Annotated in this window: 223 protein-coding genes, 2 tRNA genes and 3 pseudogenes (2 of these 228 cut by a window edge); 133 read left to right on the top strand and 95 right to left on the bottom strand. The window is 60.6% G+C overall.

Annotated elements, in window-relative coordinates; genetic code table 11:
* On the top strand, nt 1-821 hold the 3' portion of the coding sequence (locus tag METLI_RS08835) for a type II secretion system F family protein (protein WP_004039582.1). Its footprint begins 103 nt before the window's first position; only the last 821 of its 924 coding nucleotides appear in the window; the start codon falls outside the window, past its left edge; it ends in the stop codon at nt 819-821.
* A gap of 1 nt (nt 822) precedes the next feature.
* Nucleotides 823-1,860 carry a type II secretion system F family protein gene (locus METLI_RS08840; RefSeq protein WP_004039583.1) on the top strand — a complete coding sequence of 346 codons (1,038 nt, stop codon included), beginning with the start codon at nt 823-825 and terminating at the stop codon, nt 1,858-1,860.
* Nucleotides 1,861-2,208: 348 nt separating this feature from the next.
* On the opposite strand, the gene yciH is transcribed toward METLI_RS08840, so the two are convergent.
* Nucleotides 2,209-2,514 (bottom strand): stress response translation initiation inhibitor YciH, encoded by a 306-nt coding sequence (yciH, locus tag METLI_RS08845; RefSeq protein ID WP_004039584.1) that lies wholly within the window; start codon nt 2,512-2,514, stop codon nt 2,209-2,211.
* Between the two features lie 151 nt (nt 2,515-2,665).
* Between yciH and METLI_RS08850 the strand changes: the two genes are divergently transcribed.
* Complete coding sequence (locus tag METLI_RS08850; RefSeq protein ID WP_004039585.1) at nt 2,666-4,147, top strand: cobyric acid synthase; 1,482 nt, start codon at nt 2,666-2,668, stop codon at nt 4,145-4,147.
* Nucleotides 4,148-4,184: 37 nt separating this feature from the next.
* Entirely contained in the window at nt 4,185-4,526 is a 342-nt protein-coding gene (locus METLI_RS08855; RefSeq protein ID WP_004039586.1) for a hypothetical protein, read from the top strand.
* Here the strand turns inward: METLI_RS08855 and METLI_RS08860 are convergent.
* Both METLI_RS08860 and METLI_RS08865 read right to left on the bottom strand, forming a co-directional pair.
* Nucleotides 4,523-4,774 carry a hypothetical protein gene (locus tag METLI_RS08860; RefSeq protein ID WP_004039587.1) on the bottom strand — a complete coding sequence of 84 codons (252 nt, stop codon included), beginning with the start codon at nt 4,772-4,774 and terminating at the stop codon, nt 4,523-4,525. The two genes, METLI_RS08855 and METLI_RS08860, sit on opposite strands and share 4 nt — an antisense overlap.
* Nucleotides 4,775-4,777: 3 nt before the next feature.
* Nucleotides 4,778-5,299, bottom strand: a complete 522-nt coding sequence (locus METLI_RS08865) for a YkgJ family cysteine cluster protein (protein ID WP_004039588.1) — start codon at nt 5,297-5,299, stop codon at nt 4,778-4,780.
* A 116-nt stretch (nt 5,300-5,415) separates the two neighbouring features.
* Here METLI_RS08865 and METLI_RS08870 point away from each other — a divergent pair, with 116 nt between their 5' ends.
* Nucleotides 5,416-6,594, top strand: coding sequence for a nucleotidyltransferase family protein (locus METLI_RS08870; protein ID WP_048103749.1), 1,179 nt, complete (start codon nt 5,416-5,418; stop codon nt 6,592-6,594).
* Here the strand turns inward: METLI_RS08870 and METLI_RS08875 are convergent.
* Entirely contained in the window at nt 6,591-7,379 is a 789-nt protein-coding gene (locus tag METLI_RS08875; RefSeq protein WP_048104190.1) for a CBS domain-containing ParB/RepB/Spo0J family partition protein, read from the bottom strand. The genes METLI_RS08870 and METLI_RS08875 overlap by 4 nt on opposite strands.
* A 128-nt stretch (nt 7,380-7,507) precedes the next feature.
* Entirely contained in the window at nt 7,508-7,972 is a 465-nt protein-coding gene (locus METLI_RS08880) for an Hsp20/alpha crystallin family protein (RefSeq protein WP_004039591.1), read from the bottom strand.
* A gap of 123 nt (nt 7,973-8,095) precedes the next feature.
* On the opposite strand from METLI_RS08880, the gene METLI_RS08885 reads away from it, so the two are divergent.
* Nucleotides 8,096-8,800: a hypothetical protein gene (locus METLI_RS08885; RefSeq protein ID WP_004039592.1), complete on the top strand. Its 705-nt coding sequence runs from the start codon at nt 8,096-8,098 to the stop codon at nt 8,798-8,800.
* 40 nt (nt 8,801-8,840) lie between these two features.
* Nucleotides 8,841-9,101: a thioredoxin family protein gene (locus tag METLI_RS08890; protein WP_004039593.1), complete on the top strand. Its 261-nt coding sequence runs from the start codon at nt 8,841-8,843 to the stop codon at nt 9,099-9,101.
* On the opposite strand, the gene METLI_RS08895 is transcribed toward METLI_RS08890, so the two are convergent.
* A complete protein-coding gene (locus METLI_RS08895) occupies nt 9,096-9,668 on the bottom strand; it encodes an HVO_0476 family zinc finger protein (RefSeq protein WP_004039594.1) in 573 nt (190 codons plus the stop codon). The two genes, METLI_RS08890 and METLI_RS08895, sit on opposite strands and share 6 nt — an antisense overlap.
* 30 nt (nt 9,669-9,698) lie before the next feature.
* On the opposite strand from METLI_RS08895, the gene METLI_RS08900 reads away from it, so the two are divergent.
* Nucleotides 9,699-10,127 (top strand): DUF371 domain-containing protein, encoded by a 429-nt coding sequence (locus tag METLI_RS08900; protein ID WP_004039595.1) that lies wholly within the window; start codon nt 9,699-9,701, stop codon nt 10,125-10,127.
* On the opposite strand, the gene xseB is transcribed toward METLI_RS08900, so the two are convergent.
* Both xseB and xseA read right to left on the bottom strand, forming a co-directional pair.
* Nucleotides 10,114-10,299, bottom strand: a complete 186-nt coding sequence (gene xseB, locus METLI_RS08905; RefSeq protein WP_004039596.1) for an exodeoxyribonuclease VII small subunit — start codon at nt 10,297-10,299, stop codon at nt 10,114-10,116. The genes METLI_RS08900 and xseB overlap by 14 nt on opposite strands.
* Nucleotides 10,280-11,521, bottom strand: coding sequence for an exodeoxyribonuclease VII large subunit (gene xseA / locus METLI_RS08910; protein ID WP_004039606.1), 1,242 nt, complete (start codon nt 11,519-11,521; stop codon nt 10,280-10,282). Before xseA ends, xseB begins: the two co-directional genes overlap by 20 nt.
* 41 nt (nt 11,522-11,562) lie before the next feature.
* Between xseA and METLI_RS08915 the strand changes: the two genes are divergently transcribed.
* The 22 genes from METLI_RS08915 (at nt 11,563) to METLI_RS09015 (ending at nt 26,041) form a co-directional block, all read left to right on the top strand.
* Nucleotides 11,563-12,384, top strand: a complete 822-nt coding sequence (locus METLI_RS08915; protein ID WP_004039607.1) for a sugar phosphate isomerase/epimerase family protein — start codon at nt 11,563-11,565, stop codon at nt 12,382-12,384.
* Between the two features lie 92 nt (nt 12,385-12,476).
* Nucleotides 12,477-13,730: a hemolysin family protein gene (locus METLI_RS08920; protein WP_004039608.1), complete on the top strand. Its 1,254-nt coding sequence runs from the start codon at nt 12,477-12,479 to the stop codon at nt 13,728-13,730.
* Between the two features lie 43 nt (nt 13,731-13,773).
* A complete protein-coding gene (purN, locus tag METLI_RS08925; protein WP_004039611.1) occupies nt 13,774-14,388 on the top strand; it encodes a phosphoribosylglycinamide formyltransferase in 615 nt (204 codons plus the stop codon).
* 1 nt (nt 14,389) lies between these two features.
* The gene (locus METLI_RS08930) at nt 14,390-14,728 is read left to right on the top strand and encodes a ribonuclease P protein component 4 (RefSeq protein WP_004039613.1); all 339 of its coding nucleotides are present in this window, start codon (nt 14,390-14,392) and stop codon (nt 14,726-14,728) included.
* 13 nt (nt 14,729-14,741) lie between these two features.
* Nucleotides 14,742-14,963: a YhbY family RNA-binding protein gene (locus METLI_RS08935; RefSeq protein WP_342632917.1), complete on the top strand. Its 222-nt coding sequence runs from the start codon at nt 14,742-14,744 to the stop codon at nt 14,961-14,963.
* Between the two features lie 139 nt (nt 14,964-15,102).
* Nucleotides 15,103-15,552: a 30S ribosomal protein S19e gene (locus tag METLI_RS08940; protein ID WP_004039618.1), complete on the top strand. Its 450-nt coding sequence runs from the start codon at nt 15,103-15,105 to the stop codon at nt 15,550-15,552.
* An 18-nt stretch (nt 15,553-15,570) separates the two neighbouring features.
* Nucleotides 15,571-15,912, top strand: coding sequence for a DNA-binding protein (locus METLI_RS08945; RefSeq protein WP_004039620.1), 342 nt, complete (start codon nt 15,571-15,573; stop codon nt 15,910-15,912).
* Nucleotides 15,913-16,503, top strand: coding sequence for an alpha hydrolase (locus METLI_RS08950; RefSeq protein WP_004039622.1), 591 nt, complete (start codon nt 15,913-15,915; stop codon nt 16,501-16,503).
* A gap of 21 nt (nt 16,504-16,524) precedes the next feature.
* On the top strand, nt 16,525-16,677 hold the full coding sequence (locus METLI_RS12810) for a 50S ribosomal protein L39e (protein ID WP_004039624.1): 153 nt from the start codon (nt 16,525-16,527) through the stop codon (nt 16,675-16,677).
* A gap of 4 nt (nt 16,678-16,681) precedes the next feature.
* Entirely contained in the window at nt 16,682-16,945 is a 264-nt protein-coding gene (locus METLI_RS08955; RefSeq protein WP_004039632.1) for a 50S ribosomal protein L31e, read from the top strand.
* 1 nt (nt 16,946) lies between these two features.
* Nucleotides 16,947-17,612, top strand: a complete 666-nt coding sequence (locus METLI_RS08960; protein ID WP_004039634.1) for a translation initiation factor IF-6 — start codon at nt 16,947-16,949, stop codon at nt 17,610-17,612.
* 5 nt (nt 17,613-17,617) lie between these two features.
* The gene (rpl18a, locus tag METLI_RS08965; RefSeq protein ID WP_004039638.1) at nt 17,618-17,806 is read left to right on the top strand and encodes a 50S ribosomal protein L18Ae; all 189 of its coding nucleotides are present in this window, start codon (nt 17,618-17,620) and stop codon (nt 17,804-17,806) included.
* A gap of 5 nt (nt 17,807-17,811) precedes the next feature.
* Nucleotides 17,812-18,246, top strand: a complete 435-nt coding sequence (gene pfdA / locus METLI_RS08970) for a prefoldin subunit alpha (protein WP_004039640.1) — start codon at nt 17,812-17,814, stop codon at nt 18,244-18,246.
* A gap of 5 nt (nt 18,247-18,251) precedes the next feature.
* Nucleotides 18,252-19,331, top strand: a complete 1,080-nt coding sequence (ftsY, locus tag METLI_RS08975; RefSeq protein WP_004039641.1) for a signal recognition particle-docking protein FtsY — start codon at nt 18,252-18,254, stop codon at nt 19,329-19,331.
* A 3-nt stretch (nt 19,332-19,334) separates the two neighbouring features.
* Nucleotides 19,335-20,651 (top strand): signal recognition particle protein Srp54, encoded by a 1,317-nt coding sequence (locus tag METLI_RS08980; protein ID WP_004039642.1) that lies wholly within the window; start codon nt 19,335-19,337, stop codon nt 20,649-20,651.
* Nucleotides 20,652-21,227, top strand: coding sequence for a tRNA (pseudouridine(54)-N(1))-methyltransferase TrmY (gene trmY / locus METLI_RS08985; RefSeq protein ID WP_004039654.1), 576 nt, complete (start codon nt 20,652-20,654; stop codon nt 21,225-21,227).
* Nucleotides 21,218-22,450: a tRNA pseudouridine(54/55) synthase Pus10 gene (locus METLI_RS08990; RefSeq protein WP_004039655.1), complete on the top strand. Its 1,233-nt coding sequence runs from the start codon at nt 21,218-21,220 to the stop codon at nt 22,448-22,450. The genes trmY and METLI_RS08990 overlap by 10 nt, the downstream gene beginning before the upstream one ends.
* A gap of 1 nt (nt 22,451) precedes the next feature.
* Nucleotides 22,452-22,745, top strand: coding sequence for a 50S ribosomal protein L21e (locus METLI_RS08995; RefSeq protein ID WP_004039657.1), 294 nt, complete (start codon nt 22,452-22,454; stop codon nt 22,743-22,745).
* 19 nt (nt 22,746-22,764) lie between these two features.
* Entirely contained in the window at nt 22,765-23,115 is a 351-nt protein-coding gene (locus tag METLI_RS09000) for an RNA polymerase Rpb4 family protein (RefSeq protein WP_004039658.1), read from the top strand.
* Between the two features lie 9 nt (nt 23,116-23,124).
* Nucleotides 23,125-23,688, top strand: coding sequence for a DUF655 domain-containing protein (locus METLI_RS09005; RefSeq protein WP_004039659.1), 564 nt, complete (start codon nt 23,125-23,127; stop codon nt 23,686-23,688).
* A complete protein-coding gene (gene rsmA / locus METLI_RS09010) occupies nt 23,685-24,461 on the top strand; it encodes a 16S rRNA (adenine(1518)-N(6)/adenine(1519)-N(6))-dimethyltransferase RsmA (RefSeq protein WP_004039660.1) in 777 nt (258 codons plus the stop codon). The genes METLI_RS09005 and rsmA overlap by 4 nt, the downstream gene beginning before the upstream one ends.
* A 1,067-nt stretch (nt 24,462-25,528) precedes the next feature.
* Nucleotides 25,529-26,041, top strand: a complete 513-nt coding sequence (locus METLI_RS09015) for a hypothetical protein (protein ID WP_004039661.1) — start codon at nt 25,529-25,531, stop codon at nt 26,039-26,041.
* A 63-nt stretch (nt 26,042-26,104) separates the two neighbouring features.
* On the opposite strand, the gene METLI_RS09020 is transcribed toward METLI_RS09015, so the two are convergent.
* The gene (locus tag METLI_RS09020) at nt 26,105-26,920 is read right to left on the bottom strand and encodes an ABC transporter ATP-binding protein (RefSeq protein ID WP_004039663.1); all 816 of its coding nucleotides are present in this window, start codon (nt 26,918-26,920) and stop codon (nt 26,105-26,107) included.
* 86 nt (nt 26,921-27,006) lie between these two features.
* Here METLI_RS09020 and METLI_RS09025 point away from each other — a divergent pair, with 86 nt between their 5' ends.
* Nucleotides 27,007-27,591, top strand: coding sequence for a HemK2/MTQ2 family protein methyltransferase (locus METLI_RS09025; protein ID WP_004039666.1), 585 nt, complete (start codon nt 27,007-27,009; stop codon nt 27,589-27,591).
* On the opposite strand, the gene METLI_RS09030 is transcribed toward METLI_RS09025, so the two are convergent.
* Complete coding sequence (locus METLI_RS09030; RefSeq protein WP_052311186.1) at nt 27,583-28,017, bottom strand: sensor histidine kinase; 435 nt, start codon at nt 28,015-28,017, stop codon at nt 27,583-27,585. The genes METLI_RS09025 and METLI_RS09030 overlap by 9 nt on opposite strands.
* Nucleotides 28,018-28,365: 348 nt before the next feature.
* Here METLI_RS09030 and METLI_RS12475 point away from each other — a divergent pair, with 348 nt between their 5' ends.
* From METLI_RS12475 to METLI_RS09050, 4 genes are all read left to right on the top strand, one after another.
* Complete coding sequence (locus METLI_RS12475) at nt 28,366-30,738, top strand: NosD domain-containing protein (protein ID WP_004039670.1); 2,373 nt, start codon at nt 28,366-28,368, stop codon at nt 30,736-30,738.
* A gap of 5 nt (nt 30,739-30,743) precedes the next feature.
* Entirely contained in the window at nt 30,744-31,835 is a 1,092-nt protein-coding gene (locus tag METLI_RS12480; RefSeq protein WP_157203252.1) for a hypothetical protein, read from the top strand.
* Between the two features lie 355 nt (nt 31,836-32,190).
* On the top strand, nt 32,191-33,351 hold the full coding sequence (locus tag METLI_RS09045) for a hypothetical protein (protein ID WP_157203253.1): 1,161 nt from the start codon (nt 32,191-32,193) through the stop codon (nt 33,349-33,351).
* 29 nt (nt 33,352-33,380) lie between these two features.
* Nucleotides 33,381-37,310, top strand: coding sequence for a NosD domain-containing protein (locus METLI_RS09050; RefSeq protein WP_169313811.1), 3,930 nt, complete (start codon nt 33,381-33,383; stop codon nt 37,308-37,310).
* 68 nt (nt 37,311-37,378) lie between these two features.
* On the opposite strand, the gene METLI_RS13445 is transcribed toward METLI_RS09050, so the two are convergent.
* Nucleotides 37,379-37,627 carry a hypothetical protein gene (locus METLI_RS13445; protein WP_004039678.1) on the bottom strand — a complete coding sequence of 83 codons (249 nt, stop codon included), beginning with the start codon at nt 37,625-37,627 and terminating at the stop codon, nt 37,379-37,381.
* A gap of 92 nt (nt 37,628-37,719) precedes the next feature.
* Between METLI_RS13445 and METLI_RS09060 the strand changes: the two genes are divergently transcribed.
* The 3 genes from METLI_RS09060 to METLI_RS09070 are packed head-to-tail and all read left to right on the top strand — an operon-like array spanning nt 37,720 to nt 40,564.
* Nucleotides 37,720-38,973 carry a 3-isopropylmalate dehydratase large subunit gene (locus METLI_RS09060; protein WP_004039679.1) on the top strand — a complete coding sequence of 418 codons (1,254 nt, stop codon included), beginning with the start codon at nt 37,720-37,722 and terminating at the stop codon, nt 38,971-38,973.
* Between the two features lie 2 nt (nt 38,974-38,975).
* A complete protein-coding gene (locus tag METLI_RS09065; protein WP_004039680.1) occupies nt 38,976-39,473 on the top strand; it encodes a 3-isopropylmalate dehydratase small subunit in 498 nt (165 codons plus the stop codon).
* Nucleotides 39,452-40,564 (top strand): isocitrate/isopropylmalate dehydrogenase family protein, encoded by a 1,113-nt coding sequence (locus METLI_RS09070; protein ID WP_004039682.1) that lies wholly within the window; start codon nt 39,452-39,454, stop codon nt 40,562-40,564. The genes METLI_RS09065 and METLI_RS09070 overlap by 22 nt, the downstream gene beginning before the upstream one ends.
* Before the next feature lie 31 nt (nt 40,565-40,595).
* Here METLI_RS09070 and METLI_RS12485 read toward each other — a convergent pair whose 3' ends face one another.
* On the bottom strand, nt 40,596-43,754 hold the full coding sequence (locus METLI_RS12485) for a PAS domain S-box protein (protein ID WP_004039687.1): 3,159 nt from the start codon (nt 43,752-43,754) through the stop codon (nt 40,596-40,598).
* Nucleotides 43,755-44,071: 317 nt separating this feature from the next.
* Here METLI_RS12485 and METLI_RS09080 point away from each other — a divergent pair, with 317 nt between their 5' ends.
* A complete protein-coding gene (locus METLI_RS09080) occupies nt 44,072-45,094 on the top strand; it encodes a PstS family phosphate ABC transporter substrate-binding protein (protein WP_004039689.1) in 1,023 nt (340 codons plus the stop codon).
* A gap of 15 nt (nt 45,095-45,109) precedes the next feature.
* Here METLI_RS09080 and wtpA (METLI_RS09085) read toward each other — a convergent pair whose 3' ends face one another.
* From wtpA (METLI_RS09085) to METLI_RS12815, 9 genes are all read right to left on the bottom strand, one after another.
* Entirely contained in the window at nt 45,110-46,099 is a 990-nt protein-coding gene (wtpA, locus tag METLI_RS09085; protein WP_004039691.1) for a tungstate ABC transporter substrate-binding protein WtpA, read from the bottom strand.
* Nucleotides 46,096-46,653: a molybdopterin-dependent oxidoreductase gene (locus METLI_RS09090; protein WP_004039693.1), complete on the bottom strand. Its 558-nt coding sequence runs from the start codon at nt 46,651-46,653 to the stop codon at nt 46,096-46,098. Before METLI_RS09090 ends, wtpA (METLI_RS09085) begins: the two co-directional genes overlap by 4 nt.
* Nucleotides 46,650-47,492, bottom strand: a complete 843-nt coding sequence (locus tag METLI_RS09095; protein ID WP_004039695.1) for a hypothetical protein — start codon at nt 47,490-47,492, stop codon at nt 46,650-46,652. Before METLI_RS09095 ends, METLI_RS09090 begins: the two co-directional genes overlap by 4 nt.
* Nucleotides 47,493-47,501: 9 nt before the next feature.
* On the bottom strand, nt 47,502-48,704 hold the full coding sequence (locus METLI_RS09100) for a purple acid phosphatase family protein (RefSeq protein ID WP_004039703.1): 1,203 nt from the start codon (nt 48,702-48,704) through the stop codon (nt 47,502-47,504).
* A gap of 1 nt (nt 48,705) precedes the next feature.
* Complete coding sequence (locus tag METLI_RS12490; RefSeq protein WP_004039704.1) at nt 48,706-51,675, bottom strand: PEGA domain-containing protein; 2,970 nt, start codon at nt 51,673-51,675, stop codon at nt 48,706-48,708.
* An 81-nt stretch (nt 51,676-51,756) separates the two neighbouring features.
* Nucleotides 51,757-52,560 carry a hypothetical protein gene (locus tag METLI_RS09110; RefSeq protein WP_004039705.1) on the bottom strand — a complete coding sequence of 268 codons (804 nt, stop codon included), beginning with the start codon at nt 52,558-52,560 and terminating at the stop codon, nt 51,757-51,759.
* A 46-nt stretch (nt 52,561-52,606) separates the two neighbouring features.
* Nucleotides 52,607-58,375: a PGF-pre-PGF domain-containing protein gene (locus tag METLI_RS12495; RefSeq protein ID WP_004039706.1), complete on the bottom strand. Its 5,769-nt coding sequence runs from the start codon at nt 58,373-58,375 to the stop codon at nt 52,607-52,609.
* Nucleotides 58,376-58,587: 212 nt separating this feature from the next.
* Complete coding sequence (locus METLI_RS09120; RefSeq protein WP_004039707.1) at nt 58,588-60,855, bottom strand: PGF-pre-PGF domain-containing protein; 2,268 nt, start codon at nt 60,853-60,855, stop codon at nt 58,588-58,590.
* A gap of 125 nt (nt 60,856-60,980) precedes the next feature.
* Nucleotides 60,981-67,796 (bottom strand): Ig-like domain-containing protein, encoded by a 6,816-nt coding sequence (locus METLI_RS12815; protein ID WP_004039708.1) that lies wholly within the window; start codon nt 67,794-67,796, stop codon nt 60,981-60,983.
* 673 nt (nt 67,797-68,469) lie between these two features.
* Here METLI_RS12815 and METLI_RS09130 point away from each other — a divergent pair.
* From METLI_RS09130 to METLI_RS09170, 9 genes are all read left to right on the top strand, one after another.
* Complete coding sequence (locus METLI_RS09130; protein WP_004039709.1) at nt 68,470-69,474, top strand: AAA family ATPase; 1,005 nt, start codon at nt 68,470-68,472, stop codon at nt 69,472-69,474.
* Nucleotides 69,474-70,319 carry a DUF58 domain-containing protein gene (locus METLI_RS09135; protein ID WP_004039710.1) on the top strand — a complete coding sequence of 282 codons (846 nt, stop codon included), beginning with the start codon at nt 69,474-69,476 and terminating at the stop codon, nt 70,317-70,319. Before METLI_RS09130 ends, METLI_RS09135 begins: the two co-directional genes overlap by 1 nt.
* On the top strand, nt 70,320-71,264 hold the full coding sequence (locus tag METLI_RS09140; protein WP_004039711.1) for a vWA domain-containing protein: 945 nt from the start codon (nt 70,320-70,322) through the stop codon (nt 71,262-71,264).
* Nucleotides 71,261-72,688 (top strand): hypothetical protein, encoded by a 1,428-nt coding sequence (locus tag METLI_RS09145; protein ID WP_004039712.1) that lies wholly within the window; start codon nt 71,261-71,263, stop codon nt 72,686-72,688. The genes METLI_RS09140 and METLI_RS09145 overlap by 4 nt, the downstream gene beginning before the upstream one ends.
* Nucleotides 72,689-72,809: 121 nt before the next feature.
* The gene (locus tag METLI_RS09150; RefSeq protein WP_004039714.1) at nt 72,810-73,514 is read left to right on the top strand and encodes a hypothetical protein; all 705 of its coding nucleotides are present in this window, start codon (nt 72,810-72,812) and stop codon (nt 73,512-73,514) included.
* A gap of 1 nt (nt 73,515) precedes the next feature.
* Nucleotides 73,516-74,325 carry a hypothetical protein gene (locus tag METLI_RS09155; protein WP_004039716.1) on the top strand — a complete coding sequence of 270 codons (810 nt, stop codon included), beginning with the start codon at nt 73,516-73,518 and terminating at the stop codon, nt 74,323-74,325.
* Nucleotides 74,319-74,861: a hypothetical protein gene (locus tag METLI_RS09160; RefSeq protein WP_004039718.1), complete on the top strand. Its 543-nt coding sequence runs from the start codon at nt 74,319-74,321 to the stop codon at nt 74,859-74,861. Before METLI_RS09155 ends, METLI_RS09160 begins: the two co-directional genes overlap by 7 nt.
* A complete protein-coding gene (locus tag METLI_RS09165; protein ID WP_004039720.1) occupies nt 74,848-76,296 on the top strand; it encodes an ABC transporter ATP-binding protein in 1,449 nt (482 codons plus the stop codon). The genes METLI_RS09160 and METLI_RS09165 overlap by 14 nt, the downstream gene beginning before the upstream one ends.
* Nucleotides 76,293-77,075 carry an energy-coupling factor transporter transmembrane component T family protein gene (locus METLI_RS09170; protein ID WP_048103762.1) on the top strand — a complete coding sequence of 261 codons (783 nt, stop codon included), beginning with the start codon at nt 76,293-76,295 and terminating at the stop codon, nt 77,073-77,075. Before METLI_RS09165 ends, METLI_RS09170 begins: the two co-directional genes overlap by 4 nt.
* On the opposite strand, the gene METLI_RS09175 is transcribed toward METLI_RS09170, so the two are convergent.
* The 15 genes from METLI_RS09175 to fdhD all read right to left on the bottom strand — a co-directional run bounded on the left by METLI_RS09175 (nt 77,064) and on the right by fdhD (nt 89,745).
* A complete protein-coding gene (locus METLI_RS09175) occupies nt 77,064-78,176 on the bottom strand; it encodes a nitrogenase component 1 (RefSeq protein WP_004039724.1) in 1,113 nt (370 codons plus the stop codon). The two genes, METLI_RS09170 and METLI_RS09175, sit on opposite strands and share 12 nt — an antisense overlap.
* Complete coding sequence (locus METLI_RS09180; protein WP_004039726.1) at nt 78,169-79,212, bottom strand: nitrogenase component 1; 1,044 nt, start codon at nt 79,210-79,212, stop codon at nt 78,169-78,171. The genes METLI_RS09175 and METLI_RS09180 overlap by 8 nt, the downstream gene beginning before the upstream one ends.
* Entirely contained in the window at nt 79,172-79,990 is an 819-nt protein-coding gene (gene cfbC / locus METLI_RS09185; RefSeq protein WP_048104201.1) for a Ni-sirohydrochlorin a,c-diamide reductive cyclase ATP-dependent reductase subunit, read from the bottom strand. The genes METLI_RS09180 and cfbC overlap by 41 nt, the downstream gene beginning before the upstream one ends.
* Nucleotides 79,991-80,059: 69 nt before the next feature.
* Nucleotides 80,060-81,520, bottom strand: a complete 1,461-nt coding sequence (locus METLI_RS09190; protein ID WP_004039730.1) for a TrkH family potassium uptake protein — start codon at nt 81,518-81,520, stop codon at nt 80,060-80,062.
* A 27-nt stretch (nt 81,521-81,547) separates the two neighbouring features.
* Entirely contained in the window at nt 81,548-82,528 is a 981-nt protein-coding gene (locus METLI_RS09195; RefSeq protein ID WP_004039732.1) for a phosphoribulokinase, read from the bottom strand.
* Nucleotides 82,529-82,593: 65 nt separating this feature from the next.
* Complete coding sequence (locus METLI_RS09200; RefSeq protein ID WP_004039734.1) at nt 82,594-82,974, bottom strand: desulfoferrodoxin; 381 nt, start codon at nt 82,972-82,974, stop codon at nt 82,594-82,596.
* The gene (locus METLI_RS09205; RefSeq protein WP_004039736.1) at nt 82,971-84,173 is read right to left on the bottom strand and encodes an FprA family A-type flavoprotein; all 1,203 of its coding nucleotides are present in this window, start codon (nt 84,171-84,173) and stop codon (nt 82,971-82,973) included. Before METLI_RS09205 ends, METLI_RS09200 begins: the two co-directional genes overlap by 4 nt.
* A gap of 1 nt (nt 84,174) precedes the next feature.
* Nucleotides 84,175-84,336, bottom strand: a complete 162-nt coding sequence (locus tag METLI_RS09210) for a rubredoxin (protein WP_004039738.1) — start codon at nt 84,334-84,336, stop codon at nt 84,175-84,177.
* Between the two features lie 112 nt (nt 84,337-84,448).
* Nucleotides 84,449-84,610, bottom strand: coding sequence for a rubredoxin (gene rd / locus METLI_RS09215; protein WP_004039740.1), 162 nt, complete (start codon nt 84,608-84,610; stop codon nt 84,449-84,451).
* A 63-nt stretch (nt 84,611-84,673) separates the two neighbouring features.
* Entirely contained in the window at nt 84,674-85,906 is a 1,233-nt protein-coding gene (locus METLI_RS09220; protein ID WP_004039741.1) for an SLC13 family permease, read from the bottom strand.
* A 54-nt stretch (nt 85,907-85,960) separates the two neighbouring features.
* Nucleotides 85,961-86,449 (bottom strand): TspO/MBR family protein, encoded by a 489-nt coding sequence (locus tag METLI_RS09225; RefSeq protein ID WP_004039743.1) that lies wholly within the window; start codon nt 86,447-86,449, stop codon nt 85,961-85,963.
* Between the two features lie 37 nt (nt 86,450-86,486).
* Nucleotides 86,487-87,314 (bottom strand): sulfite exporter TauE/SafE family protein, encoded by an 828-nt coding sequence (locus METLI_RS09230; protein ID WP_004039744.1) that lies wholly within the window; start codon nt 87,312-87,314, stop codon nt 86,487-86,489.
* Nucleotides 87,315-88,316: 1,002 nt separating this feature from the next.
* Nucleotides 88,317-88,592, bottom strand: coding sequence for a DUF1894 domain-containing protein (locus METLI_RS09235; protein ID WP_004039746.1), 276 nt, complete (start codon nt 88,590-88,592; stop codon nt 88,317-88,319).
* On the bottom strand, nt 88,580-89,041 hold the full coding sequence (locus tag METLI_RS09240) for a DUF1890 domain-containing protein (protein ID WP_004039748.1): 462 nt from the start codon (nt 89,039-89,041) through the stop codon (nt 88,580-88,582). The genes METLI_RS09235 and METLI_RS09240 overlap by 13 nt, the downstream gene beginning before the upstream one ends.
* An 8-nt stretch (nt 89,042-89,049) precedes the next feature.
* A complete protein-coding gene (fdhD, locus tag METLI_RS09245) occupies nt 89,050-89,745 on the bottom strand; it encodes a formate dehydrogenase accessory sulfurtransferase FdhD (RefSeq protein WP_245529354.1) in 696 nt (231 codons plus the stop codon).
* A 173-nt stretch (nt 89,746-89,918) separates the two neighbouring features.
* Between fdhD and METLI_RS09250 the strand changes: the two genes are divergently transcribed.
* From METLI_RS09250 to METLI_RS09275, 6 genes are all read left to right on the top strand, one after another.
* Nucleotides 89,919-90,296, top strand: coding sequence for a transcriptional regulator (locus tag METLI_RS09250; protein WP_004039752.1), 378 nt, complete (start codon nt 89,919-89,921; stop codon nt 90,294-90,296).
* 113 nt (nt 90,297-90,409) lie between these two features.
* Nucleotides 90,410-91,558 carry an LL-diaminopimelate aminotransferase gene (locus METLI_RS09255; protein WP_004039754.1) on the top strand — a complete coding sequence of 383 codons (1,149 nt, stop codon included), beginning with the start codon at nt 90,410-90,412 and terminating at the stop codon, nt 91,556-91,558.
* Complete coding sequence (gene lysA / locus METLI_RS09260) at nt 91,555-92,847, top strand: diaminopimelate decarboxylase (RefSeq protein WP_004039756.1); 1,293 nt, start codon at nt 91,555-91,557, stop codon at nt 92,845-92,847. Before METLI_RS09255 ends, lysA begins: the two co-directional genes overlap by 4 nt.
* Before the next feature lie 6 nt (nt 92,848-92,853).
* The gene (locus tag METLI_RS09265) at nt 92,854-94,161 is read left to right on the top strand and encodes an OB-fold nucleic acid binding domain-containing protein (RefSeq protein WP_004039758.1); all 1,308 of its coding nucleotides are present in this window, start codon (nt 92,854-92,856) and stop codon (nt 94,159-94,161) included.
* 179 nt (nt 94,162-94,340) lie between these two features.
* A complete protein-coding gene (gene radA, locus METLI_RS09270; protein ID WP_004039759.1) occupies nt 94,341-95,321 on the top strand; it encodes a DNA repair and recombination protein RadA in 981 nt (326 codons plus the stop codon).
* A gap of 13 nt (nt 95,322-95,334) precedes the next feature.
* Nucleotides 95,335-96,033, top strand: coding sequence for a phosphoglycolate phosphatase (locus METLI_RS09275; protein ID WP_004039760.1), 699 nt, complete (start codon nt 95,335-95,337; stop codon nt 96,031-96,033).
* Here the strand turns inward: METLI_RS09275 and METLI_RS09280 are convergent.
* The 3 genes from METLI_RS09280 to METLI_RS09290 form a co-directional block, all read right to left on the bottom strand.
* On the bottom strand, nt 96,015-96,266 hold the full coding sequence (locus METLI_RS09280) for a PRC-barrel domain-containing protein (protein WP_004039762.1): 252 nt from the start codon (nt 96,264-96,266) through the stop codon (nt 96,015-96,017). The two genes, METLI_RS09275 and METLI_RS09280, sit on opposite strands and share 19 nt — an antisense overlap.
* Nucleotides 96,267-96,347: 81 nt before the next feature.
* The gene (locus METLI_RS09285; protein WP_004039764.1) at nt 96,348-96,557 is read right to left on the bottom strand and encodes a histone family protein; all 210 of its coding nucleotides are present in this window, start codon (nt 96,555-96,557) and stop codon (nt 96,348-96,350) included.
* A 131-nt stretch (nt 96,558-96,688) separates the two neighbouring features.
* A complete protein-coding gene (locus METLI_RS09290) occupies nt 96,689-97,567 on the bottom strand; it encodes a CBS domain-containing protein (RefSeq protein WP_004039766.1) in 879 nt (292 codons plus the stop codon).
* A gap of 47 nt (nt 97,568-97,614) precedes the next feature.
* On the opposite strand from METLI_RS09290, the gene METLI_RS12820 reads away from it, so the two are divergent.
* Nucleotides 97,615-98,673, top strand: coding sequence for an NOG1 family protein (locus tag METLI_RS12820; RefSeq protein WP_004039768.1), 1,059 nt, complete (start codon nt 97,615-97,617; stop codon nt 98,671-98,673).
* Here the strand turns inward: METLI_RS12820 and METLI_RS09295 are convergent.
* Nucleotides 98,614-99,435: pseudogene (locus METLI_RS09295) on the bottom strand (presenilin family intramembrane aspartyl protease PSH); the annotation flags it as partial. The gene METLI_RS12820 and the pseudogene METLI_RS09295 overlap by 60 nt on opposite strands.
* A gap of 56 nt (nt 99,436-99,491) precedes the next feature.
* Here METLI_RS09295 and METLI_RS09300 point away from each other — a divergent pair.
* Nucleotides 99,492-99,806: a hypothetical protein gene (locus METLI_RS09300; protein WP_004039772.1), complete on the top strand. Its 315-nt coding sequence runs from the start codon at nt 99,492-99,494 to the stop codon at nt 99,804-99,806.
* Between the two features lie 18 nt (nt 99,807-99,824).
* On the top strand, nt 99,825-100,826 hold the full coding sequence (fen, locus tag METLI_RS09305; RefSeq protein WP_004039774.1) for a flap endonuclease-1: 1,002 nt from the start codon (nt 99,825-99,827) through the stop codon (nt 100,824-100,826).
* A 164-nt stretch (nt 100,827-100,990) separates the two neighbouring features.
* On the opposite strand, the gene METLI_RS09310 is transcribed toward fen, so the two are convergent.
* From METLI_RS09310 to METLI_RS09340, 7 genes are all read right to left on the bottom strand, one after another.
* A complete protein-coding gene (locus tag METLI_RS09310) occupies nt 100,991-101,584 on the bottom strand; it encodes a CDP-alcohol phosphatidyltransferase family protein (protein WP_004039776.1) in 594 nt (197 codons plus the stop codon).
* Nucleotides 101,581-102,093, bottom strand: coding sequence for an adenylate kinase family protein (locus tag METLI_RS09315; protein ID WP_048103766.1), 513 nt, complete (start codon nt 102,091-102,093; stop codon nt 101,581-101,583). The genes METLI_RS09310 and METLI_RS09315 overlap by 4 nt, the downstream gene beginning before the upstream one ends.
* Complete coding sequence (gene hisC, locus METLI_RS09320) at nt 102,090-103,148, bottom strand: histidinol-phosphate transaminase (RefSeq protein WP_004039780.1); 1,059 nt, start codon at nt 103,146-103,148, stop codon at nt 102,090-102,092. The genes METLI_RS09315 and hisC overlap by 4 nt, the downstream gene beginning before the upstream one ends.
* Complete coding sequence (locus METLI_RS09325; protein ID WP_004039782.1) at nt 103,132-104,268, bottom strand: aspartate aminotransferase family protein; 1,137 nt, start codon at nt 104,266-104,268, stop codon at nt 103,132-103,134. The genes hisC and METLI_RS09325 overlap by 17 nt, the downstream gene beginning before the upstream one ends.
* Nucleotides 104,269-104,295: 27 nt before the next feature.
* Nucleotides 104,296-105,213, bottom strand: coding sequence for a glutamine-hydrolyzing GMP synthase (guaA, locus tag METLI_RS09330; protein ID WP_004039784.1), 918 nt, complete (start codon nt 105,211-105,213; stop codon nt 104,296-104,298).
* Between the two features lie 5 nt (nt 105,214-105,218).
* Nucleotides 105,219-106,808, bottom strand: coding sequence for a CTP synthase (locus METLI_RS09335; RefSeq protein WP_004039786.1), 1,590 nt, complete (start codon nt 106,806-106,808; stop codon nt 105,219-105,221).
* Nucleotides 106,809-106,952: 144 nt separating this feature from the next.
* Entirely contained in the window at nt 106,953-107,309 is a 357-nt protein-coding gene (locus METLI_RS09340; protein WP_342632894.1) for a PaaI family thioesterase, read from the bottom strand.
* A 141-nt stretch (nt 107,310-107,450) separates the two neighbouring features.
* Here METLI_RS09340 and METLI_RS09345 point away from each other — a divergent pair, with 141 nt between their 5' ends.
* The 6 genes from METLI_RS09345 (at nt 107,451) to METLI_RS09370 (ending at nt 118,109) form a co-directional block, all read left to right on the top strand.
* The gene (locus METLI_RS09345; RefSeq protein ID WP_004039788.1) at nt 107,451-107,678 is read left to right on the top strand and encodes a hypothetical protein; all 228 of its coding nucleotides are present in this window, start codon (nt 107,451-107,453) and stop codon (nt 107,676-107,678) included.
* A gap of 37 nt (nt 107,679-107,715) precedes the next feature.
* The gene (locus tag METLI_RS09350) at nt 107,716-108,231 is read left to right on the top strand and encodes a DJ-1/PfpI/YhbO family deglycase/protease (RefSeq protein WP_004039789.1); all 516 of its coding nucleotides are present in this window, start codon (nt 107,716-107,718) and stop codon (nt 108,229-108,231) included.
* 193 nt (nt 108,232-108,424) lie between these two features.
* Complete coding sequence (locus METLI_RS12500) at nt 108,425-113,995, top strand: PAS domain S-box protein (RefSeq protein ID WP_004039790.1); 5,571 nt, start codon at nt 108,425-108,427, stop codon at nt 113,993-113,995.
* Between the two features lie 51 nt (nt 113,996-114,046).
* Nucleotides 114,047-115,825 carry a tetratricopeptide repeat protein gene (locus METLI_RS09360; protein WP_004039791.1) on the top strand — a complete coding sequence of 593 codons (1,779 nt, stop codon included), beginning with the start codon at nt 114,047-114,049 and terminating at the stop codon, nt 115,823-115,825.
* A gap of 4 nt (nt 115,826-115,829) precedes the next feature.
* Nucleotides 115,830-117,107, top strand: a complete 1,278-nt coding sequence (gene brxD, locus METLI_RS09365) for a BREX system ATP-binding protein BrxD (protein ID WP_004039792.1) — start codon at nt 115,830-115,832, stop codon at nt 117,105-117,107.
* A gap of 39 nt (nt 117,108-117,146) precedes the next feature.
* Complete coding sequence (locus METLI_RS09370) at nt 117,147-118,109, top strand: HD domain-containing protein (RefSeq protein ID WP_004039794.1); 963 nt, start codon at nt 117,147-117,149, stop codon at nt 118,107-118,109.
* Nucleotides 118,110-118,535: 426 nt separating this feature from the next.
* On the opposite strand, the gene hisD is transcribed toward METLI_RS09370, so the two are convergent.
* Nucleotides 118,536-119,792 (bottom strand): histidinol dehydrogenase, encoded by a 1,257-nt coding sequence (hisD, locus tag METLI_RS09375; protein ID WP_004039797.1) that lies wholly within the window; start codon nt 119,790-119,792, stop codon nt 118,536-118,538.
* A 120-nt stretch (nt 119,793-119,912) separates the two neighbouring features.
* On the opposite strand from hisD, the gene wtpA (METLI_RS09380) reads away from it, so the two are divergent.
* From wtpA (METLI_RS09380) to METLI_RS12825, 4 genes are read left to right on the top strand one after another with little or no spacing between them, the layout of a single operon-like run.
* The gene (wtpA, locus tag METLI_RS09380; protein ID WP_004039799.1) at nt 119,913-120,968 is read left to right on the top strand and encodes a tungstate ABC transporter substrate-binding protein WtpA; all 1,056 of its coding nucleotides are present in this window, start codon (nt 119,913-119,915) and stop codon (nt 120,966-120,968) included.
* 22 nt (nt 120,969-120,990) lie between these two features.
* Nucleotides 120,991-121,803, top strand: coding sequence for an ABC transporter permease (locus METLI_RS09385; protein ID WP_004039801.1), 813 nt, complete (start codon nt 120,991-120,993; stop codon nt 121,801-121,803).
* Entirely contained in the window at nt 121,790-122,860 is a 1,071-nt protein-coding gene (locus tag METLI_RS09390; RefSeq protein ID WP_004039803.1) for an ABC transporter ATP-binding protein, read from the top strand. The genes METLI_RS09385 and METLI_RS09390 overlap by 14 nt, the downstream gene beginning before the upstream one ends.
* Nucleotides 122,861-122,898: 38 nt before the next feature.
* The gene (locus METLI_RS12825) at nt 122,899-123,357 is read left to right on the top strand and encodes an acylphosphatase (RefSeq protein WP_004039806.1); all 459 of its coding nucleotides are present in this window, start codon (nt 122,899-122,901) and stop codon (nt 123,355-123,357) included.
* A 38-nt stretch (nt 123,358-123,395) separates the two neighbouring features.
* On the opposite strand, the gene METLI_RS09400 is transcribed toward METLI_RS12825, so the two are convergent.
* Both METLI_RS09400 and METLI_RS09405 read right to left on the bottom strand, forming a co-directional pair.
* Nucleotides 123,396-123,650, bottom strand: coding sequence for a SemiSWEET family sugar transporter (locus METLI_RS09400; protein ID WP_004039808.1), 255 nt, complete (start codon nt 123,648-123,650; stop codon nt 123,396-123,398).
* Nucleotides 123,651-123,893: 243 nt separating this feature from the next.
* Nucleotides 123,894-125,279, bottom strand: coding sequence for a PAS domain S-box protein (locus METLI_RS09405; RefSeq protein WP_169313813.1), 1,386 nt, complete (start codon nt 125,277-125,279; stop codon nt 123,894-123,896).
* A gap of 167 nt (nt 125,280-125,446) precedes the next feature.
* On the opposite strand from METLI_RS09405, the gene METLI_RS09410 reads away from it, so the two are divergent.
* The gene (locus tag METLI_RS09410; RefSeq protein ID WP_004039812.1) at nt 125,447-125,932 is read left to right on the top strand and encodes a PAS domain-containing protein; all 486 of its coding nucleotides are present in this window, start codon (nt 125,447-125,449) and stop codon (nt 125,930-125,932) included.
* Between the two features lie 412 nt (nt 125,933-126,344).
* On the opposite strand, the gene METLI_RS09415 is transcribed toward METLI_RS09410, so the two are convergent.
* Both METLI_RS09415 and fdhF read right to left on the bottom strand, forming a co-directional pair.
* On the bottom strand, nt 126,345-127,586 hold the full coding sequence (locus METLI_RS09415; protein ID WP_004039814.1) for a Coenzyme F420 hydrogenase/dehydrogenase, beta subunit C-terminal domain: 1,242 nt from the start codon (nt 127,584-127,586) through the stop codon (nt 126,345-126,347).
* A gap of 2 nt (nt 127,587-127,588) precedes the next feature.
* A complete protein-coding gene (fdhF, locus tag METLI_RS09420; RefSeq protein ID WP_004039816.1) occupies nt 127,589-129,655 on the bottom strand; it encodes a formate dehydrogenase subunit alpha in 2,067 nt (688 codons plus the stop codon).
* A gap of 198 nt (nt 129,656-129,853) precedes the next feature.
* Between fdhF and METLI_RS09425 the strand changes: the two genes are divergently transcribed.
* Nucleotides 129,854-130,504 carry a hypothetical protein gene (locus METLI_RS09425; RefSeq protein WP_004039818.1) on the top strand — a complete coding sequence of 217 codons (651 nt, stop codon included), beginning with the start codon at nt 129,854-129,856 and terminating at the stop codon, nt 130,502-130,504.
* A gap of 20 nt (nt 130,505-130,524) precedes the next feature.
* On the opposite strand, the gene METLI_RS09430 is transcribed toward METLI_RS09425, so the two are convergent.
* Together METLI_RS09430 and METLI_RS09435 are read right to left on the bottom strand one after the other, a co-directional pair.
* A complete protein-coding gene (locus METLI_RS09430; RefSeq protein ID WP_004039821.1) occupies nt 130,525-131,457 on the bottom strand; it encodes a hydantoinase/oxoprolinase family protein in 933 nt (310 codons plus the stop codon).
* The gene (locus tag METLI_RS09435) at nt 131,454-132,338 is read right to left on the bottom strand and encodes an ATP-grasp domain-containing protein (protein WP_004039823.1); all 885 of its coding nucleotides are present in this window, start codon (nt 132,336-132,338) and stop codon (nt 131,454-131,456) included. Before METLI_RS09435 ends, METLI_RS09430 begins: the two co-directional genes overlap by 4 nt.
* An 86-nt stretch (nt 132,339-132,424) precedes the next feature.
* Here METLI_RS09435 and surE point away from each other — a divergent pair, with 86 nt between their 5' ends.
* Entirely contained in the window at nt 132,425-133,204 is a 780-nt protein-coding gene (gene surE / locus METLI_RS09440) for a 5'/3'-nucleotidase SurE (protein WP_004039825.1), read from the top strand.
* Between the two features lie 40 nt (nt 133,205-133,244).
* Nucleotides 133,245-133,964, top strand: coding sequence for a ribose-5-phosphate isomerase RpiA (rpiA, locus tag METLI_RS09445; protein WP_004039827.1), 720 nt, complete (start codon nt 133,245-133,247; stop codon nt 133,962-133,964).
* On the opposite strand, the gene METLI_RS09450 is transcribed toward rpiA, so the two are convergent.
* The 3 genes from METLI_RS09450 to acs all read right to left on the bottom strand — a co-directional run bounded on the left by METLI_RS09450 (nt 133,933) and on the right by acs (nt 137,023).
* On the bottom strand, nt 133,933-134,307 hold the full coding sequence (locus METLI_RS09450; protein WP_004039828.1) for a hypothetical protein: 375 nt from the start codon (nt 134,305-134,307) through the stop codon (nt 133,933-133,935). The genes rpiA and METLI_RS09450 overlap by 32 nt on opposite strands.
* A gap of 217 nt (nt 134,308-134,524) precedes the next feature.
* Nucleotides 134,525-135,085 carry a TATA-box-binding protein gene (locus METLI_RS09455; RefSeq protein WP_004039830.1) on the bottom strand — a complete coding sequence of 187 codons (561 nt, stop codon included), beginning with the start codon at nt 135,083-135,085 and terminating at the stop codon, nt 134,525-134,527.
* Nucleotides 135,086-135,127: 42 nt separating this feature from the next.
* Nucleotides 135,128-137,023, bottom strand: a complete 1,896-nt coding sequence (acs, locus tag METLI_RS09460; RefSeq protein ID WP_004039832.1) for an acetate--CoA ligase — start codon at nt 137,021-137,023, stop codon at nt 135,128-135,130.
* A 465-nt stretch (nt 137,024-137,488) separates the two neighbouring features.
* Between acs and METLI_RS09465 the strand changes: the two genes are divergently transcribed.
* Nucleotides 137,489-139,552 (top strand): acetate--CoA ligase family protein, encoded by a 2,064-nt coding sequence (locus tag METLI_RS09465; RefSeq protein ID WP_004039835.1) that lies wholly within the window; start codon nt 137,489-137,491, stop codon nt 139,550-139,552.
* A 512-nt stretch (nt 139,553-140,064) separates the two neighbouring features.
* Here the strand turns inward: METLI_RS09465 and METLI_RS09470 are convergent.
* Complete coding sequence (locus METLI_RS09470; protein WP_004039837.1) at nt 140,065-140,379, bottom strand: transcription factor S; 315 nt, start codon at nt 140,377-140,379, stop codon at nt 140,065-140,067.
* A 126-nt stretch (nt 140,380-140,505) separates the two neighbouring features.
* On the opposite strand from METLI_RS09470, the gene artA reads away from it, so the two are divergent.
* On the top strand, nt 140,506-141,312 hold the full coding sequence (gene artA, locus METLI_RS09475; protein ID WP_004039839.1) for an archaeosortase A: 807 nt from the start codon (nt 140,506-140,508) through the stop codon (nt 141,310-141,312).
* Here the strand turns inward: artA and METLI_RS09480 are convergent.
* Nucleotides 141,284-141,916: a CDP-alcohol phosphatidyltransferase family protein gene (locus METLI_RS09480; protein ID WP_004039840.1), complete on the bottom strand. Its 633-nt coding sequence runs from the start codon at nt 141,914-141,916 to the stop codon at nt 141,284-141,286. The genes artA and METLI_RS09480 overlap by 29 nt on opposite strands.
* A gap of 102 nt (nt 141,917-142,018) precedes the next feature.
* On the opposite strand from METLI_RS09480, the gene METLI_RS09485 reads away from it, so the two are divergent.
* On the top strand, nt 142,019-142,702 hold the full coding sequence (locus METLI_RS09485; protein ID WP_048103772.1) for a dihydrofolate reductase family protein: 684 nt from the start codon (nt 142,019-142,021) through the stop codon (nt 142,700-142,702).
* A gap of 3 nt (nt 142,703-142,705) precedes the next feature.
* A complete protein-coding gene (gene sppA / locus METLI_RS09490; RefSeq protein WP_004039843.1) occupies nt 142,706-143,491 on the top strand; it encodes a signal peptide peptidase SppA in 786 nt (261 codons plus the stop codon).
* On the opposite strand, the gene truD is transcribed toward sppA, so the two are convergent.
* Nucleotides 143,488-144,759, bottom strand: a complete 1,272-nt coding sequence (gene truD / locus METLI_RS09495; RefSeq protein WP_004039845.1) for a tRNA pseudouridine(13) synthase TruD — start codon at nt 144,757-144,759, stop codon at nt 143,488-143,490. The genes sppA and truD overlap by 4 nt on opposite strands.
* Complete coding sequence (pth2, locus tag METLI_RS09500) at nt 144,756-145,118, bottom strand: peptidyl-tRNA hydrolase Pth2 (RefSeq protein ID WP_004039847.1); 363 nt, start codon at nt 145,116-145,118, stop codon at nt 144,756-144,758. The genes truD and pth2 overlap by 4 nt, the downstream gene beginning before the upstream one ends.
* A gap of 83 nt (nt 145,119-145,201) precedes the next feature.
* Here pth2 and METLI_RS09505 point away from each other — a divergent pair, with 83 nt between their 5' ends.
* The 10 genes from METLI_RS09505 (at nt 145,202) to METLI_RS09550 (ending at nt 155,878) form a co-directional block, all read left to right on the top strand.
* Nucleotides 145,202-146,359: a geranylgeranyl reductase family protein gene (locus METLI_RS09505; protein WP_004039849.1), complete on the top strand. Its 1,158-nt coding sequence runs from the start codon at nt 145,202-145,204 to the stop codon at nt 146,357-146,359.
* A gap of 53 nt (nt 146,360-146,412) precedes the next feature.
* Nucleotides 146,413-147,051, top strand: a complete 639-nt coding sequence (gene cbiM, locus METLI_RS09510; protein WP_004039851.1) for a cobalt transporter CbiM — start codon at nt 146,413-146,415, stop codon at nt 147,049-147,051.
* Nucleotides 147,048-147,383, top strand: a complete 336-nt coding sequence (locus tag METLI_RS09515) for a PDGLE domain-containing protein (RefSeq protein WP_004039853.1) — start codon at nt 147,048-147,050, stop codon at nt 147,381-147,383. The genes cbiM and METLI_RS09515 overlap by 4 nt, the downstream gene beginning before the upstream one ends.
* Before the next feature lie 32 nt (nt 147,384-147,415).
* On the top strand, nt 147,416-148,249 hold the full coding sequence (locus tag METLI_RS09520) for an ATP-binding cassette domain-containing protein (protein WP_004039855.1): 834 nt from the start codon (nt 147,416-147,418) through the stop codon (nt 148,247-148,249).
* Nucleotides 148,246-149,058, top strand: coding sequence for a cobalt ECF transporter T component CbiQ (gene cbiQ / locus METLI_RS09525; protein WP_004039857.1), 813 nt, complete (start codon nt 148,246-148,248; stop codon nt 149,056-149,058). Before METLI_RS09520 ends, cbiQ (METLI_RS09525) begins: the two co-directional genes overlap by 4 nt.
* 47 nt (nt 149,059-149,105) lie before the next feature.
* The gene (locus METLI_RS09530) at nt 149,106-149,414 is read left to right on the top strand and encodes a hypothetical protein (RefSeq protein WP_048103774.1); all 309 of its coding nucleotides are present in this window, start codon (nt 149,106-149,108) and stop codon (nt 149,412-149,414) included.
* Nucleotides 149,415-149,510: 96 nt separating this feature from the next.
* Entirely contained in the window at nt 149,511-151,505 is a 1,995-nt protein-coding gene (locus METLI_RS09535) for a DNA topoisomerase subunit B (protein WP_004039860.1), read from the top strand.
* The gene (gene gyrA, locus METLI_RS09540; protein WP_004039862.1) at nt 151,495-153,942 is read left to right on the top strand and encodes a DNA gyrase subunit A; all 2,448 of its coding nucleotides are present in this window, start codon (nt 151,495-151,497) and stop codon (nt 153,940-153,942) included. Before METLI_RS09535 ends, gyrA begins: the two co-directional genes overlap by 11 nt.
* 44 nt (nt 153,943-153,986) lie before the next feature.
* Entirely contained in the window at nt 153,987-155,096 is a 1,110-nt protein-coding gene (locus METLI_RS09545) for a DUF362 domain-containing protein (RefSeq protein ID WP_004039864.1), read from the top strand.
* Nucleotides 155,097-155,320: 224 nt separating this feature from the next.
* Nucleotides 155,321-155,878 (top strand): manganese efflux pump MntP, encoded by a 558-nt coding sequence (locus METLI_RS09550; protein WP_004039866.1) that lies wholly within the window; start codon nt 155,321-155,323, stop codon nt 155,876-155,878.
* On the opposite strand, the gene msrA is transcribed toward METLI_RS09550, so the two are convergent.
* Nucleotides 155,871-156,356, bottom strand: a complete 486-nt coding sequence (gene msrA / locus METLI_RS09555) for a peptide-methionine (S)-S-oxide reductase MsrA (protein ID WP_004039868.1) — start codon at nt 156,354-156,356, stop codon at nt 155,871-155,873. The genes METLI_RS09550 and msrA overlap by 8 nt on opposite strands.
* 56 nt (nt 156,357-156,412) lie before the next feature.
* Here msrA and nfi point away from each other — a divergent pair, with 56 nt between their 5' ends.
* The 4 genes from nfi to METLI_RS09575 all read left to right on the top strand — a co-directional run bounded on the left by nfi (nt 156,413) and on the right by METLI_RS09575 (nt 160,850).
* A complete protein-coding gene (gene nfi / locus METLI_RS09560; protein ID WP_004039870.1) occupies nt 156,413-157,075 on the top strand; it encodes a deoxyribonuclease V in 663 nt (220 codons plus the stop codon).
* A 37-nt stretch (nt 157,076-157,112) separates the two neighbouring features.
* Entirely contained in the window at nt 157,113-159,716 is a 2,604-nt protein-coding gene (locus METLI_RS09565; protein ID WP_004039872.1) for a heavy metal translocating P-type ATPase, read from the top strand.
* Nucleotides 159,717-159,870: 154 nt separating this feature from the next.
* Nucleotides 159,871-160,386 (top strand): pyruvoyl-dependent arginine decarboxylase, encoded by a 516-nt coding sequence (locus METLI_RS09570; protein WP_004039874.1) that lies wholly within the window; start codon nt 159,871-159,873, stop codon nt 160,384-160,386.
* Between the two features lie 2 nt (nt 160,387-160,388).
* Entirely contained in the window at nt 160,389-160,850 is a 462-nt protein-coding gene (locus METLI_RS09575) for a hypothetical protein (protein WP_004039876.1), read from the top strand.
* Here METLI_RS09575 and proS read toward each other — a convergent pair.
* The 3 genes from proS to METLI_RS09590 are packed head-to-tail and all read right to left on the bottom strand — an operon-like array spanning nt 160,844 to nt 163,694.
* Nucleotides 160,844-162,280 carry a proline--tRNA ligase gene (gene proS / locus METLI_RS09580; protein WP_004039877.1) on the bottom strand — a complete coding sequence of 479 codons (1,437 nt, stop codon included), beginning with the start codon at nt 162,278-162,280 and terminating at the stop codon, nt 160,844-160,846. The two genes, METLI_RS09575 and proS, sit on opposite strands and share 7 nt — an antisense overlap.
* Before the next feature lie 9 nt (nt 162,281-162,289).
* Nucleotides 162,290-162,856: a stage II sporulation protein M gene (locus tag METLI_RS09585; RefSeq protein WP_004039888.1), complete on the bottom strand. Its 567-nt coding sequence runs from the start codon at nt 162,854-162,856 to the stop codon at nt 162,290-162,292.
* A complete protein-coding gene (locus METLI_RS09590) occupies nt 162,849-163,694 on the bottom strand; it encodes a DUF63 family protein (RefSeq protein WP_004039890.1) in 846 nt (281 codons plus the stop codon). The genes METLI_RS09585 and METLI_RS09590 overlap by 8 nt, the downstream gene beginning before the upstream one ends.
* 11 nt (nt 163,695-163,705) lie before the next feature.
* On the opposite strand from METLI_RS09590, the gene METLI_RS09595 reads away from it, so the two are divergent.
* Nucleotides 163,706-164,785: an NAD(P)-dependent glycerol-1-phosphate dehydrogenase gene (locus METLI_RS09595; RefSeq protein ID WP_004039892.1), complete on the top strand. Its 1,080-nt coding sequence runs from the start codon at nt 163,706-163,708 to the stop codon at nt 164,783-164,785.
* Between the two features lie 5 nt (nt 164,786-164,790).
* Nucleotides 164,791-165,243 (top strand): UPF0179 family protein, encoded by a 453-nt coding sequence (locus METLI_RS09600; protein ID WP_004039894.1) that lies wholly within the window; start codon nt 164,791-164,793, stop codon nt 165,241-165,243.
* Here METLI_RS09600 and METLI_RS09605 read toward each other — a convergent pair whose 3' ends face one another.
* Nucleotides 165,244-166,131: an ADP-ribosylglycohydrolase family protein gene (locus METLI_RS09605; protein WP_004039896.1), complete on the bottom strand. Its 888-nt coding sequence runs from the start codon at nt 166,129-166,131 to the stop codon at nt 165,244-165,246.
* Nucleotides 166,132-166,185: 54 nt separating this feature from the next.
* Between METLI_RS09605 and METLI_RS12830 the strand changes: the two genes are divergently transcribed.
* From METLI_RS12830 to METLI_RS09685, 17 genes are all read left to right on the top strand, one after another.
* Entirely contained in the window at nt 166,186-166,458 is a 273-nt protein-coding gene (locus METLI_RS12830) for a UPF0058 family protein (RefSeq protein WP_245529355.1), read from the top strand.
* Nucleotides 166,459-166,461: 3 nt separating this feature from the next.
* Nucleotides 166,462-168,036 (top strand): tRNA uridine(34) 5-carboxymethylaminomethyl modification radical SAM/GNAT enzyme Elp3, encoded by a 1,575-nt coding sequence (locus METLI_RS09615; protein ID WP_004039900.1) that lies wholly within the window; start codon nt 166,462-166,464, stop codon nt 168,034-168,036.
* A complete protein-coding gene (locus METLI_RS09620) occupies nt 168,033-169,178 on the top strand; it encodes a DNA primase small subunit domain-containing protein (RefSeq protein ID WP_004039902.1) in 1,146 nt (381 codons plus the stop codon). Before METLI_RS09615 ends, METLI_RS09620 begins: the two co-directional genes overlap by 4 nt.
* Nucleotides 169,178-169,867 (top strand): hypothetical protein, encoded by a 690-nt coding sequence (locus METLI_RS09625; RefSeq protein WP_004039904.1) that lies wholly within the window; start codon nt 169,178-169,180, stop codon nt 169,865-169,867. Before METLI_RS09620 ends, METLI_RS09625 begins: the two co-directional genes overlap by 1 nt.
* Before the next feature lie 154 nt (nt 169,868-170,021).
* Nucleotides 170,022-170,300 carry a 50S ribosomal protein L44e gene (locus tag METLI_RS09630; RefSeq protein ID WP_004039906.1) on the top strand — a complete coding sequence of 93 codons (279 nt, stop codon included), beginning with the start codon at nt 170,022-170,024 and terminating at the stop codon, nt 170,298-170,300.
* A 6-nt stretch (nt 170,301-170,306) separates the two neighbouring features.
* Nucleotides 170,307-170,495, top strand: a complete 189-nt coding sequence (locus METLI_RS09635) for a 30S ribosomal protein S27e (RefSeq protein ID WP_004039908.1) — start codon at nt 170,307-170,309, stop codon at nt 170,493-170,495.
* Between the two features lie 9 nt (nt 170,496-170,504).
* Nucleotides 170,505-171,293 (top strand): translation initiation factor IF-2 subunit alpha, encoded by a 789-nt coding sequence (locus METLI_RS09640; protein ID WP_004039910.1) that lies wholly within the window; start codon nt 170,505-170,507, stop codon nt 171,291-171,293.
* On the top strand, nt 171,290-171,451 hold the full coding sequence (locus METLI_RS12835; RefSeq protein WP_004039912.1) for an RNA-protein complex protein Nop10: 162 nt from the start codon (nt 171,290-171,292) through the stop codon (nt 171,449-171,451). Before METLI_RS09640 ends, METLI_RS12835 begins: the two co-directional genes overlap by 4 nt.
* Complete coding sequence (locus METLI_RS09645; RefSeq protein ID WP_004039914.1) at nt 171,439-172,182, top strand: proteasome assembly chaperone family protein; 744 nt, start codon at nt 171,439-171,441, stop codon at nt 172,180-172,182. Before METLI_RS12835 ends, METLI_RS09645 begins: the two co-directional genes overlap by 13 nt.
* Before the next feature lie 2 nt (nt 172,183-172,184).
* Nucleotides 172,185-173,303, top strand: coding sequence for an endonuclease Q family protein (locus METLI_RS09650; RefSeq protein ID WP_004039916.1), 1,119 nt, complete (start codon nt 172,185-172,187; stop codon nt 173,301-173,303).
* Nucleotides 173,304-173,512: 209 nt separating this feature from the next.
* Nucleotides 173,513-174,208 (top strand): energy-coupling factor ABC transporter permease, encoded by a 696-nt coding sequence (locus METLI_RS09655; protein WP_004039917.1) that lies wholly within the window; start codon nt 173,513-173,515, stop codon nt 174,206-174,208.
* Nucleotides 174,205-174,498, top strand: coding sequence for an energy-coupling factor ABC transporter substrate-binding protein (locus METLI_RS09660; protein WP_004039919.1), 294 nt, complete (start codon nt 174,205-174,207; stop codon nt 174,496-174,498). The genes METLI_RS09655 and METLI_RS09660 overlap by 4 nt, the downstream gene beginning before the upstream one ends.
* A 52-nt stretch (nt 174,499-174,550) precedes the next feature.
* Complete coding sequence (gene cbiQ, locus METLI_RS09665) at nt 174,551-175,333, top strand: cobalt ECF transporter T component CbiQ (protein WP_004039921.1); 783 nt, start codon at nt 174,551-174,553, stop codon at nt 175,331-175,333.
* Between the two features lie 8 nt (nt 175,334-175,341).
* Nucleotides 175,342-176,496: an energy-coupling factor ABC transporter ATP-binding protein gene (locus METLI_RS09670; protein ID WP_004039923.1), complete on the top strand. Its 1,155-nt coding sequence runs from the start codon at nt 175,342-175,344 to the stop codon at nt 176,494-176,496.
* Between the two features lie 139 nt (nt 176,497-176,635).
* The gene (locus METLI_RS09675) at nt 176,636-176,815 is read left to right on the top strand and encodes a 4Fe-4S binding protein (protein WP_004039925.1); all 180 of its coding nucleotides are present in this window, start codon (nt 176,636-176,638) and stop codon (nt 176,813-176,815) included.
* A complete protein-coding gene (locus tag METLI_RS09680; protein ID WP_004039927.1) occupies nt 176,805-178,001 on the top strand; it encodes an NAD(P)/FAD-dependent oxidoreductase in 1,197 nt (398 codons plus the stop codon). The genes METLI_RS09675 and METLI_RS09680 overlap by 11 nt, the downstream gene beginning before the upstream one ends.
* Nucleotides 178,002-178,305: 304 nt before the next feature.
* Nucleotides 178,306-180,165 carry a carbohydrate-binding domain-containing protein gene (locus METLI_RS09685; protein ID WP_004039929.1) on the top strand — a complete coding sequence of 620 codons (1,860 nt, stop codon included), beginning with the start codon at nt 178,306-178,308 and terminating at the stop codon, nt 180,163-180,165.
* A gap of 95 nt (nt 180,166-180,260) precedes the next feature.
* On the opposite strand, the gene METLI_RS09690 is transcribed toward METLI_RS09685, so the two are convergent.
* Nucleotides 180,261-180,929, bottom strand: a complete 669-nt coding sequence (locus METLI_RS09690; protein ID WP_048103777.1) for a potassium channel family protein — start codon at nt 180,927-180,929, stop codon at nt 180,261-180,263.
* A 56-nt stretch (nt 180,930-180,985) separates the two neighbouring features.
* On the opposite strand from METLI_RS09690, the gene rnhB reads away from it, so the two are divergent.
* The gene (gene rnhB / locus METLI_RS09695) at nt 180,986-181,624 is read left to right on the top strand and encodes a ribonuclease HII (RefSeq protein ID WP_004039933.1); all 639 of its coding nucleotides are present in this window, start codon (nt 180,986-180,988) and stop codon (nt 181,622-181,624) included.
* Between the two features lie 19 nt (nt 181,625-181,643).
* On the opposite strand, the gene METLI_RS09700 is transcribed toward rnhB, so the two are convergent.
* Nucleotides 181,644-181,991 carry a hypothetical protein gene (locus METLI_RS09700; RefSeq protein ID WP_157203256.1) on the bottom strand — a complete coding sequence of 116 codons (348 nt, stop codon included), beginning with the start codon at nt 181,989-181,991 and terminating at the stop codon, nt 181,644-181,646.
* Between the two features lie 203 nt (nt 181,992-182,194).
* Here METLI_RS09700 and METLI_RS09705 point away from each other — a divergent pair, with 203 nt between their 5' ends.
* Nucleotides 182,195-183,499: a site-2 protease family protein gene (locus tag METLI_RS09705; RefSeq protein WP_004039938.1), complete on the top strand. Its 1,305-nt coding sequence runs from the start codon at nt 182,195-182,197 to the stop codon at nt 183,497-183,499.
* A 119-nt stretch (nt 183,500-183,618) separates the two neighbouring features.
* Here METLI_RS09705 and METLI_RS13205 read toward each other — a convergent pair.
* Nucleotides 183,619-183,775, bottom strand: a pseudogene (locus METLI_RS13205) (IS5/IS1182 family transposase); the annotation flags it as partial.
* 418 nt (nt 183,776-184,193) lie between these two features.
* Here METLI_RS13205 and METLI_RS09710 point away from each other — a divergent pair.
* Nucleotides 184,194-186,125, top strand: a complete 1,932-nt coding sequence (locus tag METLI_RS09710) for a copper-translocating P-type ATPase (protein ID WP_245529356.1) — start codon at nt 184,194-184,196, stop codon at nt 186,123-186,125.
* A 549-nt stretch (nt 186,126-186,674) separates the two neighbouring features.
* Here the strand turns inward: METLI_RS09710 and METLI_RS13545 are convergent.
* The 5 genes from METLI_RS13545 to METLI_RS09735 all read right to left on the bottom strand — a co-directional run bounded on the left by METLI_RS13545 (nt 186,675) and on the right by METLI_RS09735 (nt 190,201).
* Entirely contained in the window at nt 186,675-186,998 is a 324-nt protein-coding gene (locus METLI_RS13545; protein WP_245529357.1) for a type 1 glutamine amidotransferase family protein, read from the bottom strand.
* On the bottom strand, nt 186,946-187,311 hold the full coding sequence (locus METLI_RS13550) for a type 1 glutamine amidotransferase family protein (RefSeq protein ID WP_245529358.1): 366 nt from the start codon (nt 187,309-187,311) through the stop codon (nt 186,946-186,948). The genes METLI_RS13545 and METLI_RS13550 overlap by 53 nt, the downstream gene beginning before the upstream one ends.
* Before the next feature lie 172 nt (nt 187,312-187,483).
* Nucleotides 187,484-188,428: a hypothetical protein gene (locus METLI_RS12840; RefSeq protein WP_004039945.1), complete on the bottom strand. Its 945-nt coding sequence runs from the start codon at nt 188,426-188,428 to the stop codon at nt 187,484-187,486.
* A 241-nt stretch (nt 188,429-188,669) separates the two neighbouring features.
* A complete protein-coding gene (locus tag METLI_RS09730) occupies nt 188,670-189,746 on the bottom strand; it encodes an SPFH domain-containing protein (protein ID WP_004039946.1) in 1,077 nt (358 codons plus the stop codon).
* Complete coding sequence (locus METLI_RS09735; protein WP_004039948.1) at nt 189,746-190,201, bottom strand: NfeD family protein; 456 nt, start codon at nt 190,199-190,201, stop codon at nt 189,746-189,748. Before METLI_RS09735 ends, METLI_RS09730 begins: the two co-directional genes overlap by 1 nt.
* Nucleotides 190,202-190,464: 263 nt before the next feature.
* Between METLI_RS09735 and METLI_RS09740 the strand changes: the two genes are divergently transcribed.
* The gene (locus METLI_RS09740; RefSeq protein WP_004039950.1) at nt 190,465-191,166 is read left to right on the top strand and encodes a tetratricopeptide repeat protein; all 702 of its coding nucleotides are present in this window, start codon (nt 190,465-190,467) and stop codon (nt 191,164-191,166) included.
* On the opposite strand, the gene METLI_RS09745 is transcribed toward METLI_RS09740, so the two are convergent.
* The 6 genes from METLI_RS09745 to METLI_RS09770 form a co-directional block, all read right to left on the bottom strand.
* Entirely contained in the window at nt 191,156-192,013 is an 858-nt protein-coding gene (locus METLI_RS09745) for a damage-control phosphatase ARMT1 family protein (RefSeq protein WP_004039952.1), read from the bottom strand. The genes METLI_RS09740 and METLI_RS09745 overlap by 11 nt on opposite strands.
* Nucleotides 192,014-192,035: 22 nt before the next feature.
* Nucleotides 192,036-192,110 (bottom strand) — tRNA-Pro (locus tag METLI_RS09750).
* Between the two features lie 113 nt (nt 192,111-192,223).
* The gene (locus tag METLI_RS09755) at nt 192,224-192,430 is read right to left on the bottom strand and encodes a hypothetical protein (protein WP_004039954.1); all 207 of its coding nucleotides are present in this window, start codon (nt 192,428-192,430) and stop codon (nt 192,224-192,226) included.
* Entirely contained in the window at nt 192,431-193,216 is a 786-nt protein-coding gene (gene minD, locus METLI_RS09760; protein ID WP_004039956.1) for a cell division ATPase MinD, read from the bottom strand.
* A 42-nt stretch (nt 193,217-193,258) separates the two neighbouring features.
* A complete protein-coding gene (locus METLI_RS09765; protein ID WP_004039957.1) occupies nt 193,259-193,858 on the bottom strand; it encodes a hypothetical protein in 600 nt (199 codons plus the stop codon).
* Nucleotides 193,855-194,649: a hypothetical protein gene (locus METLI_RS09770; RefSeq protein WP_157203257.1), complete on the bottom strand. Its 795-nt coding sequence runs from the start codon at nt 194,647-194,649 to the stop codon at nt 193,855-193,857. The genes METLI_RS09765 and METLI_RS09770 overlap by 4 nt, the downstream gene beginning before the upstream one ends.
* 296 nt (nt 194,650-194,945) lie before the next feature.
* On the opposite strand from METLI_RS09770, the gene METLI_RS09775 reads away from it, so the two are divergent.
* From METLI_RS09775 to METLI_RS09785, 3 genes are read left to right on the top strand one after another with little or no spacing between them, the layout of a single operon-like run.
* The gene (locus METLI_RS09775; protein ID WP_157203258.1) at nt 194,946-195,197 is read left to right on the top strand and encodes a hypothetical protein; all 252 of its coding nucleotides are present in this window, start codon (nt 194,946-194,948) and stop codon (nt 195,195-195,197) included.
* A gap of 12 nt (nt 195,198-195,209) precedes the next feature.
* Nucleotides 195,210-195,584, top strand: a complete 375-nt coding sequence (locus tag METLI_RS09780; protein WP_004039961.1) for a roadblock/LC7 domain-containing protein — start codon at nt 195,210-195,212, stop codon at nt 195,582-195,584.
* Nucleotides 195,584-196,219 carry a response regulator gene (locus METLI_RS09785; protein WP_004039962.1) on the top strand — a complete coding sequence of 212 codons (636 nt, stop codon included), beginning with the start codon at nt 195,584-195,586 and terminating at the stop codon, nt 196,217-196,219. The genes METLI_RS09780 and METLI_RS09785 overlap by 1 nt, the downstream gene beginning before the upstream one ends.
* 101 nt (nt 196,220-196,320) lie before the next feature.
* Here METLI_RS09785 and METLI_RS09790 read toward each other — a convergent pair whose 3' ends face one another.
* The gene (locus METLI_RS09790; RefSeq protein ID WP_004039964.1) at nt 196,321-196,755 is read right to left on the bottom strand and encodes a phosphate-starvation-inducible PsiE family protein; all 435 of its coding nucleotides are present in this window, start codon (nt 196,753-196,755) and stop codon (nt 196,321-196,323) included.
* Between the two features lie 138 nt (nt 196,756-196,893).
* On the opposite strand from METLI_RS09790, the gene METLI_RS09795 reads away from it, so the two are divergent.
* The 10 genes from METLI_RS09795 to METLI_RS09840 all read left to right on the top strand — a co-directional run bounded on the left by METLI_RS09795 (nt 196,894) and on the right by METLI_RS09840 (nt 206,369).
* Nucleotides 196,894-196,967 (top strand) — tRNA-Lys (locus METLI_RS09795).
* 75 nt (nt 196,968-197,042) lie between these two features.
* On the top strand, nt 197,043-197,294 hold the full coding sequence (locus METLI_RS09800; RefSeq protein ID WP_004039967.1) for a DNA-directed RNA polymerase subunit H: 252 nt from the start codon (nt 197,043-197,045) through the stop codon (nt 197,292-197,294).
* On the top strand, nt 197,269-198,876 hold the full coding sequence (locus METLI_RS09805; RefSeq protein WP_004039969.1) for a DNA-directed RNA polymerase subunit B'': 1,608 nt from the start codon (nt 197,269-197,271) through the stop codon (nt 198,874-198,876). Before METLI_RS09800 ends, METLI_RS09805 begins: the two co-directional genes overlap by 26 nt.
* Nucleotides 198,873-200,687: a DNA-directed RNA polymerase subunit B gene (rpoB, locus tag METLI_RS09810; protein ID WP_004039971.1), complete on the top strand. Its 1,815-nt coding sequence runs from the start codon at nt 198,873-198,875 to the stop codon at nt 200,685-200,687. Before METLI_RS09805 ends, rpoB begins: the two co-directional genes overlap by 4 nt.
* 14 nt (nt 200,688-200,701) lie before the next feature.
* Entirely contained in the window at nt 200,702-203,344 is a 2,643-nt protein-coding gene (locus METLI_RS09815; RefSeq protein WP_004039972.1) for a DNA-directed RNA polymerase subunit A', read from the top strand.
* Between the two features lie 11 nt (nt 203,345-203,355).
* The gene (gene rpoA2, locus METLI_RS09820; protein WP_449405379.1) at nt 203,356-204,513 is read left to right on the top strand and encodes a DNA-directed RNA polymerase subunit A''; all 1,158 of its coding nucleotides are present in this window, start codon (nt 203,356-203,358) and stop codon (nt 204,511-204,513) included.
* A gap of 1 nt (nt 204,514) precedes the next feature.
* Nucleotides 204,515-204,805, top strand: a complete 291-nt coding sequence (locus METLI_RS09825; protein ID WP_004039974.1) for a 50S ribosomal protein L30e — start codon at nt 204,515-204,517, stop codon at nt 204,803-204,805.
* A complete protein-coding gene (locus METLI_RS09830; protein ID WP_004039975.1) occupies nt 204,806-205,258 on the top strand; it encodes a NusA-like transcription termination signal-binding factor in 453 nt (150 codons plus the stop codon). It begins immediately after the preceding gene.
* A 78-nt stretch (nt 205,259-205,336) separates the two neighbouring features.
* On the top strand, nt 205,337-205,825 hold the full coding sequence (locus tag METLI_RS09835; RefSeq protein WP_004039976.1) for a VOC family protein: 489 nt from the start codon (nt 205,337-205,339) through the stop codon (nt 205,823-205,825).
* Nucleotides 205,818-206,369 (top strand): DUF6141 family protein, encoded by a 552-nt coding sequence (locus METLI_RS09840; RefSeq protein WP_004039977.1) that lies wholly within the window; start codon nt 205,818-205,820, stop codon nt 206,367-206,369. Before METLI_RS09835 ends, METLI_RS09840 begins: the two co-directional genes overlap by 8 nt.
* Nucleotides 206,370-206,381: 12 nt before the next feature.
* On the opposite strand, the gene METLI_RS09845 is transcribed toward METLI_RS09840, so the two are convergent.
* Both METLI_RS09845 and METLI_RS09850 read right to left on the bottom strand, forming a co-directional pair.
* Nucleotides 206,382-207,317, bottom strand: coding sequence for a DUF475 domain-containing protein (locus METLI_RS09845; protein WP_004039979.1), 936 nt, complete (start codon nt 207,315-207,317; stop codon nt 206,382-206,384).
* A gap of 67 nt (nt 207,318-207,384) precedes the next feature.
* Entirely contained in the window at nt 207,385-207,846 is a 462-nt protein-coding gene (locus tag METLI_RS09850; RefSeq protein ID WP_004039981.1) for a pyridoxamine 5'-phosphate oxidase family protein, read from the bottom strand.
* Nucleotides 207,847-207,963: 117 nt separating this feature from the next.
* On the opposite strand from METLI_RS09850, the pseudogene METLI_RS13630 reads away from it, so the two are divergent.
* Nucleotides 207,964-208,266, top strand: a pseudogene (locus tag METLI_RS13630) (HNH endonuclease); the annotation flags it as partial.
* A gap of 105 nt (nt 208,267-208,371) precedes the next feature.
* Here METLI_RS13630 and METLI_RS09860 read toward each other — a convergent pair.
* The 3 genes from METLI_RS09860 to METLI_RS09870 form a co-directional block, all read right to left on the bottom strand.
* Complete coding sequence (locus METLI_RS09860) at nt 208,372-209,226, bottom strand: ATP-binding protein (protein ID WP_004039983.1); 855 nt, start codon at nt 209,224-209,226, stop codon at nt 208,372-208,374.
* A gap of 1 nt (nt 209,227) precedes the next feature.
* Nucleotides 209,228-211,183 carry an anaerobic carbon-monoxide dehydrogenase catalytic subunit gene (gene cooS / locus METLI_RS09865; RefSeq protein ID WP_004039985.1) on the bottom strand — a complete coding sequence of 652 codons (1,956 nt, stop codon included), beginning with the start codon at nt 211,181-211,183 and terminating at the stop codon, nt 209,228-209,230.
* Between the two features lie 107 nt (nt 211,184-211,290).
* A complete protein-coding gene (locus tag METLI_RS09870; RefSeq protein WP_004039987.1) occupies nt 211,291-212,472 on the bottom strand; it encodes an aminotransferase-like domain-containing protein in 1,182 nt (393 codons plus the stop codon).
* A 140-nt stretch (nt 212,473-212,612) separates the two neighbouring features.
* On the opposite strand from METLI_RS09870, the gene METLI_RS13210 reads away from it, so the two are divergent.
* From METLI_RS13210 to METLI_RS09880, 3 genes are all read left to right on the top strand, one after another.
* Nucleotides 212,613-212,765 carry a hypothetical protein gene (locus METLI_RS13210; protein ID WP_004039988.1) on the top strand — a complete coding sequence of 51 codons (153 nt, stop codon included), beginning with the start codon at nt 212,613-212,615 and terminating at the stop codon, nt 212,763-212,765.
* Nucleotides 212,766-212,850: 85 nt separating this feature from the next.
* Nucleotides 212,851-213,627, top strand: coding sequence for a glucose 1-dehydrogenase (locus tag METLI_RS09875; protein ID WP_004039990.1), 777 nt, complete (start codon nt 212,851-212,853; stop codon nt 213,625-213,627).
* Between the two features lie 66 nt (nt 213,628-213,693).
* Nucleotides 213,694-214,686, top strand: a complete 993-nt coding sequence (locus METLI_RS09880) for a phosphatase PAP2 family protein (protein WP_004039992.1) — start codon at nt 213,694-213,696, stop codon at nt 214,684-214,686.
* Between the two features lie 8 nt (nt 214,687-214,694).
* Here METLI_RS09880 and METLI_RS09885 read toward each other — a convergent pair whose 3' ends face one another.
* The 4 genes from METLI_RS09885 to METLI_RS09900 all read right to left on the bottom strand — a co-directional run bounded on the left by METLI_RS09885 (nt 214,695) and on the right by METLI_RS09900 (nt 219,057).
* On the bottom strand, nt 214,695-215,474 hold the full coding sequence (locus tag METLI_RS09885) for a response regulator (RefSeq protein ID WP_004039993.1): 780 nt from the start codon (nt 215,472-215,474) through the stop codon (nt 214,695-214,697).
* A gap of 98 nt (nt 215,475-215,572) precedes the next feature.
* On the bottom strand, nt 215,573-216,604 hold the full coding sequence (locus METLI_RS09890) for a DUF1786 domain-containing protein (protein ID WP_004039994.1): 1,032 nt from the start codon (nt 216,602-216,604) through the stop codon (nt 215,573-215,575).
* A 3-nt stretch (nt 216,605-216,607) separates the two neighbouring features.
* A complete protein-coding gene (nrdD, locus tag METLI_RS09895; protein ID WP_083838700.1) occupies nt 216,608-218,734 on the bottom strand; it encodes an anaerobic ribonucleoside-triphosphate reductase in 2,127 nt (708 codons plus the stop codon).
* Nucleotides 218,735-218,787: 53 nt separating this feature from the next.
* Nucleotides 218,788-219,057 (bottom strand): glutaredoxin family protein, encoded by a 270-nt coding sequence (locus METLI_RS09900; protein WP_004039999.1) that lies wholly within the window; start codon nt 219,055-219,057, stop codon nt 218,788-218,790.
* 168 nt (nt 219,058-219,225) lie between these two features.
* On the opposite strand from METLI_RS09900, the gene thpR reads away from it, so the two are divergent.
* The 4 genes from thpR to METLI_RS12505 all read left to right on the top strand — a co-directional run bounded on the left by thpR (nt 219,226) and on the right by METLI_RS12505 (nt 225,152).
* Nucleotides 219,226-219,774 (top strand): RNA 2',3'-cyclic phosphodiesterase, encoded by a 549-nt coding sequence (gene thpR / locus METLI_RS09905; protein WP_004040001.1) that lies wholly within the window; start codon nt 219,226-219,228, stop codon nt 219,772-219,774.
* On the top strand, nt 219,737-221,134 hold the full coding sequence (gene cca / locus METLI_RS09910) for a CCA tRNA nucleotidyltransferase (RefSeq protein WP_004040003.1): 1,398 nt from the start codon (nt 219,737-219,739) through the stop codon (nt 221,132-221,134). The genes thpR and cca overlap by 38 nt, the downstream gene beginning before the upstream one ends.
* A gap of 96 nt (nt 221,135-221,230) precedes the next feature.
* Nucleotides 221,231-222,730, top strand: coding sequence for a hypothetical protein (locus tag METLI_RS09915; RefSeq protein ID WP_004040005.1), 1,500 nt, complete (start codon nt 221,231-221,233; stop codon nt 222,728-222,730).
* A gap of 229 nt (nt 222,731-222,959) precedes the next feature.
* Nucleotides 222,960-225,152: a PAS domain S-box protein gene (locus tag METLI_RS12505; protein WP_052311191.1), complete on the top strand. Its 2,193-nt coding sequence runs from the start codon at nt 222,960-222,962 to the stop codon at nt 225,150-225,152.
* 538 nt (nt 225,153-225,690) lie between these two features.
* On the opposite strand, the gene METLI_RS09925 is transcribed toward METLI_RS12505, so the two are convergent.
* The 5 genes in view from METLI_RS09925 to METLI_RS09940 are tightly spaced (each overlapping or abutting the next) and all read right to left on the bottom strand, a layout consistent with a single transcriptional unit that may run on beyond the window.
* On the bottom strand, nt 225,691-226,560 hold the full coding sequence (locus METLI_RS09925; protein ID WP_004040009.1) for an ArdC family protein: 870 nt from the start codon (nt 226,558-226,560) through the stop codon (nt 225,691-225,693).
* Nucleotides 226,560-226,784 carry a hypothetical protein gene (locus METLI_RS09930; RefSeq protein ID WP_004040011.1) on the bottom strand — a complete coding sequence of 75 codons (225 nt, stop codon included), beginning with the start codon at nt 226,782-226,784 and terminating at the stop codon, nt 226,560-226,562. The genes METLI_RS09925 and METLI_RS09930 overlap by 1 nt, the downstream gene beginning before the upstream one ends.
* Nucleotides 226,781-226,957 carry a hypothetical protein gene (locus METLI_RS13215; protein WP_157203259.1) on the bottom strand — a complete coding sequence of 59 codons (177 nt, stop codon included), beginning with the start codon at nt 226,955-226,957 and terminating at the stop codon, nt 226,781-226,783. The genes METLI_RS09930 and METLI_RS13215 overlap by 4 nt, the downstream gene beginning before the upstream one ends.
* Nucleotides 226,945-227,244, bottom strand: a complete 300-nt coding sequence (locus METLI_RS09935; protein WP_004040016.1) for a hypothetical protein — start codon at nt 227,242-227,244, stop codon at nt 226,945-226,947. The genes METLI_RS13215 and METLI_RS09935 overlap by 13 nt, the downstream gene beginning before the upstream one ends.
* Nucleotides 227,245-227,488: the 3' portion of a hypothetical protein gene (locus tag METLI_RS09940; protein WP_004040018.1), read on the bottom strand. The gene runs 17 nt beyond the window's last position; the window shows 244 of its 261 coding nt (coding positions 18-261); its start codon lies off the right edge, out of view — the gene reads right to left on this strand; the stop codon is at nt 227,245-227,247.

The raw sequence follows: 227,488 nt of genomic DNA on the forward strand, positions 1-227,488 counted from the left end.
TAAAAACGCCCTTCGAGGCATATCTCTCCACAGCCTACCTCTCGTCACTCATCGCGGGGCTGGGGATGGCCCTCCTCATCGGCACCATCACTTTCCTGCTCAACATCCCGTCGATGATCACCTACCGGGGAGCGGTGCCCGGCTTTCTAACCGGCCTCTCTGATTTCAGGCTCCTGATCGGGACATCGATCGCCGTCGCCCTCTCCCTGCTGATCTTCGGCGGGGTCACCTATCTCTCCTTCATGATGTACCCGAAGGTGGTGGCCGGAAACCGGCGGCGCAACATCAACGCCACCCTTCCCTATGCGATCAACTATGTCACCGCCATGTCCACGGCCGGTATCACGCCGGCCGAGGTCTTCAGGCTGCTGGGCGAGAGCCCGATCTACGGTGAAACCGCTGTCGAGGCGCGCTTTATCACGCGCGAGATCGACATGTTCGGCAAGGACCTCATCGAAGCGATGAGGATCGTATCGACCTTTACCCCGAGTCCGCGGATGAAGGAGTTTTTGCAGGGGGCGATGGCGACGATATCCTCAGGTGCGAACCTCACCAATTACTTCAGGAACAAGGCGACCCAGTACACCCAGGAGAACCACCAGGAGCAGAAAGGTTTCCTTGAAACCCTCGGGCTTATCGCCGAGTCCTATGTCACGGCGATGGTGGCGGGCACCCTTTTCCTGATCATCCTCCAGTCGATCATGTCGATCATCGGAGGGGACGCAAGCCCGATCTTTCTGATCATCATCATCTACCTGATCGTCCCGTTCGGGAGCATCATGTTCGTCATCCTGATCAGTTCCATGACCCCGGAGGTGTGATATGAGTTTTCGGACGCTGGTAAACGACCTTTTTAACCGCGGGGAGAGAGGCAACGCCCCGGTGCAGCCATCTGAACTCGACCGCTACGAGCGGCAGGAACAGGAGATCATTGCCAGGATCGATACACGGCGGAAGATGCAGAGCGGTATCGGCCGGTTCCTGAAACACCCCTTCGAGGTGCTCACCGAGACCCCGACAAACAGCCTGATCGCCACGCTCCCCCTGGCCTTCCTCGTCTTCATCGTGGGCTTCTCCTTCATCATCGTGGATTACGGCTGGTGGGCCCTCTTCAACACCACGATGATCGACGATGTGATCGTGATCACCGTGCTGATCCCGGTCGTTCCGCTTGCAGCTCTCGATTTTATCGAGGCAAAACGGGAGAAAAGCCTGGAAAACGCCCTGCCAAACTTTTTCAGGGACGTCGCGGGTATGAACGATTCCGGGATGACGCTCCCGAACGCCGTCCATATCGTCGCCAGGGGCGAGTACGGAACGCTGACGCCGTACATCAGAAAACTTGACGTGGACATGTCGTGGAGCATCCCGTTCGTCGATGCGATTTACACCTTCGGCAAACGGCTCGGAACCCCTCTCGCCGAGCGTTCAGTCGACCTGATCGCAAAAGCGAGCAAGGCCGGCGGCGACGTTTCTGAGGTGCTGAGGGCAGCCGCTGTAGACAGTTACGAGTTCATCAACCTCAAGACCGAGCGGGCAAACAACATGATCATCTATGAGGTGATCATCCTCGTTTCCTTCTTTGTCTTCCTCTTCGTGATCCTGGTCCTGGAGTCTACCTTCCTGACCACCATGGCAGAGGCCGGCGCCGCATCGGCGGCGTCGGGAGCGGGATCCACCTTCATGGGCAACGTAAACATAGACCTCTACAAACGCCTGTTCTCCCATGCGGCAATGATCATGGGGTTCTTCTCCGGTCTGGTCGCAGGCCAGATGGGCGAGGCCAGGGCGACCGCAGGGCTGAAGTTTTCGGCGATCATGCTCATCATCGCATGGGTGACCTTCAGGTTCATGGCCTGAAGAGAGACGAACTTTTTTTGCTCTTCTCTCTTTCGTCTGACTGCACTCAGGCAAATCGAGATGAGGGGATGACCTCCCCCGCGATAGGGTGCAAAGATGTTGAGAGCGTTTAAGGGCTTTTGCGTCCATAGCACGAACAGAGGGAGTGCCGCGGATGGCAGGCGATCTCTCCTTCGCTTCTATTATTTCCCGTTCACGCCACAACAATGAGGCGAGATCCCCGGCGCGTGAGTCTTGGGGAAAGTAACAGTAATAAAAAGAAGGCATTCCAGCACCGGGCCGATCGAGAAAATCAGAAGCAGATCGATGACGCCAGATACAGAAAAATAGCAAAAATGGGGGAGGAGATTAGTTTATCTGCTCCAATTTATACCCCTTTTTGGCAAGCAGTTCCTTAACACGCTCTTTGTGATTGCCCTGAAGTTCGATGGACGTGTCCTTCACCGTCCCGCCACAGGCAAGTTTTGCTTTAAGGAATTTGGTGAGGTCGACAAGGTCGATATCATAGGGATCAAGGCCTTCGATGACGGTGACTTCTTTGCCGTACCGACGTTTATTGATCTTCACCTGGATCCTCTGCTGTTCTTTCGCGACCTCCTCACAGATGCACAGTTCCTTTGGTAGTCCGCATTTGGGACAGATACCACCATTCATTGATTATACCTTCAAGTTCTCGTTATATATTTCTTGGCATGAATTATCGCGTCCATCAGATGGGCCGAAGCCTCTTCGAGGGCGATCGGTGCTGGATCCTTCCTGACCGATCGCACTCGTTATCCGTCTTGACGCTCAAACTCTCACCCTGATGTCGCTGATGGTACTCGGGACAGCATCGCATGTCGGAAAAAGTACGGTCGTTGCCGGCCTCTGCCGCGCCCTCAAAAACCGGGGGATCACAAACGCACCCTTCAAATCGCAGAACATGAGCCTCAACTCATGGGTGACGGAAGACGGCGCGGAGATCGGCATCGCCCAGGCAGTTCAGGCAAAGGCGGCAAAAGTCGAACCGACAGCCGAGATGAACCCCGTCCTCTTAAAACCCAGAGGGGACGCCAGTTCCCAGATCGTGCTCCTCGGCAGGCCGTACCGGGACGTGCACATTAAAGACTACTATTCTGAGACCGACACCCTGCTTGAAGAGGCCCTGAAGGCCTTCAGAAACCTTGAAGAGCGCTACGGCACCGTCGTCGTTGAGGGAGCAGGCGGGGCGGCCGAGGTGAACCTCTATGACCGCGACATCGCAAATATCAGGCTCGCCAGGGCACTACGCCTCCCGATCATCCTGGTCGCCGACATCGAGCGCGGCGGGGTGTTTGCCCAGGCCTACGGCACCGTCAGCCTCCTCCCTGAGGATATCCGACCTCTCGTCGCCGGCATCATCGTGAACAAATTCAGAGGGGATCCCGACCTCTTCTCTTCAGGCGTCGGCCTGCTGGAAAAACTCTGCGGTGTCCCGGTCCTTGGCATCCTCCCGTACGCCGACCTCGCGATCGCCTCAGAAGACTCCCTCTCCATCGGCGACAAGCAGGCTGGCGGGAGCCCGATCAGGATCGCCGTCATCAGGCTTCCCCGCATCTCGAACTTCACCGACTTCGAACTCCTTGAACGCCACGCCTCTGTCTCCTACGTAACGCCCGGCAAACCCCTTTCAGGCTACGACTGCATCATCATTCCCGGGACCAAAAACACCATAGAAGACCTCAAAGTGCTCCGCAGTTCAGGGATGGCAGACGAAATCTGCCGGATGCGGGCGGCGGGCGTGCCGGTGATCGGGATCTGCGGGGGGTTCCAGATGCTCGGGCAGCGCCTTACCGACGCCGGCTATGAGTCAGGGGAAGCGGAGGAGGCCGATGGGCTCGGTCTCCTCGACGTCAGGACCACCTTCTCCGCCTACAAAAAAACCACGCGCCAGGTCCGGAACCGGGCGGCAGACGCCCCGCCCATCCTCTCGCGGTTCGGGGAGGTGGAGGGCTACGAGATCCATATGGGCGAGACAGAGAACAGGGGGTGCACTCCGGCTTTCGGAAACGATGGAGCGGTCAGCGCCGACGGTCTGGTCTTCGGCACCTACCTGCACGGACTCTTCGCCAACCCTCAGGCCACAGACGGGCTGCTCTCGTACCTTGCAGGAAAAAAAGGTCTCCCCTATACCGGCGCCGCCGGCGAGGGCGACCCCTATGACCGCCTTGCCACACTGCTGGAGGCGCACCTGGACATGGATGCGATCGCCGCCCTTTCCCGGCAGGACGGCACTGCCAGCTTTAAGACGGCAGGGGGCCCACCATGATCAGAATGCCGGCAGGCAACGCATGGAGTGAGACCGCATGGTGATGAGATGCTCCTTCACCCTTGACCCGGAAATGCTTGACAGCATTGACACCTTTGCAAAGAAGCACAATATCGAGAGAAACGAGGCGATTCTCGAACTTATCGAGGCGGGATTCGCACGCTTCCAGGAAAACGGCGAGGTGGAAATAAAAACGCAGCGTACGTTCGAGGAGTTCGCCACCATCAGGAAAGACCTGGATGACCTCAGGGCCCTGGTACAGAATATGCGGGACGAGGTCCGCCTCGTCCACCACACCCTCGAGTCAGATTACGAAAAGGAGGCCCGTTGCGTGCCTTACCAGAGCCGCTATCCCTGGGAGTTCTGGAAACGCGATTAACTGATGATCGACATCATGCTCCTGAACCCCTCGCTCCCGTCGTCGTCGCACTCGACGGCGGTCACCTTCGCAAGATCGACCTCGTCGGTCGATCGCGAACGCATGCAGTAGGCTCGGGCAGGGGAGGCCACCCATCGCCCTTTTTCAAAGAACTGTCTGGAATGGACACAAAACCGGCAGTTCTCCAGGCTGCGGGGCACACCCTCCTGGCAGGAAACGCGCCCCTCTTCTACCTTCAGCACCCTCATCGATCATGATGGCGGCGCCGTTCCGGTTAAATCCTCTGCCTCGACGTACCAGACAGGATCATAGCCCGCCCCCTCAAGAATCCGGGCCGCTTCGGCACGCCCTTCCCGATCCTGCAGGTCGAGGTGGGCGATCCGCCCCTCCCACAGGGCCAAGAGGGCAGCGTCTTTGGTCTTCAGGCCTGTCTTCCCCCGGAGTTCTCCGACGGCGGCGGCGCCCTTCTCCACGCGCATCCGCACGCAACGGTACTCCCGGCAGAACGGCGGGCGGGAGGCACGGATCGTGCAGAGATAAGTCACCCCGTCCTGCCTGAGAAACGGGCACGCCGCCGGATGCGTCCACTGCACTGACGGCCGCGCAAAGAGGGAGAGATGGCGGTCCTCGACCCGTGCGGTGAACTCCCGGCGGGTGATCGTCTCCCTGCACCTGTACTCCCGCGGGCCGGTCTGCTTCAGAACGGCGATGTAACGGCCAGACCCCATGCAGCACCGGCCGCAGAGTGTGCAGGAGAAGGGTTCCTCTCTCATGGCATGATCCTCGCCCGGTGCATACATAGCCTTTGTGCCCGTCGCTCCTCCGGCAGGATACGCTCTGCCCCACACGCCCCCACAAGTTAAAATCCCAACGCACGCCACTATTCTCTATGAAGGTCTGCATCATGTGCGGCGGCGAGGGCACGCGCCTGCGCCCCCTCACCTTTGAACGCCCGAAACCCTGCATTCCAATCGTGAACCGGCCGTCGATCACCCACCTCGTCACCCACCTCGCCGACCTCGGCTTCACCGAGATGGTGGTCACCCTCGGCTATAAGGGGGACGACATCGAGCAGGCCCTCGGCGACGGATCGCTCTTCGGCGCCGAGATCACCTACGTCCACGAGGACGTCAAACTCGGCACCGCCGGCAGCGTCAAAAATGCACAGCAGTTCCTCAACGGCACACCCTTCCTGGTCGTCGGGGGCGACCACGTGGCAGACTTAAACCTCCTCGAATTCTATCGTGAACACTTAAAAAGCGACGCAATCGCCACCATCGGACTCATCTCCATCGACGACCCCTCGGAGTACGGCATCGCCGAGATCGACGTCACCTACGCGATCAAGCGCTTCAAGGAAAAGCCCGGCCCCGGCGAGATCTTCTCGAACCTCGCCTCGACCGGGATGTACGTCTGCAACCCCGAGATCTTCGACTATATACCGGCCGGAGAGAAGGTGGACTTTGCACGGGACGTCTTTCCCCGCCTCCTCGCCGAAGGGAGAACAATCAAGGGCTGGCTTGCCCGCGGTAACTGGACCGACGTCGGCAGCCCGCGCTCCCTGCGGCAGGCCGAGCGCTGGAAGCTGCAGGAGATCACGACGACGAACATCGCCGGCGACCTTCATGTCAAGGGAGCAAAGATCATCGGCCCGGTCTCCCTCGGCGGCTCCCTCTCCCTGGGCACCAACTCCCAGATCATCGGCCCGGTCTCGATCGGGCGCGGCACCACCATCGAGAGCAACGTCCTGATCGGCCCGTACACGAGCATCGGCGAAGACTGCGTGATCAAGAGCAATGCAAAGATCTTCTCCTCCTCGATCTACAACCAGGTGGTCATCGGCAACCGCACCACGGTCTCAGGGGCGATCATCGACAACGACACGATCATCGGGGATAACGGCTCCATCGAGAACGATACGGTTATCGGTCCGAGAGTGGTCATCCAGAACAACGTCACCATCCACTCGGGGACGCGGCTGTGGCCCGAGGTGATCGTGCCTGACGGTTCCGTGGTCAAGGAGCACGTCCTCAACGAAAAATATGATCTGCGGTGTGAAGGATCCTAGTTCTGCCGCACAAGCCTGTGGGTGATGGCAACGAGCGGGTGGCGGGCATAATCCATCACCTTGATGTCATCGAGGGTCCTGAGGTTCTGCGCCTGCGCCGTCCGTTCCATGCCGAGCTCCAGGTTCTCCGCGATCAGGATGATATAGGCGTCGAGCGTTTTGTATCCAAGCCGTTTCGCCGCGATCGCCCGGTGGTGACCGTCGACCAGGATATACCGCCCCGGGCGCTTCACCACGATCAGCGGTTCGGCGAGCCCCTTCTTGATCTCGTAGATCCTGCCCTCGAGTTCGTCCTCGTAGATCCGCGCCTGCGTGGGGAGGAGTTCGTCGATCGGGACATAGCCGCGTTTGACCGTCGGCTCGATCCCGTGGAGGCGGCGGAGGGTGTCCATGAAGTTGTACACCTTTTCAGGGGAGACATGCTCGATCTGCGACCTGATCACGTCGGCATTCGAGATGATCCCGATAAGACGGTTGTTCTCGTCCACCACCGGCAGCTTCTGGATGCCCGACCTGAAGATCACCCGTGCGGCGTCGTTGATGCTCATCTCAGGATCGGCAACGATGAGGTGACGGCTCATGATCCGCTCGACCGGCGTTCCCGGATGGACTGCAAGGAGGTCCCGTGCCGCAATATATCCTACAACCTCTTTCTGGTCATTCACCACCGGAAAACCGTCGTGCTTGGTCTTCTGGATCTTCTCAATGACATCGCGCCCGGTCGCCTGCACACCCACCGTGACGACATCGTAGGTCATGTAATCTTTGACCCGTTTTTTGTCCATCATCATCTGTTTTGACCAACGCTACTTGAAGGATTCGATATATATATACTTTTGGAGAAAAGCAACGCCCGCCCGGCCGGAGAAATAGCGAGGGGGCGGGCAGCCCTGAAGAAAAAAGAGGAGTACCCTCACTCGATAGAGATGACCGATCCCTTCTGAGCCTCAGCCTTCTTCAAGCGGACTTCTAAAACACCGTTCTTGAAGCTGGCATGGGCCTCTTCCTCTTTCACGTCCACCGGCAGGGCGATCATCCGCTTCATCCGGCCGTACACCCGCTCTCGGACATAATAGCCCTCTTCAGAGTCTTCCTTCTCTCCTTTCTGCACGGCGGAGATCTCAAGCATCCGCGGTGTGACAAGCCGCAGAGAAATGTCTTCTTTCTCGGCGCCCGGCAGGTCAGCGACCACGACCACCTCGTCTTCATGGGCACAGACGTCCACCCTCGGCCCCTCGGTGCGGAGCGCAGGAAGGTACTTGCCTGCCCCGGTATCGGTCAGCATGGACTGGAACCGGCCTTCCATCTCGGCCCGCATCTCGTTCATCATCTCGTCGAAATCGCTCCAGAACGAATGAAATCCACCTCTCCGTACCATTTCAGTCTCATCTCCCGGTGCCCGGAACCGGACACTAACAGAGAGTAAACATATCCACAATATAAAAATTTCGGATATGTCGAACCAGAGTCCTTATGGGTTCAGGATGCCATTGAGTACATAATGGTTGCAAAGCCTCAGAAACGCACCCCCGAAACAAAGAGTTCGGGAAAGAGGACGAGGACCCAGCTTGCCATGCTGGTCTTCGGCGTCCTCTTTGCCATCGCCATGGTGGGCTCGTATCTCGCCCCGGCGATGGGCATATTCAAGAGCGTAAAGCCAGGAGATTCCGCCATCATCGACTACACGATCAGGGACGCCGCCGGTGTTGCGGTGCTCACCACAAGCCAGACCATCCTTGTCGACACCTACAACAGCGGCGACGTGAGCTTTCTGACCTCACAGATGAGTCTCGTCGGCGGGGCAAACGCCTCCTCCCGCGTAACGGCCGTACCCATCTACCTGCCGGACGGCACAACCGCAGATTTCGCCCTCCTCGAGTCTGACGTGACCGACCTCACGAACGGCATCCTCGGGATGCATGAACAGGAGTCGAAGACGATCCCGCTCACCCTCTCAGATCTCCCCCAGCAGATGAGCGCCACCGGCGCCGACCAGATGGGCATCAACTTCACAGAGTCGCAGGTCGGCGACCGCTTTACCATCGCCATGACGATCACCGACGATCCGACGATCTTCACCGACCCGGAGAACGAGATCTCCTATGTCCGCGTCGGCACGATTACCGGAAAGACGAACGACACGCTTTTGGTCAACTTCGGGTATTCAACAGCCGAAGTGAAGGTCCTGAGCATCGCGCAGGCGTAAACCCGGTGGGTATTTATACCGCCCCTCCTTCTTTTTACCCATGCCAGTACGGATCCTCTGCTATTACCAGGAAGGCTGCATGGGGTGCATGGAGCAGGAGCCCATCAACCGGCAGGTGGAAAATGAACTCGGGGTTACCATCGAGGAAAAAGACGCCCTCGAACACCCCGACGATATCGCCGCCTACGGCCTGAAGGTGACGCCGACCATCCTCGTCATCGTCGACGGTGCGGTCAGAGAGCGCTTCGAGGGGGTCATGCACCGGGAAACACTGGAGAATGCGATAAAAAAGTATCTATAAGCGGGCTCCGTAGATCCGCTTGATTTTTTTTGCCACGGTCTTCCACCCTTCCTTCCTGAGCACCTGCCCCTCCCGCATCTTGATATGGGAAATCCTGAAACGGACGTTGCCGAAGGTGTACACGCCGTCCACGGCGAAGGGTTCCTCACCGTCGCAGAGCTTGTACAGCGGATAGGTCTTCCAGCCCTTATGGACCGAGGCGCGGACGACGACCTCCTCGATCACCCGTGTCCAGAGGGCCGAGATCTCGGGTGCGGAGGCCCTCTCAACCCTTTTGTCCCCGGACTCGATCGAGGTCACCTCGACCGACAGCCCTTCGTCGCCGCAGTCTGCCACCATATAGTCGCCCACCGAGACGACGTCCTCCTCGAGGAGTTCAACGGTGCAGACCTCAGACGAGGCTTCGCGGCTCACGATCGCCTTGACGGTAAGGAGATTTTCCTTCGGTATCGGGATATGATGGACTGCCCCGCACGCGGTGCAGCGGACCAGGAGGTCCCCGCTCTCCTTGAGCACCTCATGATCGCTCTCTTCGCCGCACTGCGGGCAGATGGTGGTGATGTACATTGTATAGAATAGCGTACATAGATATTTAAGATGAAGGCACGGGATGTCATCCACTGTTCTGGTCATCCAAATGTGAGAGCCCTCCACCCCACCACCTTTGAGGTGACGACGGAGCCCTCGCTCTCTCCTGCCGGCGACTGCATCATCGGGGTCTGCGCGGACCGGGGGGCTGCCGACCTCGATCCCGACCTGAAAGCCCTGCTCGCCGACGATCGTGCGATCGTCACCACGCGCCTGAGCGTAGACGGGGTCGAAACGGTCGTCATATCCCGGGGCAGCGCCGGTCTCACCCTCGACCACCCCACCGACCTGGTCTGGCGGCGGAGCGCCTTCGTATGCGGGAGAACGGTCGCCGTCGGATCGGACACCGTGGCGCGGACCATCGACCGCCGCCTGATCGAGCTCCTCGCCGGAGGGGCCGAGCTTGTCGTCGAGATCGAGGCCTCTATTCCTGAGTGAGGGTGGCGATCGTCAGCTCGGCCTCAGCGAGGAGGCGTTCGCATTCCCGGATCAGGGCTTCGCCCCTCTTGAAGAGGGCGATGCTCTCCTCAAGTCCGGTGTCGTTGTCCTCGATCGTCCGCAGGATCTCTTTTAATTCGGTTATCAGTTCCTCATAGGTCTTCTGCATCATACACATCCTCCACAACAACCGTGCACCCGCCGTCGGCAAGCCGCAGGGCGATCTGGTCGCCGGGCAGGAGGCCGCGCACCGACCTGACCACCGCCCCGCCCTTTGTGGCGAGAGCGTAGCCGCGCTGCAGCGGGGCAAAGGGATCGTCTGCCCTGAGCCTTGCCTTCATCTCAGAGAGGGCAAGGCCGCGGCGCTCGACACCCTGCATACATCCCCTCACGATCCGCTCCTCAAGGTCGGAAAGACCCTGCCGCTGCTCGGCAATCCGCCGCCGGTATCGATCAGGCCTCAGGCGCAGACGGAGATTTTCGAGTTCATCCCGTCGACGCTCGGTCTGCCTGAACATGCCATCGGAAAGCCGCATCCTGTCTCGCCCCAGCCCCGCAAGAAGGTCGACGCGGTCGGGGACGGCGAGTTCAGCCGCGGCAGAGGGTGTCGGCGCCCGCAGGTCGGCGGCGAGGTCGGCAAGGGTGGTGTCCACCTCGTGGCCGACGGCGCTGATCACCGGCGTCGTGCAGGCTGCGATCGCCCGCACCACTTCCGGCCGGTTGAACGGGAAGAGGTCCTCGAAACTCCCCCCGCCGCGTCCGACGATCATCACGTCGGCCCTCCCGTCGGCGCGCCCGATCGCCGCCGCGATCTCGATATGGGCGAGATCGCCCTGCACCGCCGTCGGCGAGAGGATGACCTCCACCGGGTAGCGGCGGGAGAGGATATTGGTGATGTCGTGCAACACGGCGCCCGTCGCCGAGGTGACCACGGCAATCCGCCGCGGGAAGGCGGGCACGCTCTTTTTTCTGCCGGGATCGAAGAACCCCTCGGCGGCGAGTTCCTTCTTCCAGCGCTCGACGAGGAGGTGCTTCTCGCCCTCGCCGGCGCGGCGCAGGTCCTCGACGTAGAGCTGGCACTTCCCCTGCGCCTCAAAGAAGTCCACCGTCCCGAACGCCAGCACATCCATGCCGTCGGCAGGGTCGAACGGGAGTGCGGCAGCGTTCCCCCTGAACATCACCGCCGGGATGACCGCACTCTTCCCGCCCCTGGTTTCGGAGAGGGAAAAGAAAAAATGGCCGGCTGCGCTCCGTTTGCAGCCGGTGACCTCCCCGCGCACCCAGCAGCCCACAAGAGCCGGAATGTCGAGCGCACCCCTGATGATCCCGGTCACCTCGGCGACCGTGAGGACCGCCGCCTGCCCGTCGACCGGCAGGCCCGGGAACAGACCCATTGAATTTATCGTGCGTCGGCGTCCTATATCAACCTGATACCATGGTCCGTCTCGCCGTATCGAGCATGTTCTTTCATGAATATCCCATCGACGAAATATTTGCATCAGTCGACGAAGCAGGCCTCACCGGCATCGAGTTCTGGATAGAGACACCCCATTTCTGGCTCCGCGACCTCCCGACAGGCGACCTCACCGCCGCCGTCCACGCCCACCCCTCCCTCGCCCCGATCACCGTCCATGCGCCGGTCCTCGATCTCAACCCCTGCTCCATCAACCCACGGGTGGCCGCCGCTTCTCAGCAGTACGCCGTCGAGGCCGTCGCCCTCGCCGAAGAAGCAGGCGCAGAGGTATTGACTGTGCACCCGGGCCGGAGGACGGCAAAAAGAACCCCGAGCGCCTACGACTATGAACGCTTCGAGGCCTACCTTGCCAGGCTCCATGAGGCCGCAAAAGGAAGGCGGGTGCGGGTGGCGATCGAGAACATGGAACCGAAGGTGAACTCCCTCCTCTGCACGCCCGAAGGAGTGCGAGAGGTGCTCGACGCCAACCCCTGGCTCGATTTCACCCTCGACGTCGCCCATGCCATGAGCGTCTCCGCAGGAGAGGTATGCCGGTACATCGATCTCTGCATCGACCGCATTGTAAACGTCCACCTGAGCGCGGTTGAAAACGGAAAAATGCACCTCCAGGTCAGGGGAAGCCAGGAGGCCGCCGCTGTCGTCCGCGCTCTTACCCGTGCAGGCTACGACGGCTGCCTCACCCTCGAAATCGAGGACAGGAATTTCACGCACCCTCTCTCCCTGGAGGAGAAGATCACCCTGCTCCAGGGGGAGCGTACCTTCCTCGAAGGCTGCCTTTCCTGAACGCTGGATTTAATACCTCTCAACACAAACGCCAATTAACAAACATTTATGAACGATAGTTGGAATACAAGCCGGAGCCCGGCGTGGCGGCGATGACACCAGACGAGATCTTTCTTATTGGCCTGTTCGTCGTCTGTCTGATCCTCTCAGGTTTTTTCTCCAGTTCTGAAGTGGCCCTCATATCGATCACCAAGGCCAAGGTCAGGACTCTTGTCAACGAGGGAAGAAAAGGAGCCGAAGCGCTGGCGAAACTGAAAGAATATCCAGAACATATCCTGATCACCATTCTCATCGGCAACAACGTCGTCAATGTCGCGGCGGCGTCGATCGCCACCGCAATCGCCATCGAACGGTTCGGCGACGCGGGGGTCGGGATCGCCACCGGCCTGGTCGTGATCCTGATGCTGGTCTTCGGCGAGATCGGGCCCAAGACCTATGCCTCGCGCTACACCGACCGCCTCGCCCTCTTCACCGCCCCGGTGATTCTCATACTGGCACGGGCGCTCATGCCGATCCTCTGGGTCTACGACCGCCTCGGCGAGCGCTTCTCCCTCAGGACCGGCGTTGCCGAGCCCTCTATCACCGAGGAGGAGATCAAGGAGTGGATCGATGTCGGCGAAGAAGAGGGAACGATCGAGGAAGAAGAGCGGCAGATGCTCTATTCGGTCTTCAAGTTCGGCGACACCACTGCACGGGAGATCATGACACCCCGCGTGGATGTGGTGCTGATCGAGGACACCAGTTCACTGGAAAATTCAATCACCCTCTTCAACGAGACCGGCCTCTCCCGCATCCCGGTCTATCACGACCAGATCGACAACATCGTCGGCGTCCTCAACATAAAAGATGTCTTCGCTGCGGAGTTCTCGAAGAGGGATGCCACGATCAGGGAGATGATGCATGACGCCTATTTCATCCCCGAGTCCAAGATGATCGACGAACTCCTCAAGGAGATGCAGGTGCGCAAGGTGCATATGGTCATCGTCCTCGACGAGTACGGCGGGTTTGCCGGTGTGGTCACCGTCGAGGATATCCTGGAGGAACTGGTCGGCGAGATCCTGGACGAGTTCGACGAGGAGGAGCCCACCATCCAGAAACTTGGCGAGGGAGTGTACATGGTCGATGCACAGGTCTGGGTCGAGCACCTCAATGAAGAACTCGGGACCGCGCTCCCTATCGGTGAGTCCTACGAGACTGTCGGGGGCCTGCTCTTCACCATGCTCGGTCACATCCCGCTCAGGGGGGAGGTCGTCAAACTCGATGGCGGCATTACCCTTGCCGTCGTGCAGATGCGAGGCAGGAGGATCATCAAGGTGAAACTGATCCTGCCGCAGGCCCAGGACTGAAGATGAGAGAACCGTTAATACTGTGCCGGACCGACGTGTGAACATGAAGCGCATCGCAGTGCTGGCATCGGGCAGGGGATCGAACTTTCAGGCAATTATCGATGCCATTTCGGCCGGTACGCTCAGGGCCGAGTGCGTCCGCCTGATCACCGACAACCCCGGGGCCTATGCAATCACGCGGGCAAAAGGTGCGGGGGTGCCGGTGACGGCCCTGGACTACCGATCGTACGCCACCAAGGGGGCATACGAGGCCGACCTGCTTGCGGCGATGAAGGACTGCCGCGCCGACCTGTTTGTGCTCGCAGGCTACATGCGGATCATCGGACAGGCAATCACCGACACCTTTGCCGGAAAGATGATCAACATCCACCCGGCCCTTCTCCCGGCCTTTGCCGGCCTTCATGCCCAGCGACAGGCGATCGAGTACGGCGTGAAGGTGGCCGGGTGCACCGTCCACCTCGTTGACGGCGGCATGGACAGCGGCCCGATCATCCTTCAGGTCTGCGTCCCGGTGCTCGAGGACGACGACGAGGATAGCCTTGCAGAACGTATCCTTGCCGAAGAACACCAGGCCCTGCCGGCGGCCGCCGCCCTCTTCTGCGAAGGGCGGCTTTCTGTCGAAGGGCGGCGCGTACGGATCCTTCCGCCAAGGGACTGACATGACAAAGACGACGCGACGGGGGAGTTCACGCACGCCCGACACGAACAGGATCGCAAAAGAACGGATCGAGTGCCTTTTCGCCCTCGCAGAGGAGGTTTCCGGGACGGATCCGGCCCGTTCAAAGCGATATGTGGCGCTTGCCCGCCGTATCGGAATGCGCCAGCGCGTCCGCATCCCCGCGGATCTGCGGTTCCGGTTTTGCCGGCGCTGCTCGGCATATCTCGTGCCGGGCGCCAGCGCCAGGGTGAGGGTGCAGCACGGGAAGGTGATCGTCACCTGCCTGGTCTGCGGTCATCAAAAACGATATCCGGTGGTGAAAAAACATCGAAAAGAATGAGTTATTCCAGGAGATCAAACCGACTATCTGGATCGGGAAACGGGGCTATTCAGAGACGCTGATCGATGAAATCAGGGCCCAGTTGAAGGTGCGCAAATACGTGAAGATCAAATGGCTTCGCACCGCCGAGATCGATCCCGAAGAGATCGCACGCCGTGCCGGCGCCGACCTTGTGGGCGTGCGCGGACGGACGATGGTGCTTGCCGAACGAAGCAGCGGCGGCCGGAAGGCCTGATCCCTCCCTTTCTTTTGCTATTGGATTTCCGGCCAGATTGCCGGAAAAACGGCAGGATTCGTTGCTCGAAATATATAAAAACTGCCATGTCAAATAGATACAGACTGGTAACAATCGATCGTTACCGTGAGGTTAACCAATGACAACTGTATATGACATCCCGGCAGAGATGCTGATCCCGCAGGTAGCCCGCGAATTAAAGGAGCTCCCTGCCATCCGGCCTCCAGAATGGGCGGCTTTTGCCAAGACCGGGATCCACAAGGAGATGCCCCCTGAAGATCCCGACTGGTGGTATGTCAGGGCCGCGTCCATCCTCCGCCGCATCTATATCGACGGCCCGGTTGGCGTGGAGAGACTGAGGACTGCATACGGCGGAAACCGCGACCGCGGCTCGAACCCGAATCAGTTCAGGAAGGGGAGCGGCTCAATCCTGAGAAAGGCGCTCCAGCAGCTCGAAGCCGAAGGCTTTGTCGAAAAGGTCAAGGGCGGCAGACAGGTCTCTGCAAAGGGGCAGTCTTTCATCGACGGCGTGGCGCACAGCCTCAGAGAGGCAGCGACAAAGGCCACCCCTGCGCTCGCGCAGTACTGATGCATGTGAGGGATACTGATGGGTGACGACGAACTTTCTGATATCAGACGGAAGAGAATGGAGCAGCTCCAGCGGCAGGCGGCCGAACAACAGGCGATGCAGGACGATATGGAGCAGCAGAGAAAACGTGCTGAGTCAGAGTTGCAGCTTGCGCTCATGCAGATCCTGGAACCCGAGGCGCGGGAGCGACTGAATACGATCAAACTCACAAAGCCGGAATTTGCCCGGGCAATCGAGCAGCAGCTTGTGCAGCTCGCCCACAGCGGCAGGATCCGGCAGAAGATCACAGACGAGCAGTTGAAGGCTCTACTCCTGCAGATCGCCCCGCAGAAAAAAGAGTTTCGCATAACACGGAAATAGATGAAGGCCGGTCTTCTGTTCAGCGGAGGAAAGGACAGCGCACTTGCAGCGGTGATGCTCGCCCGCGACTATGAGGTCGAACTCAATACCTTTGTATTCGACCCCGCGCGGGAGGTTCCTTCGGTCAGGGCGGCAGCTGAGGTGTTGGGGCTCCCCTGGCAGAAACGGTCGTTCGGCCCTGACCTCCTCGAGGAGGCGGTCCAGATGGTGATCGCCTCGGGCTACCCGAACGACGCCATCACCATGGTCCACCGTCAGGCAGTGCGCCTGCTGGCGCAGGAGTATCGCGTGGTCGGCGACGGAACACGGTTCAACGACCGCGTCCCGATGCTGACCAGGAGCGACGTGCTGAGCCTTGCCGACCGCTATGGCTGTTCATATGTCCGGCCCCTCCTGGGATACGGAAAAACCGAGGTGGAACGGCTGGCAAAGCGGCACCTCCTCGTCGCCTACGGCGAGACCGGTACCATCGAAAACGGTGATTATGAGTATGAGATCAGGGCCGCCGTCGAGCGCGCCGGGAAGAAGTGCGCAGACCTCTTTCCGATGCACCACGAGCAATCCCTGGTCACAGGTGCAACCGGCACCTGAGAAGAACCCACGGTGATAATCATGAGCAAGCTGACAAAGGGCCGGAAGATCCGGCTGGCAAAGGCATGCATGCAGAACCGCCGCGTGCCTGGATGGGTAATGATTCGGACGAAGCGCCAGGTGGTATCCCACCCGAAGAGGCGCATGTGGAGAAGAAGCACGCTGAAGGTGTAGAGCAATGGTAGAGGTACTCAAAGAGCAGATCTATAACGTCCCCCTCCGCAACACAAAGCGCGCTCCCCGGTGGAAGCGCTGCAACGTTGCGGTCAAGGACATCAGAGCATATCTGGTCCGTCACATGAAGAGCGAGAACATCAAACTCGACAGCAGCATCAACGAGAAGGTCTGGGAGCGCGGCAGTCAGAAGCCCCCGGCGCAGATCAGGATCCGCGCCATGAAGTTCGAGGACGGGCAGGTCCAGGCCGAACTCGCAGAGGAATGAGATGAAAAGAACGATCGACTTTGCCGCAGACCCGCACATCGGCGTTTTTGCCCGCGCCTTTGAAGAGTTTGCCGTCGTCCCCCCTACCGCGTCCGAAGAATTCACTACAGCCATCGCCGAAGCACTGGATGTCGAGGTGGTGAAGACGACGATCCAGGGTTCATCGATCATCGGCTCGCTCCTTGCCGGCAACTCGAACGGTATGGTGGTGAGCGGCCTTGTTACGGAGGATGAACGCGCCGTGCTCGCGGAGTACGGCGAGGTAATGACCCTCGGGACCTCGATGAATGCAGCCGGGAACGTGATCCTCGCAAACAATACCTTTGCAGGGGTGCACCCTGAGATGCCGATCGATGTGGCAGAGGAGATCGGGACATTTCTCGGGGTGCCGGTCAGGCGCCTCACCTTCGGCGGGATCAAGACCGTCGGCATGGCGGCGGTGGCGACGGACCGCGGCGTGTTCATTCACGCGCGGAGCAGCGACACTGAAATCGAGCGCCTTGCCGGGTGCACGGACGACCTCCAGATCGGGGCCGGGACCGTGAACATGGGCAGCGGGCTCGTCGGTACCGGCGTGCTCGCAAACAGCAAAGGATATATCGCCGGGATCAGGACCACCGGTTTTGAACTCGGGCGGATTGAAGAAGTATTCGGTTTTCTGGAGTGAGTGGAATGGAGAATCAGCAGTATGAAGTAACGGGCGCCTGCCAGATCGGCGGCGTGTGGCAGCCCTTCACGAAGGTCGTCGAGGCCCAGAATGAGAGGATTGCAAGAGAGCACGTCTACACCGACATCGGCAGCAAACACCGCCTTAAGAGAAATTATATCACAATCAAGGGCGTTACCGTAGTAGGTGAGTAAAGTCCATGAGTGAGGCCGACCCGAGGGAGCTGCAGTCGCTCCAGTATTATTTGAACGAATACGGACAGCAGGCAGAGATCTTCGCCCGGCAGCTGGAGATGCTGGAGCAGCAGAGGGTCGAGTCGATAGCAGCGATCGAAACGCTCCAGGCTCTCGGTTCTGCACAGGACGGGACGGTCCTCCTCCCCCTCGGCGGCGGGGTCAGCGTCCGGGCCACGATCCCGGATCCCGAACACGTTCTTGTCGCCATCGGGGCAGATGTCACCGTCGGGCGGGACAATGCCGGCGCCGTCTCGTACCTCGAAGACCGGGCACGGGAACTTGAGGCCTCGGAAAAGAAAATCTCTGAGATGATCGAGAACATCCGGGCCCAGATGAACGATATCGCCGCCCGGCTCGATGCGGCCTACCGCGGGCAGCAGCAGGTTCCGGGCAGGTAATCCTCATGTTCGAGGGCCTCAAGAGCAAACTGCAGAATATTCAGAAGAAGTTCGGGCGCTCGATCGAGGAGGCGGCAGGCCCTGATGTGGTGGTCGAGGCGCCTTCACCGGTGCCGCAGCCTGAGGCCGGCAGGCCCGCCGTCGTACCGGACACCCTCTCCTCCGCAACCGTTCCGAAGCCTGAGAAGAAGGCCGAAGGATTCGTCGCGAAGGTGAGAAGCCTTATCATCGAGCGCGAGCTGATCATCTCAGAAAAAGACATCGTAGAACCTCTTGAGGAACTCGAGATGGCGCTTCTGGAAAACGATGTCGCCCTTGACGTCTCGGACGCCATCATCGGCTACATGAAAGAGGATCTCGTCGGGAGTCACCGGAAGATCGGCACCTCGGTCGATACCGTCGTCACCGCCGCCCTCAGGGGCGCGCTGCTCCGGGTTCTCGGCGAAGGCTTCGACCCGATCGACTACGTCCGCTCCCACGAGCGCCCGGTGAAGATCCTGATCACCGGGGTGAACGGCACCGGAAAGACGACGTCCATCGCCAAAATGGCGCATTATTTTAAGAAAAATGGTTTTTCCGTGGTGCTCGGCGCAGGGGACACCTTCAGGGCCGGTGCGATCGATCAGATCGCAGAACATGCCACAAGGCTGGGCGTGAAGGTGATCCAGCACCAGGAGGGGTCCGATCCCGCGGCGGTCCTCTACGACACGGTGGAGTATGCAAAAGCCCACGAAATCGACGTGGTGCTCGCAGACACCGCCGGGCGGTTCCACAACAGGAAAAATCTGATGAGCCAGCTCGACAAGATCAGGCGGGTAATGAAGCCAGACCTCGTCGTCTATGTCGATGAGGCGGTGGCCGGCAACGACGCCGTCGTGCGTGCGAAAGATTTCAACGACCTCGTCGGGACCGACGCCGTCATGCTGACGAAAGCGGACATGGACCCGAGGGGCGGAGCCGCCATATCCATCGCCCAGACGATCGGCAAACCGATCCTCTTCCTGGGCACCGGGCAGGGCTATGACGACATCGTGCCGTTTTGCCCTGAAAGAGTCGTCGATGAACTCGTCGGCGCGGAGGGATAAGACATGCTCGATTCGCTCAGTTCATCGCTCAAGGACGCGCTCAAGAAGATTGCAGGCAAGACGGTCGTCGACCGCGCGGCGGTGGAGGAACTCGTGCGGAGCCTGCAGCGCGCTCTTTTGCAGGCCGACGTGAACGTCAAACTCGTCATGCAACTCTCCCAGTCCATCAAGAGGCGGGCCCTCGAGGAGGAACCACCAAAAGGGATGAACCTGCGGGAGCACGTCCTGCGGATCGTCTACCAGGAACTTGTCGCCCTGATGGGCGGCGCGGGAAAGGTGGACCTCTCGCAGCAGACGATCCTGATGGCCGGGCTGCAGGGGAGCGGCAAGACGACGACGACGGCGAAGCTTGCCCGATACTTCCAGCGGAAGGGGCTGAAAGTCGGCGTGATCTGTGCCGACACCTTCAGGCCCGGGGCGTATAAGCAGCTTTCGACGCTCTGTGCAAAAGTCAACGTCCCCATCTTCGGCGATCCCGCAGAAAAAGATGCCCTTTTGATCGTGCGCGAAGGGATCAAACGGTTTGCCGAGACCGAGGTTGTCATCATCGACACGCAGGGGCGCCACGCCCTTGAAGACGATCTGATCCAGGAGATCATCGACATCAACGAGATTGCAAAGCCCGAGCACCGCTGGCTTGTCATCGACGCCGCTCTCGGGCAGCAGGCGGCCGAACAGGCCCGCAGGTTCAACGAAGCGATCGAGATCGACGGCGTGCTGATCACCAAGATGGACGGCACGGCAAAAGGCGGCGGCGCTCTTTCCGCAGTATCCGAGACGAAGAGCGGGATCGTGTTCATCGGTGCCGGTGAGACGATCGACGACCTCGAACGCTTCGATCCCGACGGCTTCATCTCCCGTCTCCTCGGTATGGGCGACCTCAAGGCCCTGGCCGAGCGGGCCGAAGAGGTGATGGCCGATGAAGAGATGGACGTCAACGCCATGCTGCGGGGGAAGTTCACCCTCAGGGACATGTACAAACAACTTGAAACGGTGAACAAGATGGGGCCGCTCAAGCAGGTGATGTCCATGCTCCCGCTCGGCGGCATGCAGATCCCCGACGACGCCTACGACGTCACCTCCACCAAAATGGAGCGTTACAAGGTGGTCATGGACTCGATGACAAGCGCCGAGCTCGACGACCCGCAGATCATCTCGGGATCACGGGTGCACCGCATCTCGCGGGGCGCCGGCGTCTCCCCCGAGGACGTGCGCGAGCTCCTGAAGTATTACCGGGTCATGCAGCGGGCGCTGAAGGGCATGCGGGGAAGCAAATTCTCCATGCAGCGGATGATGAAGCGGTTCGGGAAGACTCAGTAGATGAAACGTTTTGTCGTGGTCGGCCACCTGGGGAGCACCGATCCTGATTTTTCCCTGAACAATCTCCCGGGCGCCGGCAGGATGGACGAGCTCTGCCGGTGCGTCGCCGCATCTCTCTGTCTCTCGCACGGGATTCGCCGGGACGCCGAGTGTCTGCTCGTCCTCCTCGGCGGACCGAAGGCCCCGAAGACCATACGTTTTTCAGGCGAGAGCGTGCGCAGCCTCGGCCCGGACGAGAGAAATGTTGCCGGGCTGATCAAAAAGGCGCTCGCCCTCCCCTGCGGCACCGTCTTCAGGGAATCGAGCCCGGGCGTCTCGGTGCGGAAGGGGGGACTTGCAGAGGTGCTCGCCGAATGCGGGTGTGCTGTTCTGGATGAAGGAGGGGAAGACATCAGGGGCGTTGAGACCGTCCCGGAGACCTTCGTCCTCTCAGACCACCAGAACTTTTCAGAGGAGGAGCGCGGGCTGATGCAGGACCTGCCTGCCTGCTCCCTCGGCCCCTGCATCCTGCACGCCGACATGGCAATTGTAGTCCTGCACAATGAACTTGACAGGAGAGAGAGCGGATGGATCTGATTGAAACGATCGGGGCGATTCTGGACTATGGCCCGATATGCGACCATTGCCTCGGACGCTTCTTTGGAAAGCGCTCGTTCGGACTGACCAATGCCGAGCGGGGCCGTGCCCTCAGGATAGCCCATGCCCTTGCGAACAATGAACCCTATACCGGCGAGCCCGATGAATGCTGGGTCTGCAACCGTCTCTTCGACGGGATCGATCTCTGGGCCAGGCGGGTCGTGGAGGCGCTGGAAGGGACAGAACACGCCACCTTTCTGGTGGGGACACGGGTGCCGCCTCTCATCGCCGAGAGCGAGGAGATGGTGTGGAGCGATCTCTCCCTGACCGATCCCGAACCGATCAAATCCGAGATGAACCGCGAGACCGGCAAGGCGGTCTCGGCCCTGACCGGGAAGGTGGTGGACTTCAAGCGCCCCGACGTCGTCGCTGTAATCAACCTTGCCGAAGACCGGGTGGAGATCGAGATCAATCCGGTGTATTTCAAGGGGCGCTATATGAAGTACGAGCGGGGCATTCCCCAGACGCACTGGGACTGCCGGGTCTGCCATGGAAAGGGGTGCGAACGCTGCAATTACACCGGCAAGATGTACGCCGACTCGGTCGAGGAGCTGATCGGGGGGCCGGCGATCGAGATCTTCGATGCAAAAAACGCCGTTCTCCATGGTTCTGGCCGGGAGGACATCGATGCACGGATGCTCGGAACCGGCCGCCCCTTTGTCATGGAGATGATGCATCCCCTGCGGCGGGATATCGACCTTGCCAGACTGGAAGAGGCGATCAACGCCAGTGCCGATGGCAGGGTAGGGGTGAAAATCACCGGGTGGAGTTCGCACGCCGAGGTGGAAACCCTTAAATCGAACAAAGCGCATAAAAAATACAGGATTCTCGTTGAGGTCGACGGTACGATCTCTCTGGACGAACTCAAATCCGCTCTCGCCTCGCTGAACGGCGTGGTGATCCATCAGCGCACACCGCAGAGGGTCGCACACCGCAGAGCCGACCGGATCAGAGAACGCAGGGTGATCGATATACAGTCACCCGGGATGCAGGACGGGAAGTTCGTCATTGATGTCGTCGGCGAAGCCGGCCTCTATATCAAGGAACTGGTCTCGGGCGACAACGGGCGAACAAAACCGAGTCTTGCAGAAATCCTGGGTAAAGACGCTCATGTCACCAGCCTCGATGTAGTGCTGGTGGAGGAACCAGGGAGTGGTGAATGAGATGGCTCATCATAACGGTCCACGGAAGAAAACACGCTATAAGTTCAAGAAAGATCTCAGACGCCGCGGCATCCTGCCGGTTACCGCCGCGATCAGGAACTTTGAGATGGGACAGAAGGTTCACATTGTCTGCGAGCCGAGCATCCAGAAGGGTATGCCGCACAGGCGGTTCCACGGGAAGACCGGCACCGTTGTCGGGCAGCGCGGCCGCGCCTGGCTTGTCGAGATCCCGGACGGAAATGCCACAAAACTCGTCATATCCAGAACGCAACATCTAAAACCTCAGAAAGTATAATGTCCACCGCGTGATTGGCATGAAGGTAAAAGGATTAATCAGCGATGAGCGAATTACTCTCCCGGAAATGAGAGAGCAGCTCGCGCAGGTCGAAGCACAGCGCCATGAGGCCGGGCAGGAAATGTCCTATGAACTCCGCCAGAGCATTGAGCATGCCAATCACCTCTCCAAGACCACTGCCGAGAAGGCCCGCGCCCTTGTAAACGAGCTCCTCGCACTGGAAAAGATGAAACCTGACATCGCGTTCAGGATCGCCAATATCATGCCCCAGTCGAGGGACGAACTCAGGGCGATCTACGCCAAGGAGCGTTACACGCTCACCGGCGAGGAACTCGATGTGATTCTCGAGATGGTGATTACCCACCTCTGAGGGGTTGCGATGAAGACGGAGAAAAAGGAGATCTACGCAGTAGTTGTGGATGTGCTCCTCCAGGGACGTGCAGATGACCCGAAGCCGGTCTTCAAGCGCGAACCTATCGTTCAGGCAGTCGGGAAAGATCAGTTCAAACTCCTTGAACTGATCCCGAAGAAGGGTGCCGACATCCGGATCTATGATACGGTCTACATCGGCGATGAAGAACGCAAGCAGATCGAACGGGTGAAAAGGCGGATCGGATACGGCGAACTGACGAACACCGGGCGGGTCGAACTCCCCTTTGCGATCGAGGCGATCGTGAAGGAGAACGAAGCCAGGTACGTGGAGTTCTTCAATAAAGCCGTCCCGATCACCTCGAAACTCCACACCTTCCACCTCCTCCCGGGCATCGGGAAGAAACTGATGTGGGAGCTGCTGGAAGAACGGGAGAAAAAGTCGTTCGAGAGTTTCGAGGACATCGCCCTGCGCATCAAGTCTCTGCCGAGTCCGGTGAAGCTGATCGTCGGGCGGGTGCTCGAAGAGCTTCAGGACCCCGAGATCAAGTATCGTCTGTTCACGGCACGATGAAGGCACGACACGACCAGCACTTCCTCAGAGACCGCCGGGCGATCGAGCGGATCGTTGCTCTTTCGGAGGTTTCAGGGCGAAACGTCCTCGAGATCGGGCCCGGAGAAGGGGTGCTGACCGCAGCTCTCCTCCAGGCGGGTGCGAAGGTCACGGCGATCGAACTCGATCCCTCCCTTGTCGAAGGGCTTGAAGAGCGGTTCGCCGGCGAGATCAGGGCCGGAACGTTCACGCTCATCCACGGCGATGCGGTGAGGGTTCCTTACCCCGCCTTCGATATCGTCGTCGCAAATCTTCCCTATTCTGCGTCTTCACCGATCACATTCAGGCTCCTCGACGCCGGGTTCGAGCGCGCCGTATTGATGTACCAGCGCGAGTTTGCCGAACGGATGGCGGCACCGGTGGGAACACCGGAATGCGGGCGGCTCTCGGTGATGGTCCAGACCTATGCAGAGGTGAAACTCTGCTTCAACCTCCCGCCCGGCGCATTTTCACCGCCGCCGCAGGTCGCCTCGACGGTGGTCCGCCTCACCCCGCACGAACCTCCCCACTATATTGCGGACCGCGAGGTGTATGCGGCGGTGGTCAGGGAACTCTTCTCCCACCGGCGAAAGACGGTGCGAAACGGTCTGCGCGGGGGGCGGGGCGCTCTCGGGGCTGAGAACGTGGAGCGAGCGATCGCCGGGCTCCCCGAGGAGATTCTCTCGATGCGGCCGGAGGAGCTCTCCCTGATGGTGTTTGCGCTGATCGCAAACCTGTGTACGGCGTCAGCCTGATATCCTGCCGTGGATCCGGCACCGCAGGGCTCTGTTTCAGGCATGTCGCCTGCGTTCAGGATCTCAATTTTCCCTGACAGCGGCTGGTATGAAAACCCCTCTACAACAACAATCGAGATCGCTTGAAGGTGCCCTGGTGAAGGTATGATAGATCTTCCCTTTATCGTGGAACCGGGCTACGAGATGGTCTGGACGAAGCCACTCGCCCGGCCGTTTCCGGGAGCAGAGCCTCCGGGGGGAGATTGTACCTCGCCATTCGTTGTATTTTCTCTTCATATCGAGAACGTGAGGGTTCCAGAAGATCACGCAACTCCCTCCCGGGGGCCTGCTGCCCCCAGACCCCCCCTGCACATGCGATTGGGGCAGGGGCGGGCAACCACGCCGGCACGCCCACCCATCATATTCCATCGAGAACCGTTCCGTCCTGCCCGTCCCCGCATATCCACAGCAATCGCATGCGGGGGGTCCGGGGGTGCAACCCCCGGGCAGAGGCGGACTTCGCTATTCGTTCGATCGTCTCTTCGCATCGAGAACGTGAGGGCTCCTGAAGATCGAGCAGGCCCCTGCCGGGGGGCCTGCTGCCCCCCGATCCCCCCGCACATCTGATTGGGGCGGGGACAACCAAACCGCTCCAGCACGCCCACTCATCATTTTCCTATCCACAGATACTCCACCCCCGTCCTCGCATATCCACGAGCAATCGCACGCGCTGGATCCAGGGCAATCGCCCCCGGCGCGAAGATAGAGGAAGACAAATGAATCACGCTTGTATCTGGAAAAGTGATGATATTTACAAAGCCCTGACAGCAGTTCCCCTTTAGATCCAGGATCGAATTACTTTCGGAGCCTTCGACGATCGTATCGATTCATATCAAGGGTCGAACCCGGGGATGGAAGGGAACGGCGTCCATATCACAACATGGAGGAGGGACTCGACAACCGGCACGAATAAGTGTTCCGAATCTAAAAGGCGTCACTACAGGGCGACAGGTATCCATGCAGATTGAAAACCTGGCAGCAAACAGGGGGAGACCTTTCAATGGCGATCCCGGAGAACGAAGATTGTCATGATAGCTTATCCCATCGCCATGGCGGCCTGGTTCATTCTCCTGCCAGTCATCTGCATCGGAGGTCTTGCCCTCCTGACCTACTATGCGGCAACAAAGATCCGACCGGCGGCGGGCAGAGTCCTTCCGATTGCAATTGGCCTATTCCTCTCTGTTCTGGCGCCGGTTGTCGGCCACTTATCCTTATCGGTCGATCTCGGCGTTATGGCGATGGGTGCCCTGACGCCGTTCATGACCGTCGAGAGGTATTTCCCCGAACGGCATCGATACACGATTCTCTTCGTCGGCTCCATCTTCGCGGGATCCATACGCTTCATAAACGGGCTTGCAATGGCCTCTGACGGTGGTTCGCCGATCTTCCACCTGCTCACTTCTATGACCTCATCCGATGCAGGCTTTCTGATCATGAACTCAGTCGCCCTGTACCTGGAGATGGCAATCTGTTCAGCACTGATATTCGGCGTTGTTCTCGTGGCTGTCGCTGCATGGAGAAAAATGTCAGGGAAATTCTGACCGGCGCGGAAAAGATCGTCCGGCACTTCTACGCCCGCACGCCGGGACAGCCGGGAGCGGCCCCTAATACCCGCTCGCATAATACCACCCTCCCTCCTCCCTGATATGCACCGGGACATCGAAGAGGCCGCCGATGATTGTGTCGGTCAGGATCTCCTCCTTCGGGCCGTCGGCGCAGATCCGCCCCTCCTTCACCAAGACCACCCGCGAGATCTCCGGGATGATGTCGTGGAGATTGTGGGTGACCATGATCACGCCGGTGCCCGAGCGGGCAATCTTCTGGAGTGTCGAGCGGAAGTGGTGAAGGGCGTGGAGGTCCATGCTGTTCGTGGGCTCGTCCAGGATGAGTGCAGCGGGGTCGTGGACGAGCGCCCGCCCGATCAGGAAGCGCCTGCCCTCGCCGCTGGACATCTCCCTCATGGAACGATCTGCGAGGTGCTCGATCTCCAGGAACCTGAGGATCTCGTCGGTCTTCTCCTCCATCGTCGCAGTGACCTCGTGCCTGAAGAGCCCGACGCTGGAGAAGAAACCGGAGAGGACTGCCTCGCGCCCGGTGATCTCCCGGGTGAAGGTGAACTGCAGTTCGTTCGAGACGATGCCGAGCATTGAGCGCAGGGCGCCCACCTCCCAGACCTCCTTTCCCATGATCAAAAACCTGCGATCGGCGTGCGCCAGCGGGTAGTGCTCGCGGGTGATCGTCTTGATCAGGGACGACTTCCCCGCACCGTTCGGCCCGAGGAGGGCGAGGTGCTCGCCGGCACCGACGGTGAGGGAGAGGGAGTCGAGGACTTTTTTGTCGCCCCTCATCACGGTGATATTGGCGAAGTCCAGCAGCGGGGGAGAGGGAGTCGTTGCATCAGGGGGTACCTGCTCGTTCATCGTGCAGGTACCTCAGATCTGCCTGCAGATACGGGTTGCGGCGACGACCGCAGGACTGAAAACCGGCGGCGACCCATGATACGATCATGCAGATCCCCACCCCTTCCCCGGACGACCAGGTCTATGCACCGGCGGAGGACACCTTCCTCATCAGGGACGCAGCGCTCGCCGAGGTCAGGCCGGACGACCGGGTGCTCGAGGTCGGGTGTGGGAGCGGTGCAGTCTCGGCGGCCCTTCTCGGCAGGGCAGGATCGGTCGCGGCGACCGATATCAACCCCCATGCGGTGCGGGCCGCGCGCGCCCTCGGCGTCGAGACGGTGCGGACCGACCTGATGGCCGGGGTCCGCGGCCCCTTCGACCTTGTCCTCTTCAACCCCCCGTACCTGCCGACGGCGCCGGAGGAGCGCCTCGACGACTGGCTCGAATACGCGCTGGACGGCGGGCCGACGGGCCGGGAGACGATCGAGCGTTTCGCCGCCGACGTCGGGCGGGTGCTCGCCCCTTTCGGCCGGATCCTCCTGCTTGTCTCATCCCTCACCGGCCCTGAGGAGGTGCGAAAACTCTTCGCCGGTCTCGGGTATATCGTTCTCCTCGCTGCAAAGGAGCGGGTGGAGGGCGAGGACCTTCTGGTGCTGCGGATCAGCCGCGACCTCTGCTGTTTTTCAGGGTGACGGCGACCTGCCGGCGGGCGTGGTCCTGAAACCGCCGTGAGGCACCGTGATCGCAAAGCGTGCACCTGATCCTGCCGTCCCGGTCTCCTGGATTGTCATGCCGGTGATCCCCAGGATTTCCCTGACCATAAAGAGCCCGAGGCCGGTGTGCTTTCCAACGCCGCGCTCGAATATCCTTTCCTTCTCACCGTCGGGAATGCCGACGCCGTTGTCTTCCACGACGATGACCAGGTTCTCCCCCTCGGGTGCGCACGAGATCCGGAACTCCGTCGCTGTCACGCTGTGGACAACGGCGTTGTTTGCCAGATTGAAGAGGGCGCGTTCGATGAGAGGGTCGGCATAGACCTGTATGCCCGCACAGGAGATCCCGGCCTGCAGCCCGTTCTGTCCGGCATAAATATCCTCTCCTTCGAGTATCCTCCGCAATGCGCATTGCTTATCACACGAAGAATGCATGGATTATCGCCTCCCAAAAATATCGCCGAAAACAAAAGGGCTCTCAAGAGCCCACATTATTAAAGTAATTTAATTAATTAATTTAATATGTAAAGCCAAATTATTTCATCCATCATGCCAAGATCAGGATAGACCATGTACTGCCCCCCTACCAAGGCGGTTGGTCACTAGAGAATAGTGATCCCCATGAATCGAAGAAAAACAATATTTTATGAGTATCTAAAGGGTACCGGATCGAGAATATGGAGTAAAACCGGCATTGCCGTATTGGTTCTTCTCTTCTTCTGCGGTCTCCTGATCGCGCCGGCATCAGCAGGAATGACCACACAGGAAGTGACCGTCATAAAACTCGCAGCCGATGGATCGACGGTGCTCAACCAGACGACGGTCGACTGGCAGTGGATGATGGAGAACCTGCCGGTGGTCGGCGATGGAGAAACGATCTATTATAACCAGGGGCCGATCTTCGAGGATGCGTGGAACGAGGTCCACCCCGGCGAGACCTATGATCCCTGGAACCCGACCGAGGACGTGAACCTGGTCTACAAGGACCACGGGGAGTTCATGGGCACCAATGTTTCGGATCTGATCGACCTTGTCGGCGGTGCCGAACCAACCGACAGGGTGAAATTCACGTCATCAGACGGGTTGACGAAGACGTGGCCCGCGGACTATATCATAAACCCCAACCCCAGGCAGGGGCCGTTCTGCCTCGCCTGGTATCACGGGAAGGACACGGGATACGTGAACCAGAGTTTTTCCGATGGGATGCGCCTGTATTTCCTTGCCGAGACGACCAACACCGACGGTATGCATGTCTGGGGCAACTATGACATGCACGAGTCGTGGGCTGAAGACTACTGGTATTATTATTCCGGGATCTACCCTTCGGCAAGCGGGGTCTCGGTCAAGTACGTCAAAACCGTTACGATCTACAGCAACGAAACGGCCGACGCCCCGGTAGCCGGGTTCACAGTCGACCCGCTCGGCGGTGAGGCCCCGTTGACGGTGCAGTTCACCGATACCTCAACGAACGCACCGACAACGTGGGAGTGGAACTTTGGCGACGGCGCGATATCCGATGAGCAGCACCCGGCACACACGTACCAGGATGAAGGCACCTATACCGTGAGCCTGACCGTCTCGAACGAGTGGGGGAGCGACACCTGCACCGGCGAGAGCCCGATCACCGTCGATGCGGCCGGGCCGCACGAGCCGCGGATGTACGTCGTCGACGGCGGCGGCGGCGCGGACTTCACCACCATCCAGGCGGCAGTGGACGCCGCCCGCGCGGGAGATACCGTCGTCGTGCGGGACGGGACCTACCGGGAGAACGTGGCTATCGAAAAGGGCATTAAGGTCAGGTCGGAGAACGGACCGGAGAAGACGGTCATCCGCGTGGCGAGAACCGGGTCGAAGGACGATCACGTGATCTCCGTGACGGCCGACGGCGTTGTTGTCAGCGGGTTTACCCTGCGGGATGCCGAGACGGGGGGCGCCGGCCTGGCGGTGCTCAATGCGACGGGAGGCACCTTCTCGGACCTGATCTGCACGAATAACAGCCACGGGATCTCCCTGCACGCATCGCCGGGCAACGAGATCCTGAACAGCGCCTGCAACAACTGTTACCGCGGCGTCGATCTCTATGAGGGGTCGGGCGATACGCTGGTGACCGGATGCAACCTGAGTTATAACGCCGATTATGGAATCTGGGCCGAAAATTCGAATGGGAACCGGTTTACCTGGAACACCCTCCTCGGTGCGGAAGGCGGAGGGGCGATCAATCTCAGGACATCGTGCGACAACCTCGTCGCGTATAACGTCCTCGACTGCTTCAACCCGCAGGGAGCCCACTGTCTTGTGGTCGAATGGAGTGCGGTGAACAACACCATTTATATGAACGATTTCTTAAGCAGCGTGCTCCTCGCGACTGTCGATGCCGGGCCGAACACCTGGAACTCGACTGAACCGGTCTCCTATGTGTACGGGAACCGGACATATTCGGGGTATGTCGGGAACTACTGGGAGAACGTGAGCGGCCGCGGGTATACGGGCGAGGACGCGGACGGCGACGGGATCGGGGACACGATATATTCGTTGCGGGTCCATTCGCCGGAGTTCTCCCCCGCGTATGACCACCATCCCTTGATGGAGCGGTTCGAGAACTACGTGGGAGAGGGCGACGTGATCCCGCTTTCGAAGGGCTGGAATTTCATCTCAGTGCCGCGAATGCTTGCACCGGGATCGGATACGGCGTCGATCTTCTCCGGCGTCGATATGGGCGGCCACTCGATCTTCCGGTACGATCCGGCAACCGGGTGGGATGCGCTCAGTGCGGGTGATCCGATCGAACCCCTTGAGGCCTACTGGGTGTATGCGGAGATTTCTTCCAGCGTGCCGCTCGCCTTCGACACCGATCCAGTGAGCGTTCCCCCGGAGCGGACCCTTGGTACGGGATGGAACGCCGTTGGGTTTACCGATCCTGTCCCGACGTCGGCCAGAAACACCTTCCTCTCGGTGGAGGACGACTGGAGCTGCGCCATTGGATTCGACGCCGCCGCACAGCGCTACGAGGTATCAATCATCAACGGGGCCGACGGGGACCACAGGGATGAGCGCAACCTGGAGCCGATGAACGGTTACTGGCTCTTTATGCGGTCTGCAGGGCATCTCTGCGCGATCAGTGGGTGAAATAGATGAAACGAACAGGAACGACTGTATTGACACTCATTCTTCTCTGTGCCCTGGTGACGGGGGCATGGGCGGTGCCCATCCTCCCCTGTGATTTCTGGGGCGACGTGACGATCAACGGACAACCGGCAGCGGCAGGGACAACGATCACCGCCCTGATCGACGGGGAGGTGTGCGGCGAGATCACGATGACGGAGGCCGGGAAATACGGTACCTATGCGGAGCTCGGGGAGAAATTGGTGGTCCAGGGTAAGGACGGCGACGCGGGCAAGACGATCCGCTTCACCGTGGCCGGGACTGCGGCCGGACAGACGGCGACGTTTGTTGCTGGAGACGCCCGGCGTCTCGACCTGAGTGTTTCGACGGGCGGCACCGGGGGTCCTTCTTCCGGCGGTGATTCAGGCGGTCCGTCCACCCCGGTGCAGAGCGGCACGCCGGTGTCGGCAGCCGCGGCGTCGTCGGCGGTGGGGACCGGAGTGCTCCAGACGACCTCGACGGGTGCGGTGACGGCGGCGCTGGCCGTGACAACGCAGGACCGCACCTGCACGGTGAAGATAGCGCCGGGCGTGGTCGCCACCGGTGCCGACGGGGCGCCCCTCCAGGAGGTGACGGTGACGGCGTTGAGCGGGAGCGGCGTGCCGCCGGTGCCTGAGGGCACGACCTATGCATTTGCAGGCCGCGCCGTGACGTGCGGGCCTGCTGGGGCGACGTTCGATCCCGCGGTCACCCTCTCGTTCACGCTCAGCGAGGAGGAGTGGTCGCAGCTCTCGGCGGCGGATCTCTCCATCAAATGGTATGACGAGGAGACAGGGGCATGGGTCGACCTGCCGGTGGAGGTGGACGCGGCGACGCGGACGGTGACGGCGCGGGTCTCGCACTTCTCGGTCTTCGCCCTGTTCTCCCCGGAGAAGGAGGTAACGATGCCTTCACAGACGGTGGCGACACCGCAGACCACTGGCCAGGCCGGAGCGACCGCCGCACCGGCCGGTGATGCGGGCACGGGCGCATTTCCTTGGGCGGGACTGGCCGGTATCGCCGTGCTGATCGTCGCCGTCGGGGCGGTATATTCCTGGCGGAACAAAAAGCAGCAGCCGTGATCGGGTTTGCGCGCGGGGGAGGGGGGCCCCGCACCCCTGTACCCACGCCCTCTTTTTTTCCCGTGTATCGAGTTATTCAGGATTCATCCCGGTTTATGCGGCGGCGCCGGGGAACGGGGGATGTTTGAACGAAGGATCAGCGAGAAATTAATATAATATTTATATGAATCCATTTGATTTTGATAAAATACAGGCATTTTTTGCCCGTATGTGGACTGGGGAGGATTATTGCGGGATTTGGAGAGAATTAACCATATAAATTTAATATAACTCATTTATTAAACCCATCGATTATATTGTTGGACATTTAATGCTCAATTAATAAACGGAGAATTAAAAAATGCTGTTCAGGAAGATGTCATCTTCGTACAGGACCATACTCATCGCGGCCCTGATACTGAGCGTCGCACTGGTTTTACCGGTCGCGGCAGTGACGACAAGCATAACTGTGACGAAATACGCGGACAACAACTACTCGCAGAGCGTCGACGCCGAGACCTTCAATCTCTCACAGCTGCGGACGCTCTCGTCGGTCTACAGCAACGGCCCGGTCTATATGCAGGGTCCGACCTTCGATTCGAACGACCCCTGGGGCGACGGCGGCCAGAACATGATCAACTTCTATGGTCACAACGGCTCGCGGGTCAGCAACATCACCGATGAAGTCGGTGGCATGAGCGACGGTGACGAACTCAAGGTCCAGTCAAGCGACGGGTTCTCCCTCTACTTCGGCTACGACAACGTCTACGCACCGGACAGCAGTCAGGGCGACATGATCGTCGCCTGGTGGGACTCGGATTACGGTTTCGTCCCCGATTACACCTACGGCATGAGGCTCTTCTTCTACACCCCGCCCTCCTCCTACGGCGTCGACGATTCGCTCAACCTGACACTCCGCGATATGGAGGCGTCGTTCGATCCCTGGTACCGTCACAACTACAGCCTGACCTGGCCTTCGGCAAAGGGCCTCTCGTCAAAGTACGTCCAGTACCTGAAGATCTACCCCCCGCACCGCTACGACTTCAACACCACCGGCGACACCGTCGAGTACGCGTACGAGGGCGATGTGGACGGAGTGCCAGGCACCAGCACCGTGCCAAGCACCGCGTTCAGCAGCACCGCAAACATCGCCGCCGATGACAGCGTCTCGTATCAGACCGATAGCGAGAACGAGGGGGAGTACGCCGCCCAGCGTTTCGTCTTCAATGTCGCCGAGAGTGCGGGCAACATCGAGAAAATTGCCGTCACCTGGGTCGGGACCGGTACAAATGCCGGTGACACCGACGGCGCCGACCTCTACATCTGGAATGGCAGTAACTATGAACTCCTGCAGAGCAGTACCAGCAGCAGCGAGGTCACACTCTCAGGAGAGAAGACCTCAAGCATCAGCGACTACATCAACGACGGCAACGTCACGGTGCTTGTGAAGCAGAAGAGTGCATCAAATGGAGATGATGCATCGACTCTTGCAACCGACTACGTAAAGTTCGTGGTGACTCATCACCACGCCAACTAACCTTTTTTCTTTTCTTTATGGTGATTACGATGAAAAAATCGATTGGAACATTTTGCCTTATCCTACTTGCTCTCCTCGTCGCACCGACAGCGGCGACAACCCTCTACGTCGACGACGACGGTGGAGATGGGATCTACACCACCATCCAGGCTGCTCATGACGCCGCCTCGTCAGGCGATACGATCTGTATCCTGCCCGGCACGTACCCAAGATTTGCGATCAGAATACCTCACCTGACATTCCAGAGCAGAGATGGAGTAGATTCTGTCATCATAGACTGTCAGGATGGTGAGGGACTCAGGATCCCAGAAGGAAGCACTAATAACGCAGCAGGAACGGTCATCGACGGATTAACATTTATCAATGGAAAACCATGTTTTAAAATAGGAACTTATGGTCCTGCACCAGATTGTATTATTAAGAACTGTATAATTAGTAAGATAAGCGGTTATCCAGATATCTCTGGTGACAATATTACTTTTGAGAACAATACCCTGATGGATAATAAGAAGACTCTCATCTGTATTCTGAGGCTACAAGATTCAAAAAACTGCACAGTAATCAATAACACGTTTACCAATATTACAACCTCATCTGGAACCATTTACCTCCGCGGCACAACTACGACCAACAACACTATCAGCGGAAACACCTTCAATACCAGCGGGAATTCCTTCTACTTCCGTGATGTCAGCGACGGGAACTATATCTTCCTGAACACCAACGTCTCGGGCGTCACGCTCTACAATGGCAACACTCCCCCGATCACTTACTGGAACGCCACCGCCCCGGTCACCTACACCTACAAGGGTGTCGAGCACACCGGCTACCCTGGCAACTTCTGGTCGAACTACACCGGCGAGGACGCGAACGCCGACGGCATCATCGACACCCCGTACGTCCTTCCGGACGGCCTCGGCACCGACTACGCACCCCTGGCGGGAGTGTGGGAGGACGGCGCCATCGCGGCGCCGGAGCCGAAGACCTGGTACGTCGACGACGACGGCGGTGCGGACTTCACCACCATCCAGGCGGCCGTCGACGCCGCCTCTTCAGGTGAAACGATCGTCGTGAAGGACGGCACCTACACCGAGAACGTCCTGGTGGACAAACCGCTCGTCATCCGCACCGAAAACGGCCCTGAAAACGTCACCGTCACGGCCGCGGCACCTGAAAAGCCGGTCTTCGATGTCGACGCCGACGCCGCGACCGTCGAGGGCTTTGCAGTCCGCGGCCCGACAAACGAGCATATCGCCGGGATAGAGATCGTCGGCTTCGACAACTGCATCGTCAGGAAGAACGACTGCGCCGGATGCTACAACGGCGTCCACCTCGGCGGCACGGCAGCGAACAACACCGTCGAGGAGAACTATTGTCACGAGAACACCCGCCGCGGCATCAGCCTGCGCGACACCGTCCACGACAACCGGGTCTACAACAACACCTGCGAGAACAACGCCGACGACGAGATCTGCGTCAAGGACCAGACCGCAAACAACACCATCTGGGCCAACACCCTCAACGGCACGGTGGAACTCGTCACCGCCAACACCTACCACTCGCCCGCAGAGGTGACCTACACCTACAACGGCGCTGAATACACCGGCTACGTCGGCAACCGCTACTCCCTCTACAACGGCGCCGACGCGAACGGCGACGGCATCGGCGACACCCCGATGTCGTTTGGCACCTACGCGGATGATTACCCGATGATGGGTGCGTGGCAGAACGGCATCATCGCCTATACCGCCCCCTCCATCGCCAGAATCACCCTCTCGCCGGACTCTGCGACGCTCGCGATCGGCGAGACACAGCAGTTTGCCGCCACCGCCTACGACGCCGCGGACGCACCCCTCACCAGCACCGCTTTCGTCTGGGCCTCCTCCAACACCTCGGTCGGCACCGTCAACGCCACCGGCACCTTCTCGGCCCTTGCCGCCGGCACGACCAACGTCACCGCCACCGCGGATAATGTCACCGGCACGGCGACCATCACCGTCACAGCCATCCCGGCAATCGAGTGGGCCCCGTACGTCACCGGCACCACCGCCACATCGGCCGCGGTCCGCTGGCGCACCGACCTCCCGTCGAACGGCACCCTGGAATACGCCGACGAGACCCACTACACCACACACGGCGGCTACGAGCACACGATCGACGACAACACGGCAGCCGAACTCCATTGCGTCGACCTCACCGCCCTCACCCCGGACACCCGCTACCACTACTGCGTCGTCGTGGACGGCGCGGCCACCGGCGACCGCACCTTCAGGACCTTCCCGGAAAGTGGCGGGTTCACCTTCATCGTCTACGGCGACACCCAGGAATCGCAGAACTTCACCCAGCTTGAACGGCACCGCCTCGTCGCCGAACGCGTCGCCGCCGAAGAACCCCTCTTCGTCCTCCACACCGGCGACACCGTCAACATGGTAGACGATGCAGCCGAATGGAAACGCTTCTTCGAGGCCGGCGACCCGGTCTTCGCCAACACCAGCATCTACACCACCCTTGGCAACCACGAAGACAACAGCACTGCCTACTACGATGCCTTCGGCATGCCCGAATGGTACTCCTTCGACTGCGCCGGAGCGCACTTCGCCGTCCTCGACTCCAACGACTGGACCGGCGACCGCATGGACGACGAGACCGCCTGGCTGGAGACAGACCTTGCCGGCGACGCCGAATGGAAGTTCGTCGCCTTCCACCACCCGCCCTATACATCAGAGGAGCGTAACCCCGGCGGCAACCTCTACCTGCGCGAAGAATGGGGCCCGGTCATCGCCGGCGAAAAGGTCTCGGCCGTCTTCAACGGCCACGTCCACGCCTACGAACGCTACCTCGTGGATGGCGTCCAGTACGTCGTCACCGGCACCGGCGGCGGCCCGCTCTACCCCCTCGGGACCGACAGGCCGGACGGCTACCAGAACAGCCTCCAGCACACCCTGGGCTATACGAAGGTGACCGTCCATGAGAACGGGACCGCCGCGATGGAGTTCGTCGAGGTGGCAGAGGTCTCCGACGACAACACCGCAGTGCTCTCCATCTACCCGGCAGGCACCGTCTTCGACCCGGTCACCCTCGTTGCACCCGTCAACCTCCCCGATCTCGCCGTGACTGCCCTGCAGGCGCTGTCCGATCCGACGGTCGGAGAGAACTGCACCTTCAGGGCAACGATCGAAAACATCGGCGACGCTGCGTCGCCCGCGACGACCGCCGTATTCTCAGCCGGCGGCGTTGAGATCGCACGCCCAGCCGTCGCCGCCCTCGCCCCTGGCAACGCCACCGTCCTCACCCTCACCTGGACGCCGGTCACCGCGGGCACCGTCATGCTCACGCTCTCCGTCGACCCGGACAACCTCATCGAGGAGACGGACCGGACAAACAACGCCCGGACGATCGCTGTCACCATCCGTGACAACGGCGGCGAGGTGACGCCTGAGGAGAACGACACCTTACGTCTCAACCCCGGTTGGAACTTCGTCTCCACGCCAAAGCGGCTCTCGGCCGGCAACGATACCGCCTCGATCTTCCTCGACGTGGACATGGCCGGGCGCCCGCTCTACGCCTACGACGCCGTGACCGGAGAGTGGCTCCAGGCGAACCAGAGCACCTCCATCAGCCCGCTCTACGGCTACTGGATCTACTCGAACACCACCGCCGAGATCCTCCTCGACTACAACGAAGACCCTCTCAGCGCACCGCCCGTGATCGAGCTGGTCGGCGGCTGGAACGCCATCGGGTTCTCGGACACCGAACCGACCCCGGCAAAATATGCGCTCTCGTCGCTTGGCGATGCATGGACCACCCTCATCGGCTACGACTCGGCCAATGAAAAATACGAGGTCTCGATCATCAACGGCGCCGAAGATGCCCACAACGACCTGCGCGAGATGCAGCCGACGAAGGGTTACTGGATCTTCCTGACAGAGGAGGCTCCCCTCTGCGCCATCTCCGCATAACTTTTTTTTGAGAATCGAACTTTACAGGGAATTTTTTTCAGTCGGAGGCCGCCGCGTCACCTGTACCATCAGAGGGTCGCCAGTGTCAGGAGCAGATAGAGGACGAACAGGACGGCGACGATCTTGATCCAGAGGGGAATGGTGAAGTGCGTTTCGCCCTCCTCATGAACCACGGCCTCAGGGGACGGGAGTTCCTCCTCAGACTCGATGACAAAAGATCCGGTGTAGCCGCACTGCTTGCAGCGGTAGCGAAATCCCCCATAGCCCCCGAGTTCCTCGTAGAGATCGGTGCTACCGCACTGTGGACACCTGAGCATGGTCATCCCTTTTGAAATGTCTCTTAATTATCCTTGCGGGGCCCACCCCAAACAACTTAACCGCGAACCCTCCATGATTCAGGTGATAAGGCATGGGAGCAACTCTCGTAGAGAAGATCTTCTCCTCCCGCTGCGGGAAGGAGATAGAAGCGGGCGATGTGGTGATGGCGGCAGTGGACCGGGCGATGATCCACGACATCACCGGCCCCCTTGCCGTGCAGAAATTCCGTGAGATGAACGGAACCGAGGTCTTCGACCCTGCGCGGATCGTGATGCTCTTCGATCACCAGGTCCCGGCCGACTCCATTCAGGCAGCCGAGAACCAGAAGTTCATGCGGGAGTTTGCGCTTCACCAGGGCATTCACAACTACGATCTTCGCGAGGGCGTCTGCCACCAGGTGATGCTGGAGAAGGGGCATGCGGCGCCCGGCGAGATCGTCGTCGGCTCCGACTCCCACACCTGCATGTACGGGGCTGCCGGGGCGTTTGCGACCGGGATCGGGTCGACCGACATGGGCTTTGTCCTCCGCTTCGGCGCCCTCTACTTCAGGGTGCCTGACTCGATCCGCGTTGAGGTGAATGGCGCCTTCGCACCCCGCGTCGGGGCGAAGGACCTGATCCTCGAGATCGCCGGGAGCATCGGGGCGGACGGTGCCACCTACCAGGCCCTGGAGTTCACCGGCGAGACCTTCGCATCGATGCCGATGCCCGGGCGGATGACCTGCGCCAACATGGCGATCGAGATGGGGGCGAAGGCGGGGATCGTCCCGCCCGATGCGATCACCTGGGAGTACCTGAAGGGGCGCCGCCCGGATGTCCGGCCGTTCACGCTCGAAAGCGACGAGGACGCCACCTACGCGGAGCTGCGGGAGTTCGATGCTGCCGACCTGGTGCCCAAAGTGGCGGTGCCGCACAACGTGGACAACGTCGTCGACGTCGAGGAGGTCGCCGGCACGCACGTCGACCAGGTCTTCATCGGCTCGTGCACGAACGGGCGCTACGAGGACTTCGCCGAGGCCGCAGAGGTGCTCGGGGACCGGACGTTCTCCGAGGACGTGCGAGTGATCCTGATCCCGGCCTCGCGGGACGAGTACCTCAAGACCCTCAGGGCCGGGCTGATCGAGCGGTTCGTCGAGGCCGGCGCTCTCGTCGAGGCGCCCTGCTGCGGGCCCTGCATGGGCGGCGCCTTCGGTCTCCTCGCACCGGGCGAGGTCTCCCTCTCCACCTCGAACCGGAACTTCAGGGGGCGGCAGGGGAGCACCGAAGCCGGGGTCTACCTCTGCTCGGCGGCGACGGCGGCGGCGAGCGCGATCACCGGCGAGATCACCGACCCGAGGGAGGTGTGAAGATGCAGATCTGGAAGTTTGGCGACGACATCGACACGGACGCGATCATACCGGGCAGGTTCCTGACCGAATACGACCCGAAGAAGCTCGCGGAGCACGTCTTCGAGGGTACCCGCGACGACTTCCGGGCGGGCGTGCAGGAGGGCGATATCCTGGTGGCCGGGAGAAACTTCGGCTGCGGATCCTCGCGCGAGCACGCCCCGCTCGCCCTCCTGGGGGCCGGGGTGAGGATCGTCGTGGCAGAGTCGTTTGCCCGGATCTTCTACCGCAACGCCGTCAACACCGGCCTCCTCCCCCTCGTCTGCCCTGAGGCAGGCGCACTCGTCGAGGGGAACGAGGCCATCGTCGATCTCGCCGGCGGCCATATCGAGTCTGACGGCGTCCGCCACCAGATCGAGACGGTGCCGCCGTTCATGCAGGAGATCGTGGACGCGGGCGGACTCGTGGAATACGCGAAAAATATGAAGGAGGTGGAAGTGTGTACAGGGTCGCATCGATAGGCGGCGACGGCATCGGGCCGGAGATCCTCGTAGAGGGGAAGAAGGTCCTGGACGCCGCAGGTGAGAAGTATGGTTTTGAGATCGAGTGGACTGACTACCCGATCGGGGCCGACCGCTACCTGGAGACCGGCGAACTCGTCACCGAGGACGAGCTGAAGGAGCTCTCGGCCTACCGGGCGATCTACTTCGGGTCCATCGGCGACGACCGGGTGCGGCCCGGCGTGCTGGAGAAGGGGATCTTGCTTGCCCTGCGGTTCTACTTCGACCAGTACGTGAACCTACGGCCGATCAAACTCCTGCACGGTGTCTCGACGCCGCTCGCCGGGAAGGGGCCCGAGGATATCGATTTCGTCGTCGTGCGGGAGAACACCGAGGACTTCTACGTCGGGATCGGCGGGCGGTTCAAAGGGCGCCACCACGCCGACCTCCAGGTCGCGCGGGACCTCTACTCGGTGAAGTTCGGACTTGACGCCGAGAGCGACGCCGAGGAGATCGCCTACCAGATCGGCGTCCTCTCGCGGGAGGGGAGCCGCCGGGTGATGGAGTACGCCTTCGACCTGGCCGAGCGCCGGGAGAAGCGGGTCACCTCCGTCGACAAGGCGAACGTCCTCTCAGACGTCTACGGCCTCTGGCGGGAGGTCTTCACCGGGGTCGCCGCCGCCCACCCGACCGTCTCGACCGAGTTCAACTTCGTCGACGCCGTGACGATGTGGTTCGTGAAGAACCCGGAGTGGTTCGACGTCGTCGTCACCCCGAACATGTTCGGCGACATCATAACCGACCTCGGGGCGATGATCCAGGGCGGCCTCGGGCTGGCGCCCGGCGGCAACATCAACCCGGAGGGCACATCGATGTTCGAGCCGATCCACGGTTCGGCCCCGAAGTATAAGGGCCTCGGCGTGGCAAACCCGATCGCCACGATCTGGGCGGGTTCTCTCCTGCTGGACCACCTGGGCGAGCACGAGGCGGCCGACGCCGTCGTCCGCGCGATCGAGGGGACGATCAGGGACGGCGTGGTGACAAAGGACCTCGGCGGCACGGCGCGGACCGCCGATGTGGGCGAGCACGTCGCCGCGTTGATCAGGTCCTGAACACCTCTTTTTTTATCCTGCAGGGGCGGTTTCAATCGCCGCTTTTTCTGATATGCCTCTTTAAGACGGCGATGAAGTCGGCCATCCTGTATGGTTTGGCGATGACGTCCACAAAGCCGTACAATCTGTAATCAGCCATCACCGGATCGTCGGAGTAGCCGCTTGAAACGATCGCCCTCAGGCCGGGGTCATAGGCCAGGAGTTCTTGGACTGCTTCTTTTCCCCCCATACCTCCAGGGACCGTGAGATCCATGACGACGACGTCGAAGGGCGCGCCCCCCTCCTGTGCGGCGCGGTAGCGGTCGATCGCCTCCAGCCCGTCCGCGGCCCCTTCCACGACAAAACCCCGCCGCCGGAGCAGCGCCTCGGCAACCCGGATGATCTCCTCATTGTCATCCATCACGAGCACCTTCCCCATCCCAGATGCGCCTTTTTCCGGGCGGTCAGCAGGGCAGGCCCCTTCCTCCGGTTTGTCCGGCGGTTTCTGCGATGCCGGCAGGTAGACCTTGAAAGCGGTCCCCACTCCCATCTCGGTTTGGAGTTCGATGAAACCACCGTGGTTCCTCACGATCGACTGGCACGAGGCAAGGCCAAGACCATTTCCTTCTTTTTTCGTCGTAAAGTAGGGGTCGAAGATCCGGCCCCTGATCTCCTCAGGGATACCGGTCCCGTGGTCTCCAACGGTGATCCGCAGGTACCTGCCCGGCCCGATCGGGAGGTTCTCCTCCTGAATTAGGACGTTTTCAGCCTTCACCTCAATGGTGCCGCCCTCGGGCATCGCCTGGTCGGCATTGATGATCAGGTTCTGGATCACCTGGCTGATCTGGCCGGTATCCACGTCCACCCGACAGAGGTCATCGGCAATCGTGATACAGAGCGTGGACTTCCGCCCGCGCAGAGAGAAACGTGCAGTCTCCCGAACGAGCTCGCCGATCTCGGCGGTCTTTTTCACCGGTGCTCCGCCCTTCGAGAAGGTGATCAGTTGCTGTGTGACGTCTCTGGCCCTGAAGGCGGCGGCCTCGGCATCGCAGAGGTGGGCATAGGCAGGAGAATCTTCCGGGACGTCCATTCGGGCGATCGAAAGATTGCCGGTGACGGCGGCAAGCATGTTGTTGAAGTCATGGGCGATCCCACCGGCAAGCGTCCCGATCGACCGGATTTTCTCCTGCCTGCGAAGCTCTTCCTCGTATTTCAGTGTCCCGGTGATATCTCTGAAGATGACGACGGCGCCGGCGACCTTTTCACCCTCGTCATGGATCGGGGATCCCGAGATGGAGACCGGGATATCAGAGCCGTCCTGACCTGAGAGGGTGAGATCCCTGGAGAGCGTGAGAACCTTTTTTCCCGAGAGCACCTCTTCGAGGAGGCGTGCAGCCACCTCTTTTCCCTGCGCATCGCGGAGATGGAGGACGGATCCAATTCCCATGCCGCAGGCCTTTTCCCGGGTGAAGCCCGTCATCGTTGTAGCGATCTCGTTGATCAGTACGATACGCCCGCTGGTATCGGTGGATATCACGCCCTCGGCAATGGACGAGAGCGTCACTGACAGCCGTTTCTTCTCCGAGGCCAGTCTTTCCTCGGCCCATTTCCGGTCGATAATCTCCTGGTTCAGGCTGGCGTTCGCCCTGATCAGGGCGTCGGTCCGCTCCCTGATCAGGTCCTCAAGATGGTTGCGGTGGAGGTCCAGCTCCTCCTCGGTCCGGCGCAGCTCGGTGATATCGCGCGCAATGCCAAAAATCCAGGAGCGTTCCCCCTGCCGCTGCGGCCTCAGCCGCACCTCGAGGATATGCAACCAGCCTGATTTTGACAATATACCGATTTCAACCGTCTTTTCCTGTACCTTTTCGATCTTTCCGGTCAGGCTCCCCTCAATAAGGTGCAGGTAGGCCGGGGCGATGAACTCACGCACCGGCCTGCCGATCAGGTCGTCCCGGCTCCGGCCGGTGAGGTCTTCGGCCACCCTGTTGACCGAGGTGAGGTTCCCCTCCAGATCGAGGGTGAAGATGATCTCCTTTGCCTCGTTGATCACCCTGCTGTAGCGTTCCCTGCTCTCGTCCAGGAGGGACCGGGCGTTCTCAAGCGAGGCGAGCATGCCGTTCACTGAAGCGGCGACCGTGGCGATCTCGTCCTCACCGTCGACATCGAGCCGCGCCGAAAGATCGCCGCCTTTTCCTATGCCGGCGATCCGGCCTCCAAGGATCTCCAGCCGCGAGATGAACGTCTTCTGGAGGAGGAGGATCATCAGGGCGCTGAACACTCCTCCTATCAGGAGAATGGCAATGATGACATAATGCACGGCGTTCTGTCCTTCCCGATAGATATCACGCGGCGCATCGATCTCCAGGAGCAGGGCGGGGGCGCCCATCACATCACGGAGAAGGGCATAGCCGGCGATCTGATCGTCCCCTTCGGTCAGGACTACACCTGCACCCCCTCCCGACACCAGTCGCTCCCCCACATCAGAGATTCCAGAAGGAAGAGCGAGTTCGTTGATGGAGAGGGAGAGAGCGGTCTGCCTGGAGAGCCGTGCGATCTCGACCGGATCAAGGAACCGCCCGACGGTCACCCTGCCGCTCACCTCCCCGCTGTCCCCTGCCATGATCGGGCGGGAGGCGATCATCATCGGCCCTGAGCTGAGCATGAGGATGCCGCTGACGGCCTCGCTGCCGGTAGCAGGAGAAAGGGTCGGAACCTGTTCAAGGAGACTTTTTGGTGTCGGCATCTCGTGTTCATAGACCAGGTTCACATATTTGTGCCAGACCAGCTCCCCGTCGGCATCGGTGATCATAAAAAGATTGAAGTCTGAGCCCACGAAGGTCTCGTCGGGAAAATTTGAGCGGAGGTATGAGGCATCCCTGTCCCCCATAAACCTGCCGGTATCGTCTGCCTCTGCCCAGGTGAAGGCAATCGTATCGAGTTTTGAGAGATCTTCGGTGATCGCGTTCTTTGCCCGGGCAAGATTCTCCTGCATGGCCTGCTCCTCCAGTGCGGTGAAGCCGCCGAGCATGAGGGCCTGCGAGGTCAGGGCCATGACAATGGTGAGGGCGACCGAGGTGGCAAAGATGATCAGGGCGGTTTTGATCCTGAGAGAGGAGAAGGCGCGGAAGAGCGGCCCATACAGGGGACGGCCATCTTGATCCCCGGCGTCATAGCCAACGGCTGTCCGATCAGGATAGGTATAGAGTCCCATGAATGAAAAAATATTGATCAGAGATGAGCATATAGTTTATCCCAGTAATATACCAATACCCCCATTAAAACTATATTAGTATAGTATATCTATTGCACCACCCCCGTGTCGATACCGGCGCCACCAAAGACCTTTTATGACATTCACGAAGACATATCACGAATATTTTTTGGGAATAGGTTCAAAAGAAGCAACCCCACCCACATTACAGGAGAGAATTACCAATAAAATAATAGAGAATTTTAAAAAACTATATATAAATGGTCATCCATTCATTCAACGGTCAGGCTTCCTGATCCTCATGAAAGGTGAACACGATGCATCCGTACGGCAAAGACGGGATTTCACTCTCTCATAATCAATACATCGGCGTTGTGGCGCTGCTCCTGATCACCGCCATTGTCGCTCTGGTCTTCCTTTTCCCACCACTCTTTTCAGGCACCAGTGCAGGAACACCCCTGCCGGCAAACCTGACCATTGCGGGGTCCACAACGATCCAGCCGATCTCGGAGTTTCTCGCCGCGGATTTCATGGCGCACCACCCCGACGTCAGGGTTGTTGTCGAAGGGGGAGGATCTGGTGCAGGGATCGCGCGCACCGTCGACGGAACGGCAGAGATCGGTGCGGCCTCCAGGTCTCTCGAAGCCGCGGAACGGGAACAATATCCGAACCTTGTCGTCCACCCAATCGGAGGGAGCGGCGTTGTGCTCATCGCGGGCAGCGGATATCCCTCGGACGAGATCTCCTGCGATGAGGCGGCACTCCTCTATAATACGGTGAGCGAGGACCTGACAGCGATGCCGCACCTCTCTGAGGTGAGGGCGGTTATCCAGAGAAGTGACAGTTCAGGCACTGAAGAGATCTTTGCCCAATGGCTGTACGGAACGGCGGCAAAAAATCTCGATGCTTCTCTCCCGACGGCAGACACGGGAAAATACGGGACGATCCAGCAGATCGAAGCAGAGGGCAGCGCTGGCGTCCTGAAAGCCGTCGCGGATAACCCCGGTGCAATCGGTTTTGTCGATGTCGGGTATGCGGAAGGGGCGGCGCAGGTCCATCTCCTCAGGGTGATAGACCGGGGATCAGACCTGGCCCTCCCCTCTCCTGGCACCTCGTTCAGGGAGGCGATCCTCGGCGAACTCGCACACAGGGATGACGAGGAGCAGACCTACATACAGGCGCTTACCAGGCCGCTGAACTACCTCACCAACGGCACACCCACAGGAGCACAGGCCGCCTTCATCCAGTTTGCCACTTCAAAAGAGGCAGAGCGGTATTTCAAGGATGTCGGCTACTTTTCGATCAGGGAGATCAGGGACGCGATGGGGATAGGGGCCTGAACCGCCCCCTTTTCTTCAGAGCGGATCAGGCCAATCATCATAACCCTTCCCGAACTCCCCGACCATATAGTCCATAAACTCACGGGCGAGTTCCGGGTGCGGCGCATTCGCCGGCACCGTCGCCGCATAGACGATCGGCGATCCCACCCGCTCGCTCCCGATGGAGGCAAACCGCCGGAAACCAAGGTTGACGACGACCCTGCGGTAATTGTCCGCATGGTCGGCGGATGAAAGATCGATCTCGGGCGGCAAGGAGACGTAGCGCAGCCCGTGCGCCCTGGCTACGCTCAGGTACTCGAAGGCATAGTCCACGCCCCCGGCGTCGAGCAGGGAGAGGAGATAGATGCTCCCGTCCCTGATCCGGACCTTTCCGCCCTCCTGCTTGAGCACCTCGGGAAGGACGATGGTGGTAGTGGTTCCTTCCCTGGTGACGGTGACGTTCGGCCGCAGATGATCGCCCAGGATGTGGGAGAAGATGGTCTCATCCTGATAGTAATCTTCTGCAAGCGTCGTCACCATCAATGAGCGGTAGCCCGCCGCATCGAGCATCGGGTTGGAGATCCCGACCACCGTATCGGGGCGAGCGAGGACCTCGTACCAGTTCTCCGCCGTGATCTCGTCGGCATACCTGCTGGCGTCCGTGTAAGCGACGACCATCCGGTTCGTGGCGAACGAGGTGTACGAATCGGTGTAGTTGCCCTGACCCTCCTCCATCGGGCGGTACATCATATCAGGGATCAATGACTCGTCAGCCACCGCCACCAGGTCCACCTCCCGGTGGAGATCGGTGACCTGCCTGACGCACTGGATGCTCCCGTGCCCCTCGATCTGGACGTCGACACCAGAGTGCGCCGCCTCGAACCCGGCCTCGACGCTTTCGAGGGGGATGAGGAGGCTGCCCGCCGGGACAACCTTCAGCACGACCTGTTCGCTCCCGCCGGTACACCCAGCAGTAGAGATGAGAACAACTGCAACGATGAAGAGAGAGAGGGGGAGAACCCTCATGACCGTTTCACCTCGATCCGGTCCACCCACTTCACCCAGGCGCTCCCCTCGGTGACCGTGCCGGCTTCGTCGGTGCCGACGACGATCCTGAGCGGCCCGCCGTCCTCGTCAGGGATCGCCGCCCCGTTGAACTCATAGGCAAGTATCAGCGTGAGCGCTGGCGCCGGCTTTTCCTTGAGGTTCTGGTCGAAGGTGACAAAACCCGAACCGGCCATCTGCTCATCATCAAAGACCCAGTAGTAACCGTCAGGCGCCGATATCCCGACCTGATCGCCTGCACCGAACCCGCCGATGCTCTCGACCAGCGTGGTCAGGCGGACGCCCTTGACGGTGTACGGCCCGTACATAATCCCGACCGTGGAGACGGCATGGCCATATCCCTCCCATGCCGGCAGTGCCCTGATCTCCGGGAGAGAGAGGACCTTTTCGGTCGTCCCATCAGAGACCGTGAGGTTCCAGGAAACCTCCTCAACGGCCTGACCGCCATCTCCGGTGCACCCGCAGACAGCGACGGCAACGACGAGCAGCACTCCTGCAAGACAGGCAGCCTTCATCCCCGCATCCTCCAGGCACATGCAGCAGCACCGAGCCCGAGCAGGAGGCCGAAGAAGGGGGACGGGCTCTGGGGGGTCGTCGGCAGAGCCGTTGTCTGGCCACCGGCAGCGTCCTGGAGTGACTTCACCGGGACATTCTTTGCCCCGCTGTAGCCGCCCTCATAGACGCGTACCTCCTCGATCCACTTCACGGTGTATCCTGAGGTGGAGGGGTAGAGGTCGCTGAAGAGGTGGAGGCACTCGGGCGGGAAGCAGACACGCATATCATTGTTGCCAAAGACATGTTTTCCCTCAGGGTTGACCGAGGTGTCGGCAAAGAGGACGAGTCGCATGGCGGCGTGGTAGTCCGGGGGGTAGCCGACACCCTGGCGCTCGCCGAGATCGGCGTCCTCACCGTTGTACCAGCAGATGCCGATCGGCCCCTGGCGCGGTTCAGGATCATACACATTCGCGTATCCAAACTCGATATGATACCCGTCAGACGCCCGGATCATCACCTCATCGCCGGGCACCATCCCGCCGACGAGATCGCAGAGGTCGGTAATGTTCGTCCCCTTCACCGCCCCGCGGTCCTTGAAGTTCGTCGTTTCGTTTACATCCCACTGGGCTTCCTTGTCCTCGGCGAAGACCGGGCCCTGGTGGTAGTAATGCGTCACCCCGTCGCCGAGGACCGGGAGGTTCGCCTCCATCCAGCGGTAATCGACGGTCGTCTCGTCCAGGACCGTCGTTCCGTCGGCGGCGATTTTCACAACATGGAGTGAGGTTGTCGGTGCAGCACAGACCGCCCCTGCACAGATGCAGAGGAGGGTTAACATCAGGATTGTTCTTATCAATTTCATGGGATCATCTCATACAAAGGGACCATCAAAGAGGAGTCGGAGCCTTGGGAGCAGATCCGAGACTGACAGGACCCAGGACTGGCTCAGGGGCAGCATGACCGTCTCAAAGACCTGATCCTTCGGATAGACCCGGAGAACCTCTTTATTATCCTCAGATATCTCGGCAACCGGCACCACCTCGACGAGCACCTGATCGGCATCCACCCTCACCCTCAGGTACGCCAGGGTGTGCTCGAGCGCCGATCTGAACCCCGCGGGTTTCCTCTCCGAGAGGGCGTAGAGTTCCTCGCCGCCGCACGGGATCACAAAATACTCGGTGCCGTTCACGGAGTAGCGTTCATACGCATGGGTGTGGCCGTTGAAGACGGCCAGAACGCCGTGACGCTCGAAGATTGGAACCCAGAGGCTCCGGAGTTCGAGGTCGCCACCCCATGCCCGTTCGTTCGAGGAGAAGGGAGGGTGGTGGAAGGCGACAAACGTCCACCCGGCACCGCCGGCAAGATCGTCCTCGAGCCACGCCGTCTGGTCGTCCATGCGCTTCCCGACCCAGTCGTTGGAGTCGAGGACCGTGACATGGGCGCCGCCGCACTCGAATGAATACCACTGGGGCATTGCGAAGGCGTCGTAGTAGAGGGACCGGTTCCCCTCGTGGTTCCCGAGCACCGGGACAAGGGTCGTTGAAGAGAGCATGGCCCGGGCCGCCTCGAAGTACTCCCCCCACTCGTCGGCGTCGTTGCCGAAGGTGACAAAGTCGCCGCAGTGGATGACAAAGGAGAGGTTTTCCTCCTCTGCGATCCGGTCGGCGACCAGTTTGTGCCGCTCCATCTGGGTGAAGAGCGGCGCCTGTCCCCTAGTGTCGCCATAGACGGCAAAGGTGATCAGCCCCCCACCAAATGTCCTGAACTGCCCTGAGGGGCCGGTCGTCCCGTTCAGGGAGATGAGATAGGTGTACTCCGTACCAGGGGAGAGTCCGGTGAGGGTGAGATGGTGGAGGTCGGCGGCCTGCCCATCTGCAACGGTGAGGGTGAGGCCCCCACCCGCGGGGCCATAGAGCACCGAACCTTTTGCCGGCAGATCGGTCCTCCAGGAGACGACCGCGGAGTCGTCCGTCGTCCCGGTGACATATGGCCCCCATATGACAGCGGCGCCGCTGGAGGAGAGGGGGATGAGGAGAATGGCGAGGAGCGCGGAGAGCGCCAGACGGCCTGCCATCTCACTCACCAGATACCCATTCGCAGACGGTTATGTCATGCGGCTTCACCAGCAGGTCCTCCAGGGTCTTTGATTCAGATCGGCCCACCACCTTCACGTCATATGCTCCGAGCGCCATCCCACCAAAGAGATGCGGCGTCACCTCGCCGGTGTTCAGATCATAGAGATAGATCTTCGCCCCGGCCGGGGTGCTGTTCACATAGAGGTAGCCATAGGGGTAGGGCTCGAGTTTGAGGCTGATCTCGCGGTTGTCCAGCCGTTCGGGGAGGAGGACCAGGGCATCCTCAGAGAGGTAGCCCGGCTTTGCGAGCATGAACCTGTGGTAACCGGCAGAGATGTTATCGATGCAGGAGGGTGTAGCAAGCCCGGTGTCGAATCCATCGACAAAGATGCGCGCGCCCGGCGGATCGGAGACAACCATGACGCTCCGCAGCACAGGGGAGGGTTTCTCCAGGCGGATCGTGCTCCCGTCAGCGGCAAAGTCAGAGATCGGCGCGGAGAGATATGCTCCCTCGTGGAAGATGCCGGCAAAGGCGTTTATGCCGGTGACCGTCACCTTTGACGGGACGCTTTTTCCGGCATAGATCCCGTTGACCGAGAAAAATTCTCCGGTATAGGCCGGGTCATCGATCGTGAGCGTTCGAGAGGCCCCGTTCACCGAACGGTCAAAGTATACCGGTGTGATCGTCCCGGGGGTGACCCAGACCTCAATGGTGTCAGGGAGGTACTTCGTGGACCCCATCCTGATCTTCACGCGGTGAAGCCCCTCTTTCAGACCGTTGACGACCTGGGGGGTCGTCTTCCCGATCTTTTTGCCGTCGATGTAGATCTCGGCGCCGTCATCGCTCGCCGCCACGAATAGCCCGCCGGAACGTCCGTCCGCCCCCTGCATCGCAGCAAGGTTCAGACAGAGCGGGTTTTCATTGATGTTCGGGTTCTGGGGGGAGAGCGCCACCGCAACAGAGGTATCTCCATCGAGATCGAAGGAGGTCTCATAGGGGGCATAATGGATGAGGTCGAGATGCAGGGTATGCTGCCCGACCGGGATCTCATGGAGGTCAACAGGGGTGATGACCCCAAGATATGCGCCATCGAGGGTGACCATCGCCCCGGCCGGGTGGGTGACGATCGATATGGAGGCGTGGGTCGGCATTTCATCCGGGGTGACCGGAGGATGGGGCTGCTCCTCTCCAGAAGGATCCGCCGCGGTCGGCCCGGGCTCGACCGTGCGGCCATCTGGCCCGGCAGGCGCCCCTTCAAAGAGCCATCCGATGATCGGGAGATCGGCGAGCCCGCGCTCCATCCCAAAGAGGCGGAGGATGGCGTCCAGGAACGAGAGATCTCCGGCCTCATCGGCCGTCCCGGTCACTGTCTCTGCCGCCGGAGTTGGTGCGGCCAGCGTTGTCGTTCGGGGCGCCGGCGTGGTGCCGGTCGGCGTTTCCTCCACGATCTCTTCCTCCGGGAGGTGCGTGAGTGTCAGGATGAGCAGGCGGTTCTCCAGGAGATCGCCAGGCTCCCCGTACGGCACGCTCGAGATCGCAGCACGGTTCTCGCCTGCGCGGAGGTACTGGACCGCATCGGCCTCGCCGACGCTGATAGCGTCCCTGCCGGCGGAGAGGAGGTTGAGCCACTCGCCATCGTTGAGGGAGAGGCGATTGGCCAGGGTGTCGTTTCCTGTCGCCCCGGTGCTGACCGCAACGATTTTTGCTGCCATGTGCTCAGGCACCCGGCCAAGATCGTCAAAATAGCCGACTGTCACGGCATCGTCCTCAGAGATCCCCTGATCAGGGACGGCCTGCACCGTGTCCGCACCTTCGGCGATCCACCACGCGGTCAGGTTCTCACCGCCGGCGACCTGCGCCGCGAGCGCCCCGCCATAGACCGTCACCCCGGTGCCTGGTCGGCCCGGGTTCGTGATGGTGAGGGTCTGGTTCGCACCGAGCGCCTCAGACGGGAGATCATACCGCCAGGTCTCGGCGGCGCCCCCGGGACCGTCGCCGGTATCGAGATGGTGCGAGGCGGCCTTCAGGGTCCGCGTCCCGAGGGTCGCCTCGATACCTGACCCGCCCTCTACGACCGTGCCTGTGTTATTCGTTCCGAAGAGATAGAGGTGGGCATCGCCGGTCAGGTTCAGTCCGGTCGTGTCCAGGGACCACCGGCACGAACTTCCGCCCTCGATCCAGCAGGCATTCCCTCCTGTCAGGAGAAGGGTGAGGGTGCCGTTCACCGCACCGTGAAGGTCCTGCACCAGCGTCGAGCCCTCGAAGCCGCGGCTCGCAGGTCTGCCGCCATCGCTGCCGCCCCCGGAGCCTGAGGTTGGGTCAATCTGACTGTGGATGGTGATCCGGTTGACCTTCTGAACCGAGTTTCCGACGGCCGAAGGGTACTGGTTGTTGTAGAAGTACCAGTACTCTTCATCCCAGGCCTCGTGCATGTCATAGTTGCCCCATACGAGCATCCCATCGGCATTGGTCGTCTCGACCAGGAAATAGAGGCGCATCCCCTCATAGAACCGTTCGTTCACATAACCGGTATCGGTGCCGTGGTACCATGCGATCACCATCGGGCCCTGCCGCGGGTCTGGGCTGTAGATGTACTCCGCGGGCCAGGTCTTTGTCAGACCGTCAGAGGCCTTGATCGTCACCATGTCGCCCTCAGAGGCCCCTCCGACAAGGTCGCAGAGATCTCGCACATTGGTGCCCTTAAACTCGCCGTGGTCCTTGTATTCGAGGTTCACGTCCTCGGTCGGGTTCCAGAGATCATAGGGTTCGCCTGGATGGACCTCCTCCCATGCCCCTTCGAAGATCGGACCCTGGTTGTAGTAGGTCGTTATCCCGTCACCGAGGACAGGGAGGTTATCCCGCATCCAGGTCCACGATACTGTCTTCTCATCGAGGACCGTCGTATCGTCCGAGGCGAGTTTTGTAATGGTCACTTCCATCGTCGCCGCGGCCGAGGCCGCGGGCATCATCAAAGATGCAGCCAGAAGCACGAGAGAGAAAAAAATGAGGGGCCGAACGATTCTGGACCGGATCGTCGTCATGGCGCACCTTCATATCCTGAGAGCGATGCCGACGGCGAGCGCTGCGAGAAGCACAGCAATCCCGAGGGGTGAAGCCTGTGTCGGGGGCAGATCCGGCGAGGTGTCTCCCCCTTCGGTCCCCTCTCCCGGGTAAATCAGAAGTTTGTTCACGTGCTTGACCGAGAGGCCGCTTGAAGACGGCCATTTGCCGCTGAAGAGGTGCCACTCATCCTCCGGCATCGTCTCTCTCATATCGTTGTCGCCGAAGACGTGCCAGCCCCACGGGTTTGCAGAGGTATCAGCGAAGAAGATCAGGCGCATCCCGTCATAGTAGTCAGGGACATAGCCTTCGCCCTGGGGATCGCCGGTCACCGAATCCTGCCCGACGTACCAGGCAAGACCCATCACGCCTTTTCTCCCGTCCTCACCATAGACGGTCTGATAGGAGAAGTTCTTGTAAAACCCGTCTTTCGCCTGCACCCGCAGGATGTCGCCGGGCGCCATCCCGCCGACGAGATCACAGAGATCGCTGACGGCCGTGCCTTTAACGGCACCCATATCCCTGGTCTCCACGTTCTGATACTCGGCCGGATCCCAGAGATCAGACTCGTTGAACGTTGGACCCTGATGGTAGTAGTGTGTCAGCCCGTCGCCGAGGACCGGGAGGTTCGCCTCCATCCAGAGGTAATCGACGGCCATCTCGTCCAGGACCGTCGACCCGTCAGCGGCGTACCTGACGAGATGGACCTCTGTTGTCGCGGCCGCTGCTGGGAGAGATACGAGAATTACAGCGAGTGCGACTGCAAACACCGTCAAGAAGATCTGTTTTTTCATGTGTTCACCATACCGGATCAGAGATTCTTCATAAAAAATGGGGATTTTAGCCTCTCCTGAAGAGCAAGAGAACGCCGAGTGCCGCAAAAGGCAGCGCCCAGAAGACCGGGCTCTGTGCGGGCGTGGTGGCAGGTGCCGCAGTGGTCCCTGCCGGGGCGGTGGTGGTCACCGGAGTGGTTGTCGCCTCGGCGGCGAGCGCCTCTGCCGGGACGGCCTCCCCGCTCTCACCGACAATGGCGAAGTAGGAGAAGCCCGGGGTCTTTGCAGTGAAGTATGCCTTTCCATCCTTCTCCTCAACAAACGTTGTCTGGAGGGACTGCCACGCACCGTCCGCATACCGCATCAGGACGATATCAGCGGAGGTGAGGCCGTTGGTCTTCAGCCATGAGTTCTCGACTGCAAAGGAGATGATCGCTCCTGAGACCGCAGAGGAGTCAGCACGGTACAGGGTGACCTGCTGGATCTCGTAGACCTGACCGGCAGGCATCGGGACATCCCTGGGCAGGGAGGCCGCCTGCACCGTGAGCAGGAGGTTGGAGATCTGGTCCGCGGCGTTCACGGTGATGCTTGAGAACGCCGTCTGGCTCACCGGGAAGGTCGCCGATCCGCCGGCACCGACCGTGCCCGAGACAGCGGCGATGCTGGACGACGAACTGCTGCTCGAACTCGATCTGGGCGAGGGCGTCGGTGTGGGGCCAGGTGTCGGCGTGCCGCCGACGGCGAAGTAGGAGAAGCCCGGGGTGACGGCGGTGTAGTTGGCATAGCCGTCAGCGCTGCCGAGATAGGTGGTTGGGAGCGTCTGCCATGCACCCTCATGCCAGCGGTAGAGTTTCGCGTCTTCAGGCGCGATCCCCGAAGCCTCAAGCCAGGCGAGCGGGAGGGAGAAGGAGATCTCGGCGCTGCCGATCGCGTCTTCGTTCGCACCGAAGAGCGTGATCTGCATCACCTGGTAGAGGGTTGCATCAGGCTGAGGCACCTCTGACGGGAGGGAGGTCACCGAGGCGGCAACAGTGAACTGGGTGATGTTCTGGGCAGCGGTGATGTTCACCATGCTGACCGATGCGTTTGCAACCGGGACCGCTGCCGTCTCACCGGCGGTGACGTTTGTTACGTCCTGGAAGGTTCCGGAGAGGTCGAGCCTGATCTGCTTGACGGCGTCGACCTGCATGGCGGCGCTCACATTGGCGCCGTTAAAGACCAGCGGCCACTGACCGCCCTCTTCGTCGAGGATACTGCCGTTCAGCGTGTTTGCAATGAGGTAGTCGCGGCTATCGATGATATCGCGGCTGTTGAGGGTGACGATCTTTCCGTTTGTACCGATGATCTCGATGCAGTAGCCCTCAAGTGCGAGGGTCCGGTTGAACGCCTTGCCCGAGTGCTCGTTGCTGTCGTCGACCCAGCCGCAGAGGAGGTAGAGCGGCATGCCTGCCCAGACCTTTCCGTCGGCGTCGGTGTACTGTGCCTTGTGGTTGGCACCCATGGTGCAGGTGAGGGCGCTCTCAAAGAATCCCTTTGAGATATCGGTGGAGTGCTCACCGGTGAGGTTCAGCGTCCAGTCGGTCTCATAGGCAGAGTAGATCCTGATCTCGGAGATCCACTTCGGGGAGATACCGGCACAGGACGGGTAGACGATACCGCCGGACGAGTAGTAGTGCCAGTACTTGTCAAGCATGCTCTCGTGCATGTCCCACTGACCAAAGACATGGTCCTCAGGTGTGTAGAACAGGCGGTAACCGTCCTCATAGGCCGGCACATACCCCTGGCGTTCGGTCCACCAGACGAGGACGGCCTCGCCCTGGCGCGGGTTGGGGTCGTAGATGTTGTTCCAGCCAAGATTGGTCTCCCATCCGTCTCTGGCGACGAAGGTGATCTCAGTCCCTTCGGGCATGCCGCCGACGAGATCGACGAGATCGCGAACTGAAGTGCCGCGGATGATCTCTTCAATCTTCGGGGGGTTCATGCCGAGCGTTTCGTCGGGATTCCAGAGATCGTTCGGGTCAAAGGTGACGCCCTGGAACTTGTACGGCTGGTCGTCGCCATATACCTGGAGGTTCTGCTGCATCCAGAGGTAGTCGATGGTCGTCTCGTTGACGATCGTCGTGCCATCGGCGGCGAACTTCACGATGTGAACGGTCGGGACATCGACCGGTTTCTGGAACTCGGTCAACTCGATCGAGGCGATGCCGCCGACACTTGCATGGGTCGAGACATCGGCGCCGACCAGACGGAGCGGCCATGAGGGCTTGTTCCCTTCCTTCGAGAGTTCGCTCCCGTTGAGTTTGTTGGCGACAATATAGTTGTTGTTGCGGGCGATGTCTTTGCTGCTGAACTCCTTGGAGTAGCCGTCAGAGGCGGTGACGATCACCGTGTAGCCGGTGTCGGCAAGGACGTCGTTGAAGCCGTTCGCACCGTGCGGGACGCGGTCGTCAACCCAGCCGACGAGTTCCCAGAGCCCGATGCCGGTCCAGCGCTCGCCGGTCACAGGATCGGTCCAGCTGAGCTTGTGGTGTGAGCAGGAGTAGGCCAGCTCAAAGAAGTCCTGGGTGCAGGTATAGTCGATCGGACCCTTCAGGGCGAGGTTCCATGAACCCTCGGCCGGGGGTGGCGGGATGAGGTCGACAAGGTCGATCTCGGCGACGCCCTTCACCTTCTTGGGCACATTGTCGCCGACAAGTTTGATCGGGTAGGAGCTGTCGGTCTCAGGGATCGGTTGACCGTCCATCAGGTTGGCAAGGATGTAGCCGTTGCTCCGTGCGACCTGGGCACTGCCGTAACTCTGGGAGTAGCCGTCGGATGCGGCGACCCTGATCGTGTAGTTGGCAGCAGCGGCGTCGTCGTCGAAGGTCCAGTGGGTGGTGGTCTCGATGTTGTCGGAGACGCCGACAAGGTACCAGAGGGGCACGCCGCTCCAGACGATGCCCTGCTCATCGGTGTAGGTCACACCGCCGTGGCATCCCAGTTCCTCAAATTCGGCCTGGGTGATCGTGTCGTTGACGACACCGCAGACCCGCAGGGTCCAGCCATCCGAGGGTTCGGGCAGGCCGACGAGTTCAATCGAGGCAATGGCGCCGACGAGCTGTCCGGCGCTGGCGTCCGCGCCCTTGATCTGGAGCGGCCAGCAGGGTTTGCTCTTCTCGCCGATGGTTTCGGGCAATGCAGAGCCATTCAGGGTGTTCGCAACGATGAAGCCGCTGTTCCTGGCCATGTCGGCACTCGGGATGTTGATCGAGTAGCCGTCCTTTGAGGTCACCTTCACCGAGTAGCCCTCGGCTGCGAAGGCGTCGTTGAAGGTGTAATGGCTGCCGGACTCGATGTCGTCGACCATGCCGACAAGGAACCAGAGAGGCATGCCGGCCCAGACGTCACCGGTCTCGGGGTCGGTCCAGGATGCATTGTGCCCGCAGGCGATCCCGCTCTCGAAATAGTCACTGGTGACCGTGACTGTCTGCGCCCCGATCATCGAGAGGGTCCAGTCGCCAGGCGAAGACCCGGTCCTGACCGTGATCAGCACCGCCGCTTCGGCGGTTTCTGCGGTCACACCCTTCGGGCCGTAATAGAAGTTTACCTGGTCGCCGGCGACGAGGGCGCGGACGTTCAGGCCGTCGGTTGCCGGGCTGCCGTAGTCGTCAAGGGCCACGCCGTTCACGTAGCAGACCCAGGAGTTCCCACCCTTGACATAGGGGTACGCCCCGATGTCGTCGAGCATCAGGATGCCGGAGTCGGCCCATTTCTTGTCGGTGACCGCATAGGAAAAGCCCTGTGCACCAGCGACCGTGTCGAGGGCGCCAAGAGGCGTCCGGGCAGGGATGCTGTAGTCAGTCCCCTGGCTCGACGTGACCGTGACATTGCCCTCGTCGAGCACCACCTCTCCGGAGAAGAGGATATCGGCATTCGAGAGGCGTGCTGTCAGGAGGATGGCCGCTTCAGCGTTCTCCGGCGTGGTTGCGCCCTTCGGGCCGTAGTAGTAGTTCACCTTGTCGCCTTCGGCAAGAGCGCGGACGTTCAGGCCGTCGGTGGCAGGGTACGCGTAGTCGTCAAGAAGAACACCGTTCACGTAGCAGACCCAGGCCTTCTGGCCCTTGACAAAGGGGTACGCTCCGATGTCGTCAACCATCAGGATGCCGGAGTCGGCCCATTTCTTGTCGGTGACCGCGTAGGTGAAATTGCCAGCCTTCGAGACGGTGTCAAGGGCGCCGAGCGGCGTGCGGACAGGGATGCTGTAATCAGTCCCCTGGCTCGACGTGACGGTGACATTCTCGTCCGGAAGGACAACGTCGCCCTCGAAGAACACATCGGCACCGGACCCAATGTCCACCGTGATCGATACCACCGCTTCGGCGGTCTCTGCGGTCACGCCCTTCGGGCCGTAGTAGAAGTTCACATGGTCGCCGTCGGCAAGAGCGCGGACGTTCAGGCCGTCGGTTGCCGGGCTGCCGTAGTCGTCAAGGGCCACGCCGTTCACGTAGCAGACCCAGGAGTTCCCACCCTTGACATAGGGGTACGCCCCGATGTCGTCGAGCATCAGGATGCCGGAGTCGGCCCATTTCTTGTCGGTGACCGCATAGGAAAAGCCCTGTGCACCAGCGACCGTGTCGAGGGCGCCAAGAGGCGTCCGGGCAGGAATGCTGTAGTCAGTCCCCTGGCTCGACGTGACCGTGACATTCTCGTCAGGGAGGGTAACCTCACCCTCGAAGATCACATCGGCGCCTGAGCCTGAAAATGTCAGTTCGATCCGTGAGATCTGCTCGACTGCACGCTGGGTAGTGTCCACGCCGGTCCCCTGCAGGTAGAGCGGGAAGAAGACGCGGTCGATAAGCGTCGTCTGGTTGATCTCGATGCCGTCGAACCTGTTGCCGAGGACATAGGTCTTCTCGCCCGCCGCCAATTCGGTGGAGTAGAAGGTGGAGACGTAATCGACTCCTTTCTTCTTGCCATAGACGGTGATCGTGTAGTTCTCCGCGGCGAGGGTCGGGTTCATGGTCAAGGGATCGTCGTCGTCCACAAGTCCGACGACGGCAGAGAGGTTGGTGCCCTCGAGGAGGCCGTACTTGTTGTGGTAGAAGGAGGCCGGGTGCGCTGCAGCGATCCCGATGAACTCGCTCCGGGTGAGGGTGCGGTCTGTCGAGCCGTTCAGGCTGATCGACCAGTCGGCAGGCGCCGGGTCATTGCTCTTGATGATGATCCGGTTGACGTACTGGACAGAGTTGCCGCCCGACGAGGGCCAGGTGCCGCTGTAGTTGTACCAGTACTGGGGCGCCCATGCCTCGTGCATGTCCCAGTTGCCGAAGACATGGTAGCCGCTGGCATTGGTCGTCTCTGCAAAGAAGATCAGGCGCATCCCTTCAGAGTACGAGGGAACATAGGTCCCGTCCTTCACCCAGGCGATACCCATGGGGCCCTGCCGGTCGTCAGGGGTGTAGATATACTCGTACGGGAACTCTTTGGTCAACCCGTCAGATGCCCTGATCGCCACCGTCTCGCCGGGGTCCATGCCGCCGACAAGTTCACAGAGATCCTTTACGTCGGTTCCCTGTACGGCTCCCATGTCCCTGAGATTCTTTGTCTCAGCATCATTCCAGGGATCGTTCTCATCAAACGTAGGTCCCTGGTGGTAGTACACAGTCACACCGTCGCCGAGGACAGGGAGGTTATCCTCCATCCAGGTGGCGTTGACAGTGCGCTGGTCGATGACGGATGTGCCGTCATCGGCAAGTTTCGTAATGGTCACTTCTGTCGTCGCCGCAGCGGCGGGTGCAATAATCAGTCCCGCTATTGCAAGGAGAAGAAGCGCTAGAATTGCAAATCTGCATTCCATATTCAAACATTCACCTCTTTATCGGGAGAAGGACACTCCTTCCAGAACGATAATGCAATCATCTCAGCCCTTCGATCAGAAAAAGGTTACCAAAAATAAAAAGTTAATTTAACTTAATTTACAAACAGAGACTCTCACGATTTACAGGATTTTAACGGATAATATCGCTACATTAAGAAGAAAAGAGGATATAGAGGGTGTCAGCCGCGGGCCTACTCCCGCCTTGTCAATATGAAACCGACCAATGCGGCAATGAGCGGGAGGAGCGGGAGGAGAGGAGACTGGCGGGGCGCGGTGGACACAGGAGAAACAGCCTCGTCGATGATGGCCGGGGAGGGGGTCGGGTCAGGGGTGGTTCGAGCGGCGACGGCAAAGAGCGAGAGGCCGTCGGACTCCGCGGCGTACCCGGCATATCCATCCCCGACGGTCATAACGCGGGTGGAAAGGGGCGACCATTGTCCGTCGGCAAAGCGGAGCAGCACGATCGTTTCCGGGCCGAAACCCATCTCGGTGAGCCATTCTTCGGGAACCCGGAAGGTGATCGTCGCCGGCGTGGACGCAGCCGCTGCCCCGTCCAAGTCAAACTCAACATAACGGTACACCACGGTGCCGGGCGCCGGGGCCGTCAGGGCGTCGGCGCGATCTGCGGCTGTGACCCAGACGGCAGTGCCGCCTGCCGGCAGGCTCAGAACAACCCTGGAAACGACCGGGTTGTCGATGAGGAAGGTCTTCGTGATCCTGAAGGCCGAAGGGGTGACGCCGACCTCTCCCCTCTCCACCGGACCGCCGCTGTACTCAAGCACAATGATCCGGTTGACGAGCGCTCCTCCAGATGAGGCAGCCGCCCCGGTCCCGACCGAGACCTCGTTTTCGCCGGGAAAAAGATATGATCCGGCTTCGAGAGACGCACTCCAGAGCATACCGCTGCGGTTGAACGCACCGGTCCACTCCCGCTCGCTGAGGATGATCCGGTCCTGCGTCCCGTCCCGCTCCCCGTCGCCGGTGCCAAAGACGACCAGTCGACTCTCCGAGATCCGGTTCATGTCCGGCGGGCCGGAGAAGAACACAACCGTCTGTGCGTCCTCTTCATAGACACCGGCACCAGTGTCGACCGCAACGGCATCGCATACTTCCGCAACCTCATAGGAAATAGACGGGGCATCGGGATTCTCGACGGCGAGCAGCAGCACCCCGCCGGAAAGCGTGCAGAGGGCCCCGGCGCGGCCCCTGTCGCGGACCGTGACGGCGAGATCGCCGGAACCGGCGATCATGCCGCCCAGGTCAACGGCATAGGTGACCGAAACCGGACCGTCGGTGCCGCCCTCTCTCCCGGTGAGGGTCCGAACGGGGGTAACCGATCGGCCGTTCACCATGAACTCAAGGGCGGGATCCACGCCGCTGGAGGTATCTTTGTAGTGCGAACCCGAGACAAAAAGGTACATGATGGCGTTGCGCACCGTCCCGTTCACGCCGGCGACCGGGACCGTCAGGGAGGCGGTGCTGCCGGGTTCAAGGGCCGCCGGCGCTCCGGCGACCGGCAGATATGCCAGGGTGCCGTTGAAGGTGTCAGAGATGCCGGGCGAGATCTCCTCGCCAGCATAGCCTGAGGTGGCAGATCCCCCCCCGTCTCCTCCGCTCCCGCCGGGGGCGGTATCACCACCCGAAGGTGCGGTGCCCACCACCGCATAGCCGCTGCTGCCCGGTCCCGAAACGGCGTTTGTCCATGAGATCCCCTGCCCCTGGTTGGACTGGTTGCACCAGCCGTAGGAGTTGAATGCCGCAAAGGTTTCGAGGTTCTCAAACTCGAATTCAATCTTCATCGAACCGCTGTCGATCAGATCCGGGATCATCGAGTTCTCCCCGATGGTGCCGGCGTTCAGGTCCACAAAGATCGTGTGGAAGGTGTTGGAGGTGTCGGACATGTCCTGCCCGTAATAGATCGAGTAGTTCCCGGGGGCATTGTTCCCTGCCGGTTTCCAGGTTTGTGGCCGGTACACGAAGTCGCTCTTCGTGATCGTCCCTTCATAACTCCCGTCGATATACTCGATCTCATCGGCCGCCGGCGGCTGGTTCAGGAGCGGCGTCGGCGTCCAGCGGTAGCCGCTCGCCCTGATGTGAACGGCGAAATCGTCCGGAATCGTCCCGTTGACGGCAATCATCAGGATCATGTCATCGTCGAACCCCCGGCCCCCGGTGTTGGTCAGGTAAAAGACACCCGATTGCTCCTCGGTGGTCGTCACCTGCCCGTACGGGTCGCCGGGATCGGTGCTGATGTGGAGGGCGTTGAGCCCGCCGCCCTCGAACTTGAAATATTTCGTCAGCCCGTCGGAGAGGATCAGGTCGAAGTTCTTTGCGCCGGGCATCAGGATCCCCCCCGTGTCGTCCGCCGCTACAGCGGGGATGCAGAACGCCGCCAGGATCAGCACTGAAAGGATGACGGCAGACCATCCGATGCAAGGCCGGTAGTTCAATGTGCTCATTTTAATCTCCTATTTTTTCATCAGAAAAGGGGGTCATCGATAGATTTGGGTATCTCAGGACGGCAATATCATACTTGCCATTTGAGAATAGTACATTATTTTTCATTAACACCGTCAAAAAAAGATTAGAGCCTTCTCAGGAATAAGAAGGCTCCCAGGGCGACGAACGCAGCAAACCACGGCAGGGGAGACTGCTGGGTCGGCGCCGCGGTCGCGGGGGCAGTGGTCGCGGGGGCAGGTGTCGTTGCCGTTGCCGCCGGGGCGGTCGTCGCGACAGCGGTTTCCCCGACCCCGGCGCTCTTCTCCACCGCAATGGCGAAGTACGAGAAGCCCGGTGTTTCGGCCGAGAAATACGCAAACCCGTTTTTCTCCTCCACGAAGGTGGTCGGGAGAGCGGTCCATGCGCCGTCGACGTAGCGCATGAGGACAATGTCGCCGGTGGCGAGGCCGCGGGCGTCGAGCCAGGACGTCGGGACGGCGAACTCGATCATGGCCGAACCGATCGCCGCAGCGTCGGCGCGGTACAGGGCGATCTCCTGGATCTGGTAGGTCGCCTGCACGGGCGCCTCGATGGTGGACGGGAGGGACGCCGCCTTCACGGTGATCAGGAGATCGCTGATGTCGTTCTTCGCGATGACGGTGATCTCTTTGACCGCCGTCTGGCTCACGACAAAGGACTTCGTCGCACCGGCTGAGACGGAGCCGGAGAACGAGGCCACGCTCGATGACCCGCCGGAAGACGAGGAGGATCCGCTCGGGGTCGGCGAGACGGCCGAAGCCGCAGCCAGACCGAAGATCGAGAGGCCGTTCGGCGAATATGCTTCGAAGACCATGTTGCCGTCGGCGTCGAGGCCGATGTAGGTCGTCGCCAGCACTTCAGTGGTGCCGTCTTCCGCGGACCTGATGATCTTGATTGCGTCGACACCGCCGTTGGCGTCGACCCAGGCCTGGCTCACGGCCATGCGGATCGTGGCGTCGGAGATGTCCTGGCCGTTCGTCAGGTTCGTCTTGACGATGTTGAGCGTGTAGGCGACGGCGTCGAGGTTCAGGCCGTCTTTGGAGGCGGCGAGCTGGAAGGCGCTCTGGGCGTCGGCCGAGACGTTGGCGGAGACCGTGGTCTGGACGGCGGCGCCCGCCGGGATCCCGGTCAGGTTCGCCTCGATCGAGGCGGTGACCGTGCCGAGGGCGTCGAAGATCGTGGAGACCGGGGTGGTGTTGAGGGTGATCCCGGCGACCGTGCCGTTCACGGTGCCGTTGCCGACGGTGGGAGCGCCGGTGGTCTCGATGATGAGGCTGAAGGTGTCCTCGTCTATCCGGATGGTGTTGCCGGAGACGGTGGCGTTGGTGGCAGTGGTGTTGACCAGGACCTGCCGCGTGCCGTTGCCGTTATCCGTGATGTTGCAGCCCGGAACGTTCAGGGGCGAGTCTTCCGTCTGGTCGCCGTGCGGCGGGGTCACCGTCACCGCGGCGGTGCCGAAGATCTCGCCGACCGCGGCGCTGACCGTGGTGGTGCCGACCTTGCGGGCGGTGAAGGTGCCGGTGGCGTCAACCGTGCCGACAGTAGTATTGGAACTGGACCACGTAACAGGCGAACCGATGATAATGAAGTCCTCCTCATCATAGGCGGTCGCCGAGAACGGTTCGTTCGTACCCTCTGCAAGGGAGACCGCCGTCGGGGAGACGGCAACCGAAACCGGTGCTCCACCACAGTCCTCCACCGTATTGTTGACGAAGGTGTTGTTGTTCATGCCCTTCTGGATATAGCGGGGGAGGGTGACGGAGATGAGATGATTGTCAGATATCATGCAGTAATCCGCAGCATAGAGCCTGATCCCGGTATATCCACCGCTCAGGGTGTTCTGCGTGACAAGGCAGGACTGGGCGAGATAAAGATTGATACCATACGACAGGTTCTTGATGGTATTATTGGTGAGAGTGCAGTTCGCCGCCTGCACAAACAACCCCGAGTCTCCAGATTTCGACCACAGCATCTGCACAGTGAACCCCTCGAAGGTGACGTTGTCTGCGCTGATTGTGATGGCAGGGGTGTTTGCGGTCGAGTCATATGCACCGACGACGGTTGTCGTGTCGGCGCCGTTCTCTGACCTGATGGTGAGCGGCTTGGTGACATACACCCGCTCAACATACGTTCCGTCCTTCACGATGAGGGTGTCGCCGGCATTTGCGGCGTTGATTGCGACCTGAATCGTAGCGAAATCACCGCTTCCATTCTCGTCGACGACGAAGGTCTTTGAGCCAGGTTCTGCGGGGATCACCGTCACCGTCGTCGAGACGGCGATATCGGCGCATCTCCCGGTGATGACCGTCGTCCCTTCCGCAAGGGGCGTCAGGACACCGTCTGCGTCAATCGTCGCGACCGATTCGTCGCTGCTGGACCAGTAGCTAGCCATGCCTTCGGTCATCTTGTTGCCGTTCTGGTCGTTCACGCTCAGGACGAACTGCCTGAACTCGCCAATTGGGACCGACGGAGATTCAGGACCAAAAGCATATACGGATGTCGGAATGGGGAGGTCATCTTCGATGCCGAAGTACCTGCCAACCGGCTGCATGAGAGGGTAGTTGTCGGTGGCGGTCCCGTAAAGTTGTGCGGGAATGTTGCTGATGCCGTTGCTATCCGTGTCGTCAAGGGCGAAGGAGCCGCCCCAGTAGTTACCTATCGGACTGGTATAGACAGATCCGCTGTAGGTGTAGGTGTAGGCCTCGTCCGAGTTCCACCTGTTGAACTCAAGGTTATTTGTGTCGACACTCAGCCTTTCGTTCTCGATAAATGAGTTTCCGAAGAAGACGTTGTTCTCTACATTGCGGGCGAGATAGAGGGCGCAGCCAACACCTTCACGGACAAAACCGTTGTTGTAGAAGGTGTTGTTCGAAACGATACAATTCGAGGCGTAGTCCATGTGAAGAGCGCCCATGGTGGTGTTCTGGATTACGTTGCCGGAGACGATGTCGTCGTGGGGCGTCACTTCGCCGTGACCCAGACTGACAGTTATGCCCATCAGCCAGCTGTCTGAGATGAAGTTGTTTCTGACCTCGACGTTAGAACAACCGCACAGACAAACACCGTAGTTCCCATCTGTGAAGGAGTTATTTTCGACAACTCCATTATCAGAGTTATATGCGCAGACTGCTGCCTTGGCTTTAGTTACCACCGTGTTCGCGACGCGGAAAGAATGCGATCCGTCGTTGAATATTACGCCCGCTGTGTACTTATCCCCTTCACCCTCAATGGTGAATCCGTCGACAGTGACCGAATCTGAAGAGACGGTGATCGCTGTACCGCCACTGATGTGGATGGTCGTCACCGCCGCACCGGACGCCGAGCGGAGGGTGAGAGGCTTTGTGATGTTGAGAGTTTCGTTATACATGCCTGGCATGACGATGATGGTGGAACCCGCCTGAACGCCGTCGATGGCCGCCTGAATGGTGGTAAAGTTCCCACTGCCGTTCCCGTCGACGTACCACTCCTTCGGGGCCGCCACAACGGTCACCGTTGCGTTGCCCTCGACACCGCCGGATGATGCCGTGATCGTCGCGTTCCCCTCGCTGAGTGCAGCGAAGAGACCGGTCGAGTCGATCGTCCCGACGGTTTCGTTGTCGATCGTCCATGAATACGTGATGTTCTCCACCGGGTCGCCGTACTGGTCGATTCCTGAAGCCGTGAAGAGCTGCGTCCTGCCGATGGCAAGCGTGGTGCTGGACGGGGTGATCGTAATATCAACAAGGGCAGGTGCTGCAGCCTCAATGGCGTAAATGTTGCTGTCGCTCGACCCGATGTAGAGGGTGCCGTCCGCACCGATGGAGGGGGTGTAGAAGAACCTCGGGCTCACGGGGTCCAGCAACGTCCATTTCAGGGTGCCGTCGGAACCGATCGCATAGAGGTACCGGTCGTTTCTGTCGGTGGACGGGATATAGACCGTGCCCCGGGCATCGACGGCCGGAGCCTCCGTGACGGTACCGGTGGTATTATAGGACCACTTCAGGGTGCCGTCCGGGTTGACGGCGTTGACGGTCTTGCTGGCCGAACCCGCGTAGATCGTGCCGTCAGGCCCTATCGCCGGGGGTGCAACGGCGCCGCCGGTGGCATACGACCACTTCAGGGTACCGTCGGGGTTGACGGCGTAGAGGCTGCAGCCGGCCGAGGCGGTGTAGATAGTGCCGTCGGAACCGATCGCAGGGGCATATTTGACCGCACCGCCGGTGGCGTACGACCATTTCAGAGTGCCGTCCGGGTTCAAGGCGTAGAGACTGCTGTCGGCGGAGCCGGTGTAGATCGTGCCGTCAAGGCCGATTGCCGGCGCGGCGGTGACAGAGCCGCCAGTCGTGAAGTTCCATTTCTCGGTGCCGTCGGGGTTCAGAGCGTAGATCTTCGTGTCGGCGGAGCCGGCGTAGATCGTGCCGTCGGTACCGATCGCCGGAGCCGCGGAAACATCCCCTCCGGTCGTGAACGTCCACTTCACCGTGCCGTTCGGATTCAGGGCATAGATCATGCCGTAACGGCAGCCAAAGTAGACGGTGCCGTCGGAACCGATCGCCGCGGCCGAGTAGATCTGCTGGGGAGCAGTGTACGACCACTTCAGCGTGCCGTTCGGGTGCAGGGCATAGAAGATCTTGTTCCTCGAACCGGCGTAGACGGTGCCGTCGGCATCGACGACCGGCTGTACCATGAAGAAACTGCTGGCCTTGTACGTCCATGCTATCTCCGGGATCGCGGGACCCGTGGCCGAACTAAGACCGGTGTGCTGGAGGTCGTGGCCGTACATCGGCCACGCCGAGGCGGCAAGGCCACCCGACTGATCACCGACGGTGACGGTGGCGGTGCCTTCGACCGCACCGTACGAGGCGGTGACCGTGGTCGTGCCGGCGGCGAGGGACATGAAGTAACCGGTGGCGTTCACCGTGCCGACCGTCTCGTTCGAACTCGACCAAGAGAAGGTGATGCCGGTCATCTCGTTGCTGTCGGCGTCATAGGCGGTGGCGGTGAACTGCCGCTCGTCGCCGACGGCCAGGGCGGCGGCCGCGGGAACGACCGCGATCCGGGAGGGAGCAAGGCCTGCGCCGATGACCGAGTAGCCGCTCGTCGCCTTGGGCGCCAGGACGGCGTTGGTCCAGGCGATCATGTCGTCGCCGTTGTTTGAGTTCTGGCAGTAGGCGTAGACGTTGAACGCAGCAAAGGTGTCGAGGTTCTCGACGGTGTAGTTGATCCGCACCGCACCCCGGTTCTCAAGGTCAGCGTTCGGTCTGAGCACACCGGCGTTCAGGTCGATGAACATCACCTGGAAGGTGTTCGCCGTGTCGCTCATGTTCTGGCCGAAATGGATCGGGTAGTCGAAGCCGTTTCCGGTCGGTTTCCAGAGCTGCGGGCCGTACCTGAAGTCCTCCTTCGTGAAGGTCTCGCTGAGGGAGACGGGCTGGTACGTCACGTTGTCAAGAGACGGGGGCTGGTTGCTTACGGGGTTCGGTGTCCAAGTGTAGCCGTCGGCGGTGATGTGCAGCCTGAAGTCGTCGGAGATCGTGCCGTTCACGGCGACCATGAGGAGGATCTCGTCCTCGTAGCCCTTGCCGCCCGAGTCGGTCCCATAGAAGGTGCCGCTCTGGTTTTCAGAAACCGTTACCTGACCGAAGTTTACTGCCGGGTCGGTGGAGATATGCAGGGCGTTGAGGCCGCGGTCGTATCCCTCGAACCTGACGTTGTAGGTGTTGTTCCCGAAGGCGTTGTACTTCACGCCAGCGTCGTTGGCGACTTTGAAGAAGACGTTGTTGTAGTCGGAGAGGGGCTGGGGGCCCGAGGGGGCAGCGGTGACGGTCACGGTGGCCGTGCCCTCGACCGTGTCGTTTGCCGCGGCGATCGTGGTCGTGCCGGCGGCGAGGGCGGTAAAGTAACCGGTGGCGTTCACCGTGCCGACGGTCTCGTCGTTGCTCGACCATTCATAGGTGAGGTCGCTCATCGCCCTGTCGTTCTGGTCGAGGGCGGTGGCGGTAAACTGCATCGAGGTGCCTATCTCGACCTCGGTTGTCGCGGGCGTGACCTCGATCGAGGTCAGCACCGGCGGGATCCCGATAACAGAATAGCCGCTCGTGCCCGCGGCAGTCTCGCCGGCGGCATTGACGCGGTTGGTCCAGGAGATGCCCTGGCCCTGGTTGGCGGCGAGACACCAGCCGTAGGCGTTGAACGAGGCGAAAGTCTCCAGGTTCTCGAAGGAGTACTCAACCTTTGCACCGCCGTTGTCGGTGAGGGTGGCGCCGCTGAACTTCGAGGGGTACATGTTCCCGACGTCGAGGTCGATGAACATCAGGCTGAAGGTGTTGCTCGTGTCGGTGACGTCGTGGTACTCGTAGAGGGGCAGGCCGGGCGGGAGATAGGGCTCGGCCTTGCCCGGGCCGGGCTTCCAGGTCTGCGGGCCGTACAGGAAGTCCTCCTTCGTGAAGGTCTCGTTCACCGCACCCTCGATATAGGTGTAGTTCATCGGGACCTGATTGGTGACCGAAGAGGGCGTCCAGGTGTAGCCGCTCGTCTTGACGTGCACGGCGAAGTCGTCAGGGACCGTGCCGTTCACGGCCAGGAGGAGGACGATGGCGTCGTCAAAACCGCGGCCGCCGGTGTTAGAAACATAAAAGACACCGGACTGGTCGCTGCTCGTCGTCACCTGGCCATAGGCGTTGTCCGCATCAGCGGTGATGTGGAGCTCGTTCAAGCCACCGCCGTCGGCCTTGATGTAATACGTGTTGTTCGGTCCGCCGTACGCGGCGCCGTCGAGGTTGAACTTCACGCCGTCCGTGTTCGAGACGTTGATGAAGACGTGGCGGGTCTGTTCCAGCGGTTCGGCCGAAGCCGGAACGATACTGAAGAGAAGGAGCAGGAGGAGCCCTGCGGCGATCCACCGCAGGTGCCCTCTGCCCGTTTTCGATAATCTGGTCGTCATGTATGCATTCACCTGCCATTTCAGGAGAAAAACAGAATCTTGACGGGAATTGTCAATATGTACTGTTTAACATCAAGAAATGATCAATGAAATAATTAGATCAAGATTACAGAATATATATGTTTTTATTCTGGTTCAAGTTAATGACATAAAATTGACCAGATAGAAAAAAGGAAGACAATAATGGCATAAAAGCAGCGAAAAAGCCCCCCTACAATCCTTTCAGAGAGGGAGGGTGGGGATGGGCATCCCCGACAGCATGACGATTGCGAGTGAAACCGGAGAGCGACGTGCAGTGCTGAAGAGTGTCATGAAACCAGGACATCGACCTGATCTCTCCCCGGCAGGGTATTGTGGCGCCTCGTGCGTATGATCTCCCTGTGGCGATTTGTGTGTATCCCTCGATGGTGTGGTCAGCCAGTCTGTTCAGATTTGTTGATTAACATTTTGAGTTAATCAAACAGAATAGTTTGATAACCCCAGAAAATTTATAACTTTCGCTTTGATCCTCCGGGCACACCCAACAGTGCACTCGCCCGGTCAGGCAATCCTCGTGATTGAAAAAGGCAGATCTCAGGGCAACAAACTCGAGTTAAAATAGTCCATTGAACACCAGCAGAAAAATCAACAGAGTAATAATGGTCGCCTGCAAGAACTGATCTAATTTACGGCTGTGATCCCGTTGGAGATAACCGAATCGAAGATAGAAGACCTCGCCAGGGAGGCGAAAACGTGCAGAGCGATGCTTCTCCCCGTGAAGGTGGAGATGCAGAAGGCGATCGTCGGGCAGGACCGGACCGTCTCCGACCTCCTGCTCGCCCTCGTCGCCGGGGGCAACGTCCTCCTCGAAGGGGTGCCGGGCCTGGCAAAGACGCTCATCGTCAGGACGCTCGCCTCCTGCATCGACTGCTCGTTCGCGCGCATCCAGTTCACCCCCGACCTCCTCCCCTCCGACATCACCGGGACCACGGTGTACAACCAGAGAGAGGGGTCGTTCTCCCTCGTGAAAGGCCCGGTCTTCCACAACATCATTCTCGCCGACGAGATCAACCGGGCGCCGCCGAAGGTGCAGTCCGCCCTCCTCGAAGCGATGCAGGAACAGCAGGTGACCATACAGGGCGAGACCCTCCGGCTCCCCGATCCCTTCTTCGTCCTCGCCACCCAGAACCCGATCGAGTCAGAGGGCACCTACCCCCTCCCGGAGGCGCAGGTCGACCGCTTCCTCTTCAAGCTCGGGATCGCATACCCGACTGTGGCCGACGAGGTGGAGATCCTGGACCGCTACACCGCCGGCGTTCCGGCGAGCCCGGAATGCGTCCTCTCGGCCGCCGATCTCGCCAGGATCCAGGCGGCGGCGCGAGCCGTCCATGCCGATGCCGCCGTCCGGGAGTACGCCGCCAGGATCGTCGACGCCACCCGGCGCCCGGCCGACTACGGCCTCGACCTCGCCGCCTCCATCGCCTGGGGCGCCTCGCCCCGCGCCACCCTCTCCCTCGTCCTCGGCGCAAAGGCCCGAGCCCTCGTCGCCGGGCGGGGCTACATCGTCCCGGACGACATCAAGAAGGTCGCCCACAACGCCCTGCGGCACCGGATCCTCCTCACCTATGCCGCCGACGCCGCCGGCGTCAGCACCGACGGGATCGTCGATGCCGTCCTCGGAAGCGTCGAGGTGCCCTGATGGAGGACGTCGCCGACCTGATCAGGCGGGTGCGGCCGGCGCCCCTGCGGGCGGTCCTCTCCAGCGCCGGGCAGTTCGCCGGCGCCCGCCGGTCCGCCCTCGTCGGCCAGGGGATCGAGTTCGCCGGGATCAGGGCCTATGTCCCGGGCGACGACGTCAGGGCGATCGACTGGAAGGTGACCGCCCGCCGGAGCGACCCTTTTGTGCGCGAATATGCCGAGGACCGCGAGATGACCCTGTATGTCGCCGTCGACTGCTCGGCCTCCGCGGGATTCGGCGGAAAAGAGAGGACTGCGATCGAGGCAGTCGCCGCCCTCATCCTCGGGGCGGAGTCCTGCGGCGACCGTGCAGGTCTCTGCCTCTTCTCCGACCGGGTGGAGGAACGCATCCCGGCCCGGCGAGGGCGGCGGCACACCGCCGTGCTCCTCTCCTCTCTTCTCAAACGGCGGCCCTTCTCCGGGGGCACCGACATCCCCGCCCTTGCCCGTTTCCTCTCATCGGCGGTGCGCCCCAGGTGCACGATCGCCGTCATCTCCGACTTCCTATCCCCGCCGTTCTCCAGAGACCTCGCCCTCCTCAGGCACCGCCACGAGGTCGTCCTCCTCAGGGTCGCCGATCCCATCGAGCACGACCTCCCTGACCTCGGCCTTGTCGCCCTGGAGGATGCCGAGAGCGGCGAGCAGACCGTCGTCGACACCTCTGACCCCGCCTTCAGGGAACGCTACCGTGCGGCCGCCGCGCTCGCCGAACAGGACCTCACACGCGACGCGGCCGGATGCAGAACACCCCTGGTGGCCGTCCCTATGGACGCCGGGCTTGCAGACGCCCTCCAAGGGAGAAGATAAATGGCCGGTTTTTCACATCCGCTCTGGCTCCTCGCTCTTCTCGGCCTCCCCGTCCTCTACGCCCTCTACAAACGTGCCACGACGAGTCGGAAGACTGAGGCGATGGCGTTCTCCCGCCTCGATCTCGTAAAGAAGGCGGCGGGCAGTCCGTCCCGGCGCCCACTGACACTTTTTCTCCTCACCCTCCTCGCCATCGGGCTCATCGTCGTCGGCCTGGCCGGCCCGCACATCCCCCTCGAAGGCACGCACGAGGGCGTGAACGTCGTCCTCGCCATCGACACCTCGGGGAGCATGGCGGCGACCGACTATCCCCCGAACCGACTCGAAACCGCAAAATCGGCAGCAGAACAACTCCTCTCGGGGCTTGAGCCCGAAGACTACGCAGGCGTCGTCACCTTCGAGGCCGGGGCGATGAGCTCCGCATACCTCTCGCCCGAACACGAACGGGTGATCGCAAAACTCATGGCCATCCGGCTCAAAGACGGCCCCACGGCCCTCGGCGACGGCCTCGCCCTCGCCGTGGACATGGCCGACGCCATCCCGAACAGGAAAAAAGTGGTCGTCCTTCTCTCGGACGGCGTGAACAACGCCGGCGTGATCTCACCCACCGAGGCAGCAGTCTTCGCCGTGGAGCGGGAGGTCCGCGTCTACACCATCGGTCTCGGCTCGACCGGGGCGGTCCGGATCGGGACCGGGGAGGATGGGGCGGCGCAGTATGCCGACCTCGACGAGGCCACCTTGAAAGAGATCGCCGAAGAGACCGGCGGGGCGTACTTCAGGTCGGTGGACGGGGCGACCCTGAAGGAGATCTACGCCGCCCTCCCCGGCGAGATCAAACGGGAGCCCGAAGAGACCGGGATCGAGGCGGTGTTCTCTGTCGCCGCCGTCCTCGTCCTGCTCGTCCAGTGCTGGCTCAGGTACGGCAGGGGGCGGATCCTGCCGTGAACAGACGCTACCCCCTCCTCGTCCTCCTGCTCCTCCTCGGTGCGGTGGGCGCCTGCACCGCGGGGGAGATCGTGCTTTCGGCTCCCCAGAGCGAGTACTTTTTTCAGGTCGGCGAGGAGGCGGAGATCACCCTGGACGTGGACAACAGAGGGGGCACGAACGTTCCCGGGATGCTGACGGTTGCAGTCGTCCCCGCCGACGCCGCACAGGGCGGCGGCAGGACGCAGACAAAAAGCCTGACGATCTTCCGTGATCTGACGACCATCGCCGTCGACGCCGGCGCCCCGGACGCCCCGGCGACCTTCACGCTGAAGGTCTCCTTCGCCGGATCCGACGGGAAGACCGCCGTCCTGCCGGAGATCCTGATCCATTTCCTCGGGGAAACCTCATCGATCCCTGCAACAGAGCCTGCCGCTCAGGTGACGTCGTCAGCCGCCGCATCGCCGGGGGGTCAGGCGCAGTCGGGCGGAACCGCCATCGACCGGGCCGTCCAGGCCGGGCAGACGGTGCAGGACGCCGCAGTCCTCAGGGAGGCGATGGCCGCCGAGGATAGCGCCGCCGCGGCGGCAACGGAGGATCTCCTCTCCCGGGCCATGGCCGACCCGACGGTTGCGGATCTCGACGGCAGGCTTCGCGCCGAAGGGTTTGCCAGAACCGGGAACACCGCCGACCCGGCGGCAGGAACATTTCTCTTCTCCTACCAGAGAGACGGCGGCACCGGAGCTCAGATCAGCGGAGCGATGGACGACGATCTCAGGTTCGCCCGCCTGGACACGGCGGCCTCCCTCGACGTGCCCGCCCTCCTTGCCGAAAACGAAACCTTCTACGATTATATGAGCCAGCTCACCACCGAGGGCCTGCCCAGGGGCGGCACGACGATCAACGCCACCCACCAGAGCGAGCGCCTCGCCTTCTCCTTCGGAGATGGGGCGGCCTTCATCAACGCCACGATCGCGGACAGCGCCGTGCAGGAGGTCAGCCTCCAGAGACGGTTCAACTGGATCCCCTTCGCCGCCCTCATGGTCGGTCTCGTGGGGGCGTTTGCGCTGGCGATGCGGCGGCGGCAGATGGGCGGCGCGGAGACTCCGGAGCACGAGAGTCCGGCCGCCGGCGCCCCATCGCCCGCGGAGATCCTTGCCCTCGCAGAGGAGCGCTTCGCCGCCGGGGAGATGGCCCCCGCCTACCGGGGCGCCGCACGCGCCCTGCGCAGGCAGATCGCCCTCGCGCACGGATCGGGATCTGAGATCACCGACGGGGAAGCCCTCGCCCTCCTCGGCGCCGATGATCCGGCGAGAATATGGGCAGAAACGGTGCTTGACAACTGTAGCCGCGTGGCATTTGCTGGAAGAGAGCCAGAAAGTGACGAATTCAAAAAAATGTCCCGGGAGATCAGGGAATACCTCGGGGAAGCGAGGGCGAGTTAACCGAGTTCATTTAACGATATGAACTCATTGACCTTCAGAAATATCCCTATTGCGCCACCATTTTCTCGAATAAATTCCACAGACTTTTATCCCATTCCACATTACAGTACATCAGATCCATATGACCGTATACATCGCCATGGACGACACCGACAACCTCGAGTCCAGAGGGACCGGACGGCTGGCCCGGAGCGTCGGCACAGCCCTCGCAGAGAATTTCAGGGTGTTCGGCATCACCCGTCACCAGCTCTATGTCAACGAGGCAATACCCTACACCTCGCACAACTCCTGCGCCGTCATCCACCTCCCCGATGCGGTCGAGCGCGACATCCCGGATATCTTCTCGCAGGCGCGCGAGATGATGCTCGACGACTTCATCGAGGGAAGCGACCCCGGCCTCGCCGTCGCCGACGCATCCCGGATCTCTCCCGCCCTCATGGCCTTTGGCAGGGACGCAAAATCGACCGTGCTCACCCAGGAAAAGGCCAGGACCCTGGCAAAAAATCTCGGCATCAGGCTTGAAGGGCTCGGCGGAACCGAAGACGGCGTCATCGGATCGATGGCCGGGCTCGGGCTTGCATGCGCCGGAAACGACGGCAGGTTCCTCCAGGTCGGCCGCATACGGGAGATCACCGGCCCGGCCGAAGTTCCTGACCTCCTTGCCGCGGGTCTGGACGGCATCTACACCCTCGACGGAAGGGCCGTCACCTCAGGGTTCGTCAGGACCGACGCCGGAAAATCAGTCAAACCCTGCCCGGTCGGCGGAAAGATCATCCTCTTCGTCGAAGAGAATAGCGGCGACCTGATCGCGGTGAAGAGAGACTGAGATGGATTTTAGAAAGAGGATAATCACCGCATTCGCCCTGCTTACCCTCTTTACCATCATTGCATTCGGGATCCAGGTCTATATCGAGGGCGAAACCATGGCAGTGACAGGCGAAGCGGCCCCCCTCCCCCTCGCCCAATCGGTGATCACCCTCTCCGGGGCCGACTTCCTGTACGGCCCGCAGGACTGGCGCCCCTATGCGGCGCCGCTCTCCCTCAACACCCTGCCAGGCACCCCTGATGGGCACGAGTGGTACTTCTGCTTCGTCCTCCTCAACGACACCCCGTACGGGGGCAACCCGGCCCTCTTCAGGAGACAGGCGGTCTCTGTGAACTATACCTTCGAGAATCTCGCCGGAACCGCAGCCTTTTATCCCTACGGCACCACGACCCTCCCGGTCACCTCCAGAACATCCAGGCAGGACGGCTACGGCAGCAGCGGATATATTGTGACCGGCACCGCCCCCGCAGGCGAGGCAGCGCCGCAGGCCGCCCCCCTGGAGCGGAGCAACCTGGTGAGGGCCAGGCTTGCGAACACCAAAGGCCTCGGCCCCGACGAGATCGCCGCTGGGACGATCGACCTCTGGTTCCCATCCGAAGGGGGCGGGCAGGACGCCCTCCACCTCACCACCGACCTGGACAAACGGAAAGGGGAGATCGTCACCGGCGCACCGGCCTCGGGCCGATTTTATGTCACCCACACCGGCGGAAGTCGCCTCAACCTCGTCTGCCTGCTGATCGCCGTCGACCGTCCGCAACCCGAGAACTTCTCCTTACGGCTGGAGACCCGTCCTGCGGAGGCGGCATGGTGACCAGATCTTATTTCACCCTCTACGAGACGGCCGTGCTCTCGCTCTGCGGCGCCCTGGTCTTCCTGTCAAAGGCGTTCATCACCCTCTCCCTCCACCTCCCAGGCCATTCGTACCTCTTCGTCGCCATCCCCTTCGTCGTGGGCTGCGGCGTCGTCAGGAAAGCCGGATCCGGCACCTATATCGGGCTTGTCGGCGGACTCCTGTCATCCTTTTTCGGCTTTGAAGCCCTCCACCTCCTCGACGTCTTCAAGTACCTGGCAATGGGCTTGACCATCGATATCGTCGGCGTCACCTTCTCCCACCGCTTCGATCACCCGGCCGTCGGCTTCATCGCCGGCGCCGCCGGGAGTGTCGTGAAGATGGTGGTGAACTACGCCGTCCACTATCTCCTCGGTGTTCCCGCCACCTTCATCCTCATCGGCATCGGCCTCACATCGGTGACGCACCTGATATTCGGCGGGATAGGCGGAGTGATCGCCGCCCTGATCATCGCCCGTCTGATGAGGGCCGGGGTGATCGGAGATGACAGGGCCTGAACCGGCGGTCAGGATCGAGGGGCTCACCTGCACCTATCCCCCCGGGCGCAGGGGGCCGCAGCCTCCAGCCCTCCGCGACCTCTCCCTGACGATATGGCCCGGCGAGTTTGTCCTGCTGGTCGGGCAATCGGGGTCAGGCAAGTCCACCCTGCTGCGCTGCGTCAACGGGCTCATCCCTCATTCCCACCGTGGCCGGATGGACGGAACAGTGGTCGTCGCCGGGATGGACACGCGGCAGCGCGAGGTCTGCGAGATCGCACGGAAGGTCGGCACCGTTTTCCAGAACCCGGAGCACCAACTCTTTTCCGGGAACGTCGAGAGCGAACTCGCCTTCGGCCCCGAACACCTCGGCATCGATGCGGCGCTCATCAGGGAGCGGGTCGCCCGCGCCGCAGAGGCGACCGGGATCGGCCACCTCATGGGCCGCGAGGAGAACGAGCTCTCGTGGGGAGAGCGCCAGCGCCTCGCCATCGCCTCAGTGCTGGCGATGGAGCCCACAATCCTCCTGCTCGACGAACCGGTATCCGGGCTCGACGCGGATGGGGCGGGGCGTCTCATCGCCACCCTCACCCGCCTCAACCGGGAGGAGGGTCTGACCGTGATCGTTGCTGAGCACCGGTTCGAGCGCTTCCTCCCCGCGTGCAGCCGCTTCATCGCCCTCGAAGCGGGCGCGATCGTCTACGACGGCCCGCCGGCGGCATTTGCCCGGGCAAACCCGCCGCACCCTGCCCCGGACCTCACTCTGCCGGGAGGACACGGAACGCCCGCCCTCGTCTTCGAGGAGATCGCCTTCACCTATCCAGGAAAAGACCGCCCGGTCCTCGACGGCGCCAGCCTCACCGTCAGAGCGGGCGAGATCGTCGTCCTCACCGGGCCGAACGGTTCAGGAAAAACCACGCTGCTGCGCCACGCAAACGGGCTGCTTCAGCCCGACCGCGGGCGGGTGATCGTCATGGGCCGGGCGATCGCCGGACAGCCAGTGGCCGCCGTTGCCGCGGAGGTCGGCTACCTCTCCCAGCACGCCGACACCCATCTCTTCGCCGAAACGGTGGAGGAGGAGATCGCTTTCGCCCCGAAAAACCTCGGGTTTTCCAGCGAGAAAAAAGAGGACTGCATCGCACGGGCGATTGAAGGTCTCGGCCTCGCCGCAATCGGCAGGCAGGCGATGCCCCTCGCCCTCTCGGTCGGTGAGAAGCAGCGTGTCGCCATCGCGAGCATCCTTGCCATGGAAACGCCGGTCATCGTCCTCGACGAACCGACACTCGGCCTCGATGCAGGGAGAAAGAGAGACCTCGCGGCGATCCTGAGAGGGTATGCGGAGGAGGGAAGAGGCGTCCTGGTCTCAACCCACGACGCCGGTTTTGCATCCCTCCTCGGCGGCCGGCAGGTCTCCCTCAGAAACAGCCGTATCGCCGCCGCGGAGGAAGAACGGTGAAGCAAAAGGCGGGTGTCATGTTCGTTCCCGGCGACTCGCCGCTTCACCGCCTCAACCCGGCGGCGAAGGCTGCAGCCCTCGTCCTCCTCAGTGCGGCGGTGCTGGTGACCGCCAGGCCGGTCCCGATCTTCTGTATCCTGCTCCTGACCCTCGCCGCTGCAACGCTCTCCGGCATCGTAATGCCGCTCCTCCGGTCATTTCGCCTCCTGATCCCCCTTCTTGTCTTCATCCTGATCATCGATGCCTTTTTCCCCCGCATTGCCGGCGGCCCGGTCTGGTTCTCCGCCGACATCTGGATCTTCCACCCCACCCTCTCCGCGGCGGGCGTGCTCTTCTCCCTCGCGATGGGCCTGCGCCTCCTCGCCGTCGGTGGGGCGTCCTTCCTCTTCATCATGACAACGCGCTACGCCGACTTCGTCAGGAGCCTGCGGGCGCTCGGCCTTCCGGCCACCCTCTCGTTCTCCCTCGGCTACGCCCTCAGATCAGTCTCGGCGCTGACCGAAGACATCGGAAACATCACGGACGCACAGCGGTCCCGCGCCTTCTCCATCGACCGCAACACTCTCCTCAAAAACAGGCACACCATTCTGGCGCTCTTCATCCCGGCGACCGTCTCGGTCCTCTCGCGTGCGCGGCAGGTTGCCGATGCGATGCAGTGCCGGGGCTTCGGGTGCACCGACCGGCCGACCTGTTACCGGCGGCACCCCTTCGATGCGGCCGACACCCTGCTCGTCCTCGTCGCCGCCCTCTGCATCCCGTTCGCCCTCCTATGCCCCTGACGGGCGGCGGGAGCGGCACGCCATGAGCACGTCCTCGATGAAGGCAAGAGAGCCCTCGATGCCCGCGATCGGACGGGCACGGAGGCGCACCCTGCCCCGCTGCGGAAACGTCAATCCCACAGACGGGATCTCAGGCGCCAGGGCCTGCTCGTACGACGAGCCCAGGATCAGGTCGGGTCCAGCCTCAGCGATCAACGCACCGATCTCCTCCAGAGAGGTGACCGCCCCCTTCCCGGTCCTGGGGGCAGAGACAACGATCTCGGCGTCGAGGAAACGCCTCAGGGAGGCGGCGGCAAACGCTGCATAGGAAGCCTCTGCAAAGACCGCCACCGCCGGGGGATCGAAGCGGGAGAGATATTTGTCGCAGGCCCGGTCGATCTGCTCCGCGGCTTCATCGGTCTCCAGGAGAACCGGCCCGACGTCAAGACGGCAGAGATCGGAGAGACGCGAGAACGTCGCCCTCGTCGCATCCAGGCCGAGGAGGTCGCCAGCAGATCGGCCGACGCCGGCGGAAAGGCCAGGGTTGGTGCCGACCGAGAAGCGGCCGCACACCTTCACCCGCTCTACCGGCCCGGCCGCAAGCGCCGCCGCCACTGTCCCACCCGCCATCCTGATCAGCCGTTCGGCTTCAAGCAGATTTCCCCGGTAGAAGGGGTCGATCGGGTTGAGGCCATCGACCGTGATCCCGGCTGCATCCTCGCCCACCGCGGGGCCGAGCGCCGCCATCGCCCGCCGGTATCCCTCCTCCATCCCGCCGGCAAACCCCGGGCTGTCGATGACGATCACGTCCTCATCCTCGAGTATCGCGGCGATGTCCTCGCCGGTCACCGACGGGACGCAGGTCAGGACGACTGCCACACGCTTCCCCCTCCCTCTGATCTCGTCGACCACCTGACGAAGCCGCTCCTCTGAGCCGAAGATCACCTCCTCTTCCAGGATCATGGTCGCGTGAACCGGCCTCTGGATGAGCGATGCCGGATAAAAGTAGCAGCCCGACGAACCGTGGATGACCACGTCGATCCCGGAAAATCCGGAGAGGCAGGAGACCGCCCCGCACATGGCACACGGCCATATCGGGTTGGCACAGGGGTGTTCAGGCATGGATCCGCCGCCTCCAGCGGTGGAGCAGACGCCTGATCCCGGCAGTCCCCACCGGAGGACTGTACGGCAGGGAAAGACCGGCGCCGCCGGTATCGGCCCTCAGGTCAAGCGCCGCCATCACGCGCCTGACCGGGGCGTACTCCAGCGACCCCAGGGTCAGGGGGTCAGGGGAGACCGCCGCCCCGCGCAGGTCGGCAAAAGACGAGAGCATCTCGGCCTGATGAACTCGCTCAGCCTCGACCACGCCTTCGGGATCGATGCCCATGATCGCGGCGGCGCCCTCCAGAAACGCCACCCCCCCCTCAAGCCCGATAGGAAATGAATCGATATACGGCGTCCCGAAGCGCTGCTTCAGCGCCTCGCCGACCGGCCTGAGGGCCGGTTCCCTGAGGATATTGAGACTTCCCGAGCCGAGACGCGCAAAGTCGGCGAACCGCATCTTCCGGACAAACCGAACACCGACCCTGAGCCCGAGCAGCCCGAGCAGTCGTTCCACCTCGGCAAAATTCTCCTCGACCTCAAACTCAAGATTCTTCTCCCCGATGACGGTGACCGTCCGCTCCCGCACGCCTCCGTCCCCGGCGAGGGCGACAAGAGTATTCAGCGCCGCGTTCAGGCCGTCAGAGAAGGCGCCGCCAAGAAACCCGGCTGTCGGGACCGAGATCACCGGCAGACCGAAGTCACGGGCGCAGACAGAACAGACGTCGTCCCCGATCGTCTCGGTGATGCAGGTGGAGAGCACGAAGATCGCTGCCGGCCCGTCGTCGGCGACGCGCTGAAGAGTCCTGGCGAGCATCTCCTCGCCCCCGAAGATGATCTCGCTCTCGGCAAGACCGGTCGAGACCAGCGGGGGGAGGGCACAATCGTCCTGCTCTGCGGCGATCGCATGGAGAAGAGAGAAATTATGGTGTGTGCACCCGCTTGGCCCGTGGACGACCGTGACAGCGTCCCGTACCTGCGTCAGAACAGAGAGTGCGCCGGTGAGGGTGCACCCCTCATACCTGAGCGAACCTGCGGGCGAGTTCTTCGAGTTCATCAATTTCAAGGGGTGTCGGTATCGACGTCCGCGTATTCTTCATGATATCTTCGGCAAGGCGACGGTACACGCCTGCCTGCTCAGATTCAGGGGCGTATTCCATCACCGTCTGCCGGTTCAGCTCGGCGAGGGTCACGGTGCGGGACCGCGGGATATAGGCCACCATCGCGGAGTTGATCCGGGCCGCAAACTCCCTGACGAGGTCTTCCTCCCCTTCCATGTTCTTTGAGTTGCAGATCACGCCGGCGAGGGCGCAGGTTTGCCTCGACCGCTTTGCGAGCCTGGCGATCGCCTTTGCGATGTTGTTCGCCGCATACAGGGACATCAACTCACCCGAGGTGATCAGGTACACCTCCTCTGCATACCCCTCGCGCATCGGCATAGCAAACCCCCCGCAGACGACGTCGCCGAGGACATCGTACACGATCACGTCGCCGTTCAGCGCACCGAGACGTTCGAGGAGCTGGAAGGTGGCGATGATCCCCCGGCCCGCACAGCCGATACCCGGTTCAGGGCCGCCGGCTTCGACACAACGGACACCGGCATACCCATTAAAAACGACGTCGTCGGTGGCGATCGCAGCGTCTCCCCGCTCCCTGACCAGGTCGAGAACGGTTGGTATCCAGGCACCGTGCATCAGCATCCGCGTAGAATCGTGCTTGGGGTCGCAGCCGATCTGCAGGATGTCGAGTCCGGTCTCACCCAGAGCAGCGGAGAGGTTCGCGGAGGTGGTGGACTTGCCAATCCCGCCCTTCCCGTAGAGGGCGATCTGTTTCATGTCATCTCTCATGGGCGTGCATCCGATATATAGTGCATTGATATTAACGCAAAAATATTTGGTCCCGACTCAGTCAAAACCCTTGATCAGGCCCATAAACAGGACGAGGACCGGGACGATCTCCAGCCTTCCGAACCACATCAGAAAGATAAACGCCCATTTCGAGCCGAAGCTCATGTCAGGATTGACAAAACCCGTTGAAATCCCGTTGTTGCAGAACGCCGAAACGACCTCGAAGATCACCTTCGAGGAGTCGACGGTCGTCTGGGCCTCGAAGTGGAGGATGGCGATGGTGCAGAAGAAGACGCTGACAAAATAGAGGATGATAACGAGCATATTCTTTGAGACCTCGATCTCGGCGATGTTCTTCTGCACCGTTCTCCCCTCATGCCTGAAGGGGACGATCGCCTTTCCTGATACGAAGATCCGCCTGAACCACCAGGCAAGCCCCTCCAGCCCCAGGATCACCTTCGAGATCTTCAGGCCGCCGGCCGTCGAACCCGACGATCCCCCGATGAACATGAACATGACAAGAAAGAGGGTGGTCACCGCCGGCCAGACATGCAGGGAGGTGTTCTGGAAACCGGTGCTCGTGATCCCTGCCGTCGCCATGAAGATCCCCTCGCGCAGGGCGGTGAAGAGATCATGTCCCATCAGGAAGATGAAGTCGGCGGTGAGGACGAGAAACCCGATGAGGGTAAAAGCAAGAAGAGCGACGGCCTGGCGGTCCCCGAAGAAGCTGACCTTCCGGTGAGAGTACATCAGGTAATAGAGCTTGAAGGGCATGGCGCCCGCGAGCATCACCGGGACGAGGAGGAGTTCGAGAAGATGGTTCTGATAATACGGGATCCCCGCGGAGTGGACAGAGAAACCGCCGGTGGCGATCGCCGTGAGGGCGAGGTTCACGGCGTCCCAGAGCGGCACCCCGGAGAGGAGGACAAGCCCGATGGAGGCGAGGGTGATGATGATATAGATCCGCCACATCGCCATGCCGGTGCCGACGACGCTCGGCATGAAGGCTTCAGAGCGTCCTTCAGAGCGGTAGAGACCGCGCTGGATCAGGCCGGAGCGGCTGGCGAGGGCAACGGTGAATGCAACGATCCCGATACCGCCAAGCCACTGCATGAACGAGCGCCAGAAGAGCAGGGTCTTTGGCGTCTGGTCCACATCAGGGAGGAGGGTGAGGCCGGTATCGGTCCATCCCGACATCGCCTCGAAGATCGCGTCGGTCACCGGCATCTGAAGGCCGACGATGAACGGCACCGAACCGATGAGGGCGGACGAGAACCAGATGAGCGCCACCGCCGTCAGGGCGATGGAAAGGCGGGCCTCACGGGCCGGATGCGGCACCCGCACGAGAAGACTGCCGACGAGCAGGAAGATCAGGGGTACGAGCGCCATCGGCACGAACATCTCCCACTCACCGTAGATGACGGTGACGGCGAGGGGGAGAGAAGTGACCACCGCCATGAACCGAAATATCTGCCCGATATCAGGAGCGATAATCGAGAAATACTCAAGCCGGTCCATTTGAAAAAAGGTAAGGCCGCTGAGTTCTTATCCTTTTGCGTGCGCCGACCTCGCCGCCTCCAGCACATGCCAGCGGTTGAGGATCCGCCAGGCCAGGATCAACTCGGCGATCTCCCCGGCAGTCACATACTGCCGATCGGCGAAGAGGTTCACGGCCTCCGATCGGGTTTCACGGCCGATGGTGCGGGCAAGTCGCCGGATCGCCGAAGCGGCCAGTTCTCCGTCAAGAACGAGAGCACTCAGTTCCCTCCCGTCCAGGGACGATAACCCGAACTCCAGCAGGAATGGGCGTTCGCAGAGCCTGAAGATCTCGCCGAGATCGATGGAGAGGCCGATCTCCACCATCTGCTGCAGAAGCTTTTTCTGGAGGATGGTGACCCGGTAGACATTCCGCTCCTCGCTCGCCTCCTCGCCGTAGCCCGAGCACGCGATCCGGATCACCGCATCGGCATACGCACGTTGCGGGGCGATATATCGCTCATAATCGGGTTTTCGCTCCTCCATCTCGGCCAGCACCTCGGCACGGCTGTAGCCGCGCCGTTGCATGTCCCGCCGTATCTTCCAGAGAGTCTTGACGGCAGGGTCGGGATCCACAAAGAGTGAGAAATCCAGGAGCGAGCGGAGTTCAGGCGTAAAGAGCGTGTGCAGCCCCTCGAGAATGAGCACACGCGCCGGCCTGAACGGGATCGGGGGATCAAACGTTCCATCTGAATGATTATACACCGGCTTCATAACCGTATTGCCGCTTTTCAGGGCGCGGATATGATCGGCAAGCAGGTCGAGGTTATTTGCCTCAGGGACGAGCGGCGTGATCCCCAGGTCTTTCCGCTCCTTTCGATCGTAGCGGTGATAGTCGTCGAGGGTGATGGTGGCGACGAGGTCGGCGCCGACGATCTCCCGTATTGCTCTGGTAAAGGTTGTTTTGCCCGATCCACTGTCTCCTGCGACACCGATCACAAAGACCGAATTGGACCCGGAGATCAGATCCCTGAAGACAGGCGTGTCCATCAGTCTGGGGGTGCGGTGCCGGAGGAGTTAAAGGTTACCCGGAGAAGGATGGGCAGAAAAAAAGGTTATTTTCGGTTTGTCCAGAGCCCATGGATATTGCAGTAGATCCGGGCTTTTGCGTTGACGTCATCGATCGGGAAGACGGCCTCGGGTGCGTCGCCGGGGTTGAGTTTGTGCACATAGAGTTTGCGCCCCTTCCTCACTTCGATCCACTCTATGTAGTGTTTCTCCTCCATCGGATGCGGCACATCGCCGACCTTCACCTTAACGCCGCCCTCGACCTTCTCCAGCACGGGAACATGCTTCTCCTTTCCGACGTCTGCGGTCTTCTCCTCCATCCTGACCATCGGAACGCCGCAACAGACAAGCTCACCGTCTCCGGCATGCGCAATCTTCACGACATTCCCGCATTTCTCGCATTTATACACTTCAAGCAGTTCGGTCATCCAGATCCCTCCTCTGATCGGGTCAGTAGTCCCTCATGCTTCTTAACAATTGTGTCGGCAAGGGCGTTGAGCGCCACAAGATCCTCGCCCGTCGGGTAGCCCCTGATGTAGACCGGATCGATCACCTCGGCACTGAGGTGTGAGAGCGTATCTACAAGGGTCTGGACGGTCTTGCCGCCCCAGCCAAAGGATCCGATTACAGAGATGAACTTCGTCTTCGGCTTGAGGGCGGAGAGGATGTAGGCGGCGTTGAGCGCCACCGGGTGCGGGCCGAAGAGCACGGTCGGCGTGGCGATGACGATCGTCGCCGCATCAAGCGTGGTCATGGCGATATCCCCGAGGTCGGACTTCGAAAGATCGTAGGGCTGCACCTCGATCCCCCGCTCGATCAGGGCGTCGGTGAGGAACGAGACCATCTTCGCCGTGCTCCCGTGCATCGAGACATAGGGGAGGAGGACCAGGTTTTTCACCGTATCCGAGGTCCATTCCGCATAGACATCGAGGATGAGCGAGGGGTCGTCGTAGAAGGGGCCGTGGCTCGGGGCGATGATCCTGACCTCCCGCTCCGCCACCTTCTGCATCGCCGCCAGAACGCTTGAACGGAACGGCATCATGATCTCGGCGAAATAGCGTTTCGCCATGCGCTCGACCTTTGTAAAGTCCCTGACAAAGAGTTCGCTCGTCGCAAGATGGGATCCAAAAAGATCGCAGGAGAAGAGGATGCCGTCTTCCTTCAGATAGGTCATCATCGTCTCGGGCCAGTGGACCCACGGAGCAATGATGAACTCAAGTGTCTTTCCCCCGAGATCGATCGTGTCGCCGTCCTTCACGACCGTGACACGGTCTTCGGGGACGTCGAGAAGACGGCCAAGGAGGTCCCGGCATTTTTCGTCGGCGACCACCTTCGCCCCGGGGAACATATCCAGGAGCAGGGGGAGAGAGCCCGCATGGTCCTGCTCGGCATGGTTGATGACGATGTAGTCGAGCGAGGAGATCCCTATTCTCATCAGGTTCTTCAGGAGAGACTCTTCAAACGCCGGGTCCACGGTATCGATCAGCGCCGTTTTCTCGGTTCCCTTCACCACAAAAGCGTTGTAACTCGTCCCCTCCGGGGTGCCGATCAGGGCATCAAAGAGACGGAGGTTCCAGTCAATCGCCCCGATCGAATAGACGTCGGGGGAGATGGTACGGACAGCCATTTCACACCGCCGCTTTAAAGCGATCCTTTGCCGCCCCACAAATCGGGCATATCCAGTCGCCCGGGAGATCGGCAAAATCGATACCTGCTTTGAGGCCCTGTTTTGGCTCCCCTTTTGCCGGGTCATACACATGCCCGCAGATCATGCACTTGAATTTCTCCATGGTATCATCCCCTCAGTCGTCGTTATCCAGTATTAACTTTTCGCGTAGAGGTCAGAAATCGTGTATGAGGGGATAAAGAGGTGATGCCCCCCATACGCCCGCCCCCGTCTGTTCAGTCCAGCCGTGCAAAATTACTCTTCGCCGCCCCGCAGACCGGACAGGACCAGTCGTCCGGGAGATCGTCAAATGCTGTTCCCGGAGCGATCCCGGCATCGGGGTCTCCTTTTTCCGGGTCATAGATATACCCGCATACCATGCACTGATACCGATCCATGATGCACCTGAACTCTTCTGGCGTTTAATATCTTATATTTTTACCGATAGAGGCTACAGAGGATTACAACAGGGCCAACCATGCGATATAGACCGTCGCCTGCATCAGGGTGAGCGGCAGACCGACCTTCATGAACGCGAAAAATCCCAGGTTAACACCCCGCCGCTCGGCCCCCTGGACGATGATCACGTTGCTCGCCGCCCCGATAACGGTGAGGTTGCCAGCGATCGTGCTTCCGGCCGCAAGAGCGAGCATTTCAGCCTCCCCGACGCCGGCATCGACGAGAATCGGAAGGGCAAGGGCAACAAAGGGGACATTGGAGACGAACTGGCTGAGGACGATCCCGAGCGCGATGATCGCCGGGATACCGATCGCCGCCGGCCCGATATCCTGGAAGATTCCGGCAACGGCGCCGCTCTCCCTCACACCCTCCATGACGACGAACATTGCGGCAAAAAAGATGAGGGTAGGCCAGTCCACCTGCCTGAGCAGGTCGAGGCGGCGGCTGGAGAAGAGGAGAAGAGGGAAGGCGGCGACCATCGCAATCGCGGGCAGAGGGATACCTGTCCCGCCGCCGAGAGAGAGGAGAACGGTTGCGGCGATGAGGACGGCGATGACGATGAGAGAAAGGCATGCGAGGCGCGAGAGGCCGGGATCGGCAACGCTCACCTCGGAAATCGTCCGGTCGATACGCAGGTGCAGGAGTGCGGGGTCGATCAGGAGGAGAAAAACGCATACAAGGAGGAGGGCGATTGCGGTCGGCGGTGCAAGAGCGATAAAAAACGTCACGACAGGGTCGGAAAACCCGCCCGCGGTGGCAACCAGGAGGTTCTGCGGATTTCCGATCGGGCTTGTAACGCTGCCGGTGGTGACCGAGAACGCAAGGGCGAGAAGAAGCACTTTCGGGCTGGCGCCGGTCATGCGGGCATAGCCAAGGACAAGAGGCGTCCCGATAACGGCAAGGGTGTCGTTCATCAGGATTGCAGATCCGATGCCCGCGGCAAAGACGAGGGCAAGTATGAAACAGGGGCCGGTCCCGAACCGACCGAGCACGGCACCGCTCATCCGGACGAGAAGCCCGCTCTCCTCAAGCGCCGCCCCGACGACGAACATGCAGAAGAGAAAGACCATGATCCCGACGTCGACGGAGTGGAGGGCGTCCACCAGAGCGACTTCGCCGGTGATAAGCATCCCGACGGCCCCGAGGAGCATGATCTGCCAGATGGCGATACGAAGCCCTGCGGTCTGCCTGAAGGCGATGAGAAGGACGACCGCCAGGAGGATGAGGAGCGAGATGTGCGTGAAGGGAGGTGGCTCACAGTCCTATTTCTCTGTTCCGGAAAAATCGGGTCAGGGGTTGAGGGTCCAGATCGCCCAGGTGAGATACGTGGCGAAACTCACCCAGACCAGATAGGGGACCAGGAGATATGCCGCCGGCCGCGAGACACGGTATGCGAGGAGGATCGTCGCGACGATGGCAAACCAGAGGACGAGGATCTCGATCAGGCCAAGAAGCGGGGACTGAAGCCCGAAGAAGAGCGCCGACCAGAGGAGGTTGAGCACGAGTTGCAGCCCGAAGACGAGAAGCGCCGCCCTGACCGGAGGTCTGTCAGCCCCCTCCCGCCACAGGAGAAACAAAGAGACACCCATCAGCACAAAGAGCGTGGTCCAGACCGGGGCGAAGACCCACGAGGGAGGGGTGAGCGGGGGTTTGACGAGCCCCGCATACCAGCCCGGGATATTCGGGGCGGTGAAAAGCGACCCGATGATGCCGGCCATATTGGTGAGGATGATCGCCGCAACCAGCCGCACGGCGTCCTGATATCTGCTGGAGTCCATGGGGGGAAATGAACCCGGAAGCATATAACCCCTTGTCTCAGAAGGAGAGATCTGGAAGAGAGAAGATCCCGAGCATGCTAATGCCGATATAGCCGGTGAGCAGCACGAACGCCGCCCTGAGGGCTGCCGGCGGCAGGCGGTGGGCTGCAGCAACGCCGAAGCGAGCGGCCGGAATGGAGACCGCAACAATCACCGCAGCCTGCAACAGCCCAACATAGCCGACGGTGCCGGGAGGCAGGCCAGACACCCCGGTGCCGGCGATCATATACGAGAGCGTTCCCGCGGTGGCGGCGAAGATCATCACCACCGTCGAGGTGGCAACGGCGCGGAGCATACCAAAACGCAGGACCGCCGTAAGGATGGGGACCAGGATGACGCCGCCGCCGATACCGGCCATCCCGGAGACCACGCCGACCGGAAGGCCCCAGAGCAGGTACCGGCTGCCGTCAATCTCAGGGACATCCTCTCCTGCGTCCGTCTGCGGGAGAAGGACCCGGAGGCCGGCAGCGAGCACGACGAGACCAAAGAAGATCCTGACCATTTCCGCGGGGAGATATACGGCGAGAACGGCACCGACGACGCCACCGGCCGCAGCCGAGATCCCGAGGAGATAGCCGGCCCGCCAGACAAGAGAGCCGCGCCGGAGATGGGCAAGAGCGCCAGAGAGCGCCGTCGGGATAATCGCAACAAGACTTGTCCCGAGGGCGAGGCGCAGGGAGATCTCTTCGGGCAGGCCCATCGCCACAAAGAGCCACAGCAGGATCGGGACCATAATAAATCCGCCGCCGACGCCAAGCAGGCCGGAGAGTATCCCCACCAGCAGCCCGGTGAAGATCAGCGTGAGAAGAAGGGCAGTCCCGATCATAGGATCACAGGATTATCTGATCCTTTCACACGATAGAGGTTTTCTGAGGGGTATATCTGAGAACCGCACTGGAAGAGAGGATCATGCGCGGAGATCTAAAAAGACGTCAGAGGTCTGAATACGCCCTCAGAGGATGAACACCGCGTTAAGCCCCGGAAAAAAGATCAGCCAGACCAGAGATCTTCAGCCGTCAGGATAGAGGTTTCACCGATATTTCAGGGATAAAAAGAAATTTCACAGAAATTAATCAGGAATTGAAAGAATGCATGGAATTGGCGCCCACGGGAAGACCCATGATCTTAAACTGGTTATTATACCAGCAACAATATTTAAATATTTCCCTGCCAATCCCGCGACCACACCGGACCAGGAAACTGAAGAACCGGCTCCATCGGAGAAAAAAATGGATTGAAACGCATAGAATATCCCGGACACCGTGGAAAGGGATAAAAAGAATCAGTAAGGTTTTAGGATCCTGAACCCACATCTCCACATACCATATACAAAATATTTATATATTAAATCCATAATAGAGAGCATTGCCCCTGAGGGGAGATGAATTGTGAACATGGGGGGACACAATTCAACAGCTATGATGGGGCACTTAACAGGTACGAAGAGAAGTACAGGCCTGCCGTTCCTGCCATGCCATCCCATGAACGGGACGGAGCGCGTATGGTTGAACACTCGCGCCCCTGCGGCCTGGCAAACGGCCAAACATGCTGGTTGCCGGAGTTCATCACAGCGCCGCCCGTCACGGCGGCGCACGATCTCAGCAGGAAGAGGATCTTTTCAGGCACCCTCTGCCCTGCTGGCAGGAAAAGGATACGGTCCGTTCTGGGGGGGCATGGGCCGCAACCCATTCCTGCCTCTGCCCAACCTCACCTGACTTCATTTTTTGATGCCACCTGCCTTTCAGCCCGTGCGATCAACACGTTCTTTCCATCTTCAGGCCAGATTCATCCACTCTGTGAGCGCCGGCTCAGGTCCTGACAGTCACCATCATTTCTTCTGCGACCTCAACCTCAACACCTCGTCCTTTCCCTCAACCTTCAGCACGAAGGTGCCATGGCAGGGTTTGGTGTATGGAAAGATCACAGAGTCCCCATCGACGCCGATGGGGATGGGCGGCACCCCGATCAGTGCGAGATCGAAGATCCTGTAACCGGGCATCACATCGTAAAACTCGCGGTAATTTTTTCGGATATAATCCCTGTACTCCCGGAAACTGCAGTTCCGCAGGAGCACCTCATACTTCAGCGCCTCTACGCACCCCATCCTGTCACCTCCGCAATCGCGGCCTTCAGCGGACCAGCCTTATGGGCAGTCCTGACCGTCACCTTCTCGCACGGGAAGTCGATCAGCGCGGAGAGACTCTCCGCATCTTTCCCGAAGACTACAACGATCACCTTCCCGCCGGAGATGGCGCTGATCGTCCCGGCAAAACTGACCCCACTCTCTACATGGACCAGAACGAACGAGACAGCAAAGTCCCGCTCTTTTGCGGCCATCGCCTCAATGCAGCGGTCCAGATCGATCATCTCGCCCACATACCGGCCTTCGGGGTCGGCCATCGCCACAAGCGCCCGTGCAGACGGGTTTCCTGTAATAACTGGCGTTTTACCAGCCTTTCTAAGACCATGCGCAAGGTGGATCGCAAGACTTACCTGTACCGGTGCCTCAGGACACCCGAGGACGATCAGCCCTTCATCTTCTTTTTCAGACATATCCATAATCACCGTATTTTTTCCCCTTCACCCGGAACAGAAATACCCTCCACCCGCCAGGGATGCGTGTAGATGGTGAACCGGTCGCCGCGTGAGAAGCAGATCAGAGTGATCCCGGCTTCTTCGGCCGTTTTGATCCCCTGGTCAGTCGAGGCCGCCCTGGAGATGATCACCGGTATGCCGGCACTCGCTGCCTTGGCCACCATGCCGGCCGGCTGCCGCCCGGTACAGCCGATCACACAGCGGGAGCGGTCGAGCCCGGCAAGAACGGCATGCCCGATCACTTTGTCAACAGTGTTGTGCCTTCCGATGTCACAGGCCTTTGCCTCAAGAGCGCCATCATAGAAAAGGACAGAGCAATGCAGGCCCCCGGTCTTCCTCCAGTCCTCAGACTCGATGGCGGCGGTCATCCGGTAGACATCATCGATGGTGATCCGCGGTCCGGCCCCGACACGCCGGACCTGCCGCAGATAGGCCGTCCCACCCGAGGTCTCAAGCACCCGTTCACCGCCGGGTTTCACCTCAGCACCGACGAGAATGTCGTTACCGCTCACCTCGACACCCTGTACTCTCTCTGCAAGGCCCTCAGAGACGATAAAACCCGCCCCGAGTTCCCTGAGTTGCTCGGCCGAGGCGACCATTCCCGTAACCTCCTCGCCGTTGACCAGAAGACGGAACCTGCTCTCGATACAGACCTCATCCATTATCTCGCGCGGCTCCCCCCCCTTTACCTGAATACCTCTGTACGTATAGAGATCCATGGCGTTCCCTTCCTCACCGCCACCATAATGGCAGCATTGGCACATTCCGAACTCTTATATCATTTCGGATTAACAATTGTTAATCAGTAGTCTCTCAATTTATGGATTGTGATACCATGAAACTCCCCTGTGAAACCGGCGTCTGGATCATTCTGCCCTGCATCCGTGCGTGCCTTGTTCAGGAACTGACGGCAAAGGGCCTCTCACAGAAAAAAGTCTCGACGATGCTCGGGATTACACCGGCGTCAGTCTCCCAGTACACCTCAAAAAAACGGGGATGTACGATCGAACTGTGCAACGATGCGATCGCCTCCATCCAGCAACTTGCCGACGACCTCATCACCGATAATGTCGAACACATGGGACTGCGGATGTGCGACATCTGCATGCAGGTCAGGTCGCAGGGGGTTCTCGACGAGGGAGAGGACGGACCGTGCATCAGGGATCTGGTCTGCAACCTCTCTTCCCCGGATGGCAGACACCACGCCACCTGACGGCGACGTGACGGCAACGACCCGGGCACTCCGGCCCTGCGAATACCGGAAATATCCCTCTTTTTCGACAGGGTGCGAACGTAATTTATTCTTGTCCTGCAATACCTAGAGCGATGTACTCGCAGAGACTGGAGAATCTGCCGCCCTACCTTTTTGCCAGAATAGACGCATTGAAAGGCCAGAAAAGGAGGGAGGGCGTCGACGTTATCGATCTCGGTGTCGGTGACCCGGACCTGCCGACACCCGACCACATCGTCGAGGCAATGATCAGGGCCGTAAAAGACCCGAGAAACCACCATTATCCGGCCTACGAGGGGATAGCCGCTTACCGCGACGCCGTGGCGGCGTGGTACGACAACCGTTTCTCGGCCTCCCTCGACCCGGCATCAGAGGTCGTCGCCCTGATGGGCTCGAAGGACGGTATCGCACATATACCGGAGGCATTTGTAAACCCGGGCGACTATGTCCTCGTCCCCGACCCGGGATACCCGGTCTATAAAACCTCAACGCTCTTTGCCGAGGGAAAAGCGCACCTGATGCCCCTTCTCGAGGAGAACAACTTCCTTCCGGTGCTCGAGGATATCCCGGCAGAGGTGCTCGAACGGGCGAAACTCCTTTTCTTCAACTACCCGAACAACCCGACGGCGGCGATTGCACCCGAACGCTTCTTCGATGAAGTTGTGGAGTTTGCACGCGAGCACGACCTCGTCGTCGTGCATGACAACGCCTACTCCGAGATCACCTTCGACGGATACCGGGCGCCCTCGTTCCTCCAGGCAGACGGGGCAAAGGAAGTCGGCGTGGAGATGCACTCGCTCTCGAAGACCTACAACATGACCGGATGGCGGATCGGCATGGCCGTCGGCAATCCCGAGATCCTCGCCGGCCTTGGCCGCGTAAAGTCCAACGTGGACTCCGGCGTCTTCGATGCCGTTCAGGAGGCGGCGATCACCGCTCTCACCGGCCCGCAGCAGTGTGTCGCCGACGCCTGCGCCGTCTACCAGGAGCGGCGCGACACCCTCGTGAAAGGGCTTTCCGAACTCGGCTACGATGTCAGGGCACCGAAGGCAACCTTCTATGTCTGGATGCCGGTCGAAGACTGCATGGCCACGGCGACGCAGTTCCTGAACGAGGCCGGGATCGTCGTGACGCCAGGCGTCGGGTTCGGCGAGAGCGGCGACGGCTACGTCAGGTTTGCGGTCACCCGATCGGTGGAGCGGATCGAAGAGGCGATCGAGCGGATCGGGAGGCTTCGCCGATGAAACTCCCATCTCACCTGGGCATCAAAAACGGCCGCCTCCACATCGGCGGCCACGACTGCACCGCCCTTGCAGCAGCCTACGGCACGCCGCTGTACGTCACCGACCTCGACCGGATCGCCGGTAACTTCAGGCGGTTCCGTGCCGCCCTCGCGGCCCATTATCCCGAAACACAGGTGCTCTTTGCGGCGAAAGCAAACGGGAACCTGACCGTGATCAGGACGCTTGCGGCTGAAGGGGCTGGAGCAGACGTCTTCTCCTCAGGAGAACTCGAACTCGCCCTGCGCGCCGGCATGAAGCCCGAACGCCTGCTTTTCAACGGGAGCTCGAAGAGCCCGGCCGACCTTGCGCTCGCCGTGGAAACCGGGGTGCGCCTCTCGGTCGACTCCATCGAAGAGCTCAGGCAGCTCAATGCCGTAGCGGCAGAGGCCGGCAGAACGGCCGCGATCGCCTTCCGGGTGAACCCGGCCCTCGAGGTGCCGACCCACCCAAAGATCGCCACCGGCCTGAAGACGAGCAAGTTCGGCATCCCGGCTGAGGAGATCGTCGCCGCCTACGCCGAGGCCCTTGCCGCAGAACATATCGAACCGGTCGGCATCCACTGCCACATCGGTTCGCAGATCCTGGAGGTCGAGCCCTTTGCCCGCGCCGCCGGGGTAATGGTCAGAGTGGCCCGCGAGATCACCGACATCGGCGTCAATCTTGAGTTCATCGATATTGGCGGCGGTCTCGGGATCCCGTACCACCACGACACCGATCCGGCTCCGACGCCCGAGGAGTATGCAGCCGCCGTCATGCCGGTCTTCCTGCAGGGGATCAGGGAGTGCGGGATCGACCCGGCGCTCTGGGTAGAACCGGGCCGCTGGCTTGTCGGCGACTCCTCGGTTCTGCTGGTCGGCGTGAACTCGGTGAAGCGCGCCCACCGGACCTTTGTCAACGTCGACGCAGGTTTCAACCTCCTGGTGAGACCGGCGATGTACGACTCCTACCATGAGGTGGTCGTGGCCGACCGGGCCGATGCGGCCGCCGACGGCACCTACACGGTGGCCGGCCCGATCTGCGAGACCGGCGACCTGCTGGCGCAGGACCGGGAACTTCCGGCCCCTAAGGCAGGCGACACCATCGCCGTCCTCGATGCAGGGGCATACGGTTTTGCCATGTCCTCGCAGTACAACAGCCGCCCGCGCTGTGCCGAAGTGGCGGTACGCGGCGGAAAGCATGCCATTATGCGCCGCGCCGAACGCCTCGACGACCTCACCGCCACGATGGAGACCCCGGACTGGACCGCGTGATCTGCCGTGCAGTTTCACTACGCCCTCGTAGACGACCTCATCAGCCGCGATGAGTTCGAGCGGCGCGTCCAGGAACGTATAGAAGGGGCCGGAGGGCTGCTGGACGAGGACGCCGCCGCACTTCTGGTCGTCGGCGACTGCGGGAGGCAGCACCTGCAGATCAGGGATCTCGGACCTGGCCCGACCTTGCTCTCTTTTTTCGGCAAAGTGCTTTCGGTAGGCGAACCAACGCCTTTCTCACGACAGGACGGCGAAGAGGGGCGGCGGGCTTCCCTTCTCCTCGGCGATGCTACCGGAAGGGTCGAGGTCGTGCTCTGGGACGATCAGGCCGAGGCCGTGGCCGAGATCGAGGTCGGCGAGGTGCTCGAAGTGATCGGGAGGCGCTCGCAGCGCGGAGGCCCGAGCCTCTCGGCCCTTGCCCTGCGCAAATCCAGGGTGAGCATCGATTGCCCGATGGAGACGGAGCGGCGGTGCGCCGATCCGGCGGGCACCGGCGACCTGACAGTACGGATCCTTGCCATCGACGAACCGAAGGCTTTCACCCGCAGAGACGGAAGCGAAGGGATGCGGACCTCCGCCCTTGTCGGCGACGCCACCGGGACAGCGCGGCTCGTCTGCTGGGAGCCCGCGCTGCTCCAGGGATATTGTGCAGGGGCGAGCGTGCGGATCGACGGCGCTCGCACCACCACGCGCGGCAGGGGCGTCGAGTTCTCCCTCGACGAGAAGGGGACGGTGGCGCCGGCAGACGAGGCGGTGGAGGTCAGGTTCGCCGCGGCCGCCGGGGTGAAGGCCGGGGAGACCGTATCGCTCAGAGGCAGAATCACCGATCCCGGACGGCCACGTGGTTTTACGACGCGGGACGGCGGGCGATCCTGGGTCAGAAACCTCGACATGGCCGACGATTCAGGGACGATCAGACTTGTACTGTGGGGGGAGCACGCCCTCGCCGCGCTTGCGGCCGACGAAGAGATCACCGTGTACCATGCCATCGCAAAGGAGGGGCGTTCGGGGGGAATCGAGGTTTCCGTCGGGGCGGGAAGCCATCTTGTCCTCCCACAGCCTGACTGCAGCGACATATCATTCGAAGGGACGATCGTCCCCTCCACCCTCGGTCCGACGATCGACAACGGCACCGAGGCTTTTATCCTCGCCCGCGATCTCCTCCCGGGATCCGAAGTGCGGGTAGAAGGGAGGCGTTCAGGCACGCAGATCACCCCCTACACCGTGGAGACCATTGAGATCAGCAGGGAGTCCCTTGAGCGGAGGCTGGAAGCACTCCTCCAGCGCCTTAAAAAGACTGAAAAAAGTTTCTGAACACGGCAAGGTGAAAAAACGCGCGAAATTACACTTTCACCCCGCGCACGGAAAGAATGGATATGTCCATGACGAAAATGCTATGTGTGCCCGATGCCCACGATCCCGTGTCGCATTTCTGGGCCCCGCACCTCTTTCCACCGGGGTGTGACCACAGATTCATGGAGTGAGGTAAAAATATGCCATCAGGTTCACTAGATCTCGAAGATCTCCCCGGCGTTGGGCCGACCACTGCCGAAAAGCTCCGCGAAGCCGGATATGCCACCGTCGAGAGCATCGCCACGGCCTCTCCAGCCGATCTTGCCGAAGCAGCCGAGATCGGAGAATCAAGCGCCAAGAAGATCATCAAGGCGGCACGGGAGATCGCCGACATCGGCGGGTTCAAAACGGGCATTGCCGTTCTTGAGGACAGAAAAGAGGTAAAGAAACTCCAGACTCTCGTTCCAGAGTTCGACGCACTTCTGGGAGGCGGCATGGAGACGAAATCCATCACTGAGGTCTATGGCGAGTTCGGTTCGGGTAAAAGCCAGATCTCGCACCAGATGGCGGTCAACTGCCAGATACCCCTGGAGCTCGGCGGTCTCAACGGGTCGTGCGTCTACATTGACACCGAGAACACCTTCCGCCCCGAGCGTATCGAGCAGATGGTGGAAGGGCTCGACATCCCCGGCTACGAGGTGCCACCGTTCACCGAGTTCCTGGAACGGATTCACGTGGCGAAAGGCTACACCTCCGACCACCAGATGCTCCTCCTCGAAAGCGCCCGCGACCTTGCAACAGAAATGAAGGAGAGTGACCACCCGGTCAGGCTGATTATCGTCGACTCGCTCACCGCCCACTTCAGGGCCGAATATGCGGGCCGGGGCACGCTCTCGGTACGCCAGCAGAAGTTGAACCGGCACATGTACGACCTGGCGAAGATCGCAGAGGAGTTTAATGCCGTGGCCCTCGTCACAAATCAGGTCCAGTCGAACCCCGGCGTCTTCTTCGGCGACCCGACAAAGCCGATCGGCGGAAACATCGTCGGGCATGCGGCGAAGTTCAGGCTGTACCTCCGCAAGAGCAAGGGCGGACGCCGGATCGCAAAACTCGTCGACAGTCCGAACCTGCCCGACGGCGAGGCGGCATTCGTGGTCGAGACGAGCGGGCTCAAGCCCTGAGGGAGATGTTCAGGTGCTCAAGGCGGTCGTAACAGATCTGGACGGGACGCTGACCGACGAGAGGCGGCGGATCTCCACCGTCGCCATCGAGACGATACGGGATCTCGTGGACGCCGGCGTCCTGGTCGTCCTCGCCAGCGGAAACACCGTCTGTTCTCTGGACATCCTCTGCAAGATGATCGGTACCGATGGCACCATTATCTGCGAGAACGGCGGGGTTTACCGATTCAGGTTTGACGGTCAGATCCAGATCCCCGGCCGCCAACCGATCTGCTGGGACGCATACCACCGGATCGAGGAGCATTTTGCCGCGAAGGGGGAGCGCCTCACCCTATACTCCCCTGAGAACCGCTTCGCCGATGTGGCCTTTGCACGGAGCGTCGACCCCGCCGAGACGGCAGAGGTAATCTCGGATATGCCGGTAAGGGTCATCGATACCGGGTTCGCCATCCATCTGCAGTATGAAGGAGTCTCGAAAGGGACAGCCCTTTCCGACCTTGCGGCGCTGATGGGCGTCTCGACCGACGAGATACTTGCCGTCGGCGACTCAGGAAACGACACCGAGATGATCAGACGCGCCGGTATCGGGGCGGCGGTGGGCAATGCCACAGAAGAGATGCGCGATGCGGCCGACTATGTATCAGAAAAGAAGTATGGGAACGGATTTGTTGAAATTATCCAGAAATATCAGCCTTATTTTTTTGAGCGGTAACGATCGACCACAATATAGTCGCGCGCATCCTTGACCGCTTCGAAGGGTATCAACATCTGGTCGCCGTCCATTCGATAACCTGACGTGTCAAAAGAGGCCTCCGGTTTGACAAGGAGGTCGATCACCTCTCCTGTGTCGAGGTCGACCATCAGATTCTTGATCTGGCCGATAATCATCCCGTCATTGCTCATCACCCGCTTGCGCGCAAGGCTCCGCGAGAAGATCTTACTCATAGTCACTCAGTGCGCTTCCTCGATATATAAAATTGTTGAAAAGAAGGAGAATTTGGTATCCCGCCAATTTAAAGCGGGTGTTCACTTAAGGATCTCATTTGCCATCTTGATATCGACGGCCTTCACGGTCTTGCGCCCGGCATGACGCGTGAGTTTAATCGCTTCTTTTGCCATCGCGGTCCCATACGCTTCCATAAGGACGGCAAGAGCCTCGCTTCCGTCGGCGCTCACCCTCTCAGCGCCGGCATTTTTAATAATCCTGCCAACAGGTGCAATCGGTAGTTCGCCCATTTTCAATCACCTCTCCTGTCAATCATGACCCATACCGGGACAGAGGATTGAAAGAACACATTTGTAGATAGAGATACCCCTATTTATATTTGTGGGTGCCCAGATCAGCGTACAGCCGGTTATGGTACCCCTTATAGCGCGGGGAAGACACCAATGATGTCGGACTGCGTAATGATTCCGACGGGTTTGCCGCCATCGACAACGATCAGCCGTCCGATTTCTCTCTCCTTAAAACGCCGGATAACCTCGTAAAGATGTGTTTCGGCGTCTGCTTCGATTACATCCGAGGTCATCGCCTCGCTGACCGGGGTGGTGGATGGAAACCCTTTTGCATAGGCTTTTGCAAGATCCGTGAGGGTGACGATGCCAAGGAGCCTCTCCCCGTCCATAACGGGTGCTCCATGAATACGGCTTCTGGCAAAGAGGTGGGTTGCCTCCTTGAGGGTGGTACCCGGCAGGAGGGAGATGAGAGGGGCGCTCATATAATGCCTGATCGATTTCTTGGGGAGCGAGATCATCTCGCTGATCGAGATGAGAAGAGAACTCTTCGCCTCGTCCTTGCCGAAGACCTCGCCCCTGAGGAGAAGTTTGTTCACCGGCGTCGGCCCGATGGTGACCTCATCCCCGATCTCAAAGATCTTCACGCTCCCGATGATCCTGATCAGGGCATGGCAGATATCAGGATGACAGAGCGTGGTGAAATCGATCTCTGAAACATTTGCCCCTTCGACCTCCTCATCATTCCGGGAGATCATCACATGAGAGCCCTGATCGTAACCACTGACGTTCAATTCCCGGTAAGCCTTCTCCGAGGGATTGTAACCGCCTTTCGGACCGGGAACACCGTCGACGAGTTCGAGGGCCTTAAGCGACTGCATCTGATTCCGGACCGTCCCCGGATTGCGTTTGAGCACATCCGCGATCTCCTCACCCTTGATCGCGCGGGAGTGCCGGTGATAGAGGGTGATGAGGGTGATGAGTATCTCTTTCTGGATGAGGGACAAATCCATAGTAGAGAATCTTATGAACCTCTATAAATATCAGGGTTGTGGGTGCTGTGGAGTTTGAGCGGATTCCAACCGTACCAACGGCAGACGAAGTGCTGGACAGAAGTTTCCGGCGGGCCGCAGCGAAGATGAGGCTGAAGGCCAACAAAAACAGAGCAAACGAGGATTTCGTCAAAGCGGTCTCAAGCGCCGTCCACGATCGCCTTGTCCATGTCATCCAGTCCTTTCCGATCTTCGAAGACCAGGCGCCCTTTTATCGGGACACCGTCGAGGCCCTCTTCGGGATCGAACGACTGAAAATGGCCCTGGGCAACGTAGGCTGGGCGGCAATGCACACCAAGAGAATGGGTTTTGAGCACGGCGGAAAGAGGATCCGGTGGGCTGAGGACACCGCTGCCATGCGGAAGAAAGCCGTGGCAAGAATCGCCTCGATCGTACACCAGGTCGACAAAGATCTCCGGTTCCTCAACGATGTGCGCAACGTGCTGCGAAAACTCCCTGAGGTCAAGGACGACGAGTTCACAGTGGTGATCGCGGGCTACCCGAACGTCGGCAAGTCGTCGTTCATCAAGCTCGTCTCCTCTGCCGAGCCTGAAGTGGCGTCCTATCCCTTCACCACGAAGGGGGTAATCCTCGGCCACCGTTACATGGGGCGCAAGAGGATCCAGTTCCTTGACACGCCCGGACTTCTGGACCGGCCTGAAGAGGAGCGAAACGCCATCGAGGAGCAGGCGATCTCGGCCGTCGTCAATTCGGCCCATCTGATCCTCTTTATTCTGGACCCGAGCGAGTACTGCGGGTACCCGATCGAGGACCAGTACCGTCTCCTCGAAACCGTCAGGGCGATGGTGACGGTGCCGGTGATCGTCGTCTCGAACAAGGCCGATATCAAAGGCGGGGACGGTCTTTCGATGTCGACGGCGACCGGCGAAGGGGTGGACGAGGTCCTCGCCCTGATACTCTCACAGTATCGCGAGCCAGCCCCAGCTCCCGCTAAGGACGCAGCCGGCGAGGAAGCCGAGGATGGCGCCGCCGTTGAGGGGTGGGAGACCGGCCTGGGGTCTTCCGGAGAGGACGAAATGGATGAGCAGGACCATCCCGACGATTGAGCCGGCCATCGCGCCGAGCGCCGGTACCGAGAGGAGCCAGACCTTTGCCCCGGGCAGGAAGACCTGCGCCGAGACGACGAGGATGGAGGGCATGATCAGGTCTCCCATGCCCATGATGAAGGCTCCCCGTTCCTCTTTCTCTTTTGAAATCTCAACGCCTTCGGTCCTGAACGAGTAATCCCTCCGTTTGGGTATCACAAAGAGGATCGGCGTTTTGAGGTCCATGATCCCCTCGGCAAGGGCGATCATATGCCCGGTCTTGTAGACCGAGATGGCATCATAGACGGCGAGCATCACCAGGAGGAGGATCACCGGCAGGACCGAGAGGGAGATGCCAAAGATGGAGGCGACCCCGCCTGCGATCAGGAGGCCAAGACCATCGATGACGTACCACTCGGGGTACAGGAAGAGAAGAGCGGTCGCAAGGACGGCGACGGCGAAAGCGGCGACCCCACCGGTAAGCGAAAAGCCAAAGAACAGGGTGCAAAGCGTCCAGAAGACATAGTAGAAGGTGAACAGGATGGACAGGGCAATCAGCCCCAGGATCACTTTCTTCCCCCCCAGTTTTATCAGGGCGAGCATGATGAGGGTGAAGACGAGGAGCATGCCGAGGAAGATGAAGGGGTTCGCGACCGAGGTGGGGTCTTCGAAGGCGGCGACGCCGGCCTCCTGCATGGGGAGGGCGAGGAGGATCGCGATCACCTCGACGACGAGGAGCATCGCAGGCATCGCCAGGACGGGTGTGTTATTCCTGATATCCATTTCAAACCTCTTCTGATATCGTTAGATTAATTAATGGTTCCTTATCATCTAAAAGCATGGAGATCCGTGAAGTCCTCGTGGACGTAGTTCTCACCATTATTCTTGTCGTCTCTACCCTCACCCTGGTCTGGCGGGTATGGCAGGATCTTACCATGGCGGTGGCGACAACCCTGATGATGCTCTCCCTTGGCGGGCTGTTTCTCTCGCTCAATTACAAGATCCAGCAGCTCGACGCCAGCGTCATTGCACGGGAGCGCACCATGCGGGTGAACCTGGAGGAAATTTCCAGGACAATGGAACAGAAATATGACAATACGGTCCAGCACATCGATGCGACGGTGAACGATATCACCCGCAGGATGTACCGGTAAACCTCTTTTTGATCGTCTATGGGTGTCGCACTCAGGGAGATCCTCGGCGAATACCGGGAGGAGGTTGAGCTTGAAGAGCTGCGCGGCACCATTGCGGTGGACGCCTTCAACGCCCTGTACCAGTTCCTCACGATCATCAGGCAGCCCGACGGTACGCCGCTGATGGACAAGGATGGGCGAGTCACCTCGCACCTCTCAGGGATCTTTTTCCGGAACCTGAACTTTCTCGAAAAGGGGATCCGTCCGGCGTATATCTTCGACGGCGCTCCACCGGACCTGAAGACAGAGACGGTCGCCAGGCGCCGGGGGGTGAGAGAGGCCGCCGGGGAGCGGTGGAAGGAGGCGGTCGAACGGGGCGACATTGAGGAGGCGTATAAACAGGCGCGCGCCTCGACCAGGATCGACGATGCGATGATCGCCTCGTCGAAGCGCCTGCTCGACCTGATGGGGATCCCCTGGATGGTGGCGCCGAGCGAGGGTGAGGCGCAGGCGGCGTTCATGGCGCGGCAGGGCGATGTCGGTGCCGCTGCCTCGCAGGACTACGATGCCCTGCTCTTCGGGGCGCCCCGCCTGGTCAGGAACCTTACAGTATCGGGGAAGCGGAAGGTGCGGGGGCGGTCGGTGACGGTGCGGCCCGAGCGGATCGACCTTGCCGCGGTGCTCGCCGGCCTCGGGCTCTCTCGGGAGGAACTTGTCGAGATCGGCATCCTGATCGGGACCGACTTCAATCCCGGGATCAGGGGAGTCGGGGCGAAGACGGCCTTGAAGATCGTCAGGGGCGGGAAGTTCCAGGAGACAGTTCAAGAGAAGGCGCCCGATTTCGATCCCGGGCCGGTACAGGAGTTTTTCTTAAACCCGCCGGTGACCGGCGACTACCGCCTCGAGTGGCGGGAGCCAGACCGCGACGGGATCGTCGCCATGCTCTGCGGCGAGTACACCTTTTCAGAGGGGCGAATTGACGCCGGCCTCCAGAAGATCGGGGCGAAGGCCGGGCAGAGGACGCTTGGAGACTGGTTCTGAGCGGGGATGTTGATCCCCCCAATTCTTCCTCCCCCATCTTCTTCAACCAGGAGCATGGAGGCGACCTGACCGGTGGCAGAGGTGAGGAAGGGGCAGGTCTGGATCGATCCAGATCCCTGACCACCCGCGCGAAGATGCAGCAGGCCGGAAAAATGATTCAGGGATCAGATCCGCCGCCAGATATACGCGATCCTCTGGAGGGCGGTATAGTGCCCGAACACCCCGAAGAAGACCAGGATCCAGCCAAGGTACGGGAGGCCGAAGATCGGCGCCGCCACGATCAGGTCGAGGAGGCCTGCAAGGAGGATGAGGACCAGACGGTCGGCCCGTCCGAGCACTCCGCCATAGTAGCGGCCCACGCCGAGGGCCTGTGCCTGCGTTCCCATGTACGAGGACATCAGAACACCGGTGAGGGCGAAGACCCCGATCTCCCAGGAGGCGGCGCCGCCGGCAAAGATCCCGGTGATGATGACGATATCGGCATAGCGGTCAGAGACATGATCGATGAAATCACCGCGCAGGCTTGCGACCTTCAGCTCCCGCGCCAGAGCACCGTCGATAGCGTCGAACACAGCATTTATCGCCACGAAAAGCACGGCAAGCCCGATCTGCCCCTCGTAGAAGGCGACCCCGGCGGCGAAAGCGGCGACCAGCGCCCCGATCGAGTAGACGTTCGGGGTAATCCCAAGCCTGACCGAGATGCGGATCGCCGGGTCAAGCAGACCGCCCACATATGGGCGGAAGCGGTCGAGGGTCACAGCCCCTCCATCAGGTATGCCGACCAGTCGAGGGAGCCCGAGGACGGCGGGACCGTCCCCCTGATGAAGCCCTCGATCAGGTCCGCAGTCTCCGCAAGGCTCAGGTTGGTCGTATCGATCTCCAGCACCGTTTCCTGCGGGTGGACCTCCAGCGTCTCGACAAGGATGACGTCGAGGGCCTCGGCCTCGGCGTTCTCACGGACCTTTGCCCGGGCATACCCCCGGGCCTGCAGGCGGCCTTCCAGGACGTCAGGCCTGCAGCGCAGCACCACGGCGCGGTCCGAAGGGAGGAGATGGGCAAGGTGACCCTCGACGATGCCATCCACCGGTGCAAAGGAGCGCACCCACGCCTCCTCGTCGACGACGCTGGTATCCCGATCGGGATCGTCACCCAGGACGAAAGGGCCGACGGTCTCAGCTGCGCGGACCACCATCCAGCCCCGTCGCTCAAGTTCCTCAGCCACCGCGCTCTTTCCCGTCCCCGGCGTCCCGGTCACCACCGTCATCATAGTCTGTTGATCTCTTCGAGGAAAAGTTCGTTTTCCTGTTCGGAACCGACACTCACCCTGATATAGTGGTCGGCCAGCCCGGAAAAACTTCTGCACGACCGGACGATCACACCTTTTTTAGCGAGCCGAGCGGTCGCCTCGTCCCCGGTCATCGGCGCCACGTCGACGAGGACGAAGTTAGCGTCCGAAGGGGAGACCGGACGATCGATTTCGGCAAGGAAGCGCTCCCGCCATCTCCGCACATGGGCAACGGTCTGATCGATATGACCCTGGTCGGCCAGCGCCGCCCCGGCCGCCGCAAGTGCGACCGTGTTCACGGAAAAAGGCGTCGCCGCCCGGTTCAGGTACGAGAGGAGACCGGCAGGAACAAAGGCGTAGCCGAACCTGAGGCCGGCCAGGGAGTAGGCCTTCGACATCGTGCGCCCCTCGATCAGGGTGTCGTACTCGTCCATCAGGGGGCGGTAGTCGAGCCCCGAGAACTCGACATAGGCGTTGTCCAGGAAGAGCAGGCAGTCGAACCCGTCCAGGATCTCCCTGACTGCCTCTACAGAGAGGGCGTTGCCGGTCGGGTTGTTCGGCGAGCAGAGAAAGGCGATCTTCGCCCCCCGGCAGGCATCCACGAAGGCACCGGCATCGACGGAGAAGTCCGCCGCCCGGGGCACCGGCACGACAACGCCGCCCTGCGCCTCCGCGGCAAGGCCGTAGAACGAGAACGTCGGCGTGGAGACAACGACGCGGTCCCCAGGACTGACGACCGTCCTGACGACGGTCTCGATCACCCCGTCCATCCCGTTCCCGATGATGAAGGAATAATCCCCGTGGTGGCGCCGCAGGGCATCGATCAGGGCGGCCGGCCGCGCCTCGGGGTAGCGGTTTCCCTCCCGGAGCGCCGAAAGACCGGCCTCGACGACTGACGCCGGGGGTGGGAGAGGGTTCTCGTTGCTCGCAAGGCGGGCAACGCGGGAGAGCCCGCTTTGCCGGGCAATCTCCTCAGGGCTCTGTGCGAAGACGTATCCGCCCTCGCCGATGTAATTCTGCCTAACGAAGCGCTTCATTGATGACCCCGACGGCGGTGTCGATCTCCTCATCGGTGATCACGAGGGGCGGCACCAGACGGAGGTTGCCGTCCGCGGCGCAGTTCACCAGCACGCCGTGCTCGGCGCAGTACGCCGCCGCTTCCGCGCACCGTTCGCCGACGGTGACGCCGATCATCAGACCAAACACCCGCGGGTTGTGGGCGGCGAGCCCGGCTGCAAACCGCTCTGCCTTCGTGGGTATAGACGGCAGGATCTCCTCGATCACCCTGACGGTCGCCCGGCCCGCAGCACAGGCGAGGGGACCGCCGGCAAAGGTGCTGCCGTGCTCGCTCTTCTTAAACTCAAGCCCCTCGCGGGCGACGAGCGCACCCATGGGGAAACCTGATGCTATTCCCTTCGCCATCGTGATAATATCAGGGGCAACGCCGGTGTGCTGGTAGGCGAACCACCGTCCGGTCCTGCCCATCCCTGTCTGGACCTCGTCAGCGATCATCAGGGCGCCCTTTTTCTCGCAGATCTCCCTGATTTCCTCGAAGAAACCGCGGGGTGCGGGTAAAACCCCGGCCTCGCCCTGGATCGCCTCCACGAAGACGCCGGCGGTGTCTTCGTCCACCGCCCGCTTCAGCGCCTCGACATCACCATAATCGATGAACGTGCACTTCGGCTCAAGGGGCTCAAAGGGCTCGCGTATCGCGGGCTTGTGGGTGACAGCAAGGGACCCGAGCGTCCGCCCGTGGAAACCATGGGTAAACGAGACGAATTTTTTCTTTCCGGTTGCGAGGCGAGCGAGTTTGATCGCCCCCTCGTTCGCCTCGGCGCCGGAGTTCGAGAAGAACGTCTTCCCTCCGTCAAGGCCCGATATCTCGACGATCTTCTCGGCAAACTCGGCCTGGTGAGGAACATAGTAGAGGTTCGAGCAGTGGATCAGGTCGTGCGCCTGGTCGCAGATTGCCTTCACCACGGCCGGGTGGCAGTGGCCGGTGCTACAGACGGCAATACCGGCCACACAGTCGATATATTCCCTGCCTTCAGCGTCCCAGACGCGTGCGCCCTTCCCGCGCACGATCTTCATGGTGCGGCTGAACGCGGGCATATAATAGCGGGCGTCCAGTGCGCGATAGTCCTGTGTTAATTCCATCCTGTCATCATCTCGGGATACAATCATTTACTCATATTCAATCGTTGCGGGGGGTTTGGGCGTAACGTCATAGACGACCCGCGAGACCTCGGCGATCTCGGAGGTGATCCGTCCGGCGATCTCGCCAAGGACCGTAAACGGCAGTTCAAGGGGATCAGCGGTCATGCCGTCCCTGGAGTTCACCGCCCTGACGGCAACGACCCAGCCGAAACAGCGGATGTCGCCCTTGACGCCGGTGCCCCGCCCGAGAAGAGCGGCAAAGCACTGCCAGGGACGGTAGGCCTCGACAAGCTCCTCCTCGACGATCGCATTCGCCTCGCGCACGACGGCGATCGCCTCGGGCGTCACCTCGCCAAGCACCCTGACCGCAAGCCCCGGACCCGGGAAGGGCATCCGGTGCTGGATCTCCAGCGGCAGCCCGACGCCCCCGGCGACCTCGCGCACCTCATCTTTGTACAGGTCGCGGAGCGGTTCGATTACCTTCTGGAACATCATGTCGATGGGCATCCCGCCGACATTGTGGTGGCTCTTGATCCCGCCCTCGCTCTCTATCCGGTCAGGATAGATCGTCCCCTGCAGAAGGAACTTCGCCCCGGTCGCCTTCGCCTCCCGTTCGAATATCCTGACGAAACGCTCTCCAATCGCTTTCCGTTTCTCCTCCGGGTCGACGATGCCCTTCAGCGCCGCAAAAAATTCTTCGGCTGCGTTGACCCGCTTTACCCCGATGTCACAGAAGAGTTCGCAGATCCGCTCACTCTCCCCTTTCCGCATCAGCCCGGTGTCGACGTAGATGGGAATGAGATTCTTCCCGATCGCACGGGCCGCAAGCATGGCGCAGACCGACGAGTCGACACCGCCCGAAAGGGCGACAACGACCTTCTCGTCGCCTGCCTCGCGCCGGATCTCCTCGATTGCACTCTCGATGAACGCTTCAACTTTTACCATACTGATCACCTCTGGTTCCGCCGGTTCTTGTTCTCCCTGCATGCATTTACAAAGCCGAGATAGGGCGGAGACGGCCGCGTCGGCCGTGACCTGAACTCAGGATGGAACTGGGTCGCAAAGAAGAACGGATGTCCGGGCAGTTCCAGAATCTCCATCCTGTTGCCGTTCTTCCCGGAGAATACGAGACCTGCAGTTTCGAGCGCACCGATATAATCCGGATTCACCTCATACCGGTGGCGGTGCCGCTCTGTGATCTCGCCGCTGCCGTACAGATCCAGAGCCATCGTCTCCGGGGCCACCTCGATCGGATAGCCGCCAAGGCGCATCGTGCCGCCGAGGTTGATCACTTCTTCCTGTTCGGGCAGGATGGCAATCACATGCGTTCCCGGCCCGAACTCCTCAGATATTGCATCCTGGTAACTGAGAACATCACGGGCGTACTCGACTACCGCCATCTGGAACCCGAGGCAGATCCCGAGGAAGGGGATCTGGTGCTCCCGGGCGTACTGGATCGCCCGGATCTTGCCGGGAATACCCCTCATCCCGAAGCCGCCCGGGATCAGGACGCCGTCGACCTCGCTGAGATCTTCGGCATTATAGGTCTCCGCGTCCAGCCATCGGATCTGCACCTCGGTGGAGAGGGCGCGGCCCGCGTGCTTCAGCGCCTCTTTTATGGAGAGATAGACATCTTCGACCCCGTACTTCGTGATCAGCCCGATCGTCACCCGGCTCGTGTACTCTGCCGTCACCGTCCGGTACCACTCGGTGTCCACACCGCGCTTTTCAAGCCCGAGCAGATCGAGAATGACGTTCGCCGCCCCTTCCTTCTCAAGCTCCATCGGCACCTGATAGATGTCCGGGGCATCTGCAGCGCTGATCACCGCATTGAGCGGCACGTCACAGAACTCGGAGATCTTCTTGCGCGAATGCACCGGCAGGACGCGGTCGCTCCTGCAGACAATCATGTCCGGCCGCAGACCGAGTTCGCGCAGGGCCTTCACCGAGTGCTGGGTGGGTTTCGTCTTGAGGTCACCCATCGTATCGGCCGGCACCAGGGTCACATGGACGAGCGAGGTGTCGTGCTGGGGGAACTCGCCCCGCATCTGCCGCACCGCCTCAAGGAAGGGCATGCTCTCAATATCACCGACCGTCCCGCCAACCTCTACGAGGCAGACCTCGGCCTTATGGCCGTTGTTCTCGAACGCCTCCGCAGTCCTCGTGATGCAACTTTTGATCTCGTCGGTGATATGCGGGATGATCTGAACGGTGCTCCCCAGAAAATCGCCCCGCCGCTCTTTTTCTATGACGCTGCGATAGATCTTCCCCGTGGTGATGTTGTGAGACCGGGTGAGTTCGATATCGAGAAATCGCTCGTAGTTGCCGAGATCGAGGTCGACCTCGCCGCCGTCGTTGAGGACGAAGACCTCGCCGTGCTGTGCGGGATTCATCGTGCCGGCATCGATGTTGAGATAGGGATCGATCTTGATCGCCGTGACCTGATAACCACGGTTTTTGAGGATCCTTCCCATAGAAGCCGCCGTAATCCCCTTGCCAAGGCCGCTCATTACGCCGCCAGTAACAAATATATACTTCAAAACAATTCCCCGCGGATCATCGTCTGCTGAAATATATCTCACCGGTGGATTATAGTTGTTCGGGAGGGGGTTGGCAGATCGGATACGGCATCTGTCCAGAACCACTCTTTTCAGGGCATTTACCTGAGGAGGGACCGGCCTCTCCTATCTCCCGGGCTGCAGAACAGCAAAGGACGCTGTTGTCCTGGCCAGCACCCGACCGTCGTCGCGGGTGACTTCTCCCTCTGCAAAAGCGACAGACCTGCCTTTGCGGATCACACGGCCGGACGCACAGATCGTCCCGTTCTGCACGCCCGAGAGGAACGACGTCGCCTCAGAGATGGTGGCGATACGCTCCCCGTCTCCCAGCACGGTAATGAGGGCGAGGGCCATTGCTTCGTCCACAAGCGCCGTATAGACCCCGCCCTGCAGCCAGCCGTCGCCGTTCAGCATATCGGGCCTCACCTGCATCGAAAGAACGGCCGCCCCATCGCCGAAAGAGACCGGCTCAATCCCCATCATGACAAAAAATGGGTTTGCTTTCTGCCCCTTTGCAGATATTTCCTCCAGATATCCCATACCCAGGTATTTTATCCGGCTTCGCCATAACTGTTGCTTTCTGCGGGAGAAACGCCTTTATGTTCTTGCGATATGGGATCTTTCATGGACAACGATGAAAAAGAGATGCTGAAAGATCTCATCTGGCTCAACGCCGTGATCGCAACCGAACTGATCCAGATCACCGAGAACACTTCACAGATCCTCAGACAGCAGCCACCGCCCGCCGCCTGTCTTGCCGACCACCAGAGCCTGAGGGAGACCGCACTCGGTATCGCGGAGAAATACAGACCGAACACCGCACTCGGCCCCCACCTTCAGGGTCACCGGTGAAGATACTGTTATCCGGCGCGGTCACCCACCTACTGCTATGAAGCTCGTATGTGCAATCGCGCCGGACAAATTTCGGGATGAAGAGGTGCTGATCCCTCTGCGCCTCTTTGCAGATGCCGGCATTGAGACGGTGATCGCATCGACCCGCGCGGGTACCTGCGAAGGGATGCTCGGGGCCTCGGTAGAGGCGTCAGTGCCCTTTATGGCGATATCTCCAGACGATTACGACGGCATCGTCATCGCCGGCGGCATCGGTTCTCAGGACCATCTCTGGGGGAACAGCGATCTGATCGCTCTCGTGCGGTCCTTCGCCTCTGCCGGAAAAGTTGTCGCGGCGATTTGCCTCTCTCCGGTCGTCCTTGCACGGGCCGGCGTTCTTTCGGGGAGAAAGGCAACAGTATTTTGCAGTCCTGGCTCCACGATGGAGATGAAGCGGGGCGGGGCGACACAGGTGGACAATGATGTGGTGACTGACGGCAGGATCGTGACGGCAAACGGGCCATCTGCATCAGAAAACTTTGCAAAAGCGATTATAGGACTTCTCTCCATTTGATCCTTTTTTTTGCCGTCAGGGACGTCATACCCTCCCACCCCCGCACAGGGAATGGAAAAATACCCTTTGCTGATATCATGGCAGGCGATATTTTTTTAACGAAATGTATCTCTGCTGCAATTCTTGATTATTCCATAACAAATATATGTCTTGTTGATTATGAAATTAAACGGGACGTGGGAGCGGATATGCCTTGGAGAGTTCAAAACTGAACATTCGTAATCAGGAGATCGCACACCTGCACCAGGCCATTGACCCGGCCAGCGACGGTGTGCTGCTGATCGATCAGGAGGGCGTGGTTATCTATGTCAACGAGGTGTTCCGGGAGGATTACGGCCTTTCACCCGAAGCGTTCATCGGAAGAGATGCTATCGAAGTGATCGAGTCTGAAATCGCTCCACTCTTCCACAACCCCGAAGGCTTCATAACAAAAATAGAGGCCACCTATCGAAAGGGGCGCGATGCGGGAGGACTGGAGTGGGCGATGCGGGGAGAGAAGATCAGGTGGATCGCTTACTCCAGCGAGATCGTCAGGCACGGCCCTCTGAAGGGTTCCAGAATCGACCTTTTCAGGAACCTCTCCCGGACAAAGGACGTTGAAGCTGCGCTCCATATCTCCAGACAACTCAACGAAGCGCTCACCGCCACCCATGGCCTTCCCGGATGCAGGACCACTCCCAATCTGGCGATCGTCTCAGCGGACGAACCGTTTCAACGATTGTTCGGGATCAGAACAGGGGCAAGCACCATTACCGACCTCATATCCCCATCCATCGGCGGGGATCTCGGACAGCGCCTGGCCGCCCTCACACCGTCAGCCCCGGAAACCAGAATTCCGGAAGAGCGGGGAGAGTGGAGGGTATACGGTCTTTTTGATGATGAGGGTATCCTCTCAGAGCTTGAATGGTCCTGGCAGGCACCGGGCGGCAGAAGCATAGAAACAGGCGTTCAACAACCGACACAGAACGAAGAGTCTTTGATATTCAGAGAAGACAAAAACGGCATGATCGTGTCTGTCGACGGGACATACCGGCATATGACCGGCATCGTTCCCGAAGAGTTGCAGGGTACGGCGATCCTTTCCATCGTCTCTCCCGCCGAGAGGGAGGCGATATCCCGGGCCCGTCAGGCCATCAGCTCAGGCCAGTTTCTTTCGGTGGAGTGTGCATGCCACCTCTCGCTGCCAGCATCCAGAGGAGAGGCGCTCCTGTTCGTCGTGCAGATCTCCCCTGTGAAAGACCGAGAAGAATACCCTGACGGATTCCTTTGGATCGCTCGCCCTACAGGTGACAGGGTCAGCACGCGCTCCGGGAACATGCCCTCTGTAGGGAAGGCACGTTCTGCCCGGGGCGAGATCAGGTGCCTCAAAGCGCTGCTGCAACTCCTGCAGGACGAAGAAACATCAGAAAAAGTGCTCCTATCAGGTGCGGCGACGATGATCTGCAGCGGTGTGCCGTGGATCCAGGGAGTCAGCATCCAGGTAGAGGAGGGCTTCACTGTCTCTGCAGGGGCAACAGAAGGGGAAAAGGCAGTCTTCCTGCTCGGACGTGGGGCACCCGCAGGAGAAATGGTCTTTCATATAACCAGAGACGCGGGCGAGCCCACAGCCCAGACCGATGTCCTTAAAGCGATCGCCGAGGGTGTATCAGGATACCTCAGCAGAAATATTGCAAATAAAGCAGCAAAATCCCAGGAAAAATACTATCTGACCGTGTTTGAGACCACAGGCACAGTTTCCTTCATGCTAGAACCCTCCCTCAGGGTGGTCATGGCAAACCGGGAGTTTCATCGGTTTTTCAACCTGAAGCCCGAAGATATCCAGAAGGGGATCGAATGGACAGCCCTCGTCCCTGAAGAAGAACGCTCACGGATCAGACAATACCACGAGCTCAGGCGTGCCGATCCGGGCAGTGTCCCTTCGACCTACGAGTGCAGGGTGATCGCGGGGGACGGCATGTCAAGAGACGTGGTGGTCAACGTCTCTCTGATCCCGGGGACCGAGCGGTCGGTGATCTCTCTGCTCGACATAACGGCGAAGAAAGAGACAGAGTTCGAACTTAGGGAGAGCGAGCAGCGCTACCGGTTGATTGCGGAGAATGCAACCGACATCATATTCACGCTGGGTTCTGATCTTACCTTCACCTATGTCAGTCCCTCCTTCGAGCGGCTTATCGGAAGACCAGCCGCAGGAGTGATCGCCCACCCGATCACAGAATTTATAAGCCCTCAATCTTCGTCCGTCTTCTCAGATGCCGTACAGGGGATCCTCACACCGATCAGCCCCGATGAGTCGGCGGCATCACAGGTGCTGGAGGTGGAGGCGATCCGGGCCGATGGAGAGAGTGCCTGGATGGAAGTACAGATCAACGCCCTCAGGGAAGAGAACGGATCCGAGGTCGGCCTGATGGGCGTGATGCGCGAGATCAGCGAGAGAAAAAACGCTGAAGAACGGGAGATCAGGTATGTCAGCGAACTTTCTTTCCTCTCCAGTGCGGCGATGAGTTTTGTCGAGCTCCCGCCTGAAGAGGAGATCTATCGGTTTATCAGCGAACATCTCTGCGAGATCCTGGATGAAACGCTCGTATTTGTGGCTGATTATGATGAGGTGGACGACTCGTTCTCCCTGAGGGCGATCTCAGGTGTCGATGAGGACGAACACCCGCGTCTGTACTCTCTTTCACGGAGCATCAAAGGGATGAGGCTCGCTCTCCCTGAAGAGGTAAAGGTCGAGTTAAAAGGAGGGATGCTGATCCCGTTGAGTGAAGGAGCAGTATCCAGCACCCTCGGCAGCCCCGCATGGTCGCTTGCCCGGACGTTTGTCGGAGGGGGCCAGGTGCAGTATGCGGCGATCGGGATTGCACGGGGTGAGACGCTCTTCGGGTGTGTGGTCCTTGTCCAGAAAAACGAGATCCAGATAGAGAAGATATCGACGATCGAGACCTTCGCTCACCTCTCATCAGTCGTACTCCAGCGGCGGCGGCTTGAAACCGAACAGGAGTCCGAGCGCTCCCATCTCAAGCACATCCTCTCCTCAAGCCCGGTCGTGATCTACGCCTCGGAGGCCCCATCGAACGGAGAGAGCGGCATGGGCCCGATCACGTTTGTCACCGACAACATCACGACGCTGCTCGGCTACGAGCCGCAGGAGGTGATCTATGATTCGTCGTTCTGGACGGGCCGGATACACCCCTCAGACCGGCAGCGCATCCTGGAAGAGGAAGTATCAACGCTCCCGGACGAGGGGCGTCTGACACTGGAATACCGGATCAGACACAAAGACGGGAAGTATCGGTGGCTCCACTCTGAAGTGAAACTTCTTCGGGACGAGGACGGGAACCCCTCCGAGGTGATCGGCTCTGCGATCGACATCTCTGAGAGGAAGCGGATCGAAGAGGCGCTCAGGGTGATGGACAGCGCGATCACCTCGTCCATCAATGCGATCATCATCACCGATCTTGAAGGCGACCTCGTCTTTGCCAATAATTCGGCCCTGAGGCTCTGGGAATATGACGACATCAAAAGAGTGATCGGCAAACCTCTCGATCGCTTCTGGCTGCCAAAGAAGAAGATCGCCAGGATCCTGGAGAAGATCGATCAGGACGGCGGATGGATGGGAGAGCTCGTCGGCAAAAAGAAGGGAGGAAAAAGATTCAATGCAAGCGTTGCGGCGAGCATGGTCTCCGACGAGGAGAACGATCCCCTCTGTATCATGCTCTCCTTCGTTGACATCACCGAGAAAGTCGAGATCGAGGAGGAGCTGGCGCGCTACCGCGGTCATCTAGAGGAACTGGTGATCGAGCGCACAGAGAAACTGACCGAGTCAAACGAAAGGCTCAGGGCCGAAGTGACCGAACGAAAACGTGCGGAAGAGGAGATCAGGGCGCTCAGCACCTTCAGGGAGAGCGTCATCGAGAACACCACCATGCTGCTTACCGTCACCGATCTGGACGGGAACGTGACGGTGTGGAACCGTGCCGCCGAGGAGATCAGCGGTTATGGCAGGGACGATGTGGTGGGCGGCGATAGAGTCTGGAATCTCCTCGTGCCCGAAGATGAGAACGGCCAGCATATGATCTCGACGATACTGGCCGAACTCAAAACAGAGGGGCATGTCGAGAGTTTCGAGACGAGGATCCGTGCAAGAAACGGCGACGAGAAGATTCTCCAGTGGGGGGCGCGGATCCTGGAGGACGCCGCAGGCCAGCCCATCGGCGCGGTTCACATCGCACAGGACGTCACCATACGGCGGCGGATGGAGAGGACAATCAGGGAGAGCGAGGCACGCTACCGCGCCGTCGTCGAGGATCAGACCGAATGGATCTGCCGCTTCGGGCCAGATCTACAGTTGACCTTCAGGAACGCGGCGTTCTCCCGCTCGTTCGGTCTCAAAACATCCACTCGATCCCCGGGATCCTTCAGAGACATTCTGCCTGCCGGTTTTGACGACCTGCTCGCCTCTCTTGAGAGTAGTTCATTGCAAAGCGGACAGATTGTCAGGATTGAGGGGAAGGTAAGACGCGACGGCCAGAAAGAGCGCTGGCACCAGTGGAGTGTCCGCGCCATCCCCGCATCCGACGGGTCGATCGCCGAGTACCAGGCGATCGGGAGAGACGTCACCGAGGTGAAGATTGCTGAGGAAGAGTTTGTCCGAACAGAAAAACTCCTTTCTCTCTCAGATCTTGCCGGCGGGATCGCCCACGACTTCAACAACGCCTTAACCTCGATCATGGGCAACCTGAACCTGGCCAAGATGAAAGTCGCGCCTGATGATTTCATATACCGCCGTCTGAGCGAGGCCGAAACGGCCACGGCACGCGCCGGGGAGATCACGAAGCAGCTCTTCAGTTTCTCAGACCGCTCCACGCCTGAAAAAGAGACGGTCGATATGGCCGACCTCATCCATGAAGCGGTCTCCTACTCTCTGCGCGGCTCGAAGAGCAGGTGCAGACTCGATCTCGAAGCCGCGGCGATGCCGGTGCACGTCGACGCCGCCCAGGTGCTCCAGGTGCTCCAGGCCCTGATCGTCAACGCCGAACAGGCGATGCCCGGAGGGGGTGTGGTGACCGTCGCTGCCGCGCCTTTCGAGGTAGCAGGGGACGACCCCATTCCTCTGCCGGCAGGCACCTATGTGAGGGTCACCGTGCAGGACCATGGCACCGGCATCCGGCCCGAGCACCTGGGGCGGATCTTCGATCCCTACTTCACCACCAAGGAGCACGGCACAGGTCTCGGTCTCGCCGTGGCCCTGCCGATCATCAAGAACCATGGGGGCTGGCTCGACGTCGCCTCCACACCCGGGGAGGGTACGAACTTCTTCCTTTATCTGCCAGCATCGGCAAAAGATATAGATGTGAAGGCCAAGCCAGAGGCGGTCCCCTCGACCGGGATGGGATCGATTCTCCTGATGGATGACGAGGCAGGAATTCTTGACACAACGAGCGACATCCTCAGATATCTCGGCTATACCGTCACGACAGCACAGGACGGCGAGGAGGCCGTGAGACGCTTTGAAGAGGCACTGGAAGCAGGAACGCACTTTGACGGCGTGATTCTGGATCTCACGGTTCCGGGTAAAATGGGTGGTCTGGAGACGCTGGAACGCCTCAAAGAACGGGATTCCGGGATAAAAGTCGTGGTGTCAAGCGGCTACCTGAACGATCCGATCATCAGAAAACCTGAGAAATATGGGTTTGCCGCAAGCATCTGCAAGCCCTATATGGTCCATGAACTGGGCAGAGTGCTCCAGGAAGTACTCTCCATCTGAACTTTTTTCATCATCCTTATTGCGCCGGGGAGTACATGTGTCCTTGCGCGAATGACAGACGAACCATCAGATGATCCCCGGAAGGAGGCGTTTGCCCTCTATGAAGAGGGGCGGTACCAGGAGTCGATCGGCGTGTGCACCAGGACGCCAGGGGACGCCTCTCTTGCCGTCCTCGTCGCCAAAAACCTTGTTGCGCTCGGCGAATACGAAGAGGCAGAGGCACAGGTGCGAGATCTCCTGGTGAAAATGCCCGAGTCTTCCTATCTTCACAGCTTTCTCGGCGGGGTGCTCGCCGCCAGGGGTGCGGACGGCGCAATCGCAGAGTACGCAGAGGCAATCCAGCTCGATCCGGGAAACGAAGAGGCGCTTCGCGCCTACTCGGCCTATTTCACCGGCTCCGGCGATCACCGCTCAGCCATCCCCCTGCTCTCGGCGCTTGCCCGCCTCTCGGGAAAGCGCGAGGATGCCATAGCGCTGGTGCGCTGTCTGATCGAGGCGGGAGAAGGAGAAGAGGCGCTTGTCGCATATGAAGAACTTCTCGGGAGCACAGGGGCCGACGTGGATTATATCGACGCCCTGATGGTGGCCGGCCGCCACCGGGAAGCCGCAGCAGCATCGATCAACGCCTTCAGGGAGAGAAAGGACCCGACGTTTCTGCGCCAGTACCTTGCCGCCGTGGCCGCATTCGACAGGAAGGGCGCATTGAAACTCTTCCCCCACTTCTTAAAGGACTGCCCGGACGACGACCTCGCCTTCGACCATGTCCTCCTCTTAAAGTCGGAAGGACGCTGCAGGGAGGCACTGGAAGGGTGCGAGGAACTCATCGCCCGGAACCCCCACCCGATCTACCAACTTGTGGCCTGCGAACTCATCGCCGCCACCGGAAGTACCGACCTCGCCCGTCAGGGCTACGAAGGGCTGATCGGAGAGGAGATGCACCGTATGGACGATCCGGAAAGCCTGGGCATGGTTATCGAAGCATATGAGGGATTTTTGAGAAAGACATTAAACCCTACGACCGTCCCCCCGTGTTACCTGGCCACGGTCTCGTCTGACGCAAACGTGGTCAGCCTCATCAGGACAGGGCTGTTCTATGCCTCGTTCGGGCATACAACAGAGGCTGCGGAGTGGCTGTACCGCGCATACCGGATCGACTTCCTCAACGGCGGCATCGAATACGCCCGGTTCCTCGCCGGGCAGGGGGAGATGCGTGAGTGCGAGAAGGTGCTCATGCACATCCTCGCCAATATTAAACGGGACGCAGACCTGGTGAGGGTGGCCGAAGCGGTCATCGACGCCGGCACCGACTGGAAGGGTATGCGCCGGTTGATCGATGCCCTCATCGACCGCTTCTCCGCCGCCGTCAGATCGCTTGGCCCGGGCGGGATCGAGGTCTTTGCACGCATATATCTCCGCGCGGCAGAAGAGGCGTTTTCAGTCGGGGAGTATGCCAGATGCAAGGAATGCTCGCTCCGCGGCCTTGATATGGCGCGGAAGAACCCGGAAACATTCTTCGACCTGATCAGGCGCTGCAAGGAGGCGACCGTCGCCGAGAGGCCGGCCCTCCCTCTCCGAAACAGGAAGCCTTCCGGGCCTGTGGATGAGACAGCGCCCGATCTTGGACTGGACGAGCGAGAAGAGGCACTCGTCGCCTTTTTACGGCAGCACCGCGAGAGCAATGAGGAGGAGCTCCGCAAGGTGCTCGGCACGCGCCGCGTGAGCGGGGCGATTAACCGCCTGATCAGAAAAGCCTCCGACGCCGGCGTCACGCTCATCGAGAAGAGAGGGATGGGAGAGCACGGCGAGGTCTATATCTACTGCGGAAAGTGAAACGATGGACGGAAACAAAGCAGAAAGCATCGGGATCGTCAACGCCCTCAGAAGGGGAACCGTCCCGGCGTCCGGGCTTGAACGGCTCGCTGTCGGTCTTGCGGTGGAAGAGCGGGTGATCGGTGGGCAGCTTGACTATACAGCCTCCGGCGGGGCCGACGTAAAGTTCGTCCGCGGAGAATACGGGAGCGGAAAGACATTTCTGGTGGCGCGCGCCCTTGAGATCGCCCGGAGTAAGGGGTTTGCGACAGCCCATGTAATGATCTCCGGGGACACGCCCCTCCACAAACTCAGCGCCCTGTACTTCCGCATCCTCTCCTCCCTGCGGACGGCCGAGCACGAACACGCCCTCAAGGAGATCGTGGACAACTGGATCTTCTCCATCGAGGAGCGGATCATCGAGGTGGAAGGCGCTGCCGAGGAGGACGAGGCCCTCGAAGCAGGAACGGTGGAGCGGATCGAGGCCGCGCTCGCCGACATATCGACGGTGAACCCGGCCCTTGCTGCCGCATTGCGCGTCTATTATACGGCGAACAACGCCGGGGACTTTCCCCTCGCCCAGGCGGCGCTCGGCTGGCTCTCGGGCGAACCCCATATCGGCCGGGACTTCAGGCGGGCGGCCGGTGTGAAGGGGGAGGTGGACGACATATCGGCCTTTGTCTTCCTGCAGGGGATCGTGCGGATCGTCAGGGCGGCCGGATACGCCGGGATTGCCGTAGCCGTCGACGAGGTCGAGACCGTGCAGGCCCTGCCCTCGAACCTCCGCGAGAAGGGGTATAACAACCTCCGCCAGATCGTCGACGCCGTCGACCGCGGGGAGATGCCCCACTGTTACTTCCTCTTCACCGGTACGCCGGCTTTCTTCGAGGGCTCGAAGGGGATCAGGTCGCTCCCTCCGCTCTACGACCGCCTGCGGGTAGTCGGTACCGACGGCGTCGCAAACCCACTGCAGGCGCAGATCGTTCTGCGGCCCTTCGACATGGACAAACTGGAGGAAGCGGCACTGAACGTATCTGGCATCTACGCCGACGCCGCATCGCCGGTGGACCGGAGCCGGATCTCTCACCGGTTTATCAGGTCGATGATCGACCGGATCACCTCGCGCTTCGGCGGGCGTGTCGATGTGATCCCGAGAATCTTCCTGCGGGAGTTCGTGGACATCCTGGACAAGTGCGAACTCTATCCGGACTATGATCCGTCTTCGGCCTATGCCTTCGACGCCGGGAAGGTGAAGGGAGAACTGCGGGAGGAGGAAGAGGCATTCCTCGAGGTCGAGTTGTAAAGGGAGGGCGTTTATAGCCCGCGGTTCCCATCTCTTCTGATGACCGACGCCAGGAATAAACAGGTCTATCTTTCAGAGATCGCCGACGGGGACCGGGTCGACGATCTCTTCCTCGTCCTGAGACGAGAAGTGAAGCGGAAGAAAGACGGAAACCCCTATATTTTCGCCATCGTCGCCGACCGCTCCGGGACGGCGCCCTGCACTATCTGGGGAACAGCAACCTGCGGCGAAACGCTGCTTGAAACTTGCGCGGCCCTCGAAGTGGGCAGGGTGTTTCGCATATCAGGAAAGGTCTCCGCCTTTAATAGTTCCCTGCAGATCAGCGTGAATGAAGGCGTCGAGTACCTGGGGCAGCCGGTTCCGGAATCAACGATCGAACCGGCAGATTATGTCAGGATGAATACCGACATTGACACCCTGAAACGCGGGGTCCTGGACCTGATCGCAACGATTGCCAATCCCACCCTGAAAGATGTGGTGCTGGAGGCGATCTCGGGTGCAGATGGTTTTTTCGAGAAACCTGCAGCAAAAGGGCGGCATCATGAATACCCGGGCGGGCTTGCCGAGCACACCCTTGAAACGGCGAGGATTGCAGCGGCCGGATGCGACGCCATCGATGTCGGATCCAATCGGGACCTGATCATCGCCGGCGCGCTCCTCCACGACATCGGCAAGGCGTTTTCTTTCGAACGATCAGGCCTGTGCTTTGTTGCGCGGCCCGAGTATGATCTGGTCGGGCATGTCAGCCTCGGCGTCACCTACCTGGAGCGGTTCAGATCCCGCCTCCCATCCGACATCTTCTCCCACCTCACGCACATCGTCCAGTCGCACCACGGCCCCCACGGCGAGGTGGCCTGCCAGACGCCAGAGGCATGGACCGTCCACATCGCCGACTATGCCAGCGCCACCCTGCGGGAGGTGGCGGACGATCAGGCTGCCCTCGAGCCTGGGTCAGGGACGCGGACCGGCAGAAAGTGCGGCGGGCCGGTGTGGCGGTTTTGAGGGGTATTCCAGGATAGTCTCACGAAAAGACGCGAAGAGATGAAGATTTTTCAGGGCTGTGGCGTTCTCTCGTGTGCAGGGATGGGAATGCGGGAACGCCTCTGCCAGGTGGCCTGCTGCCCCGTCAGACTGCGATTGGGGGGGGGGATAGACAGACCACTCAGGCACGCCCGTCCATCATTTTTCATCGACAGGTATTCCGCCCTCCCCCTCCTCGCATATCCAGGGCAATCGCACGCGGGGGTCAGGGGCAATCACCCACGGTGCGAAGGTGGGGGAAGGCGAATGAATCACGCGTGCATCCGGAAAAGTGAAGATTTCTACAAAGCTGTTTTATTATTTTTTCGCGTCCTTCGCGTCTTCGCGTGAAGTTGTAAAAAATCCCCCACCCCCTGCCGGCCCCCCCAAGCCACCAGAAAAAAGTATTCAGTCTTTTTTCCGCCTGCGGATCCTGACCGACTCTGCATGGGCATGGAGCCCCTCGGCGGTGGCAAGCGTCTCGACGACCCCGCCAAGCCACTCAAGGCCCTCCCTGTCGATCATCTGGACCGAGGAGGTCTTGCAGAAGTGGTGGACGTCAAGACCCGAGAAGACCCGGGCGAAGCCTGCCGTGGGAAGGACGTGGTTGGTCCCCGAGGCGTAGTCGCCGAATGCGACGGCGGTATACGGCCCGACGAAGATCGATCCGGCGTTGTGGACGGCGTTGAGGGTCGAGAGCGGGTCGGCGACCTGGATGGAGAGGTGCTCAGGGGCGACGTAGTCCATGGCGGCGATCGCCTCGTCGAGATCGGCGGCGACGACATAGCCCGAGTTCCCGAGGGCGGCCTCGATGATCGAGCGGCGCGGGGCGTTCTTCATCTGGCGTTTGATCTCGGCGCCGACCTTTGCGGGCAGCGCCGCGTCGGTGGTGATGAGAACGCATCCCGCATGGGGGTCGTGCTCGGCCTGGGCAAGGACGTCAGCAGCGACGAATGCCGGATCTGCCGTGCTGTCGGCGAGAATGCCGATCTCCGAGGGGCCGGCTGGAAAGTCGATCTCGGCATGCTCCCGCAGCATCATCTTGGCGGCGGTGACGTAAACGTTGCCTGGTCCGACGATCTTCTGGACCGGATCGATGCTCTCGGTCCCGAGGGCCATCGCCGCGATCGCCTGGGCGCCGCCGACGCGGTAGCACTCGTCCACACCGGCGATGTCGAGAGCGACGAGGGTGAGGGGGTGGACCGGCGGCGGGGTGCAGACACAGATCTCAGGGACGCCAGCCACCTGCGCCGGAACGGTGGTCATCAGGGCCGTTGAGGGGTAGGCCGCCCGTCCACCCGGGACATAGGCGCCGATCCGGTCGAGCGGTGTGGTCTTGACGCCGACGATGACGCCGGGCTCCACCTCCTCAAGCCAGAGCGAACGGTTGCGCTGGAGCTCGTGGAACCTCCTGATATGCGCCTCGGCTTCGGCGAGGCTCTCGATCAGAGAGTCCTCAACCTCCTCGTACGCCCCCTCGAACTCTTCCGGGGTGACGGCGAGGTCTTCGAGAACGATCCGGTCGAATTCTTTCGTGAACCGGTAGAGCGCTTCGTCGCCATCTTTCCGCACACCCTCGACGATCGCAGCGACGGCCGCGCCCACGCCTGCAAGGTCTGAGCGCCGCCGCTCCTGCCATTCCTCAATATCCAGCGCCTTCCACATGGTGCAGATAGGTTGGTGGCGGCACCATTAAGACTTGCCATAGCCGGAGTTAACCAATATAATTTAACTCAAAACACGTATCAACAGTGTTATCTATCAATTCCTCCTAATAGCCATGGTATGAAACTGAGTAAAGCCGTTCTTATCACTGCGCTGCTCGTCTGCGCCGCGGTATTCCTGTGCGGGTGCACCACCACCCCAGGAGAAACGACACCGGCCACAACGCCGGCAACGACCGCCCCCGCCGCGATCAGCGGCGTTGTCACCGTCTTCAACGCGGGCAGCCTCACGGCGCCATTCGAAGACCTCGAAAAGCAGTTTGAAGCGAAATATCCAGGCACCGACGTCCAGCTGGTAGCCGGCGGTTCGACAAAGATCGTCAAGGACATCACCGAACTCGACAAGAGCGCCGATGTCCTTGCTTCGGCAGACTACACACTCATCCCTGACCTGATGATCCCGGACGCTGCCGACTGGTACGTCACCTTCGCCAAGAACCAGATGGTCCTCTGTTACACAAACGAGAGCAAATACGCCGATGAGATCACCGCAGAGAACTGGTACGAGATCCTCGGAAAGTCCGATGTGGCATGGGCCTTCTCCGACCCGAACCTCGACCCCTGCGGCTACCGCTCGCCCATGGTGATCCAGCTCGCCGAGGCTCACTACGGCGACGATCAGATCTTCGAGCGGGTCGTCATGGCGAACTCGAACATCACGGTGACCGAAGAAAACGGCGTCTTCACGATCCACGCCAAATCCCCGGAGCCGAAGGCCCCCCTGCAGGTCAGGCCGAAGTCAGTTGAACTCGTCCAGATGCTCGAGAGCGGCGGTCTTGACTACGCATGGGAGTACCGCTCGGTCGCTGCCCAGAACAACCTGAAGTTCATCGAACTCCCTGAGGCGATCGACCTCTCGTCGGTGAAGTATGCTGACGATTATGCAACGGTCCAGATCGACACCGAGGGCGGCATGATGACCGGCAAGCCCATCGTTTACGGTGCGACCGTCCCGAAGAACGCCGGGAACCCTGATGCAGGTCTGGCGTTTGTCAAACTGCTCATCGGTGCTGAGGGGCAGGCGGCCATGGACGGACAGGGTCAGCCCCCGATCGTGCCGGCCGGCGGCTACGGAAATGTCCCGACAGCGCTGAAGAGTCTCACAGCATCCTCCTGATCTCCTCTTTTTTTGACAGATCATGGCCCAGATATCAATACTCCGCGACCGCTGCCTTGTCTCCTTCTCTCTCCTCGGCGGTGTCATCCTCGGCTTCACCATCCTCGCCCTGCTGAACATGACGGCGAAGGAACTCGCCGATATCCCCCACCTCCTGCAGGTTGCCGCCGATGCAAAGGTGATCGACTCGATCGTCCTCACGATGGCGGCCGGCGCAAACGCGATCGCGATCCTGATGCTCTTCGGGATCCCGCTCGCATATGTGCTTGCCAGGGCCGATTTCAGGGGGAAAGGGATCGTGGAGAGCATCGTGGACATCCCTCTGATGCTCCCGCACACCGTGGCCGGCATCCTGGTCTATATCCTCTTCATGAAACGGGGGCTGATCGGTGCTCCCTTCTACAGCATGGGTTTTTCCTTCGAGGACGCCTATCCCGGCATTGTCATCGCCATGCTCTTTGTGGCGTCCCCGTATTTCATCAACTCGACGCGTGAAGGGTTCGAAAAGGTTCCCGTCCACCTTGAGAACGTGGCGCGTACCCTTGGAGCAAGCCGGTTCGCCGCCTTCCGCCATATCGTCCTCCCGCTCTCAGCGCGGGATATATACAACGGGGCAATCCTTGCATGGGGGAGGGCAATCGGCGAGTTCGCCGCCATTATCATGATCGCCTACTACCCGATGGTGATCTCAACCCTGATCTACTACCGGTTCACGACAGGCGGGATCAAAGAGAGCAGCACCGTTGCTTTTGTGATGATCCTCGCCTGTTTCGCTGTGTTTTTGACGCTGCGCTATCTTTCGCGCTTCATCGGGAGGCACGATGATCGAGTTTAGGCGCGTCTCCCTCACCCTCGGGAACTTCGCCCTGCAGGAAGTCTCCCTCACGGTCAGGAAGGGGGACTACTACTTCATCATCGGGCCGTCAGGGGCCGGAAAGACCGTTCTCCTGGAGGCGATCGCCGGACTCCACCTTCCCGACGAAGGGGATATTCTCATCGACGGTGAGGATGCCTCCCATAGCCCCCCGGAGAAACGGCGGATCGCCCTGGTGTACCAGGACTACTCCCTCTTCCCGCATATGACCGTGGAGGAGAATATCGGGTTTGGCCTCATGATGCAGAAACGACCGAAGGACGAGGTCAGAAAACGGGTGAGCGACTTGCTCGGGACATTCGGGATCGAGCATCTCAGAAATCGTTTTCCGGGGACGATGAGCGGCGGCGAACAGCAGCGGACAGCGATCGCCCGCGCTCTTGCCTCCGACCCTGAGATCCTCCTCCTCGACGAACCCTTCGCCGCACTCGACCCTGTCACGCGGGAACACCTGATCGCCGATCTCCAGCGGATCCACCGTGAGAGGGGCCTCACCATTGTCCAGGTGACCCATGCGAGGGAGGAGATCCTGCGCATGGCGACGAGGTGCGCCGTGATCATCGAGGGCAGAATGGTCCAGGAGGGGCAGGCCGATCAGGTTTTTCAGACCCCGAAGAGCACGGTGGTCGCACGCTTCGTTGGCATGGAGAACATACTCAACGGCGTCGTCGCCACCAGTGCAGACGGACTCGCCTCGATCGACGTGGGGAAGCAGAGGATCATCGCCGTCTCGGATGCCGCTCCGGGCACTGCCGCAGCCGTCGTCTTCAGGGCCGCCGATGTGACGCTCTACCTCAGGGACAGGGAGGAGAGCACCGCCAGAAACCGGTTCGAGGCCGTGATCACCACCGTCGTCCCGCTCGGCGGCCCTCTCACCGAGGTGTATCTTGACGCAGGCTTCCCCCTTGTGGCGCTTGTCACCAGACGATCGGCTGAAGACCTCGATCTCATGCCGGGCATGAACGTTGAAGCATCGATCAAGGCGAGCGCGGTCCGGGTCATTCCAGAGAGGCCCTGATCGCTACTCAATTATCCCTGTCAACCCTATCTTCGTTCATGGATGGAGAAAACCCCTTTTCAGGACAGACCGGGGTCTGGCGCCTTGCGGGCATCGCCCGCGGCCGGGTGCAGGGCGTCGGCTACCGCGGCTATCTGGCCGGCAGGGCGGCCGCCCGAGGTCTTGCGGGCTACGTGCAGAACCTCCCTGACGGGACGGTGGAGTTCGTCGCCGAAGGAGAGGTAGGGGACCTTGCAGCCTTTCTGGAGGAGGCATGGGCGCGGGACGAACCGGTGATCGGCGTCGGCGAGATCGCCGTCTCGGTCATCGAACCGACCGGCGAATTCAACCGTTTCGAGGCGCGGTTCGGCGATCGGCAGGAGGAGTTTTTCAGGCGAAGCGGGCTTGCCCTCGATCTGCTGAAGGAGATCCTGAAAACGGAGGGGGAGATGCTCGCCGAGCAGAGGAGGACGAACGCACTCCTCGAAGCGCTTCTCAGAACAGGCGGGACAGAATAATAACCACTTTTAGACGGCGATGGTCTTCCCCGGGATCATCAGGGCGACCTGATCTTCACCACAAGGATGCAGAGCAGAAGGACCGCCGTCACTGCGTTCGCAATCATGATCGCGGGATCGTCCCGCACCACGCCGTAGGCGAGCCAGAGAATGAGCCCGGCGAGGAAGCAGACGAGCATCGCATAGGAGAAGTCATGCGCCGATCGGGTCCGCAGGGTCTTCGCCACCTGCGGAATGAAGGAGAGGGTCGTGAGAGAACCGGCCGCAAGGCCGAGGAGGTGGAGTGGATCCATGGAATCAGATACTTCCGGTATGACGGGCATCCTGATAGACCTGTGGCTTCTGTCCCGCCCGGTTGGAGAGGTATAACGGAGAGCAGATGTGTCGGCTCTTCGAAGACACCCTGCGTCTCCCTGACCGTCCCCGCGCCCCACCTCATCAAAGTCCCCCTGATAGAAAGGGACAAAACCATCACACGACGGAAGGGGCCGCAAGGTGGATGCTTTTAGCACCGCGTTCGGCGCATGCAACGGCGATCAGGTGCCCCCCCTCAGCCTGAGATCCCTGACGATCGAAATGACCACCTCCTCACCCCTGAGCGTGAAGAGATGGGCGTTGATCTCCACCGGGATCCTCGTGCCGTCTTTCGTCAGGTGCGCCCACTCGAAAAACACATGCTTCTCCTCAAGGAGCCGGCGCATGATCTCCCCCAGGTCCCCCGGATATGCCGGGTCGTTGATCTGGAGGGGGGTGAGGGCGAGGAGTTCCTCCCTCGTATAGCCAAGACGGGTGCAGGTGGTGTCGTTCACCTCGATGATCCGGCCGGGCAGCCCGTTTTCGATCAGGTGGAGGAAGATTGCGTCGTCAAGGTTGTTGAAGAGTATCCGGTACTTCTCCTCGCTCTCCCGCAGGTCCTGCTGTGCCCGAATCCGCTGGATCATATTCCCGATAGAGGCTGCGACCGTTTCAAGCGCTTTCCTGCTTCCGGGATCGATCCGGTCACGGATATGCGAACCCACCAGAAAACAGGCGATCACCTGCCCTCCTTCGTACACCGGAACCACCGCATAGGAGCGGAGAGCAAAAGCGCCGCCCATGCTCTCTTCATCCCCGATCTTCAAGTTCTCTGCATAATAGGGCGTGCCGGAACAGATCCGTTCACCCAGAGGCGAAGAGGGAGAGATATGTGAGAAGGAGCGGGCAAACCGCTGCGAGATCCCGGTGGCATGGACGAGCTCGAATACCCCGGTCTCCGGATCGGCGACGTACGCACCGCCCGCGTCCATGCCGGAGAGCCTGAGCGCCGTATCAACACAGGGCGGCATCGCCTCGAAAAGGGTCTGCGCTGCGGAAAGGGTCCATGCAAGGTCGCGCTGTGCGACCATCTGCTCTTCACCCCGTTTCCATTCGGTGATGTCCTGGAGGATCAGAATGCTGCCCGGCGAACTATCGGTAAAAACCGTGGGAACAAACCTCACTCTGAAAAATCTTCGGTTTTCACCATGCACAGACAGGGCGCTCTCGAAATAGTCTTCGGCGCCGTCACCGGCCCTCCTGATCGCATCCACCAGACGACCGCCATCGTCCAGGGGCGAGAGCAGACCGGCGACATGGGTGCCAGAGAGATCGGTATCGCGGCATCCGGCAACTTCCCGGAATTTCCGGTTTGTATCAATGATCCGCCCCTCTCTGTCGAGGGCAGCGACGCCGTCCGAGAAAAAGTCCAGGATCGCCGTCACCGGGATCCGCCGGGAGATGAAAAACACCTTCGCCTGACCGTACGGTTCCATCTCGACCTGGCCGGAGGCACGCATCACATCGAGGTAGCGAGCCACCGTGATCCGGTTCATCCCGATCGCCTCCGCGATCTGGGTGACCGACATGCCGCGAGGATTTTTCTTGAGGAGTTCTCTGATTGCCACCAGTTCCCTCCTCTCTTCTCCCATGGGAAAGGGTTTCATCTGTTTACTCTTGAATGTTGGCACCGGCCACCTCACCGGGTGAGGGGCCAGCGATAATCCCCAGTGATAATCACTGAAAGATACATTTATATAAAATTAAACAAACCCTACATCCGGAGATGGATCTGATGGAACCACTGATCACCGGAGACCTGATGAAACCCGGCACCGACACACGCATAACCATGCAGAAATCGGAAAGCACCACACCCCTCTGCATACTCGACGCCCTTCCTGTCCCTGTGATGACAGTGTCTGGCACCGGCAGCATCTACTATATGAACCCGCTGGCAGCGTCGCTCTTCGGCATTGACCCCAACGATGCCGTCGGAGAGACGATTGAGGACGCATTCCCCACCGGCATCGCCCTCAGCCTGAAAAAACTGGTCGGGAGAACCGCAGACTTCTCGGTCATCTCGGGGGGGACGATACGCCATGCGTACAGAGACTACAGCGTCCATACAGCCCCGATGAAATGCGGCGACGGATCGCCGGCAACCGTGATCGTCCTTCACCCGATGGCCGGGCATGAGCGTCTCCCCGACCTTGCACCAAAAACATGCCCGGATGGTTCAGGCCACTGGGTGCCGATATTCGTGCCGGCAGGCCATTAGACCCCTATCTCCTTCTTGCCCCATTACGAAGGACAGAGGGGGGATATCGACCGCTGCCAGGAGATTCTCTTTTTTCGGCCCTTTAGAATGCTTCATGCAAATGTCGATGCATCCCCCTGAGGAGGAGCCGCGCGGATCTGCCGCCTTCCTTCCCCCATAGATCACCGGGGGACTGACGCCCCCCGGGCTGCCGACTTGAGACTGATCCTGGAAAGAGCGAGCAAAATATGGCTCTTCTCTCTTGTGTGGGGTTTGTTATGACACCATTATCTGACACTGCTCAGGCAACAGGGATGATCGTACACGATAGAGTGCGATTGACCGCGGAGATCGTCTCAGGACGAAGGCGTTGACGCGGGCAGACCGGGAGCGGGACAACCCATGCACACGGGAAACACCAGAGAAAAAAGGGTTATTTGTTGAAGATATTGTAGATCTGGTCGCTGCCGGTAGCGGAAAGGCGAGACCTCTCTTCGTTCTCTTCAACCAGTGCGAGCACCGGCAGGGTCATGTCGACACCCGGCACAAAGCCGAACATCTCCTGGAGGTCGACCTGCAGGGCGTGCATGAACAGGGCGTTGGGGATGTCCATCGCACAGAGTTCCTGGCACTGGCCGCAGTTGATGCAGGAATCAGAGATGTGGGCGAACCTGATCAGGTGGAACATGAAGTTCGGCGGAACCTCACCGGGCTTGACCAGGTAGGGCTTCTTCGTCGAGCATTCCTCACAGTAGCAGATCGGACAGTTATCAATGCACTGGTAGCACTTGATGCACCGGGAGGTCTCTTCCACGATCTTCTTCAGCCGGTCCTTGCCCTCGCCGAGGCCTGCAAAGTCCTTTGCACGCCACTTGTCGCCGAGCTTGAGCATGGCACCCTCTACCTTGCCGCGGATCTCGATACCCTTCGGGTTCGGTGCCTCGGTGGCGAGTTTGCCGGCCTTCGTGGCGGCGTCGAGGAGCGCTGCACCCTTCTCGGAGCAGACTTCGACAAAGGTCGCCTTGCCGGCCTTGTCACCGATGACGCCCCAGTTGCCGCAGGCGAGGTCGGCCTGACGCGGGACCTTCATCTTGCACCGGCGGCAGTTGGACCTGCGGCCGTAGCCTTCCTCTTCGAGGACGTCGATGGAGATGCCCTTGTGCTGACCATCGGCGGTCATGATGATGAACTGACCCTTATCGATCTCTTCCTTGACAACGGTGTCGGGGTCGGTCTCGAACTTGTCCGCGATCATCTTCCTGGCAGTCACCGGGGAGACCGATCCGCCACAGTTCAGGCCGATCATGATGACGTTGTCGAGGTTGATCTGCTTGCGCTTGGCCAGTTCGTACATGCCCATCGCGTCGCAGCCCTTGACGGTGACGGCGATCTTCATGTCCTTCGCACCGTTGAGGTACTTCTTGAAGAGCTTGGAGAGGAGGAGCGTCCCGCAGTGGAGCGAGCCCGCAGCCTCTGCGATCTCCGCCGGGTCGGTGATGAGGGTCGGAACAGCGTCGTAGATGTCCTGTCCCTTCTTCACGGCAAGGACGGCGTCGACCATCTTGCTCTCAAGGGCGTACTTCAGGAGCGAGGAGACCGCACCGCCGCACTCGCCCTTTGCGAGGAGGTCTGCATCGGTAGACCACGCGTAACACATATCGCCTTTTGCTGACATTTTCAGGCCTCCTGGATCTTCTCAACCTTCACAGAACACGCCTTGAACTCAGGGATCTTGGCGATCGGGTCGAGTGCATTGTTGGTGAGCACGTTTGCCGCGCACTCCGCAAAGTGGAACGGCATGAACATGACGCCCTTCATGATGTCCTTGGTGACCTTGGCCGGGACGTTGATCGTGCCGCGGCGGGAGGTCGCCTTGACGATCTCGCCGTCGACGATGTCGAGCGCCTTCGCGTCCTCGGGGTTGATCTCGATCCATCCGGTCGGGACTTCCTCGTCAAGGTGCTTCGAGCGGCGGGTCATTGAGCCGGTATGCCAGTGCCAGATGCACCTGCCGGTGGTGAGGATGAACGGGTACTCCTCGTCCGGGACCTCTGCTGGCGGTTTCCACTCGATCGCGTGGAAGACACCAAGGCCATCGGGGTGCGAGAACTTGCCGATGTGCAGGATCGGGGTGCCGGGGTGCTCGGTCGTGGGGCAGGGCCAGTGGAGCGCTTCGGGCTTGTTCAGCCGCGCGTAGTTCATGCCATGGTAGGACGGCGTGACCTCGGCGATCTCGTTGAAGACATCCTCAGAGGTCTTCCAGGAGAACTGCTCGGGGTAGCCCATCTTCGCCGAGAGCTCGGCGATGATCTTCCAGTCGAGTTTTGCCTGGCCGGGCGGCGCCTGGGCAGTACGCCACATCTGGACGCGCCTCTCGGTCGAGGTCTGGGTGCCGTCCTTCTCGGCGTAGCAGGTGGCGGGCAGCACGACGTCGGCGAGCTGAGCGGTCTCGGTCAGGAAGATGTCCTGCACGACGAGGAACTCAAGGGCCTTGAGGGCGTGCTCGACGTGGGTGAGGTCAGGGTCGGAGAGCATCGGGTTCTCGCCCATGATGTACATCGCCTTGAGTTCACCGGGCTTGTCGGTGAGGACGTCCATCATGACAGTGACCTCGTAGCCGTTCTTCGGCTCGCAGATGCCGTCGGGGAAGCCCCATGCGTCGGCGAACTTCTTGTGGGCCGCCGGGTCGATGACCTTCTGGTAGCCGGTGAAGACGACCGGGAGCGCACCCATGTCACAGGCGCCCTGCACGTTGTTCTGGCCACGCAGAGCGTTCACACCGGCGCCGGCCTTGCCGAGGTTACCGGTGAGCATCTGAATGTTGGCGACGGACTTGACGTTGTCCACACCGGTGGTGTGCTGGGTGATGCCCATCGAGTACAGGATAGCGGAGGCCTCGGCCTTGGCGAACCACTCGCTCGCCTGCTGCAGCTGCTCGACCGGGATGCCGGAGATCTTCGAAACATTCTCGAAGTCGTACTCGGGCTTCATCACGACTTCTTTCAGTTTGTCGTAGTCCTTCGTCCGCTTCTCGACGAACTCCTTGTCCTCCCAACCGTTCTTGATGATGTACTGCATCATGCCGTTGAGGATGGCGACGTCGGAGCCTGAGCGGAACTGCATGTAGAGGTCGGCCTGCTTGGCGGTGGCGGTGTAACGCGGGTCGGCGTAGATGATCTTCGCGCCGTTCATCTTCGCCTGGACGATCTTGCGACCAATGAGAGGGTGCTGCTCGAAGGTGTTGGACCCGAGAACAAACAGACACTTCGATTCTGCAATGTCGAGAATCGAGTTGGTCATTGCGCCTGAGCCAAAGGAGGCGGCAAGCCCTGCGACGGTCGAAGCGTGGCAGAGACGGGCGCAGTGGTCGATGTGGCGGGTCTTGAGGACGCCGCGGGCGAACTTCATAAGGGCGTAGTTGTCCTCGTTGGACGTACGGGCCGATGAGAGGACTGCCATCTCGTCAGGCTTGTACGACTTGAGCTTCTGGGCGATGAGGTCATAGGCCTCGTCCCAGGTCGCCTCGACAAACTTTCCGTCCTTCTTGATCAGGGGCGTGGTGAGCCGGTCTTCACGGTTCACAAACTCCCAGGCATAGGTACCCTTCGGACATACCTTACCCTCGTTGACAGGCGAGCGGTGGTACGGCTGGACGCCGCAGACCTTCCCGTCCTTGACAACGAGGTTAAATGTACATCCCGTGCCACAGTACGGGCACGTTGTCTGAACGTACTTCAATTCCATGGAAAAACCTCGGACATACAATCGTCCACGTTTGTATTATATAAGGTTAGTGTATGCCAGGGAGATTTTTGATGAATATCGGTGGAAAGAGTGCTTCAAGAGCATCATTTTATCATGCACCCCCATTTAACCACTGGCAGATATGGTTTACCCCGCCCGGCTGATAGGTTAAAAAATGCGGGGAGCGCAGAAGGGTATATGCAGGTGATCGTACCTCCCATGCTCGCCGACCTCGTCGCCGGTTCCATCATAGCCCTGGACGGAGCCGAATTCACCAGATTGCGTCGCTGTCCGACATGCGGCCAGGAGGTGCGGGGCCACGACATGAAGCGGCGGAGGTTCGCCGTGATCAAAGGACCCGAAGGAGAAAAAGAGATTGTAGTGTGGGTGAAGCGGTTCCATTGTACGGGGTGCGGCACCCTCTGTACTGCAGACGCACCCTTCTATCCGGAGACGCGGGTCGGGGCCCCCATCGTCGACCTCTGCCTCGTCCTCACCGAGGATTACCCCTTCAACCATGCTGCACGTATCCTCGGGGCGATGCGGATCGTGCTGGACCGCGGATCAGTGCGGAACTACGCCTTGCGGAGGAAAGAACCGGTACCGTCGACCCCCCTCTACGGCCTGCGCCTCCCCAATTCCATCCTCTCACTCCTCACCCTTTCCATCGGCAGAGACGAGCCCGGCCCCATCGAAGGGACAAAAATTCTCGCGGCCTGCGGTTTCCCATCCGCAGACAGGACACCGCTTCATCCCCTTCGGTCCGAAGAAGGGGACCAGCGGTATGAAGAGAAAGAAAAAGAAGAAGGGAAGGCCGAGGAGAAAGCCGACCGCCGTCAGGACGAGTGATCCTGCCAGCAGGACGAGGCTCAGCGTGAGCCGTTTCGTTGCGCCACCTCGAGCACCGCATAGGCGGGGAGGGCGTCGGCCATCCCACCAAGATCCCTGTTCAGGTCGGTCCCTTTCAGCGTTTCGGCAAAAACACCAGAACCGATTCCGGCGCAGACGACATGCCTGCCCCCTGACCGTCCCATGCACTCCCAGACGGCCCTGAGGATCATGCCCTGCTGGGCCGCCCAGAACTGGAGGGCGATACTCCGCGCCGCCGCTTCCCCGATCTCCTCGAGGTCTGAACAGACAACGCGAGAAAGCCGCCGGAGAGCGGCGCCGACCGTTGCCTGACCGCCGTCCGGCGTCGCAGAGGTGTAGTCCTCCGGCCGGATCGTGCCGAGGACGAGATGGGCGTCGCCGCTGCAGGCGAAATACTCGGTCGAGACCGGGGTGAAGATCCCGTTGATCTCCACGGCCCGGAGGATCGTCGCCACGTTCGTCCGCAGCATCCCGGTATAGACAAGGTACCCCCTCTGGAGACGGAGGAGGTCGGTGAGCCCGAGCAGATCGTCGAAACGGCCGAGCGGGACGATATCGGCGGTGGTGCTGCCGACATCGAGGAGCACGGCGTCAGGGTAGCGCTCCCTGAGGTAATCGGCAGAGGCGAGCCAGTTTGCGGCGGCCAGTTCGGGAACGGCACGGTCGTGGAAGACCCCATCAGTCCCGTAAAATATGGCATCAGGGAAGTGCTCCCTCACAACGTCGACGATGAACCCGATGCCCTCAGCCTTGCCGGAAAAACTGTCGGCAAGTTCTCCGCTCATGACGACGGCGGCGTTTTCTCCTCGCCCGGCATAGGCAGAGAGGAGATCTCCGAGCGGCGCCTCCTTCCAGAGCGGGCAGTAATGAATATGGGCGCCCGATCCATCGACGACCTTGAGGTTGGCGCCGCCGACATCGATCCCGATCATCGCCGCTCGACCCTCCCGTCCTTATCGAACCTGGCCCCCCCGGAGAGCTGGACCGAGGCCGGCGCTTTTCCATAGGAGGCGTTCACAAGGACGCTGGCGATCTCCTCCTCCATGCAAGCGGCGATCCCGACCATGCTCGTCGTCGGCCTGGGGTTGACGTCGACCACATAGGCTCGATCGGCAAGGACGATATCGACGCCCACGTATCCCTGACAGCCAAGAACCGTCGCTGCCCGCACCGCCGTCGCCACGATCTCGTCAAGGCGCGGGTGGCCCACCGGCGTCTCGCCGCCATGATAGGCAAACGCACCGTCTTCGACCGTGACGGCCTGCCGGTTCACCGCAAGCACCAGGAACGGCGCCCCGGAATAATAGAGGCAGGCCTCCCCAACAATCCGGCTCCCGACAAGGCTGACCGAGAGGTGCTCGCCTTCGATGTACTCCTGTCCGATCTCGCCCTCACCCGGCGCATCCTCGCTCAGACGGACACCATGCGCACCGCAGCCCGACACCGGCTTGATCACCTTCAGCCCGACGGTCTTCTCTGCCGGAACCGGGATGCCATGCGACGCCAGGATCGCCGAGGTGCGCCGTTTGTTCGCGCACAGGGCGACGTTCATCGAGCCGCACCCGATGTTGTGCGTGCAGTCCTCGACGGCTCTGGTCAGCGGGGCGAGGAGATGGTCGGGTGCAATCACCAGCCCGACATCGCACGACGGGGCGAGGGCGCGGATCTCGGCTCCGAGGTCACCTCCTGCGGGGGTGACGACCTCATATCCACAACGCCTGAAACTCCCGGAGAGCGTCTCCAGCATGGCCCGCCCTTCGATCGCAAGGTCAGGATCATGGAAGACCGTATATTCTGCAAGAAATGCCCGCATTCTCTAATGGGTTGGCAGCAGCATCTTTTGTAGGTATTGGTCCCAAACGACTATCTGCCAGAGCGGCACAACCATTCTCCATTACGATGGGACCAAAGATTCTCCTCACCAACGACGACGGCGTCTACTCGAACGGGCTCTGGGCAGCATACGAAGCGCTCTCAGAGATCGCCGAGGTGACCATCGTCGCCCCGGCAACACAGCAGAGTGCTGTGGGCCGATCGATCTCCATCTTCGAACCGATCAGGGCGACGAAGATAGTGCTGAACGGCGTGACCGCATACTCGGTCGGGGGAAAACCGACGGACGCCGTGATCGTCGGCCTCTTCGCGCTCGATATACGCCCCGACCTGGTGGTCAGCGGCATCAACATCGGCGAGAACCTCAGTTACGAATCGATCATGACCTCGGGGACGGTCGGGGCGGCGATGGAAGCGTCCAATCAGGGGACACCGTCGGTCGCCTTCTCCCTCCAGGTATGGGACCAGGGGGACAAGTTCGACGACCCCCGCCACTGCGGGAGCAGCTTCGACGATGCTAAGAAGGTCGTGCGGGACGTCTGCGAAAAGATCCTCACCCGCGGATACCCGGGAAACGCAGACGTGATCAACGTGAACATCCCATCGCACCTGCGGGGGGGCTACGAGGTGACGCACCTTGCGCGCAAACTCTTCCACACCGGGGTCGAGCGGCGTCTCGACCCGAGAGGACGACCGTACTTCTGGATCAACGGGCCCCTGGTCGAGGACGCAGAGGAGGGGACCGACGTCCATGCGATCAGAAAGGGCAACGTCTCGATCACCCCGATCACCCTCGACTGCACGGCGATGCCTGCAAACGACGAACTCCGCCGCCTCTTCGGGTGAAGCGGCACCCCTTATCTTCCCTGCCACCCATACCTTTTCTGTGACATCCAAGCAGGCAAACCTTGAAGCGAAACGGATTGTCGGGATCGCCGCCGCCGGAGAGGTGGAGGACGGCATGGCGGTCGGTCTCGGCACAGGCTCGACGGCGAACTATGCGATCATCAGGATCGGCGAGAGGATTCGAGAGGAGGAGATTGCGGTCGTCGGTGTGCCGACTTCCTACCAGTCCGCGATCAGGGCGCGCGCGGCCGGCATCAGGGTGGCCGACCTTGCCGACTACCCTGAACTGGACCTGACCATCGACGGCGCCGACCAGGTGGACGCCGCCTTCAACGTGATTAAAGGGGGAGGGGCGGCGCATACGCGCGAGAAGTGCGTCGCCGACGCATCAACGCGGATCCTGATCGTCGTGGACGTGACCAAGGTCGCAGATCGCCTGCACATGCCGGTGCCGGTGGAGGTCGTGCCCTATGCGGCGACCGGTGTGGCGCGGCACGTCGGCAGGCTTGGAGGCGACGCAGTGATACGGGAGGGTGTGAAAAAGGACGGCCCCGTGATCACCGACAACGGAAATTTCATTCTCGACTGCGCATTCGGCACGATCGAAGACCCTGAGAACCTTGAGACCAGCCTGAACACGATTCCCGGCGTCCTGACCTCGGGGCTGTTCACAGAATACGCGGAAAAAATGACGGTGATGGTCGGGGGGGACGGGAGTTACAGGATTCTCACGAGATCAGACCGCGTGCCTTCTCGATGAGGGCAAGCTGGGTATCTACCTCTTTTTTCTTGTTTTTCTCAATAATATCGATGATATCGTTGATCGGTTTTGCAAGAGTGTAGATCTTCACCGGACGCCCTTTGCTCTCTGCCTTGCTCTCCCTGGAGTTGATCCACCGTTTCTCTTTGAGAAAGCGCATGGCAATACTCACTTCGGGCTGGCGGAGATCAGTCCCGCGCTCGATCTCCCGGGAGGTCGCTTCGTCAGTATTGGCAAGGTAAACAAGAACTTTCGATACATTGCGCTTGATACCGATGTCCATGAGGAGAGTGGCGAACTCTTCTTCTTTCTGAGTAAAGTACAGGACTTCTTCTGCTTTCATTATGTTCACCCGGTTCACGTATTATGTTAATATTTGTAATATATGAATATTCTTAAAAGGTATATTTCAAAATATATAGATTCGGATATAAATGCGAGATCCAGACACCTTATTTTTATATTCCCATCGAAAATGGCAGGCAGCAGAGATGCCCCACACATCAGGAAGGAGTGCTACTCCTCTAATATATTGGATTTATAATTAAAAAAGGTATACCTCAGAGGAGCCCGAGATTGGAGAGATCGGCAATGATCTTCCTGACAGCAAGTTTTGCATCCCCGGGTTGTTTGCCTCCTGTAATGATCAGTTTTCCGGAGCCAAAGAGAAGGACAACGACCTTTGGATCTTCAAGGCGGTAGACAAGGCCGGGGAACTGCTCGGGCTCGTACTCGATCCGGTCAAGATTGAAGCCGATGGCGATCTTATTGAGGTTTATAGGTTTCCCAAGGTCAGCAGAGGTGACGATGTTCTGGATGGTGTAGGTGAGATCGGCGTCGATATCGATATCAAGGTCGCGGAGCTTTCCCCCAAGGATCTCAAGGCCCTTGCTGAGACTTTCCACGCTCTTCGCCCCGGTCAGGACGACTTTGCCTGAACCAAAGACAAGGGCCGCAATTTTTGGGTCCTGCATCCTGATGACAACACCGGGAAAGCGTTTCTTGTTGTAGTCGGCGCCCTGTATCCTGGATGAGATTGCCGGAAGGTCAAGAGAATCGGTTACTTTGGCGGAAGCAACAATATTTTCTATTTTTAGAGATTCCTCCGGGTTACCGTGCATGTTTATAAATGACGTAAAAAAGATATATAAAGAGTTGGGTGATCAGTCCTCAAGCGTGGAGGTATCGCCGGGGTCCATTCCGAGCTCTTTTGCCCTGAGCACCCGCCGCACGATCTTGCCGCTCCGCGTCTTCGGCAGCGCCTCGACAAATTCTATCTCACTCGGCATGGCGATCGGGCCGACAGTCATGCGCACATGGTAGCGGAGGTCGGACTTCAGCCGGTCGCTCCCGGTATATCCATCCTTGAGGATGACGAACGCCTTGATCTGGTTCCCCTTCACCGGATCGGGGACACCGATCACCGCCGCCTCAGCAGTCGCTTCGTGGGAGACGAGGGCTGATTCAACTTCGGCTGTGCCGATGTTGTGGCCGGCCACGATGATCAGGTCGTCGGCCCGGCCGATCACCATGATGTTCCCGTCATGCCCTTTCACCGCCAGGTCGGTCGCCGTATAGAGGTTGTCAAGCGTGGTCCAGTACTTCCGGTAGCGATCGTCGTCGTTGTAGACAGTGCGCAGCATCGAGGGCCAGGGGCGTTTTATGGCCAGAAAACCGCCATTGCCTGCCTCAACCGGTCTGCCGTCCATATCAACGACATCGGCGACAACGCCGGGGATCGGTTTGCCGGCAAAGCCCGGGCGCATCGGTTCGCCGACCATCGTGGTGATCATGTGCATCCCGGTCTCGGTCTGCCACCAGGTATCGACGATCGGGCAGCGGTCCCTGCCGATATGGTGGTAGAACCACTCGAATGCCTCAGGGTTGAGGGGTTCGCCGACTGAGGCGAGAACCCTGAGCGAACTGAGGTCATACCGGTCAGACCACTGCTCCCCGACCCGCATGAACATCCTGATCGCCGTCGGTGCGGTGTAGAAGATCGAGACGCCGTAGTCCCGGATCAGCTTCCACCAGATGCCGTGGTCAGGGAAGTCAGGGGTGGTCTCGGTGAAGAAAACCGTCGCACCATTGAGCAGTGGGCCATACACCACATAGGAGTGGCCAGTGATCCATCCAGGATCGGCGGTGCACCAGTAGACGTCGTCTTCCTTGACATCGAGGACATATTTTGTCGTATACTGGGTGCCGACGGCATACCCGCCACAGGCATGGATGATCCCTTTGGGAGATCCGGTGGTGCCGCTCGTGTACAGGAGAAAAAGCGGGTCCTCGGCGTCCATGACCTCGGGTTCACAGGAGTGCGACTCCCGCTCAAGGAGTTCGTAGAAGTCCAGTTCAATCTCTGAGTGGAGTTCGACCATTGGCGTGCCCCGGCGGTGTACGATGATTGCTTCGACGCTCGGGGCGTTGACGACCGCTTCCTCGACGATGGGCTTGAGCTGGATCTCTTTTCCCCGCCGCATCGAGACGTCTGAGGTGATCACCACCTTCGAACCTGAATCCCTGATACGCTGATTGAGGGCGTTGACACCGAAACCGCCGAAGACAACCGAGTGAACGGCACCAATGCGGGCGCAGGCGAGCATGGCGATCACCTGTTCGGGCACGACCGGCATGTAGATGCAGACGCGGTCCCCCTTTTTCACGCCCATCCGTTTCAGGGCGTTTGCAAATGCAGAGACGTTGCGGAGGAGCTGGCTGTAAGTGTAGGCCTTTTCTTCTCCCTGCTCCCCTCTCCAGAAGAGGGCCACCTTGTTTGCCCGGCCGTTCTGTACATGGCGGTCAAGACAGTTGTGCGTGATATTGAGTTTTCCGTTGAGGAACCACCGGGCGTAGGGAAAATCCCACTCCATCACCCGGTCGAAGGGCTCGAACCATTCGATCTCGGCCGCACGTTCCCTCCAGAAGCCGTCGGGATCGGCGATAAACCGCTGGTACGCCTCTTCGTAGTCTCCGATCCACGACTGTTCCCTGTACGAGGGGTCGGGCCGGTAATACTTTGGGGCCTCCAGAGGCACGGAGAAATCCTGTTCTGTCATGGTCGCCTCCAATTTTACACGATCAATAGTGAGAATTTATTAAATATTTTGTGGTCACGCAAAAAAGGGGTTATTTTTAAAATAAAGACAATTCGCACAGTAATTTTTGTTATATCACCGAATAATACATGATCGTCCATGTTAAATCGCGCAGACTATGATTATCAGCTTTTTTTTAAAAAAGATAGATTTTATCCCCTTTTATCAAACTTCATCCAGGGAAAAGCAGCGGGGCGAAGGAGAAATATTCGGCGATTGCCGACATCAAGTTCAACAAATTCAAAAAACACTTAAAGAATGACTTTGAGACTATGATCATAATCCTATAATCTTTCACATCTCCGCATGTACGAGAATTATCGGACCTGGCACCGCCTATTCCTGATAACCCTGCATTGTGCATCCAGAACTATCAGGAAAATCGCTGCGGTTCAATGATGTTACCAGTATCTGTGAGGAAATTCCATGGCAAAAAGAATGTTGAGTGAGGCTGAGGGGTATGAGCTCTTTCAGAAGTACGGCGTTCCAACCCCCGCATTCCAGATTGTCACGGGTGCTGATGAAGCCGCAGAGGCGGCATCAGAGATCGGCTATCCTGTCGTGATGAAGATCATCTCCCCCCAGATCGTGCATAAAAGCGATGCGGGCGGAGTTATCGTCGGCATTTCTGGCGCGGAAGAAGCAAAAAAAGCGTTTAACGGGATCGTCGCATCGGCAAAGGAGTACAATCCGGATGCGGAGATCCACGGCGTCATCGTCGAAGAGATGGCAAAACCCGGTCTCGAACTCATCCTGGGCGGAAAGACCGATCCGGCCTTCGGCAAGGTGATAACGTTCGGTATGGGCGGGACCCTGGTCGAGCTGATGAAGGACGTCACCCTGCGTATCCTCCCGGTCCATGAATCAGAGATCAGGACAATGGTAAAGGAGATCAACGCCTACCCCCTGATCAGCGGCTACCGCGGCATGAAACCCCGGGACGAGGAGAGCCTGATCGCGATCATCACCGGCGTCGCCCGGTTCTTCGAGGAGAACCCGAATGTGATGGAGTTTGACATCAACCCGCTCAGGCTGTACGAGAGCGGTGCCTGTGCGGTGGACGCCAGGATCATCGTGGATGACGACTACCGGCCGGTCGGCAGGAAACAGCGGAAACTGGTCCCGCCCGAATACTTCACCCCCAGATCGGTCGCCGTCATCGGCGCCTCCTCCGACCAGAAAAAGATGGGGTATGCCGTCCTGCACAACCTCCTCCACTTCCCCGGCCAGATCTATCCGGTGAACAACAAGCGCACCGAAGTGCAGGGGCTCAAGTCGTACCCGACCGTCACCGCCATTCCAAACCCGGTCGACCTTGCCGTGATCACTGTGCCGGCCGTTCATGTGCCAAAGGTGATGCAGGAGTGCGGCGAGAAGGGGATCCCCCTGGTCGTGGTCATCACGGCAGGCTTCAAGGAGACCGGGCCTGAAGGGAAGGTGCTCGAAGACCGGATGCTCGAGATCGCCCGGAGTTACAATATCAGGATCGTCGGCCCCAACTGCCTCGGCCTGATCGTCCCGCCCCGCGGCCTCGACACCACCTACGTCCACCAGTCCCCGAACCCCGGCAACATCGCCTTTATCTCCCAGAGCGGGGCGATCATCAACACCGTCGTAGACTGGAGCCTCACCCAGGACATCGGGTTCTCGGCGGTCTTCTCCGTCGGAAACCAGTCAGATCTCGATTTCCTGGACTACCTCCGGTTTGTTGAGCAGGACAAGAACACCAAAGCGGTGATCCTGTACGTCGAGCAGCTCACCGACGGCCGGGAGTTCATGGAGGTCGTCTCCGAGGTCGCCAGGAAAAAACCGGTCGTTGCGATCAAGTCGGGCTCCTCCCAGAAGGGCCAGCAGGCGGCGTCGTCCCACACCGGTTCGCTTTCCGGCTCATACGAGGTGTATATGGAGGCCTTCCGCCGGTCAGGCGTGATCCCGGTGCGTGCCCTCAGGGGTGCATTCGAGGCCGCCGAACTCCTGGCAGCGCCGAGCGGTTACCTGAAGGGCCGCAGGGCGATCGTGGTCACCAACGCCGGCGGGTTTGCCGTACTCTCCTCAGACTACGCCGACATGTATGGTATCCAGCTCATCGACCTCCCGGCCGAGATCATGGACGAACTCAACGAGTTCCTCCCCGACTACTGGAGCCACGGCAACCCTCTCGACCTCCTGGGCGATGCCTCGGAGAAGCGTTTCGAGCAGGTCTTCGAGGTGCTCGCACGCCACTCCGACCTCTGGGACATCGCCTTCGTCGTCGGATTCCCGAACCTGGTGCTCACCTCGGAAGGGCTTGCAAAACAGGTGATCAAGTTCACCGAGAAAACCCCCAACCCGGTGATCGGGACCTTCCTGGGCGGCGAATCGATGGACGCCGGGATCAAGCTCCTCAAGGAGCACCACATCCCGAACTTCGACGAACTCGAGCAGACCTTCAAGGTGGTCGGGCGCGTCGTCTGGCAGCGCTGCCGGGCGAAGTCGATCGGGCTGCCCTGAAAAGATCCCGCACACACTTTTTTTCTGGTTCTTTGCCCCAGTCACCCGGGCACGCTCAGCCTGGTCCCGCCCTTCCGGCATACGGCGTACATGCTTTTTCCTGGTCTTTGCGGTTTTATGTGGGTAACCTCCGGCACCGGCAGTGATCTCCTCACGCGAAGAAAGAGGGGCCTGATTCTATCCTTGCACCTTCGCGTCTTTACCTTCGCGGCTTTTCGCGGCGTCGCGTGAGACAGCCCGGAAAAGCCCTGCGAACATCCAGAAACGCTCCCCACATCTTCACAGCCTGCCGTGCAGGATCGTCCCCCTCATCCAGATCGGTCCGGGGAGCAGTTAGACGAAGGTGTCCTGACCTCTCACACAGAAGAGCGAAGAACCCTTTCTCCTTCTTTCCCCTCACGTGAACGGCGCCGGGTGAAAATGTCAGAGATGCCCACACGCACATGCGAAGATCCCGAAAAACGCCGGAAGTGGGTCCCGAACCCCTCTCCCGTAAAAAAGGTATCTGGCTCTTAATCGTATTCTCGCCAGGTGTGCCCGCACCCGGTGCACCTGAAAAATCGCACCTCAGACTCATCGGCGCTCCGCAGCTGCCTGAGCCACCAGAAGGCAAGGTTGTTCTCGCATTTGGGGCACCTGACCGTGATCGTCGGGAGCGTGTTCACCTTGTCGTCGTCATCGACAATGGTGATCTCCTTGGGCGTGATGGTCGTGGTGATCCTGAGATCCTCCTCCTTCTCGATCGCCTGAATGCAACCGCACCTGCGGCACTTCAACTGCCCTCCCGACGAGATCATCAGACTGTTGCATTGTGGACAGAACATCATCTGTTATGCGTTGGTATGCATGCAAGATTAAGCCTTGTATCACAGACAATATCAGCAGATCTTCTGGATTTATGGATTATGCCATGGTGAGAACGCTTTTTACCCGAAGCGAAAGAGTACTTAGTGATGGAAGAATTTTTCATCTTCGCAGCGCTCGCCTCATTCGTCGCCTTTCTCCTCCCGTGGCGGCACCGCACCCTTGCCGGCATTGCGGGGTGGGCTTGCATGGCTCTCTATCTCTTCGCCGAACTGCCGTACTACTTCTCGGTCAACAATTTCTTCTACCCCACCCTCGCTCTCCTCTCCGTTCCCTTCGTCTGGGTTACGGCGAAACGCCTCGGTGCGGGTGACAGAAATGTCCTGTACCTCACCAGAGCGGCGGCGGTGGCCTCCCTCATATACATCCCCTTCGGCTACACGGTCCTCGGCGACTGGCTGATCGGCATCGTCGTCGGGCAGATCGGGTGGTGGCTCGCCGCCCTCGGCGTGAACTACGCCATGGTCGACTGGAACATGTTTGCGAGAAACGGCTTTCGGATAGAGATCATCCTCGCCTGCACCGGCATCCAGAGCATGGCGATCATGCTCGGCGTTGCGGCCGCCGTGCCGACCGACCTGCGGCAGAAGGTCCTCTCCTTCCTCCTCATCGTGCCGGTGATCTATGTCCTCAACATCTTCAGGAACGTTTACGTGATCCTCGCATACACCGGCCAGTGGTACCAGTTCCTCCCGGAGATCGCAAGCAACGGCGAATACGGCTACGAGAGTTTCTTCTGGGCCCACAACGTGCTCTGCGAACTCGGAGCGCTCGTCGCCCTCGTGGTCATCGCATATCTCCTCTTCCTGGTCATCCCAGACCTTGGAAAAATGGTCGACGCCCTCTACCAGACCTACCGGGACGAGTTCAGGAGAGCGATCTCGAAAGGTAGATGATCCGCTGGATCGCCGAGAGGTTTGAACAGACAGCGATGATAATCACGGCAACTCCTGCATAACCGGTCGCTGCCCCCAGGATCAGCACGATCAGGGTTTCGGGTCGGCCGAAAAAGCCGACGCCCTCAAGGGGGTCGTGGATCTTCCCGCCGACCCGATCGGAAAAGCCGACTTCGGCATAGACCACCGGTTTGATGAAGGTGTTCATCATCGAGCCGAAGATGGCGACGGCGACGACCGCCCAGTCTGCCGCCGGCGGCAGGGGCGCAAACCCGCTGACAATCGCCACCCCTGAGAGCCCCACGCCGAGCAGGGCAAGGGCATCGACGTACTTATCGAAGACCCAGTCGATCACCGCCCCGAACTGCGTCTGGCAGCACTTCTTCCGGGCCACCGTACCGTCCACCAGGTCGAGGACGGCCGAGATCAGGAGAAGAAACGCTCCCGCAAGAAAATAGCGTTCGGCAAAGGCGAGGGCGCAGAGCACCCCGAAAAACAGGGAGAGATAGGAGATCTGGTTGGGACTGAAGCCTGCCCTGACAAAAAAATTTGCAACAGGCTCGAGTTTCGAGATGAGCCTCGGCCTCAGCGCCGTAATATTCATACCATAATCAAGGAACGCCCAACGGCATTAAGGATTGCTTTGCCCACCCAGACCCGGCACCGTTCCCATTTTAAATTCCCGGGATAATGTATGACTGGGACTATGTCAGATCCATCGATACGGCCACATGTGCTGATGATGTCGGAGATTACCGTCGACGGGAAACTCACCCTGAAACGGGGGGCATCCAGCAAGATCCTCATGAAACATATGGCGCATGAGACCGAGATCCTCCTCCATAAGACCCGGGCAGAATGCGACGCCATCATGGTCGGGTCCACCACCATCGCAATTGACAACTCGTTTCTCACCGTCCGGCTCGTCCCCGGCAAAAGCCCGCTCCGCGTGATCCCCTCGAGCATGGCAGAGATCCCGCTGGACGCCAACGTCCTCGGGCCCGACGCGCCGACGGTGATCGCCGTCTCAGAGCGCGCCCCCGGGATGCGCGTCGAGGCCCTCCGTGCAAAGGGAGCGGACGTCGTGGTCTGCGGAACAGAGCGCGTCGACCTGCCCGCGCTGATGAAAATTCTCAGGGAGGACTACGGCGTGAAAAAGATGATGATCGAGGGCGGGCCGACCCTCAACTGGCACATGCTCAAACACGGTCTCGTCGACGAGATACGTCTCATTCACCTCCCCTTCATCGTCGGCGGCGAGGACACTCCCTCCCTCGTCGGCGGCATGCACATCGATTCCGAGGACGAGATGATCCGCCTCACCCTCCTGCGCCACTACCTCTGCGGAGACAATCTGGTGACGGAATACGCCGTCTGTTACGGGGAGTGAAGAATGGCAGGGCTGCTGGAGAGGATAGAGCGGGCACAGAGGCGCCGGCGGCTTGAGAGGAAGCTGCTCTATGGCTGCGTCGCCGGGCTCATCCTGATCGCAGCGCTCGCCGCAGTGTACTTTTTTGCACCAGAAACCATGGAGGACGTCGCCGTTGTCAGGGTGGAAGGGGAGATCCTGACCGGCGACTTTTCGAACGGAGCGTATGTCGGGAGCGAGTACGTGGGTCGTACTATCAGGGAGGCCGCTGAAAACCCGCTGATCACGGCGATCGTGCTCAGGATCGACAGTCCCGGGGGGAGCCCTGCAGCGGCGCAGGAGATTGTCCGCGACCTTGAATATGCCCGCGAACGCAAACCGGTAGTCGCCTCTATGGGCGACCTCGCCGCCTCGGCCGCCTACCTGATCGCCGCTCACACCGACCGGATCTACCTCTCGCCAGACACCATGACCGGGAGCATCGGCGTGATCTGGCTCTTTACGGACGAAAGCAGGTGGATGAAAAACGAGGGAAAGGAGGTAGAAGTGGTAAAGTCAGGGGAGCAGAAGGACATGACATCCCCATACCGCCCCCTGACCGATGCCGAGCGGGCATATGCGCAGGAGATCGTGGACGCCAGCTTCGAGGACTTCATCAACGACGTGATCGCTCAGCGCCCGGTCGAACGCTCAGAGATCGCCAACGCCCGGTTGATCAGGGGCGAGGAGGCGATCGCGATCGGGCTTGCCGACGAGGTGGGCAACCTCTTCGACGCCATCAGGGGTGCCAGAGCCCTCGCCTCGTCCTAGATCATCGCCCGCGGATCGGCCTTCATGAACTCCCGGCAGACGGTCGTCGCATAATGGCCTGGCGGGAGGGTAAAGGCGAGGCTGACGTCCGTCTCCAGGACGCCCGATTGTATCTCTGATTTTACGGCGATCGGACGGAGAGCGCCGTTATATCGCAGACCGACAAAATCAGCAGCACGTTTGAAGTCTTCAGCGGTGATCCCGTCCTCTTCAAGGATCATTGCCATACGTTCATCGCTTTTTCCCTCGATGCGGGCGCCCTCGGATCCCGGTATGAAAACGGCGATCGCGCAGCGGCCGCGGCTGAGGTGAACCGAGACGAGGCGCCGGTTCGTCTCCGTGACAAGGTCTTCTCGACCGTTTTCAAAGAGGAGACGATCGCCGGAGACGGGATCGTCGAGCCCGACGCCGTCGGCAAGGCGCATCGAGAGCACCCGATTGAAGAGCCACGACTGGTAGGCCGAGACGAACATGGAGAGGAGTTTTGGGGGGAGGTTTTTCAGGGCGCCCGCGTGGTCTTCTGGCGCTTCGGCAAGCCGCGAGAGGAGCGAGCGTTCGAAGCCGAGGTGGCGCGGGAGGGCGGCGATCGCTGCCTTTGCGTCCAGAGTCTCGCGATACTCGGTCCGTATCCTCCTGACCTCCTCGTCCTCGTCAGGGCAGGCGAGGGCGACATAGGTCATCACCGCCGCCTCATAGTCGCCCTGCAAAATATGCCTGCCGACAAGGTGGGTGACCGGTCTGACGACCCCGAAGCGCTGGAGCCCGAAGTAGTTCGGAAACCCGACCGCAGCGGCAGCGGTGCAGGCGGCGACGGTCGCCGCGGTATCGGCGGCGGTGCAGTCGCGGATCGTGATCGCAAACCGGTTGCCCTCGAGCAACCCGAGAGAGAGGGGGTGCTGGTTGCGGCCGACCGGCCTGACGACGATATCCTTGATCCTGAGCTCCTCGACCGCTGCCTCCTCCACGCCATAGATAGAGATGTACTGCGAGGTGACGGCGTTTTTGTCCTTGGTGCCGGCCCATGCGATCCGTCGGTGGGAGATGCCGAGAGCGGAGGCGATCGTCTTCATGGCGTGCTGGTGCTCCCAGTTCCGCTTTTGGAGGCGACAGATAAGGTATGGCCCGGACCCTGAGGGTTCCTGCAGAGGGATCTCCTCGACGGCGAAGTCTTCAGGGCTCTTCCGCAGCACGCCGCCGGTGCCCGGGGTGTCGGTGATGTACCACCCGATGCCGAGCGCCTCTTCAAGGGGGTAGGGGGTCGGGATCATAAGAGCTGGAGTCCGCCGGTGATCCGGTCGAGTTCTTCGCTCCGCGCCGGCCCGAGCCCGACTGCCGTAACCGTGCCCGGCGGGATCTCGGTGAGGCCGGCGTCCTGGATCAGGGTGCAGGGGATGCCGGCCATCTCGGCAATCGTCTTCAACTCAAAGAGGGCCCGTTCCCCGGCGGCCTTCAGCACGACTTTCTTCTGCCCCTCTGAAAGCCATGCCTTCTTCGCCTCCTTCCCCGCGTTCTCATAGGCCCCGATGGCGGCGTGGGCCACCTGCGCGCATTTCTTGCCGCAGCTCATCTTCACGTCGCTCCTGATCACGAGGCACTGTTTCCACTTAAAATCGGGCTCTCCGCTCATCCCTATCCTGTTGGTGCGGCGCGGCAAAGAAGCCACTCGTCATCGGGAGATTGAAGTAGGACGGCGAGATCATATCTGGGAAGATGTACGACGTTGCGGTGGTCGGGGCGGGACCGGCAGGGAGCGCGGCGGCCGAGGCATGCGCCAGGGCCGGGCTCTCCACCCTCTGCATAGAGGAGCACGCGGCGCCCGGTCTCCCGGTCCAGTGCGCCGGTCTCCTCTCGACAAACGCCTTCCTGGAATGCAGGGTCTCGGAGCGCTCGGTCCTGAACCGGGTGCGGGGCGCCCGCGTCATATCGGCCTCAGGAGCGGAACTCTCGTTCGATGCCGGGACGACAAAGGGCTATGTCGTCGACCGCGCCGCCCTCGATGCGGAGATGGTCAGGGCGGCGGCCGCGGCCGGTGCCGAGTTCTGGATGAAGACCGCCGTGATCGGGATTGAAGGGGGGCGACTCATCACCAGGGGTGTGAACGGGCGTCAGGAGGTGGCCGCGCGCCTGGTGATCGCCGCCGACGGCCCCAGGAGCGGAGTCGCCCGGATGCTCGGGATCGCCCGCGCGCCCGTCTATCTCTCAGGGATCCAGGCCGAGGTGCCTCTGGAGCGGGAGAGTCACCTCGTCGAGATCCACCCGAACGCCGCCCCGCAGTTCTTCGCCTGGGTGATCCCGGCAGGGGAGGGGCGGGCGCGGGTCGGGATGTGCGGGACGGCGAACGTACACGAGGACTTCTGCCGATTTGTAAAACCCTATCTCTCGAGTGTTACCCACCTCGTCACCGGCACCATCCCGCTCGGCATGATGCCGCAGACCTACGGGCGCCGCACCCTCTTCGTCGGGGACGCCGCGGGCATGGCAAAGCCCACCTCAGGCGGGGGCGTCTACACCGGCGTGCGCGCGGCGCGCCACGCGGCGGCAGTCGCCGTCTCCTGCTGCGAATCGGACGACTTCTCGGACAATGCGCTCGCCGATTACGAACGGCGCTGGAAGGAGGATTTCGGCCGGGAACTCGCACAGGGGATGAGGTTTTTCCGGTTCAGGCAGGAGATCGCACCCGCACAGGTCGACCGCCTCATCGCCGTGATGGCCGACCCCGAGATCACCGACCTGATCGTCCGCTATGGCGACATGGACCGGCCCGACGCCCTGATCCGCCGCCTTCTCACAAAAAAGAAGATTCTTATGTCGTTCGGCATCATGGCCGCCCCGGCAGTGCGCGCTTTTTTGAAAGAAGTGCTGATGTGAGTGAATCAGTAATACCTATATGGTATGAAGTATTACTGAGAACATGACCACACATGCACATTCCTGATGCGTTCATTCCGATCGGGCAGAGCGCCATCTACTGGCTCATCGCCCTTGTCTTCATCGTAATGGCACTGAAGTGGGCCAGAAACGAGCTCGACGAAGAAAAAATTCCCCTCGTCGCCGTCCTTGCAGCCGGCATCTTTGCCATCCAGGCGTTCAACCTCCCGGTCGGCATGGGCACGAGCGGCCACCTCGTCGGCGGTGCGCTCGCCGCGATCCTGCTGGGATCTCCCTATGCCGCCGTTTTCATCCTCACCCTCGTCCTCCTCGTCCAGGGGATCGTCTTCGGCGACGGCGGGATCACGACGATGGGAACGAACATCATCAACATGGGCGTCATCGGCGGTTTTGTCGGCTACTACACCTTCACGGGACTTTGGAGCGCCGTCAAAAACACCTACATCGCAGCGGCCGTCGCCGCCTGGTTCGCCTGCCTCATCCCGGCACTTGCTGCCGCGGTGGAGATGTGGATCGCCGGCACCTTCCCCCTCGTGCCCGGCCTCATCGCCATGGGTACCTACCATGCGGCGATCGGGGTCATCGAAGCGGTGATCACGGCCGGCGCGATCTACCTGATCGTCGCTGCACGTCCTGACCTGATGAAAACCTCTGCGGGGGCGGCAGCATGATCGAGACAAAGCAGTTCGTCGCCATCGGAATGGTCCTCGCCCTTCTCATCGGCGTTACCGCCGTCTTCCTCGCCTCGGGCGACCCGGACGGCCTGGAATCCAGCGCACTCGTGGTGCAGGACGCAAAGAGCCTCACCGGCCCGTCCCCCGAGGACGGCGACGCCGAGGCGATCGGTGCGGGCACCTTCGAATACGAGGCGCCCATGCCCGATTACTCGATGGGCGAGAGCGGCGGCAAGGTCGGCGAAATCGTTGCCGTCGTCCTGGGCACCGTCCTTGCGCTCCTTATCGTCTTCGGTGTTGGCAGGGCGGTTGCCGCTTCAAAACACTGACTCTATATTCTTTTTTAGCGTACCACACGACAATGCACATCATCGAGACCCGCAACCTCACCTACGCCTACCCCAACCGGCCCCCGGCACTCAACGGCGTGAACTTCATCGCCGGCAGGAAGGCGCGGATCGCCGTCATCGGGGCGAACGGTGCGGGCAAGAGCACCCTTTTCAAACACTTAAACGGTATTTTGAAGCCGACGTCAGGCGAGGTGCTCATCCACGGCGAGCCGATCACAAAGGCAAACCTCAGGGAGGTGCGCAAGATGATCGGCATCGTCTTCCAGAACCCGGACGACCAGGTCTTCTCCCCGACGGTGGAGCAGGACATCGCCTTCGGGCCGGCAAACCTGGGGCTCGACGAAGAGACGGTGCACCATCGGGTCGAGAGCGCCATGCGTCTCCTCGCCCTTGACGACCTGCGCACGCGCCCGCCCCACCATCTCTCGGGCGGAGAGAAGAAACGGGTGGCAATCGCCGGCATCCTTGCGATGGAGCCGCAGGTGCTCGTCCTCGACGAACCGACTGCAGGGCTCGACCCGCAGGGCGTCACCGACCTTATCGGTTTTGTCAATACCCTGCCAGAACGGTTCGGCATGACGGTGATCTTCTCCACCCACCACCTCGATCTCGTCCCTGAACTGGCCGACTACGTCTATGTGATGGACCGCGGCGCGGTCGCCGCACAGGGGCCGGTGCCGGCGATCTTCTCGCAGCCGGATCTGCTGGCGCGCACCCGTCTCGACGTTCCGGTGCTCCAGCGGCTGATGCGCTCGCTGCGCGAGGCCGGCGTCCCGCTTGGCGAGGGCTATACCTACGAAGAGGTCGAGGCGGCTTTCAGGGAGGCATACCGGGGCCGGCCATGATCGAAGATCTCTTCGCCATCGAGCAGTCGGCACAGGGCACGAGCCGGGTCCATCGCTGCGATGCACGGGTGAAGATCCTGGTCACCCTCGCCGTGATTATAACGGTCGTCGCCTTTCCGTACACGACCGCGGTCTATCGCCTCGGCGCCGCAATTATGCTCTTCTTCGCCGTCCTCTGGGCGGCGTCCGGCCTCTCCCCGACCATCTACCTCAAACACTTCCTCCTGATCCTCCCGTTTGGCTTTTTCCTGATCTTCTTCCAGATATTCTTCGAAAACCCGCATTATACGGCGTTCCACCCGCTGTTCGCTCTCCCCTTCGGCATCGCCGTCTATGCCGAGTCGGTGGAGTTCGCCTCCATCCTGGCGGTGAAATTTCTCGCCTGCATCTCCTTCATCATCCTCCTCTCCTCGACGACAACGATGCAGGGGATGCTCGAGGGCGCCGGGCGCCTGGGCATGCCACCCGAGTTTACCCTCGTCCTCGGGATGATGGTCCGCTATCTCTTCCTCTTTGCACGGATCTACCTGCGGGTGAAGGCTTCTCTTGAGACGAGATGCTTCGACGCCTTCGACCGTTCCCTGCCGTACCGCTACCGGCTGCAGACACTCGCCTACACCATCGGAACAATCTTCCTCCGCTCCTTCGAGCAGGGGGAGCGGACCTATACGAGTATGCGCTGCCGCGGATACGGGAAGGACTCGCACCTCTTCATCAGGAAAAAGCCGCTGCTCAGGTCGGAATGGGTGTTTCTTGCCACAAGCCTCACACTCGTCCCGGCGGCGGCGGTGGCGGCATGGCTCCTGTGAGATCGGACACTGATACCTTTTTTACCGGGGAGGACAACTTCCCATCCATGGAGAGCAAATTCGGGAGAGGTTTTGTGATCCCTCTGGTGGCGCTCAGCAAGCATTTCGCCCTCCCGCCCGAGCAGGCGTTTTACGGCGCTGCCGATCATCTCGACGAACTGATCCTCCCGGCGCAGTTCGCGGGCACCCGGATCGAGAGCCTTGTCGAGCAGCTCAGGAAAAAAGTGATCTGGCACCAGCCCGGCAGCATGGACCGGGAGACCGCAGTCGAGGTCAGGGCGATCCTCCAGAAACTCCTCGTGGAAGTGGACCTGGCCTTCGGGATCGCGGACCCGCAGATCGGAACATATGACTGACAATCTGAAAAATTGAGTACCTTAAAGAGGGTTCACGACCAATACATAGTGTGAATCCACGAGTTTCGCGTCCCTTATTTTTAACGGAGGTCAGGCATGAGTTCAACCTATGACGCCTCCCACATCACCGTATTAAAGGGCCTCCAGCCGGTGCGCGAGCGTCCTGCCATGTATATCGGGAGCACCGATACGCGGGGCCTCCACCATCTGGTCTACGAGGTGGTCGACAACTCCATCGACGAGGCGCTTGCAGGTTTCTGCAATCAGATCAGTGTCTCCATCGGCACCGACGGTTCGTGCACCGTCGTGGACAACGGCCGGGGCATCCCGGTCGATACGATGAAGAACGGCAAAAGCGCCCTTGAAGTGGTGCTCACCGTCCTCCATGCCGGCGGCAAGTTCGATAAGAACACCTATCAGGTCTCAGGCGGCCTGCACGGCGTCGGTGTCTCGGTCGTCAACGCCCTTTCGAAGATGCTGCGCGCCACCGTTCACCGCGACGGCAGGGTCTATGAGATCACCTTCTCCCGCGGCACGGTAACCGAACAGATCCACTCCAGAAAGGAGAGCCTTGACGAGATGAAAGCCCGGTACGTCCGGACATATGGCGCGGAAGGGGACTGGGAAGGGATCGAGGAGCGCGACGCGTTCCTCGAACATTTCGGGGAACGCCTCTCCGGAACAACGATTTCGTTCGTCCCGGACGAGACGATCTTCGAGACCGTCACCTTCGACTACGATGTCCTCGCCCACCGGATGCGGGAGCTCGCATTCCTGAACTCCGGACTCTCGATCTCGATCAGGGACGAGCGTTCGGGCGACGAGGACCATTACTGCTATGAGGGCGGGATCGCCGAGTTCGTCAGGCACCTCAACGAGAGTGCCGAGAAGATCCACGAAAACATCATCTCCTTCGACCGGAAGGACGAAGAGAACCGGACCGAGGTGGAGGTCGCCTTCCAGTACACGAACACCTTCAAGGAGCAGGTGTACACCTTTGTCAACTCCGTGAACACTCGCGAGGGCGGGACGCACCTCGAGGGGTTCAGGAGCGCGATCACGCGGGCGATCAACAACTCGGCGAAGAAGGGCAACCTGCTCAAAAACGGCGCCTCGGTCAGGGGCGACGACGTCAGGGAGGGACTCAACGCCGTCATCTCCATAAAGATTGCAAACCCTCAGTTCGAGGGGCAGACAAAGATGCGCCTCGGCAACTCTGCCGTCAGGGGCATCGTCGATTCCCTGGTATACTCCTCCCTCACCGAGTTTTTCGAGGAGAACCCGAAGACCCTCCAGGCGATCGTGGGCAAGGCCCTTCTCGCCGCACGGGCCCGCGAGGCGGCACAGAGCGCGCGGGACCTCGCCCGCCGGAAGAGCACCCTGGAAAGCGGCGGTCTGCCCGGCAAACTTGCCGACTGCTCAGAGCGCGACCCCGCAAAGAGCGAGGTGTATATTGTGGAGGGCGACTCTGCAGGCGGTTCGGCGAAACAGGGGCGCGACCGAAGGTTCCAGGCGATCCTGCCCCTCAGGGGTAAGATCCTCAACGTGGAGAAGGCTTCCCCGCACAAGATCCTCAAAAATGCCGAGATCCAGGCGCTCATCTCCGCGATCGGCACCGGCGTCGGCGAGCACTTCGACGCCTCCCGGGCGCGGTATCACCGGATCATCCTGATGACCGATGCCGATGTGGACGGGGCGCACATCACGACGCTCCTTCTGACATTCTTCTTCAGGTACATGCCCGAACTCATCGAGCACGGCTACATCTACATTGCCCAGCCCCCTCTCTTCAGGGTGGCGCGGGGCAAGAAGGAGGAGTACGCCTACCGCGAGGAGGACATGAAAGAGATCATGGCCGCCATGGGCGATAAGGGCGTCTCAGTCCAGCGCTACAAGGGTCTTGGCGAGATGAACGCCGGGCAGCTCTGGGAGACGACGATGGATCCGGCGCACCGGGTGCTCAAACAGGTGCGGATCGAGGACGCCATCTATGCGAACGAGATCTTTGAAAAACTGATGGGAGACGACGTGGAACCCAGAAAGGAATTTATCCGGAGACATGCGCAGGAGGTGAAGAACCTTGACATCTGAGGAGAAGCCCGAACGCCGTTCCGTCATCCAGGTCACTGTCGAGAACGAGATGAAGTCCTCGTACATCGACTATGCGATGTCGGTGATCATCGGCCGGGCGATCCCGGACGTCCGCGACGGCCTCAAGCCGGTCCACCGCCGCATCCTCTACGGGATGTGGGAGATGGGCATCACCCACGACAAACCGACGAAGAAGAGCGCAAGTATCGTCGGTCACGTGATGGGCAAATATCACCCCCACGGCGACGCCTCCATCTACGACACCCTTGTCAAGATGGCGCAGCCGTTCAGTTACCGCTACATGCCGGTAGAGGGGCAGGGAAACTTCGGCTCCATCGACGGTGATTCCGCTGCGGCGATGCGGTACACGGAGGCCCGCCTCAACCCCCTCGCCGAGGCGGTCCTCGAGGATATCGAGAAAGAAACGGTCGATTTCATCCCGAACTTCGACGAATCGACGAAAGAGCCGACGGTGCTCCCTGCAAAAGTGCCAAACCTCCTCATCAACGGGTCGTCGGGGATCGCCGTGGGCATGGCGACGAATATGCCGCCGCACAACCTCGGCGAGGTCTGCGACGCCCTCTGCGCCTATATCGATAACCCCTCGATCGGCGTCGAGGACCTGATGCAGCACATCCCGGCCCCTGACTTCCCGACCGGCGGGATGATCATGGGCACGGCCGGGGTGCGCGAGGCCTATCTCACCGGCCGCGGCAAGGTGATCATGAGAGGTGTCGCCGAGATCGAGGAGGAGGGGCGGACCCCCCGCATCATCATATCGGAGATCCCCTACCAGGTGAACAAGGCAAACCTCGTCGAGCAGATCGCCACCCTCGTGCGGGAAAAAAGGATCGAAGGGATCTCTGACCTCCGCGACGAGTCGGACAAGGACGGGATCAGGGTGGTCGTCGAGTTGAAGCGCGACGCCATGCCGCAGGTTGTCCTGAACCAGATCTACAAGCACACGCCCCTCGAAAGCACCTTCGGGATCAACAACCTCGCTATCGTGGACGGAAAGCCCCTGACCCTCAGTCTCCCGCAGATCATGGAGCATTTCCTCGACCACCGGATCGAGGTCGTGCGCAGGCGGTCCCAGTTCGAGCTGCGCAAGGCGCAGGAGAGGGTGCACATCCTCAACGGGCTGATCCTCGCCCTGCAGAGCATCGACGACGTGGTCGCCGCCATCAGGGCATCTCAGAGCGCCGAAGAAGCGAGAGAGACCCTTATCGCACGCTTCGGCCTCGACGAGGTGCAGGCGAATGCCATACTCCAGATGCAGCTCCGCCGCCTCGCGGCCCTCGAACAGCAGAAGATCACAGACGAGCGTACCGGGCTGCAGAAGGAGATCGAGCGGCTGCAGGAGATCCTTTCCACGCGTGAGACTATCGTCCGGGAGATCAGATCCGACATTGTCGGGCTCAGGGAGCAGTTCGGCGACGAGCGGCGGACGCAGATCGTCCCGGCAGCCGGGGAGATCTGTAAAGAGGATCTCATCGAGGACAAACCAGTTCTGGTCTCGCTGACGGCGACGAATTACATCAAGCGGATGCCGCTCGAAGCCTATCGGATGCAACACCGCGGCGGGAAGGGCGTCATCGGGATGGCGACAAAGGAGGACGACGTCGTTTCTGACGTCTTTGTGGCAAGCACCCACGATTACCTCCTCTGCTTCACCAACAAAGGGCGTATCTACTGGATGAAAGTCTACGACATCCCGGAGAGCAGCCGGACGGCGAAGGGCAAGGCGATCGTCAACCTGCTCAACCTCAATGACGAACTGGTGAGCGCCGTCATTCCCCTGCGGAAGTTCGATACCGGCGAGTACCTCTTCTTTGCGACGAAGGAGGGGATGGTCGTGAAGATCCCGGTCGAGGAGTTCTCCCGCCCGCGGCCGAGCGGGATCCTTGCGATCAAACTGAAGGAGGGCGACGAGTTGATGGACGTGAAACTCACCGACGGATCGACTGAAGTGCTCCTGACGACCTGGAAGGGCCAGAGCCTCCGCTTCTCCGAGGAGGCCGTTCGCCCGCTCCACCGCAACTCGCAGGGGGTGATCGGGATCAGGATGCGCGGCGGCGACCATCTGGTCTCCTTAAGCCTGGTCTCAAAGGACCATCTGCTCACGATCACCGCCGGGGGAATGGGGAAGCGGACAGAATTCGACGAGTTCCGCGGCCACGGACGGGGGACGATGGGCGTGAGGAACATCCAGCCGGCCTACGGCGACGGCGTGGTGGCGGCAAAGGCCGTTTCAGACGACGACGAGATCATCCTGATGAGCACCGCAGGAAACGTGATCAGGATGACGGTAGGCGGGATCTCGATCCAGAAGCGCGGCACCCGGGGTGTGCGGCTGATGAAGATGGACGAGGGCGACCGGGTCGTCGGTTTCGCGGCGATCAACCCGGACGACGAGATTGAGACGCCCGATCTCTGACCGCCACCTTTTTTTCTGCCTTCACCGAGAAAGAGTGGAGGAGCATGAGATCCAGCGTGTACTTTACAGGGGCCGCCGTGGGGAGCGATCGGAAAAATACTCTCGATAAGATCAACGCTCTCTTTGAGGCGGCGGGGCTTGGGGCCTGCATCAGGGAAGGAGATCTGACGGCGGTGAAACTCCATTTCGGGGAGTGGGGCAACGACACGTATATCAGCCCGGTCTGGGTGCGTGAGGTCGTCGAACGGATCAGGGCGGCCGGCGGCAACCCTTTTCTCACCGACACCGCCACCCTGTACTCTGGGGCGCGCCACAACGCCGTGGACCACCTGAGAACGGCGATACGCCACGGTTTCGGCTTCGAGGTGACCGGAGCGCCGATCCTCATCGCCGACGGTCTGACCTCAGGGAACTGGCGGAAGGTTGGGATCGCCGGAGAGCGGTTCGATCAAGTGAAGATCGCAGGCGACATCCTCGATGCCGGGAGCATGATCGTCCTCTCCCACGTGAAAGGGCACGGCATGGCCGGGTTCGGCGGGGCAATCAAGAACCTGGCTATGGGATGCGCCCCGGCGGCCGGGAAAAAGGAGCAGCACCAGGGGCTCCTCCCGGTCATCGACCAGAAGGTCTGCGCGGGCTGCGGGGGGTGTGCGGGCGTCTGCCCGACAGGAGCGCTGGAGGAGACCGCGGGGGGCGTCGGGCTGAAGGCGTCCAGGTGCATCGGCTGCGGGGAGTGCATGACCGTCTGCCCGACCGGGGCGATCGATTTCAACTGGGCCGAAGGGGTGGCGCCCTTTATGGAGATGATGGCCGAGTACGCCCTCGGCGCCGTCGCCGGGAAGGAGGGGCGAGTGGGATACCTGAACTTCCTGGTGAACATCACGCCTGACTGCGACTGCTGCCCCTGGAGCGACGGCCGGATTGTGCCGGACATCGGGATCCTGGCATCCACCGATCCGGTGGCGATCGACGCCGCCAGCTTCGATCTGGTCAACGCTCAGCAGGGGATCGCCGGGAGCCGCCTCCTCTGCAACCACGCTCCGGGCGAGGACAAGTTCAGGGGGGTCGCCCCGTACACCGACGGGACGATCCAGATCCGGCACGGCGAGCGGATCGGGCTCGGCAGGACGGCGTATGAACTGATAGAGATTTGAGGGGATCCTTTTTCCGCCTGCTCCCTCCCCCTGACTCTCGCAGAGGCATGGACAAACAGCACCATCTCCACATCGGTTGAGAGTCAGACAATCCCCTTTCAGAGGTTTGATTCTATCGGAGGCACCGGGTTACGCATAGGGTGTGGAGGTGTCACCGCCACAGGCAGCGCGGGTGACCTATCCGAGCGTTTCATCAGCGCTCCCGGCCAACACGAGAGGGATCTATGGATACCTTCACCGTAATCCTCCTCTCCGTCGGCCTTGCCATGGACGCCGCCGCCGTTTCCATCGCCGGCGGGGTCACCGTCAGGGAGGGGCGGGCCCGGACGGCCATCACCCTCGCCATCCTTTTCGGAGTGTTTCAGACCGGCATGACCATAGCGGGGTGGTATGGCGGCTCCCTCTTCAGCGGCTACATCGAGGGGTTCGACCACTGGATCGCCTTCCTCCTCCTCGCTGTCATCGGCGGAAAAATGCTCCACGAGGGATTGAAGGGCGAGGACGGCGCGGCGATCCCCTTCGACCGCGTCCCGGTGCTGCTCATGCTCGGGGTCGCCACCTCCATCGACGCCCTCGCCGTCGGGCTCTCCCTTGCGCTCCTGGGATCAGAGATCCTGGGGCCGGCAATCGTCATCGGGATCGTCACCGCCGCCCTCTCACTCCTCGGCTTCTGGATCGGCACCGCCTTCGGCGACAGGAACCGCGACCGGGCTGCGATCCTCGGCGGGATCATCCTGATCCTGATCGGCATCAGGATCCTCGCCGAACACCTCCTCACCTGATCCGGCGGCTGCCCTGTTTTTCAAGGTAGCGCTGGTGGTACTCCTCGGCCCGGTAGAAGGGGCCGGCGGGAGAGATCACCGTTGCGATCGGTCGGCTGTACCACCCCGAATGCTGCCGCCGTTCGAGGGAGGCGAGGGCCTCGGAGTGCTGTTCGGTCGACGTCGTGAAGATCGCCGATCTATACTGGGTCCCCACGTCCGGCCCCTGTCGGTCTCTCGTCGTCGGGTCGTGGATATCCCAGAAGACCTCCAGAAGGGAGGCATAAGAGACCACCAGCGGGTCGAATACCACCGCCACCGTCTCGGCGTGCCCGGTCGCACCGGTGCAGACCTCTCCGTAGGTCGGGTTCTCTGTCGTACCTCCCATATACCCGACTGCCGTATCCACCACGCCCGGCACCTCCCGAAAAGCCGCCTCGACCCCCCAGAAGCACCCCGCTGCAAAGTACGCGGTCTCACGCCCCGTCTCCCTGACCATACCCCCCCTCTTGTCGCCGGAGAGATATATCTTCCCGGACGTCCCCACCGGGATCGATGCTCCCTCCCACATATCCCGAGGCGGCCATCGCCCTGCAGGAGGAGATCAGCCGCCTCGTCGTCACCGAGGGCGATCCCTATCCCTCGCTCGTCGCCGGCCTCGACGCCGCCTATGCACGGGACGGACGGACCGTCTTCGGTGCTGCAGCTCTCCTCGTATTTCCGTCGCTCGAATTCGTCGAGGGGGCATGGGCAGCGTGCGAGATCGCCTTCCCGTACATCCCCGGCCTCTTCGCCTTCAGGGAGGGGCCGGCACTCATCGAGGCGCTCGGTCGCCTCGCGCACACTCCAGACCTCCTGATCGTCGACGGCCACGGCATCGCTCACCCGCGGCGGTGCGGGATCGCCTCTCACATCGGTGTTGTGACCGGTATCCCCTCGATCGGGGTGGCAAAACACCTCCTCTGCGGGGCAGCAGCGGAGCCCGGCAGTGAGCGCGGATCAGCGGCGCCGGTGACCGAGGGCGGGGCGACGATCGGCTGCGCCGTGCGGACAGTGACCGGGGTCCACCCGGTCTATGTCTCCGTTGGCCACCGCGTCGGGCTTGTTGAAGCGGTACGTCTGGTGCTCGCACTCTCCGACGGCTACCGCCTGCCTGCGCCGATCCGGGCCGCCCACGCCCTCGCCAACCGGGTGCGGGAGAGAGGAGACGGCCTCTGAGGAGCTTTTATATCGAGAGACCCACAGATGGGCAGGTATGAGCGGCGAAGACGGGGAAACGGACGAAACGACGCGGAAAGAAACCCTGAAAGTTTCGGGGATGCACTGCGCCACCTGCGCCGTCACCCTTGAGAAGGCCCTGAAAAATGTTGAAGGGGTGAAGAGCGCCTCGGTGAACCTGGGAGCCGAGCAGGCGGCGGTGGAGTACGACCCCGCCCGCGTCTCGGCGGCCAGCCTCCAGCAGGCCGTCACCGGGGCCGGATACGGGGTGATCACCGGAACGGCCGTCCTGAAAGTAGGGGGCATGATGTGCGCCACCTGCGTCCGGACGGTCGAGGCGGCCCTGGAGAGCCTTCCAGGCGTCTTCACGGCCACCGTGAACCTGGGATCGGAGCGCGCCTACGTCACCTACAACCCTGACGCCGTCACCGTGGCAGAGATGGCGAAGGCGATCGAGGAGGCGGGTTACCAGTATATCGGCACCGAAGAGGAGGAAACCGGGGAGATTGAGCGGAAGGCGCGTGAGGCCGACCTGAACGACAAACGCTGGCGGATCGCCATCGGCGCCGTCGCCTCCGCGGTCCTGATGGGGATCATGTGGACCGCACCGCCGCTCCCCTTCGATATGGCCTACCTCATGCTCGTCATCGCCGCCCCGGCCTTCGCCTACCTTTCGTGGCCGATCTTTCTCGCCGCCTGGCGGGCCCTGCGGAACCGGACCCTGAACATGGACGTGATGTACTCGATGGGCATCGGGGTCGCCTTCGCCGCATCGGTCCTGGGCACCTTCGGCATCGTCCTCACCCAAGAATACCTCTTCTACGAGACAGCGGTGATGCTTGCCACCTTCCTCACCCTCGGCCGCTACCTCGAGGCAAGGGCAAAGGGGCGAACGGGCGAGGCGATCGCCGCCCTGATCCGCCTCAGGCCAAAGACCGCCACCGTCCTCGTCGACGGGAAGGAGGAAAAACGGCCGATCGACGAGGTGCTGCCCGGCGACACCGTGCTCGTCAGGTCAGGCGAGCGCGTCCCGGTCGACGGCACAGTCAACCGCGGCGAGAGCTACGTGGACGAGTCGATGATCACCGGCGAACCCCTCCCGGTCAGGAAAGAGGCAGGCGAGGGAGTCGTGGGCGGAACCATCAACGGCGACGGCGTGCTCGAGGTTGCGGCCACACGGGTCGGCCGGGACACGGTGCTCGCCCAGATCATCAGGCTCGTCGAGGAGGCACAGGGAACAAAACCCCCGGTCCAGCGGATCGCAGACACGGCGGTGGCATACTTCATCCCGGCCGTGCTCTCCATCGCCGCGGCCGCCTTTCTCTTCTGGTACCTCGTTGCCGGGGCCACCCTGCTCTTCGCCCTCTCCACCCTGATCTCGGTCCTCGTCGTCGCCTGCCCGTGTGCCCTCGGCCTCGCCACCCCGACGGCGATCACTGTCGGTGTCGGCAGGGGCGCAGAACTCGGCATCCTGATCAAGAGCGGCGAGGCGCTGGAAGCAGCTGAACGCCTTGATACAGTCGCCTTCGACAAGACCGGCACCCTGACGGAGGGGAAGCCCCGGGTGACCGACATCGTCGGGCTCGCCCTCACGGCAGAGGAGAGCCTCGCCCTCGCCGCCGGTGCCGAACAGAACTCGAACCACCCGGTAGCGCGGGCTATCGTCGCCAGGGCACAGGAGCAGGGTATTTCGATCCCCGCAACCGACACCTTCGAGACAATCCGGGGTAAGGGGGTGCTCGCCACCGTCGGCGGCCGCCTGATCGCTCTCGGCAACCGGGCGATGCTCGCGGACGTGAACATCGTCCTCGATGAAGGGGCCGAGGCTGCGGTCGTCCACCTCGAAGAGGAGGGCAAGACCGTTGCCATCCTCGTCGCCGACAGTGTGGTCGCCGGCATCATCGCCGTCGCCGACACCCTCAAGCCCACGGCGATGGCGGCAGTCGCAGGGCTGAAGGAGATGGGGCTCTCTGTTGCGATGATCACCGGAGACAATCCCGGGACCGCCAGGGCGATCGCCGGGATGATCGGGATCGACCGCGTCTTTGCCGGGGTGCTCCCCGACGTCAAAGCCGCCGAGATCAGGGCGTTTCAGGAGGAAGGCCGGAGGGTCGCCTTCGTCGGGGATGGGATCAACGACGCCCCGGCCCTTGCGCAGGCCGACCTCGGGATCGCCATCGGCGGCGGGACCGACGTCGCTATCGAGAGCGGCGGCGTGGTCCTGGTCAGGGACGACCTCACCGACGTCCCGGCAGCGATCCAGCTTGCGCAGAAAGTGATTGGACGGGTCAAAATCAACCTCTTCTGGGCGTTCGCCTACAATGCTGCCCTCATACCGGTGGCGGCGGGGGTGCTCTACCCGACCTTCGGGATCACCTTCAGGCCCGAACTCGCCGGCCTCGCCATGGCGGCAAGTTCGGTCACCGTTGTCACTCTCTCCCTCCTGCTCAAAGGATATATACCAAAAGCAAAAAGAGAGAGGACGGAGGTATCGAAGATGGAGACTGACCCGGTCTGCAAGATGAAGGTCGACCCGAAGACGGCGAAGTTCACAACAGATTACAAAGGAAAGACCTACTACTTCTGTGCACCCGGCTGCAAGAAGGAGTTCGAGAAGGACCCGGAAAAATACCTTGGATAACCCGGCATTTTTTCCGGATCCTTCCAGGCGACAATGCAGGCCGGTAGAAAATATCCCTTATAATCCCCTATATCCCAAAATCTCCCCATTATTCTGCGAAGATATATACTTTTAAGTATGGGGGGGACAAATAAAAAAGTGATTTATTCCACAGGTGAGAGAGAGGTTGACCAGAATATTTGTTCCAAAACGGGTGTTTTTTACCTGCGGCGTGGGGAGGGATTCGGAATATCTCGGTTCATTCGAGATGGCACTCAGAACGGCAAAGATCGAGTGCTACAATCTCGTGACCGTTAGTTCCATCCTGCCCCCGAAATGCCGGATCATCCCGCGTGAGGAAGGTCTTGCCGACCTCGATCCAGGGAGCATCGTATTTACAGTAATGTCAAGGATCTCCTCCAACGAGTCGCACCGCCGGATATCGGCATCCATCGGGGTCGCAATCCCGGAGTCCATGGAGGAGCAGTGGGGCTACTTCGCCGAGCACCACGCCTTCGGCGACGGGAAAGAGAAGGCAGGAAAGTATGCCGAAGACCTTGCGTACCGGATGTACCAGAGTATCACCGACAAAACACCAGAAAAGACGCTCAACATCACTGAAAGCGCAATCGTAGATGAAGACGGCCACTGGACTACGGTCCTTGCCGCCGCCATCTTTCTCATGGAGTAATTATGACGTCACGTACACGTGCGCACCACACCACCTGCCCATACTGCAACGAAGAGGTTTATCTTGAGGAGCTGATCGGGGGTAAATGCCCGCTCTGCGGCAGCACCCTCGAGGAGCCCGAGGACGAGTGCCTTGAGGTCGATGACGGCCTCGAGCGCTCAGACCTCTCGTGGCTCATCTGCCATTACTTCCTCTTCAAAAAAATGGACGAACTCGGTGCCAACCCCCTCCAGATCATGGAGGTGATCTCCCGTCTCGACAGAGAAGGCGCATTCGAGGAGGAGAACGAAGAGCACGTGTCCTTTGAACTGGAAGTGCCGTTCAGCCGCCTTGAGAGGATCCTGCCAAAGCGGTGCAGCTGCTGCGGCCGGTCGTTTTTCAGGGGCGGAAAAAAAGTATTTGCCGGGGAGAGCGGGCAGGCGGGTTACGCCATCTCGTACCGCTGCCCCCTCTGTTCTCAGTAAGTCCGTGCAATAACCGTCGAGGTGCCGGGGCGCCCGCAGACGATGCAGGCCCCCTCACTCTTTCCGATATGAGCGTTGCGCACTTCTGTTCCGAGCACACTCGCATTCGTCTCTTTTTCGATTGCTTCTGCACAGGCCTCGTCGCCGCACCAGTTGACGACGGCGATCCCGGTCTTCGTCGCCTCGACCGCCGCATCCACGCTCTCCGCCTGAACGATCCTGGAGGTGAGAGACGCTTCGGCCTGTTCGCGCAACCGCCCTGCAAACGCTGCCAGGACTGACGGGATCTCTCCGGCAAGACCGGCGCGCAAGAGCGTCATCTTCTCACCGTCCCGGGTAGCGGCGACGACGGTGCCGGCCGCAAGGTCTCTCGGGCCGACCTCGATGCGCAGGGGCACACCCCGCATCTCCCAGTGGTAATACTTCGCCCCCGGCCGCAGTTCGCGGTCGTCGACCTTCACCCGGAGACCGGTCGCCTCAAGTTCGGCCTTGAGCGCCTCTGCAGCCGCCCTGACCTCCTCGGCCTGCTTTTTCATGATGATCGGGATGATCACAACCTGCACCGGCGCCACTTTCGGCGGGAGCACCAGACCGCGGTCATCGCCGTGGACACCGATCGCCGCTGCAATGCAGCGTTCCGAGATCCCGTAACAGGTCTGGGAGACAAACTGCTGTTCCCCTGTGGCGTCCTCGTAGGTGATGTTGAAGGTTTTTGAGAAATGGGTGCCGAGATGGTGGGCGGTGCCCACCTGCAGGGTGCGGCCGTCAGGCATCAGGGCGTCGACGGCCATCGTATAGTCGGCGCCGGGGAACTTATCCCAGTCCGGACGGCGGGATATGATCACCGGGATGCAGAGGTCGTCGTAGAACTGCGTATAGAGGGAGAGAGCGGTCTCAACCTGTGCCGCTGCCTCGTCCCAGGTTGCATGGGCAGTGTGGGCCTCCTTGAAGGAGGTGATCTCGCGGAGACGGATGAGCGGGCGCGTGTGCTTCGTCTCGTACCTGAAGGTGTTGACGATCTGGTAGATCTTGATCGGCAGGTCGGCGTGAGAGCGCACCCAGAGGGCGAACATCGGATACATGGCGGTCTCGCTCGTCGGCCGCAGGGCGAGCGGGACGTCGAGTTCGGTGAGGCCGCCATGGGTGACCCAGTAGACCTCCTCCTCAAACCCCTTGATGTGCTCGGCCTCTTTCATGAACTCGGTCTTCGGGATGAGGAGGGGAAACAGGGTCTCATCGTGGCCGGATCCATCGAGCAGGCCGCGGAGGATCGTATAGGTGTGCCGTCGCAACCCGAACCCGAAGGGAAACCAGACATACAGCCCCTTCACCGGGTAGCGGACGTCCATGATCTCGGCGCGCCAGAGCACGTCATTATACCAGGCTGAAAAATCGGATTTTGGGGGGAGTGAACCGCTCTCGTCTTCCATTGGGGTACCTCAGACCACTATCTGTAGGAGCGCGGGCGTAATAAATGCCTCTACAACAGCCGCTGCGGCGAGAAGCGGGACGACAGTGCGGAGAAAGAACCCACCAAGACGGGCTGCTTCGGCAGCGGCGTCACCGGCACCGGATATATCGGCAAGGAGAGAGCGGGCGAGGGCGAGTCCCAGGGCCGCCGCAATGAACAGGGCCGGAAGCTCGAAGATCCCGTGGGGAATGAGCCCGACGGCAAGCCCGATCGGGCCGAGGCGTTCTGCGATCTCGCCGGCAAAGACCCCGATGATCAGGCCGTTCGAGAGGAGGATGAACAGCGTCAGGAGGCCGAAGGTCGCCCCGCCCAGGAAGAGAAGAAGGCAGGCCTGCAGGTTGTTCAGGAAGATCTTCAGAGCGAGCATCCCGGGGGAGTCTCCCAGGATATCAGCAAAGACACCGTTTTTGACCACCTCGATCAGCTGGTCGGCCACCGGATCGCCGGAGAGGAGAACGGCATAGCCGGCGGCGATCCCGAGGAGGAAGACGCCGACCGAGACGACGAGGTAGGTGCCGAACTCCCGCCTAGACATAGATAACCATCCGCATCATGTCCCGGACGCCCGGCGCCATGCCAACGACAATCATGGCAAGGAGGACCAGATGCCAGAAGGCGACATTCCCCTCCTTCCGGTAGAGTTCGAGCACATAGATCGCCGGGACGATCACGGCGAGTTTCAGCGGGAACATGGAAAAAGCCGTCCCGCTCCACTCGATCAGGGCCGAACCCACCACATGCTGCTCCACGTAGTGGAGGGAGTGAAGGTCGATGCCGAACGAGGTGGCAGAGGCGTCAAAGAGGTGGCCGACGATCAGCAGGAGATAGAGAGGATCGCTGACGTACTCCCAGCCGAGGACATAGCGGAGAAACGCAAAAACCGCCGCCGAGGAGACTGCGGCCATCGCCGGTATGGCAAGGAGCACGACCAGATCGACGCGGGTGTTTGCGGCGCCCCAGAGGATGAGGAGAACGAAGAAGGCAGCCGAAAGGGCAACCCCGATCAGCCCGTATGTCCGGGAATACTCGCGGACGACCCCCTTCACTTCGAGGAGGCGGGAGAGGAAGAGGGCGCCGACGGTGATGAAAAAGACGACGAAGAAGATGATCGGGGTGATCAGCAGGATGCGAAGGTCGGAAGCGATCATGCCGGTATCCTCGACGACCCGCAGGAGCCCGCCCAGGATGACAAAGGGGATTGTCGCCAGGACAAAGTCGCGGTCGATCTCGATCCCGAAACGTCTGAGACCGCGGTAGACGAGATAGACCGAGAGGATCAGGATGAGAGCGTAGGTGAGCGTATCGACGATCGTATACGGCTGACCGTACATGATCGGATCAATGTAATATTTGTAGAGGAACTCCCTAATCATCAGTGATCTCAATGGGTGGAGCGAGTATAAAAGTGCTCAGGGAGAAGGTCTTTGACAAGTCCAGATGGATGCAGCTCCCGCGAGACGTCATCATCGGACACAACGTCCTCGGCGAGATCCCCTCGGTCTGCCGTGACTTAAACCTCGGCTCCCGTGCCCTCCTCATCGCCGGCGAGCACACGATGGGGATCGCCGGGGAGCGGATCGCCGCCCTCCTCGGCGAGACCTGCGAGGTCGAGACCTGTGTCACCCATGGCAATTCCCTCGAAGAGATTGCTGCCGTCGAAAAGGCCGGGGCTTCTGCCGATTTCATGGTCGGCGTCGGCGGTGGGCGGGTGATCGACACCGCAAAGATCGTCTCGTACAACCTCGACCGTCAGTTCATCTCCGTGCCGACGGCGGCGGCGCACGACGGCGTCGCCTCGTCGCGGGCGACCGTTCCCTCGCCTGAAGGGAACGTATCACTCAGCGCCCACCCCCCGATCGCCGTCGTCGCCGATACCGGGATCATCGCCGCCGCACCCAGGCGTCTGCTCGCATCGGGCTGCGCCGACATCATCTCCAACTACACCGCGATCCAGGACTGGGAACTTGCCCACCGCCTGAGAGGCGAGCCGCTCTCCGAGTATGCGATGGCGCTCTCGAAGATGACCGCTGAGATTACGGTCAAAAATGCCGCCGTCATCAGCGCCCACACCGAAGAGAGCGCATGGATGGTGATGAAGGCCCTTGTCTCCTCGGGCGTCGCCATGAGCATCGCTGGTTCCTCGCGGCCGGCAAGCGGGGGGGAGCACAAGTTCTCCCACGCCCTTGACCGGATCGCACCGGGGCAGGCGCTCCACGGCGAGCAGTGCGGCCTTGGAGCGATCATCACGATGTACCTGCATGGCGGGGACTGGCGCTGGATCCGCGACTCCCTCAAAAAGATCGGCGCCCCGACCACACCGGCAGGCCTCGGCATTTCGGACGAAACCGCAGTCGAGGCGCTGCTTGCGGCACCCTCCATCAGGCCGGAACGCTTCACCATCCTTGATATGGGACTGTCCCGGGAGAGGGCCGAGGCGATCGTCAGAATGCTGTATGAGGAGTGAGTAACATGGCAGAGCAAAAACCCAAAGTAACCCTGATCGGGAGATGTCTTGCAGAAATGGGACTGGAATTCGTCTATGAAGGCGATGCGCAGGAGTGCAAAACCTGCAAACTCCTGAAGGTCTGCCATAACCTCCAGCCAGGGAAGAAGTATCAGGTCGTGGGCATCAGGAAGAACACCGATCAGGGGTGTCCCGTTCACCTGGGCGGCATCTGCGCCGTCGAGGTGATCGAGGCCCCGGTCGTCACCCTCATCCCGGCCGACCGCGCCATTCTCAACTCGCGCATCCATTACGAGTCGCCCTGCACCAGGACCGACTGCCGGAGTTATGCTCTCTGCCATCCGGACGGCATCATCGACGGCGAGAAATATATGGTCGCCAGAGTCCTCGGCAACGCCCCGGAGATCTGCGAGAAGGGCAGGACGCTGAAGCTCGTCGAGCTGCGGCCGGTAGCCTGATCAGACGCGATCGGCCGCAGCCCAGAGCCGGTGCGCCACGGCGAGCACCTGGCCGGTGTGCCTGAAGTCCACGAGCCAGCGGTGGGGGATGGCGACGAGGCCGTAATGGGCCCCGGCAAGGGCCCCGGCAATCGCACCGACCGTATCGGCATCCCCGCCCAGGTTGACAGCCCGGACAAGGGTCTGTTCGAAGGTCTCCGAACCCATGAAGACGGCAAGCGCGCAGTGGGTGGAGAGGACGGCGTCGAGAGAGGGCTCGAGCGGCCAGGCATGGAAGTCGCCGAACCGCTCGATAACCTCGTCACTCTCACAGGAGTCAAGGGCACGGCAGAACGCCTGCATTTTCGAGGTGCCCCGACACATTTCAGAGATCATCCGGTTCACAAATACCGAACACTCCCCTGCGATGCAGTCATAATGGGTAAGGGCCGAGCAGGCGAGGCTGGTCTCGCGCACTGCAGGCGGGGAATAGAAAATACCGATTGGCGGGCCACGCATCACACTTCCATTTGTTCTGCTCCCCTTGTTATGGATATGAGCGATCCTTGCCGCCTCATCAGGCCGCACGCCCTCGCGGATGAGAGAGAAGACCATCCGTGAGGTCGGCCCATAGTATGCGGGCTCCTGTTCAAAGCCGGCAATAAGGCGAGATACGAAGTCTTCCGGGGAAAAGCCCCTGCAATGGACGAGCGATCGGGCGAGCCCCATGGCCTGCAGGGTGTCGTCGGTGTATTCGCCCCTGGAAACAGCGTGGATTCCGCCGCTCTGCATTTTTGTTACCTTTTTTTCCGGCGGGGGCAGCCCTTCGAGGGGCGCACCCAGAGCGTCCCCCACAGCAAGCCCAAGGAGCGTACCGGCAGCCTGAGCGAAGTGCGATATAAAGATCACCAATAAGGTATATCAATCGGGGAAAAAATGTATTTTTTGACGTTAGGTGATTGCGTGCAGAAGGAAGAATTGCTCCACGTGCATATGCTCCTGATGCATATCAGGAAGTATTATGAGACAACTACAGGAGAGGAGGTCTATACCCCCGACTACGATCTTCTCGGTGTCTCCCCGGCCCACATTCATAAAAACAAAGTCTCCCACAAAAAAGCCATTCTTGCACTCGGTGAAGACCTCATCCACCAGCTGCGGACATCCCCACATCTCCAGCAGGTGGAGTACCCCCACAAAGCCACCCATAATGAGGGTATAGTACAAGAACATTAGACAATGGATGACGTCGACCTCTGCCGGGAGATCATCTCCCGGATCTCTTCTGATTCGTGCAGCCCTGCCGATCTTCAGCGGGTCAAGATTGCAGTCTGCCGCGCGTACAGGGTGGCTGCCATCCCGAAAAACTCGGCGATTCTTGCAGCCGCAACTCCGGACGAGGCGCGGGCCCTCAGGAAAATCCTCATGGTAAAGCCGACGCGGACGCTCTCAGGCGTCGCACCGGTGGCGGTAATGACCTCTCCGGCACCATGCCCGCACGGGAAATGCCTCCCCTGCCCTGGCGGGCCCGACCACCCCTTCCAGTCCCCCCAGAGTTATACAGGGCAGGAGCCCGCCGCCCTCCGCGGCGCCCAGAACGAATATGATCCCTGCCGCCAGGTCGAGGCGAGACTCTCGCAGTTCGAGGCGCTCGGCCACCATGTGGACAAGGCCGAGCTGATCGTGATGGGCGGGACGATCACCGCCCGCACCCCCCAGTATCAGGAATGGTTCGTCACATCCTGCGTCCATGCGATGAACTCTTATCGCAGTGCCGAACAAAGCCCTCTCCCCCCAAGAGACGAGGTCTTTACCGCAAACGAGACGGCAGCCGTCCGCTGCATCGCCACGACCTTCGAGACCCGGCCTGACTGGTGCAGGGAGGAGCATATCGCCGGGATGCTCGACCTCGGGGTGACGAAGGTCGAACTCGGCGTCCAGCACACTGAAGACGACATCCTCGCCTTCAACCGCCGGGGGTGCACGGTGGCCGACGCCGTCGGGGCGAACACGATGCTGCGGGACGCCGGGATCAAGGTTGGTTTCCATATCATGCCAAACCTTCCCGGGAGCACGATAGAAGAGGACCGGGAGATGTTCCGGACCCTCTTCGCCGATGAACGATTCCGCCCGGATTTTCTGAAGATTTACCCGACGCTGGTCACGCCGGGGTCTGAAATCGAGGCGCTCTGGCAGCGGGGGGAGTACGCACCCTACCCTGAGGAGGCGCTCGTGGACCTGATTGCATATGCAAAATCGCTCCTCCCGGAGTACGTCCGTCTCCAGCGGGTGCAGCGCGACATCCCGGCGCGGCTGATCGTCGCAGGGTCACGCCACTCGAACTTCAGGCAGCTGGCGCAGGAGCAACTCCGCCAGAACGGCGGCGAGTGCCGGTGCATCAGGTGCCGCGAGGCCGGACGCCGGCCTTCAGAGGCCGAAGCCTCGATCCATGATCTCGTCTACCGCTGTTGCGGCGGCGAGGAACATTTTATCCAGGCGGAGGCTGGAGACACCCTTATAGGATTTGCACGCCTCCGGTACCCCGGAGAGACCTTCAGGCACGAGCTTGAGGGTGCGGCCCTGCTCAGGGAGCTGCACGTCTATGGAATGATGGTGCCCCTCGGCGAGAGCGGAGAGGAAGGAGAGTACCAGCACCGCAGGTTTGGAAAAGAACTTCTTTTCAGAGCGGAAGAGACGGCAAGGAGTGCAGGATGGGAGAGGATCGCCGTCAACAGCGGGATCGGCGTCCGCCCCTACTACCGGGGGCAGGGCTATGAACGCGAAGGGCCATATATGGTAAAGAGGCTGAGATGAAACCTGCAACCCTGGAATTCGTCAGGCAACGCTTCAGATCGTATTACCGGGACAGTTACCTCGCCGCACCTCCGTCCCTCCCCCAGAGGGAGTGGGGATTCATCTTCTTCGATCAGAAGCCCGAGGTGCGGATGCGGCGGCACCTGGGTTTCGGCTCCCGCGAGGAGTGCCACGAATATATCAGGTCGATGGCGCCGGCGCACGCCTACTACTCCACGGCCTATTATGCAAACCCGGGTGCGGGCACGATGGGAGAGAAGGGGTGGAGCGGCGCCGATCTCATCTTCGACATCGATGCAGACCATCTTTTCACCTCCATGAAGGGGATCACCTATGACGTGATGCTGGGGCGCGCAAAGGACGAGACGGAAAAACTCGTCGCCATGCTCACCGACGAACTCGGGTTCTCTCCAAAGATGATCACCGCCGTCTTTTCGGGAGGGCGGGGCTACCATGTCCATGTGCGCGATCACCGGGTCCTCGCATGGGGGAGCGGCGAGCGCCGCGAGATCGTCGACTACCTCTGCGGCACCGGGATGGAACCGCAACTCCTCTTCGACACCGGCGATAACGGCGGGTGGCAGGGGCGGTTTGCCGGCGCCCTCCGGGAGTACGCCCGCACTCTGCTGGCCGACGGGAGAGGGGGCGCGGAGAAGAAGCTCTGTGCCATGGACGGTATCGGAAAAAAGTACGCCGGACGGTTTCTCTCGGCCCTTGAAGCGGCCGATGAGGATCTCAAGGCAGGAAAAGTGCCCCGTGCGGTGCTCTCATCCCCGGCCCTCCGGACCCTTCTCTCACCCGAGGGAGGAGAACTCCTCCAGAGGATCAAAGAGCGCGGGGCGGCGGTCGACGAACCGGTGACAACCGATATAAAACGGCTGATCAGGATGCCTACCTCCCTCCACGGCGGGAGCGGGCTGCGGGTCGTCGAGGTGCCGCTCAGGGATCTCCCCTCCTTCGATCCCCTCGAGGACGCCGTCGTCTTCGGCGATCGCGAGGTGAAGATCGACGCAGCCTTCGACCTCTCCGTCCCGATGCTTGGAAACATGTATCCGATACGGAAAGGCCAGAACCTCATTCCGGAGGCCGTGGCGGTCTACCTCTGCTGCCGCGGGATCGCCGAGTACGGGGGGTCTGCATAATGGATCTCGACGATCTGCGGATCATCGTCTGGAATGAGCGCGAGAGCGGGAAACTCTCCGAGGTTCCAGCAGAACTTTTTGCAACGGGCAGGGCCTCACTCAAAGAGATCCAGAACGAGATCCATGCAATCGGGGATCCCTTCTCAGAAAACGGTGCCGTGTTGCAGGACCGCTACCACAGCATAAAAGAGACGTTGAGCACCATCGTCAAACTCCGCCTCAAAAAGATCCTGAAGCTTGCTGAGGCGCAGATCGAAGGGGGCTATCTGGACCGGGACGAGATGAAGACGATGCTCCCGCAGGAACGGGCAATGTTCGATGCAGTCCGCCAGGAGATCGCCCTCTGCCGCGACCAGATGCTTGAGGGGGCGGCCGGGGCGAGCGCACCCGCCGAAAAGGCAAAAGAGCCCGGGCCCTTCAGTGAGAGGGAGGGGGAAGATGAGGCCTTCGTTTCGTTCGTGGAAGAGGTCTTCAAGGAAGAGGAGGAGAAACGGGCCGCAGCGGCACCGGTGCAGACGACACCGGGTGACGTCTCCCTTGTCCTCGTCAATGAGGGGATCCCGCCGTTCATGGGTCTGGACGGCCGGACCTATGCCCTGGAGGCCGGAGACCTTGTCACGCTCCCGAAAGGGAACGCCGGGGTGCTCGGCGAACGCAACATAGCCTTAAATATAAGGCTTATCAAATAATACAGGTATTCGAGAGAATGGCTCCGGAGTGTGCATGAGGGAGAAATTCGGCAAATACTGCCAGAAATTACCGATCCCAGAAAAATCATGCATATTCCGGTGCTGCCGCTCTGGCCCGCACCGGGCTGCATAAACATCGTGAGGGGCTTATTTCATGAAGATGCCAGCAAAGTTCAGGGCCTACTGCCCACACTGCAGATCGCACGAGATCCAGGAAGTTGAAAAGGTAAAGAAGGGGCGGACCAGCCACCTGCACTGGATCGACCGGCAGAAGGCGCGGAGAGGCAAAGTCGGAAACATGGGCAAGTTCTCCAAGGTACCCGGCGGCGACAAGCCGACCAAGAGGGTGAACGTCAGATACCGCTGCACAAAATGCGGTAAGGCGCACCTCCGTGCGGGCTGGAGAGCAGGCAAATTTGAGATTGTGGAGTGAGAGATAATGGTACGTCAGCACCGCGAGAACAGGAGCAAATTTTACCGGGTCAAGTGCCCGGACTGCGAGAATGAACAGGTGATCTTTGAGAAGGCCAGCACCGTCGTGGACTGCGCGGTCTGCGGGCATGTGCTCGCTGAGCCGACCGGCGGAAAGGCCGTCATCAAGGCGGAAATCAAAGCAGAACTCCAGTGAGACAGTTAGATGCACGAGATTAATGAATGGCCGGAGGAGGGCGAACTCGTCGTCTGCACGGTTGAGGACGTCAAAGACTTCGTGGCATTTGTGCGTCTGGACGAATACGAGAACAAAAAAGGACTCATCCATATCTCCGAGATCGCCACCGGCTGGATCAAATATATCCGTGATTTTGTCCGTGAAGGCCAGAAAATCGTCTGCAAGGTCCTCAACGTCGATACCGACAGGGGTCATATCGACCTCTCCTTAAAGGATGTCAACGAGCACCAGCGCCGCGAGAAGATCCAGGAGTGGAAGAACGAGCAGAAGGCCGAGAAATGGATTGGTTTTGTCGCCGAGGCGACCGGAACCGAACCGCACGCCGTCAAGGAGGCATTCTACACCCATTTCGGGCTCCTCTACCCCGCATTTGAGGAGATCGTCACAGAAGGCGACGCCGCCCTGAAGAAGTTCGGCTTCTCAAAGAGTGTTAACGAAGCCCTCAAGACGGTTGCCGCGGAGAACGTGAAGATATCGAAGGTGACGATCACCGGCACCCTCGTCCTCACGTCCATGAAGCCGGACGGCGTCAACATCATTCGCCGCGCCCTCAGGAGCGCACAGCCGAAGATCGATGACGTGGAGATCGATCTCACCTATCTGGGTGCACCGAACTACCGGATCAAAGTCACCGCACCGGATTATAAACGGGGTGAGCGGGCGATCGAGAAGGCAGCGAAGGCCGCGATCGGCGTCATGGAGCGTGCAGGCGACGCCGCAAAATTCGTGAGAAAGCAGAAGGCAAAGAGTGCATGAGCGGGCGGATCCGGTACTGTGAGCGGGATCACCGCTATACTCTTTTTATCTGCTGTCCGGTCTGCGGAGAGCCGACACGGACCGCCCATCCCGCGCGATATTCGCCTGAAGACCGCTACGGCGCCTACAGGAGAGAGGCACAATCATGGACGAGATAGAGATCGAGTTCGATACCGATGACGAGGTAAAGGCCGATGTGCTCGTCGAGGGCCTGCCAGGCATAGGACAGGTAGGCAAACTCGTCGTCGAGCACCTGATCCAGGAACTGAAAGCCGAGCGGATCGTCGAGATCACCTCCATATTCTTCCCGCCGCAGGTGCTCATCGAGCCAGGCGGCGTTGTGCGCCTGCCGAACAACGAGATCTATCTCTGGAAAGGCAAAGAGCAGTCGATCGCCTTTCTGATCGGCGACTACCAGAGCACCTCGAACGAGGGGCACTACCTCCTCTGCGAGTCATATCTCGACGCGGCCGAGGAACTCGGCGTCAAACGGGTGTACACCCTCGGCGGCTACGGCGTCGGTCAGATCATCGATGAGCCGCGGGTGCTCGGGGCGGTGAACGACGATGACCTCGTCGCCGAGATCACGGCGGCAGGGGCAGTCATGACCGGCGGAGAGCCTGGCGGCATCGTCGGGGCGTCCGGCCTTCTTCTCGGCCTTGCAAAGCGCCACGGGATCGAGGGGGTCTGCCTGATGGGCGAGACCCCGGGCTACCTTGTCGACCCGAAGAGCGCCACCGAGGTGCTCACCGTCCTCTCCAGACTTCTCGGGATCAGGGTCGATCCGGCGCGGCTTGCCGAGCACGCCGCGGAGATGGAGAAGATCCTGGAGAAGTACCAGGAGATCGAGAAGGGCCACGAAGAGGAGTCCCTCAACTACATCGGGTAAATATGGACGTCTACGCCGACCTCCATATCCACTCACCCTTTTCTATGGCGACCTCCCCGGCGGTTTCGCCCTCTTCGCTCCTTGCTGGCGCCGCCATCAAGGGGATCGGCGTGCTCGGGAGCGGGGACGCCCTCCACCCTGAATGGCGGCGCACCTGGGAGGCGTTCGAGAACAATGCCGGGATCGTCGTCCTGCCCACCGCCGAGGTCGAGGGGAAAGGACGCGTCCATCACCTCATCATCATGGAGGGGTTTGCGCAGTTCGCCGAACTCCATGGAAGCCTTGCCCCGCATTCCCGGGACATCGCCACCTCAGGCCGCCCCCATGTAAAACTCACCGGCGAAGCGATCGCCGCGGTCGTCCACGACCTCGGCGGCCTGATCGGCCCGGCCCATGCCTTCACCCCATGGACCTCCCTGTATGCCGCCCATAACTCGGTTGCCTCCTGCTACGGGGAAGAGCCGATTGATTTTCTTGAACTCGGCCTCTCGGCCGATTCGTCCTACGGGGCCGGGATCCCTGACCTCGACGGCGTGCCCTTCCTCACGAACTCAGACGCCCACTCTGTTCACCCGACAAAACTCGGGCGGGAGTTCAACCGTCTCGACGTCGCAGGGGCAACGCCGAAGGCCGCCTTCGATGCCGTGCGGCAGGGACGGATCACCCTGAACGCCGGGTTTTTCCCGGAGGAGGGGAAGTACAACCGGACCGCCTGCACCCGGTGCTACCGCCAGTACACCCTCGAAGAGGCCGCAGCTGCCGGGTGGACCTGTCCGGACGACGGCGGTGCGATCAAGAAAGGAGTCTGTGACCGGGCGCGGGAACTCGGCGGTATGCACGCCCCGCGGGATCGCCCGCCGTATTACCATGTGATCCCCCTGGGAGAGATCGTCAGGGTGGTCTGCGGCACATGCTCGGCCTTCACAAAGGGGGTTGAGGAGCGCTACCGGCGCCTCACCGACACACTCGGCACCGAGATCGCCATCCTCACCGAGGTCCCAATCGACAGGATCGCCGCCATCGACCCCGCGGTCGCCGCCGGGATCGCCGCCTTCAGAGAGGGGCGGGTGGCACTCGTACCCGGTGGCGGCGGAAAATACGGCACCTTCACCCTGCCGTGAATGCGCCCCTGCACCAAAGAGAAGCGATTTGAAGCGCCCTGCCGACCGGGAAAGTCCAGGGGGATCCAGGATGTTCTACTCTTTTTTCTGCACTGACCAGCGATTGAAGCAGCAAACAAAAATCGCACAAAAGGGCCAATCTTAAATAGGCGTACAGAGATATAAAATAAAGTTTACATTAAAACAAAATATGTTGTAGTGGTGTCATCATGCATATCATGGAAGGATTTCTCCCACCGGAATGGTGCCTGTTCTGGTTCATCGTATCGGCCCCGTTCATCATTTACGGGATGTATCAGATGAGAATACTCATACGGGAAAACCGTGAGACGCTCCCCCTCCTCGCTGTTGCCGGGGCCTTCGTCTTCGTCCTCTCCTCCCTGAAGTTGCCCTCGGTGACCGGGAGCTGCTCCCACCCGACCGGCACCGGCCTCGGGGCGATCCTCTTTGGCCCCTTCATCACCTCGGTGCTCGGGTTGATCGTCCTGCTCTACCAGGCGATCTTCCTCGCCCACGGCGGACTCACCACCCTCGGGGCGAACGTCTTCTCGATGGGCATTGCCGGACCGATCGTCGGATGGGCAATATATAAAACCTGCACGAAGGCAGACCTCAACACCTACGTCACCGTCTTCCTTGCAGCGGCCCTCGCCGACCTCTTCACCTACGTCGTCACCTCGGTGCAGCTCGCCCTCGCCTTCCCGGCCGAGAGCGGTGGGTTCGTCACCTCCTTCATCGCCTTCGCCACGGTCTTCGCCGTCACCCAGGTGCCGCTTGCGATCATCGAAGGCGTGGTCATCGCCTTGGTCTTCAAGTATATCATTGCCGTGCGCGGCGAGATCCTGACAAAACTCGACGTCCTCTCGGCATCGGCGGTCGCCCGCCTGAGGGGGGCGATGGCATGAAGTATCTCGCCGAGATCGCAGCGCTCCTGATCATTCTCCTCTTTGCGGGATCGTTCATTGTCGTCCTCAACACCGGGGAGCACGAATGGGGCGGAGCCGACGGTGAGGCCGAAGACGTGATCATGGAGATGAGCGGGAACAGTTACGAGCCATGGGCGTCGCCCGTGTACGAACCCCCCAGCGGCGAGATCGAGTCCCTGTTCTTCAGCCTCCAGACAGCGATCGGGGCGATCGTCATCGGATTCTTCTTCGGGTATTATTACCGAGGACGTCAGATCACTACAGAATAAAATCTCCCCCCATTTTTTCAATCGCCGGGGCGCAGAGGAGACTGACCAATTGATGGATAACATACTGGAGGACCAGGCCCACCGGAGCGCCCTGCGCCATCTGGACACACGTCTCAAACTCCTCATCGGCGGCGGCGCCATCCTCCTCGGCCTCCTCTCTCCCTCCCCCCTCGGCCCGGCGTTTATCGCCGCCACCATGGCGGCAATCACCGTCGGCGTCGCCCTGACCCCGATCAGGTTCTACGCACACCTCCTCACCATCCCGCTCTCCTTTGCGACGATCTCGGCGGCGGTGATCCTCTTCCTCTCAGGCGGCGGGGAGACACTCTGGGCCGCGGCGATCGGCCCGCTCACCCTGACGGCGACGACCGGATCGGCAAACCTTGCCGCCCTCATCCTTGCCCGAACCTTTTCCGGGATGTGCGCCCTCTTCTTCATCGCCCTCACCACCCCGATGGCGGAGATCTTCACGGTGATGCGGTCGCTTCGCCTGCCGCGGGAGTTCGTCGACCTTTCCATGCTCATCTACCACTTCATCTTCGTCCTAATCGGCGAGGCGGTGGCGACCCGCAACGCCCAGGAGATGCGCCACGGTTATGTCAGTTTCACCAACGCGATCGCCTCGTTTGCGATGCTGGCCGGAATGCTCTTTGTGCGGGCGTGGGAGAAAGGAGAAGAACTGATCGTCGCCATGGACGCCCGGTGTTACGACGGCGTCTTCGCCGCTGGCGAGGAGACGGAGGGGGCGAGTCGCCGCCAGATCGCCCTCGTCGCCGCATATCTCTGCCTCTGCACGGCGGTGACGATCGCCGCGCGGGGCGCCACGATATTCTGAGGATTACCATGACCTGCGCGATTGAATTCCAGGACGTCCACTTCGCCTATCAGGACGGATCCGAGTCCCTCAGAGGGATCAGCATCGCCGTGAAAAAAGGGGAGAAGATCGCACTCGTCGGCCCGAACGGGGCCGGAAAGACCACTCTTCTCCTGATGTGCAACGGCACCCTGAGGCCGACGAAGGGCCGGGTGCTCCTCGACGGTGAGGCGATCGCCTACGATGCCAGGTCTCTGCGGGAGGTCCGCCGGAAGGTGGGGCTTGTATTCCAGAACTCAGACGCCCAGCTCTTCGCCCCGACGGTCTGGCAGGACGTGGCCTTCGGGCCGGTAAACCTGGGGATGCCGGCGGACCGGGTGAAAAGCGTCGTCGCCAGGGCCCTGCACGATGTCGGGCTCGTCGGCTTCGAGAAACGCCCCCCACACCACCTCTCGGGCGGGGAAAAAAAGAGGGTGGCGATCGCCGGCGTGCTTTCCATGGATCCGGAAGTGATCGTCTTCGACGAACCGACGAGTTCGCTGGACCCGGCGACCGCCGAGGAGGTGATGGACCTGCTCGACGAGGTGAACCACAGCGGGCGTACGGTGATCCTCTCGACGCACGACGTGGAACTCGCGTACCGCTGGGCCGACACCGTGGTCCTGATGGACCGGGGCGAGGTGCTCAGCACGGGCACGGCAGAGGCGCTCTTTTCCGACGTCGCACTCCTGCACCGGGCGAGGCTCAAGCCCCCGGTGGTGATGGATCTCTTCAGGGAACTTGCCGGGCGCGGCGTCCTTTCGCGGGAGGCGCCGCCCGGAAACGCTCTCGCCTTCACCGACCTCGTCGAGCGGCAGGTGCTCGGCCGCGTCTCCCCTGACGGTCACGGCAGGATCTACATCGCCGACGTCGGCGACGGGGCGGCGGACCGGGTGAAAACGCTCCTCTCTTCCGGGACGGTGGAGCGGGTCGGAGCGATGGGCACGAAGGCGAAACGGTTCGCCGGTGACGAGAAGATCGACCTCGACTTTACCTACGGCGTCATAGACAAGTGCCTGCTGCGGGCGGTGAACGGCGAGAACTCCCTGGTCCTCACCTCGGGCGGGATGGTCGAGCACACCGTCGGGCGTATCGCCGCCTATATGGAAGAGAGCGGACGGGAGATCGAGGTCCACCTGATCTGAACCGACCGCGTCTGCATATTTCCCGGCATCCCCTGACCGTCCCTTCTCACAGGTTTCCGTGTTAATGAAACCCTGTGAACGGTTTCAGAGCGGATCGGAAGATACTATTAATGGACGGGGAGGATAATTATTGAGTACAATGCTTACGATTCACCGGGAGATATGTGGCTATTGCGGTGCCTGCGTATCGGTCTGCCCTGAAGGGGCTCTCGAACTGGTCGATGCCTACCTGACCGTCGATACCGGCGCCTGCATCGGCTGCGGGCTGTGTACGAAGGCCTGCCCGCTCGGAGCCCTGGAGGTGACCGATGAAGAGTGAATACGATATTCTCGTCATCGGCGGCGGCCCCGGCGGAGCGCTCGCGGCATGGACCGCCGCAAAGGCCGGTCTCTCCGCATGTATCATCGAGAAGCGGCCGGCGATAGGTGCGCCGGTCCGCTGTGCCGAAGGGATCGGAAAAGAACTCTTAAAAGAGTTCATGGAGCCCGACCCCCGCTGGATCTCTGCCGATATCCAGCGGGCCAGGATCGTCGCCCCTGACGGCACCTCCATCGCCCTCGACGAGGGGCGGGCCGGCACCGAGGTCGGCTATGTCCTCGACCGGAAGTTCTTCGACCGGGAACTTGTCTGGAAGGCATCTGAGGCAGGTGCCGATGTCTTTGTGAAGACACGGGCAGTGGCGCCGATCATCGAAGAGGGACGCGTCTGCGGGGCGACGGTGGAGTTCTGCGGGAAGCGGTGCGACATCAGGGCGAAGGTCACCATCGCCGCCGACGGTGTCGAATCGAAGTTCGCCCGCTGGTGCGGGATCGATACGACCCTGCCCCTCCGTGAGATGATGAGCTGCGCCCAGTACCTCGTCACCGGGATCGACATCGACCCCCATTCCAACGACTTCTATCTCGGCGAGGAGGTCGCCCCCCAGGGCTACCTATGGGTGTTTGCCAAGGGGGAGCGGAGCGCGAATATCGGCGTCGGTATCCCGGCGTCGAAGTCAAAGCCCGGCATGAGGGCGAAAGACTACCTCGACCGCTTCATGAAAGAGCGCTATCCTGAGGGCAGAATCATCGAGTGCGTCTTTGGCGGAGACCCGGTGAGCAGGCCCCTCTCCTGCACGGTCGCTGACGGCCTGATGATCGTGGGCGACGCTGCACGGGTCGTCGACCCGATCACCGGCGGCGGTATCGGCAACGCCATGATCACCGGCAGGATGGCTGCCGAAGTGGCGGCAAAGGCGATCGCTGCCGGCGACACCTCGAAGGCGGCCCTGATGCCCTACGACGAGGGCTGGCGGAGTTCAAAAATGGGCCGGACTCTTGAGCGCAACTACCGGGTGAAAGAGTATTTCATCACCCTCTCTGACGAGAAGATGAACACCCTCGCCCGCTCCATCGAAGGGATCAACTTCAGCGAGATCACCGTGATGGCCCTCCTGAAGGAGATCATCAAGCGCAACCCGAAGCTCCTCCTCGAACTCAAGCACCTCAAGGACTCCCTCGGGTGAAACAGGGATCGACAGCACCATCAAACCCCGGCAGGTCTCTGCGGGTTTCCTTCCTTTTTTTTACACCATCGTGGCGCGCCCGGCTCCTTTTCGTCATCGCCTCCTTCTTATTACAATAATTTTGCGCAGGAATATGATGCGCATACGGTTCCGTGAGGGGCGGCCAGGAGGCCCTCTTCACCCTCCCCCTCAACCCGATCGGCAGTGCCTTGATCCCGGACGTTCAACTATGGTCGAGTTTTTCCTCTCGTCGTTACCACGTAGCTTGAGAATTATAAATTCCCGGGCAGAAAAGTGAATAGACATGAAGAAGATCCTTGCGCCGGCAGTTGTGGTGTTGCTGGCGATCGCTCTTGTCTTTTCACTGTTCACTTTTTTCGGCATGAATAATGCATCCGGTACACCCCCGGGCACGACGCCCGGAGAGGTCGGCACCATCTCCGTTGCATATGACAGAGACGACCTGGATGCAGGATGGAGCGATTCTGAAGTCTCCTCTATTGCACTGAAGGGCAATGCGATCACCATGGAAGGAAGCGGCGCAACGGTTGAAGGAACGATCATCACCATCACCTCTGCCGGAACCTACAGCATCAGCGGCACGCTGGACGACGGGCAGATCATCGTCGACACCGATGACAAAGAGACAGTAAAACTCGTCCTGAATGGAGCGGCGATCTCCTGTTCCACAAGCGCTCCGATCTCTGTCATCAATGCGGAAAAAACCGTGATCACTCTGGCAGACGGCACGGAGAATACCGTGACTGACGGGAGCGTCTATATCTTCGAAGATACGGAATCCAACGAGCCCAACGCGGCAATCTTCAGCAAGGACGACCTCACGATCAACGGTGCCGGTTCGCTGACGGTCAATGCGCACTACAACAACGGCATCCAGAGCAAAGACGACCTCCGGATCACCGGCGGCAAAATCATCGTCACCGCCGTAAACGACGGGATCAAAGGCAAGGACGCGGTTGCGATCAGGGACGGGATCATCACGATCGAAGCGGGTGGCGATGGGATTCAGTCCACCAACGATGAAGACGCCGAGAAGGGATATGTCGCCATCGAAGGCGGCACTATCACCATCACGGCTGGAACTGACGGCATTCAGGCAGAGACCGGCGTCCTCATCAGCGGCGGCACGATCGCGATCTCATCGGGCGGGGGCAGCACCAACAGCAGCAGCGGAACCACCCCGGGCAGATGGGAGGGGGGAACCACTGCCGATGAGGGCGACACCTCCAGCAGCGCGAAGGGCATAAAAGCCGGTGTCGCCGTTACCATCACGGGCGGCACGATCACGGTGGACTCTTCCGACGACGCGGTTCATTCAAACGGCAGCATCACAATCAGCGGCGGAACGATTGTTCTGGCCTCGGGAGACGACGGCATGCACGCGGACGCTTCCCTGGAAATAAACGGCGGAGACCTTCGCATCACAAAATGCTACGAGGGCCTTGAGAGCGCGGTCATCACCATCAATGGCGGAACGATCAGGATCGTCGCACGCGATGACGGCATAAACGTCGCGGGGGGCAACGACGGCTCCTCAACAAACGGCCGGCCCGGACAGAACACCTTTGAAGCCTCAGGCACCTATCACCTGTACATCAACGGCGGATATGTTGTCATCGATGCCACGGGCGACGGCCTCGATTCAAACGGTTCCATCGATATGACCGGCGGGAGGGTCATCGTCAACGGCCCCACAAACAGCGGCAACGGCGCCCTCGATTATAACGGCGCCTTCAAAATGACCGGCGGGTTCCTCGTTGCAGCAGGCAGCGCGGGTATGGCGCAGGCACCGGATACGTCGTCCACCCGGTATTCGGTGATGGTGACATATTCATCGGTACAGGCGGCGGGGACGATGGTTCACATCGAGTCGGCAGACGGCGAAGACATTCTCACCTTCGCACCGGCAAAGGCCTACCAGTCGGTGGTGGTGTGCTCGCCCGACCTGAAAGAGGGCTCAACCTATGGGGTGTACTCGGGCGGCAGTTCGACCGGCACGGTCGCCGACGGCCTGTACGCGGGGGGAACCTACACCGCCGGCACTCAGGTGACCGGGGTGACGATCTCGGGCATCGTCTCCTATGCGGGCTCCTCCAGAGCCGCTCAGCCCGGTGGCAGGTCCCCGGGCGGCATGCCGCAGTGAACTGACCTGCAGCAGGGAAAACCCCTGCCCTCTCCGGTGAAAATAAGGGATCTGAAAAGAGTGCCCGGAGATGTGTACTCCGCCAGGCGTCGGTTTTAGTCCTCAGCTTTTTTCAGCTGCCGGTTCAGGATATCAAGGCACTCGCGTTCGGCCTCTTTCTTCGTGAAAACCGTGATCGTGTCGCCCGGCCGGATCCTCACGTTCCCGCTCGGGATGATCAGTTCGCCGCCGGCACGGCGGATGGCGATGAAAACGAAGTTTTTCACCTCGAGTTCCCTGATCTCGTGGTCGATGAAGGGCGCCCCGTCCTCGGCCACGAACTCGAAGATCGTCCCGCCGGGGATCGAGGCGAGCTGCTGCAGGTTCGGGTTCTCGGCCCAGTAATAGAGACGGGTCGCCACGAGCTCGTCGGGGTTCTCGCTGATCTTCACCCCGACCTCCTTGAAAAATGCGGAGTGCTGCTTCTGGTTCACGATGGAGACGACGTTCGTGACGTTGTAGCGCTTTGCGAGCCAGCAGGTCATCAGGTTCACCGCATCGTCGCTCGTCGTCGCAACAAGGCTCTGGGCCCGGTCGATGCCGGCGTCGTCCAGCACCGAACTGTCGGTGGAGTCCCCGGTGATCGCAAGCACGTCGTAGTGGTCGAGGATATCGTTGCACTTCGACTCGTCCTGATCGATGACAACGACGCTATCGCCATGTTCCGCCGAGATCGCCGCCAGGTTTCTCCCGATCCCGCCGAGGCCAACGATGATGATGTACATCCACACCAGTTTGCCGCCCCACGCTTGAAATATCTTGTGCATCAACCCCTGTACCGATGATCTGCGGGGTCGACGAAGCGGGAAAAGGGGCGGTGCTCGGGCCGATGGTCGTGGGAGGGGTCGGGTGCGAGGAGATGGGCGACCTGCCGCCCGGCGTGAAGGACTCCAAGGCCCTCACGCCGAAACGCCGGGCGACGCTGTACGACGAGATCACCGGTTCGTTCCCCTGGACCGTGATCGAGGTTTCGGCCGCGGAGATCGACCATCTCAGAGAGGAGATGAGCATGAACACAATCGTGGCGCGGGCGCACGCCGGGGTGATCGCCGCCCTCGCCCCGCAGACCGCCTATGTCGATGCCTGCGACGTCAACGAAGAGCGCTACGCCGCCACGGTCACCGCCCTCGGATCGCCGTGCCCGGTCATTGCCCGACACCACGCCGACGCCCTCTTCCCGGTCGTCAGCGCCGCCTCTATCGTCGCCAAGGTGAGCCGCGACCGGCGGATCATAGAACTTCAGGAAGCGTTCGGCGCGATCGGGAGCGGTTATCCCTCCGACACCGTCACCATCGCCTATCTGAGGGAACAGATCAGGGCCGACGGCGTGCCGCCGGTCTTCGCCCGGAGGAGCTGGAAGACGGTGGAGGAGATGATGAAGGACCGCCGCCAGCGAAGCCTCGGGGACTTTTTTGCCTGAACACTGCCAGAATACAGCGTTATTCACCGCCAAAAATGGCGCGCTTCAGGAGGGCAAGGTCTATGACCGAGAGGGCAAGCCCGGGCACGAGAACCGTCGTGACAAAACCCGGCGGGGTTATGACATATCCTGCAAGTGCAGGGAGGAAGGGAGCAGCATCAGAGAAGATCATCAGATCGATACCGGTGTGCTGGAGCAGAACCGTCAACGATGCCGTCAGGAAAACGCACCCGAGGAGGGCAGCACAGGGCTTCACATCGGAGAATTTCATCATATCACCTGTCATCCAGGACCGCCCTGCCGGAGAGAAGATCCCCATCGTCACCGGGCCGGTGAGGCCGTCCAGATAGATAGTGCCAATACACAATATAATATATAATGGTTTCTATAATTCAAAGCACTATTTACAGACGCCTCTAAAAAATACCCCATCCTGGCAACGGAAATCTCCATTCTCCCCATTCTACAGGACAACGATCCAAGAACCCGATCGTATTCCCGGATTCCTGGAGATTGCCTGATCCAGGCAAGAACCCTTTATCAGGATGCGGCGACCACCACTAATCTCAGATGGACTGGACACTGATCGTTGCATTTCTCATCGTGACCTACATACTCGCCGTCGCATATGTACGGAAGACCGGGCGTTTTGGGGACCATATCGGATTTTACGGCCCCATCATGATGATCCGCACAACAAAGGTGCGGATTTTCGACGTCTTTGTACCCTATTCACGAGTATTGCGGGCATACGGCACCTTCGGCGTCGTGATGGTGGTTATCGCCGCCGTGCTGATGACGCTGCTGCTCGTCCTCTCCTTCAGGCTCACGCTCCTCGTCCAGCCCGAGCCCACCGGGATCTACAAACCCCAGAATATCCTCCTCCTCCCCGGCATCAACGAGTACGTCCCCTCCACCTTCGCCGTCTGGTTCGCTTTCTTCCTCACCCTTGCGATCCACGAGTTCGGCCATGGGGTGCTCTGCAGGATCGAGCATATCCGGGTGAAAAGCGCCGGTCTCCTCTATGCGGTGATCCCGATCGGTGCCTTCGTCGAACCCGACGAGGAGGACGCAGAGAAGGTCCGCGGCCTCCCCAAGGCGCGAATGCTCGGCGCCGGGATCACGAACAACATCGTCGTCGGGGTCGTCTGTTTCGCTCTCTTCATCGGGGCCGTGGGGATGGCGACGCCCCTGGCTCTCCCGGCGATCTACGGCGTCTACGAAGGGGGCCCAGCAAATGCCGCCGGGGTACCGACGCAGAGCGTGATCACGGAGGTGAACGGGATCGACGTCGCCACGCGTCAGGACGTGAGCGCCCTCCTCAACGCCACAGAGCCCGGCGATCAAATCAGCCTCACCGTCGAGAAAGACGGCGCCATCTCCTCCTACCCCGTCACCCTGGCCGAATGGCCCGAAGAGATCACCAACGTCTCCGGGCCGCGGGACTCAGGCTATATGGGTATCTACTACTATGACGCCGGGGCCGTGCAGGAGACGGTCGGCCAGATGTTCTCACCGATAGGCTTTCTGCGCTTCGTGACCATTCCCTTCGACATGTCCATCGGCGGTCAGCAACTCAAGGTGCTCGCCTTCGCCACGCCGGCGACCGCATACTTCGAGGAGCCCTTCCCCCTCTTCTGGGGGATCGTCCACCTTCTCTTCTGGTCGGCCTGGATCAACATCAACGTGGGGATCTTCAACGCGATCCCGATGGTGCCGCTCGACGGCGGCTATATCCTTAAGGAAGGGGTGGACCGCGTGCTCGAGCCGCGGGGGCTCGGGCGCTATGGTCAGACGATCGTCTTTGTGGTCTCGTGGCTCCTCCTCTCGATGATGATCGGGCTTATTGCATTGCCCTATCTTCTTCACCTCTAAAAAGAGCAAACCTTTTTTTAACGCCGTACCCACCCCCCTCTCCGGTGGAGAACGGTTTTACCCGGAGCGGCAGCCTCGGCATGGCGGTGGCGGCTGCCTTCGCCGTCGGCGACATCGCTGAGGTCAGCCGTAGCGCGATAGGCTGTACGAAGAACTTCACGAGAGAAGGATGACCATAAGTTTATCCTGAGCATATGTTTTCCAGGAATATTTGCAGGAATAAAGAGGCAGAAGGGATGAACGGAGTACCGAACAGATCTTTTCAAGAAGTTTGATCTAACGGTTCGTTGACACTATCTGTATTCTTTGTTTTGGATTGGTCATTAACTCAAAGAGCAACGATCGTTATAGATCGTTGCCCTATTCAGGGATCGGTCTATCAGATGATTTCAACGAAGCCAGAATGATCTTAACCGGCTCATTAAAAGGGTAAAAGATATATCCAGCAGGTTATATCTGATACAACCATGGCTATTTTCAGTGAATGCAGTGGATCAGGCAGTGTCTGCAATTTTATGTATGGGAAAGTCCGATGCTCAGCATATCCATGCCGGTCTGAGGTAGGATCATGAATCATGGCGGAAAAGAACCAGGGAGGAAAGGGGGTCACGCCTCTCACGAGGGACATTCGGAACCGAAGACCTCCGGTGGAAACGGTGACCGTTACACTGGAAAACAGAGCGGACACCTACACATGCTCGAGGATTTCCGGAAACGCTTTATCATCTCGATCCTCCTCACGGTGCCGATCCTGATCCTTTCCCCCTCTATCCAGTCGTTTTTCGGATTTTCCTTTGTTTTTGCCGGATCAGAACTGGCACTCCTGGCCCTTGCAACCACAATATACGCGTACGGTGGCTACCCGTTCCTGAAAGGGATCGTGCAGGAGTTCCGCTCCCGGCTCCCGGGCATGATGACCCTCATTGCGGTGGCCATCACCGTCGCCTATGTGTTCAGTGCAGCAATTGTCCTCGGCATGGTTTCCGGCAAACCGTTCTTCTGGGAACTTGCCACCCTGATAGACATCATGCTGCTCGGTCACTGGATCGAGATGCGATCGGTCCTCGGTGCCTCCCGCGCTCTTGAGGAGCTGGTGAAGATCATGCCCTCGGAAGCCCATCTGATGAAAGAAAGCGGTGAGACTGAGGATGTGAGTATCGAAACCCTCAAACTCGGAGACCTTGTGCTGATAAGACCCGGTGAGAAAATTCCAGTCGACGGAGTGGTCATCGAAGGGACATCAAGCCTGAATGAGTCGATGCTCACCGGCGAGTCAAAGCCAGTCTCCAGAAAACCCGGCGATACCGTCACCGGCGGATCCATCAACGGCGAGGGATCTCTTGTTGCCGAGGTGAAGAAGACCGGGAAAGACACCTATCTGAACCAGGTGATCGATCTCGTCCAGAAGGCCCAAGAGAGCAAGTCCCGTGCACAGGACCTCGCGAACCGGGCAGCACTCCTTCTTACCGTCATCGCCCTCTCTGTCGGGGCGATCACCTTCATCGCCTGGTACCTCCTCGGCCCGAGCCTCGACTTTGCGGTGGAACGTGCAGCGACGGTCATGGTCATCGCATGCCCCCATGCCCTCGGCCTTGCCGTCCCCCTCGTCGTTGCGGTCTCAACCGCACTGGCAGCACAGTCAGGGCTTCTCATCCGAAACCGCCAGGCGTTCGAGGGGGCAAGAAACCTGCAGGCAATAGTCTTTGACAAGACCGGCACTCTCACCCGTGGCGTGTTTGGTGTGACGGATATCCTCGCGTTCGGGGATGTGAGTGAGGAGGAGATCCTCAGGAGGGCTGCATCGCTCGAAGAGAACTCTGAACATCCCATTGCAAGAGGAATTGTGCAGAGTGCAGGCGAGCGAGATATCAGCCTCAGCCAGCCTCAAGAGTTCCGGGCGATATCAGGAAAAGGTGTTGAAGGCCGTGTCGACGGTATTCTCACACGGGTCGTGAGTCCGGGCTACCTGAAAGAAGAGGACATCACTGTCGTGGACTCCAGGGTGGAAAAGACTCTTTCCCAGGGAAAAACGGTCGTTTTTGTTCTTCAGGACCGGACGGTCCTTGGTGCACTCGCCCTGGCCGATATCGTCAGGGAAGAGTCACGGGACGCCATCTCCCACCTGAAGGAGATGGGTGTCAGATGCATGATGCTCACCGGTGACAACCAATTCGTGGCGAAATGGGTTGCTGAAGAGATCGGCCTTGACGACTATTTTGCCGAAGTCCTGCCGCATGAGAAAGCTGAAAAGATCAAGGAAGTCCAGAAACAGTACCGGGTCGCCATGGTCGGAGACGGGATCAACGACGCCCCGGCCCTTGTCCAGGCTGACGTGGGGATTGCCATAGGGGCAGGAACGGACGTGGCGGTGGAGAGTGCCGATATCGTGCTCGTCCGGAGTGACCCGAGGGACGTGGTGGACATAATCGTACTTTCGAAGAAGACTTACTCCAAGATGGTCCAGAACCTGCTCTGGGCCACCGGTTACAACACCTTTGCCATCCCGCTGGCAGCAGGTGTCGCCATCGGGTACGGGATCATCCTCACGCCCACAATAGGGGCCGCCCTGATGAGCGCCAGTACGGTTATCGTCGCTATTAATGCCAGGATGCTTCGTATGAACTGATTCCACTCCTGTTTTCCTCAGGTCCGGAGCAATCCGGCAGCCGCCTTATTTTCTGGTTTCTTATCCGGGACGAACCATCCTGTATCATGTCAGGCTGACTTTTTTCTATGGGCTTTTAGCACATATCACATATTTTCAAGCGTCTAACGGCGAATTGAGGACACATAGAGATATAACACCCCAGGAACAGCTGCAGCACAATCCAGGTCGTTCGCAGGGTTGCAGTGTTTCAGACAGGGTAAAAAAGAGATCGCAGTATTTTCTCCTCATCATTCGATGTGGTTAGTGTCCCCCCAGACCCACTGTGCAGGTGATCACGAATGCAAGGACTTCTGCGGGGACCAGCGGATCGAGCGGGGAGTGCCGGGCCAGATCCTGCAAAACAAGCGGAACCATAACAGGCATCTGCGGGGGGATTGCACGGCTGGAAATACCGGAAGACAGCGTTATCCGCAGGGTGAAGAGACTACAGGAGCAGGGGGTGCCGGCATCGCGATCTCTGCGGCGGCGGGGGGACGAGAAAGATCGCCGTAGCCCTGCCCGCCCCATTCACTCCTTCATCGTTCCTGCCGTCGGATCGACCGCATCGACATTCAGGTAGCCGGTCTTGATGGTACGCACCCAGAACTCCAGAAACCCGGGCAAAAATACATCCAGTGTCCGTATGATATCGGCGGCAAACTCCACGAAACCGAAGGGGTTCGCCGTGATGATGCCGCCGTCGGCGACGCTGGGCGCAGGGACATAATACGCCTCCCCGCGATAGGCGGGAGCGTTCTGTTTCAGCCACCCGGGGCCGCAGCTGGTGTGGCGGACGGTGTCAAGAAAGCCGTGCCGCGCGAGAAACAGCGTCCCCCCACAGATCGCCGCCACCGGGATCCGCTGCCGTACGCACTCGCCGACCAGGGAGGCCAGCTCCGCCCGGATCTTTCGTCTCGTAGAACGAGGAGCCGGGGAGGATCACCATCGCCGCATCCGCGAGATCGACGCTGGCGACGTCCGTGTCGGGAAGCACCCTCATGCCACCAAGCGACATGACCGGCTCTTTTGAAAGCCCGAAGGTGACCACCCGGTAACTCCTGTTCTTCGGGAAATTCCTGTTCGTATCCGAGATCATCGAGACCGCGAGCGGGAGCTCCCAGTCGGCAAAAGAGAGGCATGCAAAGAGATAGACGGTATTTGTCATCCGTTCACCGTAAATAGGGGTTCGCAGACTGACGTAAATAATTATACTCCCGGATTTAAATCCAATGATTTGTAAAATAATAACGAAAAAATTGAGATTTCAATGTTTCAAAAAGAGGAGAGGCATTATCTTTGCCTCTCCTAATCTCAGCATATTCCTGAAAGGGGGCACCTTAGATTTTGGAACCAGATTTATCAATAAATTCATGATACGTATGGAAGAAATGGAATTCTATTTCATTTTTCTTATACCCTAATGCCTCGGTCACTTTATTGATAATCGGATTCAGGCAGAGGACAACATTTGCACTCTGGGATTCACCACAGATTATCAAATCATCCGCAAAATCACCATCACTCCAGATTGCATGACGGCCGTTAAGATCAGACATGAGAAATACCTGAAAGCCACCAGCAGCAACTTGGAATCCGTAAGGAATTGCTTTTTGTAACCAGGCATGCAGAGAACGGAGTCGTTCCGCTGGAATTCCCATCTTTCGTAATTCTTGAATTATAAGAAGTGACGCAATCTGATATCCAGTAAGATCTTCTACATTAAAATTTCGAGGGGAGTGCACCCCTATTTTTTCTTTTATCAGTTGAATTTGATTTTTAAAGTGAAGCTCTATCGCTTCTCCCACGGGACTTGAAAGAAGGGGGCGTAACTGAACTATTACAGATTCTTCATCGATCAACTCGCGTAATCTTTGAAGACAAATCATTTCGAATTCGGGATTCATTATCCACTTTAACCAGATGAAAGGAAATGAATCCGGCCTCTTTCTGAAGTATTCAGTCGATAATTTTGAATTAATTTCATCATCGAGGAGGATTGCAATTTTAATTTCTGCACTTGATTGTTCAAGAAGGCGGAGATCTTGAGCAACTTGAGACGGTGAGAAAAATAACTCAAATAAAACTCGACGCCCCGTAAACGAATACAACAACAGATCGTTCCTACCTCCAAGTACTCCCGATACTTCCAGAACAGGACAATCATCCGGATAAATTTTGTTAAGTAATACGCTCAAACGTGACTCTACAATGGGATGCAGTTGTTTTTTCCTCTTGAATTTTTTAATAGATTCTATATAATCATCAGAAGTCTCCAGTTTCATGATATCACCGTAATGTCATTTCCTCACGCGAAGACCACAAAGAAACAGAACCCCGATTAAATCCTCGTAACTTCGCGTCTTAGCGTGAGACGCTCGTGAAAACCCTGCGAACGTCAAGAAGCGCCCCCTACATCTTCAGTCTGTTGTGTAAGATCATTCCCATTGTACGTATTTGCGTGGGGAGAAGTTAGATGAAAGTATCCTGACCACCCACACATAGTTGCGAAGAGCCAAAAAAAGATCACGGGGCCTTGCCGACCGCCCCGGTCTTCAACTCCTCGATCGTCTCACCACTCTCGACCTCTTTTGCGAGCTGCTTGAGAAGGCGCTCGACCTCCTCTGGCTTCGGGATCGTGCCGATAATCGCCTCGTCAAGGGCGCCCGCGGCCTCGACGCCCTCCTCTTCGGGCATCTCCTCGGTCGCCCCGAGGAACCGTGCGCTCTGTTTTATAAGGCTCGTCAATTCAAACGGGAAGATGATCTTCGTCGCCTGCCCGTCGGCCATCTGCCGCAGGGCATCCAGGGAGAGGACGGTGATCGATTTTTTGTCCAGAGGTTGAGAGCCCAGGGAGAGGATGCGCAGCCCCTGTGCCTGCCCCTGCGCCTGCAGGATCCTGGAGAGGCGCTCGCCCTCGGCACGGAGAATCTTGCTCTGCCGCTCGCCCTCCGCTTCGAGGATGATGCTCTGCCGGTTCCCCTCGGCCCGCAGGATCGCGGACCGCTTGTCGCCCTCGGCCCGCAGGATCGCCGCACGCCGTTCACGCTCCGCAGCAGTCTGCTCGGTCATCGCGTTCTTCACCGCACCGACCGGGTCGACCTCCTTGATCTCCACGCGCTCGACCTTCACGCCCCACTGGTCGGTCTCCCGGTCCAGGATGTCCCTCAGTTTGGTGTTGATCAACTCCCGGTTGTAGAGCACCTCGTCGAGCTCCATGTCGCCGATGATGCCGCGCAGGGACGTCTGGGCGAGGGCGACCGTCGCCATCCGGTAGTTCGAGACCTCGAAAAAGGCCTTTTCCGGGTCGATGACACGAGTATAGACGATCGCGTCGACATTCGTCGGCGAGTTGTCTTTCGTGATCACCTCCTGCGAGGGCACGTCCATCACCGTCGTCCGTAGATCGAGTTTTTCGACGGTGGTGATCAGGGGTATCACCCACCGAAAACCCGGGTTCAGCCGTCCGATATATTTTCCGAGGCGTATCTGCAGGCCCTGCTGGTAGGGCTGGATGATCACGACACCCCGGGACATAATGAAGATGATCACCAGGATCAGAAAGATCGTGATCAGGTTATTGAGAATCTCGGCTAACACCATTATCGTACCTCCTCGACGATGACGTGCACCCCTTCCGAGCGCACGACCACCACCTCTGTCCCTGCCGGGAGGACACCCGCGACAGAACGCGCCGACCACTCGACGCCACCGATCGCCACCTTGCCGGAGATGTTTTCCGGGACAACCTCCCTGACCACCCGCCCACCATGACCGACGATCGAGTCCCGGCTGATCGTTGTCGGCCGCTCGTCAGGCGTGATCCTGGCATAGAGCCAGACGGTTACGGCGGCCGCTGCGAGGGCGGTCGCCACACCCACGGCAACACCGAGGGTCGAACCAAAGACGTCGAAACCCATCACGAAGAGCACACCCAGAATGATCATCACCGTCCCGGGAACAGCAATGAAAAAACCAGGGTTGAAGGTCTCGATCAGGAGAAAGAGCGCCCCGAGCACGATCAGGATCCAGCCGATGGAGATGCCCAGCAGTTCCATGGATGAGCATTCGGGCAGGAGGCATATATACCTGTCTGGCTGAAGATGAACCCATCTTTATCCCGATCCGACGCTCAACAGGGCCAGTCAGAGACGTGATGCGGATAGCCACATCAGAGCAGAGGGCCAAAAAGGCCGAAATAAATGATTCATGCTAAAAAAATAGAGATAATCATAGATAATAATAAAATCAATTTTGAAAGTGAACAAAATAATTAAATGAAAGAACATCAATCAAATACATTACCCATTCCTGTGATCTAATGGTACACATCCCCCCTCAGAAGAGGTATGCACTCGGCTGGTACAACGAAGGGGTGACCCACCTCTCGATGCATGAATACGAGGAATCCCTCTCCTTCTTTGATCGAGCCCTCCGGGCCGTCCCAGACCACCCGGACTTCCTTGTCGGCAAGGGCGAGGTGCTGATGGCAGTGGGGGATTATTATGAGGCGTACCAGCTCTTTATCCAGGCGGCGACGAGCGAACCTGAGAACATCAGGGCGCTTGTCATGCTCGGCAACGCTCTTCTCAAACTTGACAGACCCGAACCTGCAGACGAAGCATTTCTCGCAGCCCTCACTCTCAATCGGTATGAAGGCGAGGCATGGCTCGGCCACGGCATCGCCTGCCATCTCCTCGGGAAGGATGAGGACGCCAGAAAAGCATTTCAAAAAGCCCTCAACATGAGCCCAAATCAGCCGGAACTGATGTATTACCTCGCAAAAACCTCCAGCACCGACAACGAGGCGATCGAGTACCTGATCCGGGGGTGCCGGCTCGACCCGGAGAATATCGACCTGCTCACCGAAATGGCCGAACGGTTGATCAGGCTGGGAAGATACCGTGAGGCGGCCCTCTTCTGTACTAAGGCCGAGAAACGCTGCCCTGGCAATACCCGCATCGAGGCGTTGATTGGACGGTGCATGGATGCGATGATACAGGGCGCGGGCGTCACTCCCTGAGGAGCGCCACCACCGAACCCCGGGACACGCCGGTCATCTCTGCAATCGTATCGCACTTCACCGCCATCAGGTGCGCAACCGGAGGAAAATCAGAGATATCGGTCAGAGACTCGTAGTTCGCCATCCCTTTGGCGATCACAAGGGTGCAGCGATCAAGGGCGCAGACCAGGTCGTCCGGAAGGAGGAGGGGGTTGATACCGAGTTCGGCTTCACCCCGCGTCGTCGTGGTCAGACGGTCGACGATCAGATCCAGCCCGAGGGCGCGGGCGTCCTCAAGGGTGGCGTCGTTGAGGATCGGGGCCCCCCTGACGGCGAGGGTCACCTCCGCCCCCATCGCTTTCAGGAAGAGGATGAGGAGACGGTCGAAGACGATCTCACCGCAATTATCAGTGATATAGACGACACGCCTGCAGAGCGGAAGGATCCGATCGGTGTCGTCGATCGCGAGGCCCTTCTCAAACTCCTCGAGAAAAAACGAGAGGAAGTCATCGGTCACCTGATGCGCCAGGACCCCGTAGTCAAAGGTGTTCCCGAGAACCGCCGCCATCACAGTATCATGGAACGACGAGAGCCGCGGGGCGATCACCTCAGCGGCGGCAAGAGCGTCGCGGTTGTTCTGCCGCTTCAAGTCCAGATAGGGATCGTCGCTCCCGATCAGGCGGTACGCGCAGCGGTGCACCCGGCTCGCAAGCACCGGCGCGGCAACCCCCTCACCCCGCCCCACAGAGAGAACTTCCGCTGCGGTGCGCCTGATCTCCTCGATCCGATCAGGATCGTCGAGCACCAGGGCGGCCTCGTAGGCGACCCGCGAGAGAAGACACTCTGTACATCGTGGCTGAAATTTCATAAAACACCGGATTAAAAAGAAATGGGGTCACCGCGATTTGAACGCGGGTCAGAAGACCCCCAGTCTCCTAGGATGGTCCAGGCTACCCTATGACCCCACTTGACTCTATACATTTTGACCTCTGCCTATATGTATTCTTCCATCAGGCCGGCGATTTACGGCCCGGCACAAAAAGAGAGGACAGGAGCGAAACGCCGCCGCGCTGGCGGATCAGATCCTGAGCTGTTTGAACTTCTCCACATTCTTCGTGAGGGCCTCAAGCTCGCTGTCGGTGATCCGCATCCTGCTCCCGAGGACATCTACTTCGGAGAGGAGCTGCTGGATCCGCACATACATGATGTACATGATGAAGAGCTGAAGGACGATCACGATTCCCAGAATAATAAGGAGGATCCCTCCCATATCAAACGCATCCATTTATCTTTTCCCCCTGAAAATAGCCTTTGCAAGTCTGTCTATGAAACCTTCGCGCGCCGAAGCGGTGTCGTCGTGGTATTCGCACCCGGAAATTTCTGCCGCGATCCTCTTTATCGCCCGTGAAGAGCCAGAAGTCGGGTACTTTATCACAACAGGCGTCTTGTACGCTGCCGATTCACGGACATGGTTGTCTTCAGGAACCGACCCAAGAGACTTGACGCCAAGCGATTTTTCTATTTTTTTCTCAACGAAGTCGAGATTGTCCTTGCCCGCCCGGTTGATGATCGCATACTGGACATGGCCGCCGACCAGTTCGGTAAGGATCTTGGTCTTGAGGGCGTCGACGATCGAGGAAAGCTCGGGGTTCACCACCAGGATTACCTCATCTGCGATTGCAAGGGGCACCACGCCGTCACGGCTGATCCCCGCCGGGGCGTCGATGAGGAGGTAATCGCAGCGATCGACAAGATCGTGCATCACCTCGCGCAACCGGTCGGGGTTTGCGTCCTGGAACCCCTGCAGTGATATGCCGCTCGGCACCACTTTCAGTCCGGCCGGCCCGTCATAGATCGCCTCATCGACCTTTGCCTTGCCGGCGAGCACCTCATGCAGGGTCACCGGGACGTTTTCAAGCCCGAGCAGAATCCCGATGTTTGCCATGCCGACATCAGCGTCGAGGATGTACGTTTCTTTTCCAAGTTGTGCAAGGGCGGTCCCAAGATTGACCGTGACGGTCGTCTTGCCCGTCCCCCCCTTGCCTGATGCAATGGTATATGCTCTTATCATCTCATCCCTCGTCCAGATCTGTGGATTGTACGCAGCATATCCTCACAACCACCGCTTCAGGATTGAAACGGCATCGTTTTCCATGCTCTCCACCCATTTTTCAGGAATGTTGCGATCGGTGCGGATGATGCCGACAAGCGGCGATCCTTTGTGCCTGACACCGAAGAGCATCACCTGCGGGTCGTCGGGGAGCGTGCCCGCGGTGAATGCGTGGCTGTACTTTGCAGCATCGGCGGCGGCATCCTCCATCGAGGAGGCAACGACGAGTCCGTCATCGGTTGCGATCGTAAAGGCGTCCAGATAGTACTTTTCGCAGAGTGCCTTCATGCTCCCCATGATATCGTTCTGGCCCACGACCACTTCGACATCCTGCGGCGGTTTATCCCACTCCACTTCCCGCGACTTCTGGATATGCTTGAAGAGTTTGAAGAGGTCCACCGGTTCCCTGGGGGTTCCGCCAATCATATCACGCAACTGGGTTATCTGATGCCGTTCTGAGAACTCTTTGAGGATCTCGTCCATCTGGTCTCTGATCCGGACCAGATACAGCACGCATCCGGCAACCCCCACACCTATCAGGGCAAGGAGGACGACCATAATCTCCCCCAGTGCCACAAGCATTGCTCCATCTTCCATCGTCATTCACACTCCTTTTCCTCTTTCCTATCGATCAGGTGGCCAAGATCGAGGCGGCCGAGGATCGAGACATAGCTGGATTTCAGATCAGCCGCCATCGCCGCAGGGTCGATCGAATCGAGGCCCTCGATGTAGAGAAGGTCCAGATCTGACATTCGAGACGAGACCGGCTCGTCCTTTCTCCGGGTCTCCCGGCCCTGCCCTTCTGCAGCTGGACGAGGTGCAGGACCGAAGGAAGGAGGCACAGCGCCACCGTCAGCAACGGTTCTCCGGGACCCGGCCCCGGAAACGGACTCAGCAGGGGCGGCGCCATAGCCCTCGTTGAACTCAAGGGCAAGGGAGATCTGCCGGTCTGACAAACCATAGAGACTCACCTCAGAGATGCGTTCAATAGTCTTTGCCAGCTTCAGGGCTGCAGACCCCGGTTCGCCACCGCAGTCGGCAAGAATGCAGACGCCACCGGAGAACACCAGGGTGAACGTACCGGGGCCCCCGGAGAAGAGACCATAGCCGGAAAAGCCGCGCTTCCCCAGATCATCGATCACCTCATTGACCGGGAGGTCGCGCCTGATCTCGCAGAAAGTGCCGCGAGGAACCCTGAGACGGCCTGCCACTCCGGGGCTCTTCTTCGCCGGCGGCATGTCTGCCCGGGCATTTCGGCCCCCATCCGCTCTTCCAGCCTGCCGGGGAGGAGGCACCACAGAGACTGCCGCTTTTTTGTTGAATTCTGATGCAAGTCTGATCTGCTGGGGGGTGAGAAGATGCATCCCGGCCTCGACCGTCTCACCGCCCCGCACCTGGATTTCCTGCCAGGCCGCATGACCCTGCAGGCCCTGGTACTCGGCGAGAATGCAAGTCCCTTCAGAGAAAACGAGGGAACCGGGAACTCCCCCGCAACTCACCGTCACATACCCGGAAAACGATGTCTCACGGATCTCGGAGAGTATGGCGGATAAGAGTATATCCCGTCTGATAGAAGAGAAGGTACCTCTCGGAATATCCATTAATATGGATTAGGTATTGTACATATTATAACTCTATGTTAATCATCAAAAATCGAATTGTATATATACTATTAATTATGACTATCGCCGTGCCCATTAAAGACTACGTATTTTGCAATCATGACATAATAGAACCTATCGATCAAAAGCACAATTTAAAGAGAGAACACGGCACAGAAAGAGACAAAAGAGGCGAAGAAGGAACAAAAAGTGGCGGAGAGAAAATATTCAGAAAATTTTGCCAGAAAATAGGCCCTGGCGAGTATAACCAACCCGTATTGGAAAAGGCAAAGATACTCAAAGATAAAGGAAACCAAAAAATGTTATATGAACAGGGATAAGGTAAGGTGGGCATGTCAGAACATCTGGGACTCAAAGAGAGGATCAACCAGTTCATCAAGGAGATCACAGGCGTCGAAGGAGTAAAGGCCTGCGTGATCACCTCGCGTGACGGGATCCTGATGGGCAGGGCATTCACCGGCGGCGTATCTGTTCCTTCTTTTGCAGCAATGAGCGCAACGATGCTCGCGTCAGCCGAAGCGGCGGCCAGCATATCTCATATCCAGCCACCCGAGCGGATCACGGTCATGAGCCCCGACGCCACCATCATGGTGATCAGCGCGGGCGAACGCACCCTCCTCGCCGTCGTTCTTGAAGATAAAGCAGACCTCGAGGCGACATACACGGCTCTGACGAAGATTGCGGCAGATATTGCGGAGGTACTCTGATGTACACCGTGCTCGTCGTGGATGACAGCCCCTTCATCGTGGACGTCTTCGTCACCATGCTGGAGCGGGGCGGTTATCAGGCGATCGCGGCATATAGTGGAGAGGAAGGACTCGAAATTCTCAAGACCGTCGCACCTGATCTGATCCTCCTCGATATCATGATGGAGCCGATGGACGGCTGGGAAACCCTGGAAAACATCAAGATCAACCCGAAGACCCGCGAGATCCCGGTGCTCATGCTGACGGCGAAACAGCTGACCCCGGACGAAGCAGAGGGGTATGGCTCCTATATCGAGGACTACATCCTCAAACCTATCACACACCGCGAGCTCTACGAGGCGATCGAACGAGTGCTGAAACGGCGAGAGATCATCAGGAGCGACGTCGAGCGTGCAAAAGAGGCAGGACTCGACAGATCTCTGGTCGACGAGTACGCCCGCCTTGCAAAGGGAGTCGACGTGAACAATCGCCTGCTCCGCATCCTGGAGACGACCTATAACATCAATGATTCGCGGGCGAGCGAGAAGATCTCCCTCGCCATCAGGAATATGGAGAACAGCATAAGGTTCCAGCAGGAGCGCCTCGCCCAGATCAAAGCCGAGATCGAGAGCACCCCTGCGAAAAAATCAGAATAACTTTTTTGGCCCCTCGCCCTTTCACCCGGGCAATTCCCCCATTCTCACCACTCAGGCGAACCTCCGGCGTACCTTTTCAGGTCCGCCCCCCCCCAAAAAAATCACGCCTCCCGCTCTCTCCCCACCACCGCTATCGCCGCCGTCAGCACGGCGATAACGGCAACCGTCCCAACAACGTCGATCAGATCGGTCGGTTCGAGGCCATAGACCAGAACCTTCCGTACCATCGCCGTCAACCCTGCGATAAGGATGGGCCTGACCTGGAGCTGGTTTGTCCGGAAATATGCCGTCACTGTTTCCAGGATCTCAATGATGATGATGGTCACCAGCAGGGCGTGGAGCACCTGAAGGATGCCGTTTGTCGTGACGAAACCGCCATCAAAAGCCTGCAGGAACTCCAGGGCGACATCATAAAAAGAGGCAACGGCAAGAAGAACCAGAACGATCGCGATACAGAAGTAGATAACATAATTGGCGCGCATGATAGCACCGATCGCCCATTGCATCTGCGGAATTTCTTCGTCCGGTCCGGTCATCACCGAATAATCAGAATCGGAGCAGTTAAATCTTATCATGACATATGTGAGAATCAACCAGCAAAACCACAGCAGGACCGGGCAGGTCCGATACTTTTATAACTCGAGACGTCATTGTAATAATGCTGTCTGCACAATGGGCCCATAGCTCAGTTAGGTAGAGCGTCTGGCTTTTAACCAGATGGTCGGGGGTTCAAATCCCTCTAGGCCCGCTGCCATGGCGCAGACTGTGGTTTTTGCGTGGTGATACATCTGAATTTAACTCTTTCTCGTCCGGGGGGATCAAGATGAGCACCAGATTTAATGTTCTGGATCATGTAATGGTGCCTGATCATCAGAAAATGAGCGAAGAGGAAGTAGGGGATCTCCTCTCCCGCTACCAGATAACACTCGATCAGCTTCCCCGCATCTACAGCGACGACCCCGCCGTAAAATCGATCGGGGCAAAGATCGGAGACGTTATCAAAATAACACGGAACAGCCAGACGGCCGGCATCGCCGAATCCTATCGGCATGTGGTCAAGAGACCAAAGAAGTGAATCGGGGCGGATAAACCTGTTAGACAGAAGTATTTTATCGAGGGCGTACTTCTCAGGTGAACATGTCGCCCGTCACCAGCTGGACTCGTTCAACCATTTTCTTGAGTACAATCTCCAGAAAGTGGTCGACGAACAGCGGATCATCGAGACCGACATCGAAAACCGGGGAAAGAACAGCGAGGCAGTCTGGGTGGAGCTCGGCACAATCCGGATCTTAAAACCGACCGTCAGAGAGGCCGACGGCTCCCAGAGCATGCTGTACCCCGCCGAGGCGCGGCTGCGCAACCTCACCTATGCGGCGCCGATCGAGCTGGACATGACACTTGTCCAGGGAGAGATGCGCGGCGAACCATTCACCACCACGATCGGACAGCTGCCGATCATGGTCGGATCAGTGGCCTGCAACCTTGCCGGTCTTTCCGATACCGATCGGGTGAATTACGGCGAGGACGGACTGGATCCAGGCGGCTATTTCATCGTGAACGGCTCAGAGCGCGTGCTGATGACGCTCGAGGATCTTGCATCAAACAAGATCATGACCGAGTTCACTGAGCGCTACAACGAACGGATCTACGTGGCAAAAGTATTCTCACAGTTCCGCGGCTACCGTGCGCTCGTTGTTGTGGAGAAAAACAAGAAGAACCTTCTTGAAATCTCGTTCCCGTCAGTTGCCGGACATCTCAGATTCGTCGATCTGATGAGGGCGCTCGGCCTGGGCAGCGACCGGGAGATTGTGGAAGCGGTCTCGACCGACGAGGAGATTCTCACCTACATGATGCAGAACCTTGAGGAGTCCGACTGCAGCACCATCGAGGACGGCGTCATGTATGTAGGTAAGAAGCTCGCCCCGAACCAGACGCGCGAGTACCAGCGCCGGAGGGCCGAGTTCGTACTCGATTCCTACCTGCTGCCCCACCTCAACTACCTGATGCCTGAGAGCCTCAAAGAGGGCGATCCGGGCTATGAAGACGCGGTGATCGGCGTCAGGCTCGCAAAGGCACACTTCCTCGGCCGCATGGCGGAAGCCTGCTTCGATCTCGTGCTCGGCCGGAGAAAGATCGACGACAAGGACCACTACTCCAACAAACGGCTGAAACTTGCCGGCGATCTCATGGAGGACCTCTTCAGGATCTCGTTGAACCGCCTGACCAGGGATATCAAGTACCAGCTCGAGCGGGCGAGCATGCGCCACCGCGACCTCTCCATCAGCACGGCGGTGCGCGCCGACGTGCTCACCGAGCGCCTCCTCCACCCGCTCGCCACCGGCAACTGGGTCGGCGGGCGGACCGGCGTCTCCCAGCTGATGGACCGCACCGACCGGATGAGCGTGCTCTCCCACCTGCGGCGCGTCATCTCCCCGCTCTCGCGGTCCCAGCCGCACTTCGAAGCCCGTGACCTGCACCCCACCCAGTGGGGGCGGATCTGTCCCTCCGAAACACCAGAAGGTCCAAATTGTGGTCTTGTGAAAAACTTCGCCCAGATGGTAGAGATCTCAAAGGGCTATGACAACACCGAAGAGGTCAAGAGCATCTTCTACAACCTCGGCGTCGAACCGCTGAGCATCGGGAGGATCAGACTATGAAGAAGTCACGCGTCTTTCTTGACGGTTCTCTGATCGGACTCGTTGAGAACCCGGAGGAACTCGTCGAAAAGGGGCGCGCCATGCGCCGCCACGGTGCGATCTCGTCCGAAGTGAACATCGCCTACGAGGAGTTCAACGGCGATGTGGTCATCAACACCGACCGCGGCAGGGCCAGAAGGCCGCTGATCGTGATAAAGGATGGAAAGCCGCTGATCACCAGCGCCGACCTCGCCCTCGTCCAGAACGGCGAGAACACCTTCGGCGATATCGTGCGGCGCGGCCTGATCGAGTTTGTCGATGCCGAGGAGGAGGAGAATCTCTTTATCGCCATCCGCGAGGACGAGATCACCCCGGAGCACACGCATCTCGAGATCGACCCCTCCCTGATTCTGGGAATCGGCGCCGCCCACGTCCCCTTCCCCGAGCACAACGCATCGCCCCGTGTCACGATGGGCGCAGGCATGGTCAAGCAGGCGCTCGGTTTTGCGGCGGCCAACATGAAGCTGCGACCGGATACCAGGGCCAACCTCCTTCACTACTGCCAGAAGCCGATGGTCTACACCCAGGCCTCCGACCTGATCGGGTCCGACGACCGGCCGGCCGGCCAGAACTTCGTCGTCGCCATTCTCTCATACGAAGGTTACAACATTGAAGATGCGCTCATCTTCAACAAGGCCTCGATCGAGCGCGGCCTTGGTCGTTCCCACTTCTTCAGGACCTACGAAGGAGAGGAGCGCCGGTACCCGGGCGGTCAGGTGGACCGCATCCAGATCCCGGACGAAGAGGTCTCAGGCGCCCACGGCGCCGAGTACTATCAGAACCTCGACGACGACGGCGTCATCAACCCGGAGACGAACGTCCACGAGAAAGACGTGCTCATCGGCAAGACCTCCCCGCCCAGGTTCCTCGAAGAACCGAGCGGTGAGTTGATCGCCGTTGAAAAGCGGCGCGACACCTCGGTGACGATGCGCTCGAACGAACACGGCATTGTGGACACCGTGATCATCACCGAGGGCGAGAACTCGTCGCGCCTCGTGAAGGTCCGGACCCGTGACATCAGGGTTCCTGAGGTCGGCGACAAGTTTGCGTCCAGACATGGGCAGAAAGGTGTCGTCGGCTGGATCGTTCCGCAGGAGAACATGCCGTTCTGCGAGATGGGCATCGCACCCGACCTCGTCATCAACCCCCACGCCGTCCCGAGCCGGATGACCATCGGGCATATGCTCGAGATGATCGGCGGCAAGATCGGGGCCCTCGAAGGGCGCAGGATCGACGCCACGCCGTTTCGGGGCGAGCGCGAGGAGGACATGCGCGAGTCTCTCAAGCGGCTTGGTTTCTCGCATACCGGCCGTGAGGTGATGTACGACGGCTTCACCGGGAAACAGTTCCACGCCGACATCTATATGGGCGTGATCTATTACCAGAAACTCTACCACATGGTCTCCTCGAAGATGCATGCGCGCTCGCGCGGCCCCATTCAGGTGCTCACCAGGCAGCCGACTGAAGGGCGTGCACGTGAGGGCGGTCTGCGTTTCGGTGAGATGGAGCGCGATGTGATGATCGGCCATGGCGCCGCCATGGCGCTGAAGGAGCGTCTGCTCGACGAGTCCGACAAGGTGCAGCAGTACGTCTGCGCAAAGTGCGGTATGGTGGCGATGCTCGATCGGAAACGGAACATCACACGCTGCCTCAACTGCGGCTCAGAAACCGACATCTACTCGGTCGAGATGAGTTACGCCTTCAAACTCCTGCTCGATGAGATGAAGAGCATGGGCATCGCACCGCGTCTGCGGCTTGAGGACATGGTATAAAGGGGGGAGAGAATATGACAAGCCCGAAGAGAATTGGAAAGATAGAGTTCGGTCTCCTCTCGCCCAAGGAGATCCGTCAGATGAGCGTGCGAAAGATCATCTGGGCGGACACCTACGACGACGACGGATATCCGTATTCACAGGGGTTGATGGACCTCCACCTCGGCGTCATCGATCCGGGCATGCGGTGCAAGACCTGCGCCCAGAAGGCCAGCGATTGTCCAGGCCACTTCGGCCACATCGAACTCGCAAAGCCGGTGATCCATGTCGGCTACACGCGGCTGATCAGAAAACTGCTCCGCGTTTCGTGCCGGAGTTGCGGCAGGCTTCTCCTCTCGCCCGACGAGATCACAAAGATCGTCGGGACCGAGGAGGACGAGAGCGGCGACCTCGTTACCGAGAAGGACATCAAGAAGGAGCGCGTCTGCCCGTATTGCGGCGAGCAGCAATTGAAGGTGAACTTCGAGAAACCCACGACCTTTTCCGAGGTCGTGGTCGAGGAGAACGGCAAGAAGGGCGAGCATAAACTCACCCCGGCGGACATCCGCGCCCGATTGGAGCGGATCCCGGACGATGACCTCAGGCTCCTCGGGATCAACCCGGACGTGGCGCGGCCCGAGTGGACGATCCTGACCGTGCTGCCGGTGCCGCCGGTGACCATGCGCCCCTCGATCATCCTGGAAAACGGTCAGCGCTCAGAGGACGACCTCACCCACAAACTCGTGGACATCATCAGGATCAACCAGCGGTTCAAGGAAAACCAGGACGCCGGCGCCCCGCAGCTGATCATCGAGGATCTCTGGGAACTCCTGCAGTACCATGTCACCACCTACATGGACAACGAGGTGGCCGGATGCCCGCCGGCGCGGCACCGTTCGGGCCGACCGTTAAAGACTCTATCCCAGCGGTTGAAAGGGAAAGACGGGCGTTTCAGAGGGTCTCTCTCCGGTAAGCGTGTGAACTTCTCCGCACGTACCGTCATCTCCCCTGACCCGTTCCTTGATGTAAACGAGGTCGGCGTGCCCCTTGCCATTGCGAACGAGATGAGCGTGCCGGTGCGGGTGACAAACTACAACCTTGAGGCCGCGCGGTTCTACGTGCGAAACGGCGTCGATCGCAAGAACTTAATCGACCCTCCGGGCGCAAACTACGTGATCCGCCCGGATCAGAGGCGCATCCGGCTTTCAGATGAGAACAAAAGCGATGTCGCCGACCAGATCGAACCGGGATGGACAGTCGAGCGTCAGCTGCGGGACGGGGACATCGTGCTCTTCAACCGTCAGCCCTCTCTGCACCGGATGTCGATCATGGCCCACCACATCAAGATCATGGGAGGCAAGACCTTCAGGCTGAATCCTGCAGTCTGCCCGCCATACAACGCCGACTTCGACGGGGACGAGATGAACCTCCATGTCCCGCAGACCGAGGAGGCAATGGCTGAGGCCGAGATCCTGGTGAACGTGGAGGAAAATATCCGGTCGCCCCGCTTCGGCGGGCCGATCATCGGCGGTATCCACGATCATATCTCCGGGATCTTCCTGTTGACCCACGAAGTCCGCTGGTTCACGAAGGAGGAGGCGCTCTACCTCCTGAGGCATGCCGAGGTCGAACACCTGCCCGAGCCCGGAAAGGTCGAGAACGGCGTGGCCTACTGGAGCAACAAGCAGGTCTTCTCGGCGATCCTCCCGCCCGGGATCAACATGATCTTCAAGGCGTCCTCCTGCAAGCACTGCGATACCTGCAAAAAAGAGCTCTGCGACCAGGATACCTACGTAAAGATGCGGGACGGCGAACTGATCACCGGCACCATCGATAAAAAGGCAATCGGCGCCTTTGACGGTGAGATCGTCAACCGGATCATCCGCCAGTACTCGCAGAAGCGGGCGGCGCAGTTCATCAACGACGTGACCCGCCTCTCGATCAGAGCGATCATGTTCGATGGGTTCTCGTTCGGGATCGACGACGAAGACCTGACCAAGACCGAGTACGGCCAGATCAAGGAGGTGCTGGACAACGCCGAGAAGGATGTCCGCCGCCGGATCGCGATCTACGAGGATGGACAACTCGAGCCGATGCCAGGCCGTACCGAAGAAGAGACCCTTGAAATGCAGATCATGCAGGTGCTCGGCAAGGCCCGTGACCGCACCGGTGAGATCGCATCCCGTCACCTCGGTCTCTCGAACTCTGCTGTGGTGATGGCCGTCTCGGGTGCCAGAGGTTCGATCCTGAACCTGACCCAGATGGCCGGGTGCGTCGGACAGCAGTCGGTGCGTGGCGAGCGTATCGTCCGTGGTTACGACCAGCGGACCCTCCCGCACTTCAAGCGGGGCGACCGCGGATCGGCAGCGCACGGGTTTGTCCGCTCGTCGTACAAGAGCGGGCTCAACCCGACCGAGTTCTTCTTCCACGCCATCGGTGGCCGTGAAGGTCTGGTGGACACGGCGGTTCGTACATCGCAGAGCGGCTACCTGCAGCGGCGGATGATCAACGCCCTGCAGGACCTGAAGGTGGAATACGACCGTTCAGTGAGAACGACCGGAGGGCGCATGCTCCAGTTCAAGTACGGCGAGGACGGCACCGATCCGGTAAAAAGCAACTACGGTGCACCGGTGGACGTGAAAGGCGTGATTGAGAATGTGCTCAAGGAGGAGGTCTGATGGACGAATCGATGCTGGATACCATCCATGCGGCCGATCTTCCCGAGGCGACAAAGAACGAACTGATCGAGAGCCTCGAAGGCAGGCAGATCAGCAGCGAAGCGTTCGAGGCGATCATGAAAGGTGTCTGGGCGGAGTATGCCCAGACCAGGATTGAACCCTGTGAGGCATGCGGAGTCATCGCCGCCCAGTCCCTCGGGGAACCAGGCACGCAGATGACGATGCGTACCTTCCACTACGCCGGTGTGGCCGAGATCAACGTCACCCTCGGTCTGCCCCGTCTGATCGAGATCATGGACGCCCGCAAGGAGCCCTCGACCCCGACGATGACCATCCATCTCGATGTAGAATATGCCATCGACCGGGATAAGGCCCGTGAAGTCTCCTGGCAGATCGAAGCGGCCCCCCTCCACGAGTTTGGAGACATCGTCACCGACATGGCGAACATGAAGGTCGAGATGCGCCTGAACCCGCAGGTCTGCGATAAGAGGAAGATCTCGATGGCCGAGATCATGGAGCGGGCGCCACAGAAGATCCGGGACCGCCGCCACTACCGCGACTTCGAGTCTGAGGGGAACCCTGCAGACGGAACGATCGTCTTCACACCCAAAAATGAGAGTTATCAGAACCTCTTCCAGCTGGCCGAACATGTACGCAATGTGATCGTACAGGGTATCGACGACATTGAGCGTGTCGTTGTCCGGAAAGAGGGAGGAGAGTATATACTTTATACTGAAGGCTCCAACATTAAGGACGTGTTCGAGATCGAGGGTGTCGACACCACCCGGACCCGCACGAACAACATCAACGAGATCTCTCAGATCCTTGGGATCGAGGCGGCGAGGAATGCCATCATCGATGAGATGAAGAGCACCCTTGGCGAGCAGGGTATCTCAGTTGATGTGCGTCACATCATGCTCATTGCCGACATGATGTGCATGGACGGCGAGGTCAAGCAGATCGGACGGCACGGGATTGCAGGCGAGAAGGAGAGCGTGCTTTCCCGTGCCGCATTCGAGGTGACGGTGAACCACCTCCTCGACGCGGCGGTTGCAAATGAAACCGATATCCTCAACGGCGTGACCGAGAACGTCATTGTCGGTCAGCCGATCCAGATGGGAACTGGGGATATCAAGTTGATCGCCAAACCCATAAACCAGGAGAATTGATATGGACTTTAACGAGTCTTTGAGAAGAGCCATAAAAACCGGAAAGGTCTTCCTTGGACAGAACTCAACCGAAGAATGTGTCAACGCCGGAAAGGCCCAGCTTGTGGTAATCGCCCGGAATTGTCCCGCAGCATTCAAAGAAGCCATGATGGCCCGTGAAGACGTCTCGACCTATGTCTATGAGGATTCGGGCAAGCAGCTCGGGAAAGCGTGCGGAAGGCCGCATGTCGTCAGTGCACTCGCCATCGTTGAGGCCGGCGAGTCAGACATCCTCAGCATCAAGAGGGCCTAGATGGTAGAGATTAAGCTAACAGAAGACTGCATGCGGCTGATCTCCCAGTTCGAGAACCTGACCGGCGCGGGAAGCCGCGACTGCGTCGTCGACGAGCGGAACGACCGTATCATCTTTGTGATCAATCCTGGCGATATGGGTCTTGCAATCGGGAAGAAGGGCGCCACCATCAAGAAGGCGTCGGACACCTTCGGGAAGAGGATCGAGGTCGTCGAGTACTCCGCCGACCCCGAACAGTTTCTGAAGAACTGCTTCCTCCCGGCTCAGGTCCTTTCGATCTCGTTTGAGGAGAACGAGGACGGCGAGAAAGTGGCGATCGTGGACGTAAAGCCCGAGGACCGCGGCCTTGCCATCGGCAAGGAAGGAAAGAACATCTTCAAGGCAAAGAAACTCGCCGGACGCCAGCACGACATCGCCGATGTCCAGCTCGTTCAGGACGACGAGGGCTTCTGAGCCCTTCCCTTTTTCAACAATTCTGACACCAGACTCAACCGGATATCTTTTATCTCCCGGGTGCAGAGTTCAATTCTCATGGACATCACCTTCAGGAGCACGGTTCTCTTCGTCAACAATATCGAACGCTCCAAGGCCTTCTATGTCGATCTGCTCGGACAGGAGATGGATATGGACCTCGGCGTGAATGTCGGGTTTATCGGCGGGCTTGCCCTCTGGGAACGCACCTATGTGAACGGCCTGCTGTACGCCGGGAAGATGCCGCAGGGCGAGGCGTCGGCCCCGCCGATGGAGGTCTATTTCGAGACGACGGAGATCGAAGCGCTGGCCAGGCGGGTCGCAGAAGCCGGCGTCCGCCTCCTCCATCCCCTGCAGGAGCAGCCCTGGGCCCAGCGCGCGATCCGGTTCTTTGACCCTGACGGCCACCTGGTCGAGGCGGCCGAGCCAATGCCGGCAGTGGTCGCACGTCTTGCAGCCGAGGGAATGTCTGAGGCCGCGATCAGCGAGCGGACGACGCTTCCGCCACATATCGTCTCGGCAATGCTGGAGAACGAGTTCTGTGACTGAACGTGTCCTGTTCAGGGAGCGGCAGCACTTCAGACAGATATGGCTCTGGCTGCTCCTCCTTGCCATCGCCCTCATCTCATGGTTGGGGGCGGTGCAGCAGGTGGTCCTCGGAATGCCTTTCGGAGCAAACCCTGGTCCGGACTGGATGGTTGTCCTGATCGCCCTCGTATTCGGGACCGCCTTTCCCCTTTTCTTCGTCGTGCTCGCCCTCCAGGTCGAAGTAAGGGGCGACGGGCTGCACTACCGTTTTTTTCCGTTCCACCTCAGATACCGCCGAATCGGATGGAATGAGATGTCGGCCTATGCGCCGGTCTCGTACAGCCCCCTCTCGACCTATGGAGGATGGGGGATTCGGTGGGGCGCGGGCGGAAAGGCCTATAACGTCGCGGGCAATCTGGGTGTTCGGTTCTGTCTCGCCGACGGCCGTAAGATCCTCTTCGGATCAGCCGATCCTTCCGGCTTCGCGGAAGCGGTATACATGGCATCGGGTATAGGTGCGGACCCTTCGGGCGTCTGCGACAACGCACACCGGCCCCCCGTTTAGCGGTACCCGACCTCATGCCCCGTGGCGCCGCTCCATATAGCGCGCAAACCTCACCGATTTGTACAGGAAATACCCGACGATCCCGAAGGTGATCACCGGCGAGAGCCACGAAGGAATGTGAAAGCCGAAGGAGTCGAGGAGCATGATCGTGCCCAGACAGAGGATGGAATACATCGCCCCGTTCTTGAGATAGACATAGTGCTTGATCCGCTCGATATTACCGACGGTGATCTGGCGCACGACGATCGCCCCGAGGCCGTTGCCCAGGATGATCAGCGGCACCGAGAGGGTGAAGGCGAAGGCGCCGAGGACGCCGTCGATGGAGAAGGTGGCGTCGATCACCTCCAGGTAGAAGATCTTGCTGACATCTGAGAGGTGCTGCTCCTTGAGCTGCTGCTCTTTTACGTCGGCGTTCATCCTGAAGCCCTGGACGATGAAAAACGCAGTGGAACCCATAACGGCGCCGAACGCCATGAGAGGCCGCATGCCGAGGGCAAACCAGACGATCAGGGCGAGAACGATCGAGACCGCTGCATAGAACCAGACTCCTTTCTCCGCAAAATAACGCTCACCCTTCAGCCCGAACTGCTTGGGCTCAAGGAAGAGCCAGTGCAGGAAGAGAAAGACGAGGAAGGTCCCGCCGCCGATGAGCAGCACCGGCGCCGACTCCTCGATCGCCGCGATGACCGCCGGGTCGTTTGAGAAGGTGGCGGTGAGCGCCCCCACCGGCCCGAGCGCCGGGGTCGTCGCCCAGACGATCAACCAGGGCAGAATGCCCCGCACCACGAAGACCGCAAAGAGGAGACCCCAGACCAGGAACCACCGGCGCGCCCGCTCCCCCATCGTCCCGAGCACCTCGGCGTTGATGATGGCGTTGTCGATGGAGCTGATCGTCTCGAAGAGGCAGAGACCGGCGACCGTGAGGATGAGGGCGAGGAGATCGAGCATGGTCGGGAACCAGATTGGGACAGGGAGGGGATAAAGAATGCGGAGAAAAAAGGGTGGTCGGAGCGGTTCAGTCCATTCCCCGCTTCCCGGCCAGATTACGGACCCTGATCCTGAATACGGCGACGGCGGCAAGTTGCTTCTCCGTGAAGACGTGGTCGCCCCTTCCGGAGTACTTCGCCATGATCAGGTTCAGGGCCCATGCTTTTTCCGCAAGGTCCTCGACGGCTTCTGCGGTCCCCACTCCGTTCACGCTGCGGTAGCGCATGTCCCAGGCGCACGGCGCTTCGGCGGAGGTGAACTCCGCACCGAGTACTGCACTGAACCCGACCGACGAATTTTTCCTGATGACATCCACCTTCCTGCCCTCACAGGCTGAATGGACATACAGGGCCCCGTCGCGATAGGCAAAATTAAGCGGCACCGCATAGGGCTCATTCCCGTCGCAGAGGGCAAAGGTGGCGTAGACCGCATCGTTCAGGACCTCCTCCATCCAGGCCCGATCCGTTATCTCCCTGTCAGTCCGTCGCATAGAACATCGGAACTGGTTCGGCTTCAGGGGAGAAATATCAGACCGGTCCGCGTCCGGCCTCCATACCAACCCTTATGCAGGACTGCGGCCAACCTCCGGTGATCTGATCAAAAGCCCATGACACCCTCAGTCCAGCTCCCCCTCGCAGCCTTCGACCCCGAGGGCCCGCCCCTCTGCAGGGGGAACCATGCCCTCAACGGTTTTGCCGCCCTCTGCATCCGCTGCCCGCACATCTCGCGCGGCGGCGGGAGCCTCTTCTGCACCCGGTTTTCGGTCAGGATCACGGCGAAGGAGAAGTACGCCCTCGGCGCATGGAAACGCCTGCGCGACCGGATCCTCGACCGTGAAGGCGGCCGGTGCGCTGTCTGCAGCAGCGGCGAGCACCTCCACGTTCACCATATCAATGGCGACGCCACCCACGACGACCCCGCAAACCTCGTCGCCCTCTGCGAGCGCTGCCACGCAACAGCTCACATCCAGATGCGGCGGGGCGGGAAGGAGGGGGTCGGGCGGTTCCTCACCCGTTCACGGCGCCGGCGGCAGGAGAAGACGGGCAAGCGCACGCACGCCGGTGGAGAAGGGGGTCTCCTGATCGAGGAGCGGGGTGACGTCGGGCTCGGTCCTGACAACGGCCCCGTCGTGCGGGAGATAGGTGACCGAGGCGAACCGGCCGGGGTCTCCGATCAGATCGCCGGCGCGGATCCTGTCCCGCTCGTCCCGCACGCGGTTTACAACGAGGTGTACGGCCGGGATCCCGAGGTCAGTGGAAAGGGACGCCGCATGGAGGGCGACGGCGACGGCGTTGTATGAGGGGTCGGCGACCACGACCGCATCGGAAAAGCCGCCGGCAAGGGCGCGGCCGAAGTGCTCGACCCCGGCCTGGGTGTCCAGGACCACCGCATCCTCCGCACCGAGGGCGACCGATCTGACCACCCCCTGCAGAAGGGCGTTCTCCGGGCAGAGACAACCGCTCCCGGCGCGGCCGACCGTCCCCATCACCAGGAGGACAAGGCCGTCAGGAAACCGGATCCCGAAACGCTCGACGGCGTCCCCGGTATCGGGGTTGAGGGTCAGAAGCCCGCCCCACCCGCCGGGCCGCGCCCCGACCTTCTCCTCGATGTAACCGGCGTTCTCGGCAAGCGGGACGATCCGATCCCCCGGCGGAAGGCCGAGGGCATAGGCGAGGTTTTCCTGCGGATCGGCGTCGACGGCGAGGACGCGGCGCCCCTCCCGGAGAAGGGTTCGGGCGAGCAGGGCAGCGATCGTGGTCTTGCCCACACCGCCTTTTCCGGCGATCACCACCCGCAGCCCCGCGGCTCCGGCCTGCGTCCGTCCTTTAAAGGCGCCGGCCGCCCGCCTGACTTCGGACTTTTCCGCCATCTTAGATCCCGAGCCCGTTGCGCTTTTTCCTGATATGCGCCTCGATCAGATCGGCCGCCCGCACCGGATCGGGCTCGACCGCAAACGAGGCATGGACGAGGCCGTTGAGCCCTCTGGTGAGGAGATCGGCGACGTTCCCGCTCCCCGCGATCTTCGGCATCACCCCGAGGACGGTAAAGACGCCCGAGGCCACGAAATACGAACCGATGGAAACCGCTTTCTGGGAGTACCACTCAGGAGCGGCGCCGGCGATCGGGAGCTGGTGGATGCCCACGCCGAGTTCGCGCCCCAGCCCTGCGGCAAGCACCAGGATCCTGGAGCAGTCCACGCACGAGCCCATGTGGAGCACCGGCGGGATCCCGAACGTCCGGCAGACATTCGCAAGGCCGGGGGCGGCGAGGTCGGCCGCTTCAGGACGGAGGAGACCGGCCTTCCCGGAGGCGATGGCAGCGCACCCGGTCTCGACCACCAGGATCCCACGCCGGATCAGCTCCTTCGTGAGGGTGACGTGCCCCTCGTCCTGGCGCACCTTCGGGTTGTTGCAGCCGACGACCCCGGCGGCGCCCAGGATGGAGCCCTCCGCGATCGCGTCGATGACCGGTTTGAACCCGCCGAAGAGATGGCCGATCGCCTCCACCGAGAACCCGGTCATCGCCTCCACCGGTTCGCCCGGGATGAGCACCTTCCCGGGGTCGCGGTTCGGGAAGTTCGCGATCGCCAGGCTGACGATCTCCCGCGCCGTCTCGAGCGCCGATTCCGGGTAAAAGGGATAGTAGAGCGAGCCAGGCACCTTCGACTTCGGGCTTGTGGAGACGATGTGGGTGTGGAAACAGCTCGCCGTCCTGGGCAGGGACGGGAATATGCACTGGTAATCGACGATCATCACCTCCAGGGCGCCCGTCGCGATGATCAGCTCCTGGTTGAGATGGTTGCCGGCCTGCGGGATCCCTTTGCGCATCAGGAGTTCGTTTCCCGTGCAGCAGAGCCCGACCAGGTTTATCCCTGCGGACCCGGCCTCTTCGGCGAGTTCAAGCATCGCGGGCTCGGCCGCCGCCCGCACGATCATCTCGGAGAGCACAGGGTTGTGGCCGTGGAGGGCGATGTTCACCCGGTCGTCCTTCAGCACGGCGAGGTTTACCCGTGACATATTCACCTGCGGCGTCCCGAAGAGGATGTCCGAGGTTTCGGTCGCCATCAGGGATCCGCCCCACCCGTCGCCCAGGGAGGCACGCAGCCCCTGCAGGAGGACGTTGGCGTAGTCCGCCCCCACGCCCATATGGACGCGGTGCATCGCCTCCACGATCTCGCGGTCCACGCTCCTGGGCGTGATCCCGGCCGCCTCCCAGAGGTCCAGGGTCTGCGGCGGCGCCCGCTGCACAAACTGGATCGCATTTTTCACCGTCCCGAACTCTTCGAGCATGGCAAGGGCGACGTCGCCGGCAACGGCGCTGTCGTCCCGATCGCCGGTCTCGATGCGGTACTCTTCAGCAATCCGCCGGAGTTTTTCGGGATCGGTGATTCCATACCCCACGGCCTCGCCCCGGGCGGCCTTATACAGGGTCTCGACGATCTCGCGGCCGTGATCTGAGTGCGCCGCCGCGCCCGTGGCGATCATGTCCAGCAGGTTCCTGGCGACGACCAGGTCGGCGTCGGCCCCGCAGACCCCGCGGAAACGCTGGCGTTCCGGGATGATCCGGCACGGCCCCATGGCGCACCGGTTACACGAGAGCCCTGAGGCGCAGTAGCGGCACGGCGGCTGCTGCTGTTCGTACCTATCCCATGCTGTCTCGATCCCCTCTTCGAGGGCGAGCCGGATCAGCGGTTTCGCCGTTTCGTCGATCGTCCGCTCCTCCACCTTCGCCTCGATCAGGGCCGGGTTCATCAGGGATAGTTTCGCCCGTTCCAGAATCGTGCAGGCGATCCGCTCCCTGACATACGCTCCTCTCTTCTCCTCCATCACTCATCCCCCCATAGGCCGCACAATGCGGCCCCGGCACTCCATGACACGCCGGGAGATAAAAGAGCTCCGGCACCACTGGAGAGTGGGAGGGGCCGGGAAAACCCTCACGCCAGGCCGCGGACGACGCGGGCGAGCCGCTCCATTCCTTCGGCGATGCTTGTTTCATCTGCGTTCGAGAAGTTCAGCCTGATCGTCTCTTCCCCGCCGCCGCCCGCATAGAAGGGGACGCCGGGCAGGACCGCAACCCCCTGGCGGACGCCTTCACGGAAGACGTCCATCGAGGAGACGCCGGGAGGCAGGAAGACCATCAGGAACATCCCCCCCTCCGGCGTCGTGCGGGCGGTGCCGGGAGGGAGGAGGTCGTCGATGATGTCACACATCGTCCGGCAGCGCTCGCCGTATATCCCGGCGACTCGCCGCACATGGGCATCGAGATCGGTGCCTGAAAGGTAACGGTGGAGGACAACCTGGCAGAAGAAGTTGGAGTGGAGGTCGGCCGCTTGCTTTGCGGCGTTGAACTGCCGTAGCACCGGCTGAGGTGCCAGGATCCAACCAATCCGCATTCCGGGGGCGACAATCTTCGAAAACGAGCCCGAGAGTACCGCACCCTCGGGGAGATATTTTTTCACCGGCTCCCGTGGCCTCCCGTCGAAGAAAAGATCGCCGAAGGCGTCGTCCTCGTAAAAAAGTGTCCCGGTGCCATCGAGAAGGCGGGCGATCTCTCGCCGGGCGGCCTCGGGATAGGTGATCCCGGACGGGTTCTGCGAGTTCGGGATGCCGTAGAAGAACTTCGGGGCGCGGTCGCGGACCATCGCCGCGAACGCCTGCAGATCGGGCCCCTCCTCATCGAGCGGGACGGTGCAGATCTCGGGCTCGTACAGGGAGAAGGCCTCGATGGCCCCGAGGTAGCCTGGACGCTCCATGCCGACGACGTCGCCAGGGTTGAGAAAGATCTTCGCCATCAGGTCGAGGCACTGCTGCGAACCGTTGACGATCTGGATATCGTCGGCCTCCGCGGGGATCCCGAGGCGCCGGCGGTAACGGGCGGCGATGTACTCCCGTAGCGGACGGTAGCCGTCGGTCGTCGAGTACTGGAGGGCACAGCGCCCTTCTTCCTCCATCACCGCCGCGACGGCGCGGGCGATCCCCTCCACATCGATGAGGGCGGCGTCGGGGAGTCCGCCGGCGAACGAGATCACGCCGGGCTCGCCAGACACCCTGAAGAGTTCGTCGATGAACGATGCGGGCGCATGGATCATGCGGTCGGCAAACCTGTAGTGCGTCATGGGTCTTCCTGCCGTCGCCGGGCACGGTCAGCCCGGAAACATCCATTCATTCTCGGCGAAGAGGGAGAAATATCTATTCCCGTGGCGGGACAGGGGAGAGAACGACACGCTTAATGCCGGCAAAATGGACTCTCTCTTCCATGAAAGGGCAGCATATTCATCTCTTCATCGCCGCCCTCCTCGCAGCCGGGTGCATGGGGAGCACGGAGCACGCGTGGACCGTGGAAGCGCTTACAGCCATGACATGCTCCTTCCGCACCTATCCGCTGGCACCCCTGCAGTCAGCCCTTTGACAATAAGAATTCTTTTTCCATCACCCTGAAGGGGGCGTGACACAAAGCCCATCCCTTATATGGGAGGCGCAATCAAGGGTGTGCCATGTATGATGAGTTCAAAAACCGGGTCGCCCTGATCACTGGTGGAAGCTCCGGCATCGGGGGCGCAGCGGCGCGGGCCTTCGCCACCCACGGTGCGAAGGTCGTGCTGGGGAGCAGAGGCGAGGAGGCCGGGCGCAAGACTGAACAGGAGATCAGGGAGGCCGGTGGAGAGGCGGTCTGGATCAGGACCGACGTCAGCCGCGAGGCCGAAGTCGAGGGCTTCGTCGCCGGGGCGGCAGATCAGTTCGGCCGGATCGATTACGCCTTCAACTGTGCCGGAACGAGCGGCGCAATCCGCTACCTCCCGATGCAGGCCGGCGACGACTTCGACCGGACTGTGGCAACGAACCTGCTGGGAGTGTTCCTCTGCATGAAACACGAGATCCCGGCAATGGTGCGGCAGGGCGGTGGAGCAATCGTGAACATCTCCGCGGTCGCCGGGCTCACCGGCTCTGCCGGGGCGTCGATATACGCGGCGACGAAGGCCGGAAGCCTCGCCCTGACGCGCTCGGCCGCCCTCGAGTTCTCGGCAAACGGCATCAGGGTCAACGCTGTCTGCCCCGGGATCATCCAGACCGAAGGCCTCGACGTCGCATGGCAGGACATCCCCGGGTTCACGATCGAAGAGGCGAAGCGCCGCTTCGTCGCAGAGGTGCCGGCAGGGCGGTTCGGCCGTCCCGGGGAGGTGGCGGCGGCGGTGCTCTGGCTCTGCTCTGACGCCGCCTCCTATGTCACCGGGCAGACGATCGTCGTTGACGGCGGCCTCTCGATCCGGTGATAGGCCAGCTGCACTGGCGGGGGTGGGCAAGCGCTATCTCCCCCGGGCCCGAACACCCCTATAGCCATGGACTATCTCACCCCGGATCCCGGCACCGTTGTGGTCCTGCAGACGCATCTCGGCTGGCTCGCCCCCCTGATGAACGCCGTCTCCTTCACCGGGACAGCCGTTTTTTTCTTTGCGGTCCTTCCGGCGATCTGGTGGTGTGTAAGCCCGCGGTTTGGGCTGCGGCTTGGCGTGATCGTCTCGCTCTCTGGCTGCATCAACGCCATACTGAAGGTGTTCTTTCATACACCGCGGCCGTACTGGGTGAGCACAGAGGTGCAGGCATTCTCCACCCACCAGACCTTCTCATTGCCCTCGGGCCATGCACAGAACGCCGTGTGTTTCTTCGGGGCTGCGGCCGTATGGATCCATAAACGCTGGTTCTGGGCGGTTGCAACGGCGTTCATCATCCTCACCGGGCTGTCAAGGCTCATTCTCGGCGTCCACTTTCCCGTCGACGTCCTCGCCGGATGGACCATCGGGATCGTAGTGCTTCTTCTCTTCACAGCGGCAGACCGCCGCCTCTCTCCCGGGATTCTAGCGCTCAGCCCGGCGGTGCAGGCGGCAGGCGTCACCACCGCGTCATTGCTCCTTGCCGCCATAGGAATCGCCCTTATCGTAAACGGGGGCGATATCCCGCTCTCCTGGACCGAGACCGCCGTCGCCGCCTCCGGCCTCCCGGCAACGAGGGCGATTGACCCGTACGATCCGTCCACCCTGCTCTCGTCGGCAGGCACACTCCTCGGCATCGGCCTCGGGGCAGTATGGACTGGGGGGAGGTTCTCGGCAGAAGGGAGCGTCAGTGCAAAGTTGGGGCGATACGCCATCGGCATGGCAATCGCGGCCCTCATCTACGCGGCTACGGGGCTCGTCCCTGACGGAGGCCTGGCGGCGGCCGGATGGAGCATCGAGTACCTGAGAGCGGCGGTCCTCGGACTCTGGGTATCAGGGGGTGCCCCGGCGCTCTTCAAATACCTGGGCATCGCCGGAGGAAACACCAGGCCACCGGCATGACCGGCGGTTCACAGCATCTTTCCCTGAACCTCTTCCAGTCTGACGATGTACCCGATCACCTGTTCTGAACGGTCCTTGATCGGTTTCACACTCAGTTTCGCGGTTTTAACCTTGCGGTTCCTGGACACGGCCCGCACCACATAGATCTGGTTCAGGATACCTGCCGTCCCGATATCCCTGATCAGAGTCTGCTTTGAAAACCTGATCTCGGACTGCCGGTCCTTCATCACGAGCACATCGCCGAGGCCGGCGAGAAAGGCCTCTTCATAGGAGAACCCGGTCATGTGCCCGGCATACCCATTCATGAATATGATCGTGCCCTTCTCGTCGATGAGAAAATAGGCGTCGTCTCCGGCGATCGTTTCCAGAAATTTCTTCCTGATCCGATCGATCTCGGGTTTATTCATCTGGAACGAACTGTATGCAATCTCGATCGCCGCACACAGCCCTTCCCTGGTGAACGGTTTGGTGACGTAACCGAACGGCTCCGCCGTCTTTGCCCGATCGAGAACGTCAGGTTCAGCCGTCCCGGTCAGAAACACGACTGGCGTATTAAAGCAGTGATAGATATAGTTCGCCGCGTCGATGCCGTCGAATGTTGTGCCGAGGTTGATGTCCATCAGCACAAGATCGGGAATCTTCTCCACTACCGAACCGAGCGCTTCCCTGACGGTCGAGACAGTTCCGACCACCTCATATCCCATGCGGATGAGCATGGTTTTTGTGAGGGCTGACAGAATGGCGTCGTCCTCGACGATGAGAATTCTCGGCTTATCTAAAGAAATCATAATCAAGGACACCAGACGTGATATGAAAAATAATAAAAGCCGATACTATATAAAATGAAGGGCTTTTGGCCCACCAGGATAAAAACAGAACTCATTTATTACACTAAACCGGCGTTTCTCCTCTTCCAGATCTCGATGAGCCCGAAACAGCCGGTCAGCATCATGTCGCCAGAGGGGGCGGCCTGCCATGCGCCCGGCAGGAGATGCTGCCGGTTCGGGCCGGTGACCGCCACCGGCGTCTTGCCGACCGCCTCCCGCACCGCCGCACCGTGACCCCCGTCGTCGAAGACCTCCGCATTCGTCAGCCTCCCCTCCTGAAGTTTTCTGATATAGCCGGTCAGTCTCTCTGTGTCCAGAGCGGCGGTGTGGTGTTCGAAGATCCCGCAGACCTGGCTGCCCCTGAGGGTGAAGCAGAGGGTATGGCCGTTTCCGGCGTTGACCAGGGTGATGCCGTCCTCGAAACGGTCAGCCACCCATGGATCGAGGAGGGCGCCGATCGCCGCCGCCGGGCCGGTGTCGGTGACGAGAGCGCCCGGCGCTGCCGCCAGCACCGCCTGCATCCGGCTCATGGAGGGGTGCGGGGGATCCGGGGCGAGGGCAAAGAGGTCCCAGTCCCCGGCCTCAAGGAGTGAGGTGAAGACAGAAAAGCGGTGGACGCGGTTAGAAATGTGGGGGGAGAAGCCGTGGTCCTGCACGGCGATCGCCACCTGCCCGGGATACTCGACACCGAAGAGGGAGAGGGCCGTCCGCAGTTCACTCTCCATATAGTCGGCGGTCCGCACCACGGCAGCGCCATCGGGTGCTTCCTCCGTTATGACGACACCAAGCGCCCGGACGCGCTCCGGGTTGTCATGGATCGTCAGCGCCGCAGAGGGCGTCGCCGTCACCCTGAGACCGGCGGCGAGCGCCTCCCTGACCGCGGCGACGCTCCCTCCGCCGCCCATGCAGGGGCCTTCGAGGTGCACCGGCCTTCCCGCAGTCGCCGCCCCTCTGATTGCCCGGCCCACGACGACTGTCGGGGAGGGGAGGACGAGTTTTGTTGAGTTCTCGATCGGCTGTGCGGGATCGTAGACGAGGACGTCCTGCGTCCCCCGACCGATATCGATGGCGAGGATGCGGCCGTCACCCATGGTTCAGGCCTCTGTCGGGGCGTCGACCTCCAGCTGCCCGGGCACCTTGCGGCTGCCGTGGTACTCCTTATACCGTTTCAGGGAGACGGTGAGGTCCCGGGTGAAGGCGAAGTAGCCGATCTGGGTCTTCTTGCAGAGATTCATCGCCATGTCCATCAGGCCGCGAGGGTCGGGGCGGGCCTCGCCGAGCCAGATATGGAAGATGTTGCCGCCGTCGACGATCGGGAAGAAGACGTGCTCGATCTCCATCCGTTTTGTGAGCGGGACCGGAGCGCCGGGCGCCACATGGGTGCCGTTCGTATAATAGACCGGGAGGTCCCGGGTGGTCCCGCATTCGGCCACCGCAGTCTCGACATCGCCTTTCATCACCGTGAGGGCGGCCGTCCTGAACTGCTCTTCGATCATGTCGGCGACGGCGAAACGCTGCCCTGTCGTCTCGGCAGGGGTGCGGGCGAGGGCGATGGTCATCCCGGTCCGCTGCGAGATCTCACGGGCGTAGAGTTCCAGTTCGGTCATCGCCCGAACCGCCATACGGAACGCCGCCTTCGATTCATGGAGCTGGCTGCCCGTGTGGTGCTGGACCATCTCGTTCACGCCGACGACGCCGATCGTGTAGACGAGGCCGGTGAGGTCGACGGCCACCTGCCCGCGCTCGCCGGTGTTCGGGTCTTTCGGACGCTGCATCGCAAAGGGCATCCGGCCGTTCGTCCGGATCGTCTCCATCCAGCGTCGTTTGATCGTGAAGACCTCGACGGCGACGTCCATAAGGGCCTTCAGTTCGGCAAAGAGCCGCTGATCGTCCCCTTCGGCCCTGAAGGCGGCGCGTGGACAGTTGATCGAGACGACCTGCCATGAACCCATAGAGAAGTGCTTTCCGTCCCTGAAAAAGAGTTTTTCTTCAAATTCAGAGTCTTTATCGAAGGTAGCGGAAAACTGATACGCGCAACATTGATAGCACGAGATCCCGTTTCCGGCCCCGCGGTACGATGGGAGCTGGTTGTCGTAATAAGGGGTGCCGAACTTGCTTGCCAGTTCGAAGGTGAGGAGATAGAGGTCGCGGTAGGTGGGAAGGTCGGGGTGATCCCGGTTGAACTCTTCGTCCTCGTCCATGAAGTCGGGCTCGATAGAGACTTCGGGCTTGGGGAAGGAGAAGGGCTTGCCCCAGGAGTCCCCTTCGAGCATCACCTCCATCATTGCCTTGAAGAGGAGGCGGACCTCCCGTTCGAACTCCCCATAGGTCCGTTTCGGCGCCTGCGTGCCGTCCCAGACCTTGCCCTTGTAGACGCAGGGTTTCTCTTTCCAGAGGGAAGGGACGCCCGGGGAGAGCTGGACCGAGGAGAAGACCAGCTGCCCGCCGCGGGCGACCATCATCTGGGTCATCTCGTAGACGAACATCTGCATCAGCTGCTTGATCTCGTCATAGGCCAGCCCTTCGAAATACGGGGCCATGAAGGTGAGGAAGTTGTAGTAGCCCTGCCCGCCGGCAAAGTTCGTCTGGGCGCTCCCGAGGGCCTTGACGGCGTGAAGGACGGCGACCTCGGCGCGTTTCGCCGGACCGGCCACGCTCGCCTTCGTGCCGTTGCCGTCGGGCATCAGGCCGTAATAGAAGAAGTAGCGGAGGTCCCAATCTTGACAAAACGGTCTGGATCCGAAGTATTCGAGGTCGTGGATATGGAGGTCGCCGGCAAGGTGGCGGTCGGCGAGCTCGGGCGGGAGCTGGAGGAGGTACTGCTCCTTGGAGATCTTGTCGGCCTTCTTCTTATGCGAGGTCTCGGCGTTTTCCTGCAGGTTGGCGTTGTCGTGCGCTTCGAACCCCCGGCCAACGTCGATGAGGTGGGCGTCGAAGACCGGGGTGCCGACGCGGGTGCAGACATTTCTATACTGCACCATCCCCTGCTCAAGGAGGGTTATGTTCACGATCTCCCTGATCAGGGGACCGGAGAGGGCGCGCAGACCCAGTTTTCTGATCCGGTCCTCGACCGTCCGGGCGATCTCTTCGGCCTGCTCATGGGTCGCCCCTACATACCCGTAAAACTCCTCGACAAGCCGGGTCTCCTTCACGATCTGGGCGACGATCCTGGAACGGTCCCAGTCGAAGATATGCCCCTCGGACGAGCGGACCTTCGGCATGGGGGGAACGAAGACGCCGTCAAGGGTCGCCTGCTTCGTCTGCCGGTCCACGGTCACTCACCCGCTGCAATACCGTCGATAACGTCTTCCCGCACGCGGCCGCCCGCAAAGAGGTCGGCGGAGGTGTAGAAGTCGTCTCCCAGACGCAGGACCGGCGCCTCGTTCACAAAGACGCCGTTCACCCGCAGCTCGGTCAGGTTCTCCGCGGTGGACATGTCCTGCTCCTCATAGGAGTGGCCCTTTGCCGTGAGGCAGGCCTTCAGGAGTTCGCAGTTCGGGCAGAATTCAAGGGTATATATGATAAAACGCAGGTCTTCAGCCATGGATACTCTCCCGCCATCCTCGGCTCGATGCCGATATCAGCCCATAACTATCGGGATGATCCCATATGGATTCTTCCCGGACAGAATGCAACACCTTGCATGTGAGAACGCATGAAGGTTGTGCTTTTGCGATGATGATTTTAACTCTGGCGGCGATACCATGCAGATATGGTGAGGGCTTTTGTCGCGATCGAACTCTCTGACGCCGTCAAGGAAGGGCTTGGACGTGCGCAGGAAAGGTTGCGCACCGTCGGTGGTCGGCTGAATCTGGTGGACCCCGCCCTTGCGCACATCACTCTCAAGTTTCTCGGCGATGTTGAACCGGAAAACCTTGAGCGCGTGAAAACAGCGCTCCTCAATATCAGAGGAAGCATCTACGATCTCACGCTCGTCGGGGTGTCGGGGAACAACCTCCGGCGCCCACGGGTCGTCTGGTTCGAGGTGAGGGACGGCGGCAGAACGGCACGACTCGCCGGGGCGGTGGAGGAGGCCCTCTCCCCCCTGGGGTTCGAGCCGGAGAGGCGCAGTTTCACCGCCCATGTCACCCTTGCACGGGTGAAGGAGTTCGATCCCTCGCTGTCCGGAACAATCGCAGCGATCGCCGGCATGGAGGCCGGAACCTGCACGATCGACCGGATCGCCCTCAAGAAGTCCACCCTGACACCGCAGGGCCCGATCTATGAGACCCTGCTGGAGGTGCCCCTTGGCGCGGAGTGAGAGGGAGGAGGCGGTGCTCGACCAGATCAGACCGCAGGCCGCCGAGCAGGAGGAGATCCAGGGAGTTGCCCACGAGATCATCGATGCGGTGAACGCCTCGGGCCGCGCCGAGGCGATGCTCGTCGGTTCGGTGGCACGCAGGACGTGGGTGCGGGGGGACCGCGATCTCGACATCTTCATGCTCTACGACCCGGTCCTGACGAGAGAACAACTCGAAGAGCAGGGGCTTGCGCTTGCCAGGGATATCGCACGACGTTTCGGGGATGAGTGGCGGGAGAAATACGCCGAGCACCCGTACATCAACGCCACGATCCAGGGACTCGACGTCGATCTGGTGCCCTGCTACCGGGTGGCAAGCGGGGCCGAGATCAGGAGCGCAGTCGACCGGACGCCCTTCCACACCCGGTATATCAGGGAGCGGATTGCCCCTTTCGTCGACGATGTCCTGCTCCTCAAACAGTTTGCCAAAGCAGGCGGGGTGTACGGCTCAGACCAGATGACCGAGGGGTTTGCAGGCTACCTCTGCGAACTCCTGATCCTGCACTACGGCGGGTTCCTGCCCCTTCTCCGGGCGGCCGCTCGCTGGAAACCCGGGCTTTTCATCGATATCGAGGGGCACGCCGCAAAGACCTTCGAGGAGCCGATGGTCGTCATCGACCCGGTAGATCCGAAGAGAAACGTCGCGGCCTCGGTCTCCCTATCACAGATGTTCTCCTTCGTGGAACTTTGCCGCGGCTATCTCGACACACCCTCGGATCTCTTCTTCTTCAGGCCGGCAAGAGAGCCCCTCACGCAGGAAGCGTTTGCCGCTCTCGTGGCCGGGCGGGGAACCTGCCTCTACGCCATCACCTTTGCGACGCCGCCGTTTATCCCTGACGTCGTCGTTCCCCAGCTGAGGCGGAGCCTCGAAGGTGTGCGTGCCCTGCTCGAACGCTCGGGGTTCCCGGTGAACCGGGCTGAAGAGGCGATGGGCGAGGAGCGGTGCATGCTCCTCTTCGAGCTCTTCTCCGACCGGATGCCCGCGGTCGTCCGGCATATCGGCCCGCCGCTCTGGAGCCGGGAGAACGCCGAGAAGTTCGCCGGGAAGTGGCGGAAGAGAGAGCGTTTCTCCGGCCCGTACATCGAGGACGGCCGCTATGTCGTCGAGGTGGAGCGGCGCTACACCGGTGCGGCCGCCCTGCTGGCGTCGCCCGAGGCGCTCGGTGTCGGCCTGGGCAAGCACGTGAAGCGGGCGATGGAGGAGGAGTGGACAGTGCTCGAAGGCGAGGCGTGCTGGAGTCTGGAGTTTGCTCTGTTTCTCACAGAGTTTCTGCAGAAGGAGTCCCCGTTGAGCCAGATATTGCAGGTAGGCAGGCGATAATCAGATAAATAATATTATATATTATCAACAGGATATGTCGGCACAGATGGCCCGGCCGATCCTGATCGGCGCGGAAAAGCCGTCCGGTGATCTGCCATGTCTTTTACCGAATCGGAATATACCAGACTCCTGTATCGGCGCCAGTTCATCCTCGGCCCCCGCTTTGTAGAGAGGCACGGGACCTGGAAGAGGCATGCCGTGGCCGATGGCCTCTGCCTGACGGCCCACCCCGACCTGCCGGTCACGGTGGCAGAGAGCGGGAACCGGAAACTTCTCCTTCTCGGATACCTGCTCGATCCCTATCACCCTGATCAGGATGACGCCGCCATTCTGCAGGGTATCCTGGAGGAGATCGTCCGGCCGACCGACATCTTCCAGGGCACCGCGACGCTCGGCGGGAGATGGGCCCTCATCTATGCCGATCCTGACGAGACCTGGCTTCTGAACGATCCGATGGGGCTCAGGCAGGTCGTCCATACGACCGATGCCCTCCCCGACCTCTGGTGCGCCTCCCAGCCCGGCACGATTGCCGAAGAGCTGGGCCTGGACCCCGACCCTGAGGTGATGGAGCGACTTGTCGGGGCACCCGAATACGGCGAGGCCCTCGAATACTGGTGGCCGGGCGATCTTTCCCCGTACAACGGCATAAAACACCTGCTGCCGAATCGCTACCTGGACCTGAAGAGGCGCAGCGTGCATCGGTTCTGGCCTGACCGACGATTGGAGCGGATCCGCACCGAAGAGTGCGTCAAGAAGTGCGCAACCGTCCTGCATGGCATGATGGAAAGCGCCGCAAAACGGTTCGACCTGGCACACACCGTCACCGCAGGCTGGGACTCGAGGACCGCTCTCAGCGCATGCAAAACGGTCAGCCCGGAGATCTTCTATTTCACGATGATCTATTACAACAAAACCGTAAAAACGCCGGACATACAGGTTGCCAGGGATTTGATCACCGGGCTCGGGCTGGAGCACCACCTGATCCTCTGTCCGGACTCGATGGATGCGGGGTTTGCTGAGATCTACAGGAAAAATGTCTGGGGGGCGCATGAGGGCTGGGGGGCGATCGCCCGCGGGATGTACGACCACTACCCGAAGGAGAGGGTCTGCATCAAGGGCAACGGCAGCGGTATGCTCAAATGCCGGTACAGGCAGGGATGGGACCAGGCGTGCACCGGGGAACTGCTCGCAGATCTGGCAGATATAGGGCCGATGAAGAACAACGAAATGACGATCGAGCACTTCGACCGCTGGCTTGCTGAGGCACAGGAGGTATCTGCCCGTTCGGGGATCCATATCCTCGACCTCTTCTACCAGGAGCAGCGGATGGCGCGACGGCAGGGGATGAGCCAGCTGGAGTGGGACATCGTCCAGGAGGTGCTCGTTCCCTGGAACTCCAGGGAACTGATCGCCGCCGGATTCTCGGTGGAGGGGCGGTGCCGGGGATCGCGGCACCCCCTGATCCAGCACGGGATCATCAGGGCGCTCTGGCCCGAAGTCCTCGCCATGCCGGTAAACCCGCCACCAGGCATAAAAGGCGTTGCCGCGGCGCTCCTCTGGCAGGCCAGACTCTGGCCCTTTGACCGGACGTTCTGATAGAGGGAATGGAGGTGTTCGCGGGATCATCGCCAGGGTTGGCTGGAGAGGTGAAAACTGCGAAAGGTCATAGGTGCTTCTTTAATGAGCGGCCGTTCTGGCCGGGTTTTAGAAAAAGCAGCTCAATATTTTGACACCCTCAAAACATCTGATTCTTATCGCCAGATACTATTATTCCGTTTTGCTGAGACATTCATATATGAACGGCACCGGCTCTCCCCCGCCATCATTGTCAGTCCTCTATGTCGACGACGAGCCTGCCCTCCTTGAGATCGGAAAACTCTTCCTGCAGCGGAGCGGAGATTTTGTGGTCTCCACCTGCGAGAGTGCACCAGATGCGATCCGGCTCCTCTCCGAAGCATCATTTGACGCCATCATCTCGGACTACCAGATGCCGGGGATGGACGGGATCCAGTTCCTCCAGCACCTCAGGCAGCATGGCAATACAATACCCTTCATCATCTTCACCGGAAAAGGCCGTGAGGATGTGGTGGCCGAGGCACTCAACAGTGGCGCCGACTTCTATCTCCAGAAAGGGGGCAATCCAAAGCCCCAGTTTGCTGAGCTTTCCGATAAGATCCGGTACGCTGTTGCCAGACGGCAGGTTGAAGAGGAGATCCGCCAGCAACGAGATGATCTTGCCGTGGCCCAGCAGGAGATCAGGGAGTCGGAGGAGCAGTTTCGGCAGCTCTTCGAGAGCATGGACGAAGGGATGGCTCTCCACGAACTCGTCGTGCTGGAGGGAGAAGAACCCGAAGACTACAGGATCCTGGCGGCGAACCCTTCTCTTGAACGGATCCTGGGGATCGATCGGCAGTCCATTATCGGGAAACTGAGCAGGGATGCCTACGGAACAGATGAACCCCCATATCTTCAGAGGTATGCCCGGGTTGCACAGACTGGCATACCTGATTCCTTTGAGACCTATTTCCCCCCGCTTGACAAACACTTCAGAATATCGGTTTATTCTCCCAGGAAAAACCAGTTTGCCACGATCTTCGAGGATATCACCGGGAGGATACAGAAGGAGGAGGCGCTCCGAAAGAGCGAAGAAAAGTTCAGAAACCTCGTGGAAAATCTCAACGAAATATTCTACGTCCTGGACGAAAATGCCACTATCACGTATATCTCCCGAAATATCGAATCGATTGGCGGCTATCCCGCCTCCAAGGTGATCGGGAGGCCTTACATCGACTTCGTTCACCCGGAAGACAGAGCCGGGCGAATTCTGCAGTTCAGGTCAATCCTCTCCGGCAGCAACGAGCCGACCGAATATCGCTTTCTCAAAGCAGATGGCGGATCTGTCTGGGTGAAGACGGCTGCCCGCCCGATACTCAGGGAGGGTCGCGTCGTCGGCATTCAGGGCATGCTTACTGATATCACCAGCCTTAAAATGATGGAGGCGGGGTTGCGGGAGAGCGAGGAACAGTACCGTGACCTGGCGGAAAATGCCCCGATCGGCATCCTCACCTGCGACACCGAGGGGCGTATCACCTACGTCAACCAGCGTGGGCTTGAGATCCTCGGATCGCCAGGGGAGGAGGAGACCCGCAGGATCAACCTCCTGACCTTCCCCTCTCTGGTCCGGATCGGGTTTGCAGAAATGCTTCGAAAAACCATGGATTCCGGCAGGCCCATCCCTGCCATTGAGGGAGAATACTGTACTAAGTGGGGAAAAGCAGCCTATTATCGCGTACACTTCTCACCCATTCTCTATCAGGGAACGATAACCGGCGCCCGGATCATCCTGGACGATATATCCGAGCATAAAAAAGCTGAAGGCGCCCTCAATAAGGCAAACAAGAAACTCCAGCTCCTCTCAGGGATCACCCGCCACGATATCCTGAACCAGATCATGGTAATCCAGGGATACCTCGATCTTGCAAAGGATGTGGATAAAGACCCGGCACTCTCAGAGTTTTGTGGGTATGTGGGCAGGGCGGCGGCAGCCATCCAGCGGCAGATCGAGTTCACCCGCGAGTATGAGCAACTGGGCCTAAAGGAACCCACCTGGCTCTCCCTGGGCGGCCTGATTGAAGAGAGCGATGATCCCCGCCTTCCAATCAGGCATGAATGCCGCGGCATCTCAATCTATGCTGACCCGATGATAGAGAAGGTCTTTTCGAACCTGATGGACAACACCATCCGCCATGCCGAAGGGGCAACCGGCGTGCAGATCAGGTGTTCAAAGAGCGGATCCGCCCTCATGATCACCTGGGAGGATGACGGCCCCGGTGTCCCTGATGATCAAAAGGGGCGGATCTTTGAACGTGGGTTTGGGAAGAACACCGGCCTTGGCCTCTTCCTTGCACGCGAGATCCTCGGGATCACCGGGATTGCCATCGCTGAGACCGGGGTGTATGGGGAAGGGGCGAGGTTTGAGATGCTGGTTCCAGAAGGCGGGTACCGGATCGATGCCTGACCTCATCCCCTCAGGATCGTAGGCAGGGTTTCGCCTGCTTCAATTCCAGGGGCCGCGGATCCGCAGACACCTCGGGCATGAGGGACAGTCGGTGCCGGGATGAAAGTGAGAGTATAAGAAGGGAAAATATGTTTTTCGCCAGGAATTTAAAGATAATAGTAAACGCCGGGGGGGCGAATCGCCAAAATAAAGGAAATTCTCAATTCTTTTCAAAAATTAGCCCTCTTACCCCTCACGACCCTGATCGTGATCTCGCTCCAATGACGTTAATTTTATGCGCGCCTTCAGGCGAACGATCGAGCACATCGCCGGCCGGTCGTGCTCGCTCATTCTTCGCGTCGTACCACCTCCCTCTTCGGTGGAGGGCCGCGTATCTTGACGCCCGCCCGGCCCTCGCTGCCTCCTCCCTCCCGGGCAGCAATCACGATAGTAACCCTGGCGGGCAAAGGCGGTCGATGCGCCGCGAGCCTGCGAGCAAGCATGGACCGCCGGCGGGGGTGGGTGGTGGGTAGAGCATCACCGGGCCCCCCGGGCCCGGTCATGGTGAGCACAGCGCCAGCGTCGAAGAAGAAGAGGCCGGGACGAATCCCCCGGTCAGAAAATCCGCCGCCCGCTGCGCATCCGTCGCCGCCCGCACCACATCGGCCGCCGACCCCTTCCGGATATGCCCGAGCCACCCGGCGATATAGGCCGCCGTGTTCTCCTGGAGCGGCGGCGTATCGATCCCGCACATCGCACACAGAAACGCCGCCCCCATCTCCGCCGTCAACTCCTCCCGGGAATACCGCTCGCTCCCGAACCGCACCGCCTCCGTGATCCCCTCCCGGTTCAGCCGGTGCGCCGCCCCGCTCCAGTGGGTGAGTTCATGAAAGAGCGTCGCATAATAGGCCTCCGCCGAGGTGAACCGCCCCGCCGGCGGCATCAGGATCACATCCCGCCCCGGCGCATAGGCCGGCTCCCCCGGGAGGACCCGGGGCTCGTTCTGCCTGAGGATCCCCTCACACGACGCAATCGGCCGCACCTCCCGCCCCTCGGGCACCGTCACGCCCTCGCACTGTCCGATATGGAAGACCTTGTAGCACCGCACCAGGGGCCGATCCCGCAGGCCCCGCACGAGCACCTCGTCGCCCTGGTCGTTCACCTCCCGGCGGCACTCCTCCATCGACCAGAAGACCACCATCCCCGCGGCCCGCTCCCCCCGCCGCACATAGCCGCCCATCTGCCGCACCTGGTTATAGGTCCCCCACCAGGGCGACCCGGCCAGGAGGATCCGGTTGATCCCCCGGTACGGCCGGCCCGTGAGGACGTTGCAGGGGGTCATCCCCTGCCAGGTCTGCCGCCACGGCACCGTGCCGGATGCAAGAGAGGAGAGGATCCTCTCCCGCACCTGCTCGTAGACCGACGCCATCAGGGCACCTCGATGATCTCGGTTCCCCGCCGGGCATGGGCGGCGCAGGCCTCCAGCCCGAAGACCGCCACCATCCGCTCATAGTGCCGGCGGATCCGGGCCGCCTCGTGCCGGCAGGCCGCCGCCTCCCGCTCGCAGGCCTCGGCCCGCCGCTCCAGGGCAGAGAGCCGCTCACGGTCCCCGGCCGGGGTCATGGTGTCGTAAATGGTGGGGGAGGGCGTCACCGCCGCCACCTCTTGAAATCGAACTCGGCGCCGCACTGCCCGCACCGGACCGCCCCCCGCCTGATCATACAGACGTTTCCGACCGCATCGCACCGGGGGCAGCGGCCGGCGAGGACCGCCCGCCGCTCCTGGATCTCTGTGATCGTCGTCCCGGCCATCCTCACCACTCCCACTTGATCCGCTCCCCGTCCACCGGGCACTCGTAGTAGTCCGCACCCTCCACCCGGTCGGTAGAGCCGTAGGAGAGGACCGCCCCGCAGAGCGGGCACCGCGGCACCCGCCCGGCGCCGTGCACCTGGGCGAGCGTCCGGCACCCGGCGTTGTAGTCCGGGCGGGGCACCACGGCGGCCGCCGGGCCGGTCTCGTAGGGCGAGGGGACGATAACAAAAGAATGATGAGCGGGGAGGTCAAACACTCCCTGCTCTTCATGGGCCGTGGTGGCGTTTGTGCGTCCAAACATTCACGCCACCTCGAAAACTGCCGCTTTTGCGATCTCGCCTGCGACCATCCGCAGGAACTGCGCCCGCACGACCGTATAGAGACGGTCGGCCATGTGAAAGTTCACCGCCCGCCCCGAGGCGCTCGCCAGGGCGTAGCCGTGCCGCTCGCCGTCCTCGCCGACAAGCATCGTCTCGTTGAAGGCGAACCGGCCGAGGTCGTCGATCTCCACCTGAAGGCGCCCATCTGAGAGGGCCAGCCTTCCC

Origin of the sequence: Methanofollis liminatans DSM 4140 (assembly GCF_000275865.1) — an archaeon.
GTDB classification, from domain to species: Archaea; Halobacteriota; Methanomicrobia; order Methanomicrobiales; family Methanofollaceae; genus Methanofollis; species Methanofollis liminatans.

Coding starts and splice junctions, on each gene's coding strand:
- METLI_RS08840 (WP_004039583.1), top strand. CDS start 823: ATGAGTTTTCGGACGCTGGTAAACGACCTTTTTAACCGCGGGGAGAGA.
- yciH (WP_004039584.1), bottom strand. CDS start 2,514: ATGAATGGTGGTATCTGTCCCAAATGCGGACTACCAAAGGAACTGTGC.
- METLI_RS08850 (WP_004039585.1), top strand. CDS start 2,666: ATGTCGCTGATGGTACTCGGGACAGCATCGCATGTCGGAAAAAGTACG.
- METLI_RS08855 (WP_004039586.1), top strand. CDS start 4,185: ATGGTGATGAGATGCTCCTTCACCCTTGACCCGGAAATGCTTGACAGC.
- METLI_RS08860 (WP_004039587.1), bottom strand. CDS start 4,774: ATGAGGGTGCTGAAGGTAGAAGAGGGGCGCGTTTCCTGCCAGGAGGGT.
- METLI_RS08865 (WP_004039588.1), bottom strand. CDS start 5,299: ATGAGAGAGGAACCCTTCTCCTGCACACTCTGCGGCCGGTGCTGCATG.
- METLI_RS08870 (WP_048103749.1), top strand. CDS start 5,416: ATGAAGGTCTGCATCATGTGCGGCGGCGAGGGCACGCGCCTGCGCCCC.
- METLI_RS08875 (WP_048104190.1), bottom strand. CDS start 7,379: ATGGACAAAAAACGGGTCAAAGATTACATGACCTACGATGTCGTCACG.
- METLI_RS08880 (WP_004039591.1), bottom strand. CDS start 7,972: ATGGTACGGAGAGGTGGATTTCATTCGTTCTGGAGCGATTTCGACGAG.
- METLI_RS08885 (WP_004039592.1), top strand. CDS start 8,096: ATGGTTGCAAAGCCTCAGAAACGCACCCCCGAAACAAAGAGTTCGGGA.
- METLI_RS08890 (WP_004039593.1), top strand. CDS start 8,841: ATGCCAGTACGGATCCTCTGCTATTACCAGGAAGGCTGCATGGGGTGC.
- METLI_RS08895 (WP_004039594.1), bottom strand. CDS start 9,668: ATGTACATCACCACCATCTGCCCGCAGTGCGGCGAAGAGAGCGATCAT.
- METLI_RS08900 (WP_004039595.1), top strand. CDS start 9,699: ATGAAGGCACGGGATGTCATCCACTGTTCTGGTCATCCAAATGTGAGA.
- xseB (WP_004039596.1), bottom strand. CDS start 10,299: ATGATGCAGAAGACCTATGAGGAACTGATAACCGAATTAAAAGAGATC.
- xseA (WP_004039606.1), bottom strand. CDS start 11,521: ATGGGTCTGTTCCCGGGCCTGCCGGTCGACGGGCAGGCGGCGGTCCTC.
- METLI_RS08915 (WP_004039607.1), top strand. CDS start 11,563: ATGGTCCGTCTCGCCGTATCGAGCATGTTCTTTCATGAATATCCCATC.
- METLI_RS08920 (WP_004039608.1), top strand. CDS start 12,477: ATGACACCAGACGAGATCTTTCTTATTGGCCTGTTCGTCGTCTGTCTG.
- purN (WP_004039611.1), top strand. CDS start 13,774: ATGAAGCGCATCGCAGTGCTGGCATCGGGCAGGGGATCGAACTTTCAG.
- METLI_RS08930 (WP_004039613.1), top strand. CDS start 14,390: ATGACAAAGACGACGCGACGGGGGAGTTCACGCACGCCCGACACGAAC.
- METLI_RS08940 (WP_004039618.1), top strand. CDS start 15,103: ATGACAACTGTATATGACATCCCGGCAGAGATGCTGATCCCGCAGGTA.
- METLI_RS08945 (WP_004039620.1), top strand. CDS start 15,571: ATGGGTGACGACGAACTTTCTGATATCAGACGGAAGAGAATGGAGCAG.
- METLI_RS08950 (WP_004039622.1), top strand. CDS start 15,913: ATGAAGGCCGGTCTTCTGTTCAGCGGAGGAAAGGACAGCGCACTTGCA.
- METLI_RS12810 (WP_004039624.1), top strand. CDS start 16,525: ATGAGCAAGCTGACAAAGGGCCGGAAGATCCGGCTGGCAAAGGCATGC.
- METLI_RS08955 (WP_004039632.1), top strand. CDS start 16,682: ATGGTAGAGGTACTCAAAGAGCAGATCTATAACGTCCCCCTCCGCAAC.
- METLI_RS08960 (WP_004039634.1), top strand. CDS start 16,947: ATGAAAAGAACGATCGACTTTGCCGCAGACCCGCACATCGGCGTTTTT.
- rpl18a (WP_004039638.1), top strand. CDS start 17,618: ATGGAGAATCAGCAGTATGAAGTAACGGGCGCCTGCCAGATCGGCGGC.
- pfdA (WP_004039640.1), top strand. CDS start 17,812: ATGAGTGAGGCCGACCCGAGGGAGCTGCAGTCGCTCCAGTATTATTTG.
- ftsY (WP_004039641.1), top strand. CDS start 18,252: ATGTTCGAGGGCCTCAAGAGCAAACTGCAGAATATTCAGAAGAAGTTC.
- METLI_RS08980 (WP_004039642.1), top strand. CDS start 19,335: ATGCTCGATTCGCTCAGTTCATCGCTCAAGGACGCGCTCAAGAAGATT.
- trmY (WP_004039654.1), top strand. CDS start 20,652: ATGAAACGTTTTGTCGTGGTCGGCCACCTGGGGAGCACCGATCCTGAT.
- METLI_RS08990 (WP_004039655.1), top strand. CDS start 21,218: ATGGATCTGATTGAAACGATCGGGGCGATTCTGGACTATGGCCCGATA.
- METLI_RS08995 (WP_004039657.1), top strand. CDS start 22,452: ATGGCTCATCATAACGGTCCACGGAAGAAAACACGCTATAAGTTCAAG.
- METLI_RS09000 (WP_004039658.1), top strand. CDS start 22,765: ATGAAGGTAAAAGGATTAATCAGCGATGAGCGAATTACTCTCCCGGAA.
- METLI_RS09005 (WP_004039659.1), top strand. CDS start 23,125: ATGAAGACGGAGAAAAAGGAGATCTACGCAGTAGTTGTGGATGTGCTC.
- rsmA (WP_004039660.1), top strand. CDS start 23,685: ATGAAGGCACGACACGACCAGCACTTCCTCAGAGACCGCCGGGCGATC.
- METLI_RS09015 (WP_004039661.1), top strand. CDS start 25,529: ATGATAGCTTATCCCATCGCCATGGCGGCCTGGTTCATTCTCCTGCCA.
- METLI_RS09020 (WP_004039663.1), bottom strand. CDS start 26,920: ATGAACGAGCAGGTACCCCCTGATGCAACGACTCCCTCTCCCCCGCTG.
- METLI_RS09025 (WP_004039666.1), top strand. CDS start 27,007: ATGCAGATCCCCACCCCTTCCCCGGACGACCAGGTCTATGCACCGGCG.
- METLI_RS12475 (WP_004039670.1), top strand. CDS start 28,366: ATGACCACACAGGAAGTGACCGTCATAAAACTCGCAGCCGATGGATCG.
- METLI_RS12480 (WP_157203252.1), top strand. CDS start 30,744: ATGAAACGAACAGGAACGACTGTATTGACACTCATTCTTCTCTGTGCC.
- METLI_RS09045 (WP_157203253.1), top strand. CDS start 32,191: ATGTCATCTTCGTACAGGACCATACTCATCGCGGCCCTGATACTGAGC.
- METLI_RS09050 (WP_169313811.1), top strand. CDS start 33,381: ATGAAAAAATCGATTGGAACATTTTGCCTTATCCTACTTGCTCTCCTC.
- METLI_RS13445 (WP_004039678.1), bottom strand. CDS start 37,627: ATGCTCAGGTGTCCACAGTGCGGTAGCACCGATCTCTACGAGGAACTC.
- METLI_RS09060 (WP_004039679.1), top strand. CDS start 37,720: ATGGGAGCAACTCTCGTAGAGAAGATCTTCTCCTCCCGCTGCGGGAAG.
- METLI_RS09065 (WP_004039680.1), top strand. CDS start 38,976: ATGCAGATCTGGAAGTTTGGCGACGACATCGACACGGACGCGATCATA.
- METLI_RS12485 (WP_004039687.1), bottom strand. CDS start 43,754: ATGGGACTCTATACCTATCCTGATCGGACAGCCGTTGGCTATGACGCC.
- METLI_RS09080 (WP_004039689.1), top strand. CDS start 44,072: ATGCATCCGTACGGCAAAGACGGGATTTCACTCTCTCATAATCAATAC.
- wtpA (WP_004039691.1), bottom strand. CDS start 46,099: ATGAGGGTTCTCCCCCTCTCTCTCTTCATCGTTGCAGTTGTTCTCATC.
- METLI_RS09090 (WP_004039693.1), bottom strand. CDS start 46,653: ATGAAGGCTGCCTGTCTTGCAGGAGTGCTGCTCGTCGTTGCCGTCGCT.
- METLI_RS09095 (WP_004039695.1), bottom strand. CDS start 47,492: ATGAAATTGATAAGAACAATCCTGATGTTAACCCTCCTCTGCATCTGT.
- METLI_RS09100 (WP_004039703.1), bottom strand. CDS start 48,704: ATGGCAGGCCGTCTGGCGCTCTCCGCGCTCCTCGCCATTCTCCTCATC.
- METLI_RS12490 (WP_004039704.1), bottom strand. CDS start 51,675: ATGATGCCCGCGGCCTCGGCCGCGGCGACGATGGAAGTGACCATTACA.
- METLI_RS09110 (WP_004039705.1), bottom strand. CDS start 52,560: ATGAAAAAACAGATCTTCTTGACGGTGTTTGCAGTCGCACTCGCTGTA.
- METLI_RS12495 (WP_004039706.1), bottom strand. CDS start 58,375: ATGGAATGCAGATTTGCAATTCTAGCGCTTCTTCTCCTTGCAATAGCG.
- METLI_RS09120 (WP_004039707.1), bottom strand. CDS start 60,855: ATGAGCACATTGAACTACCGGCCTTGCATCGGATGGTCTGCCGTCATC.
- METLI_RS12815 (WP_004039708.1), bottom strand. CDS start 67,796: ATGACGACCAGATTATCGAAAACGGGCAGAGGGCACCTGCGGTGGATC.
- METLI_RS09135 (WP_004039710.1), top strand. CDS start 69,474: ATGGAGGACGTCGCCGACCTGATCAGGCGGGTGCGGCCGGCGCCCCTG.
- METLI_RS09140 (WP_004039711.1), top strand. CDS start 70,320: ATGGCCGGTTTTTCACATCCGCTCTGGCTCCTCGCTCTTCTCGGCCTC.
- METLI_RS09150 (WP_004039714.1), top strand. CDS start 72,810: ATGACCGTATACATCGCCATGGACGACACCGACAACCTCGAGTCCAGA.
- METLI_RS09155 (WP_004039716.1), top strand. CDS start 73,516: ATGGATTTTAGAAAGAGGATAATCACCGCATTCGCCCTGCTTACCCTC.
- METLI_RS09160 (WP_004039718.1), top strand. CDS start 74,319: ATGGTGACCAGATCTTATTTCACCCTCTACGAGACGGCCGTGCTCTCG.
- METLI_RS09165 (WP_004039720.1), top strand. CDS start 74,848: ATGACAGGGCCTGAACCGGCGGTCAGGATCGAGGGGCTCACCTGCACC.
- METLI_RS09175 (WP_004039724.1), bottom strand. CDS start 78,176: ATGCCTGAACACCCCTGTGCCAACCCGATATGGCCGTGTGCCATGTGC.
- METLI_RS09180 (WP_004039726.1), bottom strand. CDS start 79,212: ATGAACTCGAAGAACTCGCCCGCAGGTTCGCTCAGGTATGAGGGGTGC.
- cfbC (WP_048104201.1), bottom strand. CDS start 79,990: ATGAAACAGATCGCCCTCTACGGGAAGGGCGGGATTGGCAAGTCCACC.
- METLI_RS09190 (WP_004039730.1), bottom strand. CDS start 81,520: ATGGACCGGCTTGAGTATTTCTCGATTATCGCTCCTGATATCGGGCAG.
- METLI_RS09195 (WP_004039732.1), bottom strand. CDS start 82,528: ATGGACACGCCTGTCTTCAGGGATCTGATCTCCGGGTCCAATTCGGTC.
- METLI_RS09200 (WP_004039734.1), bottom strand. CDS start 82,974: ATGACCGAACTGCTTGAAGTGTATAAATGCGAGAAATGCGGGAATGTC.
- METLI_RS09205 (WP_004039736.1), bottom strand. CDS start 84,173: ATGGCTGTCCGTACCATCTCCCCCGACGTCTATTCGATCGGGGCGATT.
- METLI_RS09210 (WP_004039738.1), bottom strand. CDS start 84,336: ATGGAGAAATTCAAGTGCATGATCTGCGGGCATGTGTATGACCCGGCA.
- rd (WP_004039740.1), bottom strand. CDS start 84,610: ATGGATCGGTATCAGTGCATGGTATGCGGGTATATCTATGACCCGGAA.
- METLI_RS09225 (WP_004039743.1), bottom strand. CDS start 86,449: ATGGACTCCAGCAGATATCAGGACGCCGTGCGGCTGGTTGCGGCGATC.
- METLI_RS09230 (WP_004039744.1), bottom strand. CDS start 87,314: ATGATCGGGACTGCCCTTCTTCTCACGCTGATCTTCACCGGGCTGCTG.
- METLI_RS09235 (WP_004039746.1), bottom strand. CDS start 88,592: ATGGGGTGCGTAGAGGCGCTGAAGTATGAGGTGCTCCTGCGGAACTGC.
- METLI_RS09240 (WP_004039748.1), bottom strand. CDS start 89,041: ATGTCTGAAAAAGAAGATGAAGGGCTGATCGTCCTCGGGTGTCCTGAG.
- fdhD (WP_245529354.1), bottom strand. CDS start 89,745: ATGGATGAGGTCTGTATCGAGAGCAGGTTCCGTCTTCTGGTCAACGGC.
- METLI_RS09250 (WP_004039752.1), top strand. CDS start 89,919: ATGAAACTCCCCTGTGAAACCGGCGTCTGGATCATTCTGCCCTGCATC.
- METLI_RS09255 (WP_004039754.1), top strand. CDS start 90,410: ATGTACTCGCAGAGACTGGAGAATCTGCCGCCCTACCTTTTTGCCAGA.
- lysA (WP_004039756.1), top strand. CDS start 91,555: ATGAAACTCCCATCTCACCTGGGCATCAAAAACGGCCGCCTCCACATC.
- radA (WP_004039759.1), top strand. CDS start 94,341: ATGCCATCAGGTTCACTAGATCTCGAAGATCTCCCCGGCGTTGGGCCG.
- METLI_RS09280 (WP_004039762.1), bottom strand. CDS start 96,266: ATGAGTAAGATCTTCTCGCGGAGCCTTGCGCGCAAGCGGGTGATGAGC.
- METLI_RS09285 (WP_004039764.1), bottom strand. CDS start 96,557: ATGGGCGAACTACCGATTGCACCTGTTGGCAGGATTATTAAAAATGCC.
- METLI_RS09290 (WP_004039766.1), bottom strand. CDS start 97,567: ATGGATTTGTCCCTCATCCAGAAAGAGATACTCATCACCCTCATCACC.
- METLI_RS09300 (WP_004039772.1), top strand. CDS start 99,492: ATGGAGATCCGTGAAGTCCTCGTGGACGTAGTTCTCACCATTATTCTT.
- fen (WP_004039774.1), top strand. CDS start 99,825: ATGGGTGTCGCACTCAGGGAGATCCTCGGCGAATACCGGGAGGAGGTT.
- METLI_RS09315 (WP_048103766.1), bottom strand. CDS start 102,093: ATGATGACGGTGGTGACCGGGACGCCGGGGACGGGAAAGAGCGCGGTG.
- hisC (WP_004039780.1), bottom strand. CDS start 103,148: ATGAAGCGCTTCGTTAGGCAGAATTACATCGGCGAGGGCGGATACGTC.
- METLI_RS09325 (WP_004039782.1), bottom strand. CDS start 104,268: ATGGAATTAACACAGGACTATCGCGCACTGGACGCCCGCTATTATATG.
- guaA (WP_004039784.1), bottom strand. CDS start 105,213: ATGGTAAAAGTTGAAGCGTTCATCGAGAGTGCAATCGAGGAGATCCGG.
- METLI_RS09340 (WP_342632894.1), bottom strand. CDS start 107,309: ATGATGGGGATTGAGCCGGTCTCTTTCGGCGATGGGGCGGCCGTTCTT.
- METLI_RS09345 (WP_004039788.1), top strand. CDS start 107,451: ATGGACAACGATGAAAAAGAGATGCTGAAAGATCTCATCTGGCTCAAC.
- METLI_RS09350 (WP_004039789.1), top strand. CDS start 107,716: ATGAAGCTCGTATGTGCAATCGCGCCGGACAAATTTCGGGATGAAGAG.
- METLI_RS09360 (WP_004039791.1), top strand. CDS start 114,047: ATGACAGACGAACCATCAGATGATCCCCGGAAGGAGGCGTTTGCCCTC.
- brxD (WP_004039792.1), top strand. CDS start 115,830: ATGGACGGAAACAAAGCAGAAAGCATCGGGATCGTCAACGCCCTCAGA.
- METLI_RS09370 (WP_004039794.1), top strand. CDS start 117,147: ATGACCGACGCCAGGAATAAACAGGTCTATCTTTCAGAGATCGCCGAC.
- hisD (WP_004039797.1), bottom strand. CDS start 119,792: ATGTGGAAGGCGCTGGATATTGAGGAATGGCAGGAGCGGCGGCGCTCA.
- wtpA (WP_004039799.1), top strand. CDS start 119,913: ATGAAACTGAGTAAAGCCGTTCTTATCACTGCGCTGCTCGTCTGCGCC.
- METLI_RS09385 (WP_004039801.1), top strand. CDS start 120,991: ATGGCCCAGATATCAATACTCCGCGACCGCTGCCTTGTCTCCTTCTCT.
- METLI_RS09390 (WP_004039803.1), top strand. CDS start 121,790: ATGATCGAGTTTAGGCGCGTCTCCCTCACCCTCGGGAACTTCGCCCTG.
- METLI_RS12825 (WP_004039806.1), top strand. CDS start 122,899: ATGGATGGAGAAAACCCCTTTTCAGGACAGACCGGGGTCTGGCGCCTT.
- METLI_RS09400 (WP_004039808.1), bottom strand. CDS start 123,650: ATGGATCCACTCCACCTCCTCGGCCTTGCGGCCGGTTCTCTCACGACC.
- METLI_RS09410 (WP_004039812.1), top strand. CDS start 125,447: ATGGAACCACTGATCACCGGAGACCTGATGAAACCCGGCACCGACACA.
- METLI_RS09415 (WP_004039814.1), bottom strand. CDS start 127,586: ATGTCAGCAAAAGGCGATATGTGTTACGCGTGGTCTACCGATGCAGAC.
- fdhF (WP_004039816.1), bottom strand. CDS start 129,655: ATGGAATTGAAGTACGTTCAGACAACGTGCCCGTACTGTGGCACGGGA.
- METLI_RS09425 (WP_004039818.1), top strand. CDS start 129,854: ATGCAGGTGATCGTACCTCCCATGCTCGCCGACCTCGTCGCCGGTTCC.
- METLI_RS09430 (WP_004039821.1), bottom strand. CDS start 131,457: ATGATCGGGATCGATGTCGGCGGCGCCAACCTCAAGGTCGTCGATGGA.
- METLI_RS09435 (WP_004039823.1), bottom strand. CDS start 132,338: ATGCGGGCATTTCTTGCAGAATATACGGTCTTCCATGATCCTGACCTT.
- surE (WP_004039825.1), top strand. CDS start 132,425: ATGGGACCAAAGATTCTCCTCACCAACGACGACGGCGTCTACTCGAAC.
- METLI_RS09450 (WP_004039828.1), bottom strand. CDS start 134,307: ATGAAAGCAGAAGAAGTCCTGTACTTTACTCAGAAAGAAGAAGAGTTC.
- METLI_RS09455 (WP_004039830.1), bottom strand. CDS start 135,085: ATGCACGGTAACCCGGAGGAATCTCTAAAAATAGAAAATATTGTTGCT.
- acs (WP_004039832.1), bottom strand. CDS start 137,023: ATGACAGAACAGGATTTCTCCGTGCCTCTGGAGGCCCCAAAGTATTAC.
- METLI_RS09465 (WP_004039835.1), top strand. CDS start 137,489: ATGGCAAAAAGAATGTTGAGTGAGGCTGAGGGGTATGAGCTCTTTCAG.
- METLI_RS09470 (WP_004039837.1), bottom strand. CDS start 140,379: ATGATGTTCTGTCCACAATGCAACAGTCTGATGATCTCGTCGGGAGGG.
- artA (WP_004039839.1), top strand. CDS start 140,506: ATGGAAGAATTTTTCATCTTCGCAGCGCTCGCCTCATTCGTCGCCTTT.
- METLI_RS09480 (WP_004039840.1), bottom strand. CDS start 141,916: ATGAATATTACGGCGCTGAGGCCGAGGCTCATCTCGAAACTCGAGCCT.
- METLI_RS09485 (WP_048103772.1), top strand. CDS start 142,019: ATGTCAGATCCATCGATACGGCCACATGTGCTGATGATGTCGGAGATT.
- sppA (WP_004039843.1), top strand. CDS start 142,706: ATGGCAGGGCTGCTGGAGAGGATAGAGCGGGCACAGAGGCGCCGGCGG.
- truD (WP_004039845.1), bottom strand. CDS start 144,759: ATGATCCCGACCCCCTACCCCCTTGAAGAGGCGCTCGGCATCGGGTGG.
- pth2 (WP_004039847.1), bottom strand. CDS start 145,118: ATGAGCGGAGAGCCCGATTTTAAGTGGAAACAGTGCCTCGTGATCAGG.
- METLI_RS09505 (WP_004039849.1), top strand. CDS start 145,202: ATGTACGACGTTGCGGTGGTCGGGGCGGGACCGGCAGGGAGCGCGGCG.
- cbiM (WP_004039851.1), top strand. CDS start 146,413: ATGCACATTCCTGATGCGTTCATTCCGATCGGGCAGAGCGCCATCTAC.
- METLI_RS09515 (WP_004039853.1), top strand. CDS start 147,048: ATGATCGAGACAAAGCAGTTCGTCGCCATCGGAATGGTCCTCGCCCTT.
- METLI_RS09520 (WP_004039855.1), top strand. CDS start 147,416: ATGCACATCATCGAGACCCGCAACCTCACCTACGCCTACCCCAACCGG.
- cbiQ (WP_004039857.1), top strand. CDS start 148,246: ATGATCGAAGATCTCTTCGCCATCGAGCAGTCGGCACAGGGCACGAGC.
- METLI_RS09530 (WP_048103774.1), top strand. CDS start 149,106: ATGGAGAGCAAATTCGGGAGAGGTTTTGTGATCCCTCTGGTGGCGCTC.
- METLI_RS09535 (WP_004039860.1), top strand. CDS start 149,511: ATGAGTTCAACCTATGACGCCTCCCACATCACCGTATTAAAGGGCCTC.
- METLI_RS09545 (WP_004039864.1), top strand. CDS start 153,987: ATGAGATCCAGCGTGTACTTTACAGGGGCCGCCGTGGGGAGCGATCGG.
- METLI_RS09550 (WP_004039866.1), top strand. CDS start 155,321: ATGGATACCTTCACCGTAATCCTCCTCTCCGTCGGCCTTGCCATGGAC.
- msrA (WP_004039868.1), bottom strand. CDS start 156,356: ATGGTCAGGGAGACGGGGCGTGAGACCGCGTACTTTGCAGCGGGGTGC.
- nfi (WP_004039870.1), top strand. CDS start 156,413: ATGCTCCCTCCCACATATCCCGAGGCGGCCATCGCCCTGCAGGAGGAG.
- METLI_RS09565 (WP_004039872.1), top strand. CDS start 157,113: ATGAGCGGCGAAGACGGGGAAACGGACGAAACGACGCGGAAAGAAACC.
- METLI_RS09575 (WP_004039876.1), top strand. CDS start 160,389: ATGACGTCACGTACACGTGCGCACCACACCACCTGCCCATACTGCAAC.
- proS (WP_004039877.1), bottom strand. CDS start 162,280: ATGGAAGACGAGAGCGGTTCACTCCCCCCAAAATCCGATTTTTCAGCC.
- METLI_RS09585 (WP_004039888.1), bottom strand. CDS start 162,856: ATGTCTAGGCGGGAGTTCGGCACCTACCTCGTCGTCTCGGTCGGCGTC.
- METLI_RS09590 (WP_004039890.1), bottom strand. CDS start 163,694: ATGATTAGGGAGTTCCTCTACAAATATTACATTGATCCGATCATGTAC.
- METLI_RS09595 (WP_004039892.1), top strand. CDS start 163,706: ATGGGTGGAGCGAGTATAAAAGTGCTCAGGGAGAAGGTCTTTGACAAG.
- METLI_RS09600 (WP_004039894.1), top strand. CDS start 164,791: ATGGCAGAGCAAAAACCCAAAGTAACCCTGATCGGGAGATGTCTTGCA.
- METLI_RS09615 (WP_004039900.1), top strand. CDS start 166,462: ATGGATGACGTCGACCTCTGCCGGGAGATCATCTCCCGGATCTCTTCT.
- METLI_RS09620 (WP_004039902.1), top strand. CDS start 168,033: ATGAAACCTGCAACCCTGGAATTCGTCAGGCAACGCTTCAGATCGTAT.
- METLI_RS09625 (WP_004039904.1), top strand. CDS start 169,178: ATGGATCTCGACGATCTGCGGATCATCGTCTGGAATGAGCGCGAGAGC.
- METLI_RS09630 (WP_004039906.1), top strand. CDS start 170,022: ATGAAGATGCCAGCAAAGTTCAGGGCCTACTGCCCACACTGCAGATCG.
- METLI_RS09635 (WP_004039908.1), top strand. CDS start 170,307: ATGGTACGTCAGCACCGCGAGAACAGGAGCAAATTTTACCGGGTCAAG.
- METLI_RS09640 (WP_004039910.1), top strand. CDS start 170,505: ATGCACGAGATTAATGAATGGCCGGAGGAGGGCGAACTCGTCGTCTGC.
- METLI_RS12835 (WP_004039912.1), top strand. CDS start 171,290: ATGAGCGGGCGGATCCGGTACTGTGAGCGGGATCACCGCTATACTCTT.
- METLI_RS09645 (WP_004039914.1), top strand. CDS start 171,439: ATGGACGAGATAGAGATCGAGTTCGATACCGATGACGAGGTAAAGGCC.
- METLI_RS09650 (WP_004039916.1), top strand. CDS start 172,185: ATGGACGTCTACGCCGACCTCCATATCCACTCACCCTTTTCTATGGCG.
- METLI_RS09655 (WP_004039917.1), top strand. CDS start 173,513: ATGCATATCATGGAAGGATTTCTCCCACCGGAATGGTGCCTGTTCTGG.
- METLI_RS09660 (WP_004039919.1), top strand. CDS start 174,205: ATGAAGTATCTCGCCGAGATCGCAGCGCTCCTGATCATTCTCCTCTTT.
- cbiQ (WP_004039921.1), top strand. CDS start 174,551: ATGGATAACATACTGGAGGACCAGGCCCACCGGAGCGCCCTGCGCCAT.
- METLI_RS09670 (WP_004039923.1), top strand. CDS start 175,342: ATGACCTGCGCGATTGAATTCCAGGACGTCCACTTCGCCTATCAGGAC.
- METLI_RS09675 (WP_004039925.1), top strand. CDS start 176,636: ATGCTTACGATTCACCGGGAGATATGTGGCTATTGCGGTGCCTGCGTA.
- METLI_RS09680 (WP_004039927.1), top strand. CDS start 176,805: ATGAAGAGTGAATACGATATTCTCGTCATCGGCGGCGGCCCCGGCGGA.
- METLI_RS09685 (WP_004039929.1), top strand. CDS start 178,306: ATGAAGAAGATCCTTGCGCCGGCAGTTGTGGTGTTGCTGGCGATCGCT.
- METLI_RS09690 (WP_048103777.1), bottom strand. CDS start 180,929: ATGTACATCATCATCGTTGGCCTCGGCGGGATCGGGAGAAACCTGGCG.
- rnhB (WP_004039933.1), top strand. CDS start 180,986: ATGATCTGCGGGGTCGACGAAGCGGGAAAAGGGGCGGTGCTCGGGCCG.
- METLI_RS09705 (WP_004039938.1), top strand. CDS start 182,195: ATGGACTGGACACTGATCGTTGCATTTCTCATCGTGACCTACATACTC.
- METLI_RS09710 (WP_245529356.1), top strand. CDS start 184,194: ATGCTCGAGGATTTCCGGAAACGCTTTATCATCTCGATCCTCCTCACG.
- METLI_RS13550 (WP_245529358.1), bottom strand. CDS start 187,311: ATGACAAATACCGTCTATCTCTTTGCATGCCTCTCTTTTGCCGACTGG.
- METLI_RS12840 (WP_004039945.1), bottom strand. CDS start 188,428: ATGAAACTGGAGACTTCTGATGATTATATAGAATCTATTAAAAAATTC.
- METLI_RS09730 (WP_004039946.1), bottom strand. CDS start 189,746: ATGGTGTTAGCCGAGATTCTCAATAACCTGATCACGATCTTTCTGATC.
- METLI_RS09735 (WP_004039948.1), bottom strand. CDS start 190,201: ATGGAACTGCTGGGCATCTCCATCGGCTGGATCCTGATCGTGCTCGGG.
- METLI_RS09740 (WP_004039950.1), top strand. CDS start 190,465: ATGGTACACATCCCCCCTCAGAAGAGGTATGCACTCGGCTGGTACAAC.
- METLI_RS09745 (WP_004039952.1), bottom strand. CDS start 192,013: ATGAAATTTCAGCCACGATGTACAGAGTGTCTTCTCTCGCGGGTCGCC.
- METLI_RS09755 (WP_004039954.1), bottom strand. CDS start 192,430: ATGGATGCGTTTGATATGGGAGGGATCCTCCTTATTATTCTGGGAATC.
- minD (WP_004039956.1), bottom strand. CDS start 193,216: ATGATAAGAGCATATACCATTGCATCAGGCAAGGGGGGGACGGGCAAG.
- METLI_RS09765 (WP_004039957.1), bottom strand. CDS start 193,858: ATGACGATGGAAGATGGAGCAATGCTTGTGGCACTGGGGGAGATTATG.
- METLI_RS09780 (WP_004039961.1), top strand. CDS start 195,210: ATGTCAGAACATCTGGGACTCAAAGAGAGGATCAACCAGTTCATCAAG.
- METLI_RS09785 (WP_004039962.1), top strand. CDS start 195,584: ATGTACACCGTGCTCGTCGTGGATGACAGCCCCTTCATCGTGGACGTC.
- METLI_RS09790 (WP_004039964.1), bottom strand. CDS start 196,755: ATGACCGGACCGGACGAAGAAATTCCGCAGATGCAATGGGCGATCGGT.
- METLI_RS09800 (WP_004039967.1), top strand. CDS start 197,043: ATGAGCACCAGATTTAATGTTCTGGATCATGTAATGGTGCCTGATCAT.
- METLI_RS09805 (WP_004039969.1), top strand. CDS start 197,269: ATGTGGTCAAGAGACCAAAGAAGTGAATCGGGGCGGATAAACCTGTTA.
- rpoB (WP_004039971.1), top strand. CDS start 198,873: ATGAAGAAGTCACGCGTCTTTCTTGACGGTTCTCTGATCGGACTCGTT.
- METLI_RS09815 (WP_004039972.1), top strand. CDS start 200,702: ATGACAAGCCCGAAGAGAATTGGAAAGATAGAGTTCGGTCTCCTCTCG.
- rpoA2 (WP_449405379.1), top strand. CDS start 203,356: ATGCTGGATACCATCCATGCGGCCGATCTTCCCGAGGCGACAAAGAAC.
- METLI_RS09825 (WP_004039974.1), top strand. CDS start 204,515: ATGGACTTTAACGAGTCTTTGAGAAGAGCCATAAAAACCGGAAAGGTC.
- METLI_RS09830 (WP_004039975.1), top strand. CDS start 204,806: ATGGTAGAGATTAAGCTAACAGAAGACTGCATGCGGCTGATCTCCCAG.
- METLI_RS09835 (WP_004039976.1), top strand. CDS start 205,337: ATGGACATCACCTTCAGGAGCACGGTTCTCTTCGTCAACAATATCGAA.
- METLI_RS09845 (WP_004039979.1), bottom strand. CDS start 207,317: ATGCTCGATCTCCTCGCCCTCATCCTCACGGTCGCCGGTCTCTGCCTC.
- METLI_RS09850 (WP_004039981.1), bottom strand. CDS start 207,846: ATGCGACGGACTGACAGGGAGATAACGGATCGGGCCTGGATGGAGGAG.
- METLI_RS09860 (WP_004039983.1), bottom strand. CDS start 209,226: ATGGCGGAAAAGTCCGAAGTCAGGCGGGCGGCCGGCGCCTTTAAAGGA.
- cooS (WP_004039985.1), bottom strand. CDS start 211,183: ATGGAGGAGAAGAGAGGAGCGTATGTCAGGGAGCGGATCGCCTGCACG.
- METLI_RS09870 (WP_004039987.1), bottom strand. CDS start 212,472: ATGACGCACTACAGGTTTGCCGACCGCATGATCCATGCGCCCGCATCG.
- METLI_RS13210 (WP_004039988.1), top strand. CDS start 212,613: ATGAAAGGGCAGCATATTCATCTCTTCATCGCCGCCCTCCTCGCAGCC.
- METLI_RS09875 (WP_004039990.1), top strand. CDS start 212,851: ATGTATGATGAGTTCAAAAACCGGGTCGCCCTGATCACTGGTGGAAGC.
- METLI_RS09880 (WP_004039992.1), top strand. CDS start 213,694: ATGGACTATCTCACCCCGGATCCCGGCACCGTTGTGGTCCTGCAGACG.
- METLI_RS09885 (WP_004039993.1), bottom strand. CDS start 215,474: ATGATTTCTTTAGATAAGCCGAGAATTCTCATCGTCGAGGACGACGCC.
- METLI_RS09890 (WP_004039994.1), bottom strand. CDS start 216,604: ATGGGTGACGGCCGCATCCTCGCCATCGATATCGGTCGGGGGACGCAG.
- nrdD (WP_083838700.1), bottom strand. CDS start 218,734: ATGCCGAAGGTCCGCTCGTCCGAGGGGCATATCTTCGACTGGGACCGT.
- METLI_RS09900 (WP_004039999.1), bottom strand. CDS start 219,057: ATGGCTGAAGACCTGCGTTTTATCATATATACCCTTGAATTCTGCCCG.
- thpR (WP_004040001.1), top strand. CDS start 219,226: ATGGTGAGGGCTTTTGTCGCGATCGAACTCTCTGACGCCGTCAAGGAA.
- cca (WP_004040003.1), top strand. CDS start 219,737: ATGAGACCCTGCTGGAGGTGCCCCTTGGCGCGGAGTGAGAGGGAGGAG.
- METLI_RS09915 (WP_004040005.1), top strand. CDS start 221,231: ATGTCTTTTACCGAATCGGAATATACCAGACTCCTGTATCGGCGCCAG.
- METLI_RS09925 (WP_004040009.1), bottom strand. CDS start 226,560: ATGGCGTCGGTCTACGAGCAGGTGCGGGAGAGGATCCTCTCCTCTCTT.
- METLI_RS09935 (WP_004040016.1), bottom strand. CDS start 227,244: ATGTTTGGACGCACAAACGCCACCACGGCCCATGAAGAGCAGGGAGTG.